At 59.7% G+C, this 230,686-nt stretch carries 199 protein-coding genes, 3 tRNA genes, 3 pseudogenes and 2 riboswitches (1 of these 207 cut by a window edge); of the genes and pseudogenes, 99 read left to right on the top strand and 106 right to left on the bottom strand.

The window, feature by feature from the left end; translation table 11 throughout:
* The 4 genes from M5G20_RS04870 to M5G20_RS04885 all read left to right on the top strand — a co-directional run.
* On the top strand, positions 1–965 hold a 965-nt coding region (locus tag M5G20_RS04870; RefSeq protein ID WP_273918177.1), incomplete at its 5' end, for a hypothetical protein.
* A 463-nt stretch (positions 966–1,428) separates the two neighbouring features.
* Positions 1,429–2,205, top strand: coding sequence for a DNA polymerase III subunit epsilon (gene dnaQ / locus M5G20_RS04875; RefSeq protein WP_443218288.1), 777 nt, complete (start codon positions 1,429–1,431; stop codon positions 2,203–2,205).
* Between the two features lie 131 nt (positions 2,206–2,336).
* Positions 2,337–4,592 (top strand): arginine/lysine/ornithine decarboxylase, encoded by a 2,256-nt coding sequence (locus M5G20_RS04880; protein ID WP_273918179.1) that lies wholly within the window; start codon positions 2,337–2,339, stop codon positions 4,590–4,592.
* A 14-nt stretch (positions 4,593–4,606) separates the two neighbouring features.
* Positions 4,607–5,221: a GNAT family N-acetyltransferase gene (locus M5G20_RS04885; RefSeq protein ID WP_273918180.1), complete on the top strand. Its 615-nt coding sequence runs from the start codon at positions 4,607–4,609 to the stop codon at positions 5,219–5,221.
* On the opposite strand, the gene M5G20_RS04890 is transcribed toward M5G20_RS04885, so the two are convergent.
* Both M5G20_RS04890 and M5G20_RS04895 read right to left on the bottom strand, forming a co-directional pair.
* Positions 5,187–6,080 (bottom strand): LysR substrate-binding domain-containing protein, encoded by an 894-nt coding sequence (locus M5G20_RS04890; RefSeq protein WP_273918181.1) that lies wholly within the window; start codon positions 6,078–6,080, stop codon positions 5,187–5,189. The two genes, M5G20_RS04885 and M5G20_RS04890, sit on opposite strands and share 35 nt — an antisense overlap.
* Before the next feature lie 88 nt (positions 6,081–6,168).
* On the bottom strand, positions 6,169–6,396 hold the full coding sequence (locus M5G20_RS04895; protein WP_150734360.1) for a hypothetical protein: 228 nt from the start codon (positions 6,394–6,396) through the stop codon (positions 6,169–6,171).
* Positions 6,397–6,578: 182 nt separating this feature from the next.
* Between M5G20_RS04895 and M5G20_RS04900 the strand changes: the two genes are divergently transcribed.
* Positions 6,579–7,139, top strand: a complete 561-nt coding sequence (locus M5G20_RS04900) for an NADPH-dependent FMN reductase (protein ID WP_150734359.1) — start codon at positions 6,579–6,581, stop codon at positions 7,137–7,139.
* A gap of 220 nt (positions 7,140–7,359) precedes the next feature.
* Complete coding sequence (locus M5G20_RS04905) at positions 7,360–8,643, top strand: arsenic transporter (RefSeq protein WP_273918182.1); 1,284 nt, start codon at positions 7,360–7,362, stop codon at positions 8,641–8,643.
* A 98-nt stretch (positions 8,644–8,741) separates the two neighbouring features.
* Here M5G20_RS04905 and M5G20_RS04910 read toward each other — a convergent pair whose 3' ends face one another.
* Positions 8,742–9,692, bottom strand: coding sequence for a DUF1853 family protein (locus M5G20_RS04910; RefSeq protein ID WP_273918183.1), 951 nt, complete (start codon positions 9,690–9,692; stop codon positions 8,742–8,744).
* A gap of 118 nt (positions 9,693–9,810) precedes the next feature.
* Between M5G20_RS04910 and M5G20_RS04915 the strand changes: the two genes are divergently transcribed.
* From M5G20_RS04915 to M5G20_RS04950, 8 genes are all read left to right on the top strand, one after another.
* Positions 9,811–10,701, top strand: a complete 891-nt coding sequence (locus tag M5G20_RS04915) for an NAD(+) kinase (RefSeq protein ID WP_011333623.1) — start codon at positions 9,811–9,813, stop codon at positions 10,699–10,701.
* Positions 10,701–11,672 (top strand): metallophosphoesterase, encoded by a 972-nt coding sequence (locus M5G20_RS04920; RefSeq protein ID WP_150734355.1) that lies wholly within the window; start codon positions 10,701–10,703, stop codon positions 11,670–11,672. The genes M5G20_RS04915 and M5G20_RS04920 overlap by 1 nt, the downstream gene beginning before the upstream one ends.
* Before the next feature lie 13 nt (positions 11,673–11,685).
* Entirely contained in the window at positions 11,686–12,555 is an 870-nt protein-coding gene (locus M5G20_RS04925; RefSeq protein ID WP_273918184.1) for a rhomboid family intramembrane serine protease, read from the top strand.
* Between the two features lie 32 nt (positions 12,556–12,587).
* Complete coding sequence (locus tag M5G20_RS04930) at positions 12,588–12,848, top strand: YeaC family protein (protein WP_273918185.1); 261 nt, start codon at positions 12,588–12,590, stop codon at positions 12,846–12,848.
* Complete coding sequence (locus M5G20_RS04935) at positions 12,845–13,675, top strand: DUF2797 domain-containing protein (RefSeq protein WP_273918186.1); 831 nt, start codon at positions 12,845–12,847, stop codon at positions 13,673–13,675. Before M5G20_RS04930 ends, M5G20_RS04935 begins: the two co-directional genes overlap by 4 nt.
* Positions 13,676–13,685: 10 nt before the next feature.
* The gene (gene pepN, locus M5G20_RS04940) at positions 13,686–16,343 is read left to right on the top strand and encodes an aminopeptidase N (protein WP_273918187.1); all 2,658 of its coding nucleotides are present in this window, start codon (positions 13,686–13,688) and stop codon (positions 16,341–16,343) included.
* 1,049 nt (positions 16,344–17,392) lie between these two features.
* Complete coding sequence (locus M5G20_RS04945; protein ID WP_273918188.1) at positions 17,393–18,445, top strand: WD40/YVTN/BNR-like repeat-containing protein; 1,053 nt, start codon at positions 17,393–17,395, stop codon at positions 18,443–18,445.
* 28 nt (positions 18,446–18,473) lie between these two features.
* The gene (locus tag M5G20_RS04950) at positions 18,474–20,858 is read left to right on the top strand and encodes an efflux RND transporter permease subunit (RefSeq protein WP_273918189.1); all 2,385 of its coding nucleotides are present in this window, start codon (positions 18,474–18,476) and stop codon (positions 20,856–20,858) included.
* Positions 20,859–20,978: 120 nt separating this feature from the next.
* Here the strand turns inward: M5G20_RS04950 and preA are convergent, their stop codons facing one another.
* The 3 genes from preA to hydA all read right to left on the bottom strand — a co-directional run bounded on the left by preA (position 20,979) and on the right by hydA (position 25,221).
* The gene (gene preA, locus M5G20_RS04955) at positions 20,979–22,253 is read right to left on the bottom strand and encodes an NAD-dependent dihydropyrimidine dehydrogenase subunit PreA (RefSeq protein WP_273918190.1); all 1,275 of its coding nucleotides are present in this window, start codon (positions 22,251–22,253) and stop codon (positions 20,979–20,981) included.
* Complete coding sequence (locus M5G20_RS04960; RefSeq protein WP_273918396.1) at positions 22,254–23,621, bottom strand: NAD(P)-dependent oxidoreductase; 1,368 nt, start codon at positions 23,619–23,621, stop codon at positions 22,254–22,256.
* 157 nt (positions 23,622–23,778) lie between these two features.
* Positions 23,779–25,221 carry a dihydropyrimidinase gene (gene hydA, locus M5G20_RS04965; RefSeq protein ID WP_273918191.1) on the bottom strand — a complete coding sequence of 481 codons (1,443 nt, stop codon included), beginning with the start codon at positions 25,219–25,221 and terminating at the stop codon, positions 23,779–23,781.
* A gap of 539 nt (positions 25,222–25,760) precedes the next feature.
* On the opposite strand from hydA, the gene M5G20_RS04970 reads away from it, so the two are divergent.
* Positions 25,761–27,245 carry an NCS1 family nucleobase:cation symporter-1 gene (locus M5G20_RS04970; protein ID WP_273918192.1) on the top strand — a complete coding sequence of 495 codons (1,485 nt, stop codon included), beginning with the start codon at positions 25,761–25,763 and terminating at the stop codon, positions 27,243–27,245.
* A 148-nt stretch (positions 27,246–27,393) separates the two neighbouring features.
* Complete coding sequence (locus M5G20_RS04975) at positions 27,394–28,662, top strand: Zn-dependent hydrolase (RefSeq protein WP_273918193.1); 1,269 nt, start codon at positions 27,394–27,396, stop codon at positions 28,660–28,662.
* A 252-nt stretch (positions 28,663–28,914) separates the two neighbouring features.
* Here the strand turns inward: M5G20_RS04975 and M5G20_RS04980 are convergent, their stop codons facing one another.
* From M5G20_RS04980 to M5G20_RS05015, 8 genes are all read right to left on the bottom strand, one after another.
* Positions 28,915–30,303, bottom strand: a complete 1,389-nt coding sequence (locus M5G20_RS04980) for an amidohydrolase family protein (RefSeq protein WP_273918194.1) — start codon at positions 30,301–30,303, stop codon at positions 28,915–28,917.
* A gap of 12 nt (positions 30,304–30,315) precedes the next feature.
* Entirely contained in the window at positions 30,316–31,683 is a 1,368-nt protein-coding gene (locus M5G20_RS04985) for a nucleobase:cation symporter-2 family protein (protein ID WP_273918195.1), read from the bottom strand.
* Positions 31,684–31,919: 236 nt separating this feature from the next.
* Positions 31,920–32,966: a CobW family GTP-binding protein gene (locus M5G20_RS04990; RefSeq protein ID WP_273918196.1), complete on the bottom strand. Its 1,047-nt coding sequence runs from the start codon at positions 32,964–32,966 to the stop codon at positions 31,920–31,922.
* 117 nt (positions 32,967–33,083) lie between these two features.
* A complete protein-coding gene (locus M5G20_RS04995; RefSeq protein ID WP_273918197.1) occupies positions 33,084–33,668 on the bottom strand; it encodes a UbiX family flavin prenyltransferase in 585 nt (194 codons plus the stop codon).
* Positions 33,665–35,050 carry a UbiD family decarboxylase gene (locus tag M5G20_RS05000; RefSeq protein WP_273918198.1) on the bottom strand — a complete coding sequence of 462 codons (1,386 nt, stop codon included), beginning with the start codon at positions 35,048–35,050 and terminating at the stop codon, positions 33,665–33,667. Before M5G20_RS05000 ends, M5G20_RS04995 begins: the two co-directional genes overlap by 4 nt.
* 129 nt (positions 35,051–35,179) lie before the next feature.
* Positions 35,180–36,085 (bottom strand): amidohydrolase family protein, encoded by a 906-nt coding sequence (locus tag M5G20_RS05005; RefSeq protein ID WP_053158646.1) that lies wholly within the window; start codon positions 36,083–36,085, stop codon positions 35,180–35,182.
* A 4-nt stretch (positions 36,086–36,089) separates the two neighbouring features.
* Positions 36,090–37,019 carry an amidohydrolase family protein gene (locus tag M5G20_RS05010; RefSeq protein ID WP_150732737.1) on the bottom strand — a complete coding sequence of 310 codons (930 nt, stop codon included), beginning with the start codon at positions 37,017–37,019 and terminating at the stop codon, positions 36,090–36,092.
* Positions 37,020–37,353: 334 nt separating this feature from the next.
* Entirely contained in the window at positions 37,354–38,244 is an 891-nt protein-coding gene (locus tag M5G20_RS05015; protein WP_273918199.1) for a LysR substrate-binding domain-containing protein, read from the bottom strand.
* 118 nt (positions 38,245–38,362) lie between these two features.
* Here M5G20_RS05015 and M5G20_RS05020 point away from each other — a divergent pair, with 118 nt between their 5' ends.
* The 6 genes from M5G20_RS05020 (at position 38,363) to M5G20_RS05045 (ending at position 44,322) form a co-directional block, all read left to right on the top strand.
* Complete coding sequence (locus M5G20_RS05020) at positions 38,363–38,827, top strand: (2Fe-2S)-binding protein (RefSeq protein ID WP_150732739.1); 465 nt, start codon at positions 38,363–38,365, stop codon at positions 38,825–38,827.
* Complete coding sequence (locus tag M5G20_RS05025; RefSeq protein WP_273918200.1) at positions 38,827–41,031, top strand: xanthine dehydrogenase family protein molybdopterin-binding subunit; 2,205 nt, start codon at positions 38,827–38,829, stop codon at positions 41,029–41,031. The genes M5G20_RS05020 and M5G20_RS05025 overlap by 1 nt, the downstream gene beginning before the upstream one ends.
* Before the next feature lie 5 nt (positions 41,032–41,036).
* On the top strand, positions 41,037–41,927 hold the full coding sequence (locus M5G20_RS05030) for a LysR substrate-binding domain-containing protein (protein ID WP_273918201.1): 891 nt from the start codon (positions 41,037–41,039) through the stop codon (positions 41,925–41,927).
* Positions 41,928–42,026: 99 nt separating this feature from the next.
* The gene (locus M5G20_RS05035; protein WP_273918202.1) at positions 42,027–43,526 is read left to right on the top strand and encodes a helix-turn-helix transcriptional regulator; all 1,500 of its coding nucleotides are present in this window, start codon (positions 42,027–42,029) and stop codon (positions 43,524–43,526) included.
* A 178-nt stretch (positions 43,527–43,704) separates the two neighbouring features.
* Positions 43,705–43,956, top strand: a complete 252-nt coding sequence (locus M5G20_RS05040; protein WP_273918203.1) for a DUF1652 domain-containing protein — start codon at positions 43,705–43,707, stop codon at positions 43,954–43,956.
* Between the two features lie 141 nt (positions 43,957–44,097).
* The gene (locus tag M5G20_RS05045) at positions 44,098–44,322 is read left to right on the top strand and encodes a hypothetical protein (protein WP_170287965.1); all 225 of its coding nucleotides are present in this window, start codon (positions 44,098–44,100) and stop codon (positions 44,320–44,322) included.
* A gap of 67 nt (positions 44,323–44,389) precedes the next feature.
* Here M5G20_RS05045 and M5G20_RS05050 read toward each other — a convergent pair whose 3' ends face one another.
* Together M5G20_RS05050 and M5G20_RS05055 are read right to left on the bottom strand one after the other, a co-directional pair.
* Positions 44,390–45,157, bottom strand: a complete 768-nt coding sequence (locus M5G20_RS05050) for an SDR family oxidoreductase (RefSeq protein ID WP_075944780.1) — start codon at positions 45,155–45,157, stop codon at positions 44,390–44,392.
* Between the two features lie 45 nt (positions 45,158–45,202).
* Positions 45,203–46,270, bottom strand: a complete 1,068-nt coding sequence (locus M5G20_RS05055; RefSeq protein WP_273918204.1) for a phosphotransferase family protein — start codon at positions 46,268–46,270, stop codon at positions 45,203–45,205.
* 208 nt (positions 46,271–46,478) lie between these two features.
* Between M5G20_RS05055 and lexA the strand changes: the two genes are divergently transcribed.
* Genes lexA through M5G20_RS05075 form a run of 4 tightly spaced genes read left to right on the top strand, consistent with a single transcriptional unit; the run spans position 46,479 to position 52,210 of the window.
* A complete protein-coding gene (gene lexA / locus M5G20_RS05060; RefSeq protein ID WP_212624734.1) occupies positions 46,479–47,096 on the top strand; it encodes a transcriptional repressor LexA in 618 nt (205 codons plus the stop codon).
* On the top strand, positions 47,096–47,713 hold the full coding sequence (imuA, locus tag M5G20_RS05065; protein ID WP_150732748.1) for a translesion DNA synthesis-associated protein ImuA: 618 nt from the start codon (positions 47,096–47,098) through the stop codon (positions 47,711–47,713). The genes lexA and imuA overlap by 1 nt, the downstream gene beginning before the upstream one ends.
* A gap of 7 nt (positions 47,714–47,720) precedes the next feature.
* Complete coding sequence (locus M5G20_RS05070; protein WP_273918205.1) at positions 47,721–49,136, top strand: Y-family DNA polymerase; 1,416 nt, start codon at positions 47,721–47,723, stop codon at positions 49,134–49,136.
* Positions 49,133–52,210 (top strand): error-prone DNA polymerase, encoded by a 3,078-nt coding sequence (locus tag M5G20_RS05075; protein WP_443218289.1) that lies wholly within the window; start codon positions 49,133–49,135, stop codon positions 52,208–52,210. The genes M5G20_RS05070 and M5G20_RS05075 overlap by 4 nt, the downstream gene beginning before the upstream one ends.
* 156 nt (positions 52,211–52,366) lie before the next feature.
* Here M5G20_RS05075 and M5G20_RS05080 read toward each other — a convergent pair whose 3' ends face one another.
* From M5G20_RS05080 to M5G20_RS05110, 7 genes are all read right to left on the bottom strand, one after another.
* Positions 52,367–53,029: a flavin reductase family protein gene (locus tag M5G20_RS05080; RefSeq protein WP_273918207.1), complete on the bottom strand. Its 663-nt coding sequence runs from the start codon at positions 53,027–53,029 to the stop codon at positions 52,367–52,369.
* 12 nt (positions 53,030–53,041) lie between these two features.
* A complete protein-coding gene (locus M5G20_RS05085) occupies positions 53,042–54,529 on the bottom strand; it encodes an amidohydrolase family protein (protein ID WP_273918208.1) in 1,488 nt (495 codons plus the stop codon).
* Complete coding sequence (locus M5G20_RS05090; protein WP_273918209.1) at positions 54,526–55,722, bottom strand: amidohydrolase family protein; 1,197 nt, start codon at positions 55,720–55,722, stop codon at positions 54,526–54,528. Before M5G20_RS05090 ends, M5G20_RS05085 begins: the two co-directional genes overlap by 4 nt.
* Before the next feature lie 212 nt (positions 55,723–55,934).
* Entirely contained in the window at positions 55,935–56,987 is a 1,053-nt protein-coding gene (locus tag M5G20_RS05095) for an extracellular solute-binding protein (RefSeq protein WP_273918210.1), read from the bottom strand.
* Positions 56,988–57,004: 17 nt separating this feature from the next.
* Positions 57,005–57,793, bottom strand: coding sequence for an ABC transporter permease (locus M5G20_RS05100; protein ID WP_273918211.1), 789 nt, complete (start codon positions 57,791–57,793; stop codon positions 57,005–57,007).
* Positions 57,790–58,707, bottom strand: a complete 918-nt coding sequence (locus M5G20_RS05105; RefSeq protein WP_273918212.1) for an ABC transporter permease — start codon at positions 58,705–58,707, stop codon at positions 57,790–57,792. Before M5G20_RS05105 ends, M5G20_RS05100 begins: the two co-directional genes overlap by 4 nt.
* Before the next feature lies 1 nt (position 58,708).
* Positions 58,709–59,794, bottom strand: a complete 1,086-nt coding sequence (locus M5G20_RS05110) for an ABC transporter ATP-binding protein (RefSeq protein WP_273918213.1) — start codon at positions 59,792–59,794, stop codon at positions 58,709–58,711.
* Between the two features lie 141 nt (positions 59,795–59,935).
* Between M5G20_RS05110 and M5G20_RS05115 the strand changes: the two genes are divergently transcribed.
* From M5G20_RS05115 to M5G20_RS05130, 4 genes are all read left to right on the top strand, one after another.
* Complete coding sequence (locus tag M5G20_RS05115) at positions 59,936–60,625, top strand: GntR family transcriptional regulator (RefSeq protein WP_273918214.1); 690 nt, start codon at positions 59,936–59,938, stop codon at positions 60,623–60,625.
* A gap of 107 nt (positions 60,626–60,732) precedes the next feature.
* Positions 60,733–62,844, top strand: a complete 2,112-nt coding sequence (locus M5G20_RS05120) for an ATP-binding protein (protein WP_273918215.1) — start codon at positions 60,733–60,735, stop codon at positions 62,842–62,844.
* A 30-nt stretch (positions 62,845–62,874) separates the two neighbouring features.
* On the top strand, positions 62,875–65,505 hold the full coding sequence (locus M5G20_RS05125) for an excinuclease ABC subunit UvrA (RefSeq protein WP_273918216.1): 2,631 nt from the start codon (positions 62,875–62,877) through the stop codon (positions 65,503–65,505).
* A gap of 117 nt (positions 65,506–65,622) precedes the next feature.
* Entirely contained in the window at positions 65,623–65,847 is a 225-nt protein-coding gene (locus tag M5G20_RS05130; protein ID WP_273918217.1) for a hypothetical protein, read from the top strand.
* Positions 65,848–65,900: 53 nt separating this feature from the next.
* Here the strand turns inward: M5G20_RS05130 and M5G20_RS05135 are convergent, their stop codons facing one another.
* On the bottom strand, positions 65,901–66,422 hold the full coding sequence (locus M5G20_RS05135) for a DUF4142 domain-containing protein (protein ID WP_273918218.1): 522 nt from the start codon (positions 66,420–66,422) through the stop codon (positions 65,901–65,903).
* A gap of 216 nt (positions 66,423–66,638) precedes the next feature.
* On the opposite strand from M5G20_RS05135, the gene M5G20_RS05140 reads away from it, so the two are divergent.
* The gene (locus tag M5G20_RS05140; protein ID WP_273918219.1) at positions 66,639–66,872 is read left to right on the top strand and encodes a DUF465 domain-containing protein; all 234 of its coding nucleotides are present in this window, start codon (positions 66,639–66,641) and stop codon (positions 66,870–66,872) included.
* A 253-nt stretch (positions 66,873–67,125) separates the two neighbouring features.
* Here M5G20_RS05140 and M5G20_RS05145 read toward each other — a convergent pair whose 3' ends face one another.
* The 5 genes from M5G20_RS05145 to M5G20_RS05165 form a co-directional block, all read right to left on the bottom strand.
* Positions 67,126–68,214: an SMP-30/gluconolactonase/LRE family protein gene (locus M5G20_RS05145; protein ID WP_273918220.1), complete on the bottom strand. Its 1,089-nt coding sequence runs from the start codon at positions 68,212–68,214 to the stop codon at positions 67,126–67,128.
* Positions 68,211–69,356 carry a sterol desaturase/SRPBCC family protein gene (locus M5G20_RS05150; protein ID WP_273918221.1) on the bottom strand — a complete coding sequence of 382 codons (1,146 nt, stop codon included), beginning with the start codon at positions 69,354–69,356 and terminating at the stop codon, positions 68,211–68,213. Before M5G20_RS05150 ends, M5G20_RS05145 begins: the two co-directional genes overlap by 4 nt.
* 106 nt (positions 69,357–69,462) lie before the next feature.
* Positions 69,463–70,326: a LysR family transcriptional regulator gene (locus M5G20_RS05155; RefSeq protein WP_150732764.1), complete on the bottom strand. Its 864-nt coding sequence runs from the start codon at positions 70,324–70,326 to the stop codon at positions 69,463–69,465.
* A 137-nt stretch (positions 70,327–70,463) separates the two neighbouring features.
* The gene (locus M5G20_RS05160) at positions 70,464–70,778 is read right to left on the bottom strand and encodes an SCP2 sterol-binding domain-containing protein (RefSeq protein WP_007946492.1); all 315 of its coding nucleotides are present in this window, start codon (positions 70,776–70,778) and stop codon (positions 70,464–70,466) included.
* 78 nt (positions 70,779–70,856) lie between these two features.
* Positions 70,857–71,567 carry a histidine phosphatase family protein gene (locus M5G20_RS05165; RefSeq protein ID WP_273918222.1) on the bottom strand — a complete coding sequence of 237 codons (711 nt, stop codon included), beginning with the start codon at positions 71,565–71,567 and terminating at the stop codon, positions 70,857–70,859.
* 201 nt (positions 71,568–71,768) lie between these two features.
* On the opposite strand from M5G20_RS05165, the gene sohB reads away from it, so the two are divergent.
* The 3 genes from sohB (at position 71,769) to M5G20_RS05180 (ending at position 75,138) form a co-directional block, all read left to right on the top strand.
* Positions 71,769–72,791 (top strand): protease SohB, encoded by a 1,023-nt coding sequence (sohB, locus tag M5G20_RS05170; protein ID WP_273918223.1) that lies wholly within the window; start codon positions 71,769–71,771, stop codon positions 72,789–72,791.
* 519 nt (positions 72,792–73,310) lie between these two features.
* Positions 73,311–74,603 carry a group II intron reverse transcriptase/maturase gene (ltrA, locus tag M5G20_RS05175; RefSeq protein WP_273918224.1) on the top strand — a complete coding sequence of 431 codons (1,293 nt, stop codon included), beginning with the start codon at positions 73,311–73,313 and terminating at the stop codon, positions 74,601–74,603.
* Between the two features lie 226 nt (positions 74,604–74,829).
* Complete coding sequence (locus M5G20_RS05180) at positions 74,830–75,138, top strand: hypothetical protein (RefSeq protein WP_212624721.1); 309 nt, start codon at positions 74,830–74,832, stop codon at positions 75,136–75,138.
* Positions 75,139–75,213: 75 nt separating this feature from the next.
* On the opposite strand, the gene M5G20_RS05185 is transcribed toward M5G20_RS05180, so the two are convergent.
* On the bottom strand, positions 75,214–75,708 hold the full coding sequence (locus M5G20_RS05185) for a DUF934 domain-containing protein (RefSeq protein WP_150732768.1): 495 nt from the start codon (positions 75,706–75,708) through the stop codon (positions 75,214–75,216).
* Positions 75,692–77,350: a nitrite/sulfite reductase gene (locus tag M5G20_RS05190; RefSeq protein ID WP_273918225.1), complete on the bottom strand. Its 1,659-nt coding sequence runs from the start codon at positions 77,348–77,350 to the stop codon at positions 75,692–75,694. Before M5G20_RS05190 ends, M5G20_RS05185 begins: the two co-directional genes overlap by 17 nt.
* Positions 77,351–77,869: 519 nt before the next feature.
* On the opposite strand from M5G20_RS05190, the gene M5G20_RS05195 reads away from it, so the two are divergent.
* Positions 77,870–78,955, top strand: coding sequence for an ABC transporter substrate-binding protein (locus M5G20_RS05195; protein WP_273918226.1), 1,086 nt, complete (start codon positions 77,870–77,872; stop codon positions 78,953–78,955).
* A gap of 6 nt (positions 78,956–78,961) precedes the next feature.
* Here the strand turns inward: M5G20_RS05195 and M5G20_RS05200 are convergent, their stop codons facing one another.
* Positions 78,962–79,180, bottom strand: coding sequence for a DUF2970 domain-containing protein (locus M5G20_RS05200; RefSeq protein ID WP_075944752.1), 219 nt, complete (start codon positions 79,178–79,180; stop codon positions 78,962–78,964).
* A 159-nt stretch (positions 79,181–79,339) separates the two neighbouring features.
* On the opposite strand from M5G20_RS05200, the gene M5G20_RS05205 reads away from it, so the two are divergent.
* On the top strand, positions 79,340–85,585 hold the full coding sequence (locus M5G20_RS05205) for an NEL-type E3 ubiquitin ligase domain-containing protein (RefSeq protein ID WP_273918227.1): 6,246 nt from the start codon (positions 79,340–79,342) through the stop codon (positions 85,583–85,585).
* Positions 85,586–85,714: 129 nt separating this feature from the next.
* Here M5G20_RS05205 and metH read toward each other — a convergent pair whose 3' ends face one another.
* Positions 85,715–89,425, bottom strand: a complete 3,711-nt coding sequence (gene metH, locus M5G20_RS05210) for a methionine synthase (protein ID WP_273918228.1) — start codon at positions 89,423–89,425, stop codon at positions 85,715–85,717.
* 156 nt (positions 89,426–89,581) lie between these two features.
* Here metH and M5G20_RS05215 point away from each other — a divergent pair, with 156 nt between their 5' ends.
* Together M5G20_RS05215 and nfuA are read left to right on the top strand one after the other, a co-directional pair.
* Positions 89,582–91,891, top strand: a complete 2,310-nt coding sequence (locus M5G20_RS05215; RefSeq protein WP_273918229.1) for a fatty acid cis/trans isomerase — start codon at positions 89,582–89,584, stop codon at positions 91,889–91,891.
* 124 nt (positions 91,892–92,015) lie between these two features.
* Positions 92,016–92,600, top strand: a complete 585-nt coding sequence (gene nfuA / locus M5G20_RS05220; RefSeq protein WP_003225494.1) for a Fe-S biogenesis protein NfuA — start codon at positions 92,016–92,018, stop codon at positions 92,598–92,600.
* 154 nt (positions 92,601–92,754) lie between these two features.
* Here nfuA and cobM read toward each other — a convergent pair whose 3' ends face one another.
* The 4 genes from cobM to M5G20_RS05240 all read right to left on the bottom strand — a co-directional run bounded on the left by cobM (position 92,755) and on the right by M5G20_RS05240 (position 94,914).
* Entirely contained in the window at positions 92,755–93,501 is a 747-nt protein-coding gene (gene cobM, locus M5G20_RS05225) for a precorrin-4 C(11)-methyltransferase (protein ID WP_273918230.1), read from the bottom strand.
* 83 nt (positions 93,502–93,584) lie between these two features.
* The gene (locus tag M5G20_RS05230) at positions 93,585–93,998 is read right to left on the bottom strand and encodes a cobalamin biosynthesis protein (RefSeq protein WP_273918231.1); all 414 of its coding nucleotides are present in this window, start codon (positions 93,996–93,998) and stop codon (positions 93,585–93,587) included.
* Positions 93,995–94,708: a CbtA family protein gene (locus tag M5G20_RS05235; RefSeq protein ID WP_273918232.1), complete on the bottom strand. Its 714-nt coding sequence runs from the start codon at positions 94,706–94,708 to the stop codon at positions 93,995–93,997. Before M5G20_RS05235 ends, M5G20_RS05230 begins: the two co-directional genes overlap by 4 nt.
* An 11-nt stretch (positions 94,709–94,719) precedes the next feature.
* Complete coding sequence (locus tag M5G20_RS05240) at positions 94,720–94,914, bottom strand: CbtB domain-containing protein (RefSeq protein WP_150732778.1); 195 nt, start codon at positions 94,912–94,914, stop codon at positions 94,720–94,722.
* Between the two features lie 122 nt (positions 94,915–95,036).
* A riboswitch (cobalamin riboswitch) is annotated at positions 95,037–95,262 on the bottom strand.
* 205 nt (positions 95,263–95,467) lie between these two features.
* Positions 95,468–95,679: riboswitch (cobalamin riboswitch) on the top strand.
* A 99-nt stretch (positions 95,680–95,778) separates the two neighbouring features.
* On the opposite strand from M5G20_RS05240, the gene cobW reads away from it, so the two are divergent.
* From cobW to M5G20_RS05260, 4 genes are read left to right on the top strand one after another with little or no spacing between them, the layout of a single operon-like run.
* Positions 95,779–96,846 (top strand): cobalamin biosynthesis protein CobW, encoded by a 1,068-nt coding sequence (cobW, locus tag M5G20_RS05245; protein ID WP_273918233.1) that lies wholly within the window; start codon positions 95,779–95,781, stop codon positions 96,844–96,846.
* Positions 96,847–96,849: 3 nt separating this feature from the next.
* Entirely contained in the window at positions 96,850–100,683 is a 3,834-nt protein-coding gene (gene cobN, locus M5G20_RS05250) for a cobaltochelatase subunit CobN (protein ID WP_273918234.1), read from the top strand.
* A 54-nt stretch (positions 100,684–100,737) separates the two neighbouring features.
* Positions 100,738–101,745: an ATP-binding protein gene (locus M5G20_RS05255; RefSeq protein WP_273918235.1), complete on the top strand. Its 1,008-nt coding sequence runs from the start codon at positions 100,738–100,740 to the stop codon at positions 101,743–101,745.
* Positions 101,746–101,747: 2 nt separating this feature from the next.
* A complete protein-coding gene (locus M5G20_RS05260) occupies positions 101,748–102,404 on the top strand; it encodes a vWA domain-containing protein (RefSeq protein ID WP_443218292.1) in 657 nt (218 codons plus the stop codon).
* A gap of 10 nt (positions 102,405–102,414) precedes the next feature.
* Here the strand turns inward: M5G20_RS05260 and M5G20_RS05265 are convergent, their stop codons facing one another.
* Positions 102,415–103,968 carry an MFS transporter gene (locus tag M5G20_RS05265; protein WP_273918236.1) on the bottom strand — a complete coding sequence of 518 codons (1,554 nt, stop codon included), beginning with the start codon at positions 103,966–103,968 and terminating at the stop codon, positions 102,415–102,417.
* A 102-nt stretch (positions 103,969–104,070) separates the two neighbouring features.
* Here M5G20_RS05265 and M5G20_RS05270 point away from each other — a divergent pair, with 102 nt between their 5' ends.
* Together M5G20_RS05270 and M5G20_RS05275 are read left to right on the top strand one after the other, a co-directional pair.
* Positions 104,071–104,940, top strand: coding sequence for a LysR family transcriptional regulator (locus tag M5G20_RS05270; RefSeq protein ID WP_273918237.1), 870 nt, complete (start codon positions 104,071–104,073; stop codon positions 104,938–104,940).
* A gap of 277 nt (positions 104,941–105,217) precedes the next feature.
* Positions 105,218–106,777 carry a TerC family protein gene (locus M5G20_RS05275; RefSeq protein ID WP_273918238.1) on the top strand — a complete coding sequence of 520 codons (1,560 nt, stop codon included), beginning with the start codon at positions 105,218–105,220 and terminating at the stop codon, positions 106,775–106,777.
* Positions 106,778–106,891: 114 nt separating this feature from the next.
* On the opposite strand, the gene M5G20_RS05280 is transcribed toward M5G20_RS05275, so the two are convergent.
* Genes M5G20_RS05280 through wecB form a run of 5 tightly spaced genes read right to left on the bottom strand, consistent with a single transcriptional unit; the run spans position 106,892 to position 115,322 of the window.
* Positions 106,892–107,974, bottom strand: a complete 1,083-nt coding sequence (locus M5G20_RS05280; protein WP_273918239.1) for a GGDEF domain-containing protein — start codon at positions 107,972–107,974, stop codon at positions 106,892–106,894.
* Positions 107,958–108,836 carry a DUF4434 family protein gene (locus M5G20_RS05285; protein WP_273918240.1) on the bottom strand — a complete coding sequence of 293 codons (879 nt, stop codon included), beginning with the start codon at positions 108,834–108,836 and terminating at the stop codon, positions 107,958–107,960. The genes M5G20_RS05280 and M5G20_RS05285 overlap by 17 nt, the downstream gene beginning before the upstream one ends.
* A complete protein-coding gene (locus tag M5G20_RS05290; protein WP_273918241.1) occupies positions 108,836–112,000 on the bottom strand; it encodes an NfrA family protein in 3,165 nt (1,054 codons plus the stop codon). The genes M5G20_RS05285 and M5G20_RS05290 overlap by 1 nt, the downstream gene beginning before the upstream one ends.
* On the bottom strand, positions 111,997–114,171 hold the full coding sequence (gene nfrB, locus M5G20_RS05295; protein WP_273918242.1) for a cyclic di-3',5'-guanylate-activated glycosyltransferase NfrB: 2,175 nt from the start codon (positions 114,169–114,171) through the stop codon (positions 111,997–111,999). The genes M5G20_RS05290 and nfrB overlap by 4 nt, the downstream gene beginning before the upstream one ends.
* On the bottom strand, positions 114,168–115,322 hold the full coding sequence (wecB, locus tag M5G20_RS05300) for a non-hydrolyzing UDP-N-acetylglucosamine 2-epimerase (RefSeq protein WP_273918243.1): 1,155 nt from the start codon (positions 115,320–115,322) through the stop codon (positions 114,168–114,170). Before wecB ends, nfrB begins: the two co-directional genes overlap by 4 nt.
* Positions 115,323–115,813: 491 nt before the next feature.
* Between wecB and M5G20_RS05305 the strand changes: the two genes are divergently transcribed.
* The 8 genes from M5G20_RS05305 (at position 115,814) to M5G20_RS05340 (ending at position 122,409) form a co-directional block, all read left to right on the top strand.
* Positions 115,814–116,662 carry a transporter substrate-binding domain-containing protein gene (locus tag M5G20_RS05305; protein WP_150734280.1) on the top strand — a complete coding sequence of 283 codons (849 nt, stop codon included), beginning with the start codon at positions 115,814–115,816 and terminating at the stop codon, positions 116,660–116,662.
* A 51-nt stretch (positions 116,663–116,713) separates the two neighbouring features.
* The gene (locus M5G20_RS05310) at positions 116,714–117,376 is read left to right on the top strand and encodes an amino acid ABC transporter permease (protein ID WP_075944736.1); all 663 of its coding nucleotides are present in this window, start codon (positions 116,714–116,716) and stop codon (positions 117,374–117,376) included.
* Positions 117,377–117,384: 8 nt separating this feature from the next.
* Positions 117,385–118,047 carry an amino acid ABC transporter permease gene (locus tag M5G20_RS05315; protein WP_212627408.1) on the top strand — a complete coding sequence of 221 codons (663 nt, stop codon included), beginning with the start codon at positions 117,385–117,387 and terminating at the stop codon, positions 118,045–118,047.
* Positions 118,044–118,838, top strand: a complete 795-nt coding sequence (locus M5G20_RS05320) for an amino acid ABC transporter ATP-binding protein (RefSeq protein WP_273918244.1) — start codon at positions 118,044–118,046, stop codon at positions 118,836–118,838. The genes M5G20_RS05315 and M5G20_RS05320 overlap by 4 nt, the downstream gene beginning before the upstream one ends.
* 30 nt (positions 118,839–118,868) lie before the next feature.
* Positions 118,869–119,258 (top strand): RidA family protein, encoded by a 390-nt coding sequence (locus tag M5G20_RS05325; protein ID WP_273918245.1) that lies wholly within the window; start codon positions 118,869–118,871, stop codon positions 119,256–119,258.
* A 171-nt stretch (positions 119,259–119,429) separates the two neighbouring features.
* Positions 119,430–120,194 (top strand): IclR family transcriptional regulator, encoded by a 765-nt coding sequence (locus tag M5G20_RS05330; protein WP_150734277.1) that lies wholly within the window; start codon positions 119,430–119,432, stop codon positions 120,192–120,194.
* A gap of 39 nt (positions 120,195–120,233) precedes the next feature.
* Positions 120,234–121,451, top strand: a complete 1,218-nt coding sequence (locus M5G20_RS05335; RefSeq protein WP_273918246.1) for an amino acid deaminase — start codon at positions 120,234–120,236, stop codon at positions 121,449–121,451.
* Between the two features lie 25 nt (positions 121,452–121,476).
* Positions 121,477–122,409: a sugar kinase gene (locus M5G20_RS05340; RefSeq protein ID WP_273918247.1), complete on the top strand. Its 933-nt coding sequence runs from the start codon at positions 121,477–121,479 to the stop codon at positions 122,407–122,409.
* A 212-nt stretch (positions 122,410–122,621) separates the two neighbouring features.
* On the opposite strand, the gene M5G20_RS05345 is transcribed toward M5G20_RS05340, so the two are convergent.
* Complete coding sequence (locus M5G20_RS05345) at positions 122,622–122,897, bottom strand: peptidylprolyl isomerase (RefSeq protein ID WP_007933743.1); 276 nt, start codon at positions 122,895–122,897, stop codon at positions 122,622–122,624.
* 54 nt (positions 122,898–122,951) lie between these two features.
* The gene (locus tag M5G20_RS05350) at positions 122,952–125,489 is read right to left on the bottom strand and encodes a PAS domain-containing hybrid sensor histidine kinase/response regulator (RefSeq protein ID WP_273918248.1); all 2,538 of its coding nucleotides are present in this window, start codon (positions 125,487–125,489) and stop codon (positions 122,952–122,954) included.
* A gap of 111 nt (positions 125,490–125,600) precedes the next feature.
* On the opposite strand from M5G20_RS05350, the gene M5G20_RS05355 reads away from it, so the two are divergent.
* Positions 125,601–126,710 (top strand): PilT/PilU family type 4a pilus ATPase, encoded by a 1,110-nt coding sequence (locus tag M5G20_RS05355; protein ID WP_273918249.1) that lies wholly within the window; start codon positions 125,601–125,603, stop codon positions 126,708–126,710.
* A gap of 25 nt (positions 126,711–126,735) precedes the next feature.
* On the opposite strand, the gene M5G20_RS05360 is transcribed toward M5G20_RS05355, so the two are convergent.
* From M5G20_RS05360 to M5G20_RS05405, 10 genes are all read right to left on the bottom strand, one after another.
* Entirely contained in the window at positions 126,736–128,691 is a 1,956-nt protein-coding gene (locus M5G20_RS05360; protein WP_273918250.1) for an acetoacetate--CoA ligase, read from the bottom strand.
* A gap of 86 nt (positions 128,692–128,777) precedes the next feature.
* A complete protein-coding gene (locus M5G20_RS05365; protein ID WP_273918251.1) occupies positions 128,778–129,551 on the bottom strand; it encodes a 3-hydroxybutyrate dehydrogenase in 774 nt (257 codons plus the stop codon).
* A 7-nt stretch (positions 129,552–129,558) separates the two neighbouring features.
* Positions 129,559–130,950, bottom strand: coding sequence for a GntP family permease (locus M5G20_RS05370; RefSeq protein ID WP_273918252.1), 1,392 nt, complete (start codon positions 130,948–130,950; stop codon positions 129,559–129,561).
* Positions 130,951–131,260: 310 nt separating this feature from the next.
* Positions 131,261–132,676, bottom strand: a complete 1,416-nt coding sequence (locus tag M5G20_RS05375) for a sigma-54 interaction domain-containing protein (RefSeq protein ID WP_273918253.1) — start codon at positions 132,674–132,676, stop codon at positions 131,261–131,263.
* 126 nt (positions 132,677–132,802) lie between these two features.
* Positions 132,803–134,380: an ABC transporter ATP-binding protein gene (locus M5G20_RS05380; protein ID WP_273918254.1), complete on the bottom strand. Its 1,578-nt coding sequence runs from the start codon at positions 134,378–134,380 to the stop codon at positions 132,803–132,805.
* A 14-nt stretch (positions 134,381–134,394) separates the two neighbouring features.
* Positions 134,395–135,417 carry an ABC transporter permease gene (locus M5G20_RS05385; protein ID WP_273918255.1) on the bottom strand — a complete coding sequence of 341 codons (1,023 nt, stop codon included), beginning with the start codon at positions 135,415–135,417 and terminating at the stop codon, positions 134,395–134,397.
* On the bottom strand, positions 135,417–136,475 hold the full coding sequence (locus tag M5G20_RS05390; protein WP_273918256.1) for a microcin C ABC transporter permease YejB: 1,059 nt from the start codon (positions 136,473–136,475) through the stop codon (positions 135,417–135,419). Before M5G20_RS05390 ends, M5G20_RS05385 begins: the two co-directional genes overlap by 1 nt.
* Positions 136,475–138,343: an extracellular solute-binding protein gene (locus M5G20_RS05395; RefSeq protein WP_273918257.1), complete on the bottom strand. Its 1,869-nt coding sequence runs from the start codon at positions 138,341–138,343 to the stop codon at positions 136,475–136,477. The genes M5G20_RS05390 and M5G20_RS05395 overlap by 1 nt, the downstream gene beginning before the upstream one ends.
* A 135-nt stretch (positions 138,344–138,478) precedes the next feature.
* Positions 138,479–138,760, bottom strand: a complete 282-nt coding sequence (locus M5G20_RS05400) for a peptidylprolyl isomerase (RefSeq protein WP_273918258.1) — start codon at positions 138,758–138,760, stop codon at positions 138,479–138,481.
* A gap of 106 nt (positions 138,761–138,866) precedes the next feature.
* Positions 138,867–139,748 carry an esterase/lipase family protein gene (locus tag M5G20_RS05405; RefSeq protein WP_273918259.1) on the bottom strand — a complete coding sequence of 294 codons (882 nt, stop codon included), beginning with the start codon at positions 139,746–139,748 and terminating at the stop codon, positions 138,867–138,869.
* Between the two features lie 340 nt (positions 139,749–140,088).
* Between M5G20_RS05405 and M5G20_RS05410 the strand changes: the two genes are divergently transcribed.
* Positions 140,089–141,132: a hypothetical protein gene (locus tag M5G20_RS05410; RefSeq protein WP_273918260.1), complete on the top strand. Its 1,044-nt coding sequence runs from the start codon at positions 140,089–140,091 to the stop codon at positions 141,130–141,132.
* A gap of 58 nt (positions 141,133–141,190) precedes the next feature.
* On the opposite strand, the gene M5G20_RS05415 is transcribed toward M5G20_RS05410, so the two are convergent.
* Both M5G20_RS05415 and M5G20_RS05420 read right to left on the bottom strand, forming a co-directional pair.
* Entirely contained in the window at positions 141,191–142,270 is a 1,080-nt protein-coding gene (locus tag M5G20_RS05415; protein WP_273918261.1) for a 3-deoxy-7-phosphoheptulonate synthase, read from the bottom strand.
* Between the two features lie 351 nt (positions 142,271–142,621).
* On the bottom strand, positions 142,622–142,750 hold the full coding sequence (locus M5G20_RS05420; protein ID WP_273918262.1) for a hypothetical protein: 129 nt from the start codon (positions 142,748–142,750) through the stop codon (positions 142,622–142,624).
* 236 nt (positions 142,751–142,986) lie between these two features.
* Between M5G20_RS05420 and M5G20_RS05425 the strand changes: the two genes are divergently transcribed.
* The 9 genes and pseudogenes from M5G20_RS05425 to M5G20_RS05465 form a co-directional block, all read left to right on the top strand.
* Positions 142,987–143,430, top strand: coding sequence for a GNAT family N-acetyltransferase (locus M5G20_RS05425; protein ID WP_273918263.1), 444 nt, complete (start codon positions 142,987–142,989; stop codon positions 143,428–143,430).
* 126 nt (positions 143,431–143,556) lie between these two features.
* The gene (gacA, locus tag M5G20_RS05430; protein WP_008015884.1) at positions 143,557–144,198 is read left to right on the top strand and encodes a response regulator transcription factor GacA; all 642 of its coding nucleotides are present in this window, start codon (positions 143,557–143,559) and stop codon (positions 144,196–144,198) included.
* Positions 144,199–144,203: 5 nt separating this feature from the next.
* Complete coding sequence (gene uvrC, locus M5G20_RS05435; RefSeq protein ID WP_273918264.1) at positions 144,204–146,027, top strand: excinuclease ABC subunit UvrC; 1,824 nt, start codon at positions 144,204–144,206, stop codon at positions 146,025–146,027.
* A 32-nt stretch (positions 146,028–146,059) separates the two neighbouring features.
* Positions 146,060–146,620, top strand: a complete 561-nt coding sequence (gene pgsA, locus M5G20_RS05440; protein WP_075944714.1) for a CDP-diacylglycerol--glycerol-3-phosphate 3-phosphatidyltransferase — start codon at positions 146,060–146,062, stop codon at positions 146,618–146,620.
* 63 nt (positions 146,621–146,683) lie between these two features.
* Positions 146,684–146,759: transfer RNA gene (locus M5G20_RS05445), tRNA-Gly, on the top strand.
* Between the two features lie 46 nt (positions 146,760–146,805).
* Positions 146,806–146,879: transfer RNA gene (locus tag M5G20_RS05450), tRNA-Cys, on the top strand.
* Between the two features lie 240 nt (positions 146,880–147,119).
* Positions 147,120–147,206, top strand: a tRNA-Leu gene (locus M5G20_RS05455).
* Between the two features lie 219 nt (positions 147,207–147,425).
* Complete coding sequence (locus tag M5G20_RS05460) at positions 147,426–147,737, top strand: hypothetical protein (RefSeq protein WP_273918265.1); 312 nt, start codon at positions 147,426–147,428, stop codon at positions 147,735–147,737.
* A 609-nt stretch (positions 147,738–148,346) separates the two neighbouring features.
* A pseudogene (locus M5G20_RS05465) lies at positions 148,347–148,658 on the top strand (NUDIX domain-containing protein); the annotation flags it as partial.
* Between the two features lie 100 nt (positions 148,659–148,758).
* Here M5G20_RS05465 and M5G20_RS05470 read toward each other — a convergent pair.
* A complete protein-coding gene (locus M5G20_RS05470) occupies positions 148,759–149,301 on the bottom strand; it encodes an ATP-binding protein (protein WP_273918398.1) in 543 nt (180 codons plus the stop codon).
* Between the two features lie 186 nt (positions 149,302–149,487).
* On the opposite strand from M5G20_RS05470, the gene M5G20_RS05475 reads away from it, so the two are divergent.
* A complete protein-coding gene (locus tag M5G20_RS05475) occupies positions 149,488–149,919 on the top strand; it encodes an NUDIX hydrolase (protein WP_273918266.1) in 432 nt (143 codons plus the stop codon).
* A 6-nt stretch (positions 149,920–149,925) separates the two neighbouring features.
* Here M5G20_RS05475 and M5G20_RS05480 read toward each other — a convergent pair whose 3' ends face one another.
* From M5G20_RS05480 to M5G20_RS05500, 5 genes and pseudogenes are all read right to left on the bottom strand, one after another.
* Positions 149,926–150,291, bottom strand: coding sequence for an ASCH domain-containing protein (locus M5G20_RS05480; protein ID WP_337994290.1), 366 nt, complete (start codon positions 150,289–150,291; stop codon positions 149,926–149,928).
* 27 nt (positions 150,292–150,318) lie between these two features.
* Complete coding sequence (locus M5G20_RS05485; protein WP_273918267.1) at positions 150,319–150,909, bottom strand: nucleotidyltransferase family protein; 591 nt, start codon at positions 150,907–150,909, stop codon at positions 150,319–150,321.
* Positions 150,910–151,077: pseudogene (locus tag M5G20_RS05490) on the bottom strand (transposase domain-containing protein); the annotation flags it as partial. It abuts the gene before it with no gap.
* A 98-nt stretch (positions 151,078–151,175) separates the two neighbouring features.
* Positions 151,176–151,814, bottom strand: a complete 639-nt coding sequence (locus tag M5G20_RS05495) for a hypothetical protein (RefSeq protein ID WP_273918268.1) — start codon at positions 151,812–151,814, stop codon at positions 151,176–151,178.
* A 132-nt stretch (positions 151,815–151,946) separates the two neighbouring features.
* Positions 151,947–152,345, bottom strand: a complete 399-nt coding sequence (locus M5G20_RS05500) for a DUF6173 family protein (RefSeq protein ID WP_273918269.1) — start codon at positions 152,343–152,345, stop codon at positions 151,947–151,949.
* Between the two features lie 200 nt (positions 152,346–152,545).
* Here M5G20_RS05500 and M5G20_RS05505 point away from each other — a divergent pair, with 200 nt between their 5' ends.
* The 8 genes from M5G20_RS05505 to M5G20_RS05540 all read left to right on the top strand — a co-directional run bounded on the left by M5G20_RS05505 (position 152,546) and on the right by M5G20_RS05540 (position 159,821).
* Positions 152,546–153,349, top strand: a complete 804-nt coding sequence (locus tag M5G20_RS05505) for a hypothetical protein (RefSeq protein ID WP_273918270.1) — start codon at positions 152,546–152,548, stop codon at positions 153,347–153,349.
* A gap of 177 nt (positions 153,350–153,526) precedes the next feature.
* Entirely contained in the window at positions 153,527–154,204 is a 678-nt protein-coding gene (locus M5G20_RS05510) for a thermostable hemolysin (RefSeq protein WP_273918271.1), read from the top strand.
* Positions 154,194–155,675, top strand: coding sequence for an AMP-binding protein (locus M5G20_RS05515; RefSeq protein ID WP_273918272.1), 1,482 nt, complete (start codon positions 154,194–154,196; stop codon positions 155,673–155,675). Before M5G20_RS05510 ends, M5G20_RS05515 begins: the two co-directional genes overlap by 11 nt.
* Positions 155,672–156,346 (top strand): TenA family transcriptional regulator, encoded by a 675-nt coding sequence (locus M5G20_RS05520; RefSeq protein ID WP_273918273.1) that lies wholly within the window; start codon positions 155,672–155,674, stop codon positions 156,344–156,346. Before M5G20_RS05515 ends, M5G20_RS05520 begins: the two co-directional genes overlap by 4 nt.
* Positions 156,333–157,142 (top strand): SDR family oxidoreductase, encoded by an 810-nt coding sequence (locus tag M5G20_RS05525; RefSeq protein ID WP_273918274.1) that lies wholly within the window; start codon positions 156,333–156,335, stop codon positions 157,140–157,142. Before M5G20_RS05520 ends, M5G20_RS05525 begins: the two co-directional genes overlap by 14 nt.
* On the top strand, positions 157,139–157,783 hold the full coding sequence (locus M5G20_RS05530; RefSeq protein WP_273918275.1) for a tetratricopeptide repeat protein: 645 nt from the start codon (positions 157,139–157,141) through the stop codon (positions 157,781–157,783). Before M5G20_RS05525 ends, M5G20_RS05530 begins: the two co-directional genes overlap by 4 nt.
* Positions 157,784–157,794: 11 nt before the next feature.
* Positions 157,795–158,457, top strand: a complete 663-nt coding sequence (locus tag M5G20_RS05535; RefSeq protein ID WP_273918276.1) for a response regulator — start codon at positions 157,795–157,797, stop codon at positions 158,455–158,457.
* On the top strand, positions 158,454–159,821 hold the full coding sequence (locus M5G20_RS05540) for a sensor histidine kinase (protein WP_273918277.1): 1,368 nt from the start codon (positions 158,454–158,456) through the stop codon (positions 159,819–159,821). Before M5G20_RS05535 ends, M5G20_RS05540 begins: the two co-directional genes overlap by 4 nt.
* Positions 159,822–159,907: 86 nt before the next feature.
* Here M5G20_RS05540 and M5G20_RS05545 read toward each other — a convergent pair whose 3' ends face one another.
* From M5G20_RS05545 to M5G20_RS05585, 9 genes are all read right to left on the bottom strand, one after another.
* Positions 159,908–160,117 carry a hypothetical protein gene (locus M5G20_RS05545; protein WP_273918278.1) on the bottom strand — a complete coding sequence of 70 codons (210 nt, stop codon included), beginning with the start codon at positions 160,115–160,117 and terminating at the stop codon, positions 159,908–159,910.
* 183 nt (positions 160,118–160,300) lie between these two features.
* Complete coding sequence (locus M5G20_RS05550) at positions 160,301–160,585, bottom strand: hypothetical protein (protein WP_273918279.1); 285 nt, start codon at positions 160,583–160,585, stop codon at positions 160,301–160,303.
* 206 nt (positions 160,586–160,791) lie between these two features.
* On the bottom strand, positions 160,792–161,022 hold the full coding sequence (locus tag M5G20_RS05555; RefSeq protein WP_150733137.1) for a hypothetical protein: 231 nt from the start codon (positions 161,020–161,022) through the stop codon (positions 160,792–160,794).
* A 128-nt stretch (positions 161,023–161,150) separates the two neighbouring features.
* Positions 161,151–161,372 carry a hypothetical protein gene (locus M5G20_RS05560; RefSeq protein ID WP_273918280.1) on the bottom strand — a complete coding sequence of 74 codons (222 nt, stop codon included), beginning with the start codon at positions 161,370–161,372 and terminating at the stop codon, positions 161,151–161,153.
* Between the two features lie 72 nt (positions 161,373–161,444).
* Positions 161,445–162,464, bottom strand: coding sequence for a DNA topoisomerase IB (locus M5G20_RS05565; RefSeq protein ID WP_443218290.1), 1,020 nt, complete (start codon positions 162,462–162,464; stop codon positions 161,445–161,447).
* Between the two features lie 75 nt (positions 162,465–162,539).
* A complete protein-coding gene (modC, locus tag M5G20_RS05570; protein ID WP_273918281.1) occupies positions 162,540–163,619 on the bottom strand; it encodes a molybdenum ABC transporter ATP-binding protein in 1,080 nt (359 codons plus the stop codon).
* A 3-nt stretch (positions 163,620–163,622) separates the two neighbouring features.
* Positions 163,623–164,303, bottom strand: a complete 681-nt coding sequence (gene modB, locus M5G20_RS05575; RefSeq protein ID WP_273918282.1) for a molybdate ABC transporter permease subunit — start codon at positions 164,301–164,303, stop codon at positions 163,623–163,625.
* Positions 164,304–165,071, bottom strand: coding sequence for a molybdate ABC transporter substrate-binding protein (gene modA / locus M5G20_RS05580; protein ID WP_273918283.1), 768 nt, complete (start codon positions 165,069–165,071; stop codon positions 164,304–164,306).
* 130 nt (positions 165,072–165,201) lie between these two features.
* Positions 165,202–166,266, bottom strand: a complete 1,065-nt coding sequence (locus M5G20_RS05585) for an NAD(P)H-dependent flavin oxidoreductase (RefSeq protein WP_273918284.1) — start codon at positions 166,264–166,266, stop codon at positions 165,202–165,204.
* A 246-nt stretch (positions 166,267–166,512) separates the two neighbouring features.
* Between M5G20_RS05585 and acuI the strand changes: the two genes are divergently transcribed.
* Positions 166,513–167,496: an acrylyl-CoA reductase (NADPH) gene (gene acuI, locus M5G20_RS05590; protein ID WP_273918285.1), complete on the top strand. Its 984-nt coding sequence runs from the start codon at positions 166,513–166,515 to the stop codon at positions 167,494–167,496.
* A 66-nt stretch (positions 167,497–167,562) separates the two neighbouring features.
* Here the strand turns inward: acuI and ada are convergent, their stop codons facing one another.
* From ada to M5G20_RS05610, 4 genes are all read right to left on the bottom strand, one after another.
* Positions 167,563–168,627, bottom strand: coding sequence for a bifunctional DNA-binding transcriptional regulator/O6-methylguanine-DNA methyltransferase Ada (ada, locus tag M5G20_RS05595; protein ID WP_273918286.1), 1,065 nt, complete (start codon positions 168,625–168,627; stop codon positions 167,563–167,565).
* Between the two features lie 87 nt (positions 168,628–168,714).
* Positions 168,715–169,380 (bottom strand): DNA oxidative demethylase AlkB, encoded by a 666-nt coding sequence (gene alkB / locus M5G20_RS05600; protein ID WP_273918287.1) that lies wholly within the window; start codon positions 169,378–169,380, stop codon positions 168,715–168,717.
* A gap of 10 nt (positions 169,381–169,390) precedes the next feature.
* Entirely contained in the window at positions 169,391–169,561 is a 171-nt protein-coding gene (locus M5G20_RS05605) for a hypothetical protein (protein WP_092267348.1), read from the bottom strand.
* A 35-nt stretch (positions 169,562–169,596) separates the two neighbouring features.
* Positions 169,597–169,899 (bottom strand): DUF1883 domain-containing protein, encoded by a 303-nt coding sequence (locus tag M5G20_RS05610; RefSeq protein WP_007912251.1) that lies wholly within the window; start codon positions 169,897–169,899, stop codon positions 169,597–169,599.
* A gap of 209 nt (positions 169,900–170,108) precedes the next feature.
* Here M5G20_RS05610 and M5G20_RS05615 point away from each other — a divergent pair, with 209 nt between their 5' ends.
* Both M5G20_RS05615 and M5G20_RS05620 read left to right on the top strand, forming a co-directional pair.
* Complete coding sequence (locus tag M5G20_RS05615; RefSeq protein WP_150733127.1) at positions 170,109–170,465, top strand: hypothetical protein; 357 nt, start codon at positions 170,109–170,111, stop codon at positions 170,463–170,465.
* Positions 170,466–170,537: 72 nt separating this feature from the next.
* Positions 170,538–170,768: a hypothetical protein gene (locus M5G20_RS05620; RefSeq protein ID WP_273918288.1), complete on the top strand. Its 231-nt coding sequence runs from the start codon at positions 170,538–170,540 to the stop codon at positions 170,766–170,768.
* A 15-nt stretch (positions 170,769–170,783) separates the two neighbouring features.
* On the opposite strand, the gene M5G20_RS05625 is transcribed toward M5G20_RS05620, so the two are convergent.
* Both M5G20_RS05625 and M5G20_RS05630 read right to left on the bottom strand, forming a co-directional pair.
* Positions 170,784–171,065 carry a hypothetical protein gene (locus tag M5G20_RS05625; protein WP_273918289.1) on the bottom strand — a complete coding sequence of 94 codons (282 nt, stop codon included), beginning with the start codon at positions 171,063–171,065 and terminating at the stop codon, positions 170,784–170,786.
* 139 nt (positions 171,066–171,204) lie between these two features.
* A complete protein-coding gene (locus M5G20_RS05630) occupies positions 171,205–171,393 on the bottom strand; it encodes a hypothetical protein (protein WP_075944691.1) in 189 nt (62 codons plus the stop codon).
* Between the two features lie 290 nt (positions 171,394–171,683).
* On the opposite strand from M5G20_RS05630, the gene galU reads away from it, so the two are divergent.
* The gene (gene galU, locus M5G20_RS05635) at positions 171,684–172,523 is read left to right on the top strand and encodes a UTP--glucose-1-phosphate uridylyltransferase GalU (RefSeq protein WP_008065368.1); all 840 of its coding nucleotides are present in this window, start codon (positions 171,684–171,686) and stop codon (positions 172,521–172,523) included.
* 130 nt (positions 172,524–172,653) lie between these two features.
* On the top strand, positions 172,654–174,009 hold the full coding sequence (gene gorA, locus M5G20_RS05640) for a glutathione-disulfide reductase (RefSeq protein WP_273918290.1): 1,356 nt from the start codon (positions 172,654–172,656) through the stop codon (positions 174,007–174,009).
* Here gorA and M5G20_RS05645 read toward each other — a convergent pair.
* Positions 174,006–175,019, bottom strand: a complete 1,014-nt coding sequence (locus tag M5G20_RS05645) for a DNA-binding protein (RefSeq protein WP_273918291.1) — start codon at positions 175,017–175,019, stop codon at positions 174,006–174,008. The two genes, gorA and M5G20_RS05645, sit on opposite strands and share 4 nt — an antisense overlap.
* Positions 175,020–175,197: 178 nt before the next feature.
* On the opposite strand from M5G20_RS05645, the gene M5G20_RS05650 reads away from it, so the two are divergent.
* From M5G20_RS05650 to ahpF, 3 genes are all read left to right on the top strand, one after another.
* A complete protein-coding gene (locus tag M5G20_RS05650) occupies positions 175,198–176,136 on the top strand; it encodes a site-specific integrase (protein WP_273918292.1) in 939 nt (312 codons plus the stop codon).
* Positions 176,137–176,274: 138 nt separating this feature from the next.
* A complete protein-coding gene (ahpC, locus tag M5G20_RS05655) occupies positions 176,275–176,838 on the top strand; it encodes an alkyl hydroperoxide reductase subunit C (RefSeq protein ID WP_007975937.1) in 564 nt (187 codons plus the stop codon).
* A gap of 127 nt (positions 176,839–176,965) precedes the next feature.
* Positions 176,966–178,531, top strand: coding sequence for an alkyl hydroperoxide reductase subunit F (gene ahpF / locus M5G20_RS05660; RefSeq protein ID WP_273918293.1), 1,566 nt, complete (start codon positions 176,966–176,968; stop codon positions 178,529–178,531).
* A gap of 144 nt (positions 178,532–178,675) precedes the next feature.
* Here the strand turns inward: ahpF and gloA are convergent, their stop codons facing one another.
* Complete coding sequence (gene gloA, locus M5G20_RS05665) at positions 178,676–179,197, bottom strand: lactoylglutathione lyase (protein WP_273918294.1); 522 nt, start codon at positions 179,195–179,197, stop codon at positions 178,676–178,678.
* Between the two features lie 145 nt (positions 179,198–179,342).
* Here gloA and M5G20_RS05670 point away from each other — a divergent pair, with 145 nt between their 5' ends.
* Positions 179,343–179,867 (top strand): DUF4946 domain-containing protein, encoded by a 525-nt coding sequence (locus tag M5G20_RS05670; RefSeq protein WP_273918295.1) that lies wholly within the window; start codon positions 179,343–179,345, stop codon positions 179,865–179,867.
* 176 nt (positions 179,868–180,043) lie between these two features.
* Here M5G20_RS05670 and M5G20_RS05675 read toward each other — a convergent pair whose 3' ends face one another.
* Positions 180,044–180,409, bottom strand: coding sequence for a histone-like nucleoid-structuring protein, MvaT/MvaU family (locus M5G20_RS05675; protein ID WP_273918296.1), 366 nt, complete (start codon positions 180,407–180,409; stop codon positions 180,044–180,046).
* A 234-nt stretch (positions 180,410–180,643) separates the two neighbouring features.
* A complete protein-coding gene (locus M5G20_RS05680; RefSeq protein WP_273918297.1) occupies positions 180,644–182,176 on the bottom strand; it encodes an EAL domain-containing protein in 1,533 nt (510 codons plus the stop codon).
* 563 nt (positions 182,177–182,739) lie between these two features.
* Here M5G20_RS05680 and hppD point away from each other — a divergent pair.
* Entirely contained in the window at positions 182,740–183,816 is a 1,077-nt protein-coding gene (gene hppD, locus M5G20_RS05685; protein ID WP_273918298.1) for a 4-hydroxyphenylpyruvate dioxygenase, read from the top strand.
* Between the two features lie 126 nt (positions 183,817–183,942).
* On the opposite strand, the gene rarD is transcribed toward hppD, so the two are convergent.
* The 3 genes from rarD to M5G20_RS05700 form a co-directional block, all read right to left on the bottom strand.
* Positions 183,943–184,824: an EamA family transporter RarD gene (rarD, locus tag M5G20_RS05690; protein ID WP_273918299.1), complete on the bottom strand. Its 882-nt coding sequence runs from the start codon at positions 184,822–184,824 to the stop codon at positions 183,943–183,945.
* Positions 184,825–185,021: 197 nt separating this feature from the next.
* The gene (locus M5G20_RS05695; RefSeq protein ID WP_273918300.1) at positions 185,022–186,035 is read right to left on the bottom strand and encodes an aldo/keto reductase; all 1,014 of its coding nucleotides are present in this window, start codon (positions 186,033–186,035) and stop codon (positions 185,022–185,024) included.
* Positions 186,036–186,167: 132 nt separating this feature from the next.
* Positions 186,168–187,478, bottom strand: a complete 1,311-nt coding sequence (locus M5G20_RS05700) for an MFS transporter (RefSeq protein ID WP_273918301.1) — start codon at positions 187,476–187,478, stop codon at positions 186,168–186,170.
* A gap of 171 nt (positions 187,479–187,649) precedes the next feature.
* On the opposite strand from M5G20_RS05700, the gene M5G20_RS05705 reads away from it, so the two are divergent.
* Positions 187,650–188,759: a sugar diacid recognition domain-containing protein gene (locus M5G20_RS05705; protein ID WP_273918302.1), complete on the top strand. Its 1,110-nt coding sequence runs from the start codon at positions 187,650–187,652 to the stop codon at positions 188,757–188,759.
* 133 nt (positions 188,760–188,892) lie between these two features.
* Entirely contained in the window at positions 188,893–190,035 is a 1,143-nt protein-coding gene (locus M5G20_RS05710) for a glycerate kinase (RefSeq protein WP_273918303.1), read from the top strand.
* 119 nt (positions 190,036–190,154) lie between these two features.
* Here M5G20_RS05710 and M5G20_RS05715 read toward each other — a convergent pair whose 3' ends face one another.
* A complete protein-coding gene (locus M5G20_RS05715; RefSeq protein WP_150733112.1) occupies positions 190,155–190,514 on the bottom strand; it encodes a DUF6124 family protein in 360 nt (119 codons plus the stop codon).
* 551 nt (positions 190,515–191,065) lie between these two features.
* Here M5G20_RS05715 and M5G20_RS05720 point away from each other — a divergent pair.
* From M5G20_RS05720 to M5G20_RS05730, 3 genes are all read left to right on the top strand, one after another.
* Positions 191,066–191,374: a hypothetical protein gene (locus tag M5G20_RS05720; protein ID WP_273918304.1), complete on the top strand. Its 309-nt coding sequence runs from the start codon at positions 191,066–191,068 to the stop codon at positions 191,372–191,374.
* 40 nt (positions 191,375–191,414) lie between these two features.
* Positions 191,415–193,619, top strand: a complete 2,205-nt coding sequence (locus M5G20_RS05725; protein ID WP_273918305.1) for an autotransporter outer membrane beta-barrel domain-containing protein — start codon at positions 191,415–191,417, stop codon at positions 193,617–193,619.
* A 201-nt stretch (positions 193,620–193,820) separates the two neighbouring features.
* The gene (locus tag M5G20_RS05730) at positions 193,821–194,036 is read left to right on the top strand and encodes a hypothetical protein (protein ID WP_150733110.1); all 216 of its coding nucleotides are present in this window, start codon (positions 193,821–193,823) and stop codon (positions 194,034–194,036) included.
* A gap of 180 nt (positions 194,037–194,216) precedes the next feature.
* Here M5G20_RS05730 and M5G20_RS05735 read toward each other — a convergent pair whose 3' ends face one another.
* The 10 genes and pseudogenes from M5G20_RS05735 to M5G20_RS05780 all read right to left on the bottom strand — a co-directional run bounded on the left by M5G20_RS05735 (position 194,217) and on the right by M5G20_RS05780 (position 205,676).
* The gene (locus M5G20_RS05735; RefSeq protein ID WP_273918306.1) at positions 194,217–195,194 is read right to left on the bottom strand and encodes a 2-hydroxyacid dehydrogenase; all 978 of its coding nucleotides are present in this window, start codon (positions 195,192–195,194) and stop codon (positions 194,217–194,219) included.
* Between the two features lie 14 nt (positions 195,195–195,208).
* Positions 195,209–196,504 (bottom strand): MFS transporter, encoded by a 1,296-nt coding sequence (locus tag M5G20_RS05740; RefSeq protein WP_273918307.1) that lies wholly within the window; start codon positions 196,502–196,504, stop codon positions 195,209–195,211.
* Between the two features lie 100 nt (positions 196,505–196,604).
* Positions 196,605–197,591 carry a sugar kinase gene (locus tag M5G20_RS05745; RefSeq protein ID WP_443218291.1) on the bottom strand — a complete coding sequence of 329 codons (987 nt, stop codon included), beginning with the start codon at positions 197,589–197,591 and terminating at the stop codon, positions 196,605–196,607.
* The gene (locus M5G20_RS05750) at positions 197,584–198,366 is read right to left on the bottom strand and encodes a sugar phosphate isomerase/epimerase family protein (protein ID WP_273918308.1); all 783 of its coding nucleotides are present in this window, start codon (positions 198,364–198,366) and stop codon (positions 197,584–197,586) included. Before M5G20_RS05750 ends, M5G20_RS05745 begins: the two co-directional genes overlap by 8 nt.
* A 110-nt stretch (positions 198,367–198,476) precedes the next feature.
* The gene (locus tag M5G20_RS05755; RefSeq protein WP_273918309.1) at positions 198,477–199,502 is read right to left on the bottom strand and encodes a LacI family DNA-binding transcriptional regulator; all 1,026 of its coding nucleotides are present in this window, start codon (positions 199,500–199,502) and stop codon (positions 198,477–198,479) included.
* Positions 199,503–199,634: 132 nt separating this feature from the next.
* Positions 199,635–200,243, bottom strand: coding sequence for a LysE family translocator (locus tag M5G20_RS05760; RefSeq protein WP_273918310.1), 609 nt, complete (start codon positions 200,241–200,243; stop codon positions 199,635–199,637).
* A gap of 38 nt (positions 200,244–200,281) precedes the next feature.
* The gene (locus M5G20_RS05765; protein WP_273918311.1) at positions 200,282–201,136 is read right to left on the bottom strand and encodes an AraC family transcriptional regulator; all 855 of its coding nucleotides are present in this window, start codon (positions 201,134–201,136) and stop codon (positions 200,282–200,284) included.
* A gap of 77 nt (positions 201,137–201,213) precedes the next feature.
* Positions 201,214–201,294, bottom strand: a pseudogene (locus tag M5G20_RS05770) (DUF1345 domain-containing protein); the annotation flags it as partial.
* 110 nt (positions 201,295–201,404) lie between these two features.
* The gene (locus M5G20_RS05775) at positions 201,405–204,503 is read right to left on the bottom strand and encodes an efflux RND transporter permease subunit (RefSeq protein ID WP_273918312.1); all 3,099 of its coding nucleotides are present in this window, start codon (positions 204,501–204,503) and stop codon (positions 201,405–201,407) included.
* A 15-nt stretch (positions 204,504–204,518) separates the two neighbouring features.
* Positions 204,519–205,676, bottom strand: coding sequence for an efflux RND transporter periplasmic adaptor subunit (locus M5G20_RS05780; RefSeq protein WP_273918313.1), 1,158 nt, complete (start codon positions 205,674–205,676; stop codon positions 204,519–204,521).
* 291 nt (positions 205,677–205,967) lie between these two features.
* Here M5G20_RS05780 and M5G20_RS05785 point away from each other — a divergent pair, with 291 nt between their 5' ends.
* Both M5G20_RS05785 and M5G20_RS05790 read left to right on the top strand, forming a co-directional pair.
* Positions 205,968–206,669, top strand: a complete 702-nt coding sequence (locus M5G20_RS05785; RefSeq protein ID WP_150733100.1) for a response regulator transcription factor — start codon at positions 205,968–205,970, stop codon at positions 206,667–206,669.
* Between the two features lie 4 nt (positions 206,670–206,673).
* Positions 206,674–207,972 carry an ATP-binding protein gene (locus M5G20_RS05790; protein ID WP_273918314.1) on the top strand — a complete coding sequence of 433 codons (1,299 nt, stop codon included), beginning with the start codon at positions 206,674–206,676 and terminating at the stop codon, positions 207,970–207,972.
* A gap of 117 nt (positions 207,973–208,089) precedes the next feature.
* Here the strand turns inward: M5G20_RS05790 and M5G20_RS05795 are convergent, their stop codons facing one another.
* Positions 208,090–208,851: an anti-sigma factor family protein gene (locus tag M5G20_RS05795; protein WP_273918315.1), complete on the bottom strand. Its 762-nt coding sequence runs from the start codon at positions 208,849–208,851 to the stop codon at positions 208,090–208,092.
* On the bottom strand, positions 208,848–209,348 hold the full coding sequence (locus tag M5G20_RS05800) for an RNA polymerase sigma factor (RefSeq protein WP_197678095.1): 501 nt from the start codon (positions 209,346–209,348) through the stop codon (positions 208,848–208,850). The genes M5G20_RS05795 and M5G20_RS05800 overlap by 4 nt, the downstream gene beginning before the upstream one ends.
* A 373-nt stretch (positions 209,349–209,721) precedes the next feature.
* On the opposite strand from M5G20_RS05800, the gene M5G20_RS05805 reads away from it, so the two are divergent.
* Complete coding sequence (locus M5G20_RS05805; RefSeq protein ID WP_273918316.1) at positions 209,722–210,534, top strand: crotonase/enoyl-CoA hydratase family protein; 813 nt, start codon at positions 209,722–209,724, stop codon at positions 210,532–210,534.
* A 7-nt stretch (positions 210,535–210,541) separates the two neighbouring features.
* The gene (gene nudC / locus M5G20_RS05810; protein ID WP_273918317.1) at positions 210,542–211,372 is read left to right on the top strand and encodes an NAD(+) diphosphatase; all 831 of its coding nucleotides are present in this window, start codon (positions 210,542–210,544) and stop codon (positions 211,370–211,372) included.
* Here nudC and M5G20_RS05815 read toward each other — a convergent pair.
* The 3 genes from M5G20_RS05815 to M5G20_RS05825 all read right to left on the bottom strand — a co-directional run bounded on the left by M5G20_RS05815 (position 211,340) and on the right by M5G20_RS05825 (position 213,347).
* Complete coding sequence (locus M5G20_RS05815; protein WP_273918318.1) at positions 211,340–212,119, bottom strand: TSUP family transporter; 780 nt, start codon at positions 212,117–212,119, stop codon at positions 211,340–211,342. The two genes, nudC and M5G20_RS05815, sit on opposite strands and share 33 nt — an antisense overlap.
* Before the next feature lie 129 nt (positions 212,120–212,248).
* Positions 212,249–212,725: a nuclear transport factor 2 family protein gene (locus M5G20_RS05820; protein ID WP_273918319.1), complete on the bottom strand. Its 477-nt coding sequence runs from the start codon at positions 212,723–212,725 to the stop codon at positions 212,249–212,251.
* Positions 212,726–212,783: 58 nt separating this feature from the next.
* On the bottom strand, positions 212,784–213,347 hold the full coding sequence (locus M5G20_RS05825; protein ID WP_273918401.1) for a TetR/AcrR family transcriptional regulator: 564 nt from the start codon (positions 213,345–213,347) through the stop codon (positions 212,784–212,786).
* A gap of 213 nt (positions 213,348–213,560) precedes the next feature.
* On the opposite strand from M5G20_RS05825, the gene pssA reads away from it, so the two are divergent.
* Positions 213,561–214,904 carry a CDP-diacylglycerol--serine O-phosphatidyltransferase gene (gene pssA, locus M5G20_RS05830; protein WP_273918320.1) on the top strand — a complete coding sequence of 448 codons (1,344 nt, stop codon included), beginning with the start codon at positions 213,561–213,563 and terminating at the stop codon, positions 214,902–214,904.
* Positions 214,905–215,023: 119 nt separating this feature from the next.
* Positions 215,024–218,803, top strand: a complete 3,780-nt coding sequence (locus tag M5G20_RS05835; RefSeq protein ID WP_273918321.1) for a hypothetical protein — start codon at positions 215,024–215,026, stop codon at positions 218,801–218,803.
* Positions 218,804–218,918: 115 nt separating this feature from the next.
* Here the strand turns inward: M5G20_RS05835 and efeO (M5G20_RS05840) are convergent, their stop codons facing one another.
* Genes efeO (M5G20_RS05840) through efeU form a run of 4 tightly spaced genes read right to left on the bottom strand, consistent with a single transcriptional unit; the run spans position 218,919 to position 223,131 of the window.
* Positions 218,919–219,743 carry an iron uptake system protein EfeO gene (gene efeO / locus M5G20_RS05840; RefSeq protein WP_273918322.1) on the bottom strand — a complete coding sequence of 275 codons (825 nt, stop codon included), beginning with the start codon at positions 219,741–219,743 and terminating at the stop codon, positions 218,919–218,921.
* A gap of 23 nt (positions 219,744–219,766) precedes the next feature.
* Positions 219,767–221,065 (bottom strand): iron uptake transporter deferrochelatase/peroxidase subunit, encoded by a 1,299-nt coding sequence (efeB, locus tag M5G20_RS05845; protein WP_273918323.1) that lies wholly within the window; start codon positions 221,063–221,065, stop codon positions 219,767–219,769.
* 18 nt (positions 221,066–221,083) lie between these two features.
* Positions 221,084–222,283 carry an iron uptake system protein EfeO gene (gene efeO, locus M5G20_RS05850; RefSeq protein ID WP_273918324.1) on the bottom strand — a complete coding sequence of 400 codons (1,200 nt, stop codon included), beginning with the start codon at positions 222,281–222,283 and terminating at the stop codon, positions 221,084–221,086.
* An 8-nt stretch (positions 222,284–222,291) separates the two neighbouring features.
* The gene (gene efeU / locus M5G20_RS05855) at positions 222,292–223,131 is read right to left on the bottom strand and encodes an iron uptake transporter permease EfeU (protein ID WP_273918325.1); all 840 of its coding nucleotides are present in this window, start codon (positions 223,129–223,131) and stop codon (positions 222,292–222,294) included.
* Between the two features lie 210 nt (positions 223,132–223,341).
* Here efeU and M5G20_RS05860 point away from each other — a divergent pair, with 210 nt between their 5' ends.
* From M5G20_RS05860 to M5G20_RS05885, 6 genes are all read left to right on the top strand, one after another.
* Positions 223,342–224,358: an AraC family transcriptional regulator gene (locus M5G20_RS05860; RefSeq protein ID WP_273918402.1), complete on the top strand. Its 1,017-nt coding sequence runs from the start codon at positions 223,342–223,344 to the stop codon at positions 224,356–224,358.
* Positions 224,359–224,508: 150 nt separating this feature from the next.
* Positions 224,509–226,173, top strand: coding sequence for an AMP-binding protein (locus M5G20_RS05865; protein WP_273918326.1), 1,665 nt, complete (start codon positions 224,509–224,511; stop codon positions 226,171–226,173).
* A gap of 16 nt (positions 226,174–226,189) precedes the next feature.
* Positions 226,190–226,951: an SDR family NAD(P)-dependent oxidoreductase gene (locus M5G20_RS05870; RefSeq protein WP_273918327.1), complete on the top strand. Its 762-nt coding sequence runs from the start codon at positions 226,190–226,192 to the stop codon at positions 226,949–226,951.
* A 12-nt stretch (positions 226,952–226,963) separates the two neighbouring features.
* Positions 226,964–228,163, top strand: coding sequence for an acetyl-CoA C-acyltransferase (locus M5G20_RS05875; RefSeq protein ID WP_273918328.1), 1,200 nt, complete (start codon positions 226,964–226,966; stop codon positions 228,161–228,163).
* A gap of 86 nt (positions 228,164–228,249) precedes the next feature.
* Positions 228,250–229,377, top strand: a complete 1,128-nt coding sequence (locus tag M5G20_RS05880) for an acyl-CoA dehydrogenase (protein ID WP_150733083.1) — start codon at positions 228,250–228,252, stop codon at positions 229,375–229,377.
* 16 nt (positions 229,378–229,393) lie between these two features.
* Positions 229,394–230,167, top strand: coding sequence for an enoyl-CoA hydratase (locus M5G20_RS05885; RefSeq protein WP_273918329.1), 774 nt, complete (start codon positions 229,394–229,396; stop codon positions 230,165–230,167).
* A 123-nt stretch (positions 230,168–230,290) separates the two neighbouring features.
* On the opposite strand, the gene M5G20_RS05890 is transcribed toward M5G20_RS05885, so the two are convergent.
* A protein-coding gene (locus M5G20_RS05890) for an acyl-CoA dehydrogenase family protein (protein WP_273918330.1) crosses the window boundary here: on the bottom strand, positions 230,291–230,686 show its 3' end. It continues 756 nt past the right edge of the window; 396 of the gene's 1,152 nt are visible here — the last part of the coding sequence; its start codon lies off the right edge, out of view; it ends in the stop codon at positions 230,291–230,293.

Genomic DNA, 230,686 nt, shown 5'->3' on the forward strand with positions numbered 1-230,686 from the left:
TCCGGCTTCAATTCAATAACCGTGTTGCACTCAGCTCCTGCAACCGCCGACCATTTTTTGGTAAGTCGTGCTTTTCAGTTTTTCTTTGGGGCGACAGGGGGAGTGCGATGAGAGATTCTACTAAAGCTATTCACAGATTCCGGGCGATAGTTTTTGGCTATACCTTATTCTTCATAGCAGGATACGAATCGCCAACCGATTTTGCCCGCTGGTGTGATCGTTGGTGGCAGTCGCGGCGTCCTTCCTGTGTAGGCCGCAGGAAGCCCAATTCCAAATGGTTCAGTCTATTAGCGGGGGCATGGCCACGAGATCATTGGTGTGCTGAATTAGTAAGTGAATTTCCGGTATTGAAGGACGTCCGGGACAATCCACTTTGGACGGTACTTGTTTGGGAGGACATCCCATCCGATGCGGCGGAAATATTCATTCACCGCGTGCGCATGAACGACGCTCCGCTTTTTCCCTTCAGCGAAAAGATGATGGAGGCCCTGTGCGGTTGCCCCGATTGGACACGGCTGGCTTACCTTGTTGCGCTGCTACGCACGCGCGATCTGCGATACCTGTTGCACCGGCTATGGCTGCGCAAAAACTTTTCCTATTATGTAAAACTCGTGTGCCTGACGAAGCCGTACTGCGCGTGTTACTCAGAACTCTACCGGCATTTGCATGCGCTCTATCTTCACGGTCAGTTAGGTGAAATTGACCAATGGCCAATGGACCTGCAAGCCTTTCAAGAAGCATTGGAGCGTCAGAAGTCATTTAGGAACATGCTGGATGAAAAGAACTGGATCCAGGAGCGGGACACCGCCTTTGGTGTGACGATGCTCTGGCACGTAGCAGCGGATCTCCGATTAGTAGCTTCGCGATTTGCTCAAGGTCAATATGAATGTCCACGAGGGCTGTTACATAGGGTTAAAACGACCCTCAAAAACCACAGTGAGACGTTAATCAAGCTGATTGACTGATGCTGGTTTCAAGTTCGACAGTAATGCTCTCATTGCCAACCGATTAGGCGACGTTTTGACCTGCACTCCGTTTGGCCGTTTAGGTGGAAGGCGGACGAGCTTGCAGATACGGATTCCGGAGGACTGGCCTATTTTCTATTTGGCCCTCATACATTGAAGTCTAGGCAAAACCAATTTTAAAAGCGTCCCGTTACCGACCGAGCGGAGCACTTCCGCACCAGGTCAGAGGTCAAGAGGGTGTTTCAACTTTTAATGAATCGTGTTCAGCTTCTAATGAAGCTCAACGATCATTTCTGGCGGCGAAAATCGCTATCTGCTTGCAGTGCTCCGCCAAAAAAGGCGCATTTACAAATTGGCGCACTTGAGTGGAAGGTGTATGGCTGTTTACACCTGATCATTGGTAATTGAGATCGCTTTCGTGCGATGTGGTAAGATCCGGCGCGTGTTTAAAGGTGGTTAGGCGATGACGGTTTACACAAATACAGCTAACAGGATGGTAGTACTCGACACCGAAACCACCGGCATGCCGGTGACCGACGGCCACCGGATTATCGAAATCGGTTGTGTCGAGTTGATCGGTCGGCGCCTGACCGGTCGGCATTTTCACGTTTACCTGCAACCGGACCGCGAAAGTGACGAAGGCGCCATCGGCGTCCACGGCATCACCAACGAATTTCTGGTAGGTAAACCGCGTTTCGCCGAAGTGGCCGAGGAGTTCTTCGAGTTCATCAAGGGCGCGCAGCTGATCATCCATAACGCGGCGTTCGACGTTGGCTTCATCAACAACGAATTCGCCCTGATGGGTCAACACGAACGTGCTGACATCACGCAGCACTGCTCGATTCTCGATACGCTGATGATGGCCCGGGAACGTCACCCGGGGCAGCGCAACAGCCTCGACGCGTTGTGCAAACGCTATGGCGTCGACAACTCTGGCCGCGAACTCCACGGCGCCTTGCTCGACTCCGAGATTCTCGCCGACGTTTACCTGACCATGACCGGCGGCCAGACCAGCCTGTCCCTGGCCGGTAATGCTTCCGACGGCAATGGTTCCGGTGAGGGCGCGGACAACTCCGCCACGGAAATCCGTCGCCTGCCGGCTGGCCGCACCCCGACCCGGATCATTCGCGCGAGTGAAGATGACCTGGCGCAGCACGTGACGCGCCTGGAAATCATCAGCAAATCCGCTGGCGCTCCGGCGCTGTGGTTGCAGTTGGCCGAGGCGGAAGCTCAGGCGTAACTTCTCGATCTTTTACTTGTTCAATACACCGATGACCCGTTTTGGGGCATCCCACTCGCCACATCCGCTCCAACCCTCTACCCTGAAGTGATTGGCAGGCTCTGGTCTGCCGCCTCAGGACACTGAGTCCCATGTATAAAGATTTGAAATTTCCGGTTCTGATCGTCCATCGCGACATCAAGGCTGACACCGTTGCCGGCGACCGTGTGCGGGGTATCGCCCGGGAGCTGGAGCAAGAAGGATTCAGTATCGTCTCGGCGATGGATTACACCGAAGGGCGTCTGGTGGCTTCTACCCATCACGGCCTTTCGTGCATGTTGATCGCGGCGGAAGACGCCAGCGCCCACTCTCATTTGTTACAGAACATGGCCGAGTTGATCGGATTGGCGCGGGTGCGTGCGCCGGATTTGCCGATCTTCGCCCTCGGCGAGCAAGTGACCCTGGAAAATGCGCCCGCCGACGCGATGGCCGAATTGAATCAGTTGCGCGGCATTCTCTATCTGTTTGAAGACACCGTGCCGTTCCTCGCAAGGCAAGTGGCGCGGGCCGCACGCAAATATCTGGATGGTTTGCTGCCACCGTTCTTCAAAGCCTTGGTGCAACACACCGCCGACTCCAACTATTCCTGGCACACCCCCGGTCACGGGGGTGGCGTGGCCTATCACAAGAGTCCGGTGGGGCAGGCATTCCACCAGTTTTTCGGGGAAAACACCCTGCGCTCGGATTTATCGGTGTCGGTGCCAGAGCTGGGTTCGCTGCTTGATCACACGGGGCCTCTGGCGGAAGCCGAGGCACGGGCGGCGCGCAATTTTGGTGCTGATCACACGTTCTTCGTCATCAATGGCACGTCCACGGCCAACAAGATCGTCTGGCATTCGATGGTCGCCCGCGATGACCTGGTGCTGGTGGACCGCAACTGCCACAAGTCGGTGCTGCATTCGATCATCATGACCGGAGCCATCCCGCTGTACCTGTGCCCGGAGCGTAATGAGTTGGGCATTATCGGCCCGATCCCCCTGAGCGAATTCAGTCCCGAGGCGATTCAGGCCAAGATCGACGCCAACCCGTTGACCAAGGGCCGGGGGCCCAAGGTCAAGCTGGCGGTTGTCACCAATTCGACGTACGACGGCCTCTGCTACAACGCCGAGCTGATCAAGCAGCAACTGGGCAGCAGCGTCGAGGTGTTGCACTTCGACGAGGCCTGGTACGCCTACGCGGCGTTTCATGAATTTTTCAGCGGGCGCTATGGCATGGGCACTTCTCGTGGTAAAGCCAGCCCGCTGGTGTTCACCACCCATTCCACCCATAAACTGCTGGCAGCCTTCAGCCAGGCATCGATGATCCATGTGCAGGACGGCGGTGCGCGGCAGCTGGACCGTGACCGTTTCAACGAAGCGTTCATGATGCACATCTCGACCTCGCCGCAGTACGGCATCATTGCTTCGCTGGATGTCGCCTCGGCGATGATGGAGGGACCCGCCGGGCGTTCGCTGTTGCAGGAAATGTTCGATGAGGCCCTGAGCTTTCGCCGCGCACTGGCCAATTTGCGTCAACACATCGCAGCGGATGACTGGTGGTTTTCCATCTGGCAGCCGCCTTCGGCCGAAGGCATCAATCGTGTGGTCACCGAAGACTGGTTGCTGCAGCCGGACGCTGACTGGCACGGCTTTGGCGGTGTAACGGACGATTACGTATTGCTCGATCCGATCAAGGTCACTCTGGTGATGCCGGGGTTGACGGCCGGTGGCGCGCTTAGTGAGCGTGGCATTCCTGCAGCGGTGGTCAGCAAATTCCTTTGGGAGCGTGGGCTGGTGGTTGAGAAGACCGGGCTGTATTCGTTCCTGGTCCTGTTCTCCATGGGCATCACCAAGGGCAAGTGGAGCACGCTGCTCACCGAGTTGCTGGAGTTCAAGCGCAGCTATGACGCCAACGTCAGTCTGGCCAGTTGCCTGCCATGCGTGGCACAGGAGCATGTCTCGCGATACCAGGGCATGGGGCTGCGTGATTTGTGCGATCAGTTGCATGCCTGTTATCGCAGCAATGCCACGGCCAAGCACCTCAAGCGCATGTATACGGTCATGCCGGAAATCGCCATGAAGCCGGCTGACGCCTATGATCATCTGGTGCGTGGCGAAGTCGAAGCGGTCTCGATCGATGCCCTGGACGGGCGTATCGCTGCCGTGATGCTGGTGCCATATCCACCGGGCATTCCGTTGATCATGCCCGGTGAGCGGTTTACCGACACGACCCGCTCGATCATTGACTACCTGGCGTTTGCTCGTGCGTTCGACAGCAATTTCCCGGGGTTCGTCGCCGATGTGCACGGATTGCAACATGAAGACGTGGGCAATGGGCGGCACTACACCGTCGATTGCATCAAGGAATGAGGACCTTTCCCAGTATGCAACCGGTCATGAATCCGAATCATCCAGGGCTGTCGGTACGTGTTGCCGACGAAGGTTTTGCCGCCTACATCTGGGGCAGCGACTTCAGTTTTGAAGTCGCGGCTTACGGAGCGCCTGAAATAGGGCTTCCGGTGGAGCAATGGCGGGTCACGCCGATCACGCCCTATCGCAAATGCTACGGCATTGATCCCGAAGAGTTCAGCAGTTTTCGCGACGCACCGGACAGCGCAATTTTCATGGCGTTTCTCGACGACGAACCGGTGGGTCACCTGGTGATCAGCACCAATTGGAACGGCTTTGCCCATATCGACGAGTTGGCGGTGCACGCCCCGGCGCGGCGTCATGGTGTGGCCAAGGCGCTGCTGGACGTGGCGCAGTTCTGGAGTCGCAAGAAGAAATTGCCGGGCATCATGCTCGAAACGCAGAACAACAATCTCGGTGCCTGTCGCTTGTACGAGCGCTGCGGCTATGTGATCGGCGGGATCGACCATCTGCGCTATCGCGGCATCGACCCCAATACCGCTGAGGTCGCGCTCTTCTGGTATCGATTGTTCGATAACCCGCTGGAAAACCCGATCAGTTCGCCAGCATCGCCGCGGCTTGTTCCGTAATGATGGCCAATAAGGTCTGGACGGCGGGTGATGGCTCACCGTTCTTCAAGGTCAACGCGTAGAGGCAGATCGGCACGGCGGGGGACAGCGGGCACACATCGAGCCCGACGGATTTGGCGCCGAGAGCGGTGAAAGGGTCGACGATGGCCAGGCCTTCACCGGCCTCGACCATGCTGCGCATCATCTGATGGGTCTGCACGCGGGTCTGGATCACCGGCGCCGGACGCAAACCATGCAGCTTGTTTTCCAGTGCCGGGCTCAGCGGGTCATGGCCTTCGAGGCCGACCATCGCTTGCCCGGCCAGGTCCTGCAATGAAATGTACTTCTGCTTTGGTTGCAGCCAGCCATGGGGGGCGAGCAGTTGCAGTTTGCCTTGAGCAATCACCTGGCAATCAATTTCGGCGCGATCGGGATCGTGCAGGCTCAGGCCCAGATCGCTTTCGCGCAGCAACAGGCTTCTGACGATGTCGCGGGTGGGCTGTGTCAGGAGAGAGCAGGGTGCATCAGGCAGGCGTCGACGCAGGGCCGCAATGCTGTGTGGCAGCAATTGCTGGGCAAGGGGTGGGGTGCAGATGATGCGCAAAGGCGGTGCCAGGTATTGTTTGAGGCTATTGGCCAGGCGTTGCACCGGTTCCAGCGCTTCGTAGATATGAGCGATTTCGGTCTGCAGTTCCCGCGCCTCGCGGGTAGCCTGCAAGCGCCCGCGCACGCTCAAGAACAGCATGAAGCCCAACTGACCCTCGGCGTCGCGCAAAATACCTTCGACCTCGGCCACCGGCAACTGCAGCCATTCAGCGGCGGTGCCCAGGTGACCGGTCTGCAGGAGCGCCTGGATCACTTCGATATGGCGTAAGCGCATGCGTGAAGTCCATGTTCAGCAGGTGAAGGAGTCAGTAGCTGAATCCTAACCCAAGTCCGCGCATATGACTTCTGCTCATAACATCGAGTTATGACGCGACGCTGGTGACCGGCTCACGGGTGATGGTGACGCCCGTTTGCACCAGCATGAATTCATTGTCATCGACCTTGTTGACGCGATCGCCAATGGCCAGTTTGTACGTGGTTGCAGGCCCGGAACCGTCTGCCGACGGGTTGGACTCCTGGAACTCGTGCACCGAATAAATGCGGCCTTCCGCGTCTCTTGCATGGAACTGACCGACGAGTACTGCTGCCATCTGCTTAGAACCTCTGGAGATAAAACGCTTGATTTACGGCTTGGTAGACCGCCATCGAGCCTGGTAAGTTTTGCTGCTCAAAAAAAATAATCAGGACGCAGATATACCTGCGTTTACTGGCTGAACCGTCGTCCGATCATCTATAACTACAGGCTTCCCCAACGGACAATCGAGAGTCTTCCATGAGCAATGTCTATAACGTCGCCGTTGTTGTCGGCAGCCTGCGCAAAGCATCGATCAACCGCAAGATTGCGCTCGCCCTGGCCGATCTGGCGCCGGCCAATCTCAAGCTCACTGTCGTCGAAATCGGCGATCTGCCGCTCTACAACGAAGATATCGATGGTGATTCACCGCCGGCAGCCTACAGCACTTTCCGACAACAAGTGAGCTCATCCGACGCGGTGTTGTTCGTCACTCCGGAATACAACCGTTCTGTGCCGGCGCCGATGAAAAACGCCATCGATGTCGGCTCGCGCCCTTACGGCAAGAGCGCCTGGAGTGGCAAACCGGGCGCGGTGATCAGTGTTTCGCCGGGCGCGATTGGCGGTTTCGGCGCCAACCATCACCTGCGTCAATCCATGGTTTTTCTCAATGTACCGTTGATGCAGCAGCCCGAGGCTTACCTGGGCGGCGCCGGTTCGGCGTTCGATGAGGCGGGCAAGTTGTCGGAATCGGTCAAGCCGTTCCTGCAAAGCTTTATCAATGCATATGGACAATGGGTCGAGCAGCATAAGAAGGCCTGACTGAATCTGAGAGGCGGGGGCTTGATCGCAAGCCCCTTGGCCGCTGCGAAATGCTGCTTTACTGCATATTCGAAATTCCATATATTCACGCCTCGTTTGTTCAGAGGCGTGTTCTTCATGTCCGGCTCCGCACTCGCGCGGCGTTGCTGATCGCACGCGATGGCGGACCCGCCGGTCCGTTGCTGCTGATAATTTCTCCATTCTTTGAAGGCCGCCACGCATGCTCGTAGCGTCACTGATTTTTCTGCTGACCATCACCTTGGTCATCTGGCAGCCCAAGGGGCTCGGCGTTGGTTGGAGCGCGGTACTTGGCGCGGTACTGGCCTTGATTTTTGGCGTGGTGCACCTGAGCGACATTCCACTGGTGTGGCAAATCATCTGGAACGCCACCGGCACGTTTGTTGCCCTGATCATCATCAGCCTGTTGTTGGACGAGGCCGGATTTTTTGCCTGGGCGGCGCTGCACGTGGCCCGTTGGGGCAAAGGCAGCGGACGCAAGTTGTTTGCCTACATGGTGCTGCTCGGGGCGCTGGTGTCGGCATTGTTCGCCAATGACGGTGCGGCGCTGATCCTCACGCCCATTGTGATCTCGATGCTGTTGGCATTGCGTTTTTCCCCGGCGGCGACCCTGGCGTTCGTCATGGGCGCCGGCTTCATCGCCGACACGGCCAGCCTGCCGCTGGTGGTGTCGAACCTGGTGAACATCGTTTCCGCAGACTTCTTCAACATCGGCTTTAACCGTTATGCAGCGGTGATGATCCCGGTCAATCTGGTCAGTGTCGCGGCTACTCTGGCGGTATTGATGTGGTTTTTCCGCCGCGATATCCCTGAAAACTATGACCCTGAGCGGCTGGAGCATCCGGCGTCGGCAATCCACGACAAGGCGACGTTTTACGCCGGTTGGGCGGTGCTGGTGATCCTGTTGCTCGGCTGTTTCGCGCTCGAGCCGCTGGGCATTCCTATCAGTGCGATTTCGGCGGTGTGCGCGGCCTTGCTGCTGGCGATCGCCGCCCGCGGCCACAAGATTTCCACGCGCAAGGTGATAAAAGAAGCGCCGTGGCACATCGTGATTTTCTCGCTGGGCATGTATCTGGTGGTCTATGGCCTGCGCAACGCAGGGCTCACCGGCTACCTGGCAAGCTGGCTCAATGGTTTTGCCGAATACGGGATATGGGGTGCGGCGCTGGGCACGGGGGTGTTGACCGCATTTCTGTCGTCGATCATGAACAATATGCCGACGGTGCTGATCGGGCTGCTGTCCATCGATGCCAGCCAGGCGACCGGTGTGGTCAAGGAAGCGATGATCTACGCCAACGTTATCGGCAGTGACCTGGGACCGAAAATCACGCCGATCGGCAGTCTGGCGACGTTGCTGTGGTTGCATGTGCTGGAGCGCAAAAACATTCAGATCGGCTGGGGGTATTACTTCAAGGTCGGGATCGTGTTGACGATGCCAGTGTTGTTGGTGACGTTGGCGGCGCTGGCTTTGCGGTTGTCTCTTTAAACCGCGTCGGCCTTATCGCGAGCGGGCTCCCACAGGGGAACGCATTTCAAATGTGGGAGCGAGCCTGCTCGCGATAGCGGTAGTCCAGACAACGGTGCTCAACCTTGCCCCGGCACATTCGGCCAAAAATCCGAGACCAGAAACAGTCGCTCGGCTTCTTCCCAGTCGCCTCTGGTATTTTCCGTCAAGCGCACCAGCAATTGCGCCGGTGCCAACGGGTCGAGGTCACTCAGCCACGCGCTCAGTTGCCCGGCGTTCCAGGTGTGTTCCACCGTGTAATGCGCCGGTGCCAGCCAGGCGTGGCGGGGAAGGGGTTGCCAGCGCCCCGGCGGGCTCTGCTCGACAAAGTCAGACCAATCCTTTTGATGCAACCAGCGACCGCGCAGGTGTTGTGGATGCGCACCGCTTGGCGCCGCCGCTTGCCCCGGCCATGGATAAAGCAAATAACCGCCCAGCCACAGGTGCGCACTGAACTCGCGAATGTCCAGCGCTGCCAGCACTTCGCGGCTTTCGGGGCGTGCGGATATCGGCAGTTGATGCTGGCTCAAATGCGCCAGTTTGCGGTCTAGTCGATCGTGGCAGCCAGGGCCGAGCCATTGCGCAGTGTCGTCTCCATCACCGGATTGCGGGCCGAGATACAGCTTGATCGCCAGCTCCAGGTGATGCACGCCGTCGCGGTCACGCAGCAGCATATCCAGTTCGCCCAGTGTGTGGCCTTCGCGGCGGATCGGCAGGTTGGCGGCGATCAGTTCGATGCCGGGTGCATGCTCCACGGCAAATTGCCAGAGACGCTCGTAGTACAAGCCAAGACGGCGGGTGCGGGCCTGGGCCAGCCAATGCAGCAAGCCGTAGCTGTCCTGATCCAGCCGGCGCAGCCATTGTTCCAGACGCTCCGGAGCCTGTACCCAGTCGCTGCCGGCCAGTGGGTGACGCTGCGGCCACGGTGTGTCGGCGAGCATCGGCGGCGCGAGGATGACCCACGCCAGGTCGCGCACTTCGGGGTGGCGCAACTGGTGGGGTAACGGGAGCAAGTCTGGAAATAGGATCATCTTGCGAGCATAGCCCGAAACACGAGCGCACCCTTGAGGCTGAAAGGATTTTGTCTATCAGCGGCTTTCGCCCATAATCGTGTTTTTCGTCGCCGCACAGATTCCCAGCAGGAGCCCCATGGAGCAATTTCGCAATATCGGCATCATCGGTCGCCTGGGCAGTTCCCAGGTGCTGGATACCGTCCGCCGACTGAAACGGTTTCTGCTCGATCGTCACCTGCACGTGATCCTCGAAGACACCATCGCCGAAGTCCTGCCGGGCCACGGCCTGCAAACCTCGTCGCGCAAGATGCTCGGCGAAGTCTGTGACATGGTGATTGTGGTCGGCGGTGACGGCAGCCTGCTCGGCGCCGCCCGTGCGCTGGCCAAACACAATATTCCAGTGCTCGGCATCAACCGTGGCAGCCTGGGCTTCCTGACCGATATCCGCCCTGACGAGCTGGAAATCAAGGTCGCCGAGGTGCTCGACGGCCACTATCTGGTGGAAAACCGCTTCCTGTTGCAGGCTGAAGTCCGTCGCCATGCCGAGGCCATTGGCCAGGGCGATGCGCTGAACGACGTGGTCCTGCACCCCGGTAAATCCACGCGGATGATCGAGTTCGAGCTGTACATCGACGGCCAGTTCGTTTGCAGCCAGAAGGCCGATGGCCTGATCGTCGCCACCCCGACCGGTTCGACCGCCTATGCGTTGTCCGCCGGCGGGCCGATCATGCACCCCAAGCTCGACGCCATTGTAATCGTGCCGATGTACCCCCATACCTTATCGGGCCGGCCAATTGTGGTCGATGGCAACAGTGAGCTGAAAATCGTCGTGTCCAAGGATATGCAGATTTACCCGCAAGTCTCGTGTGACGGGCAGAACCACTTTACCTGTGCGCCCGGCGACACCATCACCGTCAGCAAGAAAGCCCAGAAGCTGCGGTTGATCCATCCGCTCGACCACAACTACTACGAAGTCTGTCGGACCAAGCTCGGCTGGGGCAGCAAGTTGGGTGGTGGAGGCGACTGATGCTCGATCCCGCGCGTAGCTACGACCTGATCGGTGACGTGCACGGTTGCGCAATGACCCTTGAGCATTTGCTCGACCGGCTCGGTTATCACAAACAAGGTGGCGTCTGGCGCCATGCTTCGCGCATGGCGGTGTTCGTCGGCGACATCATCGACCGTGGCCCGCGGATTCGCGAGGCGCTGCACATTGTCCACGACATGGTCGAAGCCGGTCAGGCGCTGTGCATCATGGGTAACCACGAGTTCAACGCGCTGGGCTGGGTGACTCCGGCGCTGCCCGGCAGTGGCAAGCAATTTGTGCGCGAACACACGCCGCGCCACGCTCGTCTGTTGCATGAAACCCTGACTCAATTTGAACAGCATCCAGGCGACTGGCATGACTTCCAGCAGTGGTTCTACGAGCTGCCGCTGTTTGTCGATGCCGGGCGTTTCCGGGTGGTGCATGCCTGTTGGGATGCCGGCCTGATCGAACCGCTGCGCGCATTGTTTCCTGACGGCTGCATAGACGAACACTTCCTCCAGGCTTCGGCGGAGCCGGGCTCGTTTGCCTGTACCGTGTTCGACCGTCTGCTGCGCGGCACCGACATGCGCTTGCCTGATGGCCTGACCATGACCAGCGGCGATGGCCTGGTGCGGTCGTTCTTCCGCACCAAGTTCTGGGAAGACGACCCGCAAACCTACGGCGATATCGTCTTCCAGCCTGACGCCTTGCCGGACCCGGTGGCCCGTAAGCCGCTGTCGTCCACCGAGAAAAACATGTTGCTGCGCTACGGCAGCGACGAGCCACTGCTGTTCGTCGGTCATTACTGGCGCAGCGGCAAACCGGCGCCGATCCGCTCCAACCTGGCGTGCCTGGATTACAGCGCCGTGCTCTACGGCAAACTGGTCGCTTATCGCCTGGACCAGGAAACGCGGCTCGACCCGCATAAATTCGTCTGGGTCGATGTCGAGCGGCCTGAGGTTTTGCAATGAAAGAGATGCTGCAATGAGTTCGGTAGCAGTTTTGCGACTGCCCCTGGCGGTGGATCTGAGCGGGTTCGTCAAATTGCTGCAACGCATGCAGGTGCCACATCGGGTCAGCGAAGAGTCCGGTGAGCAAGTGTTGTGGGTGCCGCAGAACATCAGTGACGACGTCCTTGCGCTTTATGAACGTTTCCCGGCGGGCGACCCCGATCAGCAACTGGATATTCCGCTGGCGCAGACCCGCAATCGACCGGGTTTCGTCGAGCAGGTGCGCTATGCGAAAGCCACGGCGCTGGTGCTGATCCTGAGTTTGATCGTCGGTGCGCTGACGATGCTCGGCGACAACCTCAATACGATGCGCTGGCTGACGTTCCTCGATTTCCGCATCGTCGGCGAATACATCCACTTCGTACCGCTGGCTGACAGCCTCGCGGCGGGGCAGTGGTGGCGGCTGGTGACGCCGATGCTGATCCACTTTGGCATTCTCCACCTGGCCATGAATGGCATGTGGTACTGGGAATTGGGACGGCGCATCGAGTCGCGCCAGGGCAGCATCAATCTGATCGGCCTGACCCTGCTGTTCAGCCTCGTCTCCAACTACATCCAGTATTTTTTCAGCGGCCCGAGCCTGTTTGGCGGGCTGTCCGGGGTGCTCTACGGCTTGCTCGGGCATTGCTGGATCTTCCAGTTACTGGCGCCGAACCCCGCCTATCGTCTGCCTCGAGGCGTGCTGGTGATGATGCTGGTGTGGCTGCTGCTGTGCCTGTCCGGGCTGGTCTCGATGATCGGCTTCGGCGAAATCGCCAACGCGGCCCACGTCAGCGGGTTACTCATCGGATGCTTCACCGGTTTGTTGGGCGGTTTGTATAACCGCCGTAAACTGGCCGCCTAATTCAGAACATGCATTAAAGAGACGGAGACCCAATGTCCTCTTTTAACGAAATGATCAAGAACATCACCCCGGACATCTACCAGAACCTGAAACTGGCGGTTGAAATCGGTAAATGGTCCGACGGTGGCAAACTCACCGCCGAGCAACGTGAACTGTCGCTGCAAGCGATGATCGCCTGGGAAATCCAGAACCTGCCCGAGGAAGAGCGGACTGGCTACATGGGCCCGCAAGAATGCAGCTCCAAGTCGATCCAGGTGCCGAATATCCTGTTCAAGTCGGATGCCATCCATTGATTGAGATTGGCCGCGGTGCAATCAGTAAAATGTCGGCGCGCCTGGACGGGCCGAACGTGCAGTACGCCTTTCGTCTGGGCGACGTCGAGGTTCCGGTCAACCCGTTGATCGGCACCACGGTGCGCCTGGAGTACCTGGGGGCGATCCATTGCACCCATTGCGGACGCAAGACCAAAACCAGTTTCAGCCAGGGTTACTGCTACCCGTGCATGACCAGACTGGCCCAGTGTGACGTGTGCATCATGAGCCCGGAACGCTGCCATTACGACGCCGGCACCTGCCGGGAGCCGGAGTGGGGCGAGACGTTCTGCATGACCGACCACATCGTCTACCTGTCGAATTCATCCGGGGTCAAGGTCGGGATCACCCGTGCCACCCAGTTGCCGACCCGCTGGATCGACCAGGGCGCCAGTCAGGCATTGCCGATCATGCGCGTCGCGACCCGCCAGCAATCTGGCTTCGTCGAAGACCTGTTCCGCAGCCAGGTCGCCGACAAGACCAACTGGCGTGCCTTGCTCAAGGGCGATGCAGTGTCGGTGGATCTGCCGCAGATCCGTGACCAGTTGTTCGACAGCTGCGCCGAGGGCCTGCAAGGATTGCAGGAACGATTCGGCCTGCAAGCGATCCAGACGATTGCCGACGTCGATCCGCTCGAAATCCGCTTTCCGGTCGAGCAGTATCCGGCGAAAATCGTCAGCTTCAACCTGGACAAGAATCCGATTGCCGAAGGCACGCTAATGGGGATCAAGGGCCAATACCTGATTTTCGATACCGGCGTGATCAACATTCGTAAGTACACGGCCTACCAGCTCGCCGTGCATAGTTAAGGACTCCAGCATGCGCACCGAACAACCGAAGATGATCTACCTCAAGGACTATCAGGCGCCTGAGTACCTGATCGACGAAACGCACCTGACCTTCGAGTTGTTCGAGGACCACAGCCTGGTCCATGCGCAACTGGTGATGCGCCGTAACCCCGAGCGCGGCCCGGATTTGCCGCCGCTGGTGCTGGATGGCCAGCAGCTTGAGCTGTTGTCGGTCACGCTGGCCGATCAGGAACTGACTGCAGCGCAGTATCAGTTGACCGAGAACCACCTGACCCTGCACCCGACCAGCGCTACCTTCACGGTCGATACCAGCGTCAAGATCCACCCGGAAACCAACACCGCGCTGGAAGGCCTGTACAAGTCCGGCACGATGTTCTGCACCCAGTGCGAAGCCGAAGGCTTCCGCAAGATCACCTATTACCTCGACCGTCCGGACGTGATGAGCAAGTTCACCACCACCGTGGTGGCCGAGCAGCACAGCTATCCGGTGCTGTTGTCCAACGGCAACCCGATTGCCAGCGGCCCCGGCGAAGATGGCCGGCACTGGGCGACCTGGGAAGACCCGTTCATGAAACCGGCGTACCTGTTCGCGCTGGTGGCCGGTGATTTGTGGTGCGTTGAAGACACCTTTACCACCATGACCGAGCGCACCGTGGCGCTGCGCATTTATGTCGAGCCGGAAAACATCGACAAATGCCAGCACGCGATGAACAGCCTGAAGAAATCCATGCGCTGGGACGAAGAGGTCTACGGTCGCGAATACGATCTGGACATCTTCATGATCGTCGCCGTGAACGACTTCAACATGGGCGCGATGGAGAACAAGGGCCTCAACATCTTCAACTCCAGCGCCGTACTGGCCCGCGCCGAAACCGCCACCGACGCCGCGCACCAGCGGGTCGAGGCGATCGTCGCCCACGAATATTTCCACAACTGGTCGGGCAACCGCGTGACCTGCCGCGACTGGTTCCAGTTGTCGCTCAAGGAAGGTTTCACCGTTTTCCGCGACTCACATTTCTCCGCCGACATGAACTCGGCGACGGTCAAGCGCATCCAGGATGTCGCTTACCTGCGTACCCACCAGTTCGCCGAAGACGCCGGCCCGATGGCCCACGCCGTGCGCCCGGACAGCTTCATCGAGATTTCCAACTTCTACACCCTGACCGTATACGAAAAGGGCTCGGAAGTGGTCGGCATGATCCACACCTTGCTCGGCGCTGAAGGCTTCCGCAGGGGCAGTGACCTGTACTTCGAACGCCACGACGGCCAGGCCGTGACCTGTGATGACTTCATCAAGGCCATGGAAGATGCCAACGGCGTCGACCTGACCCAGTTCAAGCGCTGGTACAGCCAGGCCGGCACGCCGCGTTTGGCGGTGAGCGAGTCTTACGACGCCGCGGCTAAAACCTACAGCCTGACGTTCCGCCAGAGCTGCCCGGAAACCCCGGACAAGGTTGAAAAACTGCCGTTCGTGATTCCGGTCGAACTTGGCCTGCTGGACAGCAAGGGCGTTGAAATTGCCCTGCGTCTGGCCGGTGAAGCGTCGGCGCAAGGCACGTCCCGCGTGATCTCAGTGACCGAGGCCGAGCAAACGTTCACCTTCATCGACATCGCTGAACAGCCGCTGCCATCGCTGCTGCGTGGTTTCTCGGCGCCGGTGAAACTGACCTTCCCGTACAACCGCGATCAGCTGATGTTCCTGATGCAGCACGACAGCGACGGCTTCAACCGCTGGGATGCCGGGCAGCAATTGTCGGTGCAGGTGCTGCAGGAATTGATCGCCCAGCAGCAGAAGGGCGAAACGCTGGTGCTGGATCAGCGTCTGGTGTCGGCCTTGCGCTCTGTGCTGTCCGATGAATCGCTGGATCAGGCGATGGTCGCCGAAATGCTCTCGCTGCCAAGCGAAGCGTACTTGACCGAAATCAGCGAAGTGGCCGATGTCGACGCCATTCACACCGCCCGCGAGTTTGCCCGCAAGCAACTGGCGGACGCGTTGTTCGAAGGTTTGTGGCTGCGTTATCAAGCCAACCGCGACCTGTCGAAGCAAACGCCGTACGTGGCCGAAGCCGAGCATTTCGCCCGTCGTGCATTGCAGAACATTGCGCTGTCGTACCTCATGCTCAGCGGCAAGCCGGAAGTATTGGCGGCGACGCTGGAGCAGTTCGATACGTGCGACAACATGACCGAGCGCCTGACTGCGCTCGCGGTGTTGGTCAACTCGCCCTTCGAAGAGCAGAAAGCCAAGGCGCTGGCGAGCTTCGCCGAGCACTTCAAGGATAACCCGCTGGTCATGGACCAGTGGTTCAGCGTCCAGGCCGGCAGTGTCTTGCCGGGTGGGCTGGAGCGGGTCAAGGCGTTGATGCAGCACCCGGCGTTCAACATCAAGAACCCGAACAAGGTGCGGGCGCTGGTCGGTGCGTTTGCCGGGCAGAACCTGATCAACTTCCATGCGGCGGATGGCTCCGGGTATCGCTTCCTGGCGGATCTGGTGATTGAGCTGAACGGCTTCAATCCGCAGATTGCTTCGCGTCAGTTGGCGCCTTTGACTCGCTGGCGCAAGTATGACGATGCTCGTCAGGCTTTGATGAAAGGGGAGTTGGAGCGGATTCGGGGTTCGGGGCAGTTGTCCAGTGATGTGTTTGAGGTGGTCAGCAAGAGTTTGGCTTGATCTTGGCTCTTTTGGACTTGGCGGCCGCTGGGCCGACCAAGGCCTTGGCTGACTGAGTACATATCCTTTGCTTCGGTAACGGCAGCTTAGGGTTTCGCCCTTACGGCGACTCACTTTTTTACAAGCGCCTAAAAAAGTAAGCAAAAAACGCTCGCCCCTTGCGTACGGCCCCTCGCTAAGGCTCGGGGTCCCTTCGTTCCTGCATTCATCCGGGGGCATCGCCTCCGGTTGGCTGCGCTTCAACCTCCTCTCGATGTGTGCGGCTTCGCCGCACGGCGCTGCGCGCCCCCCCCCCGGATAAACGCCTCCACTCAGCCTGCCGAGGGGGCGGGTAAATCAAAAGGGCCGAGGCGGCCTACCGGCCGGCCTGTTTGTTTTGGTGGTCTGCATTCCAACCTGTAGGAGCCGGCTCCTACAGGGGGAGATGCGCACGAACCAGATAAACAGGCCGGCCGGTAGGCCGCCTCGCGGTGCTGTGGCGGTACTCGCCCCCTCGTGAGGCCGAGTGGAGGTTCTGCGCAGTGGGCAACCCGGCATGGATGCCGGGTTAGCCGCCCCCGGCCATGGATGGCCGATGGCGGCGGGCCCACGGAGCAGGACCGGAGCGAGGGCATGCCGAGCCACAGCGAGGCACCGAACGAAAGGGGCAAGAGCGCTTTGGTTACTTTCGCGCTTTTCGAAAGTGACCCGCTGTAAGAGCGGAACCCTAGGTAGCCGTTACCGAAGAAACGGATATGTACCCAGCCCCCAGCCCCCAGCCCCCAGCCCCCAGCCCCCAGCCCCCAGACCCCCAGACCCCAGCCCACCTCAACCCCAATCACCCCACCTGATACCCAACCATTCAGAAAAAACAAACTCCCCCCCGGTTAACAAAAGATAACGAGCCGTCGATTGTCAGCCCTTCAAAAACACCGATAGGATAAGCCAGCTTCCGAAGGGGCTCTGGATTGCGGGTTTCATGACTATGCTCTGAAACAGTCATCCCGATCAGCACCCTTACGGCGCCCAGAAAGGTTGAATGACCTAACAATAATAATGGGGGAAGGTCTATGAGTGAGCCTGTCATGGGTGTGGGTATCTGCCGCCCGCCGGCGTTACGCAAATTCGCGTTGCTGGCTACAGCGCTCTCGCTGTTGGGCTCTGCCATGCTGTCAGCCCCTGCGCTGGCCGCGGCTGCGCCGGCATCCGACGTTGTTTATTCCATTGAATCGGCCAAGGCCAGCAAAAGCCTGATGCTCGATGTCGTCCACGCAGGCAAGCGCCTGGTGGCGGTCGGGGATCGCGGGCATATTCTCTATTCCGATGACCAGGGCACGACCTGGACTCAAGCCAAGGTGCCGACCCGGGCACTGCTGACCTCGGTGTTTTTTGTCGATGACAAGCGCGGCTGGGCCGTCGGCCATGATGCGCAGATTCTCGCCAGCGAGGACGGCGGCGTCACCTGGACCAAGCAATTCGAAGATCTCAAACGCGAATCGCCGCTGCTCGACGTCTGGTTCCAGGACGTCAACAGCGGCTTTGCCGTGGGCGCTTACGGCGCGTTGCTGGAAACCACCGATGGCGGCAAACACTGGGAAGACGTCAGTGACCGCCTCGACAACGAAGACCAGTTCCACCTCAACGCCATCGCCGCCATCAAGGATTCCGGGCTGTTCATCGTTGGCGAGCAGGGCAGCATGTTCCGCTCCGCCGATGGGGGCCAGACCTGGGAAAAACTCGAAGGTCCATACGAAGGCTCGCTGTTTGGTGTGATCGGCACCGCACAACCTTCTACGCTGTTGGCCTATGGCCTGCGTGGCAATCTGTATCGTTCTACCGATTTCGGCAGTCACTGGGAGCAAATCGAACTCAAGGCCGAACGCGGCGATCTGGAGTTCGGGCTGTCCGGGGGCACGCTGCTCGAGGATGGTTCCATCGTGATCGTTGGCAACGGCGGTTCGGTGATTCGCAGCAACGACGATGGTGAAACCTTCCAGGTGGTCAACCGCGCGGATCGCATTTCCGTCTCGGCGGTCACGGCGGCGGGCAATGGCAATCTGGTTCTGGCAGGACAGGGTGGCGTTCGCGTCACTTCGCCGAACGGCACCGAGTCGGGCAAATGAGCCGGGTTAATAATAAGAAGGCGCAGCTATGACTTCCTTGAGCACTCATCACCAGGAAAAGGCGACACTCCTAGAGCGCCTGATCTTCAACAACCGCCCGGCAGTGATCGTCATCTGCCTGCTGGTCAGTATTTTCCTGTTCTGGCAGGCGACGCTGATCCGTCCGTCCACCAGTTTCGAAAAAATGATCCCGCTGGAGCACCCCTTCATCCAGAAGATGATGGAGCACCGCAACGATCTGGCGAATCTGGGCAACACCGTGCGGATTTCGGTGGAGGCCACCGATGGCGACATCTTCTCCAAGGAATACATGGAGACCCTGCGCCAGATCAACGACGAAGTGTTCTACATTTCCGGTGTTGACCGTTCCGGCCTCAAGTCGCTGTGGAGTCCGAGCGTACGCTGGACCGAAGTGACGGAGGAGGGCTTCGCCGGGGGGGAAGTGATCCCGCAGAGCTATAACGGCTCCCAGGCCAGTCTCGACCTGCTGCGCAACAACGTGCTCAAGTCCGGGCAGGTTGGCCGCCTGGTGTCCAACGATTTCAAGTCGAGTATCGTCGACATCCCGTTGCTTGAGGCCTATCCGGACCCGCAGGACCAAGGCAAGTTGCTGTCCCTGGACTACCGCAAGTTCTCCCATGAACTTGAAGACAAGATCCGCAACAAGTTCGAAGCGCAGAACCCCAACATCAAGATCCACATCGTCGGTTTCGCCAAGAAGGTCGGTGACCTGATCGATGGCCTGGTGATGGTGGTGATGTTCTTCGGCATCGCCTTCGTCATCACCCTGATCCTGCTCTACTGGTTCACCAACTGCATGCGCAGTACCGTGGCGGTGTTGATTACGACGCTGGTGGCGGTGGTCTGGCAGCTCGGGTTGATGCACTTCTTCGGTTTCGGCCTCGATCCTTATTCAATGCTGGTGCCGTTCCTGATCTTTGCCATCGGTATTTCCCACGGCGTGCAGAAGATCAACGGTATCGCCCTGCAGTCCAGTGAGGCGGACAACGCCCTGACCGCCGCGCGCCGGACGTTCCGTCAACTGTTCCTGCCGGGAATGATTGCAATCCTTGCTGACGCGGTGGGCTTCATCACACTGCTGATCATTGATATCGGCGTGATTCGTGAGCTGGCCATCGGCGCGTCCATCGGCGTGGCGGTGATCGTGTTCACCAACCTGATCCTGTTGCCGGTGGCGATTTCCTATGTCGGCATCAGCAAGCGCGCGGTAGACCGCAGCAAAAAGGACGCGACCCGCGAGCATCCGTTCTGGCGCCTGCTGTCGAACTTCGCCAGCCCGAAAGTGGCGCCGGTGTCGATCGTGCTGGCCCTGATGGCATTCGGCGGTGGCCTCTGGTACAGCCAGAACCTGAAAATCGGTGACCTGGATCAGGGAGCGCCGGAACTGCGTCCGGACTCGCGCTACAACAAGGACAACAATTTCATCATCAGCAACTATTCCACCAGTTCTGACGTGTTGGTGGTGATGGTCAAGACCAAGACTGAAGGCTGCTCGCGGTACGAAGCCATGGCGCCGATCGATGAGTTGATGTGGAAGATGCAGAACACCGAGGGCGTGCAGTCAGCGATTTCCCTGGTGACCGTGTCCAAGCAAATGATCAAGGGCATGAACGAGGGCAACCTGAAGTGGGAAACCCTGTCGCGCAACCCTGACGTACTGAACAACTCCATCGCTCGTGCCGATGGCCTGTACAACAACAGTTGCTCGCTGGCACCGGTGCTGGTGTTCCTCAACGATCACAAGGCTGAAACCCTGGATCGCGCGGTGCATGCCGTGCAGGACTTCGCCAAGGAGCACAACACCGAAAACCTCGAGTTCATCCTGGCGGCAGGTAACGCCGGGATCGAGGCGGCGACCAACGAGGTGATCAAGAAGTCCGAGCTGACGATCCTGATCCTGGTGTACATCTGCGTGGCGGTCATGTGCATGATCACCTTCCGCTCCTGGGCGGCGACCTTGTGCATCGTGCTGCCGCTGGTGCTGACGTCGGTGCTCGGCAACGCCCTGATGGCGTTCATGGGGATCGGGGTGAAAGTGGCGACCTTGCCGGTGGTCGCGCTCGGGGTGGGGATTGGCGTGGACTACGGCATCTACATCTACAGTCGCCTGGAAACCTTCCTGCGTGCCGGCCTGCCGTTGCAAGAAGCCTATTACCAGACCCTGAAGTCCACCGGTAAAGCGGTATTGTTCACCGGTCTGTGCCTGGCCATTGGCGTGTGCACCTGGATCTTCTCGGCCATCAAGTTCCAGGCCGACATGGGCCTGATGCTGACCTTCATGCTGCTGTGGAACATGTTTGGTGCGCTGTGGCTGCTCCCAGCACTGGCGCGGTTCCTGATCAAGCCGGAGAAACTGGCGGGACAGAAGGGCAATTCGTTGTTTGCTCACTGATCCACGGTCAGAAACACAAAAGCCGCAACCTCAGGGTTGCGGCTTTTTTACATCTGAATAAACACAACCCCCGCAGGAGCCAGCCTGCTCGTGATGGGGCCAGCTCAGACGCCGCAAATCTCAAGGACTGACGTGATACGGATTCCTCGGATCATGGTTCCAGTCCAGAAACGGCTTGCCGCTGTCCACGGGCACCATCTCGATGCAATCCTGCACCGGGCAAGTGATCTGGCACAGATTGCAACCCACACATTCCTCATCGATCACTTCATAGCGGTGGGTGCCATCGGCGTTTTTCAGACTGGCCACGGCCTGGTGCGAAGTGTCTTCGCAGGCGATATGGCAACGACCGCAACCGATACAGGCCTCCTGGTCGATTTTGGCGATCACCTGATAGTTGATGTCCAGGTACTTCCAGTCAGTGGTATTGCCCACCGCACGCCCGGAAAATTCTGAAATGCGGCTGTAGCCCTGACTGTCCATCCAGCGCGACAGCCCGTCCTTCATCTCCTCAACAATCCGGAAACCGTGCAGCATCGCCGCCGTGCACACCTGCACCGAGCCGCACCCCAGCGCCATGAACTCCGCCGCATCGCGCCAGTTGCCGATGCCGCCAATCCCGCTGATTGGCAGGCCGTGGGTCTGCGGGTCGCGGGCGATTTCGGCGACCATGTTCAAGGCAATCGGCTTGACCGCCGACCCGCAATAACCGCCGTGGGTGCTCTGGCTGCCGACCATGGGGTTGGCGACCATGCGCTCCAGATTGACGCTGGTGATCGAGTTGATGGTGTTGATCAACGACACCGCATCGGCGCCGCCACGGTGTGCCGCGCGGGCAGCGACGCGAATGTCGGTGATGTTCGGTGTGAGCTTGACGATCACTGGCAGCGAGCAATAGGTCTTGCACCAACGGGTGACCTGTTCGACGTATTCCGGTACCTGGCCGACCGCCGCGCCCATGCCGCGTTCCGGCATGCCGTGGGGGCAACCGAAGTTCAACTCGATACCGTCGGCGCCCGTGGCTTCCACCAGCGGCAGGATGTGTTTCCACGACGCTTCGACGCAGGGCACCATCAACGACACGATCAGCGCGCGGTCCGGCCAGTCCTTTTTCACCTGGGTGATTTCCCGCAGGTTGATTTCCAGCGAGCGGTCGGTGATCAGTTCGATGTTGTTGAATCCGAGGACCTCTCTGTTAGCCCCGAAGTGTGCCGAGTAACGCGACGAAACGTTCACCGCCGCCGGGTCTTCTCCCAGGGTTTTCCAGACAACGCCGCCCCAGCCCGCCTCGAAGGCGCGCACCACGTTGTAAGCCTTGTCGGTCGGTGGCGCGGAGGCCAGCCAGAACGGATTGGGCGACTTGATGCCAGCGAAGACAATCGACAGATCGGCCATTTATGCAGCCTCCACGTTGAGCATCAGTTGAGCGTTGATCGCCTCGGCGGCGCGCTTTCCGTGTTGTACCGCTTGTACAGTGAGATCCTGATCGAGGCTGGTGCAGTCGCCACCGGCATACACACCGGCAATGCTGGTGCGCAGGTTTTCATCCACTTCAATGCGCTCGCCCTGACGCTTGAGTTCACGGGCCAGCGGGTCGGCGAGGGCATTGCCGTCGAAGGCCTGGCCGATGGCTTTGAAGATCGCGTCGGCGGCCAGTTCGAAAGTTTCGCCGGTGGTTTGCAGGCGACCCTCGACCAAATGGGTACGGGCGAAACGCATGCCGCGCACCCGACCATTGTCGTCGAGCAGCACGGTGTCCGGCTGAGCCCATGTCAACAGACGCACCTGATTGGCTTTGGCGATGTCCTGTTCGTGGTGGGTGGCGCCCATGTCTTCGACGCCACGGCGGTACACGAGGTTGACGTCGCGAGCGCCAAGGCGAGCCATTTGCACGGCCATGTCGATGGCGGTGTTGCCCGCGCCGAGGACGATGCAACGGTCGGCCAGCGGCAGTTGCGTCAAGTCATCGGCCTGGCGCAATTCGCGGATGTAATCGGTGGCGGCCAGAAGCCCCGGTGCGTCCTCGTGCGCCACCCCCAGTTGCTTGCTGGCCGCCAGACCGAGGCCCAGAAACACTGCGTCGAACTGTTGATGCAGTTCGCTCAGGCTCAGGTTTTCACCGAGCTTTTGCCCGTGACGGATTTCAATGCCACCGATTTGCAGGAGAAAATCCAGTTCCCTTTGGGCGTAGTCGTCCACCAGTTTGTACTTGGCGATCCCGTATTCGTTGAGTCCGCCAGCCTTTTCCCGAGCCTCGAAAATCACCACGTCATGTCCGTGCATGGCACTGCGGTGGGCGCAGGACAATCCGGCCGGACCGGCACCGACCACGGCGATACGCTTGCCGGTAGCGGCCGCGCGGGGGAACGGGTGCTCGCTGAAGTGTGCGTTGTCCACGGCATAGCGTTGCAGCAGGCCGATCAACACCGGCGCGCATTCGTGGGCGTTGTTGCGCACGCAGGCTTGTTGGCAAAGGATTTCCGTCGGGCACACCCGGGCGCAGCTGCCGCCGAGGATGTTGGCCGAAAGGATTTTTTGCGCTGCGCCCTGCACGTTGTCCTGATGGATATTGCGGATGAACGAGGGAATATCGATTTCGCTCGGGCAGGCGTTCACGCATGGCGCGTCGTAGCAATACAGGCAGCGCGAGGCCTCGAGGTGCGCCTGGCGATCATTGAGCGGCGGCGCCAGGTCGGTGAAATGGCCGGCGAGGGCGGCCGCATTCTCTTGGGGATGCGGGAGGTGGTCCAGGGTCTTGATCACGGTTTTGGCCTCACGGTAATGGGAGGTGCTGCCTCTGATGGGCATTGTTTTTTTGTCGGCGGTGATGAAGCCATCGCTGGCAAGTCAGCTCCCACAGGTTTTGTAGACGCCTGAGATCCCTGTAGGAGCTGGCTTGCCAGCGATAGGCCGAAGGCCGCTATCCGCGTTTCACAGCAATAGGCTGATTCAACTCCGCCCGCTTGCTCAGCAAATCAAACACCGCCGGATACGCCGGCCGTTCGATATAGCGCCCGGCACCCCGTTCGGCCCGCAGGTCGCCATCGGCCCAGACCACGCGGCCCTGGCTGATGGTGTGACTGGGCACGCCGCGCACGGTCTTGCCTTCGAAGATGTTGAAGTCGACCTGTTGGTGATGGGTCTTGGCGGAAATGGTCCGGCTGCCTTGCGGGTCCCACAGCACCAGGTCGGCATCGGCGCCAACGCGGATCGCGCCTTTGCGCGGGTAGAGGTTGAAGATCTTCGCCGTGTTGGTGGAGGTGAGGGCGACGAATTGCTGCATCGAAAAACGCCCGGTGTTCACGCCTTCATCCCATAGCACCGCCATACGGTCTTCGATACCGGCCGTGCCGTTGGGGATTTTGCTGAAGTCATCCTTGCCGGCGGCTTTTTGCTCGGCGCAAAAGCAGCAGTGGTCGGTGGCGGTGGTGTGCAGGTTGCCTGATTGCAGGCCATGCCAAAGCGCCTCCTGATGACCGCGCGGGCGGAACGGCGGGCTCATTACGTAGCCGGCAGCGGTCTGCCAGTCCGGGTGTTGATAGACGCTGTCGTCCAGCAGCAAGTGCCCGGCCAGTACTTCACCGTAGACCGGCTGGCCCTTGGCCCGGGCATAGGTGATTTCGTCGAGGGCTTCCCTGGTCGACACGTGCACCAGATACAGCGGCGTGCCGAGTGTTTCGGCAATGCGGATCGCCCGGCTCGCGGCTTCACCTTCAACCTGGGAGGGGCGCGACAACGGATGTGCCTCCGGCCCGGTCATGCCCTGGGCCATCAGTTTGCGTTGCAGGTGATAGACCAACTCGCCGTTTTCGGCATGCACGGTGGGCACGGCACCCAGTTCCAGGCAGCGCTCGAAACTCGCCACCAGGGTGTCATCGGCGGCCATGATCGCGTTCTTGTACGCCATGAAATGCTTGAAGCTGTTGACCCCGTGGTGGGCCACCAACTCGGCCATTTCTTCGCGGACCTGTTCGCTCCACCAGGTGATCGCCACATGGAATCCGTAGTCGGACGCCGACTTCTCGGCCCAGCCACGCCACTGATGGAACGCCTCCATCAAAGACTGCTGCGGGTTGGGAATCACAAAGTCGATGATCGAAGTGGTGCCGCCGGCCAGTCCTGCCGCCGTGCCGCTGAAGAAGTCTTCGCTGGCCACCGTGCCCATGAAGGGCAGTTGCATGTGCGTGTGCGGATCGATGCCGCCGGGCATCAAGTACTGGCCGCTGCCGTCGAGTACTTCTGCGCCGGCGGGAATATCCAGGTTTTCGCCGATGGCCTTGATCACGCCGTCTGCGCAATACACATCGGCGCGATAACTTTCATCATGGGTAATAACGGTAGCGCCACGGATCAACAGAGACATTCCGAGTTCCTCGCAGACAATGACCGGCTGATACCGGTTCTAGGTGTTTTATATACAGCGAGTGCCGACAGGGATATTCCTGTCATGGCTGTCAGGATTAAACGCTAGCTGCAGTTGATGGAATCAGCAAGAATATTTTTTATAAGCTTATTGCTGTTTTAACTAATTGATAAATAACGAATTAAAACGTAAATCACCAAAATGGTGAGGCCTCTCACCATTTTGACGCACTTGACAGGATCCAAATATGGTCAAGATTTCTTATGTGAAATCAGCTGTTTGAGATGGGTCTATGGTTGATGCGCGACTTTGGAAAAAATATCCGCGCACCAGATTGAGTCCTGACTGTTTGGACAACTTGCCCGACATTCGGCCTGAGTGGCACGGCAAACAGTCCAGTCAGTTAATAAAACTGATAAACATCAGTTAGTTGCAAAGTGTTATGGAACTGCCCGATGCGCAAGCGGGGCACTCGGCACGTTTATTGATTCCGCCAGTCCCTGATGAGCAACAATAATCAAAAGAACAGTGGAGCGGCCATGCAACAGATCAGATCGCAAGTGACCGAGCGCGACGGCTTGTTCGAGCTTGAAGCCGGCAGCGATGTCCTCGACAGTCCCCGTTACAACCACGACATCGCACCGACCAAGGTGCGCGAACGAACCTGGAACAAATGGCACATCACCGCGCTGTGGGTCGGCATGGCGATTTGCGTGCCGACTTACACCCTCGGCGGCGTATTGACCGCGTACTTCGGCCTCAGCGTCGGCGAAGCGCTGCTAGCGATTCTGTGCGCCAACATCATTGTGCTGATTCCACTGACGCTCAATGCCTTCCCGGGCACCAAGTACGGCATCCCGTTTCCGGTATTGCTGCGTTCGTCCTTCGGCATCCTCGGGTCCAACATCCCGTGCCTGATCCGTGCGCTGGTGGCGTGTGGCTGGTTCGGCATCCAGACGATGTTCGGTGGCCTGGCGATTCACCTGTTCCTCGGTTCGGTGTTTGAAGGCTGGAAATCCCTGGGTGGCACCGGTGAGGTGATTGGCTTCATGGTGTTTTGGGCGCTGAACCTGTGGGTGGTGATTCGCGGTGCCGAGTCGATCAAATGGCTGGAGACGCTTTCTGCACCGTTGCTGGTGGCCGTGGGCGTGGGGCTGCTGGTGTGGGCGATGCCAAACGTGTCGATGAGCGAACTGCTGGCCATCCCGGCCAAGCGCCCGGAAGGCGCCGGCGTGGCGAGTTACTTCGCCGCCGGGCTGACAGCGATGGTCGGCTTCTGGGCCACGCTGTCGTTGAACATTCCGGACTTCAGCCGCTATGCAAAAAGCCAGAAGGACCAGATTGTCGGGCAGATCATCGGTCTGCCGCTGACCATGTTCCTGTTTGCCTCCCTTGGCGTGGTGATGACCGCGGCTTCCGTGAAGCTGGTGGGCGTGACGGTGTCCGATCCGGTGACCCTGATCGGCCACATCCAGAGCCCGATGTGGGTCGCGCTGGCAATGGCGTTGATCATCATCGCCACCCTGTCGACCAACACCGCGGCCAACATCGTCTCACCGACCAACGATTTCCAGAACATCGCGCCCAAGGTGATCAACCGCACCAACGCCGTGCTGCTCACCGGGCTGGTCGGCTTGGCCCTGATGGCCCATGAACTGTTGAAAAAGCTCGGCCTGATTGTCTCGCAGGTCAGTCTCGAATCCGTTTACTCAAACTGGTTGCTCGGCTATTCCAGTCTGCTTGGGCCGATCGCCGGGATCATGGTCGTGGACTATTTCCTGATCAGGAAACAGCAACTGGACCTCGCCGGCCTGTATCGCGATGACGTGTATCCGGCGTGGAACTGGAGCGGTTTCATCGCGTTTGGTGTGCCGGTGGTGCTGACGTTGTTGTCGCTGGGCAGCGATGCGTTCAGCTGGTTCTACAGCTATGGCTGGTTTACCGGCTCGGCGCTGGGCGGGTTGATTTATTACGGGTTGAGTGTGATGCGGCCTAGCCCGTCTGTTGCGAAATCTGCGGTGTGAGGGCGGCCGTCATCGCTGGCAAGCCAGCTCCCACAGGTTTCTCAAGCGTTCACAAAACCTGTGGGAGCGGGCTTGCCCGCGATGAGGGCTTCAAAATCACCGACGAATTGCCTGAAAAAATCCATAAGAACAGCCTGAGGAGATCACCATGAACGCGGCCATAGACGTTCTGCAATCCACCCATCAGCACATCAATCGCGATCGTTTGTGGCAATCGCTCATGGAGCTGGCCAAGCTCGGTGCCACGGTCAAGGGCGGCGTCTGTCGCCTGGCCCTGACCGATCTCGACCGCCAGGCCCGGGACATTTTCGTCAACTGGTGTGAGGAGGCGGGCTGTACCGTCAGCGTCGACGCCGTCGGCAATATTTTCGCCCGCCGCCCTGGCCGCAACCCGAACCTGCCACCGGTGATGACCGGCAGCCACATCGACACCCAACCCACCGGCGGCAAGTTCGACGGCTGTTTCGGCGTACTGGCCGGCGTCGAAGTGCTGCGCACGCTGAACGATCTGAAGATAGAAACCGAGGCGCCGCTGGAAGTGGTGGTCTGGACCAACGAAGAGGGCTCGCGCTTCGCTCCGTGCATGATGGGCTCCGGGGTGTTCGCGGAAAAATTCACGCTTGAAGACACCCTGGCCAAGGTCGACGCCGAGGGCGTGACGGTGGGCGAGGCGCTCAACGCCATTGGTTATGCGGGCGAACGCAAGGTCAGCGGGCACAAGGTCGGTGCCTACTTTGAAGCCCACATTGAGCAGGGCCCGATCCTCGAAGACGAACGTAAAACCATAGGCGTGGTGATGGGCGCTCTCGGGCAAAAATGGTTCGACCTGAAACTGCGCGGCGTCGAAGCCCACGCCGGCCCGACCCCGATGCACCTGCGCAAGGACGCCCTGGTTGGCGCCGCGGTGATCGTTGGCGCGGTCAATCGCGCCGCCCTCGGCCATCAACCCCACGCCTGCGGCACTGTCGGTTGCCTGCAAGCCTATCCCGGTTCGCGCAATGTCATTCCCGGTGAAGTGCGCATGACCCTGGACTTCCGCCATCTGGAGCCGGCACGGCTGGACTCGATGATCGCCGAAGTCCGTAAAATCATCGAAACCACCTGCGAAGAACACGGCCTGACCTTCGAGCTCACGCCAACAGCGGACTTCCCGCCGCTGTATTTCGACAAGGGTTGCGTTGAAGCCGTGCGCGGCGCCGCGCAGGGCCTGGGCCTGTCGCACATGGACATCGTCAGCGGTGCCGGGCATGACGCGATCTTCCTCGCCGAACTCGGCCCGGCCGGTATGATCTTCGTGCCGTGCGAAGGCGGCATCAGCCACAACGAAATCGAAAACGCCGCACCGGATGATCTGGCTGCCGGGTGCGCGGTGCTGTTGCGAGCGATGCTGGCGGCTTCGGCGGCATTGGCTAGCTGAAAATAAACGATCGCAGCTTGCGGCATTTGAGCTGCCGAAGGCTGCGATCTATTGATTCTCAACCCATCGCGACAACCTCAAGACGTTCACTCACCACCAGATCCGCCTACGAGCTTCGACCGATGCCCGTCAGCAAACGCTCGGTACGCTCCTTGGGACCGAGCTGACCGATACAGGCGGGCGCGGCTTGCATGGAATCTACTCGCAAAGTTGAAGAAGGCCCCTCTGGGAGGGGCGGGGGTGAGCTCCAGATCAATCGTCCACGTTCATCAACTGCCGCACCCCATCCCACGCCTCGGCGCGCATCTGCTGCACATCCAGCCCCGGAATCACGCCGTCATCGACCACCACGCGACCGCCCACCAGGCTGTAGCGCACCGCAATCGGTTCGCCCGCCACCACGGGTGCCACGGCGATGTCGTGGAAGCCGAAGAAACGCGGATGATCCAGGCCATAAATCACCAGATCCGCCGCCTGACCGATTTCCAGCGTACCGACCGAACCCAACCCCAGCACCTGTGCACCACCGGCCGTGCCCCAGTGGATGACATCCTCGGCGGTGGTCGCCGACGCGCCTTGCTCCGCACGATGGATCAGCCACGCGGTGTTGGCTTCACCGACCATGCTCCCGGACTCGTTGGAGGCCACGCCGTCGACGCCCAGGGAGATCGGCACACCCGCCTCGAACATCTGCGGGATCGGCGCGACGCCGCTACCCAAGCGCGCATTGCTCACCGGGCAGTGGGAAACGCCAGTGCCGGTTTGCGCGAGCATGCGGATTTCACCGGGTTGCATATGCACCGCGTGAGCGAACCAGACGTCCGGGCCAAGCCATTCGTGTTCGGCGACGAATTCCACCGGCAGGCAGTTGTACTTTTCGCGGCAGAAATTCACGTAGTTCTGCGTCTCGGACAAGTGCGTGTGCAGGCGCAAGCCGAGGCCTCGGGCGGTGTGCGCCAGTTCCCGCAGCAGCGTCGGCGGCAGCGAGAACGTCGGTGTGGTGGGTGCCACCACCACCCGGCGCATCGCATCCGGGGTGTCCTGGTGATACCGCGACTTCAGGCGTTCAATATCGCCGACCATCTGATCCAGGGTTTCCGGCTGCAGCGCGGTTTTCGAAAACCCGGGATGGGCGCTGGCGGACTCCAGCGCACCGCCACGGCACAGCACAAAACGCAGGCCGAACTCATCGGCCATGTCGAACAGCAGGTCGCCCGTCTCGGTGGTGCCGTTGGCGTGGTAGAGGTAATGGTGATCGGCGCAGGTCGTCACCCCCGACAGCAGCAATTCGGCCATGCCCAGCCGTGCGGCGATGCGCGCCAGTTGCGGCGTGAACCGGTTGAGGCGCGGGTAGGGCACGCTGGCCAGCCAGCCTTGCAAGTCCTGATTCAAGCCTTCAGGCACGGCTTTGAGCAGGTTCTGGAACAGGTGATGGTGAGTGTTGATCCAGCCCGGATACACCACCGAATGACGCGCATCGATCACCCGTTCGCCGGGTTGTGCTTCAAGGTTGGCGGCCATTTCGGCGACGCGGCCGTTGACGATCCGAATATCCACGGCACCGGCCCGGGCACGGGGGCCGCGCAGGCCGGTCATCACCGCCACGGGGTTTTTGATCAGGATGTTTTGAACGTGAGTCATGGGCGGCTCCAGTCAGAGGCTGTGGGAAGCGGATTTGCTGGCGGCGGCATCAGGCACGCTGACACCGTTGAGAGCGGCGTTAAGCAACACCGACACCAGGCAGGCGATCACCACGCTGCTGTGCAGGAACGGCTGCGACCACTCAGGTAATTGCTTGAACAAGGCCGGTGCCAGCACCGGCACCAGGGCGGCGGCGATGGTGAAACCGACGATCAGCACGTTGTAGCGATTGCGCTCGTAGTCGACCTTGGACAGGGTCTGGATCCCCGCCGCCGCGACCACGCCGAACATGGCGATCCCGGCGCCGCCGAGGGCGGCGGTCGGCATCGACGCGATGATCGCGCCAGCCTTGGGCACCAGGGCCACTGAGCACATCAACAAGCCGCTGACGGCCACCACCCAACGACTACGCACGCCGGTGAGGATCACCAGGCCGACGTTTTCCATGAACGCAATGAACGGAAACGCAGCGAACATCCCGGCGATGGTGCTGGCCAGGCCGTTGGCGCGCAGGCCGTTGATCACCTGTTTGTCTTCCACCGGTTTGTCGACGATGTCGCCGATGGCCACGAACAGCCCCATGGACTCGACCATCTGCACAATCATCACCACCACCATGGTGGCGATGGGGATCAGGCTGAAGGTCGGCAGGCCGAAATAGAACGGGTAGGGCACGGTCAGCCAGGGTGATTCCTGCACGCTGTGAAAACTGCCCATGCCCATCCCGTAAGCCAGCCCGGCACCGACGAGCATGCCCACCAGCACCGCCATGTTGCGCAACATCGGGCTGCCATAACGGTTGACCAGGAGGATGGTGAGCAACACGACGGCTGCGACCGCGAGGTACGCCGGCGCGCCAAAATCCGCGGCATGACGCCCGCCGCCGACCCACTCATAGGCAATCGGAAACAGCTGCAACCCAATTACCGTGACGATGCAACCGGTGACCACCGGCGGAAAAAAGCGTCGCAAACGCCCCACGAACGGCGCGGCGAGCATGGTGAAAATCCCCGCGCCGATCACCGCTCCGCAGACCCCGGCGAAGCCGACTTCCGGGTTGCTGCCGATGGCAATGACCGGCCCCACGCTGCTGAAGGCTACGCCCTGGAGAATCGGCAGACGCACACCGAATTTCCAGAAGCCGACGGTTTGCAGGATCGTGGCAATGCCGGAACAGAACAGCGTGGTGCTGATCAGCACTACGGTATCGGCCTGGGACATCTTCAAGGCACTGGCAACAATCAACGGCACGGCGATGGCGCCGATGTACGAGACGGCCATGTGTTGCAGACCGAGGGTGAGCATTTGTCGCACCGATAACACCTGGTCGACGGGATGGAGGGTGGAGACGGGTTTTGAAGGGGTAGTGGCTGACGACATGGGGAAACACCTCTAGCTGTTGTTATTCGGTAAAGAGGGGTATTCGTTCTGATGCCGAGGCACCGCCGCCATGTAGGAGCCGGCTTGCTGGCGATAGCGGCCGACCAGCCAACATTTCTGTCCACTGGAAGTCCGCTATCGCTGGCAAGCCAGCTCCTACAGGTGTTGAGTGTTGCCCGATGCATCAGTCATTCATGTGCCCCGGAACCGCCATCCACCGGCTCCGATGCCTTGGTTCAGCCTGCCAGGCAGGCGGCAAAGCCCTGGTTCAACGCCGCGCGATCCAGGTCGCGACCGATGAACACAATCTTGCTGGAACGCGGTTCGTTGCCCCACAAGGTCGAGGCGCGGAACTCGACGAGGCTGTGCACCCCTTGCAGGACGTAGCGCTGGTCCTGATCGGCGACCGCCAGCACACCTTTCATGCGGTACAGGTTGTCGGCCTGCTCGGTGCGCAGTTTCGTGATCCAGCGGTGGAAGTCGCCCAGGTTGACAGCGCCGTCCACGGCGATGCCCACCGACGACACGCTCGGGTCGTGCTCATGGTCTGGTTCGTCGTGCTCGTGTTCATGTTGATCGCCGTGATGATCGTGCTCGGCACCGATCTCCATGAGTTTTTGCGTGGACTCGAAGGCTCCAATGCCGAGGATTTTCGACAGGTCGATCTCGGCGTAGCTTGACGTCACCAGGTCGGCGGTGGCGTTCAGACCGCGGATTTTGTCGCTGAGGGACGCCACTTCGGCGGCGCTGACCAGGTCGACCTTGTTGATGACGATACGGTCGGCGCAGACAATCTGATCCACGGCCTGGTTGTCGACGCCGTCGAGTTGCAGGTCTTCCAGGTGCTGGGCGATGTGCTTGGCGTCGACCATGGTGACGATGGCGTCGAGTTCGACTTCATCGGCAATCGGGTCGTTGATGAAAAAGCTCTGGGCCACCGGGTACGGGTCAGCCAGGCCGCTGGTTTCGATCAGGATATGATCGAGCCGTACCGGCCGCGCCACCAGTTCGCGGACAATGCGCACCAGGTCCTCGCGGACCTCGGCGGTGCAGCACACGCAGCCGTTGACCATCTCGTAGATTTCCTCGGTTTCGGAACTGAGCACCAGGTCGCCGTCGATGCCGACTTCACCGAATTCGTTCTCGATCACGGCGATTTTCCGGCCGTGGTTTTCCTTGAGGATGTAGTTGAGCAGCGTGGTTTTACCGGCGCCGAGGAAACCGGTGAGGATGGTGACCGGGATTTTGGTGTTGGGGGTTGGGGCGTTGAATGGGGTGTTCATGTGATGCTCCTTACCTGTGTTTTGTCGGAGTGCGATCGACCGTGGGAGCTAGCCTGCTAGCGATGGCGGTGTGTCATTCAACGGTATGGCGACGGGTCCACCGTAATCGCTAGCAGGCTAGCTCCCACAGGGTTTTGGGGGTTCTTGCCAGCGTCGTGCCGTACCGGCATCGAGGCCAAACAGGTCGAGGACCCGGCCGAGGCTGTGATCGACCATTTGCGCCAGGTCTTGCGGACGGGCGTAGAAGGCCGGGACGGGCGGGGCGATGATCCCGCCCATCTCGGTGACAGCGTTCATGTTGCGCAGGTGGGCGAGGGTCAGCGGGGTTTCCCGGGCCATCAGCACCAGGGTCCGACGTTCCTTGAGGGTGACGTCGGCGGCGCGGCCGATCAGCCCCGAGGAAGTCCCGGTGGCGATTTCCGCCAGGGTGCGCATGGAACACGGCGCCACGACCATGCCCAGGCAGCGGAACGAACCGCTGGCGATCCCGGCGGCCACGTCGTCAGCGCGGTGGTAGTGGCTGGCCAGCGCGGTGACGTCGGCCAGTTTGTAGTCGGTTTCATGGGCCATGGTCAGCAGTGCCGCGCGACTGATGATCAGGTGGCTTTCGATGTCCAGTTCGGCAAGCAATTGCAGCAGGCGCACGCCGTAGATGAACCCCGATGCACCGCTGATACCCACCACCATGCGCTGGCGATTCATGACGCCAGGCTCTTGAGCAGGTTGCGCGCGCGCGCCACCACCGCCGGATCCAGCTGCGCCTTGATACCGTCAAAACCTGAACCGCGCGTGGCGTCCAGGCCCATGCGTGAGGTGGTGCCATTGACCGAGGACGAAGGGTCCAGCGGGCTGCCGGGCAAACCGTCGATGACGAAGATGTCCTGGTGCGGCTGGAAGTGCGTGGCCAACGCCCACAGCACCTGGCTGTCGTCGCTGATGTCGATGTCGCTGTCCACCGCGATCACGCTTTTCAGGTACGGGTCCCAGCCGAGCAACGCCAGCATGATCTGCCGCGCCTCGCCGTCGCGGCTCTGGTCCAGCGCCACGTAGCAGTGAAAATGGGTGCCGGAATTGGGGTAGTGCACGGCTGTCACGGCGGGGAATCGAGCCTTGAGTTTCTCGCTCATCTCCGCTTCCCGGGGCAGCCGTGCGAGGGTCAGGTGCTCGGCGTAACGGCCGCCGACCACGTCCACCAGCCAGGCGTCCTTGCGCCGCATCAGGGTGTCGACCCGCAGCACATTGTTGGTCGAGCGATCCGAGGAGTAACCGCTGAACTCCCCGAACGGACCTTCCTCGGCGTAGGCCGCCGGGTCAATGGCGCCTTCCAGTACGTACTCCGCGTACGCTGGCACGCCGATGCCATAGCGTGGGGTTTTCACCAGCTCCAGTGGCGCGCCGAACAAGCCCCCGGCCACGGCGCGTTCATCGCTGCCGAAGGGCAAGCGCGCGGCGGCGGCCAGCATGAACAGCGGGTGCGCGCCGACCACCATGGCCACGCGTAATTCTTCGCCACGCTCGCGGGCGGTTTGCAGCATGCGCCACAGGTGACCGCGGGAATGCAGGCTGGTGGCGAGGGTCTGCCGGGCATGGCGCATCGAGCGGTGATAGCTCATGTTGGCGATACCAGTGACCGGGTCTTCGGCAATGATGATTGCGTTGGTGATGTAAGGGCCGCGGTCGCTATCGAAATGCTTGAGCATCGGCAGCAGCGCCAGGTCCACGGCTTCGCCTTCGAAGATTTCGTCCAGCACCGGACCGCTTTCCACATAGCGCGGGGCGATGGGGTTGTTGGCGCGTTTCTGGAAGGTCTCGTGCAACTGCGCCGGGTCGACGCCGAACATTCGTGCAATACGGGTGCGGGAGGCGAACAGATTGGTGGCCACCGGCGCGCCGAAGTTGCCGACTTTTTCGCAGATCAGCAACGGATCGCGACCCTGGCTGGCCAGGGCATCGACCAGGGCCGTGACGTCCTGATCGGCTGAAAGACTGTGTGGGACCGTGAGCACATCGTCCGGGTATTGCCGGCGATAAGCGTCTATAAAATCGTGAAAATCCTGAGTATCGCCGAGCGTGGAGAGGGTCATGGTTTCACCTCGTGAAAAACGATGCTGTGCACCTGTTGGAGCCGGTTTGCTGGCGAAGTTGTGTCAATCGACATCAATGCAGCCGACACGCCATCGCCAGCAAGCCGGCTCCTACAGAGAGGGCGAGGGTCAGAGGTACGTCGTGGTCAGGCGAATGTCCGCCTCGATCAGGTCCTTGGGCGGCGGCGTCGGTTCGATGCCGCACAACCTTGCAATGTTGTTGCCCAGGTAATCCTCAAGGTGGTCCTCATCGATGCCCAGGCCTTGCGGCGCTGGCGAGCACAGCACCTCCAGTTCCCGCAGCCACATGCCCGGTTCGTTCGGCGGCGAATCGGTGCCGAACACGATCTTGTTGCGCGGCAGGTCCTTGGCGAACTCGACGATCCGCGACTGGAAGCACCAGCCCGATTCGCAGTACACGTTCGGCGTGTCCATGGCCATCCAGAACGCCTCGAACGAGTAGTTGCCCCCGGTCTGGATACCGAAGTGACCAATGATGAAGTTGACCATCGGGAATTCGCGAATGATCGGGTAGAACATCGTCGGGATGGTGTACGGCCCGTCACCGGTGTGGATCAGCACCACAATGTTGTACTTGGCGCAGACCTTCATTGCCGGGCGCAGCCAGTCCAGCGCCCGGTCCGGACGATAGCCGTGCATGTTGGCGTGCAGCTTGAGCATCTTGAAACCGTATTCCTTGATGTGGAATTCCAGCTCCGCCGCACCGTTTTCCGGTCCCCAGCGCGGGTTGAAGTTGAAGTTGCCGATGAAGCGATCCGGGTACTTCACGCACAGCTCGGCAACGTACGACATGTAGTCGCGCACGCCTTCGCGGCCCCGGCGGTTGCCGTCGCGATAGCCGGTGTTGCCCGGTGGCGGCTGGATGAAGCCCATGTCGATACGGCGCGGCTTGCCGTTGATCATGTACGGGCCGTCCATCAGCTTGAGCATGCGCTCGCCGGTGAACGGTTCGCCGGTGTGGCGCCAGGCCTCGTCGACCAGGTTGGTAGGGTGCAGATGGGTATCGATAATCATCGGTTCAGCTCCTGGCCAGTTGCGTGGTGACGGGGCGCTTGAGTTGCGCCTCTGCTTCGGAAACGGAACGCGGCGGCGGGGTCGGTTCGAGGCCGATCATCCGTGCGGTGTTGTTGCCCAGGTACTCTTCGAGGGTGTCTTCGTCGAGGTTCAAACCCTGTGGCGGCTCGTGGCACAACACCTCCAGCAGGCGCAGCCACATGCCCGGCTCGTTCGGCGGGGTGTCGGTACCGAACAGGATCTTGTGCGTCGGCAGGACCTTGGCGAATTCAACGATCCGCGATTGCAGGCACCAGCCCGATTCGCAGTAGACGTTGGGCAGCTCCATCGCCCATTGCATCGGTTCGAACACGTAGACGCCGCCGGTCTGCACGCCAAAGTGCGCCATGATGAAATCGACGTTGGGGAACTCCTTGATCATCGGCACCCATTCCGACGGGATGCTGTAAGGCCCGTCACCGGTGTGCAGCTTGACCGGGATACCCAGCTCGGCACATTTTTCGAAGGCCGGGCGCACCCAGTCCAGGGCGCGGTCGGGACGGTAGGCATGCATGTTGGCCTGCATCTGGACCATCTTGAACCCGTGTTCCTTGACGTAGCGCTCGATCGCCTCGACGCCGTTTTCCACGCCGCAGCGCGGGTTGTAGACGAAGCAGCCGATGAAACGGTCCGGGTAGGTCTGGACCATTTTCAGGGTGTAGGCCATGTAGGCGTCGATGGACTCGCGGCCGCTAAGGTCGCCGTCGGTCCAAGTGTAAATGGTGTTGCCCTGCGGGGGCTGGATGAAGGCTTTGTCGATGCGGCGAGGTTTGCCGTTGACCATGTACGGGCCATCCATCATCTCCAGCAGACGCTCGCCGGTGAACGGGTCACCGTCATGCCTCCAGGCGAGGTCCACCAGATCGGTGGGATAGCAGCTGATATCGATGATCATTGAAGTCGATCTCCTGATAGCGGGGAAGGGAACCTTGCGGTTCACAGCAGCCACGTCCCGGGCAATCGGCCATTTCTATGCGCAAAGACTCACGCATTCCCTCGCCTGGTCGCATCCGGCTCGGGACGCTGGCTGCTTGGGGGGAAGTATTGGAAGGGGGTGTCGGGTTCGTACAATATTAATTGGGCGAGGGGTTGATATGCGTTCGATATGGTTTTGTGTTGACTGGGCGGGCCTCATCGCTGGCAAGCCAGCTCCCACAGTGATCGATGGTGATAACCCAATTTGTTGCACACCACAAAAACCTGTGGGAGCTGGCTTGCCAGCGATGGCGTCAGTGTTGTGTAAGCAAGGCCAATTGCCTGACCGCCTCAACCACCGGCGCCACCCGTTCGACTTGCCCCGGCGGCCATACCGCATACAGGTTGTAATGCGCGGCAATCTGCGCCTCGTTGAGCGCCACTAACCGCCCGCTGCGCAACGCATCCGCCGCCAGCAAACCACGCACCAGCCCGGCACCGACACCGGCCTCGGCCGCTGCAATCAGGTTCGCCGCGTTATCAAACACCACCCGCGGCGGTGGTTCGTTCGGTGGCATGCCGGCCGCATCCAGCCATGGAATCCACGACCGTCTCGTGTAGCCCAACAGAGGCAATTCAAGGATCTGCTGCGGACTCAACGGCAACTGCAAACCATAGCGCTCCAGCAGTGCCGGCGACGCCACCGCCATCACCCGATCGCCGCAAATCTGCGTCATCTCGCAGTCTTCCCAATCGCCATAACCGTAGCGCAAGGCGAGGTCCACACGCTCGAACGCGCTGCGGTCCGAACGCGGCATCGACAACAGCACCACCTCATGATCGGGCAACAGATCCAGCAGTTGTGGCAAGCGCGGGTTGAGCCAGCTCTGGGCCAGTTCACTGTCGACATCCAGGGTCAGGCGTTGCGCCACGCTGCGGTTTTTCACTGAAGACAGTGCCCGGTCGATCTGCGCCAGGCCGTCGGACAGCACACTGGCGAACAGTTGCCCGGCATCGGTCAGGTTGCTGCCGCCGCCTTCGCGCACAAACAGCGGCTGGCCGATGAAGTCTTCAAGGGCGCGAATTTGCTGGCTGATGGCGCTGTGGGTCAGATCGAGCTTGCGCGCCGCGCTGGAGAAACTGCCGCTGCGCGCCGCCTGGATAAAGGCGTTCATGGACTGCACCGACGGGTATCGCTTGTACATGCTGTTAGTCCTACTTACACAGGATGGCAGAAATCGTCGCTGGCCCCGTTTTCACAAGGCTTCCAATAATCGATCACCAGGCCTGCACAAAGACGGGCCGCTCTCTTGGAGCCTGACAATGATCGAATTCACGGTAAACGGCGAACGACACGAGCTGGTAGAGACATCGCCCTCCATGCCCTTGTTATGGGTGTTGCGTGACCACTTGAAACTCACCGGCACCAAGTTCGGGTGCGGCATGGGCCTGTGCGGTGCCTGTACCGTGCACCTGGACGGCGTCGCAGTGCGCTCCTGCCAGCTCCCGGTCGCTGCCGTCGCGGGCCACAGCATCACCACCATCGAAGGCTTGTCGGCGACTGAACAGCACCCGCTGCAATTGGCGTGGGTAGCCGAAGATGTCCCGCAATGTGGTTACTGTCAATCCGGTCAGATCATGTCCGCCGCCGCGCTGCTCAACACCGGCGCGGCGGTCACCGACGATTCGATTCGCAATGCCATGTCCGGCAACCTGTGCCGTTGCGGTACGTACGGGCGCATCAACAAAGCGATCAAGCGCGCGGCGTCCGCGTCGAAGGAGGCGTGATGATGAACTCCCGGGTCAATCTCTCGCGGCGTGTCTTTCTCAAGCAAACCGCGACCGTGACTGGCGGTCTGGCGATTGCGTTTTACCTGCCTTCGGGCCTGGCTGCGACGAACCCGAAAGCCCCGGCACCGACAGGCGAATTCGAACCCAACGCCTGGGTGCGGATCCTGCCCGACGGCACGGTGAAACTGGTGGTGCACAAGCACGATTCCGGCACCGGCACACACACGGCTCTGGCGGCTTGCGTGGCCGAGGAACTGGGCGTCAACCCGATGACCGTGCAGGTGATCTCGCCGGAAGATCCGTTTTTCGACACCTACATTCATCCGATCTGGAAAGTCTTCTCCACGGGCGGCAGCACCAGTGTGTCGCTGGAGTACGACCGCCTGCGCATGGCTGGCGCCACGGCCCGGGCGTTGCTGATCACGGCGGCGGCCAGGCAGTGGAAAGTCAGCCCCGACAGCTGCAGCACCGACGAAGGCCGGGTGGTTCATGTGGCGAGCAAACGCAGCCTCGGTTACGGCGAACTGGCGGGCGTTGCCGCACACCTGCCGGCACCGGCCAAGGTCACGCTCAAGGACCCGGCGCAGTTCCAGTACATCGGCAAACTGCGGCATAAGCGCGACGCCCAGGCCAAGGTCTGCGGACGCTTCAAGTACAGCATCGACGTCGTGCTCCCGGACATGTTGGTGGCGGTCATCCAGCGCACGCCGGTGGTCGGGGCGAAAGTGCTGTCGGTGGATGCTGCGGCGACGTTGCAGGTGCCTGGCGTGCGCAAGGTGCTTGCGGTGCCGGGACGGCCGGATGTGCTCGGTGGCAACGTCGAAGGCGTGGCGGTGCTGGCCGACAATTATTGGGCGGCGCATCAGGGCAGGGCGCTGCTGAAGGTGCAATGGAGCGAATCGCCATTGGCCGATTTCGACAGCGATGAACTGGTCAAGGCCCAGTTGGCAGCGCTGGACGACAAAGGCGCGCAGCGGGTGTCCGCCATGGCGGCGGGTGATGTAAAAGCGCAATGGCCGGTCGCCGCCCAGCTGCTCGAAGCCGATTACCGCATGCCGTACAAAGTGCAGAATCCGCTCGAGCCGATCTGCATCACCGCGCAGGTCAAGGACAACGCCATCACGTATTGGGGCGGTGTGCAGGTGCCGTCTTCGGCACTGGAGGCGGCGCAAACCGTGTGCAAGATCGCCAAGGACAACGTCACCATCAACGAAATGGTGTCCGGCGGCAGCTTCGGTGCGCGGGAGGCCAAGTATTGGTTGTTCGAAGTGGCCTATCTGGCGCAACAAGCCAAAGTGCCGGTGAAACTGATGAACAGCCGCGAAGACGAAATGCGCTCACTGTTCATGCACCCGGCCACGCTGCACCGGGTCAAAGGTGCGCTGGATAAACAGGGGCGGCTGACCGCGTTGCAGCTCAACGCGGTGTCGCCAGCCTCGCCGGAACAATGGGAGCCGGGTTACTTCGAGCGTCCGGACAAGATGGATTACAGCACCACCGAAGCCATCACCGCCTGGGACTTCGCCTATCGGCCGGCGAACCTCGACCTGGTTTGGGTCAAGCATGAAAGCGACGTGCCCAGCGGCTGGTATCGCTCGGTGAGCTTCATCCCCAATGTGTTCGCCGTGGAAAGCTTCATGGATGAACTGGCCCACGGCGCCGGGCAAGACCCGTTGGCCTTTCGCCTGGCCCATATGCACGACCGGCCACGGCATGTCGCCGTGCTCAAAAGCGCCGCCGAACGCGCCGGGTGGGGCCAGCCGTTGCCAGAGGGCACGGCATTGGGGATCGCGACCAATCAGGGCTACACCAGTTTCATCGCCGTGGTCGCGCGCCTGTCAATGCAGGATGGCGCGATCAAGGTCGACAAGCTCACGTGCGTGGTCGATTGCGGCCTGGCGGTGTCGCCCGGTGGTGTCGAAGAGCAGATCTACGGTGGCCTGATGTGGGGCCTCGGTCATGCCTTGTTCGATCAACTGGACATCAAACAGGGCAGGGTGGTGCAGAGCAACTTCCATGATTATCGGGTGCCGCGCATGTCGGACATGCCGGCGGTGGACATCCTGCTCGTCGACGGCGAACCGGCCAAACCCGGTGGCGTCGGCGAACTCGGCAGCCCGCCGGTGGCCCCGGCCATCGCCAACGCCTTGTTCAGTCTGACCGGGGTGCGTCAGCGCTCCACACCACTGAGCCTGGGCTGACCGGCATGGACCTGCGCTTGCTGCGTTACTTCATGGCGCTGGCCGAAGAGCTGCACTTCGGTCGCGCCGCCACCCGGCTGCACATCTGCCAGCCACCGCTGAGCCAACAGATTCGCCTGCTGGAGGAGGAACTGGGCACGCCGTTGTTCGAGCGCAGCCACCACCGGGTCGAACTGACCGCCGCCGGGCAGATGCTCAAGGAACAGGCGCCGCTGGTGTTCGAACAGCTCAACCGCGCGCTGGACCTGACGCGTCAGACCGGCCGCGGCCAGCTGGGCGAACTGGAAATCGGCATGATCAGTTCGGTCATGGTCGGTGTGCTGCCTCGGGCCTTGCACCTGTTTCGCGAGCGCTATCCGCAGGTCAACTGGCGACTGCACGAAATGACCCCGGCGGCGCAGGTCAAGGCGTTGAAGGAAAAACGCATCGATGCCTGTGTGTTCCGGGTCGGCTATGACGATCCGCAGTTGCGCAACGAACTGCTGATCTACGAGCCGATCCGGGTGGTCATGCCGGTTGATCATCCACTGGCCAATCGAGAAACCCTGGCCCCCGCGGATCTGGCGCAGGAGCCTTTTGTCGCCCTGGAACTGAAGCAATCGCGGTTCGCCGATTTTCTGTTCCAGTGCTGCATCCAGGCCGGGTTCACCCCGCAGATCCGTCAGCAGGTGATCGAGGTGCAAACCTTGCTCAGCCTGGTGCGCGCGGGGTTCGGCGTGGCCTTGCTGCCGGCGTCCATCGAGCAACTGGCGCCGGCAGGCCTGGTGTTTCGACGCCTGACCCCGGCGTTGCCGGAAGTGCCGCTGTACGCCACGTACCGCGCGGACGACGACTCACCGGTGCTCAAACTGTTTCTCGATACGTTGCGTGAGTTGGTGCTGCAGGACGCCCGGTAGACGCTGTACCTGTGTGCGGGCAAGCCCACAGGCTCTTCGCACGATCAGAGACGCCAGCGGTCGTAGTCTTCACAGGGTCATAACACGTGTGGAGCCCCAATGAGCCAGGACGTCCCGAGTACCGAAACCAATCGCCGCCAGTTGCAGCAAATCATCGCCGGGCTGTCTGACGGAGTCATCGTGCTTGACCCCGATCAGAGCATCCTTTGGGCCAATGATGCGGCACTGGCCATGCACGGCGTCGAACAGGTCAGTGACCTCGGCGGCAATGCCGGGGCCTACGCCAAGCGTTTTGCCCTGCGCTACCGCAACAACCATGTGGTGCCGGTCGACAGCTACCCCATCAACCGCGTTGCCCGGGGTGAGACCTTCAGCGACGTGCTGGTCGAGCTGACCTGTGCGCAGGACCAGGCGCAACGCAACTGGGTGCACCGCGTGCGCAGCCTGGTATTGGCCGACAGCCGAGGCGAGCCGGAATCCCTGGTGCTGATCATGGACGACGTCACCGATTGGGCCAGCGCCGAGCACCGTTTCGAAAAAACTTTCTCCGCCAACCCCGCGCCGGCGGTGATCTGTCGTCTCAGTGATTTGCGTTACATCAAGGTCAATCCGGGCTTCCTTGAAATGACCGGTTTTACCCGTGATCAGGTGATCGGCACGTCCACCTACGAGCTGGACGTGCTGGAGCAGGCCGAAAACAAGGCGTTGGCCAAACAGCGCCTGCGCGAAGGGACCACCATCCCGCAAATGCAGGCCGAGTTGCGCATGGCTGATGGCACAGGCAAACAAGTGATCGTCGCCGGTCAACCCCTTGAACTCAACGATGAGCCTTGCATGTTGTTTTCCTTCGTCGACATGGAACCGCGGCACAAGGTGGAAGTTGCCTTGCGCCAGAGCGAGGAGCGTTTCGCCAAAGCCTTTCGCCTATCCCCGGTGCCCATTCTGCTGTGCGGCGCGGCTGATCAGATCGTGCTCGATGTCAACGAGGCGTTTCTCGACACGCTCGGTTACCCCGGTGAAGAGGTCTTGGGCGAGAGCATTGCGCAGATCGATTTCTTCGAAGACAAGAATGCCCGAACGCGGCTGTTCTCGGCGCTGGAGAAAACCGCAAGCCTGGATCGCATCGATGTTCGTGTGCGCAAGAAAGACACCGGACTGATTGATTGCGCGGTGTCCGCCGACACCGTGAACATTCAGGACAAGCCGTGCTATCTGCTGGTGTTGATGGACATCACCGAGCGCAAGCGCACCGAACTGGAACTGGTAGCGGCGATTGAAGAAGTGATGAAAGACGCTTCGTGGTTCAGCCGCACGCTGATTGAAAAGCTGGCCAACGTGAAGAGCGTCAATTCACCGCGATTGCCCAGCATTTCCTTCACCGACCTGACGGCGCGGGAGCGTGATGTACTGGGCCTGATCTGCGAAGGCCTGGCCGACAAGGAAATCGCCGCACGCCTGAAACTGGCGCCCAATACCGTACGAAATCACGTGGCAACGGTGTACTCCAAGCTGGATGTGCACAGCCGTAGTGAAGCGATCGTCTGGGCGCGCGAGCGAGGACTGTTTGCCGGAGCCGGGCGAAATAAAGGGCAACGTTAAGGTGCAAATGCACTAGATAGCGGGGTGCAATTTCATGTGTTGGCCGATTGCCGCGGCTTTTAGGCTGTTGGAGGAGGGCAGGTGTTCGCGGATCGCCTGCCTGTCTCCTTCGAAATCGCTAAAGGAACGGCCTGATGAATCTGCAACACCACGATTTACACCGCCAGGGTCAATCGCAATGATGACGCTGGCCCAACTGCGGACCCTGATCGAACACGGTTTTTCACCGCTGGCCTGTGAGTGCAGCATTTCCGGCGATCACTCATTGACGGTCAAGCTCTACCACCCGGTTTCGGGGCGTGTGGACCTGGTGGTCAGTGGCTTGAACATGGCAAAGCTGCAATCGGCCGAAGCGGCGGCGGCGCTGATTGAAGAATTACGCTACGAAATGGAAAGCAATACCCTGCATCGTCCCGATCCAGTGATGTAAGAACTGCCAGGTTTTCATGGCCCTGGTCACCGATTGGGCTATAAGTGATACGCGAATAATTTTTTTGTGACAGGTCTGTGGATTTCGCGCGCAGGTTTTGTTGTCACAAAAAAGTGTCGATCACTTATCGCGGGTCAACCTATGAAAAATCTTGGGAAACGCGTTTGTACACCACTGTCGCTGGCATTCTGCGTAGCGATCCTCGGTGGTTGCGCCAGTCCACCGCCACCTCCACCGGTCACCCCACCGCCGCCACCTGAGCGTACCTGCCAGACCCTGGATAAAACCGATGTCATGGGCGATGTGCGTGGCGAAAATGGTGAGGTGACTCGCGTCACCACGACCACTCGCTGTATCACCCAGTAGACAAAACACACATAACCTGTGGGAGCGGGCAAGTTCGCTCCCACAGGCAGTTGTGCTGTCTGGACCATCAGGACAGGAAGCCGCCGTCCACGTTCAGCGAAACGCCCGTGGTGTAGCTGGAGGCGTCGCTGGCCAGGTACAGCACGGCGCCGGCCATTTCGCTCGGGTCGGCTACGCGCTTGAGCGGGATTTGCTGCAAGGCGGTGTTCAGGATCGCCTCATTCTTGACCAGTGCCGAAGCGAACTTGGTGTCGGTCAGACCCGGCAGCAGCGCGTTGCAGCGGATGCCGAACTGCGCGCATTCCTTGGCGAAGACCTTGGTCATGTTGATGACCGCCGCTTTGGTCACCGAATAGATGCCCTGGAAGATCCCCGGCGAAACGCCGTTGATCGAAGCGACGTTGATGATGCTGCCACCACCGTTTTCGCGCATCAGCTTGCCGGCTTCCACCGACATGAAGAAGTAGCCGCGAATGTTCACGTCGACGGTTTTCTGGAACGCGCCGAGGTCAGTGTCCAGCACGTTGCAGAACTGCGGGTTGGTTGCGGCGTTGTTGACCAGAATGTCCAGGCGACCGAACTGTTCCTTGATCCCGGCGAACACTTGGCTGATCTGTTCCATTTCGCCAATGTGGCAGGCGATGGCGGTGGCTTTGCCGCCAGCGGCGATGATCGCGTCGGCCACGTGCTGGCAACCGTCGAGCTTGCGGCTCGAGACAATCACGTGGGCGCCTTGCTGGGCCAGCAGTTTGGCGATGGCCTCACCGATGCCACGGCTGGCGCCGGAGACGAATGCGATTTTGCCGTCGAGGTCGAACAACTGAGTCTTGGACATGGGATTCCCTTGTAATGAAGTCTTGTTATGGGGCCAAAGGCGGCGTCAGAGGCTGGATTTCTGGATGACCTGCAAGCTCATCTGCTCCAGCAATTTGTTCATGTGAATGAATTGCGCGAAGCGTTTGTCCTGGGTCTGGCCATGGTAAAAGCGGTAGTAGATCTGCTGCACGATGCCGGCCAGGCGGAACAGGCCGTAGGTGTAGTAGAAATCGAAATTGTCGATCTGGATGCCGGAACGCTGGGCGTAGTAGTCGACGAACTCGCGGCGGGTCAGCATGCCCGGGGCGTGGCTCGGCTGACGGCGCATCATCTGAACTGGCGCCGGGTCCCCGGCTTCGATCCAGTAGGCGAGGGTGTTGCCCAGGTCCATCAGCGGGTCGCCGAGGGTGGTCAGTTCCCAGTCGAGCACGCCGATGATCTGCATCGGATTATTCGGGTCGAGGATGACGTTGTCGAAGCGGTAATCGTTGTGAACGATGCTGGAGGTCGGGTGATCGGCCGGCATCTTGTCGTTGAGCCAGGCCTTGACCACGTCCCAGTGCGGCGCATCGGGGGTCAGGGCTTTTTCGTAGCGGTCGCTCCAGCCTTTGATCTGCCGCGCGACATAACCTTCAGGCTTGCCGAGGTCGCCCAGGCCATAAGCGTTGTAGTCGACCTGGTGCAGCTCGACGAACTTGTCGATGAAGCTCTTGCACAGGGCTTCGGTTTTCGCTGAATCGAGCCCCAGTTCCGGTGGCAGTTCCGAGCGCAGGATGATGCCGTTGACCCGCTCCATCACATAGAACTCGGCGCCGATCACCGATTCGTCGGTGCAGTGCACATAGGCTTTCGGGCAGTACGGAAAACCTTCGCGCAATTGATTGAGAATGCGAAATTCGCGGCCCATGTCATGGGCGGATTTGGCCTTGTGGCCGAACGGCGGCCGACGCAGGACAAACTCCTGCCCGGGGTATTCCAGCAAATAGGTAAGGTTCGACGCACCGCCCGGGAACTGGCTGATTTGCGGCAAGCCGCTCAATCCCGGAATGTGGGCCTTGAGGTATGGATCGATCAGGCTGGCATCGAGTTCTTCGCCGGTACGGATACGGGTGGACTGGTCAGTAAGCGCCATGCTTATCCCTTATGCTTATTTTGGAGGCCAGACATCATTGACTAATCTAATGGTGCGCCTTGGGAGCCACAAGCGCGACACGGTCTTATAGGTTAGCGTGTTGCCGGATAATCAGTGATCCTGATGTGTATGCACCGACATCGGATCAGCCTCGTTTCACTCGACAGCTCCTACAAGTCCTTGCCAGGAAAATGGCAAAAGAGTACAAATGTACTCCATGACCCATCTGACTCCCCGCCGTACCGCCATCCTGACCTTTATCCGCGAGCGCATCGCGGAGCACGGTCAATCCCCGAGCCTCGCCGAAATCAGCGAGGCGTTCGGCTTCGCCTCCCGCAGCGTGGCGCGCAAGCATGTGCTGGCGCTCACCGAAGCCGGGTTTATCGAGGTCAACCCGAATCAGGCCCGGGGCATTCGCCTGATCGGGCAACCGCCGCGCCCCGAGTTGCTCGACATCCCGGTACTCGGCCGCGTGGCGGCGGGTGCGCCGATCGGGGCCGATGCCGACATTCATAGCCGTTTGCTGCTCGATCCGTCGATCTTTTCCCGGGTGCCGGACTACATGCTGCGGGTGCGCGGGGATTCGATGATCGAGGACGGCATTCTCGACGGCGATCTGGTGGGCGTGCACCGCAATCCCGAAGCGCTCAATGGCCAGATCGTCGTGGCGCGCCTCGACGGCGAAGTCACCATCAAGCGCTTCGAGCGGGTCGGCGACACGGTTCGGCTGTTGCCGCGCAACCCGGCCTATCAGCCCATCATCGTCGAAGCCGACCGCGACCTCGCTATCGAAGGGGTGTTCTGCGGCCTGGTGAGGCAAGGCTGATGGGCGCCGTCGTTGCGCTGGATACGCTGTTCAATGGTGGCCAGGTCTGGAAGGGCCGGCCTGCGCCGCCGGCCGTCAGCCCACAACCCACCGGGCATGCCGCGCTGGATGCGGCGCTGCCCACGGGAGGCTGGCCCGAGGCGGCGCTGACCGAGATTCTGCTGAGCGGGCAGGGCGTCGGCGAGCTGCAACTGGTGTGGCCGGCGCTGGCGCGATTGTCGGCGGCAGGCGAGCGCATCGTGCTGGTGGCGCCGCCGTACGTGCCGTATCCCCAGGCCTGGCAGAGTGCCGGGGTCGATCTGCGCCAGTTGTCGATCATCCAGGCCAGCGAGCGCGATGCGCTGTGGGCCGCGGAACAATGCCTGCGTTCGGGCAGTTGCGGCGCGGTGCTGTGCTGGCCGCACAAGGCCGATGACCGCGCCTTGCGCCGTTTGCAGGTGGCGGCGGAAACCGGCTCGACCCTGGCTTTCGCCTATCGCTCGCTCAGTGAAGCGGTCAACCCTTCGCCTGCGGCGCTGCGGATCGCCATCGATGCCAAACCGGCGCAACTGCGCGTGCTCAAGTGTCGCGGCGGGCTGGCCCGTTCGGCGCCGATTGCTTTCGCCGTAGGGCATTGAGGTTGCCATGCGCTGGGTTTGTATCCTTTTCCCGCAATTGGCGCTGGACGCGGTATTGCGTCAGCGCACCGACCCCGATGAGCCGCTGGCGCTGCTGACCGGCCCGGCCCAGCGGCGGATGCTGCAAGCGGTCAACGGTCCGGCACGCGAGCTGGGCCTGCGCCCCGGTCAGTCCATGAGCGCCGCCCAGGCCCTGAGCAAAGGTTTCGCCACGGCGGAGTACGACGTCGCCGACATTGAACACTGGCAGCAGTTTCTGGCGGCCTGGGCCTATCGGTTCAGTTCCCAGGTCAGCGTGCATTACCCGCGGGCCCTGGTATTTGAAATCGAATCCAGCCTGGGCCTGTTCGGCGACTGGCCGCAATTCGAGGCACGCTTGCGCCGGGAGCTTGGCGAACTGGGCTTTCGTCACCGCATTGTCGCTGCGCCCAACCCGGCGGCGGCGCGAATGTTGGCCAATGCCTATGACGGCCTGGTGGTGCCCAATGATCAAGCCTTGCAGTATCACCTCGGGCAAATGCCCGTCGACCGCATTGGCCTGGAGGCCGGCGTCGCCACGGCCTTGTCACGCATGGGGCTGCGCACCTTGAGCCAGGTGCAGGCCTTGCCCCGGCACAGCCTGGCCCGGCGTTTCGAAGCCCGGGTGCTCAGGCATCTGGACACCTTGCTCGGGCAACGGCGGCTGGCGCTGGCGTTCTACCTGCCGCCGGATCGCTTCGATGTGCGCATCGAACTCAATTTCGATGTGCAGTCCCATCAGGCCTTGCTGTTTCCATTGCGCCGCTTGACCGGCGACCTGTCGGCGTTTCTCTGTGGTCGTGACAGCGGCGTGCAGCGTTTCGACCTGCACCTGGAACACGCCGGATTGCCGGACACGGTGATCAAGGTCGGTCTGCTCAGCGCCGAACGCGACCCGGCGATGCTCTTCGAATTGGCCCGGGGGCGGCTTGAGCAGGTTCAGGTCGAGGCGCCGGTGCGCGGTTTTCGCCTGCGCGCCGAAGACTTGCCGGCCTTCGTGCCGCAGTTTCAGGAACTGTTCGACGATCGCCCGCAGCAATCCTTGCCCTGGGAACAACTGCGCGAACGCCTGCGTGCAAGGCTGGGGGATGAGGCGGTGCATGGCTTGCGCTTTCAGGCCGATCACCGCCCCGAGTGCGCGTGGCAGGCCAGTGCCGACAGCCAGCCCTGCGCAGCATTCCCGACCGTGCAGCGCCCGGGCTGGCTGCTGACCGAACCGCTGACCGTGCATGAGGGTTCGACCCGCATCCTCATGGGGCCGGAGCGTATCGAGTCCGGCTGGTGGGACGGTGATGACGTGCGCCGCGACTACTATCTGATCGAAACCCGCGCCGGCCAGCAGGGTTGGGCTTATCGTGTGGTCGGCGAGGACGGTCCGTTGTGGCTGCAAGGCTGGTTCGCATGAGTGCCGGGTATGCCGAACTGCACTGCCTGTCGAACTTCAGTTTCCAGCGCGGTGCCTCCAGCGCCCTAGAACTGTTTCAACGGGCGAAAAAACAGGGTTACCGGGCCTTGGCGATCACCGACGAGTGCACGTTGGCCGGTATCGTCCGGGCCTGGCAAGCGGCGAAATCCGTGGAGCTGCCGCTGATCATCGGCAGCGAAATCCGCATCGAAAACGGGCCGAAACTGGTGCTGCTGGTGGAGAACCTCGAGGGGTATCAGACGCTGTGCCGACTGATCACCCGTGCCCGACGGCGCACGCAGAAAGGCCAGTATCAAATACGGCGTGAGGATTTCTGCGAACCGCTGCCGGGGCTGTTGGCGTTGTGGGTGCCCGACGCGGTCAATGATGTCGAACAGGGCCGCTGGTTGCAGCAGGCTTTCGCCGATCGTCTGTGGCTGGCGGTGCAATTGCACCGGTGCCAGGACGATACCCGGCGTCTCAACGACCTGCTGGCCCTGGCCCGGGAACTGCGGATTGCGCCGGTGGCCAGCGGCGATGTGCACATGCACGCGCGCGGACGCCGGGCCTTGCAGGACACCATGACCGCGATCCGCCATCACTTGCCGGTGGCCGACGCCGGGCTGCGCCTGCACCCCAACGGTGAACGGCATCTGCGCAGCCTCGACGTGCTCTCCGGTCTGTATCCGCCAGCCTTGCTCGACGAAACACTGGCCATTGCCCGACGCTGCACGTTCGATCTTGGCCAGTTGCGTTATCAATATCCCCGGGAGCTGGTGCCCAATGGGCATTCGGCCTCATCGTGGTTGCGCGATCTGACAGAAAAGGGCATTGCCTGGCGTTGGCCAAAAGGCCCGAAGGTCGAGGTGCTCAAACAGATCGACAAGGAACTGGAGCTGATCGCCGAACTGGGTTACGAAAGCTATTTCCTGACGGTCCACGACATCGTGCGTTTCGCCCGTGACCAGCAGATTCTCTGTCAGGGACGCGGTTCCGCCGCTAACTCGGCGGTGTGTTTTGCCTTGGGCATCACCGAAATCGATCCGGATCGCAGCACGTTGCTGTTTGAGCGTTTTCTTTCCAGGGAGCGCAATGAACCGCCGGACATCGACGTCGATTTCGAGCACGAGCGGCGTGAGGAAGTCTTGCAGTACGTGTTCCAGCGTTATGGCCGTGCCCGCGCTGCGCTGACGGCGGTGGTCAGCACCTACCACGCGGCGGGCGCGGTGCGCGATGTGGCCAAGGCGTTGGGTTTGCCGCCGGACCAGATCAACGCCCTGGCCGACTGCTGCGGTCACTGGAGCGACGAAACCCCACCGGTGGAACGCTTGCTCGAGGGCGGTTTCGACCCCGAAAGCGCGGTACTGCGACGGGTGTTGAGCCTGACGGGGCAACTGATCGGTTTCCCCCGGCGCCTGTCCCAGCACCCGGGCGGTTTCGTGATTTCCGAGCAGCCGCTGGACAGCCTGGTCCCGGTGGAAAATGCGGCCATGGCCGAGCGCACCATCATCCAGTGGGACAAGGACGACCTCGACGCGGTGGGCCTGCTCAAGGTCGACATTCTCGCGCTGGGCATGCTCAGCGCGATTCGTCGTTGCTTCGACCTGTTGCGCCACCACCGAAACCTCGACCTGAGCCTGGCGACGATCCCGTCCGAAGATGCGGCCACCTACGAAATGATCGGTCGCGCCGACACCATCGGCGTGTTTCAGATCGAATCACGGGCGCAGATGTCGATGCTGCCGAGGCTGCGGCCCAAGACGTTTTACGACCTGGTGATCGAGGTGGCGATTGTGCGCCCCGGGCCGATCCAGGGCGGCATGGTGCACCCGTACCTGCGACGGCGAAACAAGGAAGAACCTGAAGTTTATCCGTCGCCGGAACTGGAAGTGGTGCTCAAGCGCACCCTTGGCGTGCCGCTGTTCCAGGAACAAGTGATGCAGATCGCGATTGTCGCCGCCGACTACAGTCCCGGTGAGGCCGACCAGCTACGCCGCTCCATGGCCGCCTGGAAACGCCATGGCGGGCTCGAACCACACAAGGAACGGCTGGCGGCCGGGATGAAGAAAAACGGCTATAGCGCCGAGTTCGCCGCGCAGATTTTCGAGCAGATCAAAGGCTTCGGCAGTTATGGTTTTCCCGAGTCCCACGCCGCGAGTTTTGCCTTGTTGACCTACACCAGTTGCTGGCTGAAATGCCACGAACCGGCGGCGTTCGCCTGTGCCCTGATCAACAGCTGGCCCATGGGCTTCTACAGCCCGGACCAGATTCTGCAGGACGCGCGTCGCCATCACTTGCAGATTCGTCCGGTGGACGTGCGTGCCAGCGACTGGGATTGCAGCCTGGAGCCGGTCACTGGCGCGCAACCGGCGATTCGCATGGGCCTGCGAATGATCAAGGGCTTTCGTGAGGACGATGCCCGGCGTATTGAGGAGGCCCGTTGCACAGGCATGTTTGCCGACATCGCCGACCTGGGTGAGCGTGCGCGACTCGATGCCCGCGCCCAGGAACAACTGGCCGATGCGGGTGCGTTGCGCGGGCTGGCGGGTGATCGTCATCGGGCGCGCTGGGAGGTCGCGGGGGTACAGAAACAGCTCGGTTTGTTTGCCGGTCTGCCGAGTCAGGAGGAGGGCGCAATCGTGCTGCCCACACCCACCGTCGGCGAGGACCTGCAGGCCGATTACCATAGCCTCGGCGCCACCCTCGGTCCGCATCCGCTGGCGTTGCTGCGCGCAGAGCTGAAAGCCCGGCGCTGCCGCAGTTCGAAGGAGCTGCTGGATGTGGAGCATGGACGCCCGGTCAGCGTCGCCGGGCTGGTGACCGGCCGACAACGGCCAGGCACCGCCAGCGGCGTGACCTTTGTCACCCTGGAAGACGAGTTCGGCAACGTCAACGTGGTGGTCTGGCGCGACCTGGCCGACCGGCAGCGAAAGGTACTGGTGGGTTCGCAGTTGCTCAAGGTCGATGGCCGCTGGGAAAAGGAAGGCGAAGTGCGCCACCTGATTGCCGGACGCTTGAGTGACCTGAGCCCACTCCTGGACGGCATCAGCGTGCGTAGCCGGGATTTCCACTGACCTGTGGCGAAGCGATGTCTCCAATGCTTGTCATTTGAAATGGAAAACCTGTGTGCGAGCCTGCTTGCGATGGCGGTCTGACAATCAACATCCAGGGTGTCTGATCAACCGCTTTCGCGAGCAGGCTCGCTCCCACAAGTGAGGTGTGAAGGCTGTTTATTTGGTAACAGGCCAGAATCGTTCGCCACCGCCTGGTGCATCGGTCCATGCCTGCAAAGAACGGGTTGGCAGGTCGAAGTAATCCCTGGTGCGCGCATAGCCATGCCCGCCCATCCGCCCGATCGCATCGAGCCCGAGCTGATCGATGTACAGGGTTTTCGGGTCGATCAGTTCATCACGCACATGGGCCATCAACACTTCGCCGAAGATGATCTCCCGCGACTGGCCGATGGACAGCGCCATCATCCGTCGACACTCCAGCGCTACCGGGGCTTCGCCGATGCGCGGGCATTTAACGGTAGTGCCCGCAATGGCGGTGAGGCCAGCTGCGGTCAACTCATCAAAGCCGGGCGCAAAAGGCACGGCACAGACGTTCATGGCTTCCACCAGGGCATCGCTGACGATGTTCACGGTGAATTCCTGGTTGAGCTGGATGTTGCGCGTGGTGTCCTTGGGGCTTTGGTCGCCATAGTTTTCCACGCCCAGCGCGAGGATCGGCGGATCGGCGGAAAGCGCATTGAAAAAGCTGAACGGCGCGGCGTTGACCCGGCCTTCGCCATCGACGGTGGTGACCAGCGCGATAGGGCGGGGCACCACACTGCCGATCAGAATCTTGTACTTGTCCCGTGGGCTCAGTTGACTGAAGTCGAAGCTTTGCATGGGCAAAAATCTCTAAAGGAGAGGATCAATGGCGCAGAGTGGCGCCTGTGCGCTGAAGTCGTCGGCGAACGGGATGGCCGGTTGAAACAGGGTTTGCCAGTCCGGTTGGCCGAAGGCCCGGTCGCTGTGGCTGCGCATCAGTGTTTCGAATTGCTGTTGGGCCTGGCGTTGCAGGGCGGAGTAGTCGACGCCCTGAACCTGGCCGTCCTGCATCACGCAGCGGCCATCGATGTAACTGGCGATGCAGTCGTCACCGCGACCGGCCAGCAGCAGATTTTTCAAAGGATCGAACAGCGGCCCCAAATGCAGACCGCGCAGGCTGAACACGGTGATGTCGGCTTTTGCGCCCGGTGCCAAACGACCGATATCGTCGCGGCCCAAGGCCTTGGCACCACCGAGGGTGGCGGCGTTGTACAGGTCCAGCGCGCTGGTCAGTTGGTTGCCGCCCTCCATCAACCGGGCGATGTTCAGGCCTTGGCGCATGTTGTCCAGCAAATCCGCCGGCCAGGTGTCGGTGCCGAGGGCGAAGTTGATGCCCTTGGCCCGGTAGCGACCGAAAGAATTCACCGCCTCGCCGTCCCGGGCAAACACCACCGGGCAATGCACCAGGCTCGCGCCACCATCCACCACCCGCTGAAGGTCTTCATCGCCACGGGTGTAGATACCGTGGGGCAACAGGCTGCGCGGATTCAAAAGCCCAAGCTGCTGCAACCAGCCCAGCGGTGACTTTCCGCGCAGTTGCTCGACCATGGCCACTTCGCCGAGGCCCTGACAGCAATGCAAACGCATCGGCGCGTTCAGCTCGCGGCTCAACGCGGCGGTGCGTTGCAGCAGCGCGGGCGTGCAGGTCTGGATGCGATCAGGCAGCAGCGCGCCGCGAATCAGGCCGCCGTGGGCGCCGTCGAAATCACCGAAAAAACGCTCGGCAGCGTCAAGTCCGGCCATACCCCGGGGCTCATCCCAGTGATGCGCCAGGGTGCCGTCGGCCTGCCAGTAACTCATGCCGCTCATGTAGCAAGGCCCGAGGTAAGTGCGCAGGCCCAACTCGGCCGCGACGCCGGCCACCGCTGCAAACTCGTCGTAGCTCTCCGCCCATTCGCGGTAATACATGGAGGTGATCGGCATGGCAGTGGTGATGCCGTTGCGGATCAACTGGGTAAAGGCGTAGCGATACTTGAACACTTCCTCCTCGGGGCGATAACTCTCCCGTGGACCCCGGGCCAGATATTCCGCGGACCACATGCGGCCCATGTCGCGCTCATCGCCGTTGTCGAGGGTCAACACCGTGGAATCAAGATCGCCGAGGGCGTCCAGATCAATGAAGCCAGGGCCGATCAGCGCGTTGCCGTAGTCGATCCATTGATCCACCGGCCCGGCATAACCGCGCCCGACAAACTCAATGCACGACCCGTTGAAGACCACTTCGCCGTCGCGCCACAGCACATGCTGAGCACCGTCGAAGCCGACCACGCAACTGGCCCGAAGCCCGATGCGTTTCACAGGCGGCTGTCCAGCAAGCGGCCACCGGCTGCGATTATCCGGCCAGCGCGATACACCTGCCGTAGCGGCCGCGAAACCACCGCCTCACCCAGGGTGTGTACCGGCATCAGCAAGAAGTCCGCCGGCTGGCCGATCTCCAGGCGATTCGCTTCGCACCCCAAGGCCTGGGCGCCATTCACCGTCGCCGCCTCAAATGCCGCCGCCAGTTCTTCGTCCTTGTTCAAATCGAAACGAAACGCCAGCAACATCGCGCGTTCGAGCATGTCGCCGTTGCCCATGGGCGACCAGGCATCCCGGATGCCGTCCGAGCCCAGGCACACGTTCACCCCGGTTTCGCGCAGAGCGAGGAACGGCGGCACCGCGCAATCGGCCGGGGCCGAACTCATCAGCGAAATGCCCAAGGCGGCGAGGCGTTCGGCAACCGGTTTGACCTGGCTCCACGGCAGCATGCCCAGGCAGTAGGCGTGGCTGATCATCACTCGATTCTGGCGGCTGAAACGTTCGGTGTAGTCGGCGATCAATGCAATCTGCCACAGTCCCAGTTCACCCTTGTCGTGCAGGTGAATGTCGACGCCACGGTCGAATTCGCTGGCCAGTTTGAACACGAAATCCAGTTGTGCGACGGGGTCATTGTCGATGCCGCAAGGGTCGAGTCCGCCGACGTTTTCCACGCCAAGGGCCATGGCTTCGCGCATCAGTTCGGCGGTGCCGGGGCGGCTGATCAAACCCGTCTGCGGGAACACCACCAGTTGCAGGTCGATGAGGTCCCGGTATTTTTCGCGCAATTGCTGCATGGCCTCGACGTGGCGCAGGCCGAATTCCGGGTCGATGTCGACGTGGCAGCGCATGGTCAGCGAACCCCGGGCGATGCAGTTTTCCAGCAGCGCGCCGGCCCGTTGCGCAATCGGCGCGGTGACCTCACGCAGGACTCTGCGCTCGTTGGCGATGTAATCCTTGAGGGTCGGCCCGGCGCTGTTTGGACGCCAGGGTTGCCCCCAGAGGGTTTTGTCCAGGTGCACATGGCTTTCCACCAGGGCAGGGGTCAGCAAGTGGTTTTGGCCGTCGATGTCGGTGGCCAGCAGTTCGCTGGTCGAGGCCGGGCGGCGTTGGGTGAACCGGCCGTTTTCGATCAGCAGGTCTTCGGCGGTTAAACCGTAGGGGCGCACGTTGCGCAGCCAGCGGGGTTGGGTCATACAAACCTCAAATTTGTGTTGTCGGGGAGGGCCTCATCGCTGGCAAGCCAGCTCCCACAGGGTTTGGACGTGTTCACAAATGTCGTGATCAACACAAATCACTGTGGGGCAAGCCAGCTCCCACAGGGTTTGGACGTGTTCACAAATGTCGTGATCAACACAAATCACTGTGGGAGCTGGCTTGCCAGCGATGGCCGCGACTCGGTCTCGGATCAGCCCTTGAGCTTCGCCCAAATCCGGTCCTGCAGCTCCCGCGCCTTGTTGCTGCATTCCTTCTCGGGACGCAGGCGCGAGGCGAATTCGTCGGGCATGTTGATCGCATCCATGACCCGCCATTTGGCGTCGATCAGCTTGTCGCTCTGGATACCGTTGTCGTAGGCGATGGCATTGGACACGGCGGCGGCGTTTTCCGGTTTCATCATCCAGTCGATGAAGATCTTCGCGTTGCCGGGGTGCGGCGCGCTTTTCGGTACGGCGAAGTTGTCCTGGAACATCGCCAGGCCTTCCTTCGGATACACGTACTTGATGGTGCTCTTCTGCAAGGTGGCCCGGGCAGTAGAGCCGTTCCAGTTCTGCATCATGATCACTTCACCGCTGGCCATACGGTCGACGGTGTTGTCCGAGCTGTACATCTTCAGGAACGGTTTCTGCTTTTGCAGCAACTCCAGAATGCGCTTGGCGTCCTGCGGGTTTTCGCTGCACTCGTCGACATTCAGGTAATGGCTGGCGGCGTTGATCACGCTGCTGGACGTGTCGAGGGCGGCGAGCTGGCCTTGCAGTTCCTTGCGCGGTTCGAAGAATTCTTTCCACGAATCGTCAAGTTTGCCACCGGGCACACGAGCGCTGTCATAGGAGAACCCGGTGGTGCCCCACAGGTACGGCGCGGAGAACTTGCGGCCAGGGTCGAAGCTCGGGTCGCGGAACGCCGGTTTGACGTACTGGAAGTTGGGCAGGGCCGAGGCGTTGATTTCCAGCAGCAGGTCCTGGTTGATCAGGGTGCGCATGATCGACTGCGACGGTACGATCACGTCATACGCCGCGCCGCCGGCCTGCAACTTGGCCAACAGGGTTTCGTTGCTGTCGTAGCCGTCCATGGTGACTTTAATGCCGGTCTCTTTTTCGAACTTGGCCAGCAGCTCGACCGGGTAGTAGTCGGTCCAGTTGTAGAAGAACAACTCTTTGGGCTCTGCAGCTTGTGCGGTAAAAACAGTGAAACAACTGAGGGCCAGACCGGCAATGCCGTCACGCATGGTTTTGTTTTTCATTAGAGAGCGCTCCAGGTTCATTGGTTTTTGCCGCGCTGGCCCAGCCAGAAGGCCAGCACCACCAGCACGATGGAAATCACCAGCATCAGGGTGGAGATCGCATTGATCTCCGGCGTTACACCTGACTTGATCGCCGAGAAGATGTACACCGGCAGGGTGGTCGAGCCGGGACCGGCGACGAAGAAGGTCATGATGAAATCGTCGAGGCTGACCACGAACGCCAGCACCGACCCGGACAGCACCGCCGGCCACAACAGCGGCAGCGTCACCCGGCGAAACACCTGCCACGGGTTGGCGTACAGGTCGTTCGCCGCTTCCAGCAGGCTCTTGTCCAGGTCATTGAGCCGCGCGCGGATCGGCAGGTAAGCGAAGGGAATGCAGAAGCCGATGTGGGCGACGATCACCGTCAGCAACCCGAGCTTGATCCCCAGCGCCATGAACAGCAGCAGCGTGGCCACGGCAGTGACGATCTCCGGCAGGATCAGCGGCAGGTTGATCCCGCCTTCGACCATTTTCTGCCCGTAGAACGGTCGGTAAGTCGCCAGTGCCGCGAGCAGCGCAATGGTGGTGGCGCAAACCGTGGCAATGCTGGCGACGATGATCGAGTTCAGTGCCGCCGTCTGGATCGACGGGTTGGCCAGGATCCGTCCGTACCAGGCGAACGAAAACTCGGTCCACACCGTTGCCGAACGGTTGGCGTTGAAGCTGTAGGCGATCAACACGAAAATCGGCAGGTACAGGTAGGCAAGGATCAGCAGGCTGACTTCGCGGGTCAGCGGCAGTTTTTTCAAGTGCAGGGCAATCATGTGGTGGCTCCCCGACGCAGGGTTTTGGCGGCGCTGCGGCTATACAGGGCGTACAGCACCAGTGACAGCAGCAGAATGCCCAGCAGCAGGAACGACAGCGAACTGCCCAGCGGCCAGTTGCGCGCAGTGCCGAACTGCTGCTGGATCAGGTTGCCGATCATCAGCGTCTTGCCGCCGCCGAGGATCGCCGGGGTGATAAATGCCCCGAGGCTCGGCACAAACACCAGCAGCGCACCGGCAATCACCCCCGGCATCGACAGCGGCAGGATGATCCGCTTCAACGCATGCCAGCGATTGGCGCCGAGGTCATACGCGGCTTCCACCAGGCGCCAGTCGAGTTTTTCCAGGGTTGAGTAGATCGGCAGAATCATGAACGGCAGGAAGCTGTAGACCAGCCCGACGCTGACCGCGAAGTCGTTGTAGAGCAGAGTGATGCCACCGGCCTGGGGAAACAGCGCGTTGAGGCTTTGGGCGACCCAGCCGTGTTCGCGCAGGATGATCAACCAGGCGTAGTTGCGAATCAGCAGGTTGGTCCAGAACGGGATGGTGATCAGCAATACCATCAGGTTGCGTCGGCGCGGGGTCAAACTCGACATCCACAACGCCACCGGAAAGCCGAACAGGAAGCACAGGACCGTGGTGCCACCGGCCTGGAACACCGACCGGATCAGCGCCTGGGCATAGACCCAATTGAGTTCCAGTTCGCCATCGAAATCCTCCTGGAAAAACAGCTGCACGTAGCTTTGCAATTGCCAGTCGGCCTGCCAGTCGACGCCACCGTAGACGTTGCGCGGCAACAGGCTGATGTAGCCCATGATGCCCAGCGGAATGGCAATCAGGGCCAGCAGGGTCAGGACCACCGGGCTGAGTAACAGCGCCCGGTTAAGGGCAGGGGAAGTGCTGCTGACGCTCATCTCAGGCCTCCATCAACAGACAGGCGTGGGGCGGCAGGTTGACCGCGACGCGATCGCCGACTACCCGGCCATGGTTCAGGCCTTCATTGTTCTCGCGCAGCATGACCTTGATGTCGTTGTTCAAGCGGCACTGGTAGAGCGTCGCCGTGCCGACATACAACACGGCTTCGATCACGCCGCGCAGGTGATGCGGTTGCGTGGGATCGACCAGTTGCGAGCGCTCCGGGCGAAACGCCAGTTGCACCTCGCTGCCATCGAAGCCCTGGGCCGGGCAGGGGATTTCCACCGGCATGCCGTTGGGCACGAAGAGGTTTTGGTTTTGCTGGCCACGCTTGAGGTGACCGGGAAGGAAGTTGATGTCGCCGATGAACTGCGCGACGAACTGATGCTGCGGACGCTCGTAAATTTCATTGGGCGTGCCGATTTGCAGGATCTTCCCGGCCGACATCACCGCAATGCGGTCGGACAGGGTCAGGGCTTCTTCCTGATCGTGGGTGACGAAAATGAAGGTAATCCCGGCTTCTTTCTGCACGCGCTTGAGTTCGACCTGCATTTCCTTGCGCAACTTGAGGTCCAGCGCCGACAGCGGTTCATCCAGCAACAGCACTTTCGGTTTTGGCGCCAGGGCCCGGGCCAGAGCCACCCGTTGCTGTTGGCCACCGGACAGTTCCGCCGGTCTGCGCTTGGCCAGGTGTTGCATTTGCACCAGCGCCAGCATTTCGTCGACGCGCTGCGGAATCAGTTTGCGATCAAGGCCCTGCATCTCGAGGCCGAAGGCGATATTCTGCGCAACACTCATGTGGGGAAACAGCGCGTAGCTCTGGAATACCGTGTTGACCCGGCGCTTGAACGGCGGTAGATCATTGACCGGTTCACCGGCCAGACGGATCTCGCCGTCGCTGACATGCTCGAAGCCGGCGATGGTGCGCAGCAAAGTGGTTTTGCCACAGCCGGAGGGGCCAAGCAGGGTGAAGAATTCGTTGTCGGCAATGTCGACAGAAACGTTGTCCAGCGCTGGAGCCAGTCCGGGATCGTCGGAATAACGCTTTGAAACGTTTCGCACTTCAATTGCAACTGGATGACCCATAATGGTGCATTCCTCTAATTATTGTATGCAAAATCTGGATGCAATTTAGAAATACCCGGATTAACCTGCTCGTGCAAGCCCCTTTTTCAACGGCCGTTTATTCGCCAGGGTCGCAATGCACAGGGCGCAAGGAGTTGATGAATGTCGGAAAAGAAACTGGAAACCACGGTCGACCGCGTCTACCAAGGGGTTTACGAGGCGATCAGCAAGCGTTCGTTGCGTCCGGGGATGAAGCTTGGCGAGGCCTCTTTGGCCGAGCTGTTCAATGTCAGCCGTACGTCTGTCCGGGCCGCGCTCAAGCAACTGGAAGCCGATGGACTGGTCACCACCGAACCGAACAAAGGTGCCTCGGTGTCGTTGCCCAGTGACGAAGAGATTCGCTCGCTGTTCGAAACCCGACGCCTGATCGAGATCGGCATCGTCAGTGAGCTGTGCCGGCGCCGCGATACGGCTGTGACCCAGGACCTGCGCGATCACTTGTTGCTGGAGGATGAGGCGCATCAAAGCGGCGATCACGAACGGCTGATCCATCTGCTCGGCGAGTTCCACATCAAACTGGCCCGCAGCCTGAACAACCCGGTGCTGCTCGACTGGTTCCAGAAATTGATCTCCCGCGCTTCCCTGTACGCGGCGGCGCTGGATGACGACAGTCACCAGGCCTGTCGTGACGACGAACACTTGCGGCTGATCGAGTACATCGAAGCCGGCAACCAGAGCGCGGCGATTGAGCTGACTTGCATGCACCTGAACGGCATCGAGAAGGCAATCCTCGATGTGGCGGCGACATTGAAAAGCAGCTACAACCCGCTCAAGCACCTGATTGAGGTGTAGAGCACATCCAGAGTGGTCAGCAAGATTCAGCTATACCTCTATGAAACGAATGGCGTGCACGATGCTCGAAACAAACGGGTGCAATAACCGGGGCGTAGAGTCAGCCTATGCAGTTTCTTGAAGATAGTCATGGGTGTTCCGGCTGGAGCGGCGAAATGGCCGGGCGCATTCGTGCATTCGACTGGAGCAGGACTGAGTTGGGGCCGATCGACGATTGGTCCAGGAGCCTGAGTAACGCAGTGCTGTTGATGCTCGCTTCACCGTTGCCAATGGTGATGCTCTGGGGCCGGCCCGGCTACATGATCTATAACGACGCCTACTCGGAGTTTGCCGGCGGGCGTCATCCTTACCTGTTGGGTTCCCCGGTGGAGTTGGGTTGGCCGGAAGTTGCCGAATTCAATCGCCACGTGGTTGATACCTGCCTGGCGGGCGGCACCCTGTCGTATCGCAACAAGGAACTGGTATTGCTGCGCGACGGCGTACCGGAAGACGTCTGGCTGGATCTCTACTACAGCCCGGTTTCCAACGATGACGGTCGCCCCGCCGGTGTCATGGCGATGGTGGTCGATACCACCGAGTTCATGATCTCCGAGCGTCTGCGCCAAGCCGCGGAAAACGCCTACCGCGCCGATAACGAGCGGGTACGCCTGGCACTCAATGCCGGGGCTTTGCTCGGCTCATTCGTCTGGGACATCAAGTCCAATGTACTGAGTGGCGATGAACGCTTTGCCCGGACCTTTTCCTATCCCGCCGGACAGAATCTGCTGGATTTGCCGCAGGAGGTTGCCGAAGCGCGCATTCATCCCGATGACATCGCCTGGGTTCGGGAGCAAGTCAATCAATCCGTGCGGACCGGCTCACCTTTTAACGCCGAATACCGGGTATTGCGCCCCGACGGGAATTACCTGTGGGTTCTGGCCAGTGGCTGTTGCGAGTTTGATGAACAGGATGAGCCGTTGCGTTTCCCCGGCGTGCTGATCGACATCCATGAACGCAAAATCGCCGAAGAATCCCTGCTTAAGTTCACCCGCAATCTGGAACAACGCGTGGCCAACGAAGTCGAGGCGCGGCTGGCGGCGGAGGAGCAATTGCGCCAGTCGCAGAAACTCGAAGCCATTGGCGGCCTCACCGGTGGCGTGGCCCACGACTTCAATAACCTGTTGCAGGTAATCGCCGGCAATCTGCATTTGCTGGCCCGACACGAACCGGACAACGCCAACGTGCAACGCCGGGTCAGCGCGTCGATTGCCGCTGTCGAGCGCGGTGCCAAACTGTCTTCGCAATTGCTGGCGTTCGCCCGCCGTCAGCCGCTGTCACCGGCGATTTGCACGCCAAAGCAGATTTTCGACGGCGTTGGTGAGCTGTTGCAGCGTGCGCTGGGGGAAACCATCCAGGTCCATATGACCGCCTGCGCTGAATCCTGGCGGGTGTTCGTCGACCGCAATCAACTGGAAAACGCCATCCTCAACCTCGCCATTAACGCCCGCGACGCGATGAAGGGCGAGGGAACCATCGAGCTCAGCGCCGACAACATCAGCCTCGACCGCGAGTTCTGTGCAGGCAAAGGCATTTTGGCCGGTGATTACGTGCGGGTCTGCGTAGCCGATACCGGGGGCGGTATGGCGCCGCAGGTGCTTGAGCAGGCATTTGAACCGTTTTTCACCACCAAACCCGACGGCCAGGGCACGGGCCTGGGGTTGAGCATGGTGTTCGGCTTCGTCAAGCAGAGTGGCGGTCATATCGAAATGTCCAGCGTCGTCGGCCAGGGCACTCGGGTAGCGCTGTATTTCCCGCGCAGTCTGCGTTCGATGGACAGTGAAACCACCACGCCGGACGTGCATCAGCGAGGCGGGCACGAACGGGTGCTGGTGGTGGAGGACAACGAAGCGGTGCGTGCTTCGTCGGTGGACCTGCTGCGTGAAGAAGGCTATCAGGTGCTGACGGCTGCGAACGCTGATGTGGCCATGCAAATGTTGCTGGAGGGGGCTGCGGTGGACCTGATTTTCACCGATGTGGTCATGCCTGGCTTGATCAAGAGTACAGACCTGGCCGCATGGGCCAAGGTGCAAAATCCTCCGGTGGCGGTGCTGTTCACCTCAGGGCATACCCGTGACATTATCTCGCGCAATCACCAGCTCAGCCCCGATACCTACCTACTGAGCAAACCCTACAGCCCCGACGCGCTGACCCGCATGGTGCGCACCGTCCTTAGTGGCTAAACAACGACCATCACTAATCAAGGCTCCCCGATGACTGCCACTCGCACCTCCCACCCAACCTCCGGCATGGTCAGGGTGCGTGGCGCCCGGGAACACAACCTCAAGAACGTCGATGTCGATATCCCCCGCGACGCCCTGGTGGTGTTCACCGGTGTGTCCGGTTCGGGGAAGTCGTCACTGGCGTTTTCAACGTTGTACGCGGAAGCGCAACGGCGCTACTTCGAGTCGGTGGCGCCTTATGCACGGCGATTGATCGATCAGGTGGGCGTGCCGGACGTGGACTCGATCGAAGGCTTGCCGCCGGCCGTGGCCTTGCAACAGCAGCGGGGCACGCCGAGCACGCGTTCATCGGTGGGCAGCGTAACGACCCTGTCGAGCCTGATTCGCATGTTGTACTCCCGTGCCGGCAGCTACCCGGTGGGGCAACCCATGCTGTATGCCGAAGACTTCTCGCCGAACACACCACAAGGTGCCTGCCCCGAATGCCACGGTCTGGGCCGGGTCTATGAGGTCACCGAAGCGCTGATGGTGCCTGACCCGAGCCTGACCATCCGCCAGCGTGCCGTGGCTTCCTGGCCCTTGGCCTGGCAGGGCCAGAACCTGCGGGACATCCTGGTGACCATGGGTTTTGACGTCGACATTCCCTGGCGCAAACTGCCGAAAAAACAGCGCGACTGGATTCTCTTCACAGAAGAAACCCCCACGGTGCCGGTGTATGCCGGGCTGACCCCAGAAGAAACCCGGGTCGCCCTCAAGCGCAAAATGGAGCCGAGCTACCAGGGCACGTTCACCGGGGCGCGACGCTACATCCTGCACACGTTCACCCACTCGCAAAGTGCGCTGATGAAGAAGCGCGTTTCTCAATTCATGCTCGGCAGCCCTTGTCCCTTGTGCGAAGGCAAGCGCCTCAAGCGCGAAGCGTTGTCGGTGACGTTCGCCGGCTACGACATCGGCGAGCTGTCGCAGATGCCGTTGCTAGAAGTGGCCGAAGTACTCAAACCCGTAGCGGCCCAACACTACCTTGAAGAAGGCGAGGAGGCGGGCGAGGTGCTGACGCACGAGCAGACCCGCGAGGCTCGCGAACACCGAGTGGCCCAAGGGGCGAGCGGCCACGCCAATGCTCCGGATGTGCGCCACACGCCGAACCTGTCGGTGGAGAAACGCCTGGCGGCACAGCGCATCGCTCAGGACTTGCTGGAGCGGGTCAGCACCCTGACCGATCTGGGCCTCGGTTATCTGGCGCTGGAGCGCAGTACGCCGACGCTGTCCTCGGGTGAGTTGCAACGTTTGCGCCTGGCAACGCAACTGGGGTCGCAGTTGTTCGGCGTGATCTACGTGCTGGATGAGCCATCCGCCGGCCTGCATCCCGCGGATGGCGAGGCGTTGTTTGACGCCCTGCAACGCTTGAAAGCGGCGGGCAATACCTTGTTTGTGGTCGAGCACGATCTGCAAACCATGCGCCGCGCCGACTGGCTGATCGATGTCGGCCCGGCAGCGGGAGAGCATGGCGGACGCGTGCTGTACAGCGGCGCACCCGCCGGCTTGGCTGACGTCGCCGACTCGCAAACTCGCGCGTATCTGTTCGCCGGGCAAACCCGCACGCTTCGCGCACCCCGCAAGCCGAGCGACTGGCTGCGTCTGGAAGGCATCACGCGCAATAACCTGAACGACCTCAGCGTCGAGTTTCCGTTGGGGTGTTTTACCTCGGTGACCGGTGTCTCGGGTTCGGGCAAATCGAGCCTGGTCAGCCAGGCGCTGCTGGAGCTGGTCGGTGCGCACCTGGGACGCCCGACCACCGACAATGATGCGCAAGCGCTGAGCCTGGAAGACGATGCGCCGCAAGTCAGTGGCGGGCAGGTCACTGCGGGGCTGGGGTCAATCAAGCGTCTGGTGCAAGTCGATCAGAAGCCCATTGGCCGCACTCCGCGTTCCAACCTCGCGACCTATACTGGACTGTTCGACAACGTGCGCAAGCTCTACGCCGCCACACCCGAAGCTCAGGAAGCGGGGTATGACGCCGGGCAGTTTTCTTTCAACGTCGCCAAGGGCCGTTGCCCGACTTGCGAAGGCGAGGGTTTCGTCAGCGTTGAGTTGCTGTTCATGCCCAGCGTCTACGCGCCTTGCCCGACGTGCCACGGGGCCCGCTATAACCCGCAAACGCTGGCGATCAACTGGCAGGGCCGCACGATTGCCCAGGTGCTGCAGTTGACCGTGGACCAGGCCGTTGAGGTGTTTGCCGAGCAAGCTTCGATCCGCCGCTCACTGGAGGTGCTGCGCGACATCGGTCTCGGTTATCTGCGCCTTGGCCAGCCGGCCACCGAGCTGTCGGGTGGCGAAGCCCAGCGGATTAAATTGGCCACCGAGCTGCAACGCAATCAACGCGGGGCGACGCTGTATGTGCTCGATGAACCCACCACCGGCCTGCATCCGCGGGACGTTGATCGTTTGCTGGAACAATTGAATAACCTGGTGGTGGCGGGGCACACGGTGATTGTCGTCGAGCATGAGATGCGTGTGGTGGCGCAGAGCGACTGGGTGATCGACATCGGTCCCGGGGCCGGGGATCAGGGTGGCAAAATAGTGGTGGCCGGTACCCCGCAGAAGGTGGCGAAGAGTAGAAAGAGCCGGACGGCGCCGTTTTTAGCCCGCACACTCGGCTGATCAAGTCGTCGCAAGTGGTCGATCCGATGGAACGTTAGCGAAGGCGCGCCATTCCAACGCTCATATGGCCTGACTGTTTGAGCCGAGCCTATGCAGTGACGAATGAGGTAGTGATTGATGAAAGAACAAACCAGCACACCACATCAGGATCAAACCGCAAGCGACAACCTTGGCGAACCGGAGGAAACCACGGCGCAACCGCAAAGCGGCGATGACGTGGTTGATCAGAAGAATCGCCATACCGACAACGACAATGAATTCAGCCCGGGCTTCAAGCCCAATCCCGATCGTCCGAAGCCCAATGATGACACTGATGCCGATATCGATACCGATGGCGGCTAGACACGGTAAACGAAAAAGCCGCATCTGGAATGCGGCTTTTTTTCGCGTTGCGATTACTTGCCTGGATGAGCGGCCTGAAGTTTTTTCGCCATATCCAGGTGTTTTTCCAGCCCTGGCAGCATTTTCTGTGCAAAGGCTTTGAGCTCGACCGCGCCTTGGGTTTTGTCATCGGTTACGGTGTTGGCTTCTTTCTTGAACAGCTCGATGGCTTCTTCGTGGGCCTTGACCTGGTTGTTGGCGTAGGCCTCATCGAACGATTCATCGCGCATGTCGAGGATCTTTTCCTTGGCCTGTTTCACCAGCGTTGTGGTGTCCGGCACTTCAATATCGTTTTTCTTGGCGATGGTCGCCAGTTCGTCGTTGGCCTTGCCATGATCGGTAATCATCATGTTGGCGAACGCCTTGACGTCCGCCGATTGGCTTTTTTCGAGGGCCAGTCGGCTGGCTTCTATTTCAGCAATACCGCCGGCAGCGGCATGGTCGACGAAGTCATTTGAGGTGGCAGCGAATGCCGCGCCCATGCTGGTGCTCAGGGCTACGGCCAGGGCGAGGTTGCGCAGGTTAAATCCGTCCATTGGTTTTCTCCACTCGGTTTCATGGGCGATCTCGTGTGATCGATAAACTGTGGAGGCCGGGGCTCTGGCAAAGGTTTTATCGCATTGGCGACAGGACGACGAACGGACACCGCTGGTCTGACAGATGGTCGACAGAAGCGTGCAACCGAGGCCATTCTGATAGTTGGCGAGCGCAATCAATCGCGTTTGCTATCGATTAACCAACGGAGGTGTTCCATGCCGGTGCCCCACGACCTTTTTCAGGACTTGAGTTGCACAAAGGAAGAAATCCAGCAGAAACGCACCAAGGATCCGTTATTGGATTCACTGATCAACAAGTATTCCCTGGCAGACGCCGAGGTGGTGAAGGCGGAGCAGGCCAAATCCAGCGATGATGCGGTGACAAAGCTCAAGGCCAAGCGCCTGGAGGTCAAGGACAAGATCGTCAGACAACTCCAGTCGCCGTCCTGATTCAGGGCCTGCGTCACCGACGATCGGTGACTGAACTAATGGAACGGCGAGTGACAACGGCACCTCGAAAGTTCAGAGCCTGACAACCCGGGCGACAATCGAGGTGCCTCCATGAACGATCCAGAATTTCCCTCGGAAGAACAGGGCGGCTTCGACCCGATGCCCACCCAGCCGCAACCGTTGAGCCCGCCCTCGCTAGCAAGCGAGCTCCAACAGGTCCGCGTTGTCCGCGCCTGCATTGGATTTGCGATGTTTATTGCAATGCGGAACTGAGCGGCAATCGCACCATATGTTTCGCCTTCAACGAACCGAAATACAACCACTCGCCATACTCGCGCACGGTCGTGATCGGAGAGTAGTTGCCGTCGCTGCCGTCCTGCAGATTGGCGATCACCTTGCCGTTCACATCCAGGCCCAGGGCAAAACCTCGTTTCTCAATCGGTTTGGGCAGTACGGTCATGGCTCGCGCGATCATCTTCCGAATGAAGGGATGCGGCGCAGTGGCATCGAGCAGCGCGTTGCGCGGGGCATACAGGGCCACCCAGAAACGGTCACGGCCGTTGTACGAAAGGTTGTCCGGCAAACCCGGCAAGTTATCGATGAAGACGTCGTGAGTGCCGGTTTTCGGCCCGGTCAACCAATAACGAGTGATGCGATAGGCGCCGGTTTCATTGACCAGAACGAACGCATCGTCCGGCCCGAGTGCCACCCCGTTGGCAAACTCCAGTTTGTCCAGCAACAGCGAAGTCTTGCCAGTCTGGAAGTCATAGCGCAGCAACCGACCATCGCCACCGTGCTCGATGATGGCCTCGCTATCCATGCCGTAGCCGAAACGGCTGGAAGCATCGCTGAAATAGGCAAAGTGCCCGGCTTTGTCGATGACCACATCATCGGTGAAACCAAAGGGCACGCCGTTGGCCTCCGTGGTCATTGCCACCAGACGGCCCTGCGCATCCAGCGACAGCAAGCCTTTGACCGCGTCGGCGATGACCAGCAATCCATTCGGGTGACGGGCCAGTCCCAGCGGTCGGCCACCGGTATCGGCCAGCTTTTTGGTGACCTTGCCATCAAGGCTGGTGCTGATTATGCGACCGTCATGCAGGCCGGTGATCAGCGCGTCATTCTCCAGCAGCAGCGCTTCCGGCCCGTCGATGTCCGCAGCCCCCACGCGCTCCACGGCTTTGAGCCGCTCGTTATCGGCAAAGAGGCCTTCGGTGAGGGACGGCGCCGGCGCTGGCGTCCAGGCCACCGGTTGCACCTTGGTCGGTGTCAGCAGCAGAAGCCCGCCGATGGCCACGATCAGCAGCAATACCCAATGGTGAACCCTGATCGATCGGCTCACGCGCCGACTCCTGACTGCGCCAGATATTTTTGTGCCATCTCGCGCAATGCCAGCATCGACGCCGCTGACTCGCGGTCAATCCGCCGCCTGAGCAACAGGCGATTGGCAATGCGCATCGCCAGGCCACTGAATTGATACTCCAGCGTGCGGACAAACCGGGTGCTGTCACCCTCGGCCTCGCATTCGTAGGTCACCACCAGCGACAGCCCGTTATCACCCTCAGCCCGGGCACTCCAGCGCCGCCCCGGCAGATACTCGTCGACTCGCCAACTCAAGTGCCCGTCGCGACCACCAGCGCGGATGTCCTCTTCGAACCGGGCACCGGCATGCAACGCACCTTTCTGTCCGTTGATTTTCAGGGAGGATGGATGCCACTCCGGCCAGCGGCTCACGTTGCTGGCGTAGGCGAGCACGTCGATGGGGTTGCCGGCGATCTCGATCTGGTGCTGCATGCGGGTCATGGGCGTTCTCGTCAGGTTCGGGGTGGCCTGCTCCGGTTCCCAGTAGAGGGTGCCGAACAGGTAATCCATCAACGGAAATACGATGTTGAAATTGCGCTCCTGCATCATCTCGCGGCGATGATGCAGTTCATGCAGGCGACGCATCTGACGAATCCACGGCAGGCGCGTCAGCGGATTGTGCGGCGGCAAATGCTCGCAGGCATGGAACACTTCATAAGTCAGATAGCCAAGGACCATGCACCCGCCGACCAGACCGGCGATGTTGGCGTCAAACTGCGTGAGCAGCCACCAGAGGGGCAGGGTGATCACCAGTGTGTGCAACACGATCAGCCACGCGGGAAACAGGATCACCCGCCAGTCGCGTGCGTTGTCGTAGGTCATGTAACCGGGGGCGAAGAAGCTGTGATGGTCGCCGGCATGGCGGGCATAGAACATCCGTGCGAAGGCTTTTTTGTGATGGCCCAGATGCCGATGCACCACGTACACGCCGAAACTGAACAACAGCAGCGTCAGCGGCACCGCCAGCCATTGCAGCGGTTGCACCTCGCGCACGGTGCTCAGGAACGCGGCGATCGCCAGCAAACCGAACAGCAGCACGAAAATGCCATGTAACCAGGGGTTGTAGCGTGGGTGGATGTCGGCGCGGTATCGGCTGCGGAATGCTTCGGTGGTCTGCCTCACTGCAATCACCTGTCGTTATTGTTATCTCCAGCAGATTAGACGATTTCGACGTTTTGTCCGGCCCAACGTTGAGGACACAACGGCCATGATCCGGTGCAAAGCGAACCTACGTCAGCGGGTTCCAGCGTTGCGACCAATCGTCATCGGACTTGATCACTTCGCGCAGTAAATCGAACGCCTGTTGCAGGGTTTCCGAGTCGCGGTCGCGGGAGTAAACCAGGTAGGTCGGGTAGCTGAATTCCGGGGCCTTGGGCACTTGCTCCAGCACGCCGTTTTCCAGGTAACTGTGCACGACGCGGGTACGGAAATAGCCACTGCCGCCGTTCTCCAGAATGTACTGCAAGGCCAGCGGGCCCAGATTGAAACTCAGCGCAGCCTTGGCTTTTTCCGGGAGTGCGGCATCGTGCTGGCGCCGGAAGTCCGGACCCCAGTCGATATACACATAAGGATCAGGCCGCGTCGGATGGCGGACGAGGATGAGTTTTTCTTCGAGAATCTGCTCGACTTGCAGACGTGGCCAATACTCGGGTTGATAGACCAGCGCCGCATCCAGCACCCCCAACTCCAGTTGGCGCAGCAGGTTCTCGCCGTCGCGAATCTCCATGCGCAGGGCATGGCTGGAGATTTTCTCGCGCAACTCGCCGGCCCAACTGAGCATCAGCGGGTTGCACAGGCTGACTTCACCGCCGATGTGCAGTACATCGTGATAACCCTCGGGCAACGGCAAGTCCCGGCGCGCGGCTTCCCAGGTTTCCACCAGTTGATTGGCGTACACCACGAAGGCTTCGCCATTGGGCGTCAGGCGCGCTCCGGCACGGTTGCGCACGAACAGGGTGCTGCCCAACTGGCTTTCGAGTTTCTGTACACGGGCGGTGATTGCAGTTTGAGTGACGTGGAGTTTTTCGGCGGCGGCGGCAAGGCTGCCGTGTCGAACGATTTCCAGGAAGGTGCGGGCGAGATCGATGTCCATGGGGCGGCCAGAGCGGAGAATGCTGGCATTGTAAGAGCGCTATCCCTTGCAGGCTACAGGCGCTTGATACGAATCCCGCCACAAGGACGGGATTCGTATCAAGCCAGACGCACTCCCGAAAGTCGGGAGCACTGTGCTTAGCTTGGGAACAGCTCGGACAGTTTCATTGCCAGCATCATGTCGCCTTCAGCGCGCAGTTTGCCGCCCATGAACGCTTGCATGCCGTCAGTCGAACCGTCGACGATGCCTTGCAGGGTTTCGCCGTCCATCACCAGGGTCACCTGGGCGTCCGGGTTCTCGCCTTCCTGCAGCTCGCAGGTGCTGTCCTTGACGATCAGCGAGAAGTTCTTGGTGTCGTCGATGCGGAAACCGAAGACCAGGTCCAGACCGGCGGCAGCGGCTGGGTTGAACTTGGCTTTCATTGCTTGTACTGCATCTGCTACGGAGGTCATGGTTCGATCCTTTTTCTGGTATTAAAAGCAGGGTAATGAGAGCTGGGTGATTACAGCCAGGGTCACAATAGTCCGGACTCAACGGAAAGTGATGAGTTCCGGGGCCTTCAGCAGTTGCAGGTGCGCATGACTGTTGAAGGAAGCCAGAGCCACCTCGCGACCGCGAAACTTCAGTTGGTTGAGCGAGGTGTTGACGATTTGCCAGTTCAATTCAAAAGCCTGTTTGGCAGGCATTTGCGTAATGAGGTGGAGCAGGGCAGTGATGGTGCCGCCGGAAGTGAACACGGCGATTTTCTGCGTATTGTCGGCCTGTTCGAGGATCCGGTGCAGACCTGCCTGCACACGTTCGACAAAGCCCAGCCAGCTTTCCAGGCCTGGCGTGTCATAGGTGCCGGCCAGCCAGCGCTCGATGATCAACGCGAAGATGCGCTGGAACTCGCCACGGTTTTGCGCGGCATTGCGCAGGATGTTCAGGGCTTCAGGTTCGTCCGGCAGCATGGCGGGCAGCAACGCGCGAATCACCGCATCGGCATCGAATTCATTGAAAGCGGAATCGGTCTCGAGGATGGGAACCGGCAGCCCTACGGCAGCAAATTGTTCCAGTGCGCTGTTGGCCGTGTGCTGCTGGCGACGCAGGTCGCCGGCAAGGCAGCGATCGAAGCTGATGCCGAGTTCGGCCAGGTGCTGACCGAGGATTTGCGCCTGACGAATACCGGTCGGCGAGAGGACGTCATAGTCGTCTGCACCAAAGGAGGCCTGGCCATGTCGAATCAAATAGATACTGCCCACGTCCGCGTCATCCCGGTACGTTGAAGGTCTGGCGAGGTTATGAGGATGGCGGTGAGCTGTCAATGAAAAAACATACGCTTGTTTGAAATGCCCGTTACAGGCATGTTGCCAGAGGTTTCACGGCTGGTCGCAAGGCCGGCGCATGGGTATGCTGGAGGCATCCCGCGCGCGTAGATGTCGCGCATCGTTTGAGGAGTCCCTGTGGAGTTTTTTTCCGAGTACGCCGTTTTTCTGGCCAAGACTGTGACCCTGGTGATCGCCATTCTGGTGGTCCTGGCCAGCTTTGCGGCATTGCGCAATAAGGGTCGCGGTAAAACGGCCGGCCAGTTGCAAGTCAGCAAGCTCAATGATTTCTACAAAGGATTGCGCGAACGCCTGGAGCAAACCTTGCTCGACAAGGATCAGCTCAAGGCCCTGCGCAAATCCCAGGTCAAGACCGAGAAAAAACAGAAGAAAAACCCCGAGGCCAAACCGCGGGTTTTCGTGCTGGATTTCGACGGTGACATCAAGGCGTCCGCTACTGAAAGCCTGCGTCACGAAATCACTGCACTGCTGACACTCGCCACCCCGAAAGACGAAGTGGTGCTGCGCCTGGAAAGCGGCGGCGGCATGGTCCACAGCTACGGCCTGGCGTCCTCGCAACTGGCACGTATCCGCGAAGCCGGCGTGCCGTTGACCGTGTGCATCGACAAAGTGGCGGCCAGCGGCGGCTACATGATGGCGTGCATCGGCGAGAAGATCATCAGCGCACCGTTCGCGATCCTCGGTTCGATCGGCGTGGTTGCGCAGTTGCCCAACGTCAACCGACTGCTGAAAAAACACGATATCGATTTCGAAGTGCTGACTGCCGGTGAGTACAAACGCACCCTGACCGTGTTTGGCGAAAACACCGAGAAGGGCCGGGAGAAGTTCCAGGAAGACCTGGACATCACCCATCAATTGTTCAAGAACTTCGTGGCCCGCTATCGTCCGCAATTGGCCATCGACGAAGTGGCTACCGGCGAAATCTGGCTGGGTGTCGCGGCGCTGGACAAGCAACTGGTGGACGAGCTCAAGACCAGCGACCAATATCTCGCGGAGCGCGCCAAGCAGTCCGAGTTGTATCACCTGCACTACGCTGAGCGTAAAAGCCTGCAAGAGCGCATCGGCATCGCAGCCAGCAGTTCAGTCGATCGGGTGCTGATGAACTGGTGGGGGCGCCTGACACAAAATCGTTTCTGGTGACACTTGAGTCGCAACAGTACTAAAGGAAACCGCAGCAGCCGCTGCGGTTTTTTTATGTGCGCCCAGCATGGGCGCAATCTTGTGGGTGAAAGTCCCGCCGTAAGCTGACCACAGCGAACGAAGTGAAGCGCAACTGCATGAGGGCGACCGAGTGTGGGGAGGAAGCGTGAATCGAAACCGCGAGCCGATGTACAAGAACCGGATACAAGGCGAAGCCGACCAGGGCGAGCGGGCATAAAACCGCGAAGCTCTTGTGGTCAAGGGTCAGGCAGCGTAAATCCGGCGGTTGTGCGGTGAAGGATTGCGTTCTTACCTGGGGAGATCTCGCCTTGTGCCTGAAAGGGCGACGGCGCGAGTCGGAGCGAGAAGTCAGCAGAGGCCGTAGTAGTCTTTTTTTTTTTTTTTTTTTTTGACGAAGGGCCGAACGAGAGAAAGCGTCATAGGCCATGTTGATGCGAAAGACCGGAAGTCAGATGCCTGCCAAACGCGGGGCGGACGGAGATAACGAGCGTTGAAACCGTGAGAAATCCTGTCAGCGACGAGGTCAATCGCCCGCAAAATGAACCCGATAACGCAGGACAAGGGCTGCTGGAACGGGCCTTTGCGAGAGAAAACCTGAAACGGGCGTGGAAACGGGTCAAGGCCAACAAAGGTGCAGCGGGAGTCGACGGTCTGGATATTGATCAGACGGCCGAGTACCTGCTGACCCAATGGGCGGGGATTCGTGAACAGCTTCTTTCAGGAGTCTACCGGCCCAGTCCGGTACGGCGTGTGGTCATTCCCAAACCTGACGGCGGTCAACGCGAGTTGGGTATCCCAACGGTCACCGACCGTTTGATCCAACAAGCGTTGCTGCAAGCCTTGCAGCCATTACTCGATCCGACCTTCAGTGAACACAGCTACGGCTTCCGTCCGGGACGCTGTGCGCAGGACGCCGTTTTAGCGGCTCAGCGCTATGCCTCTTCAGGACGTAAAGTGGTGGTGGATGTTGATCTGGAGAAGTTCTTCGACCGGGTCGATCACGACATCTTGATGGATCGTTTGCGCAAACGGATTACGGATCAGGCGGTTATCCGGCTGATTCGCGCCTATCTGGATGCGGGAGCGCTGATCAATGGCGTGGTCGAGAAAAGCCGCTGCGGGGCGCCGCAAGGCGGCCCACTGTCGCCGTTGTTGGCGAACGTGCTGCTGGACGAAGTGGATCGGGAGCTTGAACGCCGAGGCCATTGTTTCGTGCGCTATGCCGACGATGCGAACGTGTATGTGCGCAGTCAGAAGGCGGGGCAGCGGGTAATGGCCCTGCTGAGGCGGCTGTACGAAAAGCTGCACTTGAGCGTCAACGAGAGCAAGAGTGCAGTGACGAGCGCGTTTGGTCGCAAGTTTCTGGGCTATGAGTTGTGGTCAGCCCGAAGTGAAGTCAAGCGCGCGGTCTCTTATAAGGCGCAGAAACAGTTCAAGCAGCGTATCCGCTGGCTTACCCGGCGCTCCTGCGGGCGTAGCTTGCAACAGGTCGCAGATAATCTCCGGCCTTATCTTTTGGGCTGGAAAGCCTACTTCACGTTGTCGCAAACACCGGCAGTCTGGCGCAAGCTGGACGAATGGATACGACATCGACTGAGAGCGATCCAGCTCAGGCAGTGGAAGCGTGGCCCTACGATCTATCGAGAGCTGCGGACACTGGGGGCGAGCCAGCAGGTGGCGCAGAGGGTGGCCAGTAACTCTCATCGCTGGTGGCGTAATAGCCGTTTTGAGTTGAATCGTGTGCTGAATATTGCGTGGTTCGACAGGCTGGGATTGGCGCGCCTCTCATAACCTCAATCTCTCGAACCGCCCGGTGCGGACCCGCATGCCGGGTGGTGTGGCAGGGGAGCGGCCTATGAAGGCCGTCCCCTATGCCGATGCAATAAAAGTTGAATGGGTTAAATAAGTAATACAACTGCAGAGTTTGATAAATATTTTGTGCTTATTAAAGGTGTTTGTTTTTCAGAAGTTTTGATTAGAATCGGCTTTCCCTAATCAGCAGCAAGGAAGTTGCACAATGGAAATGATCGCTCACTACAATGTTAATCCGGATGACTTCGCTCTTTTTGTAAAGTTACTACCGCAAAAGCTCATGTTTCTTGTCGATTCACGGCCCGACAGGGATCACAAGGTTGTCCATCGATCCGCGAATGATGAGATATTGATCACCTTTATCAGGCGCCATCAGCCCAGTGCGTGGAAGCCGGAGTTCAAGGTTTTCATCGAAGGCGAAAACTGGGGAAGTTTGAACGGTACGTTGTTTGATGATGTCGCTGCACTGGCATATGCCATTCAAAAAAGAGGACTCCAGCAAGTCGAGTTTTAATCCGTTCTTATAAGCGAAAGTGTATTGCAGATGTAAAAAAGCCTTGATGACCAAAGTCATCAAGGCTTTGTTTTATTAACGACGACGGAACAGCGGCAGCGGTTCGTCGGTGGCGGCCTGATAGGTCACCGAGAAGTCCTTGAGACCTTCCAGCGCTTCATACGGGTCCTTGTCGGCGCGTACAGCGAACGCATCGAAACCGCAGCGGTGCATGTAGAACAGCTGATCGCGCAGCACATCGCCAATCGCCCGCAGTTCGCCTTTGAAACCGTAACGGTCACGCAGCAGGCGGGCGTTGGAGTAGTTGCGGCCATCGGTGAAGGCCGGGAAATTCAAGGCGATGACCTGGAAATTCGCCACGTCTTCACCGATTTCTTCGGCTTCTTCATCGGCATCCAGCCAGATGCCCAGGCCGCCATCGCGGGCCAGAAGCATACGGCTGTGTTCGCGCCACAGCTGCAGCGGGACAATGTAGTCGTCGCAGTTGCTGATTTCGTCGATGTTGAAATCCTTGGGCAGCAGGTGCCAGGTTTCGTCGACGACGGCGTTGTTCTTAATGATTCGCTGCATAGACGCGTTCCTTGAAGAGGTCGATGCCAATACGCTGATAGGTGTCGATGAAACGCTCGTCTTCGGTACGTTGCTCGATGTACACGTCGATCAGTTTCTCGATCACGTCCGGCATGGCTTCCTGGGCGAAGGACGGGCCGAGGATCTTGCCCAGGCTGGCGTCACGGCTGGCGCTGCCGCCGAGGGAAACCTGGTAGAACTCTTCACCTTTCTTGTCCACCCCGAGAATACCGATGTGGCCGACGTGGTGGTGACCGCAGGCGTTCATGCAACCGGAGATGTTCAGGTCCAGTTCGCCGATGTCGAACAGGTAGTCCAGGTCGTCGAAACGGCGCTGGATCGATTCGGCGATCGGGATCGACTTGGCGTTGGCCAGGGAGCAGAAATCGCCGCCCGGGCAGCAGATGATGTCGGTCAGCAGGCCGATGTTCGGCGTGGCGAAACCTTGCTCGCGCAACTCGCCCCACAGGGTGAACAGCTTGTCCTGCTCAACGTCGGCCAGGATAATGTTCTGCTCGTGGGAGGTGCGCAGTTGACCGAAGCTGTAGCGGTCGGCCAGGTCGGCGACAGCGTCGAGCTGCTTGTCGGTGATGTCGCCCGGTGCAACGCCGGTCGGTTTCAGGGACAGGGTCACGGCAACATAGCCCGGTTTTTTGTGGGCCAGGGTGTTGCGCACGCGCCAGCGGGCGAAGCCCGGGTGTTGCTGGTCGAGCTCGGCCAGTGCAGCGCTTTGGTCGGCCAGGGCCTTGTAGTCCGGGTCGACGAAATGCTTGGCAACGCGATGCACTTCGGCTTCGGTCAGTGTGGTCTGGCCACCGCGCAGGTGTTCCATTTCCGCATCGACTTTCTGGGCGAATACTTCAGGCGTCAGCGCTTTTACCAGAATCTTGATCCGCGCCTTGTACTTGTTGTCACGACGGCCATAGCGGTTGTAAACACGCAGGATGGCGTCGAGGTAGCTCAACAGGTCTTGCCACGGCAGGAATTCGTTGATGAACGCGCCAACCACCGGGGTACGGCCCAGACCACCGCCAACCAGTACACGGAAGCCCAGTTCGCCGGCGGCGTTGTGCACCGGCTCAAGGCCGATGTCGTGGACTTCGATGGCGGCACGGTCGGAGGTCGAACCATTCACGGCGATCTTGAACTTGCGCGGCAGGTAGGCGAATTCCGGGTGGAACGTAGTCCACTGGCGGACGATCTCGCACCATGGGCGCGGGTCGATCAGTTCGTCGGCAGCGACACCGGCGAACTGGTCGGTGGTGACGTTGCGCAGGCAGTTGCCGCTGGTCTGGATCGCGTGCATCTGCACGGTGGCCAGTTCAGCGAGGATGTCCGGGATGTCTTCCACCGCCGGCCAGTTGAACTGCACGTTCTGCCGGGTACTGATGTGGGCGTAGCCCTTGTCGTAGTCGCGGGCAATCTTGGCCATCATTCGCATCTGGCGCGAAGTCAGTTGGCCGTAAGGCACCGCCACTCGCAACATCGGTGCGAAACGCTGGATATAGAGGCCATTTTGCAGGCGCAGGGGGCGGAACTCTTCTTCGCTCAGCTCACCTGCCAGATAGCGTCGGGTCTGATCACGGAACTGCTTGACGCGGTCCTCGATGATCCGCTGATCGTATTCGTCGTATACGTACATATAAGTCCTGTTCTCAGGCTTGGGTCGCTCGGATACAGCTGCGTTTTTTGCTTGCCGCAGTCCAAGAGCCTCTGCAATTCTGCGCGCACGGCCGCGCACTCCTTATGGAGCCGGGGCAAGATACCAGTTTGCAGTTATGCGCAAAAGTGATGTTTGAGTATATGTAAAGAACCAAATCGCCTAACGTGAGCTGTTATTAGCTAATCCACATTTGTCGTGCGGACAATCATCGTCTTAACTGTGGTCGAGTCCTTATGCAATCACCGATAAAACCGACAAGAGGCGATGCAATGAGTAACCCAACCAAAGCAAGGAAAAGCGATAGCTCCGTCGATGCCTGGGCGATTCTGTTCCTGATCATTCTGGTCGTCGGCACCGCTGTATTTTGGGTGAGTCACCAGTAAACGACCCGACCGGGCCTGGGTCCGACGTTTGTCGGACAAAAACCGGAATAATCGCCGTTTTACGGACGTTCGCTGGCTATAATGCGCAGCGAATTTCCGGGGCCTGGTCGACAAAATGTTGAAGTTTCTAAGTGGTGTGTTGCTGGCGCTGGGCATGGTCGCGGGACCGTGCGCTCAGGCAGCGTCGGTACTGTTCCTGAACCCGGGAACCACCCGGGAAGCTTTTTGGGTCAGTTACTCGCAGTTCATGCAGGCCGCCGCCAGGGATCTGGGCATGGACCTGCGCATCCAGTACGCCGACCGGGTGCCTGAAAACATCATCAAGCAGGCGCGCGAAGCGCTTCAGGGACCCCATCGTCCCGACTACCTGGTGTTCGTCAACGAGCAATCCGTCGCCCCCGAAGTCTTGCGCCTGGCAAAAGGCAGTGGGGTGAAGTTGTTTCTGGTCAACAACGGTCTGACTGTGGATCAGGCAAAACTACTCGGGACCCAGGCCAACAGGTATCCCGACTTGATCGGCAGTCTGGTGCCCAACGATGAGGAGGGTGGCTACCTGATGCTCAAGGAGTTGATTCGTTTGCATCCTCCGGTGGCCCCGGGCCAGATGATCGACCTGCTGGCTTTCTCCGGTTTGAAAGTCACGCCGTCGGCGCAGTTGCGCGAGCAAGGCATGCGCCGGGCGCTGGCCGAACATCCGGAAGTACGTTTGAGGCAATTGGTGTATGGCGGCTGGACACGTCAGCGCGCCTACGAGCAGGCCAAACTGCTACTCAAGCGTTATCCGCACACTTCACTGGTATGGGCGGCCAACGACGAAATGGCGTTTGGCGTCATGCAGGCGTATGTCGAATCGGGTGGGGTTCCGGGCAAGGGTGCGTTGTTCGGCGCCATCAACAATTCACCCGCGGCATTGCGAGCGTTACTCGACAATCGCCTGAGCGTCTTGCTGGGCGGGCATTTCAGCCTGGGTGGCTGGGCCATGGTTGAGTTGCATGACTATGAAAAGGGCATCGACATCAACCGGTACGGCGGCCGGGACCGACAGATTCCACTGTTGCAGCGGATTGACCGAGTGCAAGCCAAACGACTGTTGGCGCTGAGCAACACACAGGACTTCGGGGTGGACTTCCACAAACTATCGGCCAAGGGGCGGCCAATGTCCTACCGCTACCCGTTCAGCCTGCAAACCCTGATGCGCTGAGCCGTTTCAGATGCCTGCCAGCAGCAGCACCAGTTTGACGATGCCAAACAGGGTCAAGGCAAACACCGTGGTGAACAGAATCCCCAGGATCACGAAATGACTCGGCTTGCCGTGGGTGAAGTCCCGCGCCCGGTTCTTGCCACTCTGCACGCCAAACGCTGCCGCCATGACGCTGTGCAGCATCTGCCAGAAGGTCGGTGGCTTGTTGTCGACTGGATCGTCCATAAATCCCTCGCCTGTCAGTACGTCCTCAGAGCATAGACAATTTGCCGGCCGGCGGATCGACGCATTTTGCAATCAGTCTGGGATGATGCGGTAATTATCTACCGTAGATACGGTTCACCGAAATGATGTCCTGTCGTTCCATTTTTCAGGAGCGACACCATGTCTAGCCATTCCCCCTCTGCGCCCCGTCAGCCTCTGATTGCGGGCCGAAGCAGCATTCATAGCGAACTTGTTGAACAGCTGACGCCTGATTGGTTGATCGACGCCACGCCGCAGCGGCGGGCAGCCATAAAAGCCAGCGGCTCGCTCCCGCCGCCGTGGTTCTCGCGAGTATCCAGTGCGCAACAGCAGGCGTTGCAAGAGCGCTTCAACGACAGCTTCGTGTCCCAGTCCCGGCTCGACAAAACGATGTCGTCGCTACCAGACGCCGAAAGCTTTGCCGAGCCGTTACTGCGCAAGGCGCTGAAGGATCAGTTCGGGGTCGAAGCCGACGTCAACAAAACCTTGATATGTCTGAGGCGAGCGCTGGAAGTCAGCGATTTTCAAATTGAGATCAACTCGTTCGAGGTGTTGAAGCTTTCGTTGTTGCAGGCGGCACTGCATAACTTTGAAGCGTCCGAATGTGAGCCAGGCGCTTTTCATCGCGGGTCGGGGTTTGTGGTCGAAACGTCGACGCCTGGTACGTTCGAAGTCGCGACCCTTGATGTGTCGGTCACGCAATTCCTCACGCTCTGCCGCCAACTGGATATCGGCGCGCAGTATCAAACCCGTGTGGAGGCATTTTTTCAGACAACGGATGCGCAGACGGACACGACCCTGCCCGAGCAATTCGTTGCCAGCCAGAAAGCGGCAATGAGGGCGGCCGCCGAACTGGCGCTGCTGAAAAACGACATCGAACCCGACGATTACACAATGATCCTTTCGGTGATTGATGACGAAATCCATCCCCGGGTCGGCAACAGGCCGGTCTGGTTTCGTGACCTGAGCCTGATGAAGCGCAGGATGACCGGCTGCGTGGTGTTCAGCATCAGTGAAAAGTATCGCTACACGAGCGATTTCATCGTCTACATTCCCCACGATCCCGAGCACCCGCTCAAACGCTACACGTCCGAACAGATGCGAGAAGAGTTCAAGCGCCAGTTCACCGCCCGCGATGCCTTACCCGCCAGTGACAGCGGGCCGACCACCCACCAGCGTTTCTTCAGCCAGTTTGTGGCCTACACCGACCGGCCTTATTACTTCGGTCAGTTCACCCGCAAGGTTGCCGACCCTGCGACCGACCCTTTGCATTCATTGTGGATGAAGGTCGCTCAGTACGTGCCCCCGTTGTCGGCCGTCGTCCGGATCAAGGAGCTGCCGCCAGAGCCTGCGGGTAAACGTGAGCCGGTCGACGATCCTTATCTCAATCCCTTCGGGATCGTTCGCGAAGGTGTGGCGGGTATCTGGTCCGCCAACAGCGACCTGTGGGCCTATCTCTACGAGCAAAACCGCAAAAAAGTCATCGCCGACGCCCGCAGCCACGCGGTGCCCACGGCGGACGTCGATGCGCGAGTGCGGGCGGAAAAGCTCAATCATCTGCTGGAAATCGGCTTGCTGGGCCTGAACATGGTGTCGATGTTCGTGCCGGTGCTGGGTGAGGTCATGCTGACGGTCATGGCCAGTCAACTGCTGTACGAGTCGTTCGAAGGGGCGATCGAGTGGAGTGAGGGTGATCGCACGGCGGCCAAGGCGCATCTGGTCGATGTGGCTGAGAATCTGGCGTTGATCGCGGTGATGGCCGGTGCGGGCAAAGGCTTGGCCAAGCTGGGGGCGGTCAAACCCGAACCAGTGGTCGAGCGTCTGGAACCCGTCAAGCGCGCCGACGGCAAGGCGCGCTTGTGGAAACCGGACCTGAGCGCCTATGAAAGCCACTTCAGGCTCGATCGCGATTCAGTTCCGGATGGGTTGGGGCAGCATTGGGTCGATGGCAAAGCCTTCATCCGGCAGGGTGGCAAGGTCTATGAAACTGTCTTTGATCCGGCACTGAAGAAGTGGCGCATCAAACATCCCGTCGACGATCAGGCGTGGCAACCCATACTCGAACACAACGGGCTTGGCGCCTGGCGTCACACGCTGGAGCGTCCCCGCACATGGGATCGCCTGACACTGCTGCGGCGCATGGGGCCTGTCACCGAGGCATTTACTGATGAGCAACTGCTCGACATCGCCGAGGCCTGTGGCGTCGAAGACAATGCCTTGCGCAAAATGCACATGGATCACTTTGCGCCCCCACCGGAACTGGCTCATGCCATGCGGCTGTTCGAAGGCGAGCCTGGCATTGGCGCAACCCTGCTTGAAAAACTGCAACGTGCCTGTCCGGGGCTGAGTAATGCCGCCGCCCGCAGGGTTGTGCTGGATGCCAATGCCGAAGAGCTCTCGCGTCTGAGAAAGACGCGTCGAATTCCACTGAAAATGCTGGAGGAGGCGCGTTGGTATGTGCAGCAGGGGCGTCAGGCCCCGGCGTTCACTGGCCAATTATCGCCAGTGCTGGAACAGCGCAGCGGCCGCGACAAGGCATTCAAGCCACCCGTACGCGTAACGGAACGCAGGGTGGGCTACTACGCCAGCGGGCGCGGGCAGGGCATGAATCCTTCGCTGGTGACCCGGGTTCAGGACGTCTATCCGGTGTTGACTGACCAGCAAGCCAATGGATTTATCCTGGCGCAGCTACGCGCAGGCAAAACCGACGCACAGATTTATAACCTCTTGCAGGCGCGTCTGCGCGAGTGGGAAGTACTCGAGTCGACCCTCGATCAATGGGTCGGCGAACCCGTCCCGGCATCTGAATTGCAGTTCATGCTGGGGGGCAAGGCGTCGGTCGCGCAGAACATCAAGCAATGTTGGCGCAACTCACCGTTGGCAGAGGAACAGGCCCGGTACAGGTTGCTGGAACTGGTTTGTGACGATCCAATACCGCCGTTGACCGCGCAATTCTCCCATGTGAGTGATCTGTATGTCCGCGGTCGGTGTATCACGGACGCCAATGCCGATGGGCTTCTGGCCACGTTTCCCAATCTGAAAAGACTGCGAATCAATGCCACGGGGGATGAGTTCAGCAACGTACCCATGGCATTGAGCACCCTGCCGGCGCTCAAGGACCTGAACCTGTATGCCGTCGCTCCATACGCCGCCGACATGCCCGCAAGGTTGAACAGGTTGACCACACTTGAGGCGCTCAGTGTCAGTTCCTCCGGTTATTCGCCGCTGGCGCTCGATGTCACTGGCTTGCGTGAATTGCGCCGACTGGAAGTGCTCGCGCCTGCGATGGTGGAATGGCCTGCCGGAGTGCTCGAGCTTCCCCATCTGGAGCGATTGAACCTCAAGGGAGCGGGAATCAGAACGTTGCCTGACGGCATGTTCAAAGGGCATGAAAAACTCTGGTCCGGGCTGTCGCTGGATTGGTCGATCGTCCCGCGTGAGCACTTCAAACCAGCCTATGAGTATGTGAAAAATCACCCCTTGCACCTGGTTGATCTGGAAGAAATGGTCAGGGGTTACAGCAAGGGCGAACTGCGACGGCTTGGCGAAGGCATCAACGATTCCTTCGAGAGTTTGTTCAATCAGTTTGTCGAGCAATGGCCGAGCGCCAAGGCAAGGTTCGACGCGGTCGAGGCCATGAGTGAGGAGCACGCGTTGCTCGACCGGCGACTCGACAACTGGTCCCATCGCGCCGCGCAGTCACCGATCGATGTCAAAGAGGTGATGGGACGCATCTGGGCGGCAAACACCCTCAGGGCCAGTTGGCGTGACGGGGTGTTCAAGCGCTATGGCGCGACCGTCGACGCGTCGATACTCGACCTGCCGAACCTGGAACTCAGTGCATTTCCCGACCTGCCAGCCGGCGCGTTCCAGCATGTGCAAACGTTGTATCTGAAGGGCAATACAGCGGCGGCGGAGCATGTTCAGGCGTTCCTCGCCGGCTTCACCGAAGTTGAAAGGCTGGAGTTGAGTCACAACAATCTGACGCAGGTACCGATTGCGCCGGGTGACCTCGGGAAGCTCACCCACCTGAATCTCTCCGACAATCGCATCCTCGACAGTTCGGCGGTGCGGCAGAGTTTCAATGGGCTTCAAAAGCTCGAATTCCTCGACCTGCATAACAACCCGCTGAGCGCACTGGATGTCAGTGCCATGACTCGCCTCAAGGCACTGGGTTTGCGGGCGACAGACCTCCAGGAATGGCCGGCAGGCGTGCAAGATCTGCCGGACTTGACCTGGCTGGATTTGCGCGACAGCAAGATCGCCTCGATGCCTGCGCAGATTCCGGATGAGATGTTACTCAAGACTGACCTGGCCGGCAGCCCTTTATCCGATCCCGCGCTCGCCGCGATCAAGTCGGCACGGCAGCGACTGGAAATTGCCAAAGTCCTGCCGGAAGGGGCTCTGCAACGATTCAGCCGGGAAGAAGTGCCGGCGCTGTTCCCGCCGCTGGAAAGCGGGTTTTCGATTGCACGGCATCTGCTTGCGCTCTCGGACATCCCGTCGGGGGAAGGCGTTGCGAACCTGACGCACCGTTTGCAACGGCTCAAACCGGCACTCGCCGATGATGACGCTTTGGCGCTGATCGAAGAGTTGCGCCGAAGCGGGTCGACGGATGTGCAAATAAGCGAGCAGTTTGCCGGTTGGGAGCAAACCTATGAGGCGCTCACCCGGCAACTGAATGGCTGGTTGTATACGCGCGGCGTACGCGGCGCTGGCTGGATCCTGTCGTCCAGCACCCGCAGGCAGGGTGCCTTGCGGATTCTGGAATGCTGGCGCGCAGGTCTGACCGGCAACGAAGGGGGTGCGGGCACGGCGCTGAATCTCAACGGCCTGCAACTGGGCGATCTACCTGCGTTGCCGGCAGCGTTCGAGCATGTCACCCGTCTGAACCTGACCAGCGTGAAACTGACTGGTCGGGGGTCTGACGAGTTCCTCAGCGCGTTCACGCAATTGCAGAGGCTGGAACTCACTGGCAATGATCTGGACATCATTCCCGAGCCGGTCAGGCACATGGACAAGCTCGAACGCCTGGAGCTGTCCTCGAACCGGCTGGACGATAGCGAACACTTGCATACCGCGCTCAGTCCCTTGCAGCGCCTGCAATGGCTGGACCTGAGCTACAACGAACTGGAAGCCTTTGATGTCACGGATTTCGAGGCATTGGAGACGCTTGATCTGCGCAACAACGATTTGACCGAGTGGCCGCAAGGCGTGCTCGAGGCCAGCCGCCTGAGATCACTGAATCTGAGCGGCAACGGCATCGTCTCCATTGCGCCGCAAGCGCTGGATGGCAGTCATGACCTGCTCATGGCCGGCACCGACCTGACCGACAACGACGACATGTTGTTAGAAAGTCTTGAGCGGTTACGGGCTTACCGCGATGCGGGCGCTCACGACACCGTGCTGGGCTTTTCACGTGCGGATCTGGACCTGATGATTGATGACGCACACAACTTCGGGGAAAGCAGCACGGAAAGTATCGAACCGGATGAAGACCTCCCTGAAGACGAGCCGGACTCAGAACAAAAAACACCCTGGCTCGCCAATGCCCTTCCCGAAGAACTGGCCACCCAAAGCGAAATCTGGAGTCAGCTGGCGGCAGAACCGGACAATGCGGCGTTCTTTCATTTGCTCTCGCGATTGCAGGACACGCGCGAGTTCCGGGTGGCAAATGCCGACCTGACTCGGCGAGTGTGGACCGTGATGGAGGCCGCCGTCGGCAACACCGAACTTCGCGAGGTCCTGTTCGCCAGTTCCGCCACCCATGGCACCTGTGTCGACGGTCGGATCCTGACGTTCAGTGGCCTGGAAAGCAAAGTGTTCACGCACAATGCCTTGCTCGAGATTCCTGCCGGACGCGTGGGCGCAAAAGGCGAGGCACTGTTGAAGTTGTCCCGGCAGTTGTTCCGGCTCGATAAGGTCGACGAGTTGGCAACGAAAGCGGCGAGTCATGGCGGTCGGGATGAAGCCGAGGTACGCCTGGGCTATCGAATTGGCCTTACCGATGGTTGGGATGATGGCCTGAGCCTCCCCGGGCAACCGAAACACATGACCTATGCGTCAGGCGTCACCCCCCAACAACTGGCGGCCGCACGCCTGGAAGTCGTCACTGCCGAGCGGTCCGATGGCTTTTTTGAGGATTTGATCCAGCGCGATTACTGGGTGGCTTATCTCAAGGAGAAACACCCTGACGTGTTCAAGGCGCTCGATGAGGTGGAAGTTATGGATGTGGATCAGGAGGCGGGCGCTGATGACCCGGCTTTCTTGAGTCAGCTCTTTGATCACGCCGCAGCGCGCAATGCGAAGTTGATAGCGCTTTCTCGCAAAGAGGTGGCTGACATTGAATCGTCCACGAGCGGTGCCGGTTCATCCGTGAGTGCGTAAAGCGCTCCCCCCGACGCCATCGCCGGCAAGCTGGCTCCTACAGGGAAATGCGTATTTCTGCAGGAGCCGGCTTGCTGGCGATAGTGGTTAACGCTTGCGCGTAAAGGCTGGCAACACGCGCGGCAGCGATCAGTTGTCGTAACCGAGATTGGGTGCCAGCCAGCGCTCGGTCACGCTCAATTCCTGGCCTTTGCGCGACGCATAGCTCTGCACCTGATCCTTGTCGATCTTGCCCACGGCGAAGTATTGCGCCTGCGGGTGAGCGAAGTACCAGCCGCTGACGGCCGCTGCCGGGAACATTGCGTAGTGCTCGGTGAGGAACACGCCGCTGCGGCCGGCACGCATTTCCTCGGCTTCTGGATCGAGCAGGGCGAACAGCTGGGCTTTCTCGGTGTGATCCGGACAGGCCGGGTAGCCCGGAGCAGGGCGGATACCGCTGTACTGTTCCTTGATCAGTGCTTCGTTATCCAGCGCTTCATCCTTGGCATAACCCCAGTAGTCTTTGCGCACCTGCTGGTGCAACCACTCGGCGCAGGCCTCGGCCAGACGGTCGGCGAGGGCCTTGACCATGATCGAGTTGTAGTCGTCGCCAGCGTCCTGATAAGCCTTGGCCACTTCTTCGGCGCCGATGCCGGCAGTGGTGATGAAACCACCCACGTAGTCGGTGAGTTCGCTGTCCTTGGGCGCGACGAAGTCGGCCAGGGAGAAGTTCGGCTTGCCGTCGGTCTTGATGATCTGCTGACGCAGGTGATGCAGCTTGGCCAAAGGCTTGCCGTCATCGCCGTAGAGTTCGATGTCGTCATCGCGCACCTGATTGGCCGGCCAGAAACCGAACACCGCACGGGCGCTGATCAACTTCTCGTCGATCAGTTTGGCGAGCATTTCCTGGGCGTCGGCATAGAGCGACGTGGCCGCTTCACCCACCACTTCGTCCTGCAGAATGCGCGGGAACTTGCCGGCCAGGTCCCAGGAAATGAAGAACGGCGTCCAGTCGATGTATTCGGCCAGGACCTTCAGATCGATGTTATCGAGCACCTTGGTGCCGGTGAATGTCGGTTTGACCGGCTCGTAGGTGCTCCAGTCGAACTGCGGCTTCTTCGCGATCGCCGCCGCGTAGCTCAAGCGTTCGGTGCGGGCACTGCGGTTGGCGGTGCGCTCGCGGACATCGATGTAATCCAGACGGGTTTTCTCGACGAAACCGGCCTTGAGTTCCTTGGACAGCAGTTGGGTGGCGACACCGACCGCCCGGGAGGCGTCGGTGACGTAGATCACCGCATCGTTGCTGTACTTGGGTTCAATCTTCACCGCGGTGTGCGCCTTGGAGGTGGTGGCGCCACCGATCATCAACGGCAGGTGGAAGTCCTGGCGCTGCATCTCGCGCGCCACGTGGACCATTTCATCCAGTGACGGTGTGATCAACCCGGACAGACCGATGATGTCGCATTTTTCTTCCTTGGCCACCTGAAGGATTTTCTCCGCCGGGACCATCACGCCGAGGTCGACGATGTCATAGCCGTTGCAACCTAGCACCACGCCCACGATGTTCTTGCCGATGTCGTGTACGTCGCCTTTTACGGTGGCCATGAGTATCTTGCCCTTGGCTTCCGGTTTGTCGCCTTTTTCCAGTTCGATGAACGGGATCAGGTGGGCCACGGCCTGCTTCATTACACGGGCGGATTTCACCACCTGCGGCAGGAACATTTTGCCGGCACCGAACAGGTCGCCGACGATGTTCATGCCGGACATCAACGGGCCTTCGATCACTTCGATCGGGCGCGCAAACGACTGCCGCGACTCTTCGGTGTCTTCAACGATGTGGGTGGTGATGCCTTTGACCAGCGCGTGTTCCAGACGCTTGTTGACGTCCCAGTTGCGCCACTCTTCGGTTTCCGCTTCCTTGACGCTGCCGTCGCCCTTGTACTTGTCGGCGATGGCAAGGAGGGCGTCGGTGCCCTCCGGAGTGCGGTTGAGGATCACGTCTTCCACGGCATCGCGCAGTTCAGCCGGGATCTGGTCGTAGATCTCCAGTTGACCGGCGTTGACGATACCCATGGTCAGGCCGGCGCGGATCGCGTACAGCAGGAACACCGAGTGGATCGCCTCGCGCACCGGGTTGTTGCCGCGGAACGAGAACGACACGTTGGACACGCCACCCGAGGTCAGCGCGTACGGCAGTTCGTCGCGGATATAGGCACAGGCATTGATGAAGTCCACAGCGTAGTTGTTGTGTTCTTCGATGCCGGTGGCCACGGCGAAGATGTTCGGGTCGAAGATGATGTCTTCCGGCGGGAAGCCGACTTCGTTGACCAGGATGTCGTAGGAGCGTTTGCAGATTTCTTTCTTGCGCGCTTCAGTGTCGGCCTGGCCGGCTTCGTCAAACGCCATCACCACGACTGCGGCGCCGTAGCGCTTGCACAGTCTGGCGTGATGAATGAACTGCTCGACGCCTTCTTTCATGCTGATCGAGTTGACGATGCCCTTGCCCTGGATGCATTTGAGGCCGGCTTCGATCACTTCCCACTTGGAGGAGTCGATCATGATCGGTACGCGAGAGATGTCCGGTTCACCGGCGATCAGATTGAGGAAGGTCACCATGGCCTTCTTCGAATCGAGCATCCCTTCGTCCATGTTGATGTCGATCACCTGGGCGCCGGCTTCGACCTGCTGCAGAGCGACTTCCAGGGCTTCGGTGTAGTTGTCTTCACGGATCAGGCGGGCGAACTTGGCGGAGCCGGTGATGTTGGTACGCTCGCCGACGTTCACGAACAGCGAGTTGCGATCAATGGTGAACGGCTCCAGGCCCGACAGGCGGCAGGCCTTTGGGATCTCCGGAATCGCACGCGGCGCATAACCGGCGACGGCTTTGGCGATGGCTTCGATGTGGCCAGGCGTGGTGCCGCAGCAGCCGCCGACGATATTGAGGAAGCCGCTCTGGGCGAATTCCTCGATGACCTTGGCGGTTTGCGAAGGCAGTTCGTCGTATTCACCGAATTCGTTCGGCAGGCCGGCGTTCGGGTGCGCGGAAACGTGGGTGTTGGCCTTGTTCGACAGCTCTTCCAGGTACGGGCGCAATTCGCTGGCGCCGAGGGCGCAGTTCAGACCGACCGAGATAGGTTTGGCGTGGGCCACGGAGTTCCAGAACGCTTCGGTGGTCTGGCCGGACAGGGTACGGCCGGAGGCGTCGGTGATGGTGCCGGAAATCATGATCGGCAATTCGACGCCCAGTTCTTCGAACACGCCTTGCACGGCGAAGATTGCCGCTTTGGCGTTGAGGGTGTCGAAGATGGTTTCGATCAGGATCAGGTCGGCGCCGCCTTCGATCAGGCCTTTGGTGGCTTCGGTGTAGTTCTCCACCAACTCATCAAAGGTGACGTTGCGGTAGCCAGGGTTGTTGACGTCCGGCGACAGCGAGCAGGTGCGGCTGGTCGGGCCGAGTACGCCGGCGACAAAACGCGGCTTGTCCGGGTTCTCGAGGGTTTTCGCATCGGCAACCTTGCGCGCCAGGCGAGCGCCTTCTACGTTCAATTCGAAGGCCAGTTCTTCCATGCCGTAATCGGCCATGGAGATCCGGGTGGCGTTGAAGGTGTTGGTTTCCAGAATGTCGGCGCCGGCATCCAGGTAGGCTTTCTCGATGCCGCCAATCACGTCAGGACGCGTCAGCACCAGCAGGTCGTTGTTGCCTTTGACATCGCTCGGCCAGTCGGCGAAGCGTTTGCCACGGTAATCCTGCTCCTCGAGCTTGTAGCTCTGGATCATCGTGCCCATACCGCCATCGAGAATCAGGATGCGCTCTTTGAGGGCGTGCTTGAGAGCTTGAAGGCGAACACTGCGATCGGACATTAGGACTACTCGGAAAGACCATGACGAAGGGCCGGGATAATAGCAAACCTGTGCGGATTTAGAGCATGTCCGGGTTTTGCATGAATATCGTTCATGTTGAGGTGGGTGCCAGACCGGTAGAATCGCGGCGTTTTTTAAAGGATCGGGACCAGGGACATGTCGTATCGCGTTGTCATCAGCAGTGTATTGCTGTTTTTAAGCTGGGGCGCTGTGGCGCAAGGTCCGGGGATATCCTCTGGCAGTTCTTCTTCGATTTCCTACATCCGCGACATCCAGCCGATCTTCACCGAAAAGTGTGTAGCCTGCCATGCCTGCAATGATGCAGCCTGCCAGCTCAACCTCGGCAGTGGCGAAGGTGCGGCGCGCGGTGCGACCAAAGTCCCGGTGTATGACGGTGATCGCAGCCAGGCCGTGGCACCGACCCGATTGTTTTATGACGCGAGCGGCAAGCAGGCCTGGCAGAAAATGGGCTTTTACTCGGTGCTCGACGCCCAGAGCAATCAGGCGGCCCTGATGGCGCGCATGCTTGAGCTGGGTCACCGTACGCCGCTGCAACCCAATGCCAAGTTGCCCGAAGACATCGTCCTGGGTTTGAACCGGGAAAACATGTGCGCGATGCCCGCCGAGTTTGATGGCTACGCGGGTGCCCACCCGAAGGAAGGCATGCCGCTGGCGGTCACCGGCCTCACCGATCAGCAGTACCAGACGCTGCAACGCTGGCTGGCCTCCGGTGCGCCGATCGATGAGCAGGGCCTCGTGCCGAGCGCGAAAGAGGCGTTGCAGGTGGTGCAGTGGGAGAACCTGCTCAACTCGCCGGGTGCCCGGCAGAGCCTGGTAGGGCGCTGGTTGTACGAGCACTGGTTTCTCGCGCACATCTATTTCAAGGACGGCGAGCCGGGGCATTTCTTTCAGTGGGTGAGATCGCGCACGCCGACCGGGCAGCCGATTGACATGGTCAAGACCCGACGCCCGAACGATGATCCGGGCAGCCAGTTTTACTACCGTCTTTGGCCGGTGCAGGGTGTGATCGTTCATAAGACTCACATTACCTACCCGTTGAGCGCGGCGAAGATGGCCCGGGTCAAGAGCCTGTTCTACAGCGGTAACTGGCAGGCCAGCGCGCTGCCGGGTTATGGGCCGCATAGCCGGGCCAACCCGTTTGCGACCTTTGAAGCGATCCCGGCCCAGGCGCGTTATCAGTTCATGCTCGATAACGCCGAGTATTTCGTGCGCACCTTTATTCGCGGCCCGGTTTGCCGGGGGCAGATCGCCACTGACGTGATCCGTGACAACTTCTGGGCACTGTTCCAGGCGCCGGAGCACGACCTCTACATCACCGATCCGAACTATCGCGGCCAGGCCACGCCGTTGCTGGCGATGCCGGGGCAGAACGACGATGTCGGCAGCGTCTTGAGCCTGTGGCACGACTACCGCGACAAGCGAAACGAGTACGAAGCCTTGCGCCGCGACAGCTACGCCGATGTGCCGGCGCCGAGCTGGTCGGCGCTGTGGGCCGGCAACGACAATGCTTTGCTGAGCATTTTCCGCCATTTCGACAGTGCCGCCGTGACCAAAGGCTTGATCGGCGAAGTGCCGCAAACCCTGTGGTTGTTCGATTACCCGTTGCTCGAGCGCACCTATTACCAGTTGGCGGTGAATTTCGACGTGTTCGGTAACGTCTCCCATCAAGCGCAGACACGCCTGTATTTCGATTTGATCCGCAATGGCGCCGAGCAGAACTTCCTGCGCCTGATGCCGGCGGATTCGCGCGAGGGGTATCTTGATGACTGGTACCAGAGCAGCGGCAAATTCAAGATGTGGCTGGACTACGAAACCATCGACAACGACAAGCCGACTGCGCTGAAACTGGACGAAAAAGACCCCAAGCGTGATTTCGCCATGCAGTTGCTGGCGCGTTACGGCGATCTCAACGCCAATCCTGACCCGATCAATCGCTGTGACGGCGCCTATTGTTCGCGGCCGAACATCGATCCTGAGCTGCAAAATGCCGAACAAGCCTTGAGCACACTCACGGCGCGACCGGCAGCCGGGCTCAGGGTCATCGATCAACTGCCGGAAGCCACTATGTTGCGTATCCAAACGTCGAGCGGAACCCGCGTGGTCTACAGCCTGCTGCGCAACCGCGCTCACAGCAACGTGGCTTTCCTGCTCGGCGAATCACTGCGTTATCAGCCAGGGCTGGACACCCTGACGATTTACCCGGGCGTCCTGAGCAGCTACCCGAATTTCATGTTCAACATCCCGGCCGAAGAGGTTCCGGCGTTTGTGGCTGCGATGGAAAATGCCAAAGATGCCGATCGTTTGGAGAAAATCGTCGAACGCTGGGGGATTCGTCGCAGTCATCCGCAGTTCTGGCAGTACTTTCATGATTTAAGCCGCTACATCCAAGAGACCGAACCGGTGGAAGAGGGCGTGCTGGACATGAACCGCTACGAAAACCTGTGAAAAGCCAGCGATCCTCCGGCAGCGCCTGCTGGGGGATCGTGGCAATCTTTCCCGACAAAAATACTAGGACTTTGTCCGCGGCGATGATTGGCGTAAACTGCGCCCAAGCCTGCGAGGAGTTTCCATGACCGCTATTACCATTACCGACGCCGCCCACGATTACCTGGCTGATCTGCTTTCCAAGCAGAACACCCCGGGCATCGGCATCCGCGTCTTCATCACCCAGCCTGGCACCCAGTATGCAGAAACCTGCATTGCCTACTGCAAACCGGGCGAAGAAAAACCTGAAGACACCGCTTTGGGGCTGAAAAGCTTCACCGCCTACATCGATTCGTTCAGCGAAGCGTTCCTGGACGACGCGGTTGTCGACTACGCCACCGACCGCATGGGCGGCCAGCTGACCATCAAGGCGCCAAACGCCAAAGTACCGATGGTCAACGCTGACAGCCCGGTCAACGAGCGCATCAACTACTACCTGCAAACCGAGATCAACCCGGGGCTGGCCAGCCACGGCGGTCAGGTCAGCCTGATCGATGTGGTCGAGGATGGCATTGCCGTTCTGCAGTTCGGCGGCGGTTGCCAGGGCTGCGGCCAGGCAGACGTGACCTTGAAGGAAGGCATCGAGCGTACCTTGCTCGAACGCATCCCGGAGCTCAAAGGCGTCCGCGACGTCACCGACCACACGCAGAAAGAAAACGCCTACTACTAAGGTGTTCGCTGCGACATAAAAAACGGCGCCCCGTGAGCGCCGTTTTTTATGGGCGAGATGTGCTGGCCTCATCGCTGGCAAGCCAGCTCCCACAGGTTTTATGTTGACCGCAAACCCGACACAAAACCTGTGTGGGCTTGCCAGCGATGAGGGGCTATGGCCGATACAAATGCGCATGCCCCGCGCGATACAGCGACGACTCGCTGAACTGATCACTGCCCAACACTCGACCCACCAAGATCAACGCCGTGCGTCGAAACCCTTTTTCTTCAACCTTCCCGGCAATGTCCTCAAGCGTCCCCACCACCCAGTCCTGATCCGGCCAGCTCGCGCGATGGACCACCGCAATCGGGCAGTCGGCGCCGTAATGCGGCCGCAACTCCTCGACAATCTTCGCCAGATGATTAACCCCTAAATGAATCGCCATGGTCGCCCCGTGCTGCGCCAGACTGGAGAATTCCTCGCCTTTGGGCATCGTGGTTTTGTCGGCGTAGCGCGTCAGGATTACGCTCTGTGACACGTCGGGCAACGTCAATTCCGCCCCCAGCAGCGCGGCGCAGGCGGCGGTTGCGGTCACGCCGGGGATGATCTCGAACGGAATGCCGAGTTCGCGTAGAGGGCGGATCTGCTCACCGATGGCGCCATACAGGCTCGGATCGCCCGAGTGTACCCGCGCCACATCCTGGCCGTTGGTGTGGGCAGTCTTGATCAGTTCGATGATCTGTTCCAGATGCAGTTCGGCGCTGTTAACCACGGTATCGGCCTGATGGCCTTCAAGCACCGCAGCGGGCACCAATGAGCCGGCATAGATAATCACCGGACAGCTGCGAATCAGCCGCTGGCCTTTGACGGTAATCAGTTCCGGGTCGCCGGGACCTGCGCCAATGAAGTAGACGGTCATCGTCGATTCCTGTGGGTAAAAGGGGCTGGGCAAGGCTTCAGATGAAGATTGCTCATGATCGGATACGCGGATTATCGGGGATTTTACGCAGGGCAGGCCAACGCCAGAGTGGCCTGAGCATATTTTTGTCGCGAGATCAGCAGTTTTGCCGGTGCATTGGTCAGCTGTTCGGCCAGGGCGAGGGCGGCACTTTCCGCGACGCCGTAGCATCCGGTGCGCTCGAAAGCGATCTGCGAATGGTGACTCAGTTGTGGCTGATAAGCGGCCAGTTGTTCACTGCTGAAATACATGAGCGGTAGTGCCAGTTGAGCGGCCAATTCATTCAGCGCGGGTTCGTCCCGTTTCAAGTCGATGCTGGCCAGGGCCTTGATTTCATGCAGTTCGATTTGATGCGCTTGCAGTGCCTGATCCAGCAGCGCCCGCAACGTATTGACGGGGCAGCCGCGCTGGCAGCCCAGGCCGACCACCAGGGTCGGCGCTGTGCCGGGATCCGTCATGCGTGGTATTGGCTATCGCTTTTGCGGCGGAACAACCAGGCGCTGATCAGGCCCAGGGCCAGCCAGAACGCTACGTTGGTCAACTGCGAAGCGATTTTGAACCGGGTTTCTAATGCTTCGGGTGCCAGCATCGAATGCACTTCCGGTTGCGGGGCGCCAATCACATGGGGTACGGCAATGATCGCCGCGCCGAGGACTTTCATCAGCCAGTGACGGCTGAACACGATCAGCGCGATACCGACCGCAGTGGAGGCAGCCGTACCGACCCACCAGATCTGTCGTTGCGCCAGGTCGGCGGCAGCGGTGCCTGGCAACTCAGGTGGCAGGCCGAGTGTCGGCGCGAGCACGAAGGTTGCGTAGCCGGCCAGGCCCCAGAGCAAACCCTGAGACGTTTTGGTCGGCGCACGCAAGGTGTACAGGCCGGCCAGCATCAGGGCGAAACCGACGGCCACCACCAGGTTGCCGCCGGTGGTCGATAGCACGCGCTGCCAGCCGTCTTCCGGCTCCCAGGCTTCGCCATCGTGGGTGTGAGCGGCGACGGCGCCTTCGCTGTGTGCGTGTTCGTGGACTTCAATAGCGGCCGGTTCGGATTTCTCGTAAGTTTCGGCCTGCAAAATCAGCGGGGAAACCCAGAAGCTTTGCAGCAGGGTGAGCAGCAGGGCGGCGAGCAGCCCGGTGAAACCTGCGGTTTGCGCAATACGCTTGATCATCTCGGCAGGTCTCAATGGCACGGGAACGCGGCGCTGTGACGGGTATCGTGTGCGGCGTTGTGCACCGCTTCGATGTGCGAGAAACCGGCGAAGTACACCAGGCATGCGCCGAGGATCGACGCAAAAACGGCGGCGGTGAGGCGTTGAGTCAGGGTGGTGGTGGCGCTGGCGGAGCTGCTGTGGCCGGTGCTGCTGATGGTCGACATGGCGTTTCCCTCTGGTCTGTCAGCGGGGAATCAAAAGCGCATGCAAGATCCTGCACACGAACGGGCGCGCAGGGGTTCGAACAGCGCCCGCCCACCGCGGGTTTGTCATTCAGTGATTGTGTTTTCACTTTGTGTTGCGGGCCGGTCTCCGGGCTCACGAGGGGCACAGGCTTTCGCCTTGACCTGCAAACGTCACCTTCCCATGCCGGATTGGGCACAGTGGATCTGACGTTTCGCTCGCTTACCGTTGCGGGGGCAGCACCGGACTGACATGGCCTTGAGTAAAGCACATGATTCACCGGTTTCCCGTTTCACCCTGTGAAGGGCACCCGTAACAAGATGCGTAGGAGAGCATGGGCGAGGGCCGGGCGTCAATTGGCAAGGGTTCTCGTTTGAGGTACCACATCCCCTGTGGCGAGGGGGCTTGCTCCCGCCGGTTTGGGAAACCTCCCCCGCAGGTATTACGACGGCTTCGCCGCCGAGCGGGAGCAAGCTCCCTCGCCACAGGTGATCGCATTCTTCCCATGAACATTGACCCGCCCCAATACCATGCGTAGCCTTGCGCTTTCGAGGTTCTTCGGCATCTGTCGAAGCTAAGAAGGGAACGCGGTCAATGCCGCGGCTGCCCCCGCAACTGTGAACGGTGATGTTCGCTGCCACGCCACTGCACGCTCAACCCTTGAGCCCGCGGGAAGGCGCAGTAAACGCCAGTCAAGCGACTGGCACACCGTCAGCCAGGAGACCTGCCTCGATACAGATTCTCACTACAACCGGGCGGGGTGATCCGGTGGCGAACGCTTCCGGCGCGCATGTGCGTTGCCGGTTCTCGTCCCGTATGCCCGCCACCTTGCCAAAGGGCATCCGATGAAAACACTGGCCAAACTCCCTGTCACCATCGTTACCGGCTTCCTCGGCTCGGGCAAAACCACGTTACTGCGGCACATGCTCGACAACGCTCAGGGGCGCCGTATCGCGGTGATCGTCAACGAGTTCGGCGAACTGGGCATCGACGGTGAAATCCTCAAGCAGTGTTCCATCGGTTGCACCGAAGAAGAAGCCAACGGCCGTGTGTACGAACTGGCCAATGGCTGCCTGTGCTGCACCGTGCAGGAAGAGTTCTTCCCGGTGATGCGCGAACTGGTGGCCCGTCGCGGCGACCTTGATCACATCCTGATCGAAACCTCGGGCCTGGCACTGCCAAAACCGCTGGTGCAAGCCTTCCAGTGGCCGGAAATCCGCAGTGCCTGCACCGTCGATGCGGTCATCACCGTGGTCGACAGCCCGGCCGTGGCGGCTGGCACCTTCGCTGCATTCCCGGATCAGGTCGACGCCCAGCGCAAGCTCGACCCGAACCTGGATCACGAATCGCCACTGCACGAACTGTTCGCCGACCAACTGTCCAGCGCCGACCTGGTGATCCTCAACAAGGCTGACCTGATCAGCCCGGAAGACCTGGCCCGCGTACGCCTGGAAGTTGCCGAAGAATTGCCGCCAGCGGTAAAGATCATCGAAGCCAGCAGCGGTCGCCTGCCGCTGGACGTGCTGATCGGCCTCGGCGCCGGTTCCGAAGAACACATCGATAGCCGCCACAGCCATCACGATCATCACCACGACGATGAAGATCATGATGACCACGATCATGACGCGTTCGACTCGATCTCCATTGAATTGCCGGCATCCGATGAAAGCCTGCTGATGGACGCGCTGACGCAACTGGTGGTCCAGCACGGCATCCTGCGCGTCAAAGGCTTCGCCGCGATCCCGAACAAACCGATGCGCTTGCTGATCCAGGGCGTGGGCACGCGTTTCGACAAGCACTTCGACCGTCAGTGGGGTGCTGAAGAAGCTCGCACCACGCGTCTGGTGCTGATCGGCCAGGCGCTGGATGCCGCCTTGCTCGAAGCGCAATTGCGCACCGCGCTCAGCGTATAAGCCATGCACCTGCTCAGGACCCAGCCCGGCGGTTTCGTGTCGGATGACAACATTGCCGACCTTGGACAAACCCCCGCCGAACTGGTGATCCTGTGCAGCGGCGATTCCAGTCTGGCGCTGCTCGCCGAAGCGGCGCAGCAGTTGCCCGATGATTACCCGAGCGTGCGCCTGGCCAACCCGATGCAGGTGCAGAACCATGCTTCGGTTGACCTGTATGTCGATGAAGTCTTGCGCCACGCCAAGGTCATTCTGATCTCGCTGCACGGCGGCATTGCCTATTGGCGTTACGGCGTCGAGCGGCTGGTGGAGTTGTCGCAGCGGGGTGTGCAGTTGATTCTGGTGCCGGGGGATGATCGCCCGGACCCGGAGCTCAGTGACCTGAGCACTGTCGGGGCCGAAGATCGTGACCGACTTTGGCAGTTTCTGCGCCAGGGCGGCATGGGCAACGCGCTGGACTTCTTCCGCTGCCTGGCCAACCGTTGGCTGGCACGGGATTACGCCTGGGACGAGCCGCAAGCGTTGCCGCGTACGGCGATTTACCATCCGCAAAAAAACACTCCCGTATTGAGCGACTGGCAGGCCGATTGGCAGGCCGGTCAACCGGTGGCGGCCGTGCTGTTTTACCGCTCGCATTTGCAAGCGGCGAATACCGGTTTCATCGATGTTTTTTGCCAGCGGTTGCAGGCAGCGGGGTTGAATCCGTTGCCGATTGCCCTGGCCAGTTTGAAAGAGCCCGGTTGTCTGGCGGCAGTCGAGGATTGGCTGGATGAAGCAGAAGCCGGAGTGATCCTCAATACCACCGGTTTTGCCCAATCGAGCCCCGAAGCGCCGCATTTGCGTCCGTTTCGCCGCAATATCCCGGTGATTCAAGCCATTTGCGCCCAGGACAACGAACCGGACTGGCGCGCCAGCGAACAAGGCCTCGGCCCGCGGGATCTGGCGATGCACATTGCCTTGCCGGAACTGGACGGGCGGATCATCAGCCGGCCGATCAGTTTCAAGGATCTGGCGTGGCGCAGTGAGCGCAGTCAATCGGATGTGGTCTGCTACCGGCCGCAACCCGAACGCATGGACTTTGTCGCCGAACTGGCGCGGCGCTGGATCGATCTGTCACGCCTGCCCAATGCGCAAAAGCGCGTCGCGCTGATCCTCGCCAATTACCCGACCCGCGACGGCCGCATCGGCAACGGCGTGGGCCTGGACACGCCAGCGGCGGCGTTGAACATTCTCCGCGCGCTGCACAGCGAAGGCTATCCGCTCCCCGCCGAACTGCCGGACAGCGGCAGCGCGTTGATCCAGCAACTGCTCGGCGGCGTCAGCAATGATCTGGACACCCTCGACCAGCGTCCTTGCCAGCAAAGCCTGGGCATGGATGAATACTTGACGATGTTCAACGCGCTGCCCCACGCCAATCGCACTGCGGTGATGGAGCGTTGGGGCACGCCGGAACACGATCCGATGTGCCGCAGCGGCCGGATGATGATCGCCGGGTTGCGTTTCGGCCTGACCTTTGTCGGCATTCAACCGGCGCGTGGTTATCAGGTGGACCCGAGCGCGGTGTATCACGACCCGGACCTGGTGCCGCCCCATGGCTATCTGGCGTTCTACTTCTGGCTGCGCAACACCTATGGCGCCCACGCGCTGATTCACGTCGGCAAGCACGGCAACCTCGAATGGCTGCCGGGCAAAGGCGTCGGCCTGTCGGAAAACTGCTGGCCGGATGCATTGCTCGGACCGTTGCCGAACATTTATCCATTCATCGTCAACGATCCGGGCGAGGGCGCCCAGGCCAAGCGGCGGACTCAGGCGGTGATCATCGATCACTTGATGCCGCCGCTGACCCGCGCTGAAACCTACGGTCCGCTGCGCAATCTCGAATTGCTCGCCGACGAATATTACGAAGCGCAATTGCTCGATCCACGCCGCGCCAGGGAGTTGCAGCGCGACATCCTGCAACTGGTGCGCGAGACCCACATCGACCGCGAACTGCAACTGGACGAACAACTCGACAGTGACGCGGATGCGGCGATCTGGTTGCCGCGTCTGGACACGTATCTGTGCGACTTGAAAGAGTCGCAGATCCGCGATGGCTTGCATGTGTTTGGCGAGTCGCCGGTGGGGCGTTTGCGCATCGACACTTTGCTTGCATTGTTGCGTATTCCCCGGGGTGACGGGCGTGGTGCGCAATCGAGTTTGCTGCGGGCGCTGGCCAAGGCGTTCGCGCCGGGCTTCGACCCGCTGGATTGTGCGCTGGCCGAGCCGTGGACCGGGGCGCGGCCAGAGGCCTTGTTGTCAATCAGCGATGACCCTTGGCGCACCACCGGCGACACCCGCGAACGCCTCGAACTGTTTGCCACGCAACTGATCTCGCAAGTGCTGGAAGACCCCTGTGGAAGCGTGCCTGCTCGCGATGGAAAAACATCAACTGACACAGCGCTTGCGCGAGCAGGCTCGCTCCCCCAAGAGGCGAACTGGTCTGAAGTGAGCGCCATCCTCGACAACTTGCGCGAAGTCGTCGCGCCGCGACTGGACGCCTGCGGTCCCGCCGAAATGCGCGGTCTGCTCGACGCCCTCAGCGGTCGTTTTGTCCCGGCCGGCCCCAGCGGCGCACCCAGCCGTGGACGCCTGGACGTGCTGCCCACCGGCCGCAACTTCTATTCGGTGGACGTGCGCAACCTGCCGACCACCACCGCCTGGCGCATCGGTTTCCAGTCAGCCAACCTGATTTTGGAACGCCATCTGCAAGACCATGGCGATCATCTGCGTCAGCTCGGCCTGTCCGTGTGGGGCACGGCGACCATGCGCACCGGTGGCGACGATATCGCTCAGGCCATGGCGCTTATGGGCGTGCGCCCGGTGTGGGCTACCGGCAGTCAGCGCGTCGACGATTTTGAAATCCTGCCATTGAGTCTGCTCGACCGTCCGCGAGTGGACGTGACCTTGCGCGTGTCCGGTTTTTTCCGCGACGCCTTCGCCAATCTGATCCGTCTGTTCGACGCGGCCGTGCAAGCGGTCGCCGCGCTGGACGAACCGGACGATCTCAACCCGTTGGCGGCCAAGGTTCGCGCCGAGCGTGAAGCACTGCTGCAATCCGGGCTGGATGCAGAAGCAGCCCGGCGTCAGGCCGGGTGGCGGATTTTCGGGGCCAAACCCGGCGCGTATGGTGCAGGCGTGCAGGGCGCTATCGACGGGCGGCTGTGGCAGAGCCGCGAGGATCTGGCCGAGGTTTACCTGAACTGGGGCGGTTACGCTTATGGCGGTTCCGATGAAGGCACGGCAGCCCGTGAGCAATTCGCCCAGCGCCTGAGCCAGGTGCAGGCCGTTCTGCAAAATCAGGACAACCGCGAGCACGACTTGCTCGATTCCAATGACTACTACCAGTTCCAGGGCGGTATGCTCGCGGCGGTGGAAAGCCTCAGCGGCGCGGCCACAGCCAGTTATCACGGCGATCACAGCCAACCCGACTTGCCGAAAATCCGCACGCTGAAGGAAGAGTTGAACCGGGTCATCCGTTCACGGGCGGCCAATCCCAAGTGGCTCGACGGGGTCAAGCGTCATGGCTATAAAGGCGCCTTCGAAATGGCTGCGACTGTCGATAACCTGTTCGCCTTCGACGCCACCACGCAGTTGATCGACGATCACCAGTACGCCTTGCTGGCCGATGCCTACTTGCTCGACCCGGCGACTCGCGAGTTTGTTCGCGAGCATAATCCCCATGCCTTGCGCGACATGACTGAACGGATGCTGGAAGCGCAGCAACGGGGGATGTGGAAAGAGCCGGGCGAATACCGCGAGGCGCTGGAAAACCTGCTACTGGATATAGAAGAACATGGCTAGAACAACACCCCTGTGGGAGCGTGTATTTACCCCGACCATGATTGAGTATTGAAGATGACCGACACCCCGCATTTCCCCCTATCCGCCGTGGTCGGCGCCGACGATTTGAAACTCGCGCTGTACCTGACCGCCATCGACCCGAAGATCGGCGGCGTGTTGATCGAAGGCCCGCGTGGCATGGCCAAGTCGACCCTGGCCCGTGGCCTGGCGGATTTGCTTGCCAGCGGTCAGTTCGTCACCTTGCCCCTGGGCGCCACTGAAGAACGCCTGGTCGGCACCCTCGATCTGGATGCCGCACTGAGCGAGGGGCGCGCGCAGTTTTCCCCCGGTGTACTGGCCAAGGCTGATGGCGGCGTGCTCTATGTCGATGAAGTCAACCTGTTGCCTGACCATCTCGTCGATCTGTTGCTCGACGTCGCCGCCAGCGGTACCAACCTGGTCGAGCGTGACGGCATTTCCCATCGGCATTCGGCGAAGTTCGTGTTGATCGGCACCATGAACCCGGAAGAGGGCGAGTTGCGTCCGCAGTTGCTTGACCGCTTTGGCTTGAACGTGGCCCTCGGCGGCCACACCGCACCGGCAGAGCGTGGCCAGATCATTCGTCGGCGTCTGGATTTCGACAGCGATCCCCACGGCTTTTGCACCGAGTGGGAGAGTCAGCAAGCGAACTTGCGCGAACGCTGCCAGAAGGCCCGTAGCGCTTTAGCGAGCATTCCCCTCGACGATGCAGCGCTGGCGCAAATCACCGAACGCTGCTTCGCCGCCGGCGTCGACGGCATGCGCGCCGATCTGGTCTGGTTGCGCGCGGCACGCGCTCATGCGGCCTGGCGTGGCGCTTGCGCCATCAGCATCGAAGATATCGACGCAGTCGCCGAATTCGCCTTGCGCCATCGTCGCCGTGAACTTTCCCCGTCGGCACCCCAATCGGCATCAACGCCGCAGTCGTCTTCGCCCCAGACGGCCAGCCCCGGCGAAGGTCAGGGCCAGTGGGGTGAAATGCCCGCTCAGGCATTGCCCGTCGGTGCCCGCCGTGAAGTGCCGAGCTGGCCAAAAAAGCCTTAGGCATTCGCCCCCGATCTGACGCGGGGGCGAATGCCAGACCCCGCGCCGGACGGCTCGATCACGGCAAACAGGGCAAGCGTCATGCCGCCCGCAGCGGCTCGGTCAATTGGCCCGGCACCTTGCTCAATGGTCGCCCACGCGTGCGTCAGGATCTGTTGTTCCACCTGCGCACACGCTCGGCGCATGAACTGTGGCTGGTGATTGTCGACGCATCGGCGTCGACCCGTCGGCATCACGCCTTGAGCGATGCCAAGGGGTTGCTTGCGCAACTGTTCGATGACGCCTATCGCCAACGCGCCCGGCTGGCCTTGCTGACGGCCAGTGGTGCCGCGCCAAAGTGGCAGGTTCAAGGGTTGAAGGCCTCCGGCGGATTGCGTCATTGGCTTTATGAGCTTGGCGCAGGAGGTGGGACACCGTTGCTGGCGGCGCTGGCTGAAGCGCGGCGATGGTTGAGGGTGCGGCAGAAGCGTTTCCCTGCGGAGCAGCAACGCTTGCTGGTGGTGACCGATGGACGGCTCAAGGACGGGGCCGCTCTGGCGCCACTGGATTGTCCGGGGTTGCTGATTGATATCGAGCGTGGGCCGATTCGACTCGGGCGCAGCAAAACACTGGCGGCGCAGTTGCAGTCCGAGTATCGGCATATCGATGAATTGCGTTGACGCGTAAAGATCAGGCGACCGATGTCGTCGACCGATGGGTGTTGATCGCAGGAATCGGATGACGCATCAACGTCCCCACCACCAGCGCAGCCACCAATCCCGCCAACCCCGCGACCCACAGCAACAGACTGAAGCCACCGACAAAGGCATGGCGAGCGAGTGGCTCGACCACCGGCCGTGCGTCCTGAGGCAACAGTTCCAGCGCCGCCGGCATGTCGCCGGCAACCACCCGCGATGCCACCGCCTGGGTATGTTCCAGCCATTGGCTGCCTTGGGCCGACAGGCTGTCGTGCAGCAACTGTTCGCTATGGCCCGACAGCAACGCACCGTAAATACCGACGCCCAGCATCACCGCGCTGAAGCGCATCGTGGTGCTCATGCCCGAGGCCATGCCAGTGCGCTCGCGGGGTACGCAGGCCATGATGTTCTTCTGCGTGTCGCCGTTCAGCAGGCCTGCACCAGCACCGGTAACGGCAATCGCCAGGGCGAACGGGAGATAGCCGCCACTGTTGACCGCCCAGGCGCTGAGCAGGTTGCCGCAGCCCACCAGCGTCAAGCCGATCGCCATCATGTTGGCCGGAGTGATGCGCCCGGTCAGTCGAGCACCGATGCGCGGGAAAATCAGCATAGTGATGGCGAACGGCAACATACCGAGTCCCGCCGCGATCGCGGTAAAACCCAGGCCGTTCTGTAAGTAGAACGGCAGCATCGTCATCATCACCTGGGCGCACGCAGCGTAAGCGAACATACCGAGCAGGGCGCCGATGAAGCGCGGGTGACGGAACAATTGCAAGTCAACCATTGGCCGCTGTTGTAGCCGTTCGATCACCACGAACAAGCCCAACAACAGCGCACCGCCGATCAGCCGCGCATAGGTCATCGGGTTGTCCCAGCCAATCCGGTTGGCTTCGATCAATCCCCAGATCAAACACAGCAGACTGGCGCTGAAGGCCAGGCTGCCCCATGGATCAAGGCGTGCCGCTTGCGCATCGCGTGATTCCGGCACCGCACGCCAGACCATGTACATCAGCAACAGGCCGACTGGCAGGTTGAGGTAGAAAATCCAGCGCCAGCCAACGTATTCGGTGATCAACCCGCCCAGGGTCGGCGCAGCAGTCATGGCGACGCCCATGCAGCCACCCCAGAATGCCCAGGCCTTGGCTCGTTCGGCTTCGTCGTGAAAGGTGTGGCCGATGGACGCCAGCGCCGAGGTCAATAGCAATGCCGCACCAACCCCTTTGATCGCGCGAGCGATATCGAGTAACAGCGCGCTCGGTGCCGCACCGCAGCCCAGCGAGGCGAGGATGAAAATGCCCAGACCCCACATCAGGGTTTTCTGCCGGCCAAAACGGTCAGCCAGGCTGCCGGCCGGCAACAGCAACGCGGCGAATGCCAGCATGTAGGCACTCACTACCCATTCGATGTCGGCGAAATTGGCACCCAGATCACGGGCAATGCTGGGCAAGGTAACGGCGACTATGTTGGTGTCGAGCACGATCAGCGAGCACGCCGCTGATGCGGTGAGCAAGGTCAGGTGCGGACTTGCCTTGGGTTTGACGGGCATGACCAGGGTTCTCTACTGTGACGGTTCGTCCAGCTTATCGCCGGTTGTCGGTGTCTTTGTTAGGCACGCCTCATCACTTCATTACCTTTGAGCTAATGCACCATGGACATCCGCCACTTCCGCTATTTCCTCGCCGTCGCCCGGCAGCGCAATTTCACCCGCGCCGCCGAGCAATTGGGCATCGCGCCGCCGACCCTGACCCGGCAAATTCAGGACATGGAAGCGGAGTTGGGGGCGCGCCTGTTTTTACGTCAGTCGCGGGATGTCAGCCTGACCGAGGCCGGTGCGACGCTGATGATCGAAGCCGAAGCCACGGTTCGACAATTCGAGTCTGCGCAACGCAATGCCCGGCGCGCCGGTCGCGGCGAAGTCGGGCATATCGAACTGGGTTACGTGGCTTCGGCGGTGTATTCCGGAAAGCTGCAACAACAGGTACGGGGTTTTGCCGGTGAATTCCCGGATGTCAGCCTCAATGTGCGGGAAAGCCCCATGGCCAGCCTGCCGAGCATGATTCTCGAGGGGCGTTTTGATCTGGGTTACGTCCGCTGTCCGTTGGCTTTGCCCGACGGTATCGAAAGTGTCCGGCTCAACGAAGAAGGCTTTGTGCTGGCGTTACCGTTCGATTCGTGGCTCAACCGGTTGCCGATGATCACGTCGGTGCACCTGCAAAACGAAAACTTCATCCTCCCGGAGCAAATGGCCGGTACCTTGCAAGTGGCTGCGCAAGGTGGATTTGTACCGAAGCTGGGGGCGCAGCCGGGTGGACTGGTCGCGGTGATCGCGTTGGTTTCGCTGGGGCAGGGCGTGGCGGTGGTGCCGGCGTCGGTGGTCGGGCATGTCAGTCTGCCGGATGTGGTGTATCGGCAGATTCCGGATTGCCAGGCGATATCGTGGTTGGCGTTGATTCATCGGCGGTTCGAGAAGTCGCCAGCGGTAAACCGGTATATCGAGCGGATCAAACATTCGGCTTAACCTGGTCTTCTACAGATCTTGAAATGATTTCAGGCTGTAGGATTTGTCACTTTCACCTGTACGATTCAAGTCCTTTTTTCCTTTCAGGACTTGCATGAACACCCTCACGGAGCCTCCCAGTTATCCGTTCCCCACGTGCCATTGCGCGGTTTTGACGCACGCGAAACACCCGGTCTTTCGGCTTCCGCTTTCCCCTGACATTGCAGCTCCACGGCCTCTGGGCCGCGCCTTGCCGTGCCCGGCATTCTGAATTCACTGAAGAGATCGAGACGTTTTTATGGAATGGTTAGCTGACCCCACCGCTTGGCTGGGCTTGTTGACACTGATTGTGCTGGAACTGGTACTGGGCATCGACAACCTGGTGTTTATCGCGATCCTCGCGGACAAACTACCGCCGCACCAACGCGATCGTGCGCGGATCATCGGTTTGTCCCTCGCGTTGCTGATGCGCCTGGGCCTGCTGGCAAGTATTTCCTGGCTGGTGACCCTGACCCAGCCGCTGTTCGAGGTGTTCGACAAGAGCTTCTCCGGGCGTGACCTGATCATGCTGTTCGGTGGTGTGTTCCTGTTGTTCAAGGCCACCATGGAATTGCACGAGCGGCTGGAAGGCCATGTCGGCCAGCGTTCGTCCAATACGGCCTATGCGCTGTTCTGGCCCATCGTTGCGCAAATCGTGGTGCTGGACGCGGTGTTCTCCCTCGACGCGGTGATTACCGCCGTGGGCATGGTCGATGAGCTGTCGGTGATGATGATCGCGGTGATCATTTCCATCGGCTTGATGATCGTTGCCAGCAAGCCGCTGACCCGATTCGTCAACGCGCACCCGACGGTGATCATGCTTTGTCTGGGCTTCCTGATGATGATCGGCTTTGCGCTGACCGCCGAAGGCCTGGGCTTCCATATTCCGAAGGGCTATCTGTATGCGGCCATCGGTTTCTCGATCCTGATCGAAGTGTTCAATCAGATCGCCCGGGCCCGGCGCAAGCGCTCGATGCAGGGCCTGCGACCGATGCGCGAACGTACCGCCCACGCAGTGATGCGCCTGCTGGGCGGGCGCAAACTGGCGGCGGAAGAAGTCGGTGAGGAAATCGCCGACATGCTCGACAACGGCGAGGCGCCGAACGAAGAGCTGTTCGACCGCCGTGAGCGGGTGATGATCAGTGGTGTGCTGCAACTGGCTGAACGACCGATCCGCACGTTGATGACGGTGCGCGCCGATGTCGATCTTATCGACCTGGCCGACAACGCCGAGGCCATTCGCACGCGGCTGATGCATTCGTCTTACTCGCGCTTGCCACTGATCCGCGACGGTGCCGTGGATGAACCGCTGGGCTTCGTGCACAAGAAGGAGCTGTTGAAGGAGTTTTTGGCCGGTAACGAACCGGATCTTGCGCACCTGGCGCGCCAGACCATCAACCTGCTGGAGAGCTATTCGATCCTCAATGCCCTGGAGCAGATGCGCAAGGCGTCGACGCACATTGCGTTCGTGGTCAATGAATTCGGTGACTTCGTCGGCGTGTTGACCATGACCGACATTCTCGAGTCGATTGCCGGTGAATTGCCCGACGCCAGTGAAATCGAAGGCCCGGACGTGGTCGAGGAGAAGGGCGGGTTTGTGGTCAGCGGCGCGTTGAACCTGGCGCGGGTTCGCCAGCGCACCGGGTTTGCTGCCGAGCCTACGGAGGACTATCAGACCCTCGCCGGTTTGGTGGTCAGCCTGCTCGATCGCCTGCCGATGATCGGTGACAGCCATGAGTGGGAAGGCTGGCGGATGACGGTCCTTAAGGTTGAAGAACGGCGAGTGACGCGGGTGTTTTTGGCGCGCCTCGGCGCATGATTCTGCGGTGGGGTTGAGGGCCTCATCGCTGTTCAAGCCAGCTCCCACAGGGTTTACGCGGGACCTGTGGGAACTGGCTTGCCAGCGATAGCAGTGGGGCACGCCACAAAAAACTCACGTCTGACCATGAAAGGTAAACCGGTCCTTCCCCGTATTTTTTGACTCATACAACGCCTCATCCGCCTTGATCAGCGCCTGGTTCAACGTGTCGTCCTCCAGCACCCGAGTCAGGCCAATGCTGATGGTCACCGGATGCTGTGTCGGATGTTCGCGCACCACCCGGCACAGCTCGCCGGCCAAGGCTTCGACATCGTCCCGGCGAACACCCGTCAGATAAATCGCAAATTCCTCGCCGCCCAGTCGCGCATACTCGAAGTGGCCCATCACCGCTTTGATGTCCTGCGCAATGCGCTTGAGCACTTCGTCGCCGATGTCGTGACCGTAGACGTCGTTGACCTTCTTGAAGTTGTCGATATCCACCATCGCCAGGTAGTGATCGAGCTCACGCGGAACCGCGTGCAGTTGCTTGTCGGCCTGTGTCATGAACGAACGGCGGTTGGGGATTTCCGTCAGCGTGTCAATGTACGCCTGGTCCAGCAGCAGTTTGGACATGATGAAATTGTAGAGTTTGGCTTTACGCAACGTCATGAAACTGTAGAGGGTCAGTGCGCAAATGAATGTCGAATAGCTGAGGGCCATCACGCCCTTGAGTTCTTGCGTTTCGATCCCGCTGTCGTAGAAGGGATTGAGGAATGCCCAGGTGATGATCTGCGCGGCGAAGAACGCCCAGCGACTGAGCGGCAACACCGAGGCGGTAAACAGCGTGGTCGATGCCGCCAGCAGCAACCAGGCCGGCTGGTGGTCTTCGGGCACACCTTCGATCAACAAGCGCGTGCCCAAGGCAATGGTGAAGACGAACACCAGGTTCAACCACTGGAACTTCCGGGCGCTGCGGGTAAACAGCAACACGACGACCAGGATCGTGAAGACACCAATGAACACCAGTGAGCGCCACGTGAAGCTCTGGTCACCGATAAAACTGAGGATCAGGTCGTAGGCAAACCAGACCGCGATGCTGGCGAGGTAAATCAACAGGCAGAAGGTGTGCAGTCGTTCGAATTCATGCTGGAGAAATTCAGTTTTCAACGCGGCTGGCGCGGTTTTCTTCAGGACTTCGTCTTCAATGGTTTTGTACATCGTCGCCCTTGTGCTTGCGTTGGTTGTCGAGAATCACCTTGCCCCAAGGCCGGTAACGCAGGGAAAACACCGCTGTGGGATGACAGCCCGGCGATGCCACCTGTGGGCTGGCGGGCTCGGCCCGGAAGGGTTGCCCGCTGGCGCTGACCTGGCGGAACGCTTCGTGGACGATGCCGATGGAGCAGGGCAATGCCGCGGCGTAACCGTTGCGCACCAGCAAAGGCAAGCGAGCGGTTCCGGTGCCATCCTGCCACCAGACCTGAAGCCCCGCGTTCGCCAGTTCACCCAACCACTGGCCGTTCACTTGCGGCGCAAGTTTGCCGGCGCTGAAACTGCTGACGTGCAACGGCGCATCGAGTTTGCCGGCGAAATCCTTGAGCTGACGCTGCAGGGCTTGCCTGCGATCTGCCGCCATAAAATGCAGGTCGTCCAGTTCCATCGGCAAATACCAGCCGCTGACGGGCAGCTTCCACGTGTTGCGTAACCGTTGTTGTTGCGCCAGCGATTGTCCCAATTGCGCCTGCCAATAACTGCTCAAACCGGCACTGTCGAGCTCTTCGATGCGTTGGTAATAGGCCGGGTCCATGTAGAGCCCCAGCACCAGGTTCAGGCCTTGTTCCCGCGCCAGTTTCAGGCTGTCGGCCAGCCAGCCATCGGCGCCACCGAAGTCGGCGTCGCCGTAAGCGCTCCATTGCACGATCAGCGTGCGAGTGCCCTGTTTGACGGTATCTCGCCAGATGTTGCGCCATTGCGATTGGCTGAGGCTGGCATCGACGTTCAGCGGTTGATAGAAAACCCGCTCGTCAGCATGGGTCACTGCGCTGCCAAGCAACAGGCACACAATCAAAAGGAAATGCCGCATCAGAAATTCAACTCCACGCCCAAGAGCACGCCGTTGCCGCCTTCATACAAATTGCCGCCCAACGATTGCTGGTATTCGGTGCGCACGGACAGATGAGCGCGATAGGCATTGTAGACGTCGTCGTCAAACCACCATTGCCAGCGCAGGCCGATACCCGTGCGCAGGTCCTGGCGCCAGTCATTGCTCGGGTCCTGGCTGGCGAATTCGAGAAAGCCATAAGGCATGAGGGTTTGCGCGCCGTTGAACGGCAGTTTCCAGGTGTGGCCTTGCTGGAAACGTGACAACCATTGATGGTCACCGGCCTTGGTCCACCACGCCGCGTCGAGATAGAGGAAGCGTTCCTCCCAGTCGCTCTCGTCGACCCGCCAATCGTTGCGGAATCGTCCCTGGTCGAGAAACGAAGCCGTGGCGCGCAGCAGGTAGTCTGTTGTTGTGTGGCCGTCCTTGCGGTGATCCTCGACCTGATCGGCGAGTTTCTCCGGCACCAGCATTTGCCCCAGACTCAAACCATGATTGTCCTGGGCATCGAACTGACTTTGCTTGTAGATCTCGCCATAGAAATTGATGTTCGCCGTGCCCCAAGGTTTGTAGCGCAGGCCGACACCGGTGCCGAGGGATTCGGCGTAGCTTGAACGGCCGACGCCTCCGAGCAACACGCGCCCGTAGACCGACAACGTACTGCCGGCGCGACTGGGCTGCTCGCCGAGTGCGTGGTCCCACATCGCCAGTTGCACGTTTTGCGAACTGGAGCGGCGTCTGGAGCCTGTGGTGTCATCAGGCAGCAAGATGTCGTTGGTCGAAACCCCCGCCGGTGACCAGGTGCTGGCGATGGTGAAAGTGTCGCGGCGTGAGAGCGATTCGTGGGCGCGGCGCTGGCGATAACGGCGCGCCTCCATGCTGCCCTCTGCGTCGTCGGCCGCTACGGGGTTTTGCTCCAGATCAATGACCCGGCGCAGTTCCTTGCGGGCCGAGGCGCTGTCTGCGATTTCGTCGTAGCGCCAGGCGAGGGTTTCACCGAGCTGGTAATACTCTGGAAAATCCCGGGTTGCGCTTTGCAGATAAGGGACAGCACGGGCGCGTTCTTCCCGGGTTTCGGCACCGGCCAGGCGCATGCCGTAATCGGCGCGATAGCGTGGATTGTCCGGTTCGCGGCGCACGGCTTCGGCCAGCCACGCGGTGCTTTGCGGCAAGTCGCCAGCCTTTTGCGCGGTCACCGATGCAGCGTAGAAATGCCCGGCATCCGCCGACTGCTGGAGCGCGGAACGCTGGCGTTGCAAGGCGAGCGCGTGATCGCCACGGGCGTCGGCAATGGCTGCCCCCAATGCCCATTCGTTGGCGCCACGCTCACGGCTTTGTTGCCAATAGCGTTCAGCGGCCGGAGCGTCGCCGGCATTGAGGGCGCTGCGGCTGGCGGTGAGTCTGGCGTTGTCGCTCAATTCTCCCGGCGGGATGCTACGCCAAATGGCCAGGGCACCGGCAGAATCCCCGGCGGCTTCCAGTGCATAGGCCAGCGGCAGGCGGCTGCCGCGGTCGCCGGATTTTTGCGCATGTTGGTAATACACCACTGCTTCACCGGGACGTTGCGGCATGGCACATCGACCGAGTGCACGGTAGTCACCCGCACCTGACGGGTGATCGCCGACGGCTTGTTGCACAGCCGTGCACTGGCCATTCTCCGCCAGCTGGGCCAGCAGTTGGCCGCGTGTCGCCGCGTCGACGCGATTGAGCAGCGATATCATGCGCTGCTGTTGCGCGGCCGTCGGTGTCGATGAGGCATACAAGCCGGCCAGGCGTTGCAGCATGGCGGGTGGGAGCTTGCCGCCGTGACGATCGTAGGCGCTTTCGAGCAGTTGTTGAGTGCGTTCGCGCTGGCCGGCATTGAGCGCCAGATAACTGGCCTGATTCAGCGAATTCAGGTTGCCGGTCTGCTGGTAATGCCGTTCCCAAAGCGCAGCGGCTTCGGCATGACGCCCCAGAACCTGGAGCATTTCGGCGCGGCGTTTGAGCACTTCGGCGGTTTGCGGTTGGTCGGCAAGATACGCCAGGACTTTGTCGTTGCGACCTTCGTTTTGCCAGACATCCAGCAGGCGCTCGCGGCGCCGCGTGTCCCAAGGCTCGGGCAAGCGCGTGCTTTGCAACAGGTCAGTGGCTTGCAGGCGCTGGGCAAGGACCAGCCATGCCTGGGGATCGTCCTTGGGTTGGCAACGATTTAATTGAGTGAGCGCAGCTTGTGGGTCATGACGCGAGAGCCATTCGGCCGTTTCCAGACAGGGGCGCTGCAATTCACCGCTCAAGCGCTGCACGGTGGCGCTGTCGCCGGTTTCCCGCGCCAGTTCCCACAAACGCTGGCGCTGGGCCGGATCGGCGAGGTCGTCGGCTGGCAGCGATTGCATCCAGCGTTGCGCCTGCTGGATATGCCCCATGGCAATCGCCCGGTCGATCATGGCCAGTCGAGCCTTGCGCGCGGCTTCCGGCGTGGGCGCCTGTTGCAGCAGTTGTTGCAACGGTTGTTCGTCGAGGCGCTGTACGTAGGCGTTGGCCAGCCGCTGCCAACCTTGTGCATCCAACTGCTTGTTCGCGGCCAGGGGCGCCAGTTCCTTGATGGTGCCGTCCCAGTTGCGCAACTGCTCTGACCAGTTGGCCTTGGCCAATTGCAGGATTCGTCGATCACCTTTGGGCGCCAGCTGCGCCAACCAGTCATGCGCCCGCGCCGCGCCGCCGAACTTGGCCAGGCTCAGACTGTAGGCCTGCCACAGGCGAATACGCTGGTTCAGGTTGCTGGTGGCAATCCACTGTTCAACCTGTTCGCTACCCGGCGGATCCTGTTCGATCCAGGTCAGGCGCAGGTTGAGCAAGGCGTCGCTGTTATTCGGGTTGTCGGGCAGCGCCTGTACCGCGTCCTTGTAGCGTCGCTGTTTGGCCAGCGCTTGCACCAGCAAGGCTCGAGCTTCGTCGTTTTTTGGCACTTTGCCGAGCAGGTGCCGCATCAACCGTTCGACTTCGGCCCAGTTGCCTTTTTTCGCCTCGCGATAGCTGCGGTCCATGTAGGGGAAACTGCGGAACTGCTCAAAATCGGTCAATGGCTCGGCCTGCACCCCAACAGGGATACTCAGGCCCAGCAACAGGCTGACGACGAGAAGGCGCTGACGATTGCCGGGCTTCATTCGACCTCCCTGGCAATGGCGAAAGCGGCTTGCTGTTCGGTGGCCTGATCTTCCAGCGCCTGCTCGAGCACTTGCCGGGTGATGATGCCGCGCGAGATCAGGTGTTCGCCCAGCGACATGCGCTCGGCATCGAAGTCGATCATTGCCTGATTGAACAGCGACGGCGGAACCATGCCGCGCACTTGCAGCAAATTGCCCAGCAATACCTGATGGTGGCTGACGCGCTCAAGAAGATCTTCATCGTCCTGATGCTGCTCAAGCACTTCGAGCATGTGATGTACATCGGCACTTTGCCGAAGGCTGGGGTACCAATAGCGGATCCCTAATGTCACCCGACCCTGAGGGGCCAGGCGACAACGCACCGGACGTTTCAACTGGCGGCTGATGGCCCCCAGCGACACCTGGCTGACCGGGCCTTCGGAAGCCAGCACCAGCGTTGAACCTTCTTCGGCGGCGGGGAGTACGCCATAGTGCGTGGCAACTTTGCGCGGGACCGCGTCGATCAGGCGTTTGTCGAGCTTGAACGGGTTGAGCGGCGCCCATTCCATGTCCAGTTGTTCGGCCAGGGTTTGCACCAGTTGCGTGGTGTCGATGTGTCCGCGCAGCAACAGTTCATGGCCCAGGCGCCGGCGGACCGGGTTGGTGATGGCGGCGTCCAGTTGGTCTTCCGTGAGCAGGCCTTTTTCCACCAGTCGATGACCCAGCGGTGTGCGTTTCGCCTGGGTCAGTGCGGGGAATTCGTGGGTGGTCTTGTCCCACGCCACGCGGCGCGAATCGCCCATTTCCATGACCTGACGCAGAGCCCGCACGTTGGCAAAAAAGTTAACGAAGTTGCTCCACATCATCCGTGGCGCCGACAGCAGACCTTCGACGATGCCGTAGTAGCGGGTGACAAACCACCCGCGCTGGAACAACCGGTTGAGCAGCATCAGGCCATTGAGCCAGAGCAGTGCTTTGAGCAGGGCGCTGTCGGCAAGGATCGAGGGATAGCGCCAGGACTCGGGCGCGATCACCGTCACCAGCCACATCGCCAGCAACACGACAAACAGCAGGTTGACCATAAAGCTCAACAGGTAGGCGATCAGCCCGCGACGATCACGCCACAGGAAATAATTGAGCAGGCCCGTGGGGCTCCAGCCGAGGTTTTTGGTGCCCTGGAACACGATGCCGACGATCCAGCGCGATTTTTGCCGGATCGCGTGCTGCAAATCCCGAGGGAAATGTTCGCGCACGCAGATCACCTGGGAAAACGCGCGGTCCATGCCAAACACCCACGGCTGCTGGAGCGCCAGCTTCGGGTCGCTCACGGAATAGCGAGCGAAGATGCACTTCATGCCTTTGTGTTTGAGGCGAAAACCGATGTCGTAGTCTTCGGTGAGGCTCTGGACATCGAAGGCAATGCCGTCGCCATCTTCCAGCAAAGCGCTGACCGCCTTGCGGCTGAAGCAGGTGCCCACGCCGGCGCTGGGCACCTGGCCGGTCAGCGCCTCGCGAACAATCACGTCCTTGCCATGGTTTTCGGCGAACTCGTCAACGTAGTGTCCGGCGGTGAAGCCTTTCCATTCCGGGGCATAGGGGTAGACCGGAATCTGGATCAAGTCTTTGCTCGGCAGCAGGTAGTTGAAAAGGCGCAGTTCCATCGGTGAAATCACGTCTTCGGCATCGTGAAGAATGAACCCGGCAAACTGGATTTTCGCCTCGCTTTCAAAACGCAGGATGGCGTCGATGATGTTGTTCAGGCAGTCAGCCTTGCTGGTGGGGCCGGGGCGGGCGCAGATGACTTTGTGCACGTTGGGGTAGTGCAAGCAGACTGCATCGACGTCGGCCTGGGTTTCGGCATCGTTGGGGTAGGTGCCAACGAAAATCTGATAGTTCTCGTAATCAATGGTGGAGGCCGCGAGGCGCGCCATTTCCCCGACCACGCCGACTTCGTTCCATGCCGGCACCATGATTGCCAGCGGTTTTTCGCCGATGGTGTACAGGCGTTGCTCGTCGGCGCGCTTGAATTTTTCGTAGATCCGCCAGCGGCGAATCAGCTTGCGGGTCCAGTACACGAGGTCGATGAACAAATCATCGAGCCCCAGCACGAACATCAACAGGGCGAGGACAATGGCGAGGTATTTGAGGCCGAAGAGCACGTAGGCGAAGAAATCGACCAGGCCAAGACTCATGCCTTTTTACCCGCCGCCGCGCGATGCTTGAGCCAAACGCCGAGGCGATTGGCGATCCGCTCGCTGGCATGGCCGTCGCCGAACGGGCAGTGCACGCGGCTCATGCGCTCGAAGGTGGCCTGGTCGTCGAGCAACAGGCTGGCCTCCTTGACGATGCGATCGGTATCGGTGCCCACCAGCAACACGGTCCCGCCTTCCAGCACTGAAGGCCGCTCGGTCACATCGCGCAACACCAGCACCGGTTTGCCGATCGCCGGCGCTTCCTCCTGGATACCGCCGGAATCCGTCAGGATAAAATGCGCGCGGCCCATCAACCAGACGAAGTGCTGATAGTCCTGCGGTGCGATCAGGTAAATATTGGGTTTGTTCGACAGTACGCTGTAGACCGCTTTCTGCACCTGCGGGTTGAGGTGCACCGGGTAGACGAATTGCACATCCGGGTAACGCTCGGCGAGGGTGGCCAGTGCCAGGCAAATGTTGCGAAAGCCACCGCCGAAGTTCTCGCGGCGATGACCCGTGATCAGCACCATGCGCCGGTCGTCTTTCAGTACCGCCAGCGGTGAATCCGCGGCGGGGTGCCACTGGGTCGCTTCCTGGTGATCGCGCATCCACACCAAGGCATCAATCACGGTATTGCCAGTGACTTCGATGTTGGCCTTGGGCACGCCTTCGTGCAGCAGGTTGTCTTCGTTTTTGGTGGTTGGCGCGAAATGCAGGTCGGCGATCACCCCTGTCAGGTGCCGGTTGGCTTCTTCCGGCCACGGTGCCCGCAGATTGCCGGTACGTAATCCGGCCTCGACATGGCCGATGGGCAACTGACGGTTGAAAGCGGCGAGGGCGGCGATGAAGCTGGTGGTGGTGTCACCATGGACCAACACGATATCCGGCTTCACTCGTTCATAGGCTGAGTCCAGGTGTTCCAGCAATTGTTCCGACAGGCCGTTGAGGGTCTGACCCTGCGTCATCACTTGCAGGTCTTCATCGACCGCCAACTCGAACGAATCGAGAACCTGCTTGAGCATCTCCCGGTGCTGGCCGGTAGAGCAGATGTTCAGTTCGATACCCGGCCATTGACGCAGAACGCGTGCAAGAGGGGCCATCTTGATGGCCTCCGGTCGTGTGCCAAACACCATCATGACTTTGAAGGACATCAGTTTCTCCCAGGCAGCCCACGCTGACTCCATGGCAGTTGTAAAGACTGCTTATCACTTGGGTATTGAATAAAGCAGTCGGACCGGGGGTTGTCCAACCCGGATATTTCCCGCCTTTTAAAGGGAGCGCCTCAGATGAAACGCTTGATCACGGTGGCTGCTGGGGGAAGAGCACGCGCGGCGATGTTTACAGGGATATAAAAGAATGCTGACGGCCTAGACATTTTCCTTGATACGAACGTGCACCTGAATGTTTCACAGAAGTCCAACTGTGAACCCGTTACCCGCCCTCTGTAGCCAACAGTAGCGTTCGCTGACCCTGAGCGTTTGGTAACGTTTTCTGGTCTTTCGACGCATCCCCCTGATTTAAAACACTTTTCAATCCCCCCTACATTCCTTGCACATCCTGTGGCACACTTTCTGCTGTCTATTCCGTTGTTACATACCATGTTCCGGTATAGCGGAATACACATCATCTTGGAGTGCTTGCCATGCATCGCCGACCTTCGTTATTCAAAGCGTGTGTTTTTCTTTTCGCAGCTTCGGCTGCTGCCATGGGTGTGGCCCAGGCAGCAGATGGTAAGCTCGACAGTGTTCTGGCCCGTGGCAAGCTGATTGTGGGCACCGGCAGTACCAATGCGCCGTGGCATTTCCAGGGTGCGGACGGCAAGTTGCAGGGCTTTGATATTGATATTGCGCGCATTGTGGCCAAGGGCTTGTTCAACGATCCGAGCAAGGTCGAGTTCGTGGTGCAGTCGTCCGATGCGCGGATACCCAACCTGCTGACCGACAAGGTCGACATGAGCTGCCAGTTCATCACCGTGACCGCGAGCCGGGCACAGCAAGTGGCGTTCACCCTGCCGTACTACCGCGAAGGCGTTGGCCTGCTGCTGCCGGCCAACAGCAAGTACAAGGAAATCGAAGACATGCAAGCCGCCGGCGATGGCCTGACCGTAGCGGTGTTGCAGAACGTCTATGCCGAAGAGCTGGTGCACCAGGCGTTGCCCAAGGCCAAGGTCGATCAATACGACAGCGTTGACCTGATGTATCAGGCAGTGAACTCCGGACGCGCCGACGCGGCCGCCACCGACCAGTCTTCGGTGAAATACCTGATGGTGCAGAACGCCGGTCGCTATCGCAGCCCGGCCTACGCCTGGAGCCCGCAAACCTACGCCTGCGCGGTCAAGCGTGGCGATCAGGACTGGTTGAACTTCGTTAACACCGCCCTGCATGAAGCCATGACCGGCGTCGAGTTCCCGACTTACGCGGCGTCGTTCAAGCAGTGGTTTGGCGTAGATCTGCCGTCTCCTGCCATCGGTTTTCCTGTCGAATTCAAATGATCCCGTGAGAGTGGGGCGCCGACAGGCGCTCCGCTCAAGGTACTGCCGACCATGAACTATCAGTTGAACTTTGCCGCCGTCTGGCGCGATTTCGACACCTTGCTGGCGGGGCTCGGTCTGGGCCTGGAGCTGGCGCTGGTGTCGATCGCCATCGGCTGCGTGATCGGCCTGCTGATGGCGTTTGCTTTGTTGTCGAAGCACCGCGCGTTGCGGGTGCTGGCATCGGTGTATGTCACGGTGGTCCGTAACACGCCGATTCTGGTGTTGATCCTGTTGATCTACTTTGCGTTGCCGAGCCTGGGGATTCGTCTGGACAAGATCCCGTCGTTCATCATTACCCTGTCGTTGTATGCCGGGGCGTACCTGACCGAAGTGTTCCGCGGCGGGCTGCTGAGCATTCCCAAGGGCCAGCGTGAAGCGGGCCTGGCGATCGGCCTGGGCGAGTGGCAGGTCAAGGCCTACGTCACCGTGCCGGTGATGCTGCGCAATGTGCTGCCGGCGCTGTCGAACAACTTCATTTCGCTGTTCAAGGACACCTCGCTGGCGGCCGCGATTGCCGTACCCGAGCTGACCTATTACGCGCGCAAGATCAATGTCGAAAGCTACCGGGTGATCGAAACCTGGCTGGTGACCACGGCGTTGTATGTCGCGGCCTGCTACCTCATTGCCATGATGCTGCGTTACCTCGAGCAGCGTCTGGCGATCCGCCGATAGGAGGCCCCATGTACGAATCCCCCAGTTGGTTGCATGAGTTGTGGGTCGCACGCGAGCCGCTCTGGCAAGGCTTTTTGACCAGTGTGCAGGTGTCGGCGCTGGCGATTTTGCTCGGCACGGTGGTCGGCGTGTTTGCCGGTCTGGTGCTGACCTACGGCAAGTTCTGGATGCGCGCGCCGTTTCGTTTTTACGTGGACGTGATTCGCGGCACGCCAGTGTTTGTGCTGGTGCTGGCGTGCTTCTACATGGCGCCGGCACTGGGTTGGCAAATCAGCGCGTTCCAGGCCGGTGCATTGGGGCTGACGCTGTTCTGCGGTTCCCACGTCGCCGAGATCGTGCGCGGTGCGTTGCAGGCGTTGCCCCGTGGGCAGATGGAAGCGAGCAAGGCCATCGGCCTGACGTTCTACCAGTCCCTGGGCTACGTGCTGTTGCCTCAGGCGCTGCGGCAGATCCTGCCGACCTGGGTCAACTCGTCCACCGAGATCGTCAAGGCATCGACGCTGCTGTCGGTGATCGGCGTGGCCGAGCTGCTGCTCAGCACTCAGCAGATCATCGCTCGCAACTTCATGACCCTGGAGTTTTACCTGTTCGCCGGTTTTCTCTTCTTCGTCATCAACTACGGCATCGAATTACTCGGCCGGCACATTGAAAAGCGGGTGGCCTTGCCATGACTCAAATTCAATCCAATACCCAAAACGGCCAGCCGCTGCTGGACATTCGTGGCCTGCACAAGTGTTACGACCAGCTCGAAGTGCTCAAGGGCGTCGACCTGACCATGCAGCGCGGCAACGTGGTGACGTTGATCGGCTCCAGCGGCTCGGGCAAGACCACGCTGCTGCGCTGCGTGAACATGCTCGAAGAATTCCAGGGCGGGCAGATCCTGCTCGACGGCGAGTCCATCGGCTATGACGAAGTCAACGGCAAGCGTATCCGCCACCCGGAAAAAGTCATTGCCCGTCATCGTGCCATGACCGGCATGGCGTTCCAGCAGTTCAACCTGTTCCCGCACCTGACCGCGCTGCAGAACGTCACTCTTGGCTTGCTCAAAGTGAAGAAACTGCACAAGGACGAGGCCGTGGCCCTGGCGGAGAAATGGCTGGAGCGGGTCGGCCTGCTGGAGCGCCGGGATCACTTTCCCGGTCAGTTGTCCGGCGGTCAGCAACAGCGCGTGGCGATTGCCCGGGCCATTGCGATGAACCCGAGCCTGATGCTGTTCGACGAAGTCACTTCGGCCCTCGACCCGGAACTGGTGGGCGAAGTGCTCAACGTGATCAAGGGCCTGGCCGAAGACGGCATGACCATGCTGCTGGTGACCCACGAAATGCGTTTTGCCTTCGAGGTCTCGGACAAGATCGTTTTCATGAATCAGGGGCGCATCGAAGAGCAGGGACCTCCCAAGGAACTGTTCGAGCGCCCGCAATCGCCGCGTCTGGCGGAATTTCTCAAAAACACGCGTTTTTGAGCCTTCAATTTTCAATCAGGAGAAACACTCATGAGCATCACTCGTTACGGCACCGGCAGCGCCGCTGCAGGCGGCACGCCGCGTCCTTTCGCCCGCGCCGTTGAAGCCGATGGCTGGCTGCACGTTTCCGGGCAGGTGCCGGCGGTGGACGGCGAGATTATTGTCGGTGGCATCGTCGAACAGACCCACCAGACCATGAAGAACCTGATCGCGATTCTCGAAGAAGCCGGTTACGGTCTGGAAGACGTGGTGCGTGCTGGCGTGTGGCTGGAAGATCCGCGGGATTTCACCAGTTTCAACAAGGTCTTCAGCGAGTATTTCAAACCCGAACACGCCCCGGCCCGTGCCTGCGTGCAGGCGAACATGATGGTCGACTGCAAGGTTGAGATTGACTGCATTGCGTACAAGAAAAAGGCTTGAATCGGCGGTGCCTGCATCGCTGGCAAGCCAGCTCCCACAGGTGTTGTGTGCTGCCGCAGAGTGCCCGAACACCCAGAATCCCTGTGGGCGCTGGCTTGCCAGCGATGGCGGCCCAACATTCAACGCTGCACTCTCGGTAAACTCCCGGCATTTTGAAGGGGAACCACTGAAATGACCGAAGACACCATCAAGCGCCGGGCACGTGGTCTGGACCGGGCGTTCGATATCCTCGATTTCCTCAAGGAAGTCGGCCAGCCGCTGCGCCCGAACGACATCGCCAACGGCATCGGCAGCCCCAAATCCACGGTCTACGAACTGGTGGCGTCTTTGCTTGAGCGCAGGATTCTGGAGCCGGTGGGCAAAGACGGTCACGTCTACCTCGGTCGCCAGTTGTACTTCCTGGGGCAGGCGCATCTGCGGCATTTCGACCTGACCCGCGAGGCCGATCACGCCCTGCAGGAAATCGTCAGCCAGACCCGTGAAACCGCGCAGATGTGCCTGCTCAACGGCCGCAAATACACCGTGGCATTGATGAAAGAGGGCGAGCGACATTTCCGCATTTCTTCGGACATCGGCGAAAACGCACCGATTCCCTGGACCGCGTCCGGGCGCCTGTTACTGGCGCACCTCAGTGACCAGCAAATCGTTGACCTGATCGACCACGACGACTTCATTCTGCCCGACGGCGAACGTTTGCCGCTTGAACAGTTTCTGAAAGAAATCCGTCAGGCCGGGCTCGATGGGTTTTTCTCTTTCGATAGCGTCGCCGACACCTTTACCCATTGCTTCGCCGCCCCGGTCAAAGACCCGAACGGCGTGGCCATCGCGACCCTGTGCATCGTCGCCCCCCGGGCCGATGCCAAGAACAATTACAACGACTACCGCCGGGTGCTGATCGACAGCGCCAACAGCCTGGCCCGTCGCATCAACGAATAATAGCGGCTGTCTGCGGCCGCGAATGTGAGGAGTTCAACCATGTCTTCTGCCAAAAATACTGCCGCCGTGGAAAAGGGCTTTGCCCATACAGGCGCCAACCTGGTACGCGACGTCAGCCTGCCGGCGCTGGTGCTGCACCGCGGAGCGCTGGAACACAACATCCGCTGGATGCAGGACTTTGTCAGCAACAGCGGCGCTGAACTCGCGCCCCACGGCAAAACCAGCATGACCCCGGCGCTGTTTCGTCGACAACTGGACGCCGGTGCCTGGGGCATCACCCTGGCCAGCGCCACGCAAACCCGCGCGGCCTATGCCCATGGCGTGCACCGGGTGTTGATGGCTAACCAGCTGGTCGGCACGCCGAACATGGCGTTGATTGCGGATCTGTTGGCTGACCCGACTTTCGACTTTTATTGCATGGTCGATCACCCGGACAACGTCGCTGACCTGGGCGCGTATTTCGCCTCGCGCGGCGTGCGGCTGAACGTGATGATCGAGTACGGCGTGGTGGGCGGGCGTTGCGGTTGCCGCAGCGAGCAGGAAGTGCTCGACCTGGCCAAGGCCATTGCAGCGCAACCGGCGCTGGCCCTGACCGGGATCGAAGGCTACGAAGGCGTCATTCACGGTGATCACGCTGTCAGCGGCATCCGCGCGTTTGCCGGGTCTTTGGTGCGCCTGGCGGTGCAGCTGCAGGACAGCGGCGCGTTCGCCATCGCCAAACCGATCATTACCGCTTCCGGTTCGGCCTGGTACGACTTGATTGCCGAAGAGTTCGAGGCGCAAAACGCGGCGGGTCGTTTCCTCAGCGTGTTGCGTCCAGGCAGCTACGTTGCCCATGACCACGGCATCTACAAAGAGGCGCAATGCTGCGTCCTCGACCGTCGCAGCGATTTACACGAAGGCCTGCGGCCGGCGCTGGAAGTCTGGGCGCACGTGCAGTCGTTGCCGGAGCCGGGTTTTGCGGTGATTGCCCTGGGTAAACGCGACGTGGCCTACGACGCCGGTTTGCCGGTGCCGCTGCTGCGTTACAAGGCTGGCGTGGTGCCGGCCAAGGGTGACGATGTCGGTGCCTGCAAGGTGACGGCGGTGATGGACCAGCATGCGTTCATGACCGTGGCGCCGGGGGTTGAATTGCGCGTGGGCGATATCATTTCGTTCGGCACTTCGCACCCGTGCCTGACGTTCGACAAGTGGCGCGTGGGGTGCCTGGTGGATGAGCAGTTGAATGTCATCGAGACCCTGGAAACCTGTTTCTAAGCGATACACCAGAGACCCGACAAGAATGAACACCATCAGCACCCTTGGCCCAAACACCCCGCGCATCGCCCTGATCGGCGAATGCATGATTGAACTGCAACACCGCGCCGACGGCAGCCTGCAACAAAGCTTCGGCGGCGATACCTTGAACACCGCGGTCTACCTGTCCCGTGAGCTGGGCGCCGCCGGCAGCGTGGACTATGTCACCGCCCTGGGCGACGACAGTTTCAGCGATGCCATGTGCCAGAGCTGGTCCGACGAAAACATCGGCTTGGGCATGGTCCAGCGTCTGCCCGGGCGTTTGCCGGGTTTGTACTGCATTCAGACCGACGCCGCCGGCGAACGCCGTTTCCTCTATTGGCGCAACGAAGCCGCGGTGCGCGATTGCTTCACCACCCCGGCCGCCGCGCCAATCCTGGCAGCACTGCCGGATTACGATGTGCTGTATTTCAGTGGCATCACCCTGGCGGTACTGGGCGTGAAAGGCCGGGAAAAGTTGCTCGAAACCCTGATCGAGGCCCGGCAGCGTGATGCGCGGATCGTCTTCGATAACAATTACCGGCCGCGGCTTTGGGTTTCGGTTGAAGAGGCTCGGGCTGCCTATCGCAGTGTATTGCCGTACGTCGACCTGGCGCTGCTGACCGTCGATGACGAGCAGGCGCTGTTCCATTTTGCCGATTGCGAGGCAGTGTTTGAGGCGTACGAGCAGATCGGCACGCCGGAAGTGGTGCTCAAGCGTGGTGCCGAGGCATGTCTGATTCGTTGTGCGGGCGAGTCCTTCGAGGTGCCGGCGCAGAAGGTCGAGCAGGTGGTGGACACGACGGCGGCGGGGGATTCGTTCAGTGCCGCGTACCTGGCCTCACGGCTCAAGGGCGGCAGCCCGGTGGAGGCCGCCGAGGCAGGACACCGGTTGGCGAGCCGGGTGACTCAGGTGCCGGGAGCGTTAATTCCAAGGTAAGAGCAGGATGGCCGCTGGCTGCGCCATCGGTTCGCTGGCAAGCCAGCTCCCACAGGGATTTGCGGGTTGTCATGAGTTACAGCCACACCCTCAAACATTGTGGGAGCTGGCAGCTTGGCTCCCCTAGGCTTTTTGCTGCAGCTGAAATCTGTGGTCACTCACACATCCTGTGGGAGCTGGCTTGCCAGCGATGCGGCCCGAAAGCCAACCACTCAATCCCGGTAAAACACCTGCACCAGGTGATAACCGAACTTGCTCTTGATCGGCCCATGCACCACCCGCAACGGTTTTTTGAAGATCACCGCATCAATGGCGCCGACCATCTGTCCCGGCCGCACTTCACCCAAATCACCGCCACGCTTGCCGGACGGGCAGGTGGAGTATTTCTTGGCCAGCACATCAAAGGCTTCGCCCTTGGCGATGCGTTGTTTGAGCTGCTCGGCTTCTTCCGAGGTTTTCACCAGAATGTGGCGCGCTTGAGCTTTCATGGGGCAAGTACCTTGTAACGGTGTTGACGGCGGGGCGCGCGATTATGCCCTAACTCACCCGGCTTGGCCGATCATCGTGCGAATCTTGTGGGCCAGCAGATCAATGGAGAACGGTTTGGCCACCATGTCCATGCCTTCTTCGAGAAAGCCCTGACGCTCGGCAGCCATCTGCGCGTACCCGGTCATGAACAACACTTTCAGTCCCGGACGATGCTGGCGGGCGATTTCCGCCAATTGCCGTCCGTTCATTCCCGGCAGGCCGACATCCGTCACCAGCAGGTCGACCCGCATCCCTGATTCCAGCAAGGGCAGGGCGGACTTCGCATCTTCAGCTTCGTAGGCGTGATATCCCAGCTCCTTGAGCAGGTTGAGCACCAGCATGCGCACCGCCGGGTCGTCTTCCACCAACACCACGGTTTCCCCGGCAATCGCCGCTGGCGCTTCGCTGATCACCGGCTTCAAAACGTCTTCCTGCTCCATTGCATTGAGTCGCGGCAAATACAAGCGCACGCTGGTGCCCTGGTCCGGCAGGCTGAACAGGCTGACGTGGCCGCCTGACTGTTGCGCAAAACCATAGATCATCGATAGCCCAAGCCCGGTGCCCTGGCCGATGGGTTTGGTGGTGAAGAACGGGTCGAATGCCTTGGCCAGCACTTTGGGCGTCATGCCGGTGCCGTTGTCGGTGACGGCGATCATCAGGTAATCACCGGCCTTGACCGGTTCAAGGGTGTTGATGTCGCTGCTGTCGAGGTAGACGTTGGCGGTTTCGATGCGCAGCTCACCGCCATCGGGCATGGCGTCCCGGGCGTTGATCACCAGGTTGAGCAGGGCGTTTTCAAGTTGGCTGACGTCAGTGCTGACCGGCCAGACATCGTCGGTCAGTTGCAACACGAGCTTGATGTGATCGCCCTTGGTTCGCCGCAGCAGGTCTTCCAGGGAATGGATCAGGTCATTGGCGTTCAGCGGTTTGCGATCCAGCGACTGTCGCCGGGAAAACGCCAGCAGGCGATGGGTGAGGGCGGCGGCGCGGTTGGCCGAGGACACCGCCGCTTCGGTGAAACGACCGATTTCTTCCGTTCGCCCTTCGGCAATGTAGCGTTGCATCAGATCGAGGCTGCCAATGATCCCGGTGAGCATGTTGTTGAAGTCATGGGCAATGCCGCCCGTGAGCTGGCCCACTGCTTCCATTTTCTGCGCATGGCGCAAGGCATCTTCGGCGCGCTCGCGTTCGAACATTTCGTTTTGCAGGCGCTGATTGCTTTCGGCCAGTTGCTGAGTGCGGGCAGCGACCCGTTCTTCGAGGGTTTCGTTGAGATTGCGCAGGGCTTCTTCGGTTTTTTTACGCTCGGTTTCGTCGATGACGAAAATGTAGAAACCGTTCACCGCACCGTCGGCACCGTGGCGCGGCAAGTAGTTCATCAGGGCGTGGCGGATGCTGCCGTCGCGGTGCGGCGTGTTGATGCTGAAACAGCACGGTTTGCCGCTCAGCGCCTGGGCGATGTGCTCGGCGCGCAGGGCGTAGGCTTCATCGCCCAGGACTTCCAGAATCGTCCGGCCATAGAGCTCTTGAGGTGTCAGACCGTACCAGTCCAGATACGCGGCGTTGTTCAGGCGAAAGCGTTCCTCGCGGTCGACGTAGCTGATCAGGATCGGCATGGCATTGATGATCAGCTGCAACTCGGTCTGGCTCTGGCGCAGGGCCTGCTCAGTGTTTTTGCGGTCGGTCAGGTCCAGGGCCGCGCCGAGGAAACGGATCGGCCGGCCGTGATGGTCCTTGTAGCAACGCCCGCGGGCAAACACCCAGCGCACTTCGCCATCCGTCTGCAGCAGGCGATACTCCTCGGCGTATTCGGTGCCGTGGGTGATGCAGTGCTTGATGCTGCGGGCAATCATGGCGCGGTCTTCGGGGTGAACGCCGTGCAGGTAGTCGCTGATCGGCAACTGGCCGGCCATGGCCGGATCGATGCCGTGCAATTGGGCGAAATGCGCATCGGCAATGAAACGGTCCTCGCTGATGTCCCAATCCCAGGTACCCACCGCGTCGGTGGCGGAGAGGGCCAATTGCAAGCGTTCTTCGGTGTCCTGTTGCGCCTTGAGGCTGGCGGCCGAGCGCTGCTCAAGTTCCAGGGCTATACGTCGGCGTTCATTGGTTTCAATGGCAGTGACCAGAATGCCGGCGACTTCGGCGCTTTCGTCGCGGATCGGGCTGTAGGTCAGATCAAGCCAGAAGTCGGAATCGACGCCGTTACGTTGCAGGGTGAACCGCTGCTCACTGTAGGTTCGCACCTGACCTTGTAGGACGGCGCTGTAAATCGGGTCGGTGAAGTCCTGGAGTTCTGGCCAGACTTGGTGTGTTGGCTGTCCGAAAGCGTGCGGATGCTTGCTGCCCGCAAGCAGGGCGAAGCCGTCGTTGTAGATCTGCGTCAGCTGCGGACCCCAGAGCAGCAACATCGGCATCGGCGAGTGAATCACGATATCCACGGCGGTTCGCAGGCTTTGCGGCCAGTTACTGGCGGCGCCCAGCGGACTGTTCGCCCAGTCCAGTCGGGCAATCAAGGCCTGGGCATCGCTGCCGGTCGGTGCTGCGTTCATCAAGGTGTCCTGCACAAAAGTCGGTGTGGCGGCGTCTACTATTACGGCTAGACGCTGAATGACCGGTTTCGGGTCATTTTTTCATTGAATGCTTTGCGGGTGCTTTTTGCCATGGAAATCGATGCGTTGTTGAAACGCCTGGCCAGCCAGGATGGCTCCGATCTTTACCTCTCCACCGGCGCGCCACCCAGTGCGCGTTTCGACGGTGTCCTGACACCTCTTGCCGACCCACCCTTCAAGCCGGGAGAAATTGCGGCGATTGCCGCGTCCATCATGGACGCCGAACAGCGACTGGAGTTCGATCGCCAGCTGGAGATGAACCTGGCGATCTCCCTGCCGGGAATTGGTCGCTTCCGGGTCAATATTTTCAAGCAGCGCAATGACACTTCAATGGTGGTGCGCAACGTCAAACTCGACATCCCGCGCTACGAAGACCTCAAGCTGCCGCCGGTATTGCTGGAAACGGTGATGCTCAAGCAAGGCTTGATGTTGTTCGTTGGCGCCACCGATTCCGGCAAGTCTACCTCGCTGGCGGCCCTGATCGATTATCGCAACCGGCATGCCAGTGGCCATATCGTCACCATTGAGGACCCGATCGAGTATATCCACCGGCACAAGAAATCCATCATTAACCAGCGCGAGGTCGGCGTCGACACCCGCAGTTTTCATGCCGCGCTGAAAAACACCCTGCGTCAGGCGCCGGACGTGGTACTGATCGGCGAGATCCGTGATCGCGACACCATGGAGCACGCGCTGGCGTTTGCCGACTCCGGGCATCTGGTGATCTCCACGCTGCACGCGCACAACGCCAATCAGGCACTGGACCGCATGATCAACTTCTTTCCCGAAGAGCGGCGCGGGCAATTGCTCAATGATCTGGGCAACAATCTCAAGGCCTGTGTTTCCCAGCGCCTGGTCCGTAGCCGCGATGGACAACGACGGGTGGCAGTGGAGGTGATGTTGGGAACGCCGACGATCGGCGATCTGATTCGGCGCAACGCGTTTTCCGAATTGAAGGGCGTGATGGAGAAATCAACGGCGCTGGGGATGCAGACGTTTGACGGGGCCCTGTTCGAACTGGTCGTCGAAGGCGTGATTGATGAGGACGAGGCGCTCAAACATGCCGATTCGGTGAACAACTTGCGCTTGCGTTTGAAACTACATGCCGAAGCCACATCCAACGGCCACGCCCCGCCAGGCGATTGGGGACTCGTCGACTGACAAAAGTCCCCCTGCAGGCGATTTTTCAGGTGTTGAGTTCGGGGCGGTCCCGGAACTGCTCCAATGCCTCTGGATTGGCCAGCGCATCGGTATTCTTCACCTTCTGCCCATGCACCACATTGCGCACCGCCAGTTCAACGACTTTGCCGCTGATGGTCCGAGGGATGTCAGTCACCGCGACGATTTTCGCCGGCACATGCCGTGGCGTGGTGTTGGCGCGAATGACCTGGCGGATCTGCTGCTGCAGTGCTTCATCCAGCTCGACGCCTTCCGTCAGGCGCACGAACAACACCACCCGTACATCGTCTTGCCATTGCTGGCCGATGGCGACGCTGTCGAGCACCTGCGGGACTTTTTCCACCTGGCGGTAGATTTCCGCCGTGCCAATACGCACGCCACCGGGGTTGAGCACGGCGTCGGAGCGGCCGTGGATCATCATCCCGCCATGGGCCAATTGTTCGGCGTAATCGCCCTGCGCCCACACGCCTGGGAACTGGCTGAAATACGAGGCCTTGAGCTTTTCGCCGTCGGGGTCATTCCACAGGCCGATGGGCATCGCCGGGAAGTGGCGGGTGCAAACAAGTTCGCCTTTTTCACCAATCACCGGTTGGCCGTTGTCGTTCCATACTTCGACGGCCATGCCCAGGCTCTTGCCCATGTTTTCGCCGCGCCGGACTGGCGACATCGGGTTGCCATTGACGAAACAGGAGACGATGTCCGTACCGCCGGACATCGAGGCCAGGCACACGTCCGGCTTGAAGTCGCGGTAGACGTAATCGTAACTCTGGGGCGAAAGGGCCGTTCCAGTGCAGAGCAGGGTTTTCAGGCTGCCCAGATCATGGCTGTGCTTGGGTTTGACGCCGCTGCTTTCCAGGGTGGCGAGGTACTTGGGGCTGGTGCCGAAGACGCTGATGCGCTCGTCGTCGATCAGGTCGAGCAAACGCTCGGCGTCCGGCTGGAAGGGGGAGCCGTCGTACAGCACCACGGCGCTGCCGACCGCGAGGGCCGAGACCAGCCAGTTCCACATCATCCAGCCGCAAGTGGTGTAGTAGAACAGGCGTTCACCGGGGCCGAGATCGCAATGCAGGCCGTGTTCCTTGACGTGCTGCAGCAGCACGCCGCCGGTGCTGTGGATGATGCATTTGGGTACGCCGGTGGTGCCGCTGGAATAGAGAATGTACAGCGGATGGTCGAAGGGCACCGGGTTGAAATCCGGCTCGCCGCCGGGAAAGTAGAAGTCGTCCCACAGCGTGACGTTGGCCACTGTGCGGAAATCTTCGATGTGCGCCTCGGGCCGCGCGTAAGGCACGATGACCAGTTGCTGCAACGATGGCAGTCGCTCAAGGATTTCGTTGACCTTGGCACGCTGGTCGATCTCTTTGCCGGCGTAGCGATAACCGGCGCAGGTCACCAGCACTTTGGGTTCGATCTGGCCGAAGCGGTCGATCACCCCTTGGGTGCCGAAGTCCGGCGAAGAACAGGACCAGATCGCCCCGAGGCTGGTGGTGGCGAGCATGGCAACTAATGTCTGCCAGGTATTGGGCATGCACGCCGCCACCCGGTCGCCAACGCCGACGCCTGCGGCGATCAAACCATTTTGAAAACCGGCGACATGTTCTGCCAGTTCGGCCCAGGTCAATTGTTCGCGCTGACCGTTCTCCGCCACAGCCACAACGGCCACGGCATCGTCGCGACGGCGCAGCAAGTGTTCGGCAAAGTTCAGGGTGGCGCCGGGAAACCATTGTGCGCTGGGCATTTGCGCACCTTCGAGCAGCACCGCGTCGGGTTGCTGATGAAAGCGCAGATCGAAGAAGTCGACGATGGCCTGCCAGAAATCCTGGCGTTGTTCGATGGACCATTGATGCAGGGCTGGGTAGTCATCGATGTGCAGATGATGCCGCTGATTGATGAAGCGCCGGAAGGCTTCCATGCGGGTCTTGCTGATTCGCTCGGCGCTGGGTTGCCACAGAACTTCTGACATGGGTGCCCCCTATTTTTCTTATTACACACGCACAGGCTTTTTGTGGCGAGGGAACTTGCTCCCTCGCCACAGGGTGCAGCGGCGCCTTACTGCGCCAACCACCCACCATCAATATTCCACGCCGCGCCCCGTACCTGAGCCCCGGCTTCACTGCACAAGAACAGCACCAGTTCGCCCAGTTGTGGCGGGGTGACAAATTCCAGCGAAGGTTGCTTCTCGGCCAACAGGTCATGTTGCGCCTGCTGTGGGTCGATCCCGGTGGCGGCGCGGTCATCGATCTGCTTTTGCACCAGCGGCGTCAACACCCAGCCGGGGCAAATCGCGTTGCAGGTCACGTTAGTGGTGGCGGTTTCCAGGGCCACCACCTTGGTCAAACCGATCACACCATGTTTGGCGGCCACGTAAGCGGCTTTGCCGGTTGAACCCACCAGGCCATGCACCGAAGCAATGTTGATGACCCGGCCCCAACCCTTGGCGCGCATGCCCGGCAGGCTCAGGCGGGTGCTGTGAAACACCGATGACAGGTTGATCGCAATGATCGAATCCCAGCGCTCCACCGGGAACTCGTCCACCGGCGACACGTGCTGGATGCCGGCGTTGTTGACCAGGATATCGACGCCGCCGAATTCGCGCTCGGCGTAGGCGATCATGTCGGCGATCTGCGCCGGGTCGCTGACATCGGCCGGGTGATGGCCGACCTTGCCGCCGAACTGCTCGACTTCAGCGATCACTTTGGACGCATCGCCGAAACCGTTGAGGATCAGGTTGGCGCCAGCCTTGGCCAGGCTCAGGGCGATCCCCAAGCCGATGCCGCTGGTGGAACCGGTAACCAGTGCGGTCTTGCCTGAAAGAGTCGTCATCAATACCTCACACAATGCCAGTGGCGTAGAAAGTGCCAATCACTACAAATACCGCCAGGGTCTTGATCAGCGTAATACAGAAAATGTCTTTGTAAGCTTCGCGGTGGGTCAGGCCGGTCACCGCGAGCAAGGTAATCACCGCGCCGTTGTGCGGCAGGGTGTCCATGCCGCCACTGGCCATCGAGGCCACGCGGTGCAGCACTTCCAGCGGGATGTTGGCGGCGTTGGCCGCCGCGATGAATTGTTCGGACATGGCCGCCAGGGCGATGCTCATGCCACCCGACGCGGAACCGGTGATCCCCGCCAGCAAGGTGACGGTGATCGCTTCGTTGACCAGCGGATCGGGAATGTTCTTCAGCCAGTCGGCCAGCACCAGGAAGCCCGGCAGGGAAGCGATGACCGCGCCAAAGCCGTATTCCGAAGCGGTGTTCATCGCCGCCAGCAAGGCACCACTGACCGCACTTTTGCTGCCTTCGGCGAGTTTGCTGCTGATGGCCTTGTAGCCGAACGCCAGCACCATGAGGATGCCGACCAGCAACGCAGCCTGCACCGCCCAGATGGCGGTGAGTTTGGCGATTTCAGTGGTCACCGGAGCGGCCATGCCCGGCAGCGCCAGGCTGTGGGTCTTGCCGTACCACTGGGGAATCCACTGGGTGAACAACAGGTTCATGATGCCCACGGCCAACAGTGGCGACAGGGCGATCCACGGGTTGGGCAGCTTGATGTCGGCTGCGGTTTCCGGCTCGTTGCGCAGTTCGGTGCCATACCCTTCACCGGCGCGCTGGGCCTTGTTGCGCTGACGCTGGAGAAACAGCATGCCGGCGCAGAACACGAAAATCGTACCGATCACACCCAGCCACGGCGCAGCCCAGGCGGTGGTGTTGAAAAACGTACTCGGGATGATGTTCTGGATCTGCGGGGTGCCGGGCAGGGCGTCCATGGTGAACGAAAACGCACCCAGGGCGATGGTCGCCGGGATCAGGCGCTTGGGGATGTTGCTCTGACGGAACATTTCAGCGGCAAACGGATAGACCGCGAACACCACCACAAACAGCGACACGCCGCCATAAGTGAGCAGGGCGCAGACCAGCACGATCACCAGCATCGCCTGGCGGGTACCGAGCAGGCGGATGGCGGCGGCGACGATGGAGCGCGAGAAACCGGACAGTTCGATCAGTTTGCCGAACACCGCACCGAGCAGAAACACCGGAAAGTACAGCTTGATGAAACCGACCATTTTCTCCATGAACACACCGGTGAAGGCAGGTGCGACGGCGGAAGGGTCGGTCAGCAGGACGGCGCCGAGGGCGGCAATCGGGGCAAAAAGGATAACGCTGTAGCCACGGTAAGCAGCCAGCATCAGCAGCGCGAGGGCTGCCAAGGCAATGATCACACTCATGGTGTGTCTCCTGGGATTGTTATTTTTGTAAGGGTGGTTCTGTTCTGGGGAGGGGCTATAGCGAGATGCGTGCCAACTCTGTAACACATTGAAATGTATGAATATTTGTAGAGTGGCCAGTGAATTGTGAGAGTTTTGTCTCTGTTTCGGGATTTCTGTTGAGGCTCAGTGCCTCATGGCCAGCTAGCCGGCTCCTACGGTAAGGGTGAACCACCGATTGTCGTACGCGCAAAACCTGCAGGATCCAGCGTGCTGGCGATGAGCGCAAAGCGCTCTAAGGGTGTTTCTACATAAAGAGACCAAAGTCTCTTTATAGAGACTCCGCAATCCCCAGCGCCACCATTTTCTTGTACAACGTCGACCGCCCAAGCCCCAATCGCGCTGCGGCTTCAATCACCTTGCCCCCGCATTGCGCCAGGGTGGTTTCAATCAATTGCCGGTCAAAACGCTCCCGCGCCGCACTGAACGTCTCGTGTTGCAGTGGCTCAAGGGCCAATGGCACCGGGCGTTCAACGGGGGTAAATGTGCCGATTGCTGCGTGGATGTCCGTAGCCGAAAGCCGCAGGTCATCACTGAGCAAAGCGGCCCGTTCCAGTACGTTGCGCAGTTCGCGGATGTTCCCCGGCCAGGCGTGTTGAGTTAGCAAGGCCAGCGCTTCGCTGTGCAGTTCGTGCTGGCTGCGCAGTTCCTCAAGAATGGCTTCGCTGAGGGCGGGCAGGTCGTCCAGGCGGTCGCGCAACGGCGGCACCTGGATCGGCAGGACATTGAGGCGGTAATACAAGTCGGCACGGAACTCGCCGCGCTTGATCGCCGCTTCCAGATCAGTCGACGTTGCAGCGATCACCCGCACATCGCTCTGGATCACCTCGTTGGAACCCACCGGCTCGAATTCCTTTTCCTGCAACACTCGTAGCAGTTTGCTTTGCAACGGCAGCGGCATGTCGCCGATTTCATCGAGGAAGAGGGTGCCGCCCTGGGCGATCTGCAATTTGCCGGCACGCCCCTTGCGATCGGCGCCGGTAAAGGCGCCGGGCGCGGTACCGAAGAATTCGGCCTCCAGCAACGATTCCGGGATCGCCGCACTGTTGATACTCACGAACGCCTTGTGTGCTCGAGGCGAAGCATTGTGAATCGCCTGCGCCAGTAATTCCTTGCCGGTGCCGGTTTCACCGAGCAGCAGCACCGGCGATTCGGTGCTGGCGCTGCGCCGGGCACGACGTTTCACTTCCAGGCTGGCGGCGCTGGTGCCTATGAAATGGGCAAAGTTGTACTTGGTCTGCCGCGCCCGCAAAAGCGAACGGGTCGACGCCAGTTCTTCCTGCATGCTCATGTAGCGCTTGAGCATCGGCGACAGGCTGCGCAGTTCGTCGAACAGGGCAAAACCGATCGCGCCGATCACCTCGCCGGCGTCGTCGTGAATCGGCAGACGCATGACCACCAGGGGTTCTTTGGGGGTGTCCTGCATGTCGAGCAGGATCGGCCGGCCGGTGCGCACCACTTCACGCAGCAGGCTTCCGGGGATCACGCTTTCGCAGGCTTTGCCGATCGCGCCTTCGGCCGATTGCAGGCCAAATCGCCGGGCATAGCGCTCGTTCATCCAGACAATGTTGGCGTCGCGGTCGACGATCACCGTGCCTTCACTCGACTGCTCGATGATCTCGAACAACGAACGGATCGCCAGCAGGCGCACGCGCTGGTAGTCCTTGAGGCTTTCGGTGGTGTTCATGGCTATCGGTCCTGATTTTAGGTTGCCAGTACCGGCCTCATCGCGAGCAGGCTCGCTCCTACAGGAATCAGACAAAACCTGTGGGAGCGAGCCTGCTCGCGAAGGCCGCGACGCGGTTTGGCTGGATTATGCCTGCCCCAGATGCGCTGCCGCCAACAGCTCCTTGGTGTACGCGTGCTGCGGCGCATCGAATACATCATGGCTGGCACCGCTTTCCACCACCTTGCCATCCTTGACCACGATCATGTCGTGCGCCAGGGCGCGGACCACTGCCAGGTCATGGCTGATAAACAGATAGGTCAGGCCATGCTTTTCCTGAAGCTGACGGAGCAGGGCGACGACTTGTTTTTGCACGGTGCGGTCCAGCGCCGAGGTCGGCTCGTCCAACAGAATCAGCGCGGGTTTCAACACCAGTGCCCGGGCAATCGCGATGCGCTGGCGTTGGCCGCCGGAAAACTCGTGAGGGTAGCGATGGCGGCTTTGCGGGTCGAGGCCAACTTCCTGTAATGCGCGAATCACCTCGGCGTTGCATTCCTCAGGGTTCAACTGACTATGAACTTCCAGACCCTCGCTGATGATCTGCGCCACGGACATCCGCGGGCTGAGGCTGCCGTAGGGGTCCTGGAACACCACCTGCATTTTCTTGCGCCACGGCCGTAGCTGCTTCTGCGACAGGCCGTCCAGCGCTTCACCCTGGAAACGGATGCTGCCTTCGGAGTCGAGCAGGCGCAGGATTGCCTGGCCAAGCGTGGACTTGCCGGAACCTGATTCGCCGACGATCCCCAGGGTTTTGCCCCGCTGGATATTCAGGCTGATGCCATCGACAGCCTTGAAGTAAGTCTTGCGCCGAAACAGACCGCCGCCCACTACAAACTGCACGCGCAGGTCGTCCACTTCCAGGACGTTCTCGCGCTCGTCCCGGGGCAGGGCCTCACCCTCGGGCTCGGCATTGAGCAGCACGCAGCTGTAAGGGTGTTTCGGTTCGGTAAAGAGGGTCTCGCAGGTGGCTTGCTCGACAATCTCGCCGGCCTTCATCACACACACGCGCTGGGCAATGCTGCGCACCAGATTGAGGTCGTGGCTGATCAGCAGCAGCGACATGCCGAGCCGCCGCTGCAATGATTTGAGCAACAACAGAATCTTGCGCTGTACGGTGACGTCGAGGGCGGTGGTGGGTTCGTCGGCGATCAACAAATCCGGTTCGCAGGCCAAGGCCATGGCGATCATCACCCGCTGGCGCTGGCCGCCGGACAGTTGATGGGGATAGGCCTTGAGCCGTTCCTGGGGTTTCTGGATGCCCACCAGATGCAGCAATTCCAGAATCCGCGCCTGTGCGGCTTTGCCGGCCATGCCTTTGTGCACGAGCAGGGTTTCGCCAATCTGCTTTTCGATGCTGTGCAGCGGATTGAGGGAGGTCATCGGCTCCTGGAAAATCATCGCAATCCGGTTGCCGCGCAGTTCGCGCAGTTTCCTGGCGTCGGCGCCCACCAGTTCCTGGCCTCGATAACGGATACTGCCGGTGGTTTCAGTGCCGCATTCGGGCAGCAATTGCAGGATCGAGTGGGCGGTCACCGATTTGCCCGAGCCCGACTCGCCCACCAACGCCAGGCATTCGCCCGGGTGGATGTCCAGGCTCAGGTTGCGCACTACGGTCTGGCCGCTGAAGGCCACGCTGAGGTCACGGATTTCGATCAAGTTGGTCATATCAACAGTCCGCTTCACGACCTCGGATCAAAGGCGTCGCGCAAGGCTTCGCCAATGAACACGAGTAAAGAAAGAATCAACGCCAGGGTAAAAAACGCCGTCAGCCCCAGCCAGGGTGCCTGCAGGTTCTGTTTGCCTTGACCGATCAACTCGCCCAGGGATGCACTGCCGGCCGGCATGCCGAAGCCGAGGAAATCCAGTGCGGTGAGGGTCGAAATGGCGCCGGTGAGGATAAACGGCAGATAGCTCAGGGTCGCGTTCATGGCGTTGGGCAGAATGTGCCGCACGATCACCTTGCGATCGCTCAGGCCCAGTGCCCGCGCGGCCTTGACGTATTCCAGGTTGCGTCCGCGCAGGAACTCGGCGCGCACCACGTCTACCAGCGCCAGCCAGGAAAACAGCGCCATGATCCCCAGCAGCCACCAGAAATTCGGCTCGACAAACCCCGACAGAATAATCAGCAGGTACAGCACCGGCAGACCGGACCAGACTTCCAGCAACCGTTGGCCAAGCAAATCCACCCAGCCACCGTAATAACCTTGCAGGGCACCGGCGGCGATGCCGATCAGCGCGCTGACGAAGGTCAGCATCAAGGCAAACAGAATCGACACCCGCGCGCCGAAAATCACCCGGGCCAGGACGTCCCGGGCCTGGTCGTCGGTGCCCAGCCAGTTGACCTCCGACGGCGGACTCGGGGCGGGTTTGTTCAGGTCATAGTTGGGTGTGTCATCACTGAAGGGAATCGGCGGGAACAACAGCCAGCCGCCGTCTTTCTTGATCAGTTCCTGCACGTAGTCGCTGCGGTAGTCAGCCTGGAACGGCAGCTGTCCGCCAAATTCCTGCTCGGTGTAGCGCTTGAAGGCAGGGAAGTACAACGAGCCCTGATAACTGACCACCAGCGGCTTGTCATTGGCGATGAGTTCGCCCCCCAGGGTCAGCATGAACAAGCCGATAAACAACCACAGCGACCACCAGCCACGGCGGTTTTTCTTGAAGCGTTCGAAACGACGTCGGCCTAACGGCGAAAGCTTGAACATCAGGCGTTCCTCGCGGCGAAGTCGATACGCGGATCGACCAGGGTGTAGCACAGGTCGCCCACCAGTTTTATCAGCAGGCCGAACAGGGTGAAGATGAACAGCGAGCCGAACACCACGGGATAGTCCCGCGACACTGCCGCTTCGTAGCTCATGCGGCCCAGGCCGTCGAGAGAAAAGATGACTTCGATCAGCAGTGAGCCGGCAAAGAACACGCTGATGAAGGCCTGGGGAATCCCGGACACCACCAGCAACATGGCATTGCGAAACACGTGTCCATACAGTACCCGGCGTTCGCTCAGGCCTTTGGCGCGTGCGGTGACCACGTACTGACGGGTGATTTCATTGAGGAATGAGTTTTTGGTCAGGATGGTCAGGGTCGCGAAGCCGCCGATCACCAACGCGGTCACCGGCAACACCAGGTGCCAGAAATAGTCGGCGATTTTGCCCACGGTCGACAGCGATTCGAAGTTGTCCGACACCAGCCCGCGTACCGGGAACCAGTTCAGCGAAGTGCCCCCGGCAAACACCACGATCAGGAACATGGCAAAGAGGAACGCCGGCATCGCGTAGCCGATGATGATCGCCGTGCTGCTCCAGATATCGAAATGACTGCCATGGTGCACAGCCTTGCGGATACCCAGCGGGATCGATACCAGGTAAGTGATCAGCGTTGCCCAGAGGCCCAGGGAGATGGTCACCGGCATTTTCTGCAGGATCAGATCGGTGACCGTGGCACCACGGAAAAAGCTCTTGCCGAAATCCAGTTGAGCGTAACTGGTCAGCATCAGCCACAGGCGCTCGTGCGCGGGCTTGTCGAAACCGTACTGTTTTTCGATGTCCTTGATCAGTTGCGGATCGAGGCCGCGGCTAGCCCGGGAGGTGGTCATGGTCTCGCTCGAACCGCCGCCGACACTGGCGCCGCCAATGCCTTGCAAGTGCGCGATCGCCTGTTCCACCGGCCCGCCCGGCGCGGCCTGGACGATAACGAAGTTGACCAGAAGAATGATCACCAGCGTCGGAATGATCAGCAGCAAACGCCGCAGAATATAGCCCCACATCAATGCGGTCCTCCGGGTTTGCCACGGCGGATGAGCTCGGCGGTCATTTCCTGATTGGTCAGCGGTGTGCTGCTCACTTCCCACCAACTTTCGATGGCTTCGTCATTGCTGGCCTGCACGTTGGGTATACCGAAGCGGTTCCACCACACGGTGGACGTTCCTGGCGGGTAATAGTTGGGAATCCAGTAGTAGTTCCATTGCAGCACCCGGTCCAGCGCATGGGCATATCGCAGCATCTCGGCCTGGGTATCTGCGTGGACCAACCCGGTGAGCAGCGTATCCACCGCCGGGTTCTTCAACACCATGTAGTTGTTGGAGCCAGAATCGGTGGCCGCGGCCGAACCGAAGTAGTTGAACAGCTCGCCGCCCGGGGAAGTAGTGACCGGGTAGCCCGTGACGATCATGTCGTAGTCACGGCTCATCAGGCGGTTGACGTACTGCGAGGCGTCAATGCGACGGATGTTCAGGTCGATGCCGATTTGCTTGAGGGTGCGCTTGTAGGGCAGCAGCAAACGATCCATGCCGTTCTGGCTGACCAGGAACGTAAAGCTGAGCGGCTCGCCGTCGGCGTTGACCAGTTGATCGCCTTTGGGCGTCCAGCCGGCCTGTTCGAGCAGCGCCAGGGCTTGCAACTGTTTGTCGCGAATAATGCCGCTGCCATCGGTTTTCGGTGCCTGGAACACCTGGGTGAACACTTCATCCGGGATCTGCCCGCGCAACGGCTCGAGAATCGCCAGTTCGCCAGCGTCCGGCAGCTGTCGGGCGGCGAGGTCGGTGTTGGAGAAAAAGCTCTGCTGGCGGATGTACATATTGCGCATCATCTGCCGATTGCTCCATTCGAAATCCCACAGCATCACCAGCGCCTGACGCACCCGGCGGTCCTGGAACATCGGCTTTTGCAGGTTGAACACAAAGCCCTGGGACGGCTGCGGCGCTTCGATGGCGAGGTGGGCCTTTTGCAATCGGCCATCGCGCAGGGCCGGGCTGTCGTAACCGATGGAGTAACCGGTGGCGGAAAACTCGCGGTTGTAGTCATAGGCACCGCCGCGCAACACCTGACGGGCAACGTCGGTGTCGCCGAAGTATTCGATGCTGAAGTGATCGAAGTTGTACAGGCCACGGCTGACCGGCAAGTCCTTGCCCCACCAGTCGGCGTTGCGCTCGAAAGTGATACTGCGCCCGGAGTCGACCTTGCCTACTTTATAGGGGCCACTGCCCAGCGGCGGTTCATACCCGCCGCCACCGGCGAAGTCGCGGGTTTTCCACCAGTGCTCGGGGAACACCGGCAAGGTGGCGATATCCAGTGGCAAGGTGCGGTTTTCGTTGTTCTTGAAGTCGAAGCGCACAGACAGCGGCGACTCCACTTCGACGCCTTTGACGTCGGCGAACTGGGTGCGATAACGCAGGCTGCCCTGGGTCATCAATAAGTCGAAGGTGTAGCGCACGTCCTCGGCGGTGATCGGCTTGCCATCGGCAAAACGCGCCTTGGGGTTGAGATAGAAACGCAGCGACAGCCCGTCATCGGAGCGCTCCATCTTCTGCGCCACCAGGCCATACACCGTGTAAGGCTCGTCGAGCGAGCGCTGGGCCAGCGGCGAGTACAGCAGCCCGTCAATCTGCGAGACGCCAATGCCCTTGTCGATGTACGGCAAGACATGGTCGAAATGCCCGATCTCGATTGCCGAGCGACGCATCGTCCCGCCTTTGGGCGCTTGCGGGTTGGTGTAGGCAAAGTGACTGAAACCGGCAGGGTACTTGGCCGGTTCGCCGTAAACGGTCAACGCATGTTGCGGTGCGGCATTCACACCCGCGGCGCCCATCAGCAGGGCCACGGCAGTGAATAACAAAGTGGGGAAAGCCAGTCGCATTGTCAGCCTTAGAGCCGGGTGGTCGTTAACGACAATTTGTACGCTAGCGGCGCGTCCCTCGCCAGCCGTATTACGTATCTGAAACACGACGGCCCACCAAAAGGCGGGCCGTCGCGTACGGGTATCAGGCGTCGATCAGTCCTGACGGCTGGTCACTTCCAGCAGGTGATAACCGAACTGGGTCTTGACCGGGCCTTGCACGACATTGATCGGTGCGCTGAAGACTACGGTGTCGAATTCCTTGACCATCTGGCCAGGACCGAACGAACCCAGGTCACCGCCCTGACGGCTGGAAGGGCAGCTGGAGTTAGCCTTGGCGACTTCGGCGAAATCTGCGCCAGCCTCGATTTTGGCTTTGAGTTCGTTGCACTTGTCCTCGCTGGCAACAAGGATGTGGCGGGCAGTGGCTTTAGCCATGGGGAAATACTCCTTTCAATATTCGGTAAAGTGGTGAGCCTACCGGATTCAGTGAACGATTTCTTCTCAAAGTTCCGCTGTAGGCGGCCTGGAGCGCCGGCGCTCTTTAGAGACCGGCCCGTTTCAGGCGGGCGGCGTGCTGTACGTAGAGGTCAATCGGGTCGATGGTTTTGCTGATCATGCCGGCTGATGGGCTGATCACCGCCAGATGATCCAGAGGATAGTCGGACCGGATGACTGTGCCCAGATGCGAGCTGTAGCGGCCCACCATGCCGTCGTTTTGCTCGGCTTCAGTGATGAAATATCGCGAAAGCGCCCGAAGGAAACGGTGAGTTGGATCCAGGGCATTGATGCCTTCATCCATGACGTTGTCCGGCAGGATGCCGCTCCAGGAATAGTACCGCACGCCATTGACCAGCTCCTGGCCCTTGCCGCCCCAGGTTTTTGGCAAGCCTTGAGGGTATTTGTCATTGAATTCGCCCACACCTGTGGTGGTCAGGGCATTCAGCGCGGCGATGGCAGTTTGCGGCAGGCGATGGTGACCGCTGAGCAACGACAGGAAGTCCGCGAACAAGGTTGCGACCGTTTCCGCGATCTGCTCCGGCAGGCGTCCCGGTTCAAGGGCCTTGCGCAGGAAATCTGCCAGTTCCGAACCGTGGTTCGGCCCGCTGACTGAGGTCACCGAAGCAACCGACTGTGGAGCAACCGCTGCCGCGTAACGGGCAGCGAGTGCGCCCTGACTGTGTCCGATCAGGTTGACTTTGGCCGCGCCTGTGCCATCCAGCACTCGTTGAATCTGCGCCAGCAATTGTTCGCCCCGTGCCTCGTTGCTGTGGGTGGCCGATAAATGCGGCACGAAAACTCGCACACCAGCGCTTCTGAGGGCCTGTTTCACGTCGTGGAAGAGCTCGAACGAACCGATCCGGTCAAAGCCGAACAGTCCATGGATCAGCAGAACTGGATACTGGGTGTTTGCATTCCGTTGCATGGAATTTACCTTTTTCAGGGGATTGAGGAGGTGCGATGCGCCTCACTCTAAAGCACTCGGACAGGCGAGCGATGTATGAAAAAACCGCTGTAAGTTGATGAAAACGTAATAGATGCCGTAAGAAAGTACGGACATGTACGAAGCCTTGATCGGAATATCCAGACATCCTTTTTGCGAGTCCTGAGCTTGCGTGAACAACGACCTACTTCACGCGTGTCCTTTTTCCTCTCCCTGGAAAGAGGATCTCCGGCATCGCAAATGTCGGGCATCGGGTTCAATAGGTTTCGTTCGTTGCCTGTCCCCTCAAGGCAGCACTGATTCCAAGGACCGGAACCATTTAATGACCACTCATGAAGCAAGCATTGCCCAGCAACTGTTACCGCCACCGCTACTGGAACCGGCAGAGAACGCCGTGCTGGAACCCTCGGAAAGAAGAGCCGTCGTCAGGGTCAGTCCCTATCCGGGTATGGCCAGTGGCGACAAACTGCAGTTGCATTGGCAGGGGCTGGACGTCGAAGGTCTCTTTTACCGGCATCAGGTGACTCGCTTCGTCAGCGAAGAGCAGGTCGGCCTCGACACTGTATTTGTAGTGCCGGCCACTCACATTGCCGCACTCGATGGTGGTTCGCTGGAGGTGTTCTACACACTGCAAACTGTCCTGCGGGCGGTTCCGGCGCATTCAGCGCGATTGCAGTTGAGCGTTGGCGACGTGAGTCCGGACTTGCTGCCGGCCATTGCCGCCGATGCAGTGGGCGGGACGATCGACCCGGACCGCGTACCCGAAGGCACGCTTGTCACGATCAGGCCTTACGCGCGGATGGCCGAAGGTGACCAGATCCTGTTGGCGTGGGCGGGTGTTTCATCGCAAGCGAGCTTCGACGACACGCTGAAAGTAGAGGCGTTTGCCGTGGGCAATGAACTGTCCTTCTGGATCAACCCGGCCTGTATCGCCCCCAACCTTGGCTCAAGCGTCACCCTCAGTTACTGCGTCCAGCAAGCAGGTCAGGCCCCTCGATACTCTGAGCTGGTGCAATTGCTGATCGGGCCGTTGTCGCGCGAGCCTCTGTTGCCACCGTTGATTCTGGAGGCTGATGAAGGCTCGCTGGACCTGCAGGATGCGATGGATGGCATCACCGTCGTGATCGATGGCGCTGGGGCAGAAGAGGGCGAGCTGGTGTATCTGAAGTGCGATGGCGACTATTTCAATCATCGCGATGACCGCGAGATAACAAGGGAAATGGCCGGCGAGCCACTGGTGTTTGTCGTCCCCTACAGGTTCTGGCGGGAGCATCGGGACACGACGATTCGGGTCGCATACACAGTTGAACGTCTTGACGATGTCAGTCAGGAGTCAGAGGAAGTGTTGGTGCAGGTGCATTCCTGAAACTGCTGGCCACCAACCAGTCTTAGCTTGAGGACTGGTTGATGGGCGATGGGCATGTTTACCGGGGGATTCGCTGTGCACGGAGGCGATCGGATGCCTGGCGCAACAATGCTTGCGTCCCACTCCACCCCAGGCAACCATCGGTAACCGACACGCCATATTTCAACGATGCACTCAGCGGCTGGCAACCCTCGAACAAATGGCTTTCGATCATCATGCCGATCAGTGAACGATCACCCTGCAGGCGCTGTTCAAGCACGTCATTGAACACCGCCGGCTGACGCAACGGATCTTTGCCACTGTTGGCGTGGCTGCAATCGACCATGATCCGCGCGGGGATCTTCAGCTTGGTCAAGTCGTTGTGCACCTTGGCAACGCTGACGCGGTCGTAGTTCGGACCCTGATGACCGCCACGCAGCACCAGGTGGGTATCGGCGTTGCCCGGGGTCTGGATGATTGCCGGATGCCCCTGGCTGTCGACGCCGAAGTGGCGATGCGGGTGGGCGGCCGAGCGCATGGCATCACTGGCCACGGCTACACCACCATCGGTGCCGTTCTTGAAACCGACCGGCATGCTCAAGCCACTGGCCATCTCCCGGTGGATTTGCGACTCCGTGGTGCGGGCGCCGATGGCGACCCAACTGAGCAGGTCATCGAAGTAGCCGGCCGCCATGGGTTGCAGCAGTTCGGTTGCCACCGGTAACCCCAGCTGGAGCATTTCGCGCATCAGTTCGCGGGACAGAGTCAGGCCGGTGGCCATGTCGTCGCTGCCATCGAGGTGCGGATCGTAGGCGAGGCCTTTCCAGCCGACGGTGGTGCGGGGTTTTTCGACATAGGCGCGCATGACCAGCAGCATGTCGTCACTGACCTCGGCGGCCAGTCGGGCGAGATTGCCGGCGTATTCGAGCGCAGATTGTGGGTCGTGAATCGAGCAAGGGCCAACAATGACCAGCAGGCGAGCGTCTTCGCCATTGAGTATCGCGCGGACCGCCTGGCGGTGGGCAGCTACTTGCTGGGTCAGAGCGTTGGTGAGTGGCAGTTGCTGTTTGAGTTGCAACGAGCTGGGCAGACGCAGGGTCAGCGCTTCATTGGCAGGGCTCAGGGTGGACAGTGGCAGAGCAGAGACGGACGAGTTCATGTTCAGGCTTCCTGGGCTGGCGGCGGGTTCGCTCCCGCGCGCTCGGCCCTAGTGGGGTGTTCGACAATTGGCCGGATTGGCTGCGTGTGTGTGCTTGCCACCTGTAGGTGACCGATCGGAGGCGGCAGGCTGTCCCGAGCGGAGGGTGGTAAATCGCCAGGCGGTAAAAGTGTCGTAACGGTAATAGGTGGCGTAGTTCATGTCGTGAATCCTCGAATTGTCTGTTGTGTCGCTAAAAGTGTTTGGGGCAATTTGCTTCAGTGCAGAAAAACAAAACCCCCGGTCGGGAGGCCGACCGGGGGTTGAGAATTCTCTGGTGGCGACCCGTTCAAAGTGGGCGCCGTGTGGTTATCAGGCGCGCCAGTGGCTAAACCAATACCCAAAATAAAAGCTGACCAGAGCGCAAACGTCGTTCACCCGGGCAGCCGCAACCGAGCGCAGGGCGCTGGAGGATGAAAGCTGTGAGAGGGCGTTGAACATGGTCTGTCTCCGATGGATGCGCCGAGCTTACTAGAGGCCGGTGCGAGGATTCAATCAGAAAATGCTATTGCTCATCGATGGCGCTTTCTATCGATTGAGCGGTCCGAAAGTTGTGACACACTTCACGCGCCTTCAAAACAACAGCATCAACCGGACGAACACGACGCCATGATCAAGACTGAACGCCAACCTACTGACGACCTGAACCGTTCAGCCAATGCCGTCGCCGTGGCACGATGAAGTTCGAATGGCAAGCAGCGACTGATCATGAACTTGAATTCGCGCGAAACCTGACTTGCAGCAATATGCTGCGCTACTACCTACAGCACGATCTGTTGTGGCAGGACGACGCGTTCGATGCGGCATGGGCGGGGCGAGATAACCGTTTGATCGTGAGCGACGACGTGCGGCTCGGCTATGTCAGCCTGAGTCGTGACGCCAGGGCTTTGTACATTCGCGAATTACAGATTGGCGAAGCGTTTCGGGGACAGGGGGCAGGTTCCTGGGTGATTGATCAGGTTTTTGCCCTTGCCATCGCAGAGCGACGTCCTGCAGTGCGGTTGACAGTGTTTGAAAATAACCCCGCGCGGGCGATGTATGAAAGAAAGGGACTACAGGTGGTGGGTGTGGACGCGTGTTTCCTGATGATGCAGCGTGACGTCAAGGTCTCGTATCGCTGAAACACACGTGCCACAAGCCTTTCAAGATGAATTGATACTTTTTATATGCTGCTTTCCGCTAGGTCTGCCAGTCGCTTTTTGCTAAGGTGTCGGCAACCCAATAAGACCATATCGCGAGGTGTCTGCTTGATTAGGGTGCTAGTAGTCGATGACCATGATCTCGTTCGTACAGGCATTACACGAATGCTGGCTGACATCGATGGCCTGCAAGTGGTCGGCCAGGCTGAATCAGGTGAGGAATCCCTGCTCAAGGCGCGTGAGCTCAAGCCCGATGTGGTGTTGATGGATGTCAAAATGCCTGGCATCGGTGGTCTTGAAGCCACTCGCAAACTCTTGCGCAGCCACCCGGACATCAAAGTCGTCGCAGTCACCGTATGCGAGGAAGACCCGTTTCCTACGCGGCTGTTGCAAGCGGGGGCGGCAGGCTATCTGACCAAGGGCGCCGGTTTGCCGGAGATGGTTCAGGCCATCCGCCTGGTCTTTGCCGGTCAACGCTACATCAGCCCGCAAATTGCCCAGCAGCTGGCGATCAAGTCTTTCCAGCCGACCAATGATTCGCCGTTCGATGCCTTGTCAGAACGGGAAATCCAGATCGCCCTGATGATCGTCGGGTGCCAGAAAGTACAAATCATTTCCGACAAGTTGTGCCTGTCGCCGAAAACCGTTAATACCTATCGTTACCGCATCTTCGAAAAGCTTTCGATCAGCAGTGATGTCGAGTTGACGCTGTTGGCGGTACGTCACGGCATGGTCGATGCCAGTCTCTGAAAAAAATGACCGATTCCTTTGATCCAGGCGCCTTCCTGTCAACCGTCAGCGGGCGTCCGGGTGTGTATCGCATGTTCGACAGCGATGCGCGCCTGCTCTACGTCGGCAAGGCCAAGAACCTCAAAAGTCGCCTGTCGAGCTACTTCCGGAAAACCGGCCTGGCGCCGAAAACCGCAGCGCTGGTGGCGCGTATCGCACAAGTCGAAACGACCATCACCGCCAACGAAACCGAAGCCCTGTTGCTTGAGCAAACGCTGATCAAGGAATGGCGCCCGCCCTACAACATCCTGCTGCGTGACGACAAATCCTACCCTTACGTCTTCCTCTCGGACGGCCAGTTTCCGCGCCTGAGCATCCATCGCGGCGCAAAAAAGGCCAAGGGCAAGTATTTCGGTCCGTACCCCAGCGCAGGGGCCATCCGCGAAAGCCTCAGTCTGCTGCAGAAGGCGTTTTTCGTTCGGCAGTGCGAAGACAGCTACTACAAGAACCGCACGCGTCCTTGCCTGCAATATCAGATCAAGCGCTGCAAGGCGCCTTGTGTCGGCCTGGTGGAGCCCGAGGTGTATGCCGAAGATGTGCGGCACTCGGTGATGTTCCTCGAAGGCCGCAGTAATGCGCTGGCCGATGAGTTGTCTGCCGGCATGGAAGAGGCCGCAATCAATCTCGAGTTCGAGCGCGCCGCCGAGTTGCGCGACCAGATCTCGCTGCTGCGCCGGGTTCAGGACCAGCAGAGCATGGAAGGCGGAACCGGTGATGTCGACGTGATCGCGGCTTTCGTCAATCCGGGCGGGGCCTGCGTCCACTTGATCAGCGTGCGTGGCGGGCGGGTGTTGGGGAGCAAGAACTTCTTCCCGCAAGTCGGTATAGAAGAGGATGTGTCCGAGGTCATGGCGGCGTTTCTTGGCCAGTACTTCATCAGCAGTCCTGAGCGCGACTTGCCAGACGAATTGATCGTCAACGTGGTTCATGAAGACTTCCCGACATTGATTGCGGCCATCGAAGAACTGCGCGGTCGTGAACTGACCATCAGTCACCGGGTGCGTGGCACGCGAGCACGCTGGCAGCAACTGGCGGTAACCAATGCCGAGCAGGCCCTCGGCGCACGCCTGGCAAACCGTCAGCACATTACGGCGCGTTTCGATGCGCTGGCAGAGGTACTGAAGCTGGACGAGCCACCGCAGCGCCTCGAGTGCTACGACATCAGCCACTCCAGTGGCGAAGCAACGGTGGCGTCGTGCGTGGTGTTCGGTCCTGAGGGGCCGATCAAGGCGGACTACCGTCGCTACAACATTGAAGGCGTTACCGCCGGCGATGATTACGCGGCGATGCATCAGGCACTCACCCGGCGCTTCAGCAAGTTGAAGGACGGGGAGGGCAAGCTGCCCGACATTCTGCTGGTGGACGGTGGCAAAGGGCAGCTGTCCATGGCGCGTGACGTGCTCAACGAACTGGCGGTGCCTGATCTGATCCTGCTGGGTGTCGCCAAGGGTGCAACGCGCAAGGCCGGGTTCGAAACGCTCTATCTGAACGACGCCGCCCATGAATTTACCTTGCGCGGTGATTCGCCCGCCTTGCATTTGATCCAGCAAATACGTGACGAAGCTCACCGCTTCGCCATTACCGGACACCGCGCGCGACGCGGCAAAACCCGCCGAACGTCCACGCTGGAAGGCGTTGCCGGGGTAGGGCCGACACGCCGTCGCGATTTATTGAAACATTTTGGTGGATTGCAGGAGCTGTCTCGTGCCAGCATCGAAGAGATCGCCAAAGCTCCCGGGATCAGTAAAAAGCTCGCAGAGTTGATTTATGCAAATCTGCACAGCGAGTAGAATGCTCCCTCACCTCGCAGCCAGTTGTGCCGATGAATATCCCTAATCTGATTACCGTTCTACGTGTTCTGCTCATACCGATCTTCATTTTGCTGTTTTATCTGCCGTACCATTGGAGCTACCTGGCGTCCGCGTCGGTCTTCGCATTTGCCGCCGCCACAGACTGGCTGGACGGGTATCTGGCCCGCCGTCTGGAGCAAAGCACGCCATTCGGTGCCTTCCTGGATCCTGTTGCAGACAAACTGATGGTTGCCGTTGCCCTGGTGCTGCTGGTGCAAGAGCATGGCAATCTTTGGCTCACGCTGCCGGCTGCGGTCATCATCGGTCGTGAGATCGTTGTCTCGGCCCTGCGCGAATGGATGGCCGAACTCGGTGCCCGTGCCCACGTGGCCGTATCGAACCTTGGCAAATGGAAAACTGCCGCGCAAATGCTCGCGCTGGTGATTCTGCTGGCCAATCCGTCCAACTTCAGTTTCTGGGTACTGCTGGGTTACACCCTGTTGATGGTCTCCGCCGGTTTGACTTTGTGGTCCATGGTCCAGTACCTGCGGGCTGCCTGGCCGCATCTGAAGACCGACGTTGAAAAGAAATAAAACTTTTTTGAATCAAGGGGTTGACGGGGCTTCTGGATTCTATAGAATGCGCCACACCAAGACGCGGGAATAGCTCAGTTGGTAGAGCACGACCTTGCCAAGGTCGGGGTCGCGAGTTCGAGTCTCGTTTCCCGCTCCAAGTTTGTACGCATTTGATGTCGCGCTACTGACAGCAAATGTTTTGAGGCCGAGTAGCAAAATGGTTATGCAGCGGATTGCAAATCCGCCTACGCCGGTTCGATTCCGACCTCGGCCTCCACTAATAAACAACCCCGTAGATCGATGATCTACGGGGTTTTTTATTGGGCAGTGTTTAAGGTTTGTGCGGTGCGCCGATTGCGACTTCGGTGACCACTGTAGAGAAGCTCTGTAGATCCATGATTTACGAAGCTTTTTTATTTTTCGTGCCAGCAAGAATTAGTCTCGAAAAATACCAATGTGTCCTTGCTTCACCGGGAAGGGATGTATATATTTCCACCCTCTGATTCACCGCGCTACCGCCCGAATGGCGAAACTGGTAGACGCATGGGACTTAAAATCCCCCGCTCGTAAGGGCGTGCCGGTTCGATTCCGGCTTCGGGCACCATATTAAACAAAGGCTTACGCTTAATGGCGTAGGCCTTTTTTGTTGGGTAATGGTTTTCGTGTCTGTTGCGTGTCTATTACATAGTGGATATTGGCGCACACAGACGGACACAGGCACGGCGCGGGAACCGACTACAATCACAGCATCATCGGTGATTCCGATTGCAACCCTCCAAAATCGCGACAGGAAATGCGCCGTGGTATCAGCCAGGAACCATGTATGTACGACCAAGGCGACTTCATTCAACGCGCCATAGGGCTCGGTTATCACGAAATCGTTGTGATGGCTCATCGCGAAGCCACTGAAGCTGAACGTGGTACGTCCAAGGTGAAAGGTTCAGTTCGCAAGCGGAACGCTGGCGCCCTGGAATACGCAGCGTTTTTAAAAGGCGTTATTTTCTTTCTGCAATCTGGCACCAAGCCCTTAGGGTTATCTGACCAACAATTTATGTCTATCAGACCTCTTGCCGTGGACTTGGTGAAAAGGGGAATCTTTGACCAGAAAATTCTGGATGCTTTTCAGCAAAAGTGAACTCGTAAACCCTTGTCGATTCTGCTCGGACTCACTCCGGGATTACACTGCTGCGCTCTACTCATTGGACAGGCAAAAGCCACGGATAGTCTCGCAAGATTGATCTCCACTATCGAGGTCGCAATCAGATATCTACTCACTGGCGTTGTTGTGTCAGGGGTGGCGATATTCAGCGCTACTGAATATAGGAGCGGGCTGGCTTGGGTAGCGGAACACGAAGCTATGTCGGCGGTCATTGTGATTGCCGTTGGTTTTATCGCTTTCTCGTTTTATCGCCTCAGGTTGTGGACGGTCGGAGACGCTATTGCTTGGAAGCTTGGTTGGTCAGCCCCTTCACTCTTACACCGCAACGGGAAAGCCTACGACGAACCTTACGTACATTTCCTGAAGTGGAAATACTCGGCGGCTGTCAACGATGCATTAGTTGGCTACCTGTCATTTCGATGGGCTGTTGCGCATTTCGTTTGCGTATCTGGTATCGCCCTCTTACTTGCAAGCTTCCTAAACCAGTTGGGCTCATTGGTTCCAGCGTACCCAGTAATAATCAGGGGAATCGGCGCTGCATGCGTCAGCCTAGGTTTCTGGCAATGCGCCTTTCTATACATCCACGCCGCCGCAATACGTGAACTGCGTGAGGAGACCGGTATTCAGGTCAACACAGTTGTAGGGTCTGTGTCAGATCGGAGGTTTTCGATGCTCCTGCCCAGCGGCGAGACGGTGTTCGCAGTTGAGCAGTATTTCGTTGTGCACGCGGAAAACAATACCCTTTCTAGCTCCGAATGGACCTTACAAGAGATTCAGGTCATGACAGATCATCACTGGTGGTCCGCTCACGAGCTGAGATCTACGGGAGAAACGGTATGGCCAGAGGCGTTAGTGGAGATGCTCGTGGATGCAGGTGTCTTCAAACCGGCTGCATAACCGTCACCGAGAATCCATATGCGTTTTTTCACACTCTGAGCCCAGAGCGGACATCACTAAAGCGCGTTGAGAGTCGTGCGTCGGCCGTCTCGGTTTCGAACTACCGCGATGCTTGCGACAACGCATGAATCACATCCGCAGCCATCTTTTCAGCACAGTTCACCCCATCAATCCGTAAGACCGGAGCTGTTTGCTCTGATATCCACGCCTCGTGCCACGCTCGGTTGCGCCCTGAAAAGTTCGGATTGTCATACTGCGAGGCCCATTCCCGAAAGGCCACATGTATCCCATGCATGTCACCACCGGGTGCAATCCGATTTCCAAAGCGTTCCTTCTCACGTGCGGCCAGCCGGTCAAGGCGAACGGGTGTTGCCGTTACAACGAACACAATAAGATCGACATGGGTAATCAGCGCATCGCCCCAACCCATACAAGAACCGGTCAACACCCAATCATCGTCACCGAGTTCTTGCTGGATCAATGACACGCGCTCACTGGCAGGACGCTTGGTCGTAAAAGGAGGGTTCGTGGGCATCCAGAAAAAATCATCGACATCGACATGTCGTACACCGCGCAGAGTTGCGAGGTTTTGACCCAAAGTGGTCACGCCCGCACACGAAGCACCTGTAATGTAAATCCGCAATTTTTCCTCCATGAATACAAGTCGGTTTCGAGGTCAGCAAGATATCCCATACCCGCCTGAGTCGTAAGCGGATGCTAATAGATCTTGAAGATGCCACACGTGAATCTGATTCCCTTGCCGGCTGACTTCACCTAGGCTTTCCAACCCGCTCAGCACGCAAAATTACCAGCCAAAGGAGAAAACGTCATGATGGTAGATAAAGCTTGCCCGGTGGTGCTACGGAGCCGTCAAACGCTAGAATTCTTGGCTTTTGAGCATCCATTGGCAGGTCTGCAATTGGTCAGAGGAAGTGTCGAGCCCAGTGAGTCTACTGATGTGGCCGCTGTGCGAGAACTGGTAGAAGAGGCGGGAATTCAAGGCAGGGTAGAGCGAGATCTGGGAACGTGGCGCTCCCATATAACAGGGCACACATGGGCATTCCATGAGTGTCACGTCGCACAAGACCTCCCCGATACCTGGGTTCATAATGCTGAAGATGACGGAGGGCATGAGTTCAGATTCTTTTGGCATCCATTGGTGAGCGAGCCCTCTGATGCATGGCATCAGATTTACAAAGATGCTCTCGGATTTCTAAGATTTAATCTAGCTACACGCCTACCACTTCCACTTCTCGCTTGATGATCATCAGCATCCTCCATCTGAAAACAAGAAATCTACCTCGTAGATGCCACGCGCCGCACGGATGATCACAGGGTGAGTGACCGGCCTCAAGTCACTCAACTCCCATGCGAGCCAGCCATCCTGAAAATAACTTGCACAGGATGCTTGCATGTCAACGAGGGCGAATGGGCGCACAGCTTTCACGCGCACGATTGCGACAGCAATACCGTCATCGTCTTCGTCACCATCGATATGGAGAAATCGCCCGTTTTCAACAATCAGGAGATCCTCGGAAGGATCTAAGTCTGGATGCCAACGACGAACTTCGAGGGTTTTCTCCCCAGAAGCGATTCGAGCGCCGCTGGGCCGTACTATTGATAAGGCTTTGATGGTTCTCTCCTAAAGGGCAGCGTCCGGCTAAGTTGCTTTTTCGGAAGGGGTAGGAGGTGCCGCTATGGGCGCAAGACTGAGCCGCGGCCATATCTTCATCCAGTTTTTGGACTTGAAGCGGTCTTGATAAATCGTATTTTTTTCCGTGACAAACCTACCAGCTGGCCGGATGACCAACCCCAAAAGGTCATCAACTCCCAGTGGGGCAGCGATCTCGCATGAGCCTTCGTCTCGTAGCCTGACAGCCACCGCCGTTGCGGTTTCAGGCCAATAGCGCATTGCGTCGATCGCACACAAGTATGGTTCGTCACCATTCTGAATATGCATTCGTGCTTGATTTTTCACAGACCACTTTACGGTCGGTTCTAATGCGCTAAGGACGGCCTCCAATGCTGCATCTTCCTCGGGAGTGCAACGTTCAGCATTGAACCAGATGACATCAACATCTGTTGATACTGGAGACGAAACGCGCCCGTGCAAATAATCCCAAACCGCGTTTCGAACGAAACCTGCTCCGATCCAGCAATTTGGCAATTTGAGCGAGTGCACAATTTCAAGTAAACGCCAACGAACGGGATCACTTGAAATAATCGATTGGATTTTCGAAATGTCGTCCATTCAAAACTCTCGTTGAGTAAGCCAGGCCGGCACCCACTGATGCGGTAGCAATTGCACTATCTCACTAGCCTTCTGCGTCGGCAAACGCTTCAGCACATCTTTGAGATACGAGTACGGATCATGCCCGTTCATGCGTGCCGACTGGATCAGGCTCATGATCGCTGAGGACGGCGGTTGTGAAACCGCCTCCTACTCGATCTGGATGGTTTTCGTTTCTATAACGTGTCTGTTAGACGGTGGACACGGAAACACTGAGCGGCTGAGGGTTACGGCGCTAACCCGATTCTTAAAAAGAGTTCGCAAAGACTTGTAGGAACAATGGCGCCGCCATCGAAGCCTCCATTGTTTTTGCCGAAGCCAGCATTTACGAATGCTAGCAAGAGAGATTCTTCCAATTTCATCGAATCCTCCATAGTCATTTTTGCAAAACTTCCGAGTTTCTCAATATCAAAGGAAGGCAGTCGTTCAAGTGCAAACAAGATGCGACGGAGCTCTTCAAAGGAAATTTCTTCTCTTGCGTAGGACGCGAAGCACTTCGCGGCAAGTTCGGGCTTTTTCTCGCTCTCCATCCTGTCCAAGATTTCAATTATGGACGCGCCTACTCTCCCGGAGAACTTGTCGTCCTCATTCAGCTTCTCCACCATAGCAATTCGATCTTTTTTCGGAATCTCGGATAGCCGACTTAAAAAACGAAGAAGTTTGTTGGCAAATATCTGGTCCCTAGCGATACCAACCGCATTGAGCGTGCCGAACACGGTGTTCACAATCGGAATGTCTTTGAGAACACCAGATTCAAGAACGGCGTCAAATCCAAGCTCCAAAAGTTCCTTTCCTAAATCAACCATCGAATCGGATTGGAGAACTTTGACCACGGCTGAGCCGCGCTGGGTATCCTTCTTATCCATCCTTGCCTCCAAGTTTTACGGGGTTCGCGTAGTGCAACGGCTTTGGGCTCTACGGACCGTGTGCGCCGGTCGCCAAAGGCTTGCAGCGATGCAGGCCCTTGTCGTTTCTGGCTGGGTTACGGCGGGGTGACTCTAGTCCCTTTCAGCCACCTTCTTGTCATACTCTTCCCAGCTGGCAAACCCAATGGGACGTTTCGGTTCTTCGGGGTGAACGCGCTTCTGGCGAACCAGCAGTACGTTAATTTGGCTAACGTGCTGGATGAGCTTCACTGGTGAGCCATCAGGTTTAGTACCGAGGAACCCAATGAGTGAAGGATTCCAATAGGTCAGGTCAGTGAACGAAAAAGTGATTTCATTACCGAAGGTAACCAGCTGCCCCCCAACCTCATACTCATTTTCAAGCTCTCTGTGAAAATCATTAATCCACTCCAAAAGTCGCCAGTAAAACTCGCTAGCGTGGTTTGAATTGGTAAAGTTCAGAACCGGTGGTGAACGATTAAATTCGGTCATCAGGTCGTAAGGTGTAGTCATTCGGTGTGTCCCTACTTAGAAGATGGCTAGGTGCCGCGAGTCTAGTCGAGCTGCGGTGAGTCGGGGAGCCTCTGCGCTGTCTTTTTGGCCAGAAACCGCATCAGCCGATTTGGGCGCGGGAACTGACTACACTCAAAGGTGCGCAGATTTCCCATTTGCAGGGGCGCCCGCCAAATACCTGCTAAGTGCGGAGTACCGCCATGCCTTCCCTTCTGCTCGACCACAACGCTCGCCAACAGATCCGCCAAGTCCTTCAGGATTCCTCCCACGGCGATGTCTACGCCCTAATACCGCTCCCTGACGGCAACATCCTGCTGATGCTGGCGCATGCCGGAAATGTGGCTTTTTGCCTGATTGACGAGCAGGGAGACGACCTGTTCGACCCGCACCTGATGCAGGATGTTGGTGCCCTGGTGCTGGCCGATCTTCAACGGAATCGGGAGCGGTTGGCCAGTAATGAAAAAGGCCGTCCTAGTGACGGCCTTTTTAAATGTTACTACCTTTGCCATCATTCATATCGCGTTTGCAGCAACCACGTCTACGCTAGACAAGACGACATACCTCCGCAACATGGTATGCCACCTAATAGCAGTCATGCGCTTGATAAAAGGAGCATTATGAACGCCCCTAAATTTCTCTTAGTTTGCTGCGCAGTTTTGATGGCAGGATGCGCAACCACCGCAAAGTATGAAGCCAAGCTAGCCTCTTGGGTTGGCTCGCCGGAGGGTGATCTGATACTAAGCTGGGGGCCACCTCAGCAAGTGTATGAAACGGATGGCGGTGTGAAATATTTAACCTACTCAAGCTCGCGTCAAGTTTACATCCCAGGCACAGCTCCCACGTACACTACAAACTACAACCCCTACACCAACAGCGCCACCACCACAAGTTTAGGGGGTACCCCAGCACAATCTTTTAATATGGGATGCCAAACAACCTTTCAGGTTTCCAACGGAACAATTTCTAGCTGGAGCTGGAAGGGAAACGATTGTACTTCACAGTAGTTGCCACGCATGGCCGCACACAGTAGATCGTGCGATAGGCGATGCGTCGCGAATCACCATCCCCGCCGAGCATCAAGCCAACCTGAAGATGGCTCGGGTCAATTTTTCTCACCTTCAGACTTCGTTAAGAATTGCCTTTGATACTTCACCCCAATTGTCACGGGGAGGTATTTTGCAATGTCCGATTTCAACTGGAATATTCAGTTGCCGTTGTATTTCGGCCAAGCCGAAACGCCGCCAATGCAATTCGTCAGAGCATTGCCGGAGGACGCGCTTCGGTGCACGTTCGAGACCTTTATCCAGCAACGATTTCGTAAGGCCCACGGCGCCGACATTCGCCATTTCATGCCGGAACTGTTTGGCATGAGCGATGTGTACGTGACGTTGTCCGCGGTGGTCGGCGTACGGCTGGCAAGCAGCGGCCCGCTATTTCTGGAGGGGTACCTGGATGAATCGATTGAACCTTTGATCAGTGCTGCTGCAGAACAAACCGTCGCCCGCACGTCCGTCGTCGAAGTCGGCAATCTGGCGGCCAGCGACACCGGAAGCGCACGGTTGAGCATCATCGTGATGACCTATCTGCTGGCCATGGGCGGGCTGGAATGGGTTGCCTTCACGGGAAGCCTTGGGTTGGTGAACAGCTTTCATCGCTTGGGATTGAAGCCAGTGACCCTGTGCGCTGCCGACCCGGCGCGCCTCGGCGAGGAGCGCCACGCCTGGGGCAGTTACTACGAAAGCAAGCCTTGGGTTCATGTTGGCAATATTCGCGCCGGATTCATTCATTTACGCAACATCGGTTTGTTCAGTCGCCTGGGTTTGCCGACCTCCATTGAGGGCGCTTGCCATGTCGCCTGAAATGCAGCGTTTCCATCTAACCCTGCGCAGCCACGCTGAGCGAAATGGCAGCGTCATCGCATTGTGGGGCGATCAGCTGAAACTGGACTACGCCACGCTCTATGCCGAGGTCAGCTATCGCCAAGAGCGCCTGCGCGATGAGCAGGTCAAGGTGATCGCACTGGCACTGGAAAATGGCGTCGAGGCGATGCTGTGGGATTTGGCCGCATTGTTCGAAGGCCTCGTCTGCGTGACCTTGCCGCCTTTTTTCAGTCCGGCGCAGCGCCGGCATTGCCTGGAACAAAGCCACGCCGAACGCGTGATCGCCGAGCCATCACTGCACGACGAATTACATGCGGCCGGGTATCAAAAGAGTGGCGAGTTCTGGTGTCGCACCTTCAGTGGGTCGAGTGGCATGCCTGAAGGAACGGCCAAGCTCACATTCACTTCGGGGACTACCGGTACCCCCAAAGGCGTGTGCCTGAGTGCCGAGACTATTTTGAAAGTCACCCGTGAGCTGGATCTGGCGAGCAAACCCACCGATCCCCAGCATCACTTGGCCCTGCTGCCGTTGGCCATCTTGCTGGAAAACATCGGTTGTTATGCCGCGTTGTACGCCGGAGCGACCTTGAGTCTGCCTGGACAGAAAGCCCTGGGCATCCAGGGTGCCAGCCGCGTGGATGTGGCTAAGTTGTTGGCATGCCTTGCCAGCCGGACGCCTCAGAGCCTGATTCTGGTGCCGCAGTTGCTGTTGATGCTGGTCAGCGCGGCCGAACAGAAAGCCTTCAATCCGCAGCACTTGCGTTTCGCTGCCGTCGGCGGCGCCCGGGTTTCTGAAGATTTGCTGCACCGTGCTCAACGGGCGGGATTGCCGGTTTATGAGGGTTATGGGCTGTCGGAGTGCGCCTCGGTGGTGTGCCTTAATCGCCCGGGCGCGCGGCGTCCGGGTAGCGTTGGAAAGCCGCTGCCCCATGTTCAGGTTCAACTGGCAAACGACGGCGAAGTGCTGATCAAGGGCTCAGCCTTGCTGGGCTATCTGGGAGAAGCTCCGCGCAGCGTTGAGTGGTGGCCCAGCGGCGATCTCGGCGAGTTCGATGCCGAAGGCTTTCTCTACCTCAAGGGTCGCAAGAAGCATCAGTTCGTGACCAGTTTCGGGCGCAACGTTAACCCCGAATGGGTTGAAGCCGAATTGACCCAGCGCGGACCTGTCGCTCAGGCGTTCATCTATGGCGAAGCGATGCCTCACAACCACGCGCTGCTCTGGCCGCATCATCCGGACTGTACCGATGAGCAACTGGCCGTCGCCGTGGCTCAGGCCAACAAGGCGCTGCCCGAGTACGCCCAGGTCGGTCAATGGACCCGGCTCGATCAACCCTTTACTCCCGACAACGGTTTGCTCACCGCCAATGGCCGGCCTCGCCGCGATGCCATCGTCGAACGCTACCGGGATGCATTGACCGAATCTGCCTTTTCCGAGGAATCCGCACTATGAGTTTTTTTGACACGCTGCAAGAAGCCACGCAACACGAGCGCATGGAGCTGTTCAACCTGCCGATCATTCGTGATGCGCTTGAGGGCAGGGTCAGCCTGGCAAGTTACCGGGCCTTTCTGACGCAGGCTTATTACCATGTGCGCCATACCGTGCCATTGATGATGGCGTGCGGCGCGCGCTTGCCATTGCGCCTGGAGTGGTTGCGCAAAGCGGTCTGCGAATATATCGAGGACGAGTATGGTCACGAACAGTGGATACTCAATGACATAGAAGTTTGTGGGGGCGACAGGGCTGCCGTAACGGACGGACGCCCATCCTTGCCGATCGAGTTGATGGTCAGCTTTCTTTACGACCAGATCGCCAGGGACAACCCGGTGGGACTCTTCGGCATGGTCAATGTACTGGAAGGCACCAGCATTGCTTTGGCCACCCATGCCGCCGACAGTATTCGCGAGCGTCTGGCGCTGCCGGAAAGTGCCTTCAGCTACCTCAGTTCACACGGGTCGCTGGATATAGAGCACATGCAGACTTACCGCCGATTGATGAACATGCTGGAAGACCCGGCCGACCAGGCTGCCGTGATTCACGCGTCCAAAGTGGTGTACTCGCTTTACACCGATATGTTCCGTGGCTTGCCGCGTGACGGGGAGAACCTGCATGCGCCTGTCTGAAGCTCGCGTCGTCTTGACGGGTGCCAGCGGCGGTATCGGCCTGGCCATCGCCACGGCGCTGTGCGCCAGTGGTGCCCGGGTATTGGCGGTCGCTCGACATCGGGAGCCGTTGCTGCCGCTGCTTGAGCGTTATCCTCGTAACCTGTTCTGGATCGGTGCCGACCTGACGTCCCACTCAGACCGCCGCGATGTATTGGCGGAGGCAGAAAGCATTGGCGGTATCAACCTGGTGATCAACGCTGCCGGGGTCAATCACTTTGCCATGCTGGAACAGCTCGAAGACAGTGAGATCAACGCGATGCTGGCGGTGAACATCAGTGCGCCGGTCTGCCTGACAAGGTTGCTATTACCGCTGCTTAAACAGGCCGACTCAGCGATGGTGGTGAACGTCGGTTCAACCTACGGCTCCATTGGCTACCCTGGCTACGCCACTTACTGCGCGACAAAGTTTGCCTTGCGCGGGTTCTCCGAAGCGCTGCGTCGGGAGCTGGCGGACACCCGGGTCAGCGTGCTCTACGTCGCCCCGCGTGCTACCCGTACCAGCATGAACAGCCCGGCAGCCCAAGCGCTGAACGATGCGCTCAAGACCAACGTCGACGATCCGCAAACCGTGGCAGCCGCAGTGATCCACGCGATAGCCGGTGACCGACGCGACTTGTACCTGGGGTGGCCCGAACGTTTTTTTGTACGCCTCAACAGCCTGTTACCGCATTTGGTGGACCGTGGCCTGCGCAAGCAATTGCCATTGATACGTCGCTTGAGTCAGAAACCCGATCAGGAGCATCTCAAACCATGAACAAGATCATCGCCTGCCTGATGTTCGGCGCATTGAGCCAAAGTGCCTGGGCACTGGATGCCGCCGACCAGCAACGCCTTAGCGGCATTCAGCAAAGCTGGGCACACATCCAGTACGAGTTGCCGGAAAGTCAACGAACCGCAGCGTTCGAAAAGCTCGCCGCCCAAGCTTCAAGCTTCACACAGGAGCGCCAGGCGGTGGCTGAAGCCTGGATCTGGTCGGGCATCGTCACCAGCAGCTGGGCGGGCGCCCAGGGTGGCTTGGGAGCGTTGAGCAAGGTCAAGGACGCGAAAGTCGATCTGGAGAAAGCCTTGGCTCTGGACCCAAAGGCGCTGCAAGGCTCGGCCTATACCAGCCTCGGCGCGCTTTACGACCGGGTACCCGGCTGGCCCATCGGTTTCGGCGACTCGGACAAGGCCGAACAGTTGCTCAAAACGGCTTTGCAACTCAATCCGAATGGCATCGACAGCCTGTACTTCTGGGGCGATCACCTCTACCGTCAAAAGCGATACAGTGAAGCTAAAGCGGCACTGCAAAAAGCCCTGATGGCCGCGCCGCGCCCCGGTCGAGAAACCGCTGATGCCGGGCGCCGCAAAGAGATCGAAATGCTGTTGGTGGACGTGAACAAGAAACTCGGCTGACAGGAGTCCCTGTGCGTTTATTACTGATAGAAGATGACGGGGCGCTGGGGGAGGGCATTCATCAGGCCCTCAGTCGCGAAGGTTACACCGTCGACTGGTTGCAGGACGGCAGCAGCGCTTTGCATTCGCTGCTCAGCGAAACGTTCGACCTGGCGGTACTCGATCTTGGTCTGCCCCGCATGGATGGGCTTGAAGTGCTCAGGCGCCTGCGTGATAGCGGCTCCACGTTGCCCGTGCTGATACTGACTGCCCGTGATGCCACCGAAGACCGCATCGCGGGGCTGGATGCCGGCGCCGATGATTACCTGATCAAGCCATTCGAGTTGGCGGAACTCAAAGCCCGTATCCGTGCACTGCTTCGGCGCAGTGCCGGTCGCGCGCAATCGTTGATCGAACACGCCGGTATCAGTCTGAACCCTGGCAATCAGCAAGTCAGTTACAAGGGCGAACCGGTCGCGCTGACCCCCAAGGAATATCAGTTGCTCCATGAATTGCTTTCGCCACCCGGACGGGTCATGACTCGCGATCATCTGATGCAACTGCTGTACGGCTGGAGCGAAGAAGCGGAAAGCAACACCCTTGAGGTGCACATTCATCATCTGCGAAAGAAGTTCTCGGCTGACCTGATCCGCACCATCCGAGGGATCGGATACCTGGTGGAGGAACGTCGATGACCTCGATCAGGCGTCGCACGCTGACGTTGATTATCGGCTTGATGCTCGCCGGTTTGACAGTCATCAGCGTGCTGAACCTGCACGACAGTAACCATGAAATTGCTGAAGTCTACGATGCTCAACTGGCCCAGAATGCTCGATTGTTACAAGGCGTCATGCGTATGCCCATGGCCAGCAAGGAGCACGCCGATCTGTATCAGGCTTTCAATCAGGCCCTGAGCGAGGCGGAGCCGAGGATCGACGGCCATCCCTATGAAACGAAGATTGCCTTTCAGGTCTGGAATCTCAACGATCAAGTGCTGGTGCACACGGCGAGCGCGCCCTCCTTTAACGCGGTGCCGCGAACGCCGGGTTTCAGCGATGTCAGCGATCTGAACAACCGCCATTGGCGCGCTTTCCTGCTCGAAGATAAACAGAATAACTTGCGGATTTGGGTGGGCGAGCGAGATGACGTCCGGTCGGATTTAGTCGATCGAATCGTACGCCACACGTTGTGGCCCAATATCCTGGGGAGTTTGATCCTGGCCGCCATGATCTGGCTGGCCATCGGCTGGGGATTGAAACCGCTGGTCAACATGGCGGCGACACTCCGGGCGAGGCATCCGGGCTCACTTGAACCTCTGCAATTAACGCCGCTGCCCACGGAACTGGAGCCGATGCAGGCGGCCCTTAACCGAATGCTCGCCCAGATTCAGGAAGTCATGGGGCGTGAGCGGCGATTTATCGCCGATGCAGCTCACGAGATGCGTACACCCCTCGCTGTGCTCAGGGTACATGCGCAAAACCTGATGGAAGCGGGCAGTGAAGGTGAGCGTCGTGCGTCGCTTGAACACTTGATCGCCGGCGTGGACCGGACCAGTCGGCTGGTGAATCAATTACTGACGATGGCTCGTATCGAACCTCAAGCAAGTGCGCAACCGCCGGCCCCCATTGATCTGGCAGCCACCGTTCGTGCCAGCCTGGTTCAGTTGACCCCCTGGTTGTTGAGCAAGGAGCTGGAATTGATTTTCGACGCCACTGACGACATCGGCCTTGTGAGGGTCGACCCTACGGCCATCGATATTGCGTTGAACAACCTTGTCACCAATGCGGCGAATTTCTCTCCACCCAATGGACTGATCACAGTGAGCCTGCACGCGACGGAAAACGGCTATGAACTGTCCGTCGAAGACGAAGGGCCGGGTATCAATGAGCAGGACCGCGATCGGCTTTTTGAGCGTTTCTATAGCCGTGGGAATGACCAGGGGGCGGGATTGGGACTGACCATCGTGCAGGCGATTGCAGCTCGCCTGGGTGGGCAGGTCAAACTGGAAAACCGTAGCCCGTTGGGGTTGCGCGCGACACTGGCCGTTGCTCGCCCGTGATGGTGCTCTTTCAGAACGTCCAAGTGTTTTTATAATTATCAAGGGCTTGCATGATTTTCCTCATGCAAGCCCTTGTTTGTATTTGCTTACAGATGTTTGGCACTCCCCATGAAGCCCGGTGTGCGGCGATCTTCACCCGCGGGGTTGCCGCTGTTTATCAGGCGTCTTTCCAGCAAAATGTTTTGCAGCGCCTGGCGATCCGTGGGGGCCAGTTGATGCTCTCGCTCCTTGAGCTCAAGCAGGATCGGGCTGGACCACTGGCGATAGGTGTGTTCGGCACTACGAATGGATGACATCGCTTCCTCCTGGATCGGGCTCCCGCCCATGTCGGCGTGGCAGTTGATACGAAAGAGACCCTAGACGAGCAAGCCTGATGCCGCCAATGCAGCGCGTCGGACTGATCCTGCGGTTCGTTCCATCAGTTTGCGGGCGTTTGGCGGCCAGTCGGAATGAATCGATCCAACCGCCAAACCGATCAATCAAACGAAAGGTTGGCCCGTGAAGCCCCGGGGCAGCCGTTGCTGGCCGGCCATGGCGGTGAGTCGTTCTGTCCAGGCCTGGCGCCAGTCATTGACCGTGTGAGTGGCTTTGGCTTTGCGCGCGGCGCGTCGTGCTGCGTTGCGCTCGGTTTTACGTGCTTGCTTGAACGCTTCGGTGTTGCGACAGCTCCTGCATTTCACCCGATTGAGTTCTCGGGTCGAGGTGAGGTTGTTGCCTTTGTGACCGCAGGCCAGATGACCGCTGATTTTGAAGTGAGTAACCATCGAACGTCTCCTTAGCGACGTGTTTTCGTTGGACCTCACATAAACACTGACGTTCGTTGTTTCCCCGTGGGCAAAAAAATCCCGGCGCGTGGCTGGGTGTGGGGGGTAGCACGAAAAAGTCAGGCAGGCACATGCCCGGTGACGAGGTTGTCGCCGATCACATGCCTCGCATCAGGCTGTGTCTTGCATCAAGTGTCCGGATCAAGTCATCTGAACCGTGGCAGCGGTGGCTCAACAGGTTTGAGCGACGACAGGGTGTTGCGGATCAGCGGCGTGTCCTTTTCGATGTCGTTCAGACGATCGCGGATTCTAAGGGCAGTCGGATGGCCACCTTGATGGTCGACCCAATCGGCAATTTCCTTGCATGCGGCGGCCAAGCGAACCTGGCGGGTATCAAGCAGGGTGAGCAGGGTGGTGATGGACTCTTTTTCGGACATGGGAAACACCTCCGTTGAAGACACCTGGCAGGGCAGTAAAAAGCCCGCTGGGAGCGAGCGTTCGACCGATGGGCGCCGGTCCTTCAGCATTCTTCAGTATAGACCCGTTAAAGGCCCGTCAAGGCTCATCAGCCCTGCCGTGCCGTGACTTGTGATTTTGCGTTCAGCTGTCGGCAAAAACGCCGCGCATCTTCTTCAAGATCGTAGCCGTCACCGATGAAGCCGTTGGTGCGGGTGTCTTTGATGCGGTACCAGACAGCAGCGTCAGGCGGCTGGTGATCAGTTTCTCCGGCCCGACGGCCATGAATGATGATCTTGTTGCAGCGCTTCACGACGAATATGTCTTCCATGGCTTCACCGCAGCTGATTCATGTACAGATCAACTATAGAAGTCATTTGTAATCGTGCAAAAAATAGGCAGGTCAATTCGTCGGTTCAGAAGCCAATTGCTCCAACAGCATCGCCAGCGCGACTTCTTCGGCGCGCAGGCCCTTGCGCGTTCTCGGTTTGGGTAATTGCGCCAACGCGCCGAGCAAAAAGCCGTCGAGCACGCCGGGATGGATATAGCACTTGCGACAGACTGCCGGGGTGTTGCCCAGCTGTTTGGCGACGTTTTTTACCATCTCCACCATATGACGCTTGGCTTCGGATTCCGGCTGCCACTGCAACTTGCGCAATACCGCCAGCGCCAGCACGCTGCCGGCCCAGGTGCGGTAGTCCTTGGCGGTGAAGTCGGCGCCGGTCAAAGTTTGCAGGTAAGCGTTGACGTCGGCCGAGGTGATGGTGTGACGCTCGCCGTTTTCATCCAGGTATTGAAAGAGGTTTTGCCCGGGAATCTCCTGACAGCGCTTGATGATCCGTGCCAGTCGCTTGTCTTTCACGGTGATTTGGTGTTCCACGCCGCTTTTGCCGCGGAACTGGAACTGGATCGCACTGCCGTTGACCTCCACATGTCGGCTACGCAAGGTGGTCAGGCCGTAGGAGCGGTTGTCCCGTGCGTATTGAGTGTTGCCGACTCGGATCAGCGTGGCATCCAGCAAGGTGATGACGGTGGCCATGACTTTGTCGCGGCTGAAGCCTGGCGCGGCCAGCAACGCTTCCAGTTGCTTGCGCAGTTTCGGCAGGGCCTGGCCGAAATCTCTCAGGCGCGAGTATTTGTCGGTGTCGCGCACTTCGCGCCAGCGCGGGTGATAGCGATATTGCTTGCGGCCGCGGGCGTCGCGGCCGGTGGCCTGCAAATGACCGCGCGGATCGGTGCAGATCCACACGTCGGTGTAGGCTGGTGGCACGGCGAGGGCATTGATGCGCCGGACTTCCTCCGGGTCGGTGATACGTTGACCCGCCGGATCGAAGTAGCAGAATTTACCGCGCAGCTTTCTGCGGGTGATTCCGGGCAGGGTGTCATCGACGTAGTGCAGGTCGGAGGGCAGCGCATCGGGCATGGCGATTGTCCTTGGCAAGGGATCAGGGGCCGTTACAGCCATTGACCCCACGCCAACGCAGTGGTGCCAGCGAAATTATGCGAGCACGGCCACCGCCTTGATCTGCGCCCAGAGTTGCTGGCCCGGATGGACGTTCAACTGATCGCGCGAGTAGCGGGTGATACGCGCTAACAGGGGCGTACCCGCAGCGTCCAGCCGAAGCAACACATGGGCAGCGTTGTCGGCATTCATTTCACTGACGACGGTCACCGGCAGGCGGTTGAGGATGCTGCTTTGCTCGGCACCGTGCAGGCTGAGGCTGACGTCCCGCGCCTGAACCTTGCAGCGCAATGCCTGGCCCGGGGCCATGGGTGTATGGGCAACGCGCAGGGTCAGCGTCGTATTGGGCAGTTGCAGGGTCAGCAGTTGGTATTCGCTGTCATAGTGGCTGACACGGCCTTCAATCACCACGCCAGCGTCACCCCCCATTGCGAGTGGCAGGTCCAGGCGCGCCAGTGTCTGGCCGATAGGGCCGCTGGCCAGCGCCTGGCCTTCGCTGAGCACGACAATGTGGTCGGCCAGTTGCGCGACTTCATCCTGGGAGTGGCTGACGTAAAGCACCGGGATGTCCAGTTCATCGTGAAGCCGTTGCAGGTAAGGCAGGATTTCGCCTTTGCGCTTGGCATCCAGCGCCGCCAGCGGTTCGTCCATCAGCAACAATTTGGGGCTGGTGAGCAGGGCGCGGGCGATCCCCACTCGTTGCCGCTCGCCGCCCGAAAGATGTTGCGGATGACGATCCAGCAGGTGGCCGATGCCCAGCAGTTCAGTCGCATGGGCCATGTCGACCCGGCGCAGTTGTTTGGGGATGCGTTTAAGACCGAATTCCAGGTTGGCCAGCACCGACAAATGAGGAAACAGACTGGCTTCCTGAAACACGTAACCCAAGGCGCGTTTATGTGGCGCGACAAAGATCTTCTTTTGACTGTCCTGCCAGACTTCGTCGTTGACCTGGATAAATCCCTGATCGGCGCGTTCCAGGCCCGCGATGCAGCGCAGGCAAGTGGTCTTGCCCGAACCGGAGTGACCATAAAGCGCCGTGACGCCGCGCCCGGGTAGCTGCAAATCAACGTCAAGGGCGAATCCCGGATAACTCAGCTTCAAGCGTGTGTGAATCATTGATCAGCTCCAGCCCGCTTTGGTTTTACGGCTGGAGTACAACGCCAGCAAGATCGCAAAAGAGAACACCAGCATCGCCCCGGATAGCCAATGGGCCTGGGCGTATTCCATGGCTTCGACGTGATCGTAGATCTGCACCGAAACCACCCGGGTCTTGTCAGGAATGTTGCCGCCGATCATCAACACCACACCGAACTCGCCGACGGTATGCGCGAAGCCGAGGATGGCGGCGGTGATGAAACCGGGGCGGGCCAGTGGCAGCGTCACGCTGAAGAACGTGTCCCAGGGATTGGCGCGCAAGGTCGCGGCCACTTCCAGTGGGCGGGTGCCAATGGCGGAAAAGGCGTTTTGCAACGGCTGGACCACGAACGGCATCGAGTACAGCACCGAACCGATCACCAACCCCGCAAAACTGAACGTCAGGGTGCCGAGCCCCAGTGATTGGGTGAACTGGCCGACAAACCCGTGTGGACCGAGCGCCAGCAACAGGTAAAAACCAATCACCGTGGGTGGCAGCACCAGTGGCAGGGCAACGATCGCCCCGACCGGGCCGCGCAACCAGGATTGGGTGCGCGACAGCCATAACGCCAACGGCGTGCCAATGATCAGCAGGATGACGGTCGTCAGGGACGCCAGTTTCAGGGTCAGCCAGATGGCGGAAAAATCGGCACTCGTCAGCGTCATTTAGAGTTGGTAACCGTAAGACTGGATGACAGCAGCGGCTTTCGGCCCCTTGAGGTAGTCAACCAGGGCCTGGGCGGCCGGGTTGTCCTTACCCTTGTTGAGGATCACCGCATCCTGGTTGATCGGGTCGTGCAATTGGGCCGGAACGATCCACGCCGAACCGCTGGTGACTTTGCCGTCTTTGTAGATCTGCGACAAGGCAACAAAGCCCAGTTCTGCATTGCCGGTGGATACGAACTGGAAAGCCTGGGTGATGTTCTGGCCTTCGACGATCTTGTCCTTGACCTTGTCGGTCAGGCCTTGCTTTGCCAGGACCTGGGTTGCCGCGAGGCCATAAGGCGCAGCTTTCGGGTTGGCGATGGACAGATGCTCGTACTGATTTTTTTTCAGCACTTCGCCCTTGGCATCGACGTAGCCTTCTTTGGCCGACCACAATGCCAGGGTGCCGATGGCATAGGTGAAGCGCGAGCCCTTGACCGTTTCGCCTTCTTTTTCGAGTTTTTCCGGGGTGGTGTCGTCTGCCGAAAGGAATACTTCGAACGGCGCGCCGTTCTTGATCTGAGTGTAGAACTGTCCGGTCGCACCGAACGAAGTCACCAGTTTGTGGCCGGTGTCTTTCTCGAAATCGGCAGCAATCGCCTGAATCGGCGCGGTGAAGTTGGCCGCGACCGCGACCTGGACTTCGTCAGCCTGGGCCGAGCCAGCAGCTGAAACCCAAAGCAGGGTTGCCAGGCAACGAGGGGCGAAACGTGAGGCACCAATGGTCATGAAACGGCTCCGTTAAAGCATGTGATGCAAGGGTGTGATTCGCTATATACCAGAATATATAGCGAAATGCCTGTAAACGGAACGTGCGGTAACGGGTTTGGCGAGGGATGTTGTTCCCTCGCCATGAAGCTTAACGGCGGAGCAGTTTTGCCAAGCCTTCTTCGGCGAGGCGTCGGGTCAGTTTTGCGGTGGTCAATTCCACACCCAAGGTGAACGCCTGGCCCGCCCAGAGGTTACTGAAATCCGCTTCGCCTTTGCCGCGCAGGGGCATGAGTGCGCCACCGGCCAGCGGGAAGGCCGGTGCCTTGGCGCTCATCGGCCCCAGCTCGCGCATCACCCGATTGAGAATCCCCCGCGCCGGGCGCCCGGTGAAAATGTTGGTGACCGCCGTCTCGCTTTCCTTGGCAGTACGCAATGCCTTGTGATGCGAAGCACTGACCTTGGCTTCCGGCGTGAACAGATACGCAGTGCCCACTTGCACCGCCGAAGCGCCCAGCATGAAAGCCGCTGCGACACCGCGTGCATCGGCAATCCCGCCTGCGGCGATCACCGGGACTTTCACCGCATCGACAACCTGTGGCACCAGGGCGAACGTACCCACCTGGCTGCTCAGGTCGTCGCTGAGAAACATCCCGCGGTGTCCGCCCGCCTCATAACCCATGGCGATGATCGCGTCACAGCCATGCTGTTCCAGCCAGATGGCTTCTTCGACGGTGGTGGCCGACGACAGCACTTTGGCGCCAGTGGCTTTTACCCGATCGAGCAGGGATTTTTCCGGCAGACCAAAGTGGAAACTCACCACTTCCGGGCGAAACTCCTCGACGACCTCACAGCTTGTGTGATCGAACGGTGCGCGATTTGACACCGGTGTCGGCGCGTCGAAGTCGACGCCCAGTTCCCGATAATAGGGTTCCAGCAGATCTTTCCAGTCTTGCGCCCGCTGCTCATCGACTGGCGGCGAATGGTGGCAAAAGAAATTGACGTTGAGTGGCCGTTGGCTGTGTTGCCGAATGGTCTTCAACTCTTCGCGCAGTTGCTCGATGCTCAGCAGGGCGGCGGGCATCGACCCCAGGCCGCCGGCGTTACTGGCGGCGATGACCATCGACGATTGGGTGGCGCCAGCCATGGGGCCCTGGATGATCGGCAATTCGATTCCGAGCAGGTCAAGAATACGGGTGTCTGGCCATTGGCTCATGTTGACTGTTCTCCGACATTGAAACCGGGCAGGGCGGTAGAAGCGTTTTGTAGCAGCAATGACTGACCCAAGGCCAGCCATGTTTTCGCCCGGCCACGACTGTCAGCGTCAATGCAATTGGCCACCGCCACCGAACGATCGATTTTTCATCCGAAAGGAGAATTGGCTTAAAGTCGAGTACGGCATTTTTTTAGCGACGTGGTATTTAGATCACCGCACAACACGTGATCTCACCAGGAGGCAGTCATGTTCCAAGGTATTTTGATCGATAAAGACGAAAGCGGTTACCTGGCCACACTGCAACAGATCAGTGACGATCAACTGCCCGAGGGCGATGTAACGGTGTGCGTGGCGTACAGCACGTTGAATTTCAAGGATGGCCTGGCGATTACCGGCAGCAGCCCGGTGGTGCGAAAATTCCCCATGGTGCCGGGGATTGATCTGGCGGGAACCGTCGAGTTCAGTGAGCATCCGGACTACAAGGCCGGTGACAAAGTCCTGCTCAATGGTTGGGGTGTCGGTGAAGGGCATTGGGGCGGTCTGGCACAGAAAGCGCGCCTGAACGGCGACTGGCTGATCCCGCTGCCTGCGGCATTCACCGCCGCTCAGGCGATGGCCATCGGCACGGCCGGTTACACGGCGATGCTGTCCATTCTGGCGCTGGAGCACAACGGTGTGACGCCCGATCAAGGTGAAATCCTCGTCACTGGCGCCAACGGCGGCGTCGGCAGCTTTGCCATCGCGCTATTGAGCAGGCTGGGTTATCGAGTGGTCGCTTCTACCGGGCGCACGTCCGAGCACGATTACCTTAAACAGTTGGGTGCCAGTGAAATCATTGACCGCGCGACGTTGTCGGAGCCAGGCAAACCCTTGGCGAAGGAACGTTGGGCGGCGGTCATCGATTCAGTCGGCAGCCACACCCTGGCCAATGCCTGTGCCAGCACCAAAGCCAATGGCACGGTGGCCGCGTGCGGGCTGGCGCAAGGCATGGATTTTCCGGCGTCCGTTGCACCATTCATTTTGCGCGGCGTGACCCTCGCGGGCATCAACAGCGTGACGCAACCCAAGGCGAAACGAGTGGAAGCCTGGCGCCGTCTGGCCCAGGATCTGGACTTCAGTCTGTTGCCGCTGATCAGCCACGAAATCGCATTGAGCGAAGCGATCGATGCGGCACCACGGTTGCTCGCCGGACAGTTACGCGGACGGGTCGTCGTCGACGTAAATCGATAAACACTTAGCAGCCTTCGGCAGTCCCCCTGGAGCTGCCGAAGGCTGCGGTCTTCTGATCTGCACAATTCACCGCAACTCCCGCTCCAGCAACTGCCGCTTGCGCTCCACCCCCCAACGATACCCCGACAGATTCCCATCGCTACGCACCACGCGATGGCAAGGGATCGCCACGGCCAGACAGTTAGCCCCACACGCTTGCGCCACGGCGCGAACCGCTTTAGGCGCACCGATGAGCTGAGCAATATCGGCGTAGCTGGCGGTGCTGCCGACGGGAATCTCTCGCAAGGCTTGCCAGACCCGCTCCTGGAACGCCGTGCCGCGTACGTCCAGCGGCAAGTCCAGGCCCAAGGCAGGGACTTCGATGAAGCCAACAACCTGGGCGATCAGGCGCTCGAAGTCTTGATCGGCGCCAATCAGATTGGCCCGGCGAAACTTGTCCTGCAGATCGCAGACCAGTTGATGCGGATCATCGCCCAGGAAAATCGCACAGACTCCGCGCTCGCTCTGTGCCACCAGAATCGCCCCAAGGGAACACTGGCCGACGGCAAAGCGAATGTCGTTGTTGTGGCCGGCTGCGCGGTACTCGGCGGGTTTCATGCCCAGTAGCTGATCCGCGGCCTCATAGAAACGGCTGTTGGAATTGAAGCCCGCGTCGTACAACGCCTCGGTCACTGAATTGCCGTTCGCCAGACGTTCGCGCACCCGACGGGAGCGGTGGGCAGCGGCGTAGCCTTTCGGCGTCAGGCCGGTGACGGCTTTAAACACCCGGTGGAAATGGAAGCTGCTAAGGCCAGCGACGCTGGCCAGTTCGCCAAGGGCCGGGAGCGTTTCGGCGTTTTCGATTTGCCGGCACGCGGCGGCCACGGTGGCGGCGTGCTGCGCGGCAATGTCGCTTTGATCCTTGGCCGCGCGTTTGCTCGGTCGGTAACCCGCTGCTTGTGCCAGCTCCGCGCTATCAAAGAATTCGACATTCTGCGGTTTTGGTAGTCGAGCCAGGCTGCTAGGGTTGCAGTAGATTCCGGTGGTTTTCACGGCGTAGACAAACTGCCCGTCGGCTTGCGGGTCACGCGCTACCACGGCGGCCCAGCGAGGATCGTTTTCGATGGCGACTTTTGTCGATTGGCTTGTCATGGCGATATGTCCTTTGACCCGTTTCCCGCAGATTAACCACGCAACAGTGTCGTCACACTCCGCTGCTTGCGGTCAAACTCCAGGGCCTCAACCCGCGGTACGAAAGGTAAAGTTGATCCGTTGTTCACCCAGACGCGGATGATGGCCTTCCTTGATCGGCAGAACGCCGTGATAGCGCAAGCGATCGACCCCGCCCCAAACCACGATGTCGCCGTGCAGCAAGGGCACTCTTTGGCTCTTGTCGCTTCGTTCAAACCCGCCGAACAGGAACATCGCCGGCAAGCCCAGCGATACCGAAACAATGGGTGCTGCGTAGGAGGTTTCGTTTTTGTCCTGATGCAAAGACATCTTCGCGCCGGGGACATAGCGATTGATCAGGCAGGAATCCGGGACGAATTCAGCAAACCCTGCTGCCCGCGCCGCTGCTTGTGCCAACTGCGAAAACACCTCCGGCATGGCTGGCCAGGGCTGCCCGGTCTGCGGATCGTTGCGGCTGTAGCGATAACCGCTGCGGTCAGTGGTCCAGCCCAGTGTGCCGCAACTGCTCAGGGCGACCGACATGGTGAAGCCGCCGGGCGTGACCATCTGCCGAAACGGCGCGGCCGCCAATACCGACTTCAGCGCAGGCAGCAAGCGGTCGAGCCAGGGCAGGGCAAAGCCTCGCAGCACCCAGGATTGTTCGCCGATCTGCTCGTTGCGTGGCGGCTGCTGCGGCTGCGCGTCAGCGAACAAATCGAGAAGGGGCGGTTTCATGGTGTTTGAGTTACAGCGCTTTGCTGACACTGATTTCGCTGATGACGTCGTCACTCTGGCCGTGAAGGGCATCCAGCGCAGCCTTGGCTTCTGCTTCGGTGCCATTTTCCAGCTGGGCGAATTCGAAGCGGCGTTCGCCGTTGAGTTTGTACTTGATGACGTATTTGGTCGTTTGAGCCACGGTCATACCTGTCTATGTGCGTAGTGAAGCGTCACTCAGCTCAGTTTAGTGCTGGAGCGGCGGATGATCTTGATCGAATGGGTCAGGGTCGGTTTGCGGGTGACGCTGATCGCCCGACGGTTGACGGTGTCGATGGTGATGTTCCAGAAACCGGTGCTCGGCGCAGTGATGCGGGCCGGGAAAGTATCGAACGCGCCGCCATGGTATGTGTGTCGGCCGCCATTTTTGAAGCTGCGGAAGTTGGCGTCGTTCATCAAACGGATGTTGCACATCTGCGAGCATTGAATGACGACGATGTCGTCTTCGTTGAGGTGCTCGCGCTGGTGAATAAATTTCATGGGCGCCTCCAGAAGGGCTTTTACTACAAAATCAAAACGATACAGGTCAATGGGCGCAGTTTATCAGCCCTGGCGTCTGAAAATCCGGCCACCGGGCTGCGGTTTGACAATTAAAAACAGTTATTTCGCATCCGGTGAGAGATAAATGCACCAGGCCTCGGAGAAAAACCGCATCGGTGCTGTCGGAGGGTCTTTATCGGAGGTTTTGTATGAAGTGGGGTGCGTGGGTCCTGCCATTGGTCTTGGCATTGAATGGTTGTGCAAGCGTCGAGGACATCAACGAGTCGCTGCCCACCATGAGTGTGATTTCAGGCAAGAAACCCCACGAGTACGCGCAATGCCTGAGCGAAAAGCTCGCCAGCAGTCGAGGCGCCTTGCAAGTCGAGCCGCAGAAAGACGGTGTGCGGGTGATCGTTGCGCAAAAGCTTTCGTCCGGTCCGGCCGCCGTTTTTGATATCGAAGAGCGGTCCGGTGGCAGTAGCATCAAGTTACATGAACGTATCTCCAATGTGCCGCTACGCCCCTGGGATGTGCGCAATGCTGCCACAGCCTGCATTTCTGGCTGATAAACTGTCGACCATAAACATCGATGCCGCCAAAGCGACACTTTGGCGGCATTGTCATTTCTGGAGTCAGGCATGAAGCGAGAGCGGGTACGGGAGCGGCACGCAGAGGGGCATATCTCTGCCACCCATGTGATTCAAAATCCGGCAGATCCGGGGGAATGGATCGTGTTTTTCAAAAAAAGCGCCGGTCGCAGTTTTTTTCTGGTCGATGACAGCGACGAAGTCGAATCCTTCAGCAGTCTCGACGATCTGATCGAGACCGTGCGCGGCCTCGGGATCAAATTCGCCGAAATCCACATGTAGGGCGAGCAGGGTGCCTTACTTGCAGACCACCACGACGCTGCGGTTCTTGTAGTTGCCGACATCGACGCCGAGGGTCTTGTCGCTTTCCGCAGGGGCCGGGCTGCCGTCGGTGCCGACGATGCGATAACCGGTACCCGCACAGGACGCATCCGCTTTTTCGTAGCAAGTCGCCCATGAGTTGGCTTCGCCGGAGCAATCAATGGCCAGGCCTTGCTCGCCGTTGTTCAGGTAAGTGGTTTCGGATGTTGCGCAGCCACCGAGGGCCAATACCGCAATCAGCGGCAAAAATTTAGTCATGTCGTAGTCGTCATTAAAAGGGGTGGGCAAGTGCTGTGACAGCGCCACTCGCAAAAGGTTATAGCCATAGGCCACTTCCCGCGCAAAAGACAAAAAAAGCCCTGCGCAATGGCAGGGCTGTGGGCGTGTCAGGCCTCGATCAGTTCTTGTCCTTGCCGCGTCGCTTGGGTTCCGGATGCTCAAGCTGCAACACCGATGCCACTTCCACCGCCATGGCTTCGGTAGGGAAAGGCCCGGCAATGTTCTCGCCGTTGGCGCTGTCTACCCACCATTGGCCGTCCTTCGCCTTGTTGATCAAGTACCCGTTGACGCTTTTTGCTGCCGACATCTATCTGCCTCGTTGGCTGGTTCAATCGCGCCATAATAGCGCCAAACGCACCTGACGGGTGCCAATGGGTGTAGGGTGGCTCGATTGCCGACAAATGATAACCGTGCAAGTTGGCCGGTCTCTGCTATCAATAAGGGGCGACGCAGCGATCTGCGCGGATCTGTGCGGAACTAACCGCGCGAATATTTCTCTATGTTGACATCGGTTAGCCAGCGCGGGGCATTGTAAGGTGCCCGCCGCCTGATTAGACTGCGCCGAAACTCGTACACACAGCCCTTTCAAGGACTTATATGATCAAGAAATGCTTGTTCCCAGCAGCCGGTTACGGTACTCGCTTCCTGCCAGCGACTAAAGCCATGCCCAAAGAAATGCTGCCGGTGGTAAACAAGCCACTGATCCAGTACGGCGTCGAAGAAGCACTGGATGCCGGGTTGACCGAAATCTCCATCGTCACCGGTCGCGGCAAGCGCGCCCTGGAAGACCACTTCGACATCAGCTACGAGCTGGAAAACCAGATCAAGGGCACCGACAAGGAAAAATACCTGGTCGGTATCCGCAAGTTGCTCGACAACTGCTCGTTCTCCTACACCCGCCAGACCGAAATGAAAGGCCTGGGCCACGCCATCCTGACCGGTCGCCCACTGATCGGTGACGAACCTTTCGCCGTGGTATTGGCGGACGACTTGTGCGTCAACCTCGAAGGCGACGGCGTACTGACCCAGATGGTCAAACTGTACAAACAGTTCCGCTGCTCGATCGTGGCCATCCAGGAAGTCGATCCGCAAGAAACCAACAAGTACGGCGTTATCGCCGGCGAAATGATCCGCGACGACATCTACCGCGTCCACAGCATGGTTGAAAAACCAAAACCAGAAGATGCGCCGTCGAACCTGGCCATCATCGGTCGCTACATCCTGACCCCGGACATCTTCGACCTGATCGAACAGACCGAGCCAGGCAAAGGCGGCGAAATCCAGATCACCGACGCCCTGATGAAACAAGCCCAGAACGGCTGCGTAATGGCCTACAAGTTCAAGGGCAAGCGTTTCGACTGCGGCGGCGCCGAAGGCTACATCGACGCAACCAACTTCTGCTTCGAGAATTTCTACAAGACTGGCAAGGCTTACTGATAGCGCGTTAGTTGCTTGCATTGAAAAGCCACCTTCGGGTGGCTTTTTCATTTTCCGATTCCATATCGATTGCAACGCTTGCCCAACAGATGACTGCAGGTATGCTGTTGACCTGCCGAGGAGATTGAAAATGGCCTACGATTTTGACCTTTATGTGATTGGTGCCGGTTCCGGCGGTGTGCGGGCTGCTCGATTTTCGGCCGGTTTCGGCGCGAAGGTGGCGGTGGCCGAGAGTCGCTACCTGGGTGGTACTTGTGTGAACGTCGGCTGTGTGCCGAAAAAATTGCTGGTCTACGGCGCGCACTTTGCCGAAGACTTCGAACAGGCGTCCGGTTTCGGCTGGACCCTGGACGAAGCGCAGTTCGATTGGCCGACGCTGATCGCCAACAAGGACCGCGAGATCAATCGCCTGAATGGGATCTACCGCAACCTGCTGGTCAACAGCGGCGTAACGCTGCATGAAGGGCACGCGAAGATCGTCGATCCGCATACTGTCGAGATCAATGGCGAGCGCCACACCGCTAAAAACATCCTGATCGCCACTGGCGGCTGGCCGCAGATTCCGGAGATTCCGGGGCACGAGCATGCGATCAGTTCCAATCAGGCCTTCTTCCTCAAAGAATTGCCCAAGCGCGTGCTGGTAGTTGGCGGTGGTTACATCGCGGTCGAGTTCGCCGGGATCTTCCACGGCTTGGGTGCGCAGACTACGCTGTTGTATCGCGGTGAATTATTCCTGCGTGGCTTCGATGGTGCGGTGCGCAAGCATTTGCAGGAAGAGCTGACCAAGCGCGGCATGGACCTGCAATTCAATGCCGACATCGAGCGCATCGACAAGCAGGCGGATGGCAGCTTGAAAGTCACGCTCAAGGACGGTCGTCAGCTGGAAGCCGATTGCGTGTTCTACGCCACTGGCCGCCGGCCGATGCTGGACAATCTCGGATTGGAAAACACCGCCGTCAAGCTCGACAAGAAAGGCTTTGTTGACGTGGATGAGCTGTACCAGACCGCCGAGCCGTCAATCCTCGCTCTTGGCGACGTGATCGGGCGTGTGCAACTGACACCGGTAGCCCTGGCAGAAGGCATGGCCATTGCGAGACGCCTGTTCAAGCCAGAACAATATCGCCCGTTGGACTACAAGATGATCCCGACGGCGGTGTTCAGCTTGCCGAACATCGGCACCGTCGGCTTGACTGAAGAAGAGGCGCGCGACGCTGGTCACGAGGTGCAGACCTTCGAGAGCCGTTTCCGTCCGATGAAGCTGACCCTGACCGAATGCCAGGAACGTACGCTGATGAAACTGGTGGTAGATACCAAGACCGACAAGGTGTTGGGCTGCCACATGGTCGGGCCGGATGCCGGTGAAATCGTCCAGGGTCTGGCGATCGCCTTGAAGGCCGGCGCCACCAAGCGCCACTTCGACGAAACCATCGGTGTGCACCCGACGGCCGCCGAAGAGTTCGTCACCATGCGTACGCCGGTCGCCTAATCGTCCTTGGCGGCGTCTGCCGCTGCTGCAACGGCGGCGGCCAGACGCTGGCTTTCTTCCAGTTCTGCCTGGGTCTTTGTCAGTTCAATTTCCAGCGCTTTGTTGATCTGCGACTGCTCATCGATGTTCTGTTTTTGCGCCTGGCTTTCCAGTAGCGCCACGCGCAGGCGTTCCTGGAGGAGGGTGCGCTCGGCATCGACGCGGGTGGCTTGTTCCAGTAGCTGGTCCTGACGGTTATTGCTTTGCTTGAGTTGATCCTGCAACAGGCTCAGCTCACGCAATGTCCCACGGTTCTCCGTCAGCAAGCGCTCGTTGTCGCGGTGCAACTGAGTGATTTCATCCTGGCGTACCAGCGCACTTTGCTGCGCCTGGCGTAACTCCATCTGCAATTGCTGCACCTGACCTTCATGGCGGCTGTGTTCCTGCTCGCGCTGTTCCTTGACGGCATTGCGGTAATGCTCCAGCGCGTCACGGGCATGCAGGTGTTTTTCTTCCAGAGAGCGGATCTGCTCATCCTTGTCTTGCAAGCGTAATTCGAAATCAGCCAGTGCCTGATTTAGCCCGGCATTGCGGGTTTGTTCAGTCTGCAGCGTGGCGAGGGTGTCCTGCAGGGCTTCGTGTTCCTGAGTCAACGCCAGGCTCTGGATTTCGTACTGCTCATGGAGTTCGTTATTGGTTTCCTGTGCTTCTGCCAGCTGGGTCTCCAGGGCCTTGCGTTGCTCTTCGAACTGCTCGCGAGCCTGATCAATCGGCTCTTGCGCCTGATCTTTCAAGCGTTGGGCCAGTCGTGTCACCAGCGCCAAAAGCTCATCGTCGATGGGTTCAGCGGGTTCGGCTTCAACACGCTGAGCGCCGTCATCCAACTCTTTGAGATAGCGATGAATCGTGGTTTTTGAACCGGTGTTCCCCATTTCGATACGTACTGCATCGATGCTCGGGTTCTCACCGCGGGCAAGAATCGCCAAACGGGCCGCTTGCACGACTGCCTTATTTACACCGCCACGGGCCATGACTACTCCTACAATTTCGTAATGTGGTACGTACTACCAGAATACACATTGTACCATTCAATTTTGAAAGTTAAATACAAGACGTTTTTAACACGGGATATACTGGTATTACCCCGTGTGATAAGCCATCGACCGGTAATATGCCCGCTGAAACGGTACGTTTTTTGAGATCTGCGCCATGACCGAGCTGGACCGCTACCTGCACGCCGCAACCCGCGATAACACCCGTCGCAGTTATCGGGCGGCCATCGAGCACTTCGAAGTCAGTTGGGGCGGGTTTCTGCCGGCTACCGGCGACAGCGTCGCGCGCTATCTGGTTGCCCATGCCGGTGTGTTGTCGATCAACACACTCAAGTTGCGCTTATCGGCGCTGGCGCAATGGCACAGCAGCCAGGGTTTCGCCGACCCAACCAAGGCACCCGTGGTGCGCAAGGTGTTCAAAGGCATTCGCGCACTGCACCCGGCACAAGAAAAACAGGCGCAACCGCTGCAGCTTCAGCATCTGGAACAAGTGATAGGCTGGCTCGAGCAGGAGGCGGTCGTTGCCAGAACGGCAGGCGATCGTCCCGGTTTGCTGCGTGCGAAGCGCGACAGTGCGCTGATTCTGTTGGGCTTCTGGCGCGGTTTTCGTAGCGACGAGTTGTGCCGCGTGCAGATCGAGCACGTGCAAGCCTCTGCCGGTTCGGGTATCACCTTGTTCCTGCCGCGCAGCAAAAGTGATCGCGAAAATCTCGGCAAGACTTACCAGACACCCGCCCTGCAACGCTTGTGTCCGGTGCAGGCCTACATCGACTGGATCACCGAAGCTGCGCTGGTACGCGGGCCGGTGTTTCGCGGGATTGACCGCTGGGGGCATTTGAGTGAGGAGGGGCTGCACGCCAACAGTGTGATTCCGTTATTGCGACAAGCGCTGGAACGCGCAGGGATTGCCGCCGAGCTCTACACCAGTCACTCGTTGCGTCGCGGTTTTGCTTCCTGGGCGCATCAGGCCGGGTGGGACCTGAAGTCGTTGATGAGCTACGTCGGCTGGAAGGACATGAAGTCGGCCATGCGCTACATCGAGGCCAGTCCGTTCCTGGGCATGACTCGCGTGCCCGAAAAGCCGTTGGCTACTTAAATTCAGATTTCTTCTATTAATAGTGGCGGCTAATAGCTAAAACCCATCAGCAGCATCAAGTTTGCCAATGAGCCTTCTATCGATCGAGTGGGTAAAGTTCTCTCCATCAACTTCTTAACCCCTGACGGAGAGTCAACGATGCCTATCATCAACAGCCAAGTAAAACCGTTCAAAGCTGACGCATTCAAAAACGGCGACTTCGTAAAAGTCTCGGACGCTGACCTGAAAGGCAAGTGGTCTGTCGTATTCTTCTACCCAGCAGACTTCACTTTCGTATGCCCAACCGAGCTGGAAGACCTGGCTGACAACTACGACGCATTCCAGAAACTGGGCGTCGAGATCTATAGCGTTTCCACCGACACTCACTTCGCTCACGCTGCCTGGCACAACACTTCGCCAGCCATCGGCAAAATCCAGTACACCATGATCGGCGACCCGACCCACGCCATCTCCCGCAACTTCGACGTGCTGATCGAAGAAGCAGGCCTGGCTGACCGTGGCACCTTCGTGATCAACCCGGAAGGCCAGATCAAAATCGTTGAACTGAACGATGGCGGTGTAGGCCGTGACGCTTCCGAGCTGCTGCGCAAGATCAAGGCTGCTCAATACGTTGCTGCTCACCCAGGCCAGGTTTGCCCAGCCAAGTGGAAAGAAGGCGAGGCTACTCTGGCTCCGTCCCTGGACCTGGTCGGCAAGATCTAAGTCTGTGACACGCTTCATCAGGGCGGACATCCGCACCTTCTAAGCAAGCTGCACCGCCCAATAAAAACGCCCGGGCGATATTCGCTCGGGCGTTTTTTTGTCTCAAAAATTCAAGGAAATCGCCCGTATGTTGGACACCAATCTTAAAGCCCAGTTGAAATCGTACCTGGAACGGGTCACCCAGCCGATCGAGATCGTTGCATCCCTCGACGACGGTGCGAAATCCCAGGAAATGCTTGAACTGTTGAAAGACGTTGCCAGTCTTTCCAGCCTGATTACTTTGCTCGACAACGGTGACGATGCACGCAAGCCATCGTTCTCGATCAATCGCCCGGGTGCCGATATCAGCCTGCGTTTCGCCGGCATCCCGATGGGCCACGAATTCACGTCCCTGGTGCTGGCCTTGCTGCAAGTCGGCGGCCACCCTTCGAAAGCCAGTGTCGAAGTCATTGAACAAATCCGTTCGATCAAGGGTGAGTTCAGCTTCGAGACTTACTTCTCGCTGTCTTGCCAGAACTGCCCGGACGTTGTCCAGGCGCTGAACCTGATGGCTGTGTTGAACCCGAACATCCGCCACGTCGCGATTGACGGCGCGCTGTTCCAGGCTGAAGTCGATGAGCGCCAGATCATGGCGGTGCCGAGCATCTACCTCAATGGCGTGAACTTCGGTCAGGGCCGCATGGGCCTGGAAGAAATCCTCGCCAAGATCGACACCAGTGGCATCGAGCGCCAAGCCGAGAAGATCAGCGCCAAAGAAGCTTTTGACGTACTGGTTGTCGGCGGTGGCCCGGCCGGTGCTTCGGCGGCGATCTACGCAGCCCGTAAAGGCATTCGTACCGGTGTGGCCGCTGAGCGTTTCGGTGGGCAGGTGCTGGACACCATGGCCATCGAGAACTTCATCTCCGTGCAGGAAACCGAAGGGCCGAAACTGGCCAGCGCCCTCGAAGAACACGTTAAGCAATACGACGTCGATATCATGAACCTGCAGCGCGCAAGCGCGTTGATCCCGGCGAAAAATCCCGGCGAGTTGCATGAAGTCCGCTTCGAAAGCGGTGCCACACTGAAAACCAAGGCGCTGATCCTCGCTACCGGCGCACGCTGGCGCGAAATGGGCGTGCCGGGTGAGCAGGAATACAAAGCCAAAGGCGTTTGTTTCTGCCCGCATTGCGATGGCCCGTTGTTCAAAGGCAAGCGCGTAGCGGTGATCGGCGGCGGTAACTCCGGCGTTGAAGCGGCGATCGATCTGGCGGGCATTGTCAGCCACGTCACGCTGCTGGAGTTCGACAGCAAACTGCGCGCTGATGCGGTGTTGCAACGCAAGTTGTACAGCCTGCCCAACGTCAATGTCATCACCAGTGCACTGACCAGTGAAGTGAAAGGTGACGGCCAGAAGGTCAACGGTCTGGTGTACAAGGATCGCGACTCGGGTGAGTTCCGCACGATCAACCTTGAAGGCATCTTCGTGCAGATCGGTTTGCTGCCGAACACTGACTGGCTCAAAGGCACCGTCGAGCTGTCACCGCGTGGCGAGATCATCGTCGATGCACGTGGCGAGACTTCGCTGCCGGGCGTGTTTGCCGCCGGTGACGTGACGACGGTGCCGTACAAGCAGATCGTGATCGCGGTGGGCGAGGGCGCCAAGGCTTCCCTGAGCGCATTCGACCACTTGATCCGGACCTCAGCCCCGGCGTAAATCCGGACGCTGAAAAAACCAAACCCCATGAGTGATCATGGGGTTTTTTGTATTCGCCTTTCTGTAGGAGCCGGCTTACTGGCGATGGCGATTTCAAGGGCGCCATGGCTGTTGAAGCCAGCTCCTACAGAATGGGGATATGCATCACAGCGGCGCGGGCTGAATGATCTCGACCCAATAGGCATCCGGGTCCTTGATGAACGCCAGGCTCTTCATGCGACCATCAGTCAAGCGCTTCTGGAAGTCGCAGCCCAGTACTTCGAAACGCTCGCACGCAGCGACGATATCCGGCACCGAGATGCAGATGTGGCCGAAACCGCGCGGGTCAGTGTTGCCGTTGTGGTAGGCAAAGTCCGGGTCGTTTTCGGTGCCGTGGTTGTGGGTCAGTTCCAGGATGCCAGGGATCGACTTCATCCACTCGGTGCGTGCAGCGGCGTCGGCCGGGATCTGGGCCTTGTCGACCAGTGCGAGGAAGTACAGGCTGAATTCGGCTTCCGGGAAGTCGCGTTTTTCCACCAGCGAGAAACCCAAAACGCGCGTGTAGAAGTCCAGGGATTTGGTGATGTCCTTGACCCGCAGCATGGTGTGGTTGAAGACGAACTTCTGGGTGGCGGTGTCAGGTTGTGCGGTAACGCCGGGGAAGGTGTTCAATTCTTGCAGGCTCATGGGCCCTCCGGAAAATAAGTGGGGCTGACGATTGGCGACAATGATACGCAAGGGATGCGACATCACCAAACCTAAAGCGTCGGCTATTGCCTGACGATCGGTCGAGGCTCAGACTCCACCGCTCATCTTGTGAGTGTTCAGGGCAATGATTCGAATCGGCAAATCGGTATTCATCTTGATGGGTGTGTTGTGTGCGGTGGCGACTGCTTCCGCCGAAGCGCCGGTGATGACCTGGCCTGCCGGCTGGCAGGTCGAAGAGTTAGAGAAAAGCGAGGCGGCGTCCGGTGTTTCTCGTCAGCGTGCGGTGAAAAACGATCAGGACGGCACGCCAGTCATGGTGATGGAATTGACCATGACGCGGGTTGAAAGTGGACATCAGGTGAACCTGGAAGGCGTGTTGCTCGAAATGCGCAAGTCGGTGCAAAAAGACTTCTTTCAAAGTGGCTATCAAAGTGTCTGCAACCGGATTCATCCGGCAACGTTGAGCCGTTTATCTGCATTGGAATCTACCTGCACCATCACCCAAAACGGACGTCATGTGCTTTCTCAAACTTTGGTCGCCGCCGTGGATGCTGATAAGGCCTATGTTCTTTCCTACGCAGGGCAGGCTGAGGCTTATAAGGCCAGTCAGGATGAAATAGAAACGGTACGAAACGGCTTGAAACTTTAGCTGAAGACTTTGGTGGTTGCAGGCTTTGCACAGCGGGCACTGAAATTTTTAGATACCCAATGGATTAAGCACAAAGTTAGTCGGCAAGTAGCGAGTTGATCGAGACACATCGTTGCATTTAGAGGGTATTGATGAAAAAGCCCTGCATCAGCAGGGCTTTTTTTACAACGCGAATGTTAGCCGCGCAGCCAGGAGTCAACGGTGGAAGCACCGTATTGTTCCTTCCAGGCTTTCAGCCCGCGGTGATTGCCGCCCTTGGTTTCAATCATTTCACCGGTGTGCGGGTTCTGATAAACCTTGACCACGCGAGCGCGGCGGGTTTTAGGTGCAGCGGCCTGTTGCAAGCCGGATTTAGCCGGGTTCGGATCGAGAATGGCGATGATGTCGCGCAGGCTCTTGCCGTAGGTTTTCATCAGCCCCTGGAGCTTTTCTTCGAATTCGATTTCTTTCTTGAGCCCGGCATCGTTCTTCAGGGATTCAAGCTGCTTGAGCTGTTCTTGAAGGGCCTTTTCAGCTGCACGAAATTCAGCGAGTCTGGACAATATCTTTACTCCAATAGTGTGTTTGGCTGATACCAACCGCAAACAAAGCTATAAGCCAAGAGCCTTGAAGCGACTCGGTGATAAGTGGCACACCTGCCAAATTACCGCAGGCATGAAAAATTGTAGTAGTTAATTGACCAAGAGTAAATCATGTCTTTTTCTTCATGTAACAAGAGTAGTCTTTTGAATCAAATTGGTGCGCCTTTTAGTCGTCTCGTCGCATAAGCCCAAGGGTTAATGATCGCTTAATGCACTAATGAATTCCGCGCCAGGCATGGGCCGGCCAAACAGATAGCCTTGCTGGAAGTTAACGTTACGTGCGGTCAGGTAATCACTTTGCTCCTGGGTTTCTACACCTTCTGCAACCATTGACAGCTCCAGCTTGCCGGCAAGTTGGATGATGCTGTCGAGAATATGGCTGGAAGGTGTGTCGATGCCGATCATCGCGACAAAGCTCTGGTCGATTTTCAGGAAGTCGACATTGAACTGGCGCAAATAGCCGAGGCTGGAATGCCCGGTACCGAAATCGTCAATGGCGATCATCACGCCAAGTTCATGCAACTGGTCGAACAGTTGATGAGTGAGTTCAGTGGGTTCAATCAGTTCGCGCTCGGTTAACTCCAGTACCAGGTGAATGGAGCCGGGTGCGAAAGCGCCGAGGAACTGGCGGCAATCCTGAATCAGATCGAGGTTCTGGCAATGGCTGGCAGTGATGTTGATACCGATATGAAAGGGTTCGGCAAACGAAGTGGACAGCGGGCCGAGCAGGGTCGCGGTTTGCTGCATCAAAGAACGGGTCATCGGCACAATCAGCCCGGAATGTTCGGCAAGCGGAATGAACAGGTCCGGACGCACCAGGCCCTCCTTCGGATGATTCCAGCGCATCAATACTTCGATGCCCGAGAGTTTCTTGCTGTCGCCATGCACCACAGCCTGGAAGTAAGGAACGAACTCTGCAGCGTCCAGCGCTCGTTGCATTTCCAGGGTGGGTGAGGTTGAGCGCTTCTGAAGAACATGGCCGATCGCGCCGGAAATGACCCCGAAAAAGATCAGCAAACTGAACAGCGGCGGGTATTCACTGGTCATGTAGCGCCAGGTTTCGCCTTCCGGGAAGCCAGCCGCCACGCTGAAATCATACCGAGTTGATTTGAGCATGCTTTGGGCGACGGGAAAGTCGGGCAGGGGCTCATCGCGAACACGGCCATCGGCGGTTAGCCAGTGACTGCCGACTTGCAGTATCAGGGATGTATGCCTGCCGATCAGGCGCAGTACGTTGCTCAAGTGGTAACCATCCAGCGTCGCCAGCGCACCGCGTTTGCCGTCCTCGAGCCGATAGACCAGCAAGGCAGTATCGGGCGTGACCGGGTTGCCCTTCATCAGAAACAGCCGGCCACCGGCATAGTCGCCGGAGGAGATTATTTCGTGATAGTCGCCAAACAGGGAGCTGCAATAAATAGTGTCGGCCCACATCAGGTTGGTCGAGCGCACGAAGGGACGTCGGGTGACTTGCTCGCGTAGCGCGAGGTTGACGTCCAGGCAACTTTGCCCTGCCATTGGCAACAACTCGCGCGCCGCCTGAGCCGTGTTGTCGAGCATCAGTTCAAATTGGCGAATGGCTTCTTCGGCGGTTTCTTGTGCATTCTGTTCGAGTGCCCGCCCGGCCTGCATGTAGAGGATGAAAGAACCCAACATTACCGGAAGCAAGCCACTGAGCAAGGTCACCGCAACCTTGAGTCTGCGTTTTCGGGGTTTGGTTTTTAGTGGCATTCGTAGAACCCGTAGCGATGAAATGGAGCTCTCAAATGCTGGCAGGGCCAAATGCCTTCCAAAAAGAGTTCAGGTACGAGCCATGATAGTTCGCGTATGGCCATTGTGCCGTTCAACGGTAATCCGGTCGTTCAGCCTGTTTGATGAAGGCCAGCGTTGTCGGTGAGGCATGGCGCTGGTCGAGCGCGGTCAGGCTGCGCTGGTGCTGGGCGTGCAACTTACACTGGCCAAGTATTTGGGGGAAAGGCCGATTCTGGTCTGGATATGTCTGTGCAACAAACCCCTTGCACGTGCGGGAAAAAGGCGGATTTTATAGAGAGGGCGGACAAACTGATTTACGCTGTGTAGAATCAGGTTACGCATACAAGAATAATCGTCTTCTGGCAGCAGAAGCCTCGCCCGCAATAGCCTTGGGTCGACAATGAAGATATTTGGGTTTCAATTGATCTACGGTGATTTCCTCGCCCGCAGCGTGCGAGGCATCTCGTGCGCGCCACCCACCGGTCTCAGCATTGCTAGCAACTAACGTTTGTTAATTCTAAAAGCATGATGAGGCGCCAACCATGGCAGATTTATACGAAAACCCGATGGGCCTGATGGGCTTTGAATTCATCGAGCTCGCATCGCCGACCCCGAATACCCTGGAGCCGATCTTCGAGATCATGGGCTTCACCAAGGTCGCGACCCACCGTTCCAAAGACGTGCACCTGTACCGTCAGGGCGCGATCAACCTGATCCTTAATAACGAACCCAACAGCGTTGCTTCGTACTTCGCGGCCGAGCACGGTCCGTCGGTGTGCGGCATGGCGTTCCGCGTCAAGGATTCGCAAAAAGCCTACAAGCGTGCGTTGGAACTGGGCGCCCAGCCTATCCACATCGAAACCGGTCCGATGGAACTGAACCTGCCGGCAATCAAAGGCATTGGTGGTGCGCCGCTGTACCTGATCGACCGTTTCGGTGAAGGCAGCTCGATCTACGACATCGACTTCGTGTTCATCGAAGGCGTCGACCGTCACCCAGTCGGTGCCGGCCTGAAGATCATCGACCACCTGACCCACAACGTGTATCGCGGTCGCATGGCCTACTGGGCGAACTTCTACGAGAAGCTGTTCAACTTCCGTGAAATCCGTTACTTCGACATCAAGGGCGAATACACCGGCCTGACTTCCAAGGCGATGACCGCACCGGACGGTATGATCCGCATCCCGCTGAACGAAGAATCGTCCAAGGGCGCCGGGCAGATCGAAGAGTTCCTGATGCAGTTCAACGGCGAGGGCATCCAGCACGTTGCGTTCCTGTCCGATGACTTGCTCAAGACCTGGGATCACCTGAAGAGCATCGGCATGCGCTTCATGACCGCGCCGCCGGACACTTACTACGAAATGCTCGAAGGCCGTTTGCCAAATCACGGCGAGCCGGTGGGCGAACTGCAAGCGCGTGGCATTTTGCTGGACGGTTCGTCCGAGTCGGGTGACAAGCGTCTGCTGTTGCAGATCTTCTCGGAAACCCTGATGGGCCCGGTGTTCTTCGAGTTCATCCAGCGCAAGGGCGATGACGGCTTCGGCGAAGGCAACTTCAAGGCGCTGTTCGAATCGATCGAGCGTGATCAGGTGCGTCGTGGCGTTCTCTCCACCGACTAAACCATTACACCGATAAAAACTGTGGGAGCTAGCCTGCTAGCGATAGCGGAGTGTCAGCCAGCATTGTTGTTGCTGGTACACCGCCATCGCTAGCAGGCTAGCTCCCACATTTGTTTTGTGTTGGGTTTAAGGCCTGCGCTGTCGCATCAAATGCTTGAACCCTTCAAACACCAACACCAGCACCGCCATCCAGATCGGGATATAGGTCAGCCATTCGGTCGGCTTGATGCTTTCGCCCAGCAACAATGCCACGCCCAGCAACAGCACCGGTTCAACATAGCTCAACAACCCGAACAGGCTGAACGGCAGCAAGCGGCTGGCGATGATGTAGACCACCAAGGCCGACGCACTGATCAAGCCCAGCAGCGGGATCAGCCACGTCAGCGCCGGATGCTGATCGAACACGCCAAAGCCTTGTTCACCGCCGTGCACGAACCAGTAGGCAATCGGAAGCATCAGGGTCATGTCCAGCCAGAGCCCGCCGAGGTTGTCGGCTTTCAGCCATTTGCGCAGCACGAAATACAACGGATAGCCGACCACCACCAGCAGCGTGGCCCAGGAAAAACCGCCGACCTGATACAGCTCATTGATCACGCCCAGCGTGGCGAAAAACACCGCGACTTTTTGCAGGTACGACAGGCGTTCACCGTAGGCGATGCGCCCGGTCAGCACCATGGCCAGCGGTAACAGGAAATACCCAAGCGACACATCGAGGCTGTAGCCGTTGAGCGGCGCCCACATGAACAGCCAGAGCTGTACGCCCAAGAGCGCCGAAGAGAGCAGCAAGCCGGCGATCAACTTGGGTTGCGCGCCGATGCGCCGTATCAGGTCGACCGCGCGCCGCCATTCCCCGGACACCAGCATGAACACGGTCATGCAGGGCACGGTCAGCAGCATGCGCCAGCCAAAAATTTCCACGCCGCTCAAAGGTGTGAGCAGCGACGTGTAGTAATACATGACGGCAAACAGCACTGAGGCTGAAACCGATAGAGCGATACCTTTAGACAAACTGTCCTCGCGTGATTTTGAGTGAGTGTGAAACGGGCGCAGAGGATACGTGTTTTTTCAGCCGGACATTGACCGATCAATCAATAAATAACCTGTGGGAGCTGGCTTGCCAGCGATAGCGGTCTATCAGCCAACCTCGGCTTTGAATGTGCAACCGCCATCGCTGGCAAGCCAGCGCCTACAGGGTACATAAGCCGTCAGGCAGTACGCGGTTTACGGCCCGAAACGAAGTGGCTCACGTCATTGAAACCCGGTGTCGAGGCATGCCCCGGTGTCACCAGCGAATCGATGAAGGCTTCATCTTCAGCCGTGATCTTCACCGCTTGTGCCTTAGTGTAGGCGTCCCATTGTGCTTCGGTGCGCGGGCCGACAATGGCGGAGGTGACGGCGGCGTTGTTCAGCACCCAGGCGATCGCGAACTCGACGATGCCGACGCCGCGCTCCTGAGTGTATTGCTGGATCTGCCGGGCGATGTGCAGCGACTCCACACGCCATTCAGTTTCCAGAATTCGCTTGTCGGCGCGGCCGGCTCGGCTGTCGGCATCGGGTTTTGCATCCGGCGCATACTTGCCGCTGAGCACGCCGCGCGCCAAGGGGCTGTAAGGCACCACACCGAGACCATAATTCTGTGCCGCAGTGATCTGCTCGGTTTCGGCCTGGCGATTGACGATGTTGTACAGCGGCTGGCTGATCACTGGCCGGTCGATGCCCAGTTTGTCGGCGATGCGAATCACCTCGGCAATGCGCCAACCGCGATAATTCGACAAGCCCCAATAGCGGATTTTGCCCTGGCGAATCAGGTCGCCAATGGCCGATACAGTGACGTCCAGCGGCGTGTTGTGGTCTTCGCGGTGCAGGTAGTAGAGGTCGAGATAGTCAGTGCCCAGGCGCGTCAGGCTGGCGTTGATGCCATTGAAGATGTGCTTGCGGCTCAGACCGCTGCGGTTCGGCACGCCGTCCACCGGGCCGAAGCCGACCTTGGTCGCCAGCACCCATTCGTGGCGGCGGCTGGCGATGGCCTCACCGACGATTTCTTCGGAGCGACCGTTGGTGTAGACGTCGGCGGTGTCGATGAAATTGATGCCCTGGTCCCAGGCCTTGTCGATGATCCGCAGGGAATCTTCGGTGCTGGTCTGTTCGCCGAACATCATGGTGCCCAGGGTCAGCGTAGATACTTGCAGGCCCGAATGACCCAGTGTGCGGTAGCTCATGAGGAAATCCTTTTGCCGGAGGGAAAGGCTCAATCAAATACCAGAACCACCGCCGGGAGCAAACGCAAATCTCAAACACACGCACGAAACAACTGTGGGAGCCTGCTAGCTCCCACAGGGGATTTGCTGTGCTTAGACGCGCAGGGTGCGGGTCATGCGCAACGCCAGCAAGCTACCGCAGACAATCACACCCGCCAGCAGGTACAACGCCGCATCGGTCGAGCCGGTGCTGTCCTTGACCCAACCCACCAGGTACGGGCTGAGGAAACCCGCCATCTGCCCCATGGAGTTGATCAGCGCCAGACCACCCGCCGCAGCGCCCGCACTGAGCAACGCGGTCGGCACCGGCCAGAACATCGGCAGGCCGGTGAGGGCGCCCATGGTGGCGATGGTCAAGCCAAGGATGGCGATGGCCGGGTTGGCGGCGAAGTTCACGGCGATCAGCAGCCCCAGCGCGCCCATCAGCATCGGCACTACCAAGTGCCAGCGGCGTTCTTTGTGCAAGTCTGCCGAGCGGCCCACGAACAACATGAACAGCGCAGCGAGCAGATACGGAATCGCACTCAACCAGCCAATCACCAGGTTATCGCTGAAGCCCAGGTTCTTGATGATCGACGGCAGCCAGAAGTTGATCGCGTAGACGCCGCTCTGAATGCAGAAGTAGATCAGGCCGAACGCCCAGATCGCCGGGTTCTTGAACACCGCCAGCAGGGAATCCGTGGTGGTTTTCGGTTTGTTGGCCAGGTCATCGGCGTGGTCCGCTTCGAGCACTGAGCGCTCGAACGGGGTCAGCCATTTGGCATTGGCGTAGCTGTCGCTGAGCAGGAAATACGCCAGTGCACCGAGGATCACGGTCGGAATGCCTTGCAGCAAAAACATCCACTGCCAACCGGCCAAACCGCCCTGGCCTGCGGCGAAGTGATTGAGAATCCAGCCAGAGAACGGACTGCCGAGCAGGCCCGACACCGGGATCGCCGACATGAACAGCGCCATGATGCGGCCACGGCGGAAGGTGGGGAACCACTGGGAAAGATAGAGCACCACGCCCGGGAAGAACCCGGCTTCGGCCGCGCCGGTGAACAGGCGCAAGGTGTAGAACCCGGTCGGGGTGGTGACGAACAGCAGGCAGGTCGACAGCGTGCCCCAAGTGATCATCATCAGCGCGATCCAGCGTCGTGGGCCGAATCTGGTCAGGGCGAGGTTGCTCGGCACGCCGCACAGCACGTAGCCAATAAAGAAAATCCCGGCACCGAGGCCGTACACGGTTTCGCTGAATTTCAGCGCGTCGAGCATCTGCAGCTTGGCAAATCCAACGTTCACCCGGTCGAGGTAGTTGAACAGGTAGCAGATGAAAATGAAGGGGATCAAACGCAGGGTAATGCGTTTGTAGACGGCGTTTTTCTCGTCAACGATGGCCTGGGTAGCGGCGGCGCTCTGTGACATGGCGGCTCTCTCTTTATTATGATTTTTTGCGATGCAAAGGGTAACGTTGATCGCCCGGAGAGTCTCGACCACCCTCGGGGCTGCTGTCTTTGTGCCTGAGCACAGGGTTTGCTACCAAGGCCTGTGCGGGTGAACAACCGCGTGGCCCTCACGCTTTCAAGGATCACCGTTATGTTCGAACTCGATCACGACTTGGCCCAGGACATCGTCGACCGCGCGATGGCCATCCTGCCGTACAACGTCAACGTCATGGACAGTCAGGGGCTGATTCTCGGCAGCGGCGAACCGGAGCGGGTCAACACCCGCCACGAAGGCGCGCAACTGGTATTGGCCAATGGCCGCGTGGTGGAGATCGATGCGCAAACCGCGGTTCACCTCAAAGGCGTGCAGCCCGGGATCAACCTGCCACTGATGCTCGACCAGCGCTTGATCGGCGTGCTCGGCATCACTGGCGAACCCGAGCAGTTACGCACCTACGCCGAACTGGTGCGCATGACCGCCGAGATGCTGGTGGGCCAGCGCAACCTTCAAGCCGAGCAGCATTGGCGACGCCAGCGTTGCGACGACCTGCTGGCGTTGCTGCTCAGTGACGCCGGCAGTTCACCGCGGTTGATCGACGAAGCGCAACAGCTCGGCCTCAAACCGCAAATGACGCGGGTGCCGTACCTGTTTGAATTGGGCATGGAACACGGGCCGGGGCATACCGTCGAGGCACTCAGCGCCTGGCTCACTTCGCGCTACCCGGACAGTTGGTGCGTGAGTTCAGCCAAGTCCTCGCTGCTGTGGTGTCGACCGGCCAACCAGTCCATCGAAAATGATCGGCTGCTGGAAAAGCTCGACGGTTTGGGCTGGAACATCCTGCGCATTGCCGTGGGCGGGCAGGCCGACGGGCTCACAGGATTGCGCCGTTGTTACCGTCGGGTCAGCGACTTGCTGGCCTACGGGCGTGACGTCCTGCCCCAATCGCGCTTATTGACGCTGACCCGTTATCGATTGCCCGTGATGCTCTGGCGACATCGCAACGACGATGCGCTGGACGAGTTGCTCAACCCACTGCGCAAAGTCATCGCCAAGGACAACAACGGCCAGTTGCTGGCGACCTTGCGCAGTTGGTGCGAACACGACGGCCAGAGCCAGGCCTGCGCTGATGCCTTGGGCATTCATCGCAACAGTTTGCGCTATCGGATGGAGCGCGTTGCCGAACTCAGCGGCGTTGATCCGTTGAAGCTGGACGGCATGCTGGCGTTGTATCTCGGCGTTCAACTATTACCCCAGAGCTGAACACGATCCCGGGCGTGTGAATACGGCTTTTTGTGGAAATGAACAATAATCCTCTGTGCGGCTTGTGCAGCGGACAGGCGTTATTGTTCGGGCCTGCTGGCAGCATGATCTCCATAACAACCGGAGAGTACCCATGAAAATCGTCATCGCCCCCGACTCGTTCAAGGACAGCCTGAGTGCCCAAGGCGTTGCTGATGCTATCGCCCTTGGACTCGCCGACGTCTGGCCCGATGCGCAGTTGATCAAATGCCCGATGGCTGACGGCGGGGAGGGGACGGTCGAGTCGGTGCTGGCGGCCTGTCATGGCGAACTGCGCCGCACTGGAGTTCGCGGGCCATTAGGCGCGCCGGTCAATGCCGCCTGGGGCTGGTTGCCCGACAGCCACACCGCGATCATCGAAATGGCCGAGGCCAGCGGTTTGCAATTGGTCCCGGTGGGGCAGCGTGATGCGTGCATCAGCAGTACCTTCGGCACCGGTGAGCTGATTCGCGCGGCGCTGGATGCCGGCGCGCAACGGGTGATTCTGGCCATCGGTGGCAGTGCGACCAATGATGGTGGCGCCGGTGCGATGCAGGCATTGGGCGTGAAGCTGCTGGATGCACAAGGTGAGCCTTTGGCGCCGGGCGGCTTGGCGCTGGCGCAATTGGCGCGCATTGATCTCAGCGAGTTCGACCCTCGTTTGGCCGACGTGCGTTTCGACATCGCGGCCGATGTGAACAATCCACTGTGCGGCACTCACGGCGCCTCGGCGATATTTGGTCCGCAAAAAGGTGCATCGCCCGAGCAGGTTCAGCAACTGGATCTGGCGCTGGGGCACTTCGCCGATCACTGCGCCAAGGTGTTGGAAAAAGACCTGCGCGATGAACCCGGCAGCGGTGCGGCGGGTGGTTTGGGCTTTGGCGCCAAGGCGTTCCTGGGGGCGCAGTTCAAGGCCGGGGTTGAGGTGGTTGCCGAGCTGGTGGGCCTGGCGGACGCGGTTGAAAATGCTGATCTGGTGATCACCGGCGAAGGGCGTTTCGACGCACAAACCCTGCGCGGCAAGACACCGTTCGGTGTCGCGCGCATTGCTCAACTGCGCGGCGTGCCGGTCATCGTTATCGCCGGTACGTTGGGCGAGGGCTATCAGGCGTTGTATGCGCATGGCATCGACGCCGCGTTCGCCCTGGCGAGCGGTCCGATGACGCTGGAACAGGCGTGTGCCGAGGCGCCGCGCCTGTTGCGTGAGCGAGCCACGGACATTGCTCGAGTCTGGCAAGTGGCTGTCCGCCAACGCTGACTCACCTGTGGCGAGGGCGCTTGCTCCCGTCGGGATGCGAAGCGGCCCTAAAAAGCGGCGGCTGCTGCGCAACCGAGGGGGAGCAAGCTCCCTCGCCACAGAGGTTCCCTTAACAGGGACTATTCAGGTGGATCAATCTTATCCAGCATGCGGTTGGCCGTGATCTCCGCCAGCATCACGCTGTTGGAAATGCCCAGTAGTGCATTGCGTGAGCCGCCGTCCAGATGATCGACCAACTGATGGACCATCACGTCCACCGAAGCCAGCGTTTCCACCAGATACACCATCAGCGTTTCGGTGGAGGCTTGCGGGTCGACGGTGAACAGGGTGCTGACCTTACGCGGCGTGGCTTTGATGTCGGCGGTCGAGGGGAAGTGGAAATTGAGGGCGCGCTCGGCGGCTTCGTTGAGTTTTGTGGAGTCGGGTTCGTACGGGGAGGTTGGATCGGTGTCAGGCGGGTTTGGCGTTACTTTGGACATAAGCTTGCTTCCCTGATTGGGGTGCCAACCCTCTTGCTGCTAAACGAGAAGGAGGCAACTGTGCGCAGGTTAGCAGACCGGGGAAGCTAGCAAAGCCGGCGCGCCCGAAGGCTCCCTGCGCACAGCCACAATCAAGTGCAGGCATGGAAATACCTGACTGACAGGCGCTTGTGCGCCTTGGTTACAACCCCAGGCTGCTAAACCCGATCACTGATGAGCAGTGACACGAATCAAGTTACCGATGGCCCCCAAAGCGCACAAGCCGGCGGATTCTGGCGTGCCCGTAGGCAACGGCGCAAAGTCTTGTGGCTTTCCGGAAGTGTCCTTAAACGCTGTTAAACGGCGGCGTCGCATCGCCCTTGGCACGCAAAAAAAGTGGCGCTACCTGTCAACTTTGACAGTTACGCACTTTGATAAAACACGGTTTACTCCTCCCAAGCGCAGAACGACGGGATGCGTTTGGGTAGTGCCCCGTAGTATTCGGTCTGCTTTTCCGGCCCAAGCACCATGGCAATCCATGGCGCCAGGTGTTGAATGCGGAGAGCGACAACATGGCAGGTTCAGATAAAAAAGAGCAGCAGCTTGCGGCAGGCCAATCCACTTCCGGTGGGACAGAGCCGCTGGACGTCCAAGAGCCGGACGTGAGGTCTGTTGTGATTGACCGGGACGCCACTGGGCTTATTCCCAGGGAAAAACTCAATACCAATCAAATCATCACCCTTGCCGAGTGGTTCGGCAGCTTTCCGCCCGCCGGTAGAACAGATAAATACAGACTGCAAATCGCCCGCAAGGGCAGTAGCAGTGGCTGGGTCAAGTTCCTTCGGATTAGTCCTACATACCGGTTGAATCCAGATCTATAGCCTGCGGCGCTTTCGATCTTTGCTCAATCATGGTGCCGATATGTCCAAGGTTCAATCGTTCAAGCTTCATCCGCTCGCCATTACCCTGAAGCTGTTATCCATTACGCCCTTTTTGCTGGTCGGTGAAATGGCTCATGCACGGGTACTTGTCCCGGGCGAGGTCGTGACAATTGATGGCTCCACCGCGCCGGATAACTACGTGTTGAACGGTGCTTCGACGCTCAATGCCAATGGCGCGCAGACCCGTGACATCACCGTCAATAACTCCACCCTCAACCTCAATGGCAGCGCCGTACAGGCTACCGGGAGCGCCATCGGTGTGGGGCTCAATGCGGGCGTAGCAAACATTGTCCGCAGCACTATTTTCAGCAATGGAACAGGTCTTTCGGTTGCCCGTAACGCGGCGGCCACGCAAGGGTCCACCGCAACCGTGAGTGACAGCACGATCAGCGGGGGAGCAACGGGTGTTTCGATCACAGGCCTGGGCAAGCTGACGCTGCTTCGCACCACTGTCGCCGGGACCGGTGCTACCGCCTCCGGCATGCGGATTTTCGGCGGCTCGGTCGAAGCCACCGGCAGCAATATTACCGGCAATCAGCATGGCATCGAGATGTCGCCCGACCCGGTGGTCGGTAGTCCGGGCACGCTCGAATTGAACAAAAGCCATGTCACCGGTTTGAATGGTTCGGCGATTGTTGTCGACTCCCTAAGTACTGGCCCGACCCAGGCCAATATTGCGGTCCTCAATGGTTCGACGCTTAACGCCAGCAACGGCATCCTGATGGATGTGCGCAGCGGCGCGGAAGGTAACTTGCGGGTTGGCAACAGCACCCTCACCGGCGATATCGTCGCGGACGGCGGCAGCACGGCCAATGTATTGCTGGAAGAATCCGCGACCCTGACCGGTCGCTTGCAGAACGTGCGGGACCTGGGCATCAACAGCAACGCGAGCTGGGTGATGGTGGGTGACGGCTCGGTGCAAAACCTCAACATGAATGGCGGTGCCATCAAGTTCGGTAACCCCGGCGACTTCTTCAAATTGAACGTGGGAACGCTGTCGGGCACCGGCGGTACGTTCTTCATGCACCACGACTTCAAAACCGGTCAGATCGATACCCTGACCGTAACCGGCAACGCCACCGGCGACCACACCATCGACCTTAAATCCAGTGGTTCGGAGCCAGTGCGCGCCGGTGCGATTCCGGTGGTGCACATCGGTGGCGGTGATGCCACCTTCAGCCTCGCCGGTGGCGCCGTCGACCTGGGAGCGTTCTCCTATGACCTGGTCAAACTGAGCGCTAACGACTGGTACCTCAATACCCTCTCGCGCACCATCAGCCCGGGCACTCAATCGGTGATCGCGCTGTTCAACGCAGCGCCGACCGCCTGGTATGGCGAACTCAGCACCTTGCGCAGCCGCATGGGCGAAGTGCGCATGGACCACGGCAAGGCCGGTGGCTGGATACGTGCCTACGGCAACAAGTTCAACGTTGACGCCAGCTCGGGCGTCGCCTACCAGCAAGTTCAGCAAGGCCTGTCGTTCGGTGCCGATGCGCCGTTGCCGATGGGGGACGGGCAGTGGTTGGTGGGTGTGCTGGGCGGTTACAGCCAATCGGACCTGGACATGAGCCGTGGTACCAGCGCCACCATCGACAGCTACTACCTGGGCGCCTACACCACTTGGCTGGATGAATCGAGCGGCTACTACTTCGACGGCGTGCTCAAGTTCAACCGCTTCCAGAACGAATCCGATGTGCGCCTGAGCGACGGCACAAAAGCAAAGGGTGATTACGACAGCCATGGCGTGGGTGCGTCCCTGGAGTTCGGTCGACACATCAAATTGGCTGACGATTATTTTGTTGAACCCTTCACCCAACTCTCCGGCGTGGTCATTCAGGGCAAGGACTACGACCTGGATAACGGCCTGTCCGCTGAAGGCGATCGTACTCATTCCTTGCTGGCCAAGGTGGGCGCAACCGCCGGCCGTAACTTCCAGTGGGATGATATGGCCGTGCAGCCTTACCTTCGCGCTGCGTATGTGCACGAGTTCGCCAACAACAACGAAGTGAAGGTCAACAACAACACCTTCAATAACGACCTCTCGGGTTCCCGTGGGGAGCTGGGTGCCGGTGTCGCCGTGTCGCTGAGCGACAAGGTGTCGATTCATGCCGACTTCGATTACAGCAATGGCAACAAGATTGAACAGCCGTGGGGGGCGAATGTGGGCGTGCGATATAGCTGGTGATCGTGCGGGGCTAAGTACTGTCCCGACTAACAGTAACTAGCTAGGAAATTCGAGATTTATGTTTTGTTTATCGGTCAAATTTCATCGGCTATTTTGTTGTGAACTAGCCGGCTTCTCCCCTCTGAAATAAAAGAAACACTTATGAAGTTATTACACGAGCAGCCTCGCTGCGATGCTTGAATTGTTCAAAGGAGTTGAAATATGTCGGAAAATTATTCGTTATCAGAAGTTCTTGAAAGGATTTACCACAACCAATTGGCACTGGAAGCGGCAGTGATGGAGCTAACAATCTTGGTGGAACAGCGGGGTTCCGCTGATGTAGGAGTGAATATTCGAGGGGCGCTCGATGCGATCGGTCACAACGCGGGACATATCAAGCAGGGAATGGCGCGTTTGAGGAATCTCAATATTCGCTGAGAAAAATTCCAGACTTTCTGATTGCGCGGCGGGCTTGATGTAAAACCAATGCTTTTGTTGACCCCCATCGCGAGCACGCTCGCTCCCACAGTTCGATAGTGTTCACGATTCTCGTGTTCACCGCAGATCACTGTAGGCGTGAGCTTGCTCGCGATAGCTACCTCAAGCGCAACGATTGTCTCAAGCCTTCCACGCCCCGGGATTGACCAGATTAACCGGGCGCTCGCCCGCCAGCGCCGCCAACAGATTGTCCACCGCACACTTGGCCATCGCCTCCCGCGTTTCATGGGTGGCCGAGCCGATGTGTGGGGTCGCCACCACGTTGTTCAGTTGCAGCAGCGGCGAATCATGATTGAGCGGTTCACGCTCGAACACGTCCAGCCCGGCGGCGCGAATCTGTCGTTCGCTCAGGGCCTTGATCAGCGACGCTTCATCCACGACTTTGCCCCGTGAAATATTGATGAAGATGGTCTCTGGCCGCATCAACGCGAACTGCCGCTCACCGATCAGTCCTTCGGTTTCGGCGGTCAGCGGCAGAGTCAGGCAGACAAAATCGGCCTGCTGCAGCAATTCGTCGAGGCTGCGGTATTGGGCATTGAATCGCTGTTCAATCGCCGGTTTCGGCGAGTGGCTGTGATAGATCACCGGCATGCCGAAGCCGAAGTGCCCGCGCTGGGCCAGGGCTTCGCCGATGCGGCCCATGCCGATGATGCCCAGGGTTTTGCCGTGCACATCGCTGCCGAAATACGCGGGACCGATGTTGCGGGTCCACTGGCCGTCGCGAACCATGTTCGCCAGTTCCACCACACGCCGCGCGGTGGCCAGGATCAGCGCGAAACCGGTGTCGGCGGTGGTTTCGGTGAGCACGTCCGGCGTGTTGCTGAGCAGGATGCGCCGCTCGGTGAGGTAGTCGATGTCGTAGTTATCGACGCCCACCGAAACGCTGGCGATGGCCTCCAGGCTGGGCGCCAGATCGAGCAGTCGGGCATCCAGTTTCAGGCTGGCGCCGAGCAAGCCTTGGGCGCGGGGCAGGGCGTCGCGCAGTTTGGCCAGGCCCTCGGCATCCAGGCTTTCGATCAGCGTCACTTCGGCCTGCTCGTGCAGGCGAGCCATCAGTGGCGCCGAGAGTTTCTTGTACAGAACAACCTGCTTTTTCATCGTCATCATCTCAATCAGGAATGTGCAGTGGTGGGCTTTAAGGCGACCGTGGGCCGCTCACGATCACTGGCACCGGGCTTGAGGAAAATTGTCAGGACCACCGAGAGCATCAACGCGCCGCTCATCAACAGGTACGAGGCACCGGGCGAGCCGGTGGAGCTGTTCAGGTAACCGACCAGATAGGAACCGCCGAACGAACCGAGGGCGCCCATGCTGTTGATCAGCGCCATGGCGCCACCGGCGACGTTGGCCGGGAGGATTTCCGGGATGATTGCGAAGAACGGGCCATAAGGCGCGTACATGCAGGCACCGGCAATCACCAGCAAGGTGTAGGACCACCAGAAATGTTCGGCGCCCAGGGCGTATGAACCGTAGAACGCAATCGAGGCGATCAGCAGCGGTGGCCAGACGAAGCGTTTGCGTTTTTGCAACTTGTCCGAACCCCAGGACAGCAACAGCATGCCGATCACCGCTGCCAGATACGGCAGCGCGGACAGCCAGCCGGCCTCGACCATGTCCATTTGTGCACCGGCCTTGAGGATCGACGGCAGCCACAGCACAAAGCCGTATACGCCAATGCTCCAGCAGAAAAACTGCAAGGCCAGGATGATCACTTTCGGTGAGCGGAACGCTTCGGCGTAGTTTTTCACTGCTTTGATGCCGACCTGCTCGGCGGCCAGTGCGCTTTCCAGGTCCTGTTTTTCCTGGTCATTGAGCCACTTGGCCTCGGACGGACGATCATCGGCCAGACGCCACCAGATGAACGCCCAGAGCACTGCCGGCAAACCTTCGATGATGAACATCCAGCGCCAGCTGTAGTGCTGCACCAGATAGCCCGAAACTACCGACATCCACAGCATGGTCACCGGGTTGCCGAGGATCAGAAAGGTGTTGGCCCGCGAGCGTTCGGCACGGGTGAACCAGTGGCACAGGTAGATCAGCATCGCCGGCATCACCGCGGCTTCGACCACGCCGAGCATGAACCGGATGACGATCAGCCAGTAAGCGTTGGAGACGATTCCGGTCAACGTCGCCAGGCTGCCCCAGAGGATCAAACTGACGAAAATCAGTTTTTTCACGCTGTGTTTCTGCGCGTAGATCGCCCCCGGCACCTGGAAGAAAAAGTAGCCGAGGAAGAACAGTGCGCCGAGCATCGACGACAGGCCCGGGGTGATCATCAGGTCGGCAGCCATCCCGGAGGCGGCGGCGAAGCCGTAGTTGGCGCGGTCCAGATACGCCAGGCTGTAGGTGATGAACACGATGGGCATGATGTACCACCAGCGGCGGGTGGCGAGCGTTGCGGTTTTCATGGGTGATGCTCCTGAGCTTGTTGTTTTTGTCGCAGCAGGTGTTTAGATCTCGATTGACTGTGCTGGCCTCATCGCGGGCAAGCTCGCTCCCACATTTGATTTATGTTCGACACAAATCCCCTGTGGGAGCGGGCTTGCCCGCGATGGCGGCCTCAAATTCGCTGACCATTTCAGACCGGGTCGGCAATCCTTCCATGTCCCCGCGGCTCTGCACCGCCCGGCTGCCAATCCAGTTGGCCCGTTGCACGGCTTCGGCAAAGCTGTGGTTTTCCAGAAGAGCGCTGATCATGCCGACGGCAAACCCGTCGCCGGCACCGACCGTATCGACCACCGTTTCCACCGGCACGCCGGCGACGAAACCCTGATCAAGATGAGTGCGGTAATAAGCACCGTGTGGTCCCAGTTTGATCGCCACGGCTTCGGCGCCCTGGTCGAGGTAGAACGCGGCGATGTCGGCCGGGTCGTCGAACCCGGTCAGCAGGCGCCCTTCACTCAGCCCCGGCAGCACCCAATGGGCGAGGGCGGCGAGGCGGTTGATGTCGGTGATCATCTGCTGTTCGCTGGCCCACAGGCTCGGGCGCAGGTTCGGGTCGAACGACACGCTGCGCCCGGCCTCGCGCATGCGGGTCATCAATTCGAACGACATCTGTCGCGCCGTTTCCGACAGTGCCGGCGGAATGCCCGTGGCGTGCAGATGCCGGGCCTTGAGCAAGTCCGGCACGATCGAGTGCGGCGACAAGTGACTGGCCGCCGAACCACGGCGGAAGTACTCGACCACAGGGTCGCTGCCATCGTCGGTGCGCGACTTGAGCTGAAACCCGGTGGGGTGCGCGGGGTCGATGTCGACGTGGCGGCAATCCAGGCCTTCTTTCTCCAGTGTGTCAATCACGAACCGACCCAGGGAATCGGCGCCGACGCGGCTCAGCCATGTCACGTTGAAACCCAGACGCGACAGGCCAATGGCGACGTTGCTGTCGGCGCCGGCAATGCGTTTGTGGAAGGCGTTGACGCTGGCCAGGTCGCCGGCCTGCTCGGCGACGAACATCGCCATGGTCTCGCCGAACGAGAGGATATCGATCTCAGACATCAGCGGTCTCCAGCGGCGTTTGGCCGAGGCGGGCGAGGGCGGTGACGTGTTCGGTGGTCAGTTGCACCAGGTCTTCACCTTGCAGCGGATATTCCGCGGCGCGCATGACGCCTTGGGCCATGTGCCGCAGCAGGTGTTCCCACTGTTGCAAGTCGCTGGCGGCGGGTGGAATGGCAACCAGTTTGCCGTCGGCGCGGCGCGTGACCGCTTTGCAATGCACATAACCGACGTGCCGACCGAGCAACCGCGCAGCGCTGGCGGCGGACTGGTCCTGCCATTGCCAGTTGCCGATATCGAAGGTCATTTTGATCGGCAGCTGATGTTGCTCGACTTCATTGAAGAACCGCTGGAACGGCTCGATGCGGCCACCGTGAAGGGTCTGGTCGTTCTCTACCAGCAATTGCACGGCACTGTCGCCGAGCAGGCGGGCGAGGCTTTGCAGGTCGCTGTTGTCGGTGAAGTAACCCAGCGACACTTTCAGCCATTTGGCGCCGAACAGTCGGGCGCGCTGCAGGGCGGTGATCAGTTCGGGATTAGGTCTGGATTGACCGGCCAGCCACAGTTCCATCGGTGATGAGTACACGCTTTCCAGGCCCTCGGCCTGAGTCGCGTCGGCCAGGTGCTCGGGGTTCTCAAAGGTCAGCAGCTCTTCGCGCCATTCGATGCGTGTGGCCCCGGCGGCAGCCAGCACTGAGATGAAACTGCCCTGGCCGCGTTGGCGCACCAGATCGGCGCCGTAGCTGGACAGGCTGATGGAAACGGCGGGTTTGTTCATTGTTTTTCTACCTCTGAAACCGGTTTCATTTTTGTTCAAAAAAAGAGTGATCTTTGTATTCACATCAAACCCCTGTAGGAGCTGGCTTGCCAGCGATGAGGCCCGTCGAGTCACTGGAAAATTCCCAAGGTCGACCCTCTCACCACCAACTGCGCCGAAAAATCCAGGGTCCGCACCGGCCCGTTATCCCCGCGCAAGCGCTTGAGCAGACACTCAAACGCGCTGGCGCCAATCTCCGTGGTCGGCTGGGCGAGGGCGGTAATGCCGCTGCCCACCAGCGGGTACCAATCCAGGTCATCAAGGGCAATCAGCCCGACGTCTTCGAACAGCTTGCACCCGAGTTCACGCAGCGCGTGGGTGCTGGCCAACGCCGCAATCCCGTTCGCGCAAAACAGCGCTTTCGGGCCAGGGCCTGGCGTGTCGAGGAAGGTCTTCAGTTGTGCGTTCAGATCGCGACCGGTTTCGAGGTGCGCGCCGCGAAGCGCCGGACGTTGCTCAATTTGCGCCTTGAAGCTGCTGACCCGCTCGATTCGCGAGCTGGTGCCATCTGCCGGTTCGGTGACCAGCAACACATCGCGATAGCCGTGTTCTTCAAGATGATTGAGTGCGATGTCGATGGCCTGCGGGTTGTTCAGCCCGACCATGTCGCTTTCGAGGTTCGCGACCTTGCGATCCACCAGCACCAGGGGCATTTCCCGGTGCAGTTCATGCAACTCGTCACGGTGATGGCCGAGGGTGTTCACGATCAGGCCTTCGATGTTGTACGAGCGCAGCAGGGCCAGGTGCTGACGTTCCTGCTCGTCGTCGCGGTCGGTGTTGCACACCACCAGGCTGTAGCCATGCTGCCGACAGGCGGTTTCTACCCCGTGCATCACGGCGATTGAATAGGGGTTGCGGATATCGGCCACCAGCATGCCGATGAGGCGGGTACGCCCGCGCTTGAGGCCGCGGGCCATCTGGTTCGGGCGATAGCCCAGTTCGGCAATGGAGTGTTCGATGCGCCGGGCAATGGCATCGGAGAGCAAAGCGCGGTCTTCGCCGATGAACCGCGAAACGCTGGCCTTGGAGACCTTGGCGTGTTCGGCCACGTCGAGCATGGTCACACGGCTGCGCTGGGCGGCGGAGAAATCGTTCACGGTCTGAAACCTTCTTATTGGATTTATAAGGCTGAGCGCAGGGCGCTGAAACCGGTTTCAGAAGACACCAGAAATGAATCGTCCGTCAAGTGCTGGATGAATCACCGCCCGCCAAAAGCCGACCAGCGGCGCTCAGGACAGCATGCTTAACCAAGCCGAACCCAGCAACAACAGGCCCATGCAGCGGTTGAAGCGCTGCAGGGCACGAGGCGAGCGCAACCAGCGCGCGGAACCGGCGCCGAGCAATGCCCAGGCCCCGAGGCACGGCAGCGAAATCAGAAAAAATGCCAGCGACAAGTACATCACCTGCGCCAGACGGTTTTCACCCGCGCCGGCAAACACGCTGACCACGGCCAGCGCCATCATCCAGGTTTTCGGGTTGATCCATTGCAGGCCGGCCGCGCCCAGCAAACCGAGGCGCTTCCCGGTATTTTCGGCGGCAATGGCGACTTCAGGCGCGCGAAAGATTTGCCAGGCCAGATAACTCAGCCATGCCACGCCGGCCCATTGCATGCAGGTTTGCAGCTGCGGCCACTCGGTCAGCGATGTCCCGGCGCCCGTGCCCACCAGCAATACCAGCAGCGCGGCGCTGGCGCAGGCGCCAAGAATGATCGGAACGGCCGCCGCCAAGCCGAATCGGGCACTGTTGCTCAGCACCAGAATGTTGGTCGGGCCGGGGGTGATCGAAGCCACAAAGGCGAACAGCAGAAAGGGCAGCAACGTCGGAAAAGAGGACAGCATCGCAGGCAAACTCCGGTGAAGATCATTGAAGCTGATCTTCACCAGTCAGGCGCTTGGCTGTCTGGAAGATTTGAGCAGCGCTTGCGGTAGAGTGCCGGTGTCAGGCCGTAGGCGCGCACGAACCAGCGGCCCAGATGACTCTGGTCGGCAAAGCCCAGGGTCATGGCCACCGTTGCCGGTTGTTCGCCCCGGGCGAGCAACCGACGCGCCATGGCCAGGCGCAATTGCACCAGATACGCGTGCGGTGCGATGCCGTAGGCGGCCTTGAACGCACGGGTCAAACGAAAGCGGTCGACCCCGGTAATGGCGGCCAGTTGATCGAGGCCGATGTCCAGTTGTGCGTTGGCGTGCAGATAGTCCCGAGCCTTTTGCGCAACCAGCGGCAGGCGTGGGTCTTCGCCATAGCGCGTGCGCCAGTGCAGGTGACTGGTCAGGCGTTCAAGCAAGCCATCGAGCGCGGTCTGGCGCACGATTTTCAATTCACCTCGGTGCAACGTCTCGAAGGCAAGGCTGGTAGCGTGGGCCAGGCGCGAATCGCTGGCCAGGGTGTTGGCAAAACTCAACTCGCTGTTGTCGGGCGCGTTGTTGAATACAGCACCGAGCTCACGCTTCAACCACTGCGGGTCGAGGTACAACATGCGATAGGTAAACCCGTCGGCGGTCGGTGCCTCACCGTCGTGAATGTCGCCCGGTTCCAGCAAAAACACCTTGCCCGGCGTGCTCTGGTGCCTGGCTCGTCGACAGTTGAACTGCTGAACGCCTTGCTCGGTGACGCCCACCAGATAGCTGTCGTGCCAATGCGGATCGTAGGCGTGGCCTTCGAAATGCGCGCGCAGGGTCTCGATGCCGGTATCGGCGTCCTGGGCCAGATCGAGCCAGTTGTGAGAAGTCATGGGGCACCTGCGCGGCGGATTTGCCGGTCTATTTAACGCCCGTCCCGAGGGCGATGACTAGAACGTTTGTGCAGCCGTCAGTTGAACAGCCCGGCGGCGATGTGGATCGAGAATCCGAGTATCGCTGTGTTGAACAGAATACCGATCAACGACTGGGCGGGACGGTGTAAACACCTTAGCCCAGGGCAGTCTGTCATGACCACAAACCGAAGACGGTGGGATCTTTGTGGGAGCGGGCTTGCCCGCTCCCACAAGGATTTGTGTTGGTTCAGGTTGATTGATGGCGTTTACGCACCAGCTTCATCACCACCACAAAAAACACTGGCACGAACACCACCGCCAGGGTGGCCGTGATCATCCCGCCGATCACCCCGGTGCCGATGGCTTGCTGGCTCGCCGAGCTGGCGCCGGTGGCGATGGCCAGCGGCACTACGCCGAGAATGAACGCCAGTGAGGTCATCACGATTGGCCGCAATCGCAGACGTGCTGCTTGCAGCGTGGCGTCGATCAAGTCGTGGCCTTCGTCGTACAGGCTCTTGGCGAACTCGATGATCAGGATCGCGTTCTTCGCCGACAGGCCGATGATGGTGATCAGCCCGACCTTGAAGAACACATCGTTGGGCATCCCGCGCAAGGTCACCGCCAGCACCGCGCCGAGTACACCCAGCGGCACCACCAGCAATACCGAGGTCGGAATCGACCAGCTTTCGTACAACGCCGCCAGACACAGGAACACAATCAGCAAGGACAACCCGAGCAGGATCGGCGCCTGACTGCCGGACAGGCGTTCCTGCAAGGACAGGCCGGTCCATTCCTGGCCAAGCCCCGCCGGCCCCAGCGCCACCAGCCGTTCGATTTCCGCCATGGCTTCGCCGGTGCTGTGGCCGGGTGTCGGTTCACCGGAAATACTGATTGCCGGGTAACCGTTGTAGCGGGTGAGCTGTGCCGGGCCTTGAATCCACCTGGCCTGGACGAAGGCTGACAGCGGCACCATCTTGCCGTTGTTGTTACGCACGTGGATCTTCAGCAGATCGTCCACCTGACTGCGTTGGTCGCCTTCGGCCTGCACCACAACACGCTGCATGCGCCCCTGATTGGGGAAGTCGTTGATGTAGCTCGAACCGACGGCGGTGGACAGCACACTGCCAATATCGGCAAAGGACACGCCCAAGGCATTGGCCTGTTTGCGGTCGACGATCAATTGCACCTGCGGTGCCTCGGCCAGGGCGCTTTCGCGCACGTTCATCAGGATCGGGCTCTTTTCAGCCGCCGTCAGCAACTCGGTGCGTGCCTGCATCAACGTGGCATGGCCGAGGCCGCCACGGTCTTGCAGGCGGAACTCGAAACCGCTCGACGTACCGAGGCCATCTACCGGTGGCGGCAATACGGCGAAGGCCATGGCGTCCTTGATCTGGCTCAGGGCGATGTTGGCGCGATCGGCAATCGAACTCGCCGAGTCGTCGCTGCCACGTTTTGACCAGTCCGTGAGCGTCGAGAACGCCAGCGCCGCGTTCTGCCCGCTACCGGAAAAGCTGAAACCGAGAATCACCACACTGTCACCGACGCCGGGTTCGCCTGCGTTGTGGGCCTCGATCAGTTCGGCCACTTGCACCGTTCGGTTCTTGGTTGCGCCCGGCGGCAACTGAATATCGGTGATGGTGTAACCCTGGTCCTCCACCGGCAGAAACGAGGATGGCAGGCGCGCGAAGCACAGCCCCAGACCGATCAGCAGCACGCCGTAGATCAGCAGATAGCGGCCAGTGCGCTTGAGTGCATAGGCGACCCAGCCTTGATATCGATCAGTCAGTTGCTCGAACCGACGGTTGAACCAGCCAAAGAAACCGCTCTTTTCGTGATGCTCACCCTTGGCGATCGGCTTGAGCAGGGTCGCGCACAGCGCCGGGGTCAAGGTCAGGGCGAGGAACGCCGAGAACAGGATCGAGGTGGCCATCGACAGCGAAAACTGCCGGTAAATCACCCCGACCGAACCCTGCATGAACGCCATCGGGATGAACACCGCCACCAGCACCAGGGTGATGCCGATGATTGCCCCGGTGATCTGCTTCATGGCTTTGCGTGTGGCTTCCTTGGGCGACAGGCCTTCGGTGGCCATGATCCGCTCGACGTTCTCCACCACCACAATCGCGTCGTCCACCAGGATGCCGATGGCCAGCACCATGCCGAACATGGTCAGCACATTGATCGAGAACCCCAGGGCCAACATGGTCGCAAAGGTGCCCATCAACGCCACCGGTACCACCAGCGTCGGGATCAACGTGTAGCGGATGTTTTGCAGGAACAGAAACATCACCGCGAACACCAGCAGCATCGCCTCGCCGAGGGTATAGACCACTTTGGTGATCGAGACTTTGACGAAGGGCGACGTGTCGTACGGAATCTTGTACTCGACGTTCGCCGGGAAGTAGCGCGACAGCTCGTCCATCTTCGCCCGCACCAGGGTAGCGGTGTTCAGGGCGTTGGCACCGGGCGACAATTGCACGCCGACGGCGGTGGACGGCTTGCCGTTCAGGCGCGTGGAGAACTGGTATTCCTGACTGCCGATCTCGACCCGCGCCACATCGCCGATGCGTACCGTGGAGCCATCGGGATTGGCCTTGAGCACGATGTCGGCGAATTCTTCCGGCGTCGACAACTGGCCTTTGACCAGGATCGTCGCGGTGATTTCCTGGGTGCTGCGACTCGGCAAATCACCGATGCTGCCGGCCGAAACCTGAGCGTTTTGCGCGACGATGGCGGCGTTGACGTCGGCGGGCGTGAGGTTGAAACCGATCAGTTTCTGCGGGTCGATCCAGATGCGCATCGCCCGTTCGGCGCCATACAACTGCGCCTTGCCGACGCCGTCCAGACGTTTGATCTCGTTCATCACGTTGCGCGCCAGATAGTCGCTGAGCGCCACGTCGTCGAGCTTGCCGTCGCTGGAGGTGAGGGTGATCAGCAGGAGGAAACCGGCGGAGACTTTCTCCACCTGCAAACCTTGCTGGTTGACTGCTTGCGGCAGGCGCGACTCCACGACTTTCAGGCGGTTTTGCACATCCACCTGGGCCATCTCCGGGTCAGTGCCGGGCTGGAACGTCGCCTTGATCGTGGCGCTGCCGAGGCTGCTCTGCGATTCGAAATACAGCAGGTGATCAGCGCCGTTGAGTTCTTCCTCGATCAGGCTGACCACGCTTTCGTCCACGGTCTGCGCCGAAGCGCCCGGGTAGACGGCGTAAATTTCGATTTGCGGCGGCGCGACGTCAGGGTACTGCGCCACCGGCAACTGCGGAATGGCCAGGGCACCGGCGAGCAGGATGAACAGCGCGACCACCCAGGCGAATACCGGGCGATCGATAAAGAACTGCGGCATAAACAAGCGTCCTGCTTACTGACCAGAAACCTGGGCAAGTGGAAGAGGGGAGTCGTCGATCTGCACCTTTTCGCCGGGACGGGCGTGTTGCAGGCCTTCGGTGACGATGCGATCGCCGGGTTTCAGGCCGTTGGTCACGACCCACCGATCGTTCTGCACCTGGCCCAGTTCAACCGGTTGCTGGCTGATGCGCTGTTCGGCGTCGAGCAGCAGCACTTGGGCAATACCGGCGCTGTCCCGCTGGATCGACCGCTGCGGCACGCTGATGCCTTGCTGATTGACCGCTTGCTCCAGGCGCACGCGCACGAAACTGCCCGGCAGCAGGTCGAGGTCGGGGTTGGGGAATTCACTGCGCAGAATGATCTGGCCGGTACCCGGGTCGACGCTGATGTCGCTGAACAGCAACTTGCCCGGCAACGGGTAGAGGCTGCCGTCGTCCAGAATCAATGTTGCTTTGGCCTGCCCTTGGCCGACTTCTTTCAACTGACCGGAACGGAAGGCCCGACGCAGGTCGTTGAGTTCGCGGGTTGACTGGGTGAGGTCGGCGTGGATCGGGTTCAGCTGTTGAATCAACGCCAGTGGCGTGGTTTCGTTCTGGCCCACCAGCGCGCCTTCGGTGACCAGCGCACGACCGATGCGCCCGGAAATCGGCGCGGTGACGGTGGCGTAGCCGAGGTTCAGTTTTGCCCGGTCGACAGCGGCTTTGTTGGCGGCGACATCGGCGGTGGTGTGCCGAACGGCGACCCGGGCGTTGTCGTAGTCCTGGCCGCTGATGGCATTGCCTTCGATCAGTTGGGCGTATCGCTGTTCCAGCAGCTTGGCCTGAAACGCATTGGCCTCGGACTTGCGCAGCGCGGCTTCGGCGCTGTCCAGGTCAGCCTTGAACGGTGCCGGGTCGATGCGGAACAGTACATCGCCTTTTTTCACGTCGGTGCCTTCGTGGAAAGTCCGTTGCAGGACGACGCCCGCCACCCGGGCGCGCACTTCGGCGATGCGCGGTGCGGCAATTCGTCCGCTAAGTTCGCTGCTGATCGACAGCGGCCGGGCTTCGATGGTTTCGATGCGAACACTGGCCAGTGGCGCCTGTTCTTCGGCAGTCGGAGCCTTGTCGCACGCGCTCAGCGCCAATGCCAGTGCGATCAGGCTGAGCCTGGCTAACAGATTCTTTGACATGAATGACCCCAATAATGACCCCCAGCATCCTACTGGGCGTCGGCGAAGATAGCGGTGAAGCTTTGTAGGCGCTGTGTGAAATTGTGTAAGGGTTTTACTCAGATCCGTGTGCTGGCGTATATCCTTCAAACCTTGATTCTTTCAGCGCCTGTCAGGCCGCTATCGCTGGCTTGCCAGCTCCCACAGTGGTTGAGGCTGCACACACATTTTGTGTTCACATCAGACCCTGTGGGACCTGGCTTGCCAGCGATGAGACCTGACGGGCGCCACCGCACTTTCTGGAAGCACCTGATGCCCAACATTCTCCTGGTCGAAGACGACACCGCCCTCGCCGAACTGATTGCCAGCTATCTTGAACGCAACGGGTACTCCGTCAGCGTGATCGGCCGCGGCGACCATGTACGCGAGCGGGCGCGGCTCAATCCGCCGGACCTGGTGATCCTCGACCTGATGCTGCCCGGTCTCGACGGCCTGCAAGTCTGTCGCTTGCTGCGCGCCGATTCGGCCGCGTTGCCGATCCTGATGCTCACCGCCCGCGACGACAGCCACGATCAGGTGCTGGGGCTGGAAATGGGCGCCGATGACTACGTGACCAAACCCTGCGAACCGCGGGTCCTGCTGGCTCGGGTGCGCACCTTGCTGCGGCGTAGCAGCCTCAGCGAACCGCAGACCGCCAATGACCGTATTTTGATGGGCAACCTGTGCATCGACCTGTCCGAGCGCACGGTGACCTGGCGCGATCAACTGGTCGAACTGTCCAGCGGCGAATACAACCTGCTGGTGGTGCTGGCCCGGCATGCCGGCGAAGTGCTGAGCCGTGACCAGATCCTGCAACGCCTGCGCGGCATCGAGTTCAACGGCACCGATCGCTCGGTGGACGTGGCGATTTCCAAGCTGCGGCGCAAATTCGACGACCACGCCGGCGAGGCGCGAAAGATCAAGACCGTGTGGGGCAAGGGTTATCTGTTCAGCCGTTCCGAGTGGGAATGCTGAGCCGATGTTCAGAATCCTCTTTCGCCTGTACCTGGTGACCATCGTCTCGTTCAGCGCGGCGATCTATCTGGTGCCGGACCTGGTGATCAAGGTCTTCCACGAGCGCTTTGTCGCCTACAATCTTGATTATTCCCGAGGCCTGCAAACCCTCATCGTCAAACAGTTCAAAGCCGTACCGAGCGAGCAATGGCCGGCGCTGGCGGCGCAAATGGACAAGGAATTTCAACCACTGCACATCGTCCTCAGCGGCAATGACGACGCCGGTCTGTCCGTAGACGAGCAGCAACGTTTGAAACGCGGCGAATACGTGGTGCGCGTGGGGGATTGGGGCTGGCGCACGCTGGCGGTGGCGCCGCTGGACGAGCGCACGGTGGTGCAGATGGTGGTGCCGCCAGATCCGATGGACGTGAGCCTGTTGTACTGGAGCATCAACGTACTGATCGGCGCGACCATGCTCGCGTGTCTGTTGTTGTGGTTGCGCCCGCACTGGCGTGATCTGGAACGCCTGAAAAGCGCGGCGGAGCGTTTCGGCAAGGGCCATCTGAGCGAGCGCACGCGGATCGCGGCCAGTTCCAACATCGGCAGCCTGGCCAACGTGTTCGACACCATGGCCGGTGACATCGAAAATCTTCTTAACCAGCAGCGGGATTTGCTTAACGCGGTCTCCCATGAGCTGCGCACGCCGCTGACCCGTCTGGACTTCGGCCTCGCGCTGGCGCTTTCCGACGACTTGCCCGCTACCAGCCGCGAGCGCCTGCAAGGCTTGGTCGATCACATTCGTGAACTCGATGAGCTGGTGCTGGAGCTGTTGTCTTACAGTCGCCTGCAAAATCCGGCGCGGGTGCCGGAACAGGTCGAAGTGCCGCTGGATGAATTCATCGACAGCATCCTGGGCAGTATCGATGACGAGCAATCGCCGGACATCGTCATCGACGTGTTGCTCCACGGCCAGCTCGAACGCTTCACCCTCGACCCGCGGCTGACCGCCCGCGCGCTGCAAAACCTGCTGCGCAACGCCATGCGCTACTGCGAAAAGCGTATCCAGATCGGCGTGCAGGTGTGCCCCAAAGGCTGTGAAATCTGGGTGGATGACGACGGTATCGGTATTCCGGACGACGAGCGCGAACGGATCTTCGAACCGTTCTACCGCCTCGACCGCAGCCGCGACCGGGCCACCGGCGGGTTTGGTCTTGGGCTGGCGATCAGTCGACGGGCGCTTGAGGCGCAGGGCGGTACGTTGACGGTCGAGGCTTCTCCGCTGAGTGGCGCAAGGTTCCGTTTGTGGTTGCCGACAGCGGTTTAGTGTTACTCGACCTGTCATTGCGGTCAGTAGTCAACCACGCCAATTCGGCGTTTGATTGAAAACACGCAGTCAAGCTGAAGCGCCACCCACACTCAGAAGCCCGTACCTACCGGAAGGTCAGGCGCTCAATCGGCCGCGCAGTGACTTGGCCATGGCTTCCAGGTCGGCCATGGAATTGCGCCCGATCAGCATCCACGCGTGTTGCATACCGGCCCAGTAGATGATGTTCATGCCGTGCCGACGCTCCCGGGCAAAATGCCGGCTGCCGCTGTTGGAGCGGGTGATGCACAGCGCCAGCGGGCCGTGGACCGGGTCGAGGTAGGTAATCTGGGCGATGGGCACGCCGTCGTATTCAAGGATTTGCGCGCGCTTGATTTCAGCGCGAGGCAACGCCAGCTGCGCCGGTGCAAGGCTCAGATCCAGGCTGGTCTCGATCGTGCGCAATTGCGAGCGCTGGGCGGCTTCGTCGTTGGGCAAGTGGTCGAGTGTCTGCGGGATGTAGAGCACCATGTAGTCGGCCACCAACTGGCGCCAGTTATCGTTTTCCTGACTGGCTTGCCAGCCGAGGAACAAACGATCCGCGAGCACGCCGCTCACCACCAGCCCGGCTGCCGCCGCGAGGAACCAGCGGCGACTCAGGGGCGGGCGGGGTGCCGCGGGCAAGGTGTCGAGCATGGCTTGCATGCGATCCACCGGAGCCTGGCTTGCCAACTCGTCGTAGGCGGACTTGAACGGCAGGCTGCTGCGGTTGAGCCATTGCAGGCGCAGGCCGAGCATCGGGTCTTCGGCCACGGCGGCGTCGATGCGCTGGCGTTGCTCGCTGTCGAGTTGGTTGTCGAGGTACGCCACCAGTTGCTCGTCTGTGGGGTTCACGTTCATCGACGTTCTCCGTGAGTGGAGGGGTTCGGTACGGCTTGCAATGGCGGGTATTCCGCCAGTTTGGCCCGGGCGGTGGCCAGGCGACTCATCACGGTGCCGATGGGCACCTGCAGCACCTCGGCGACTTCGCGGTAGGACAAGCCTTCGACATAAGCCAGAAACACGGTTTCCCGTTGGGTTTCCGGCAGCGCATCGACGCGGCGGATGACCTGCGCCGCCATCACATGGGTTTGCGCTGCGTATTCACCGTCGAACGACAACACCTGTTCACCCTCTATCGTGCCTTGCCCGTGACGCACCCGACGGGCTCGTATTTCGTTGAGCCAGATCGAATGCAGAATGCTCATCAGCCAATGGTCCATGCGCGTACCCGGCGCAAACTGCGCGGCGCGTTCCAGCGCCCGCACGCAGGTTGCCTGCACCAGATCTTCGGCCACATGCCTTTGTCGGGATAACAGCAGTCCGTAACGCCACAAACGCGCCAGGTGCTGGCCCAGTTCTGCCCTTATTGCCTGATCGCTGGCGATGGCGACCTCCGCGTGTTTGACTGGTCAGGTTTTCGATGAGTCGGGCACATCAGTTTGATCGGCTGCAACTGCTCCTGTGCGGGATCCAGTTGACCCCTGATCACGCAGGCTTCACCCAGGTGCTCGCGAACCAAAGTGAAGCTCCATGGGTGTCAGGGTGACTGTCAAAACGCAAACACGCCAGCGCGAACATTTATTCATTTTTTTGTGCTGTTGTACGCAATCACAGATCAGATCGGCGGAGCGGTTGGTCCCGCATTTGGCCGAACCACTGCCTTACTGCCCACCACAATGCCTTGTTATAGTTCGGGCCTCTTTTTTTGCCCGCTAAAGGATCACTGGCATGTCTCAATACAGCGCGTTCACCGTCGAACTGGTCGATAAAATTGCACATGTACAGATCAATCGCCCGGAAAAGATCAATTCAATGAACGCTGCGTTCTGGCGTGAGATCGTCGAGATTTTCCAGTGGATCGACGACACCGACGAAGTACGCGTGGTGGTCCTCAGCGGTGCCGGTAAACATTTTTCCTCGGGCATCGACCTGATGATGCTGGCCGGTGTGGCCAATGAACTGGGCAAGGACGTCGGGCGCAACGCGCGCCTGCTGCGACGCAAAATCCTCACCTTGCAAGCCTCTTTCAACGCCGTCGACAATTGCCGCAAACCGGTGCTCGCCGCCATCCAGGGTTACTGCCTGGGCGGTGCCATCGACCTGATCGCCGCCTGCGACATGCGTTACGCCGCCGAAGACGCACAATTCTCGATCAAGGAAATCGACATCGGCATGGCCGCCGACGTTGGTACGCTGCAACGCTTGCCGCGAATCATCGGGGACGGCATGCTGCGTGAACTGGCTTACACGGGTCGCACTTTCGGCGCCGACGAAGCGCGCGGCATGGGTCTGGTCAATCGCGTTTACAGCGACACCGCCAGCCTGCTCGACGGCGTCATGGGCATTGCCCGCGATATTGCCAGCAAGTCACCGATTGCGGTCACCGGCACCAAGGAAATGATCAGCTACATGCGCGATCACCGCATCGATGACGGCCTCGAATACGTCGCCACCTGGAACGCCGCCATGTTGCAATCCACTGACTTGCGCGTGGCCATGGCCGCCCATATGAGCAAACAGAAACCCGAATTTCTGGATTGATTGAAAAATGACTTCACGCTGGACCACTGCAGTACTGGACACCGACCAACCCGGCGGCTGGGCCGTGGCGCGTAGCCCGGAAGGTTTTTTGTTCGACGACAACGGGGCGCTGTTCCCCCGGGAATGGCTCAAGCGCCAGGACCTGCCGGTTCTCGCCGAACATGGCATCGGCCACCTCGACGGCGAGCCGGTGTACCTGCTGGAGTTACGCAGCCCCGCTGAAATACCAGGCTGCAACTGGAAAGGCTTGCGGGCGTTCATGCTCGAAGGCGATCACACGGTGTACAAGGTGCTCGGATACGCCGCGCAGATCGGCACCTGGGCCCGTGAACATCGTTTTTGCGGTAATTGCGGTCAAGCCATGAGCCAGGTGCCGCGCGAACGGGCGATGTATTGCCAGCCGTGCGATCTGCGCAGCTACCCACGGATCTCGCCGAGCATGATCGTGTTGGTGACCCGTGGCGATGAAGTGCTGCTGGCACGCTCGCCACGGTTCGTTACCGGGGTCTACAGCACCTTGGCGGGGTTCGCCGAACCGGGCGAATCGGCCGAGGACTGCCTGATTCGCGAGGTGCGTGAAGAAGTGCGGATCGAGGTCCAGAACATCCAGTACATGGGCAGCCAGTGCTGGCCGTTCCCGCATTCGATGATGCTCGGCTTCCATGCCGAGTATGCCGGTGGGGAAATCGTCTGCCAGGAAGACGAAATCGAAGACGCCCAGTGGTTCAACGTGCACGAACTGCCGCCGTTGCCGGCATCACGTTCGATTGCACGTTACTTGATCGACGTCTACGTGGCCCGGCGTTTAGGCCACGCTGAACCAGTGTTGCCAGGCTAGCCGCACGGTCAGGCCCAGTACCACGGTGATGAACACCGGACGAATGAATTTCGCGCCGCCGCTGATGGCGGTGCGAGCCCCGAAAAAGGCACCGACCATCACCGACAGGCCCATGCTCAGGCCGATGATCCAGTCCACTTGCCCGGAAAAAATGAACACCGACAGCGCCGCCGCGTTGCTGACGAAGTTCATGCTGCGCGCCACGCCGCTGGCCTTGACCAGATCGATCGGGTACATCAGCAGGCTGCTGACGGTCCAGAACGCACCGGTGCCGGGTCCGGCCACGCCATCATAGAAACCGAGGGTGAAACCCTGGGTCGATTGCCACTTTTTCTTGATCGGCGCGTTGCTGTCCAGCGGCGCTTTCGGCGTGCCGCCAAACAATAGATAAAGGCCACAGGCAAACACGATCACCGGCAGCATCTTGTTCAGCCATTCTGCCGGCAGGTAATGCGCGACCACGGCACCGGTCAGGGCGCCGACCAAGGTGCCGACGATCGCGTGCACCCATTGCCGGGGATGGAACAATTTGCGGCGGTAGAAGGTGAAACTGGCGATCGCCGAGCCGAAGGTCGAGCTGAGTTTGTTGGTGCCAAGCACCAGGTGCGGTGGCAGGCCTGCCGTGAGCAGGGCCGGGGTGGTCAACAGACCACCGCCGCCGGCAATGGCGTCTATGAAACCGGCAATGAATGCGACGAAGGCCAGAATGGCCAGGGTAGTAAGGTCAACGCTGAGTTCGAAAGGCATGGAGTCGGCTTAATCGGCGGGGCGCAGAAAAGGGCTGCGGGGAAGGGCGACATCTTACCCACCCGAACAACACAACACCAATGGAGGAGCTGGCAAGCCAGCTCCTCCAGGGATCCGCGTCGCGTCGGATTACAGGCCCAGATCCGACAAGCCCGGATGGTCATCAGGACGACGACCCAGCGGCCAGTGGAACTTGCGCTCGCTTTCCTTGATCGGCATGTCGTTGATGCAGGCAAACCGGTTAGCCATCAAGCCGTTCTCGTCGAATTCCCAGTTCTCGTTGCCGTAGGAGCGGAACCAGTTGCCCGAATCGTCGTGCCATTCATAGGCGTAACGCACGGCGATGCGGTTGTCGGTAAATGCCCACAGTTCCTTGATCAAGCGATAGTCCAGTTCCCTGGCCCACTTGCGGGTCAGGAAACCCTTGGCTTCTTCGCGGTTGTAGGCGAACTCGGCGCGGTTACGCCACTTGGTGTCCAGGGTGTAGGCCAGCGACACACGTGCCGGGTCGCGGGAGTTCCAGCCATCTTCGGCCAGGCGAACTTTTTCGATGGCCGATTCACGGGTGAAGGGCGGCAATGGCGGACGAACTTCGGCGTTGGACATTATAAAATCTCCGAATCAATTTAAAGTTGTAAACACGTTGTCGGGCTCGATTAAGTTGCTACAGGTCCAATAACTTTCGCGCCATGCATTGCGCATTATCGGCGGCACTGTGATCACCCATTACAAGCGCCACGGTAATGGCACCATCAATCAGGATCAGCAGTTGTCTGGCCAGCAACTGCGGATCCTCGGCACCATGTTCGGTACACAGCTCGCACACGTAGTCGAGCAGTTTTTGTTTGTGCTCCTTGGCAAGCAGCCGGATCGGGTCTTGCGGGTCGCCGGTTTCCCCGCTGGTGTTGATGAACGCGCAGCCCCGAAAGCCTTCGGAGTCAAACCACGACTTGAGCACGGTAAACAGGTTGAGCAGGCGGTCGGCCGGGGTTTCGGCCTGTCCGACTTCGCTTCTGTACCAGTGCATCCAGCGTTGGTCGCGGCGTTGCAGGGCGGCGACGGTCAGCTCCTCCTTGTTGGCGAAATAGCGGTAGATGCTTTTTCTGGAGACGCCGGCGGTCTTCACCAGAAGATCCATGCCAGTGGCAGCGATGCCACTTTTATAGATCAACTTTTCGGTAACATCCAGGATGATGTCGCGTGTGTCGTTGCTAGTGATTTCGTTCATGCGGCATACAGTAGAACGATCGTTCTCCTTGGTCAACGGGTTTTTTGTTTTCCTGATAATGGCCATCGCTGGCAAGCCAGCGCCTACAAAAGAACGCGTGTACCTGTAGGCGCTGGCTTGCCAGCGATGGCGTCATTACAGCCAGTAACAAGACCCAAGCCGATCCATGGTGTAAGCTCACCAACTCTCTGGATTCGACCCATTGCGAGCCCTATGCCGTCGCTTTTCAAACGCTCCCTGCTGCCTAAACTGCGCAGTTTCCCGCTGACCGCCGATGCCGTCACCATCCTCTCTGGCGCCGCCGAGTTCCGACGTTGCCTGCTGGAAAAAATCGCCAGCGCCACTCAGCGCATCTACATCGTCGCGCTGTACCTGCAACAGGATGAGGCCGGTCAGGAAATTCTCGATGCCTTGCACGCTGCCAAACTGGCGCGTCCGCAACTGGACGTGGTGGTGGTCGTTGACTGGTTGCGCGCCCAGCGCGGTTTGATCGGTGCCGGCAAACAACCGGGCAACTCGGCCTGGTATCAGGAGATGACCCGTACCCACGCCAGTGAAGTGCCGGTGTATGGCGTGCCGGTGCAAACCCGCGAGTTGTTCGGGGTGTTGCATTTGAAGGGCTTCATCATCGATGACTGCGTGATCTATAGCGGTGCGAGCCTGAACAACGTCTACCTGCACAAACTCGACAAGTACCGCTACGACCGTTATCACCTGTTGAACAACAGCGTCCTGGCTGATTCGATGCAGCATCTTGTTCAGCATGGCCTGGTGGCCTCCAAAGCGGTGCATCGCCTCGACCTGCCGAACCTGCCGACCACCCGCAGCTTGCGCAACGACATCGGCGATCTGCGCAGCCGCCTCAAGCACGCCGCGTACGACACCACCCAGGGCTCCACGGACAAGAGCGGTCTGTCCGTCAGTCCGTTACTGGGCGTGGGCAAGAACAATCCGTTGAGCCGGGTGATCGGCGAGTTGATCGCCAGCGCCAGGCATCAACTGACCATCTGTACGCCGTACTTCAATTTGCCGTTGGCCGTCACCCGGGAAATCAACCGGGCACTGGCGCGCGGAGTGAAGATCGACATCGTGGTCGGCGACAAGACGGCCAACGATTTCTACATCCCGCCGAGCGAGCCGTTCAAGGTGATTTCGGCGTTGCCGTACCTCTACGAAATCAGCCTGCGTCGCTTCGCCAAGCGCCATCAGCGCAACATCGACAGCGGTCAGTTGAACCTGCACCTGTGGAAGGATGGCGACAACACCTACCACCTCAAAGGCATGTGGATCGATCAGCGCTATACCTTGCTGACCGGCAACAACCTCAACCCGCGAGCGTTTCGTCTCGATCTGGAAAACGCCTTGCTGATCGACGATCCCAAAGGCGAACTGCTGGAACCGCGCCGGACTGAACTGGCGCAGATCTTCCAGCACACCCGGCGCATCGAGCGTTATCAGGACCTGGAGACCTTGCCGGAATATCCGGCGGGGGTTGCGAAGTTTCTCAAACGTGTCAGTCGGGTACGGATTGAGCGGTTGCTGTATCGGATTTTGTAGCCGTTCTGCGGGGCGGCGATACGGGAGAACCCATTAGCGGCAGAGCGTAATTTTATAGTTCCTTTCAGACGTGCGTTTTAGGCTGGCCTCACGTATTCATTTGAAAGGAAGCTGAAAAGATGCCTGCGTCACCTGCCGCTATCAGTACGACCACTCCCATTGCAACATCTCGGAACGAACCTGATTCTTCTGCGCAACCAACCCGAATGTCACGGTCGCTTTCGAGAACGCAAAGCGGCGAAGATAAATTAAAGCCGATCCCATTGAGCCCTGACAGCAATCAGCCCGTGTTGAGAGCAGTGCCTGGCCAAAATGGAAACGGGCACATCACCCACCGCCCCGACGGCAGACAACACGACGAACAGCGCGCGACCACGGTGCTCATCCTGGCCAGTGATCCGGATATCTCCTCACAAGCTGATCGAGCCCTACAAGCGAGCATGCTTGGGCAATTGGAATCCGGGCAAAATATTTCGATGCCAGTTCCGGCAGGCTGTTTGATCGATAAACCGCTGGAACTTTATAAACAAGCCTTGAATGATCCCAAAGTGCTTGCCTGGTTCGAATCCAAGGGCTTGGCGCTGGATACAGTGAAGGTCCATGAGGGCTCGGTATCCGGTCGCACTTCCCGTGACGATCCAGGCAGCATCGAAACGTTTACCTTGTGCGATACCTCGGGATGGTGGCAGGTATCAAAACAAGTGCTCGCCGCCAGGGAAGTACTTGATCTTGGCGACTTCGGTTTACCTTATGTGAATGAAGATCAGAAGCTTGTCCCGTGTAACGTGATGCTTGATTTTTATGGGGTAGTGCCGCCGACCTCCGAGGAGGAAGCCGGCGAACTGGCCAATCGACTCAAACGCGAGGGATGGCCTGAAATCACGGACGAAGAAAGGATCGCGCTGGGTAAAGAGTGTCATAGCGTCAAGGAGTTAATCAGAGAGGCGAAAGCACGGGAAACGCTGATCAAAGAGTTGGGAGAGTGGGTCAAAGACAAGCCTGACAAAATGAACCTGTCGTTGTCCGGTCAATACAGTGAAAGTGCCGGCGACTCGCCGCTGGCGCACAAGAGCTTGGCAATACTTCATCACTTGAATGATTTTTTCGAGCTGCCGGAAATGATTGCGCTCTGTGCGGGCGAGAATATTGAAGCCAGTCTGCTGCCTGTCAGAATCAGTGAGAACAAGATCCAGGTCTTTATTCACGACTCACAATGGTATGACTTGACGGATCTGGTTAACCGTCAAAGTACATTGACTGGCCCTTTCAATGCGCTGCTGCGCATGGTGAAGGACACGGGCAATGCGCTGTACGCTCCGTTGAACTTTGATATTCCGCAGATACTGACCTTCAGCGGATTTAGTGTTCCCAAGACCGTGGGCGAAGTTCGCAATATTATTCGATGGCTGCAAACGTCTTTGCCTCAGGCCACGCCACTGGGCGACTACGGCGCCGAGTTACTGGCGAGTGCCCATTCACCGATACAGCTCACCGCAGCCGAAAGAGCGAAAGTTATCAGTGTCGCAAGCGGGTTTTTAAGCAGCTCCAGCTCAATTATCGATGAATTGGGCGCGGACCTGCTGCAAAAAACATCCGTGGAATTGCGGCGCAATCACGCCGATGTATTACTGAAACAGATACTTGAAAAAAGCCAATCTGCTGTCTGTGGGCGGCAATTGCTCGGGGCGCTGAACTGGTATGGTGCGGCAGAAACGGCTTCGCCCGAGCACTATCAGAAACTGTTGCTGGCAGCGATCAAACTGGAAGTCGATCCTGACGCTCCCGGCAAGCCGGGAAACATTGCAGGCTATAACGTCTACCAGGCCAAAAATCTGGGGCGTGATCTGACAGAAGTGCGTTCAGAGATTGAACAGCACCTTATCGATCAAAAGGGTGTGAGTTCGCAGGCTGCGCCACTGATTGCGCATTTGTTTCTGGCAGACGTAGCCCCGGAATTTCTCACGCAGGGTGCAAACGCAGGGATTCAGATGGGCACGGCGACCTGGGTGACCTTAAGACTGGGGGGCGCTATTGCCGAGTGTGTGGATCCCGGGTGTTCGCGAATGATGACCAACGAACAGTTGATGTCACTTTCGATGCTCGCGCCCACAACGCCTGAGCTGCAATTTCTGTTCAGGAGCCTTGCGTTTGATACGTTGATGACATGGGCAGCGATGAACGGTGTTGTTCAACAGCGCGGGGCATCTTCGTATTCTGCCAGCGACTATATGATCGCCGCGGAAAAGTTTGCGACCCAGAGAGCGGAATATTCTCAAGCAGTGGCAGGGTTCGAGCGCGAGCTGGTGACACGAAGAGAAATTGCAGCTAAAGAACTTAGGCGTGCTTTCCCCAATACACCCGAGATGTTACTGGAATCGACGGAGGGAAGGCCGCAGCCAACGCAGGGGAAACAGGTACCCATTGAGGAAGTAATGATCGGCCCGCGGGGTATTGAAGAGTTCAACATAACGTATAAGGGCGAAACGAAATCGATCGTCGACGCTTATATGGAGGGAGACATTTCTTCAGGCGCTTGGGAAATGCGAAATGTTCCGATGCCGAATGAGCGGTTTGACGCCGGCTGGGAGAAGTTGCCCGATTTGCATAAACTCTTGAAGACATCCGTAGATAGCTTTTTTAATGCGCGCAAGCAGGGTTTTGTTACCACGACAAAAAACCTGATTGCGACGTTGCCGCTGGAAGATCGTCAGAGCCTTGAGTTTGGAGAAGTGCAGTTCTTTACGTTGCGCGAAGAAACGGGAATGCCTAAAGAAGATGAAGAACCAAAGCACCGGGCGGCATTCCTTGGACGCCAAGGAACACTGTTGCGTTGCGAGTATCAAGACGGCGAAGCTAAAAAGGTCAGCTACTTCGAAGTGTTTCCGGGGCGGATGTCAATTATCAAACGCACGGATTTACCGTATGAGTTACCACTCGATGGTGAAATGAAACACGAACGGACCAGAACGGGTAGGGGACGGACGGTCAATACGCTTGCACAACGCGGAACCCCTTTGCCGTTTGATTTTTCCGCCTATGCAAGAGGCTCCGTGCCGATAGCTGGCACTGTATCGCAAAAGCTAATTATCGAAAAATTGGGTGAAACCCTTCCCGCCAACCCTGCTCGAGTGGATTCGCGTCAGTCCGTGCCAGACAGTTACTTTTCAAAAAGGACCTTGGATATCGTCGACAAAATCGTTAACGACAATCTACTTAAAGGAGAATGGGATTCACTGTTTGAGAAAGCCCACGGCACCACCACCGAAGAGGCTAAACGTGCAGATAGGGAAAAAACATATAATTTTCTACTGCAACTTATTCCTTTCTATGCTGCTGTCAAAGATTTGCAATCAGGGGAGCGAATGCGCTTCATAAACGGCGTCTTTGGTTGTTTTACAGATGCGATTTCCGGCCTGAACACGATGGCGGGTGGGCTGAGCAAGGGGGTGCCTGCAGTGCGGTCTGCCACCTCGACCACGGCCAAGGCCGTTGAAGCTTTCAAAATTGCCGGGAAGACCATGGTTTCGTTGGTTAACCCGCTGGACGGTGTCCCGGGCATGATCGTAGGGTTCTCAGGTCTTGTCACAGGAGGGGTCGCAAGAGCCGTTAGCGGTTTCCCCAAGTTATTCAAAAGCGGCGTGTTCGCTTTGACCAAAGACGGAATTGCGAGTATGCAGGCGTGCACGGATCGCCTCAGGGCGTTTTTTGGTGGTCATGCCAGCGGAGCCGCTGCACCATTTCAACCCAGTCGGGTGAACACCGTTGTCAATAATGTCAGCGGCACTGTCAACGGTACCGAAATAACGGCTATTCGGGAAAACGGAAAATGGTACGCGCTGGATAGAAACGGCAACCCGATTGGCCGGGCGCTCGACAATTTCATGGAATTGACGGCCTAGGGTCGATCAGAAACACACTGACGAAAACCCATCCGCAACGCTATCGCCATCCATGAAGCCAGAAGTCCTGCGACTGATGTTGATATCAGTCGCAGGCCGGTGGTGATTGCAACCCTCAGTTCAACCCCAGTTTCCCCCGCAATGTCGACAAGTCCTCAGCCAGTGTATTGACCGGCCCGACCAGCGCCTTACGGTCGTTTTCCTTCACTTTGTCGTAAGTCTCGAAACCGCCGTCTCTGGTCTTGTACTTGGCCAGGATGGTGTTCACCGTGGTGAAGTTCTTCTCGACTTTGGCAACGAACGCAGCGTCCTGTTTTTCGATTTGCGGACGGAACAGGTCGACGATTTTCTTCGCGCCGTCGATGTTGCCCTGGAAGTCATACAGGTCGGTGTGGCTGTAGCGATCTTCCTCGCCGGAGATCTTGGTGGCCGCCACTTCTTCGACTAACGCGGCGGCACCGCCGACAACTTTTTCCGGTGGGAACGTCAGGTTCGCGACGCGGGTTTGCAGGTCTTTGACGTCTTTGTCCAAACCGTCCGCCAGGTCGCCCAGGCCCTTGGTGCTGTTCTGCGAGAACAACGAATATTCGATGCGGTGAAAGCCGGTGAAGTCTTCGGCAGTCACGCCTTTTTCATGGTCGTCGACACGGGAGTCGATGGAGGCATCGAGGTCACTGAACAGCTCGGCGATCGGCTCGATCGACTCGTAATAAACCCGGGTCGGCGCATAGAGTTTTTTCGCGGTGGCCAGGTCGCCTTGTTTCACCGCATCGGTGAACTGCCGGGTGTGGCTGGCCAGTTCATCGAGCTGCTCGGTGACGTAGATCTTGTAGTCGGAAATCGGCTGCACCAACGCCATCGGCGCCGTGGTCGCGAACGCTGAAAACGGGGTATTGAGCAAGCCTAGGGTCAGCATTAACGCCAGTGGCGACTTTTTCATGGGACGGCTCCGTGTGGGGTTGTTTATGCGGTTTTTGTGGGTTGTGTGGCAGCCAGCAGGGAGCGACCGATGAAGTCCTGGTCGCCCGTCACGCCGGGCAGGGTAAAGAAGTAACCGCCGCCCACCGGTTTGAGGTATTCCTCCAGCGGCTCGCCATTGAGGCGGGTTTGCACGGTGACAAAGCCTTTCTCCAGATCCGCCTGGTAGCAGATAAACAACAGGCCCATGTCGAGCTGACCGTTCTTGTTGACACCGTTGGAGTAATTGAACGGCCGACGGAGGATCAGGTTGGCCTGGGTCGCGGCGGTGCGCGGGTTGGCCAGGCGGATGTGCGCGTCAAGTTTGGTCAACTTGCCTTCGGGGTCCTTGGCGTAGTCCGGGACTTGCGTTTCATGGGTGCCGCCCATGGGCGCGCCGCTGCTTTTGACTCGACCAAGAATGCTTTCCTGCTCCTGCAACGGTGTGCGGTCCCAGCGCTCGACAAAATTGCGGATGATCCGAACCGCCTGATAGCTGCCGTTCGTGGCCCAGGCCGGTTCGTCGCTGCCGGGCTGGACCCAGACGATGTTGTCCATGGCCTTGGCATCGTTGGAATCGGGGTTGGCGGAACCGTCGCGAAAACCGAGGAAGTTGCGTGCGCTCTGCGCCGGCACGCCAGGTTTCGCCGGCGCCTGGGGCGGCACGCTGCCTTCCTGTTTCCAGCGCACCAGCAACAGGTCCGGCAGGTTTTTCACGATGTCGCGCAAGGCGTGAATATTGGTGTCGGCGGTGTTGGCGCAAAACTGCAGGCTCAGGTCGCCGTGGCAGCAGTCCGCGTCGAGTGCATCGTTGGGAAAACCGACCATGCGGATCAGGCGCTTGGGCTTGGCGTCGGCCAGGCCAAATCGTTCGTCGAACAGAGACTCGCCAACCGAGACGGTGACGGTCAGGTTATCCGGCGTCACGACCGGGCCGAGAATCCCCGAATCCACCGGTGGCAATTTCGGGTCGACCTCAGTCACCGGACCGCCCTTCATCAGGAACGCGATGCGCTCGTTGAGGGTGCGGAACAGGCGTTCCAGGTCTTCGCGATCAGTGGCGAGTACATCAAACGACACCAACATGCCGGATGCCGGACGTGGGGTGACGATGCCGCTTTGATGTTTGCCGTGGAAGTCGTGACGGTCTTCGGTTGTATCGCTGCGCGGGGCTTCAGTGACCTGCGCGGGGCTGGCGGCCATGGCGGGGCAGCTCAATGCTGTACCGGCCAGGGCGACACCGGCGGCGCCCATGCCCATCAGTACCCGGCGACGTTGAAGGTTGAATGGCTCTGAATCGTTCATCTGAAAAGGGTCTTCTGCTTACAGGCCGGAAAGGCCAAGGGCGGGATCAATGCCATCGAGGGCGTCGGCGAGGGCCTTGGCCTTCTCGGCGATCTGCTGACGCTGCTGGGCGTTCACGCTGTCGTAACGGGCGTAGCCGTCACTGACTTTGAAGCCGTTGAGTTGCGTATCGAAGGCGGCGAGGGCCGCGTCAATCTTCGGCAGCAACTCAGCCGCGGATTTCGCCAGCAGCGGCCGTAGCAGGTCGACGACCTTGCGCGCGGCGTCGAGGTTGCCGATGAAACCGTTCAAGTCGGTGTGGCTGTAGCGTTCCTCTTCGCCGCTATCGGCACGCACCTCGGCAAGGTTGTTGAGGTTGCGTACCACCATGCTCACCAGCTGTTCCGGTGGCAGCGATTGGGCCAGCAGTTGTTGTTTGAGGCGGGTGACGTCGGCGAGCAGGCGTTGGGCGACAGGTGCCAGTCCATTGATGTCGCGCTGTTGGAACAACCCATATTCGAGGCGGTGGAAGCCGATGAAACCCGGATCCTGCTCGCGCTTTTCGAAATAATCGGCGCGGGCGTTGATGGCGTTGTCCAGCTCGGCCAGGCGTTGGGCGGCGGGGGCCAATCGTTGATAGGCCGCGCGAGCCGGTAGATACAGGGTCTGCGCCTCGCTCAAGTCGCCGGCTTCGATGGCTTGCTCGAGGGCGGTCACGGCGTTGATCAGCGCCGAGCCCTGGCGGCTCACGTACACGCGAAACTCTGACAACGGCCCGACAAACGCCACCATCGATGGCTTGGCCTTGGCCGCCGCATCGGACGCCGCCGTCGGCGTGACATGCAGGGTGCCGCGTGGGTTACTCAACAGGCCGCAGGTGATCGCATAGTCGCCGGGCAGGAGATTGGCGTTGATCACCTGACTCAGTCCGGGCGCGATGTTCTCACGCTCCTCGACCACCAGCACGCCGTCGAGGATTTCCCATTCGACGGCCCGGTCCGAGCGGTTGACGATGCGGAAACCGGCGCGACCGGCCGGCACCGTCAGCGCATTGGGTTCGCAGCGGTGCGGGTGAATGGTCACCAGCACTTCGTCGTGGTTGGCCTGGCGTTTGGCGGCGGCCATTTTCGAGGCGTAGTAGAACAGGCCACCGGCGGCGATCATCACGATCACCGAACCGGCCACCGCCCAGCGCAAGGTGCGGGGCGGGGAGGCCTGGGAAGGAGGTTGGTTTGGCATGGTTGCCCTTACTGGCTGGAAACTGAAGAGGAGTGATTGGCCGGAGCCGGTGCGGGGAGGAAAAACATCACCAACGCCACCAGCAGGTAAATCAGCCAGACGCCGAGGGTGCTCACGGTCGGCGCATCCTGATAACCGAACATGCCGGCCAGCACCGAGCCCAGCGGGCCATCCATCGGCAGCGTCGCACTGATGTCGAACAGCACGGTTTGCAGGTGGTTCCACACCCCGGCTTCATGCAGCGCCTGCACGGAGTTGGCGAGAATGCCGGCAGCCACGACGAGGATGAACAACCCGGTCCAGCGAAAGAACGCGCCGAGGTTCAGACGCATGCTGCCGGTGTAGATCAGGAAGCCGACGACGATGGCCAGGATCAGGCCGAGCAGGGCGCCGATCGGTGCCGCCGGGCCTTCGCTTTGCTGGAATACTGCGAGCAGGAAGAACACTGTTTCCAGGCCTTCCCGGGCGACGGCGAAAAACACCATGGCGATCAGTGCGGTCACCTGGTGTCTGGAGCCGGTCAGCGCCTGATCGAGGGACGCGTGCAGCGAATGCTTGATCGAACGCGCCACCTTGCGCATCCAGAACACCATGGAACTCAAGATGCCCACGGCCACCAGGCCGACCACGCCTTCGAACAGTTCCTGTTGTTTTTGCGGGAATTCAGCGCTGACCAGTTCCAGGCCGCCGCCTACCAGCAGGGCGAGGGCGGCGGCAAGAAAGACGCCGATCCACACGGCGGGCATCCACTGCCCGCGACCGGTCTGTTGGAGGTAACTGGCGATGATGCCGACGATCAACGCCGCCTCGATACCTTCGCGCAGCATGATCAGAAAAGGAACGAGCATTCAGCACCGTCACGGATTTAGATAGGGAGCTAAGTTGTAACATAATGACACTCATTCCCATATGGGACTGATTGACATTTAGCTGAACCTAAGCTGAACGGTTTGCAAGATCACGCAGCATCCTGTGGGAGCCCACAAGGATCTCCTTTGCACATACGGGCTGCGCTAATATGCCCACCACTCGAACACGAACAGGGCTTGCCTCGCTCAATGTCGGAAAAAGACACCATCTCCATCCAACTGGTGCGTGAAGCGCTGTTGCAAAGCTGCGCCCCGGGCCTTGTCACCGACGAGGTGTTGAATAAGGTCGGCATCGAGCCTTTGCTGTTGAACAACAGCGCCGCGCGGGTCCCGGCCACGGCATACGCGCGACTCTGGCGCTTGCTGGCCCGGCGTGGGGATGATGAGTTTTTCGGCATGGACCCGCGCAAGCTCAAGTCCGGCAGCTTCGAGTTTCTGTGCCGCTGCGCCATGATCCAGCCGAGCGTGGCGGCGGGTCTCACCAGCGGCCTGGGCTTCCTGTCGTTAATGCTCGAACGCATGCCCGCCGAATTGGTTCGCCAGCAAAGCCTGGCAGAAATCGTGCTGCTGGAAGACGACCACGATCCACGCCGCGCCTTCACCTATTTCACCTACTGGATGATCGTGCACGGCGTGGCGTGCTGGCTGGCGGGGCGGCGGATTCCGATCCTGGCCATCGAGTTGCGCTGCCCGCAGCCGGATTTTTGCGATGACTATCAGGTGATGTTTTCCGAGAACCTGCGTTTCGACCGGCCACGCACGCGGATGATTGTCTCTGCCGATTGCCTCGACCTGCCGATCAAGCGCACGGCGGAAGAACTCAAGCGTTTCCTCGCTCACGCGCCGGCCAACATTCTGGTCAAGTATCGCGATCCGCAAAGCCTCGCCAGCCGGATCAAGCACGACTTGCGACAACTGCCCGCCGAGCAATGGCCGGAAACCGAAGCCCTGGCGCAACGCCTGTGCATGTCGGCTTCGACCCTGCGTCGTCGGTTGTCCGAGGAAGGCCAGACCTATCAAGCGCTCAAGGACAGCGTGCGCAAGGAACTGGCGATTGTCTGGCTGGCCGAGCCGAGCATCAGCTTCGCCGACATCGCCACGCGGCTGGGGTTTGCCGATGCGAGTTCGTTCTACAAGGCGTTTCGCAAGTGGTCGGGGTCCAATCCTGGGCATTATCGGAGTTTGATTCTTAACGAATCCCACTGATCCACAAAGGCACTGCACTTGCTGGATCTTGGCCAAACCAGTCAAGCAACTTGATAACTTTGACCATTGCCCGAGACGCAGCGCAGAGCGAGTATTTCCCTGTTAGTTACGGTTCCCCCAACCTAATAAAAATACAGAGGGATTCTGGCAATGCGCGATTACCTGTCTGCTGTTTCACAGTTCAATTATCAGCACACCGTCGACGCCGCACTCGCGGGTGATCTGACAGCCCTCAACGCCTGCGTCGAATGTTGCGACCGCCATGCGTTGCCCGGTCGTATCGCACTGTTTTGGGAAGGACGCGATGGCGCCAGCGCCACGTACACCTTCACCGACCTGCAAGATAAAGCCGCGCGCTTTGCCAATTTCCTGTTGGCCCAGGGCGTGAAAAAAGGCGACAAAGTCGCCGGCCTGTTGCCCCGTAACATCGAATTGCTCATCACCGTCTTCGCCACCTGGCGTATCGGCGCGGTCTACCAGCCGTTGTTCACGGCGTTCGGCCCCAAGGCCATCGAACATCGCCTCGCCAGTTCGGGCGCCAAGGTGGTGGTGACTGATGGGGTCAACCGCTCGAAACTCGCTGAAGTCGCCGATTGCCCGACCATCGTCACCGTCGGCGGTGCAAAAGGCCAAGGCATCGTCCGGGGTGATTTCAGCTTCTGGGCCGAACTGGCCAATTACGCCAATGTTTGCGAACCGGTGATGTTGACCGGCGAAGATCCGTTCCTTCTGATGTTTACCTCTGGCACCACCGGCCCATCGAAAGCACTGTCGGTACCGCTCAAAGCCATCGTCGCGTTCCAGAGTTACACCCGCGACGCCGTGGATCTGCGCCCGGAAGATGCATTCTGGAACCTGGCCGATCCGGGCTGGGCCTACGGCATCTATTTCGGTGTGACCGGCCCGATGGCCATGGGACACCCAATCACGTTTTACGATGGCCCGTTCACCCTCGAAAGCACCTGCCGCGTCATCAATAAGTACGGCATCACCAATCTCACCGGTTCGCCGACAGCTTATCGTCTGTTGATTGCCGGCGGCGATGAGTTCGCCAAGTCGATCAAGGGCAAGCTGCGCATCGTCAGCAGCGCCGGTGAGCCGTTGAATCCAGAAGTGATCCGCTGGTTCGCCGAGCAGCTCGGTGTGGTCATTCACGACCACTACGGCCAGACCGAGCTCGGCATGGTGCTGTGCAATCACCACGCGCTGCAACACCCGATCCACATGGGCGCTGCCGGTTTTGCCTCGCCGGGACACCGCATCGTGGTGCTGGACGAGCAATTCAAAGAACTGGATGTCGGCCAGCCGGGCATCCTCGCCATCGACCGCACCCAGTCGCCGATGTGCTGGTTCGCCGGTTACGAAGGTGCGCCGACCAAGGCCTTCGTCGGTGATTACTACCTGAGCGGCGATACCGTCGAGTGGAACCCGGACGGCAGCATCAGCTTTGTCGGTCGCAGCGATGACGTGATCACCACCTCGGGCTACCGCGTCGGTCCGTTCGACGTGGAAAGTGCGCTGATTGAACACCCGGCCGTGGTTGAAGCCGCCGTCGTCGGCAAGCCCGATCCGGAGCGCACCGAGCTGGTCAAAGCCTTCGTCGTGCTCAACCCGCAGTACCGCGCCGAACCCGAACTGGCCGAAGAGCTGCGTCAACACGTGCGCAAACGCCTGGCGGCGCACTCGTACCCGCGTGAAATCGAATTTGTCAGCGAATTGCCGAAAACCCCAAGCGGCAAATTGCAGCGCTTTATCTTGCGCAATCAGGAGATCGCCAAGGCTCAAGAGGCCGCAGCGAAGAACGTTTCAGCTTGAATCCAAGGAAACAATGATGCAGATCGAAAACAAGGTTTTTCTCGTCACCGGCGGCGCTTCGGGCCTCGGTGCGGCCACCGCAGAAATGCTGGTCGCGGCCGGTGCCAAGGTGATGCTGGTGGACATGAATGCCGAAGCGGTTGCAGCCCAGGCCCAGCGCCTGGGCGCACACAGCGTGGTCGCGGACATCAGCAATGAAGCGGCGGCCGAAGCCGCGGTGCAGGCGACGGTCAAAGCGTTTGGCGGCCTTAATGGCCTGGTCAATTGCGCCGGCATCGTGCGCGGCGAGAAGATCCTCGGCAAGAACGGTCCGCACGCGCTGGCCAGCTTCAGTCAGGTGATCAACGTCAACCTGATCGGCAGCTTCAACATGCTGCGCCTGGCCTCGGCGGCGATTGCCGAAACCGAGGCGGACGCCGATGGCGAACGCGGCGTGATCATCAATACCGCATCCGCAGCAGCCTACGACGGCCAGATCGGTCAGGCGGCCTACGCGGCGTCCAAAGGTGCGATTGTCAGCCTGACCTTGCCTGCCGCCCGGGAACTGGCGCGCTTCGGCATCCGTGTGATGACCATCGCCCCGGGCATTTTCGAAACGCCGATGATGGCCGGCATGACCCAGGAAGTGCGCGATTCCCTGGCCGCCGGTGTGCCGTTCCCGCCGCGTCTGGGCAAGCCTGCCGAGTACGCCGCGCTGGTGCGGCATATCATTGAAAACAGCATGCTCAATGGCGAGGTGATCCGTCTCGACGGTGCCTTGCGCATGGCCGCGAAATAAGGAGGAATTGTCATGAGCCTTTCCAACGATCCGATTGTCATCGTCAGCGCCGTCCGCACCCCGATGGGTGGTTTTCAGGGCGATCTGAAAAGCCTTACTGCACCGCAACTCGGCGCTGCGGCGATCAAGGCTGCGGTCGAACGCGCCGGTGTCGCCAGCGGTGCGGTCGATGAAGTGCTGTTCGGCTGCGTACTGCCTGCCGGCCTCGGCCAGGCCCCGGCGCGCCAAGCGGCACTGGGCGCCGGGCTGGACAAATCCACCCGCTGCACCACCCTCAACAAAATGTGCGGCTCGGGCATGGAAGCGGCCATTCTGGCCCATGACATGCTGGTTGCCGGCAGCGCCGAAGTGGTCATCGCCGGGGGCATGGAAAGCATGTCCAACGCGCCGTACCTGCTGGACCGCGCCCGCAGCGGCTACCGCATGGGCCACGGCAAGGTGCAGGATTCGATGTTCCTCGACGGCCTTGAAGACGCCTACGACAAGGGCCGCCTGATGGGCACCTTCGCCGAGGATTGCGCCGAAACCAACGGTTTCAGCCGCGAGGCGCAGGATGCCTTTGCCATTGCTTCCACCACCCGCGCACAACAGGCGATCAAGGACGGCAGCTTCAAGGACGAGATCGTGCCGCTGACCGTGACCGTCGGCAAAGAGCAGGTGACCATCAGCAATGACGAACAGCCGCCGAAGGCCAAACTGGACAAGATCGCTTCACTGAAACCGGCGTTCCGCGAAGGCGGTACCGTGACGGCGGCCAACTCCAGCTCGATCTCCGACGGCGCGGCGGCGCTGGTGCTGATGCGTCGCTCCGAAGCCGATAAGCGCGGGCTGAAGCCGTTGGCGGTGATCCATGGCCACGCGGCGTTCGCCGATACGCCGGGCCTGTTCCCGGTGGCACCGATTGGCGCCATCAAAAAGTTGATGAAGAAAACCGGCTGGTCGCTCAATGAAGTGGATCTGGTGGAAGTCAACGAAGCCTTCGCCGTGGTCGGCATGGCGGCGATGACTCATCTGGAAATTCCCCACGAGAAACTCAACGTACACGGTGGCGCCTGCGCCCTGGGCCACCCGATTGGTGCATCTGGCGCGCGGATTCTGGTCACGTTGCTTTCGGCATTGCGCCAGAAAGGCCTGAAACGCGGCGTTGCAGCGATCTGCATCGGTGGTGGCGAAGCGACGGCCATGGCCGTGGAATGCGTGTACTACGGCTAATGCAAATCCCTGTGGGAGCGGGCAAGCCCACTCCCACAGGTTCTGTTTCAACCAGTTTCTTTGCTCAAGATTTGTAAGGATTCACCATGATCCCCAATGACGACCAACAACAAATCCGCGACATGGCCCGGGACTTTGCCCAGGAACGGCTCAAACCCTTCGCCGCCGAGTGGGACCGTGAGCACCGTTTCCCCAAGGAAGCCATCGGCGAGATGGCTGAGCTGGGTTTCTTCGGCATGTTGGTGCCGGAGCAGTGGGGCGGTTGCGACACCGGCTACCTGGCCTACGCCATGGCCCTGGAAGAAATCGCCGCCGGCGACGGTGCCTGCTCGACCATCATGAGCGTGCACAACTCGGTGGGTTGCGTGCCGATCCTGCATTACGGCAATGATGAGCAGAAAGAACGCTTCCTCAAGCCTTTGGCCAGCGGCGCGATGCTCGGTGCATTTGCGCTGACCGAACCGCAAGCCGGTTCCGATGCCAGCGGCCTGAAAACCCGCGCCAGACTGAACGGTGATCACTACGTACTCAACGGCTGTAAACAGTTCATCACCTCCGGGCAAAACGCCGGCGTTGTGATTGTGTTTGCGGTGACCGACCCGGCTGCTGGCAAGCGCGGCATCAGCGCCTTCATCGTGCCCACGGACTCGCCGGGCTACAAAGTCGCGCGGGTCGAGGACAAACTCGGCCAGCATGCGTCCGACACCTGCCAGATCCTGTTCGAAGACGTCAAAGTCCCGGTGGCCAACCGCTTGGGCGAAGAGGGCGAGGGCTACAAAATCGCCCTGGCCAACCTCGAAGGCGGACGCGTCGGTATCGCCTCACAATCGGTGGGCATGGCCCGCGCAGCGTTCGAAGCGGCCCGCGATTACGCCCGTGAACGCGAGAGCTTCGGCAAGCCGATCATCGAGCATCAGGCCGTCGCATTCCGCCTGGCTGACATGGCGACCCAGATCGCTGTCGCGCGGCAAATGGTGCATTACGCCGCCGCCCTGCGTGACAGCGGTCAACCGGCGCTGGTCGAAGCGTCGATGGCCAAGCTGTTCGCCTCGGAAATGGCCGAGAAAGTCTGTTCCTCGGCATTGCAAACCCTTGGCGGTTACGGTTACCTGAACGACTTCCCGCTGGAGCGGATCTACCGCGACGTACGGGTTTGTCAGATCTACGAAGGCACCAGCGATATTCAGCGCATGGTCATTTCGCGCAATCTTTGAAAGAAGGAACCCCTACGTGAGCTACGAAACGATTTTGCTGGAAACCCACGGCCGTGTCGGCCTGATCACCCTGAACCGCCCGCAAGCGCTGAACGCGTTGAACGCGCAGATCGTCAGCGAGCTGAACCATGCCCTCGATGGCCTGGAAGCCGATTCGAACATCGGCTGCATCGTGCTGACCGGTTCGAAGAAAGCCTTTGCCGCCGGCGCCGACATCAAGGAAATGGCTGAGCTGACCTATCCGCAGATCTACATCGACGACCTGTTCAGCGACAGCGACCGCGTGGCCAACCGCCGCAAGCCGATCATCGCGGCGGTCAACGGCTTTGCTTTGGGCGGCGGCTGCGAACTGGCGCTGATGTGCGACTTTATCCTGGCCGGCGACAACGCCAAATTCGGCCAGCCGGAAATCAACCTTGGTGTGCTGCCGGGCATGGGCGGCACCCAGCGCCTGAGTCGCGCCGTGGGCAAGGCCAAGGCCATGGAAATGTGCCTCAGCGGTCGCTTGATCGACGCGGTGGAAGCGGAGCGTTGCGGGATTGTGGCGCGGATTGTGCCGAGCGATGAGCTGTTGGATGAAGCACTGAAAGTCGCGACACTGATCGCCAGCAAGTCATTGCCGATTGCGATGATGGTCAAGGAAAGCGTCAACCGCGCCTTTGAAGTCAGCCTGTCCGAAGGCGTGCGCTTTGAGCGTCGTGTGTTCCATGCGGCGTTTGCGACGCAGGATCAGAAGGAAGGAATGGCGGCGTTTATTGCCAAGCGTGAGGCGCAGTTCGTCGGCAAGTAATGTGGCGTCTTCGTTGACGCCATCGCTGGCAAGCCAGCTCCCACAGGGTTCTCGTTCGTCCACAAATGTTGTGAACCGGCCGGAACCTGTAGGAGCTGGCTTGCCAGCGATGCTTTTAAGGCCTCACACCAGGTAGTTCTTCAGTTCGCGGGCGATCACCATCCGTTGGATCTCGCTCGACCCTTCATAGATCTGGGTGATCCGCGCATCCCGGTAGTACTTCTCCACCGGGTAATCCTCCAGATAGCCATATCCGCCATGAATCTGAATCGCCGAGGAGCAGACTTTCTCGGCCATTTCCGACGCAAACAACTTGGCTTGCGAAGCCTCCGACAGGCAGGGCTTGCCCGCCGTGCGCAGGCGTGCGGCATGCAGGATCATCAACCGTGCGGCGTTCAACTGCATGTGCATGTCGGCCAGGAGATTGGCGATGCTCTGGTGCTCGATGATCGGTTTGTCGAACTGCACGCGATCACGGGAATAGGCCAGTGCCGCTTCGAAAGCGGCGCGGGCGATGCC

The sequence above is a fragment of the Pseudomonas sp. TNT2022 ID1044 genome (assembly GCF_028656895.1).
Classification (GTDB): Bacteria; Pseudomonadota; Gammaproteobacteria; order Pseudomonadales; family Pseudomonadaceae; genus Aquipseudomonas; species Aquipseudomonas reinekei.

Excerpts from the sequence above, each read along its gene's own strand:
- M5G20_RS05310 (WP_075944736.1), top strand. The coding sequence starts at position 116,714 with ATGAACTATCAGTTGAACTTTGCCGCCGTCTGGCGCGATTTCGACACC.
- M5G20_RS05075 (WP_443218289.1), top strand. The coding sequence starts at position 49,133 with ATGAGTGCCGGGTATGCCGAACTGCACTGCCTGTCGAACTTCAGTTTC.
- M5G20_RS05280 (WP_273918239.1), bottom strand. The coding sequence starts at position 107,974 with ATGTACAAAACCATTGAAGACGAAGTCCTGAAGAAAACCGCGCCAGCC.
- M5G20_RS05475 (WP_273918266.1), top strand. The coding sequence starts at position 149,488 with ATGATGGTAGATAAAGCTTGCCCGGTGGTGCTACGGAGCCGTCAAACG.
- M5G20_RS05735 (WP_273918306.1), bottom strand. The coding sequence starts at position 195,194 with ATGAAAAAGCAGGTTGTTCTGTACAAGAAACTCTCGGCGCCACTGATG.
- nfrB (WP_273918242.1), bottom strand. The coding sequence starts at position 114,171 with ATGAGTCTTGGCCTGGTCGATTTCTTCGCCTACGTGCTCTTCGGCCTC.
- M5G20_RS05715 (WP_150733112.1), bottom strand. The coding sequence starts at position 190,514 with ATGTCCAAAGTAACGCCAAACCCGCCTGACACCGATCCAACCTCCCCG.
- M5G20_RS05215 (WP_273918229.1), top strand. The coding sequence starts at position 89,582 with ATGTCGTATCGCGTTGTCATCAGCAGTGTATTGCTGTTTTTAAGCTGG.
- M5G20_RS05135 (WP_273918218.1), bottom strand. The coding sequence starts at position 66,422 with ATGGACGGATTTAACCTGCGCAACCTCGCCCTGGCCGTAGCCCTGAGC.
- M5G20_RS05425 (WP_273918263.1), top strand. The coding sequence starts at position 142,987 with ATGAAGTTCGAATGGCAAGCAGCGACTGATCATGAACTTGAATTCGCG.
- M5G20_RS04945 (WP_273918188.1), top strand. The coding sequence starts at position 17,393 with ATGAGTGAGCCTGTCATGGGTGTGGGTATCTGCCGCCCGCCGGCGTTA.
- M5G20_RS04950 (WP_273918189.1), top strand. The coding sequence starts at position 18,474 with ATGACTTCCTTGAGCACTCATCACCAGGAAAAGGCGACACTCCTAGAG.
- M5G20_RS05130 (WP_273918217.1), top strand. The coding sequence starts at position 65,623 with ATGAAAGAACAAACCAGCACACCACATCAGGATCAAACCGCAAGCGAC.
- M5G20_RS05345 (WP_007933743.1), bottom strand. The coding sequence starts at position 122,897 with ATGAAAGCTCAAGCGCGCCACATTCTGGTGAAAACCTCGGAAGAAGCC.
- M5G20_RS04900 (WP_150734359.1), top strand. The coding sequence starts at position 6,579 with ATGAGCAATGTCTATAACGTCGCCGTTGTTGTCGGCAGCCTGCGCAAA.
- cobM (WP_273918230.1), bottom strand. The coding sequence starts at position 93,501 with ATGACCGTCTACTTCATTGGCGCAGGTCCCGGCGACCCGGAACTGATT.
- cobW (WP_273918233.1), top strand. The coding sequence starts at position 95,779 with ATGAAAACACTGGCCAAACTCCCTGTCACCATCGTTACCGGCTTCCTC.
- M5G20_RS05645 (WP_273918291.1), bottom strand. The coding sequence starts at position 175,019 with ATGGCCCGTGGCGGTGTAAATAAGGCAGTCGTGCAAGCGGCCCGTTTG.
- M5G20_RS05650 (WP_273918292.1), top strand. The coding sequence starts at position 175,198 with ATGACCGAGCTGGACCGCTACCTGCACGCCGCAACCCGCGATAACACC.
- M5G20_RS05015 (WP_273918199.1), bottom strand. The coding sequence starts at position 38,244 with ATGTACAAGCGATACCCGTCGGTGCAGTCCATGAACGCCTTTATCCAG.
- M5G20_RS05190 (WP_273918225.1), bottom strand. The coding sequence starts at position 77,350 with ATGTACGTATACGACGAATACGATCAGCGGATCATCGAGGACCGCGTC.
- M5G20_RS05710 (WP_273918303.1), top strand. The coding sequence starts at position 188,893 with ATGAAAATCGTCATCGCCCCCGACTCGTTCAAGGACAGCCTGAGTGCC.
- ahpC (WP_007975937.1), top strand. The coding sequence starts at position 176,275 with ATGCCTATCATCAACAGCCAAGTAAAACCGTTCAAAGCTGACGCATTC.
- M5G20_RS05560 (WP_273918280.1), bottom strand. The coding sequence starts at position 161,372 with ATGGAAGACATATTCGTCGTGAAGCGCTGCAACAAGATCATCATTCAT.
- modB (WP_273918282.1), bottom strand. The coding sequence starts at position 164,303 with ATGACGCTGACGAGTGCCGATTTTTCCGCCATCTGGCTGACCCTGAAA.
- M5G20_RS05700 (WP_273918301.1), bottom strand. The coding sequence starts at position 187,478 with ATGTCACAGAGCGCCGCCGCTACCCAGGCCATCGTTGACGAGAAAAAC.
- M5G20_RS05140 (WP_273918219.1), top strand. The coding sequence starts at position 66,639 with ATGCCGGTGCCCCACGACCTTTTTCAGGACTTGAGTTGCACAAAGGAA.
- M5G20_RS04990 (WP_273918196.1), bottom strand. The coding sequence starts at position 32,966 with ATGAACACCCCATTCAACGCCCCAACCCCCAACACCAAAATCCCGGTC.
- M5G20_RS04895 (WP_150734360.1), bottom strand. The coding sequence starts at position 6,396 with ATGGCAGCAGTACTCGTCGGTCAGTTCCATGCAAGAGACGCGGAAGGC.
- M5G20_RS05720 (WP_273918304.1), top strand. The coding sequence starts at position 191,066 with ATGGCAGGTTCAGATAAAAAAGAGCAGCAGCTTGCGGCAGGCCAATCC.
- M5G20_RS05415 (WP_273918261.1), bottom strand. The coding sequence starts at position 142,270 with ATGAACTCGTCCGTCTCTGCTCTGCCACTGTCCACCCTGAGCCCTGCC.
- galU (WP_008065368.1), top strand. The coding sequence starts at position 171,684 with ATGATCAAGAAATGCTTGTTCCCAGCAGCCGGTTACGGTACTCGCTTC.
- M5G20_RS05270 (WP_273918237.1), top strand. The coding sequence starts at position 104,071 with ATGGACATCCGCCACTTCCGCTATTTCCTCGCCGTCGCCCGGCAGCGC.
- M5G20_RS05275 (WP_273918238.1), top strand. The coding sequence starts at position 105,218 with ATGGAATGGTTAGCTGACCCCACCGCTTGGCTGGGCTTGTTGACACTG.
- M5G20_RS05545 (WP_273918278.1), bottom strand. The coding sequence starts at position 160,117 with ATGTCATCCATTCGTAGTGCCGAACACACCTATCGCCAGTGGTCCAGC.
- M5G20_RS05360 (WP_273918250.1), bottom strand. The coding sequence starts at position 128,691 with ATGTCAGAAGTTCTGTGGCAACCCAGCGCCGAGCGAATCAGCAAGACC.
- M5G20_RS05255 (WP_273918235.1), top strand. The coding sequence starts at position 100,738 with ATGACCGACACCCCGCATTTCCCCCTATCCGCCGTGGTCGGCGCCGAC.
- gorA (WP_273918290.1), top strand. The coding sequence starts at position 172,654 with ATGGCCTACGATTTTGACCTTTATGTGATTGGTGCCGGTTCCGGCGGT.
- M5G20_RS05610 (WP_007912251.1), bottom strand. The coding sequence starts at position 169,899 with ATGAAATTTATTCACCAGCGCGAGCACCTCAACGAAGACGACATCGTC.
- M5G20_RS05330 (WP_150734277.1), top strand. The coding sequence starts at position 119,430 with ATGACCGAAGACACCATCAAGCGCCGGGCACGTGGTCTGGACCGGGCG.
- M5G20_RS05750 (WP_273918308.1), bottom strand. The coding sequence starts at position 198,366 with ATGAACAAACCCGCCGTTTCCATCAGCCTGTCCAGCTACGGCGCCGAT.
- M5G20_RS05400 (WP_273918258.1), bottom strand. The coding sequence starts at position 138,760 with ATGGCTAAAGCCACTGCCCGCCACATCCTTGTTGCCAGCGAGGACAAG.
- acuI (WP_273918285.1), top strand. The coding sequence starts at position 166,513 with ATGTTCCAAGGTATTTTGATCGATAAAGACGAAAGCGGTTACCTGGCC.
- M5G20_RS05670 (WP_273918295.1), top strand. The coding sequence starts at position 179,343 with ATGATTCGAATCGGCAAATCGGTATTCATCTTGATGGGTGTGTTGTGT.
- hppD (WP_273918298.1), top strand. The coding sequence starts at position 182,740 with ATGGCAGATTTATACGAAAACCCGATGGGCCTGATGGGCTTTGAATTC.
- M5G20_RS05380 (WP_273918254.1), bottom strand. The coding sequence starts at position 134,380 with ATGACCAACTTGATCGAAATCCGTGACCTCAGCGTGGCCTTCAGCGGC.
- M5G20_RS05395 (WP_273918257.1), bottom strand. The coding sequence starts at position 138,343 with ATGCGACTGGCTTTCCCCACTTTGTTATTCACTGCCGTGGCCCTGCTG.
- M5G20_RS05500 (WP_273918269.1), bottom strand. The coding sequence starts at position 152,345 with ATGACTACACCTTACGACCTGATGACCGAATTTAATCGTTCACCACCG.
- M5G20_RS05795 (WP_273918315.1), bottom strand. The coding sequence starts at position 208,851 with ATGAACGTGAACCCCACAGACGAGCAACTGGTGGCGTACCTCGACAAC.
- wecB (WP_273918243.1), bottom strand. The coding sequence starts at position 115,322 with ATGTCCTTCAAAGTCATGATGGTGTTTGGCACACGACCGGAGGCCATC.
- M5G20_RS05365 (WP_273918251.1), bottom strand. The coding sequence starts at position 129,551 with ATGACGACTCTTTCAGGCAAGACCGCACTGGTTACCGGTTCCACCAGC.
- M5G20_RS05540 (WP_273918277.1), top strand. The coding sequence starts at position 158,454 with ATGACCTCGATCAGGCGTCGCACGCTGACGTTGATTATCGGCTTGATG.
- M5G20_RS05000 (WP_273918198.1), bottom strand. The coding sequence starts at position 35,050 with ATGACCCTCTCCACGCTCGGCGATACTCAGGATTTTCACGATTTTATA.
- uvrC (WP_273918264.1), top strand. The coding sequence starts at position 144,204 with ATGACCGATTCCTTTGATCCAGGCGCCTTCCTGTCAACCGTCAGCGGG.
- M5G20_RS04890 (WP_273918181.1), bottom strand. The coding sequence starts at position 6,080 with ATGCGCTTACGCCATATCGAAGTGATCCAGGCGCTCCTGCAGACCGGT.
- preA (WP_273918190.1), bottom strand. The coding sequence starts at position 22,253 with ATGGCCGATCTGTCGATTGTCTTCGCTGGCATCAAGTCGCCCAATCCG.
- imuA (WP_150732748.1), top strand. The coding sequence starts at position 47,096 with ATGGGCGCCGTCGTTGCGCTGGATACGCTGTTCAATGGTGGCCAGGTC.
- M5G20_RS05765 (WP_273918311.1), bottom strand. The coding sequence starts at position 201,136 with ATGACTTCTCACAACTGGCTCGATCTGGCCCAGGACGCCGATACCGGC.
- M5G20_RS05125 (WP_273918216.1), top strand. The coding sequence starts at position 62,875 with ATGACTGCCACTCGCACCTCCCACCCAACCTCCGGCATGGTCAGGGTG.
- M5G20_RS04980 (WP_273918194.1), bottom strand. The coding sequence starts at position 30,303 with ATGACTCACGTTCAAAACATCCTGATCAAAAACCCCGTGGCGGTGATG.
- M5G20_RS05775 (WP_273918312.1), bottom strand. The coding sequence starts at position 204,503 with ATGCCGCAGTTCTTTATCGATCGCCCGGTATTCGCCTGGGTGGTCGCG.
- M5G20_RS05005 (WP_053158646.1), bottom strand. The coding sequence starts at position 36,085 with ATGATTATCGATACCCATCTGCACCCTACCAACCTGGTCGACGAGGCC.
- M5G20_RS05740 (WP_273918307.1), bottom strand. The coding sequence starts at position 196,504 with ATGAAAACCGCAACGCTCGCCACCCGCCGCTGGTGGTACATCATGCCC.
- M5G20_RS05695 (WP_273918300.1), bottom strand. The coding sequence starts at position 186,035 with ATGAGCTACCGCACACTGGGTCATTCGGGCCTGCAAGTATCTACGCTG.
- M5G20_RS05780 (WP_273918313.1), bottom strand. The coding sequence starts at position 205,676 with ATGTCAAAGAATCTGTTAGCCAGGCTCAGCCTGATCGCACTGGCATTG.
- M5G20_RS05025 (WP_273918200.1), top strand. The coding sequence starts at position 38,827 with ATGATGAACTCCCGGGTCAATCTCTCGCGGCGTGTCTTTCTCAAGCAA.
- M5G20_RS05320 (WP_273918244.1), top strand. The coding sequence starts at position 118,044 with ATGACTCAAATTCAATCCAATACCCAAAACGGCCAGCCGCTGCTGGAC.
- M5G20_RS05625 (WP_273918289.1), bottom strand. The coding sequence starts at position 171,065 with ATGACTAAATTTTTGCCGCTGATTGCGGTATTGGCCCTCGGTGGCTGC.
- dnaQ (WP_443218288.1), top strand. The coding sequence starts at position 1,429 with ATGACGGTTTACACAAATACAGCTAACAGGATGGTAGTACTCGACACC.
- M5G20_RS05030 (WP_273918201.1), top strand. The coding sequence starts at position 41,037 with ATGGACCTGCGCTTGCTGCGTTACTTCATGGCGCTGGCCGAAGAGCTG.
- M5G20_RS05325 (WP_273918245.1), top strand. The coding sequence starts at position 118,869 with ATGAGCATCACTCGTTACGGCACCGGCAGCGCCGCTGCAGGCGGCACG.
- M5G20_RS05405 (WP_273918259.1), bottom strand. The coding sequence starts at position 139,748 with ATGCAACGGAATGCAAACACCCAGTATCCAGTTCTGCTGATCCATGGA.
- M5G20_RS05045 (WP_170287965.1), top strand. The coding sequence starts at position 44,098 with ATGAAAAATCTTGGGAAACGCGTTTGTACACCACTGTCGCTGGCATTC.
- M5G20_RS05835 (WP_273918321.1), top strand. The coding sequence starts at position 215,024 with ATGCCTGCGTCACCTGCCGCTATCAGTACGACCACTCCCATTGCAACA.
- M5G20_RS05120 (WP_273918215.1), top strand. The coding sequence starts at position 60,733 with ATGCAGTTTCTTGAAGATAGTCATGGGTGTTCCGGCTGGAGCGGCGAA.
- M5G20_RS05530 (WP_273918275.1), top strand. The coding sequence starts at position 157,139 with ATGAACAAGATCATCGCCTGCCTGATGTTCGGCGCATTGAGCCAAAGT.
- efeB (WP_273918323.1), bottom strand. The coding sequence starts at position 221,065 with ATGAACGATTCAGAGCCATTCAACCTTCAACGTCGCCGGGTACTGATG.
- M5G20_RS05155 (WP_150732764.1), bottom strand. The coding sequence starts at position 70,326 with ATGGACATCGATCTCGCCCGCACCTTCCTGGAAATCGTTCGACACGGC.
- lexA (WP_212624734.1), top strand. The coding sequence starts at position 46,479 with ATGTACTCCATGACCCATCTGACTCCCCGCCGTACCGCCATCCTGACC.
- M5G20_RS05410 (WP_273918260.1), top strand. The coding sequence starts at position 140,089 with ATGACCACTCATGAAGCAAGCATTGCCCAGCAACTGTTACCGCCACCG.
- gloA (WP_273918294.1), bottom strand. The coding sequence starts at position 179,197 with ATGAGCCTGCAAGAATTGAACACCTTCCCCGGCGTTACCGCACAACCT.
- M5G20_RS05630 (WP_075944691.1), bottom strand. The coding sequence starts at position 171,393 with ATGTCGGCAGCAAAAAGCGTCAACGGGTACTTGATCAACAAGGCGAAG.
- M5G20_RS05505 (WP_273918270.1), top strand. The coding sequence starts at position 152,546 with ATGCCTTCCCTTCTGCTCGACCACAACGCTCGCCAACAGATCCGCCAA.
- M5G20_RS05790 (WP_273918314.1), top strand. The coding sequence starts at position 206,674 with ATGTTCAGAATCCTCTTTCGCCTGTACCTGGTGACCATCGTCTCGTTC.
- M5G20_RS05265 (WP_273918236.1), bottom strand. The coding sequence starts at position 103,968 with ATGCCCGTCAAACCCAAGGCAAGTCCGCACCTGACCTTGCTCACCGCA.
- M5G20_RS05785 (WP_150733100.1), top strand. The coding sequence starts at position 205,968 with ATGCCCAACATTCTCCTGGTCGAAGACGACACCGCCCTCGCCGAACTG.
- M5G20_RS05515 (WP_273918272.1), top strand. The coding sequence starts at position 154,194 with ATGTCGCCTGAAATGCAGCGTTTCCATCTAACCCTGCGCAGCCACGCT.
- modC (WP_273918281.1), bottom strand. The coding sequence starts at position 163,619 with ATGATTCACACACGCTTGAAGCTGAGTTATCCGGGATTCGCCCTTGAC.
- nudC (WP_273918317.1), top strand. The coding sequence starts at position 210,542 with ATGACTTCACGCTGGACCACTGCAGTACTGGACACCGACCAACCCGGC.
- M5G20_RS05230 (WP_273918231.1), bottom strand. The coding sequence starts at position 93,998 with ATGACGGATCCCGGCACAGCGCCGACCCTGGTGGTCGGCCTGGGCTGC.
- M5G20_RS05525 (WP_273918274.1), top strand. The coding sequence starts at position 156,333 with ATGCGCCTGTCTGAAGCTCGCGTCGTCTTGACGGGTGCCAGCGGCGGT.
- M5G20_RS05585 (WP_273918284.1), bottom strand. The coding sequence starts at position 166,266 with ATGAGCCAATGGCCAGACACCCGTATTCTTGACCTGCTCGGAATCGAA.
- pepN (WP_273918187.1), top strand. The coding sequence starts at position 13,686 with ATGCGCACCGAACAACCGAAGATGATCTACCTCAAGGACTATCAGGCG.
- M5G20_RS05555 (WP_150733137.1), bottom strand. The coding sequence starts at position 161,022 with ATGTCCGAAAAAGAGTCCATCACCACCCTGCTCACCCTGCTTGATACC.
- M5G20_RS05860 (WP_273918402.1), top strand. The coding sequence starts at position 223,342 with ATGTCGGAAAAAGACACCATCTCCATCCAACTGGTGCGTGAAGCGCTG.
- M5G20_RS04915 (WP_011333623.1), top strand. The coding sequence starts at position 9,811 with ATGGAGCAATTTCGCAATATCGGCATCATCGGTCGCCTGGGCAGTTCC.
- M5G20_RS04995 (WP_273918197.1), bottom strand. The coding sequence starts at position 33,668 with ATGAATCGCCAGCGCATGGTGGTGGGTATCAGCGGTGCATCGGGGTTC.
- M5G20_RS05680 (WP_273918297.1), bottom strand. The coding sequence starts at position 182,176 with ATGCCACTAAAAACCAAACCCCGAAAACGCAGACTCAAGGTTGCGGTG.
- M5G20_RS05050 (WP_075944780.1), bottom strand. The coding sequence starts at position 45,157 with ATGTCCAAGACTCAGTTGTTCGACCTCGACGGCAAAATCGCATTCGTC.
- M5G20_RS05055 (WP_273918204.1), bottom strand. The coding sequence starts at position 46,270 with ATGGCGCTTACTGACCAGTCCACCCGTATCCGTACCGGCGAAGAACTC.
- M5G20_RS05620 (WP_273918288.1), top strand. The coding sequence starts at position 170,538 with ATGAAGCGAGAGCGGGTACGGGAGCGGCACGCAGAGGGGCATATCTCT.
- M5G20_RS05235 (WP_273918232.1), bottom strand. The coding sequence starts at position 94,708 with ATGATCAAGCGTATTGCGCAAACCGCAGGTTTCACCGGGCTGCTCGCC.
- M5G20_RS05820 (WP_273918319.1), bottom strand. The coding sequence starts at position 212,725 with ATGTCCAACGCCGAAGTTCGTCCGCCATTGCCGCCCTTCACCCGTGAA.
- M5G20_RS05870 (WP_273918327.1), top strand. The coding sequence starts at position 226,190 with ATGCAGATCGAAAACAAGGTTTTTCTCGTCACCGGCGGCGCTTCGGGC.
- M5G20_RS05115 (WP_273918214.1), top strand. The coding sequence starts at position 59,936 with ATGTCGGAAAAGAAACTGGAAACCACGGTCGACCGCGTCTACCAAGGG.
- M5G20_RS05095 (WP_273918210.1), bottom strand. The coding sequence starts at position 56,987 with ATGAAAAACAAAACCATGCGTGACGGCATTGCCGGTCTGGCCCTCAGT.
- M5G20_RS05180 (WP_212624721.1), top strand. The coding sequence starts at position 74,830 with ATGGAAATGATCGCTCACTACAATGTTAATCCGGATGACTTCGCTCTT.
- M5G20_RS05760 (WP_273918310.1), bottom strand. The coding sequence starts at position 200,243 with ATGCTGTCCTCTTTTCCGACGTTGCTGCCCTTTCTGCTGTTCGCCTTT.
- M5G20_RS05160 (WP_007946492.1), bottom strand. The coding sequence starts at position 70,778 with ATGACCTCCGTAGCAGATGCAGTACAAGCAATGAAAGCCAAGTTCAAC.
- M5G20_RS05875 (WP_273918328.1), top strand. The coding sequence starts at position 226,964 with ATGAGCCTTTCCAACGATCCGATTGTCATCGTCAGCGCCGTCCGCACC.
- M5G20_RS05495 (WP_273918268.1), bottom strand. The coding sequence starts at position 151,814 with ATGGATAAGAAGGATACCCAGCGCGGCTCAGCCGTGGTCAAAGTTCTC.
- ada (WP_273918286.1), bottom strand. The coding sequence starts at position 168,627 with ATGACAAGCCAATCGACAAAAGTCGCCATCGAAAACGATCCTCGCTGG.
- M5G20_RS05240 (WP_150732778.1), bottom strand. The coding sequence starts at position 94,914 with ATGTCGACCATCAGCAGCACCGGCCACAGCAGCTCCGCCAGCGCCACC.
- M5G20_RS05305 (WP_150734280.1), top strand. The coding sequence starts at position 115,814 with ATGCATCGCCGACCTTCGTTATTCAAAGCGTGTGTTTTTCTTTTCGCA.
- M5G20_RS04985 (WP_273918195.1), bottom strand. The coding sequence starts at position 31,683 with ATGTCGTCAGCCACTACCCCTTCAAAACCCGTCTCCACCCTCCATCCC.
- M5G20_RS05745 (WP_443218291.1), bottom strand. The coding sequence starts at position 197,591 with ATGTCTGAGATCGATATCCTCTCGTTCGGCGAGACCATGGCGATGTTC.
- M5G20_RS04970 (WP_273918192.1), top strand. The coding sequence starts at position 25,761 with ATGCAACAGATCAGATCGCAAGTGACCGAGCGCGACGGCTTGTTCGAG.
- M5G20_RS04975 (WP_273918193.1), top strand. The coding sequence starts at position 27,394 with ATGAACGCGGCCATAGACGTTCTGCAATCCACCCATCAGCACATCAAT.
- M5G20_RS05520 (WP_273918273.1), top strand. The coding sequence starts at position 155,672 with ATGAGTTTTTTTGACACGCTGCAAGAAGCCACGCAACACGAGCGCATG.
- M5G20_RS05350 (WP_273918248.1), bottom strand. The coding sequence starts at position 125,489 with ATGAACGCAGCACCGACCGGCAGCGATGCCCAGGCCTTGATTGCCCGA.
- M5G20_RS05865 (WP_273918326.1), top strand. The coding sequence starts at position 224,509 with ATGCGCGATTACCTGTCTGCTGTTTCACAGTTCAATTATCAGCACACC.
- M5G20_RS05110 (WP_273918213.1), bottom strand. The coding sequence starts at position 59,794 with ATGGGTCATCCAGTTGCAATTGAAGTGCGAAACGTTTCAAAGCGTTAT.
- modA (WP_273918283.1), bottom strand. The coding sequence starts at position 165,071 with ATGACCATTGGTGCCTCACGTTTCGCCCCTCGTTGCCTGGCAACCCTG.
- M5G20_RS05510 (WP_273918271.1), top strand. The coding sequence starts at position 153,527 with ATGTCCGATTTCAACTGGAATATTCAGTTGCCGTTGTATTTCGGCCAA.
- efeO (WP_273918324.1), bottom strand. The coding sequence starts at position 222,283 with ATGCCAAACCAACCTCCTTCCCAGGCCTCCCCGCCCCGCACCTTGCGC.
- pssA (WP_273918320.1), top strand. The coding sequence starts at position 213,561 with ATGCCGTCGCTTTTCAAACGCTCCCTGCTGCCTAAACTGCGCAGTTTC.
- M5G20_RS05200 (WP_075944752.1), bottom strand. The coding sequence starts at position 79,180 with ATGGACGATCCAGTCGACAACAAGCCACCGACCTTCTGGCAGATGCTG.
- M5G20_RS05040 (WP_273918203.1), top strand. The coding sequence starts at position 43,705 with ATGATGACGCTGGCCCAACTGCGGACCCTGATCGAACACGGTTTTTCA.
- hydA (WP_273918191.1), bottom strand. The coding sequence starts at position 25,221 with ATGTCTCTGTTGATCCGTGGCGCTACCGTTATTACCCATGATGAAAGT.
- M5G20_RS05725 (WP_273918305.1), top strand. The coding sequence starts at position 191,415 with ATGTCCAAGGTTCAATCGTTCAAGCTTCATCCGCTCGCCATTACCCTG.
- M5G20_RS05340 (WP_273918247.1), top strand. The coding sequence starts at position 121,477 with ATGAACACCATCAGCACCCTTGGCCCAAACACCCCGCGCATCGCCCTG.
- M5G20_RS05805 (WP_273918316.1), top strand. The coding sequence starts at position 209,722 with ATGTCTCAATACAGCGCGTTCACCGTCGAACTGGTCGATAAAATTGCA.
- M5G20_RS05100 (WP_273918211.1), bottom strand. The coding sequence starts at position 57,793 with ATGATTGCCCTGCACTTGAAAAAACTGCCGCTGACCCGCGAAGTCAGC.
- M5G20_RS05290 (WP_273918241.1), bottom strand. The coding sequence starts at position 112,000 with ATGAAGCCCGGCAATCGTCAGCGCCTTCTCGTCGTCAGCCTGTTGCTG.
- M5G20_RS05080 (WP_273918207.1), bottom strand. The coding sequence starts at position 53,029 with ATGCAAAGCTTCGACTTCAGTCAACTGAGCCCACGGGACAAGTACAAG.
- M5G20_RS05375 (WP_273918253.1), bottom strand. The coding sequence starts at position 132,676 with ATGAACACCACCGAAAGCCTCAAGGACTACCAGCGCGTGCGCCTGCTG.
- M5G20_RS05460 (WP_273918265.1), top strand. The coding sequence starts at position 147,426 with ATGTACGACCAAGGCGACTTCATTCAACGCGCCATAGGGCTCGGTTAT.
- M5G20_RS05185 (WP_150732768.1), bottom strand. The coding sequence starts at position 75,708 with ATGCAGCGAATCATTAAGAACAACGCCGTCGTCGACGAAACCTGGCAC.
- M5G20_RS04880 (WP_273918179.1), top strand. The coding sequence starts at position 2,337 with ATGTATAAAGATTTGAAATTTCCGGTTCTGATCGTCCATCGCGACATC.
- M5G20_RS04925 (WP_273918184.1), top strand. The coding sequence starts at position 11,686 with ATGAGTTCGGTAGCAGTTTTGCGACTGCCCCTGGCGGTGGATCTGAGC.
- M5G20_RS05705 (WP_273918302.1), top strand. The coding sequence starts at position 187,650 with ATGTTCGAACTCGATCACGACTTGGCCCAGGACATCGTCGACCGCGCG.
- M5G20_RS05335 (WP_273918246.1), top strand. The coding sequence starts at position 120,234 with ATGTCTTCTGCCAAAAATACTGCCGCCGTGGAAAAGGGCTTTGCCCAT.
- nfuA (WP_003225494.1), top strand. The coding sequence starts at position 92,016 with ATGACCGCTATTACCATTACCGACGCCGCCCACGATTACCTGGCTGAT.
- M5G20_RS05315 (WP_212627408.1), top strand. The coding sequence starts at position 117,385 with ATGTACGAATCCCCCAGTTGGTTGCATGAGTTGTGGGTCGCACGCGAG.
- efeU (WP_273918325.1), bottom strand. The coding sequence starts at position 223,131 with ATGCTCGTTCCTTTTCTGATCATGCTGCGCGAAGGTATCGAGGCGGCG.
- M5G20_RS05730 (WP_150733110.1), top strand. The coding sequence starts at position 193,821 with ATGTCGGAAAATTATTCGTTATCAGAAGTTCTTGAAAGGATTTACCAC.
- M5G20_RS04910 (WP_273918183.1), bottom strand. The coding sequence starts at position 9,692 with ATGATCCTATTTCCAGACTTGCTCCCGTTACCCCACCAGTTGCGCCAC.
- M5G20_RS04920 (WP_150734355.1), top strand. The coding sequence starts at position 10,701 with ATGCTCGATCCCGCGCGTAGCTACGACCTGATCGGTGACGTGCACGGT.
- M5G20_RS05285 (WP_273918240.1), bottom strand. The coding sequence starts at position 108,836 with ATGCGGCATTTCCTTTTGATTGTGTGCCTGTTGCTTGGCAGCGCAGTG.
- M5G20_RS05020 (WP_150732739.1), top strand. The coding sequence starts at position 38,363 with ATGATCGAATTCACGGTAAACGGCGAACGACACGAGCTGGTAGAGACA.
- M5G20_RS05105 (WP_273918212.1), bottom strand. The coding sequence starts at position 58,707 with ATGAGCGTCAGCAGCACTTCCCCTGCCCTTAACCGGGCGCTGTTACTC.
- M5G20_RS04930 (WP_273918185.1), top strand. The coding sequence starts at position 12,588 with ATGTCCTCTTTTAACGAAATGATCAAGAACATCACCCCGGACATCTAC.
- pgsA (WP_075944714.1), top strand. The coding sequence starts at position 146,060 with ATGAATATCCCTAATCTGATTACCGTTCTACGTGTTCTGCTCATACCG.
- M5G20_RS05035 (WP_273918202.1), top strand. The coding sequence starts at position 42,027 with ATGAGCCAGGACGTCCCGAGTACCGAAACCAATCGCCGCCAGTTGCAG.
- M5G20_RS04885 (WP_273918180.1), top strand. The coding sequence starts at position 4,607 with ATGCAACCGGTCATGAATCCGAATCATCCAGGGCTGTCGGTACGTGTT.
- efeO (WP_273918322.1), bottom strand. The coding sequence starts at position 219,743 with ATGAAAAAGTCGCCACTGGCGTTAATGCTGACCCTAGGCTTGCTCAAT.
- M5G20_RS05420 (WP_273918262.1), bottom strand. The coding sequence starts at position 142,750 with ATGTTCAACGCCCTCTCACAGCTTTCATCCTCCAGCGCCCTGCGCTCG.
- M5G20_RS05070 (WP_273918205.1), top strand. The coding sequence starts at position 47,721 with ATGCGCTGGGTTTGTATCCTTTTCCCGCAATTGGCGCTGGACGCGGTA.
- M5G20_RS05485 (WP_273918267.1), bottom strand. The coding sequence starts at position 150,909 with ATGGACGACATTTCGAAAATCCAATCGATTATTTCAAGTGATCCCGTT.
- M5G20_RS05550 (WP_273918279.1), bottom strand. The coding sequence starts at position 160,585 with ATGGTTACTCACTTCAAAATCAGCGGTCATCTGGCCTGCGGTCACAAA.
- M5G20_RS05010 (WP_150732737.1), bottom strand. The coding sequence starts at position 37,019 with ATGATCATCGATATCAGCTGCTATCCCACCGATCTGGTGGACCTCGCC.
- metH (WP_273918228.1), bottom strand. The coding sequence starts at position 89,425 with ATGTCCGATCGCAGTGTTCGCCTTCAAGCTCTCAAGCACGCCCTCAAA.
- M5G20_RS05385 (WP_273918255.1), bottom strand. The coding sequence starts at position 135,417 with ATGTTCAAGCTTTCGCCGTTAGGCCGACGTCGTTTCGAACGCTTCAAG.
- M5G20_RS05565 (WP_443218290.1), bottom strand. The coding sequence starts at position 162,464 with ATGCCCGATGCGCTGCCCTCCGACCTGCACTACGTCGATGACACCCTG.
- M5G20_RS05090 (WP_273918209.1), bottom strand. The coding sequence starts at position 55,722 with ATGACCCAACCCCGCTGGCTGCGCAACGTGCGCCCCTACGGTTTAACC.
- M5G20_RS05195 (WP_273918226.1), top strand. The coding sequence starts at position 77,870 with ATGTTGAAGTTTCTAAGTGGTGTGTTGCTGGCGCTGGGCATGGTCGCG.
- M5G20_RS05205 (WP_273918227.1), top strand. The coding sequence starts at position 79,340 with ATGTCTAGCCATTCCCCCTCTGCGCCCCGTCAGCCTCTGATTGCGGGC.
- M5G20_RS05815 (WP_273918318.1), bottom strand. The coding sequence starts at position 212,119 with ATGCCTTTCGAACTCAGCGTTGACCTTACTACCCTGGCCATTCTGGCC.
- M5G20_RS05370 (WP_273918252.1), bottom strand. The coding sequence starts at position 130,950 with ATGAGTGTGATCATTGCCTTGGCAGCCCTCGCGCTGCTGATGCTGGCT.
- M5G20_RS05880 (WP_150733083.1), top strand. The coding sequence starts at position 228,250 with ATGATCCCCAATGACGACCAACAACAAATCCGCGACATGGCCCGGGAC.
- cobN (WP_273918234.1), top strand. The coding sequence starts at position 96,850 with ATGCACCTGCTCAGGACCCAGCCCGGCGGTTTCGTGTCGGATGACAAC.
- M5G20_RS05615 (WP_150733127.1), top strand. The coding sequence starts at position 170,109 with ATGAAGTGGGGTGCGTGGGTCCTGCCATTGGTCTTGGCATTGAATGGT.
- ahpF (WP_273918293.1), top strand. The coding sequence starts at position 176,966 with ATGTTGGACACCAATCTTAAAGCCCAGTTGAAATCGTACCTGGAACGG.
- M5G20_RS05825 (WP_273918401.1), bottom strand. The coding sequence starts at position 213,347 with ATGAACGAAATCACTAGCAACGACACACGCGACATCATCCTGGATGTT.
- M5G20_RS05390 (WP_273918256.1), bottom strand. The coding sequence starts at position 136,475 with ATGTGGGGCTATATTCTGCGGCGTTTGCTGCTGATCATTCCGACGCTG.
- alkB (WP_273918287.1), bottom strand. The coding sequence starts at position 169,380 with ATGAAACCGCCCCTTCTCGATTTGTTCGCTGACGCGCAGCCGCAGCAG.
- M5G20_RS05355 (WP_273918249.1), top strand. The coding sequence starts at position 125,601 with ATGGAAATCGATGCGTTGTTGAAACGCCTGGCCAGCCAGGATGGCTCC.
- M5G20_RS04905 (WP_273918182.1), top strand. The coding sequence starts at position 7,360 with ATGCTCGTAGCGTCACTGATTTTTCTGCTGACCATCACCTTGGTCATC.